This window comes from Marinobacter sp. C2H3 (genome assembly GCF_037080155.1).
GTDB lineage: Bacteria > Pseudomonadota > Gammaproteobacteria > Pseudomonadales > Oleiphilaceae > Marinobacter.
Map to the genome: position 1 here is coordinate 55781 of NZ_JBBBNZ010000002.1, position 230686 is coordinate 286466.

The window sequence follows — 230686 nt, forward strand, 5'->3', positions numbered from 1 at the left end:
TGAACGACTACCAGTTCAAGGTCGTCAAACTCCAGGGCGAGTTCGTCTGGCACGACCACAAAGACACCGATGAAACGTTCATCGTTCTGGAAGGGCAACTTCGCATCGATTTCCGGGACGGCCACGTCGACCTGTCCGAGGGGGAAATGTTCGTGGTTCCCAAAGGCGTCGAACACAAGCCCTATGCGGAGCATGAGGTGAAGGTTTTACTGATCGAACCGCGCGGCGTGGTGAATACCGGGGATGAAGTTGGTGAAAAAACCGCTGAAAACGACGTCTGGATTTGAATGGTGCCCGGAGCCGGAATCGAACCGGCACGGCCTTGCGGCCGAGAGATTTTAAGTCTCTTGTGTCTACCAATTTCACCATCCGGGCATAGGAGGGGATTTGCGGGGCGCAATTGTATAAGTCAGTTCCGGGCAACGCAATTCAGATTCCGCTCGGACGCCGCTCCGGCGGGCGCGGTGGCCATTAGCCGTCGGGGTTTGTCGCCCTGCCCTGGTATACGTAGCCGGCAATCTTCGGCGCGCCGGGCACGTAGAGGGTTTCGAGTTCCGTAACCTCAAAGCCGGCCTCGCGAATCAGCACGTCAATCGGGCGGTTGAGGTGGCAGCCGCCGGCAAACCGTTTCCAGGTGGGCGTGATGCGGTTCTGCCACGTGTGCACCCTGGCATCGGAGGACTGGCCGTGCTCAAGAAACAGCAGTTCGCCGTCGGGTTTGAGCACGCGCTTCATCTGGGCCAGCGCGGCCTTTGCATCCGGGATGGTGCAGAGGGTGAAGGTCAGCAATACGGTGTCCACGCTGTTGTCCGCCAGCGGAATGGCCTCGCCGGGCAGATCGACCCATTCCACCGGTACCGGCGCGGCGGCAACATTGTTGGCAGCTTTGCGGCGCATGCCCTCGGAGGGTTCCAGCCCGTAGACCAGGCTGACCTGGCCGGCATCGTAATATTGCAGGTTGATGCCGGAGCCCATGCCCACTTCCAGAACCACGCCTTTCGCCCGGGGCACCACCTGCTGCCGAAGCTTCAGGATTTGGCCCATTGAGCAGGCTTTGTCTATGATGAAAGGCAACACTTTTTCTTCGTAAAAGTGCATCGTGATTCCCATACTTGTCTCAAGTCAAAAGTGCGACATTATGCCCTGTTTGGGTTGATGTTTTTTCTTGTAGCATGGATGCCATCTGCCGGTTATTACAACATAACAAAACATGCTATGGCAGTGGCCGGGCTCGTCCCCGCTCCTGCGGGATGGCTCATTGGTGTGTGGTCTAACCGGAGGTTCCCATGGAACTTGATCCAGTCTTGCTTTCGCGCATGCAGTTCGCGTTCGTGGTGTCATTCCACGCCATTTTCCCGGTGTTCACCATCGGTCTCGCTTCCTACATTGCCGTCCTTGAAGGCCTGGCCTTCAAAACCCGCAGCCCGGTCTGGGAAAAGCTGTCCGCCTTCTGGACCAAGGTATTCGCCGTGGTCTTCGGCATGGGGGTGGTCTCCGGCATCGTGATGTCGTTCCAGTTTGGAACCAACTGGAGCAATTTCGCCCAGGCCTCCGCCAACTTCCTTGGGCCCATTCTCAGTTACGAGGTGGTCACCGCCTTCTTCCTGGAAGCCGGCTTCCTGGGGGTCATGCTGTTTGGTCGCCATAAAGTACCGGCGGGCGTTCACCTGTTTGCGGCGATGATGGTGGCCCTGGGCACGTTCATCTCCTCGTTCTGGATTCTCTCCGCCAACAGTTGGATGCAGACGCCGGCCGGTGTGGAGCTTCGGGACGGCATGTTTCATGTGACCTCCTGGAGCGAGGCCATTTTCAACGCCTCCTTCCCCTACCGGTTCACCCACATGGTTCTGGCCTCGTTCCTCACCGGCGGTTTCGTGGTGGCCGGCGTCAGCGCCTGGTACCTGCTGCGGGGCCGTGAGGTAGAAGCCAACCGCAAGGCGCTGTCCATGTGCCTTTGGCTGCTGCTGTTTATTGTGCCGCTGCAGATTTTTGTCGGCGACATGCACGGCCTGAACACGCTGGAGCATCAGCCGATGAAAGTGGCCGCCATGGAGGGTAACTGGGAAACCTCCAGCCACGTGCCGCTGTTGCTGTTCGCGATTCCGGACAAGGACAGCCAGAGGAACCTGGTGGAGATTGGCATTCCCAGCCTGGCCAGCATGGTACTCACCCACTCCTGGGATGGCGTGGTTCCGGGCCTGAAGGAAATTCCGGTGGATGAGCAGCCGCCCGTGGGCTTTGTGTTCTGGTCGTTCCGCACCATGGTGGCCATGGGCATGCTGATGCTGCTGTTTGCGGTGACCGGGCTGGTGCTTCGCAAGGGCGGCCGATACTGGCGCACGCCCTGGTTCCTCCAGGGGCTGCGGTTCATGAGCCTGGCGCCGTTCATTGCGGTGCTGACCGGCTGGTTTGTCACCGAGGGTGGCCGCGCGCCCTGGCTCGTGTATGGGGTGATGACCCAGGCCGAGGCGGTGACGCCGTCCCTGACCGGGGGTATGGCGCTGTTCACGCTCATTGGTTACATCGTGGTCTACGCGCTGGTGTTCACCGCCGGCGTGTACTACCTGATGCGCGTGCTCTACGTCGGCCTGGAAGACCAGCACGATGAAGACGAGCATGAGGCCGAGCGCCCGATGCGGCCGTTCTCTGCCGCCCATGTGCCCTTCGAATACGACGACGACAGCCAACACACTCCGGCCAGCCAGGGAGGTCACTGACCATGGAACAATTTGATCTGGCCCTGATCTGGGCCTTCATCATCGGCTTTGGCGTGATCATGTATGTGCTGATGGACGGGTTCGACCTGGGGGTGGGCATCCTGTTTCCCTTCGCCCCCAGCGAAACCGACCGGGACACCATGATGAATTCGGTTGCCCCCGTGTGGGATGGCAACGAGACCTGGCTGGTCCTCGGTGGGGCCGGCCTGCTGGCCGCGTTTCCGTTGGTGTATTCCATCCTCCTGCCGGCCCTGTACATTGGCGTGTTTCTGTTGCTTGCCGGGCTGATCTTCCGGGGCGTGGCCTTTGAGTTCCGGTTCAAGGCGCGGACCTCCCGCTACCTCTGGAACTGGGCGTTTGCCGGCGGCTCCACCGTGGCCGCCTTTGCCCAGGGCGCTGTTGTGGGCAGCTACATTCAGGGCTACGCCACCGCCAACGGCGTGTATGTGGGCGGCGCCTTTGACTGGCTGACCCCATTTACCGTGCTGACCGGGCTGGGCATGCTTGCCGGCTACGCGCTTCTGGGTGCCACCTGGCTGATCATGAAAACCGAGGGCGAACTGCAGGCGTGGGCCTACCGCCTTACCCTGCCCCTGCTGGCGGCGGTGCTGGCCATCTTCGGCATCATCAGCGTGTGGACGCCGTTCGTGAACGACGCCATCCGGGAGCGCTGGTTTGCTCACATCGGGGTGATCTGGGTGCTGCCGTTCCTGACCCTGCTGTGCGCGTTCCAGATCTACCGGTCCGTGCGTAACCGGTTTGAGGGCATGCCATTCGTGGCCACCATGGGGCTGTTCATCACCACGTACCTGGGGCTAATCGCCAGCCGCTGGCCGTACGTGGTGCCGCCCAACTACACGCTGTGGGATGCGGCTTCCGCTTACAACTCCCAGCTGTTCCTGCTGCTTGGGCTGCTGTTCGTGGTGCCCATCATCCTCACCTACACGGCCTGGTCCTACTGGGTGTTCCGGGGCAAGGTCCGCGCCGGCGAGGGTTACCACTAAGTGCCGGCTCCGGAACCGCGCGCCGTTCGACGCTGGCTCTCGGAGCTTGCCCAAGGTCAACGCCGATGGATTCAGGGTGCCGCGCTCGCAGGCACCCTGTCCGGGGTGGCCGCCATCGTCCAGATGGTTCTTATCGGGCTCATTGCCCACCGTGGGCTGGTGCAGGACGCACCGCCCAACGCCCTGATTCCCCTGTTTCTTGGCCTGACCGTCGCGGTCATCGCCCGTAGCGCCTGCCAGGGGCTGCAAACCCAGCTGGCCGCCCGGGCCAGCGAGCGCGTCAAGCGGAGTGTTCGACGTCGGCTGCATCAACACTGGCGCCAGGCGGGCCCGAGGGCCGTGGGGGACGAGTCCGCGGCGGTGCTCAGCCGTGAGTGGATTGACCACGTCGACGCCCTGCACGGGTACTTTGCCCGGTTCCTTCCGCAAATGATTCTGGCCACCCTGGTGCCACTGATGATTCTGGCGGTGGTGTTCTGGCTCGATTGGCTGGCCGGTATTTTCCTGGTGCTGTCAGCGCCACTCATTCCCTTGTTCATGGCCCTGGTGGGCATGGGCGCCGAGCGCCTGAATCAACAGCATTTCGAGACCATCAGCCGGCTGTCCGGGCAGTTTCTGGACAAGGTGCGGGGCCTGACGACCTTGCAGCTGTTTGGCCAGACCGAGGCGGCCGCCCGGCTCATCGAACAGCGCTCCGAACGATACCGTGCGGTCACGCTCAAGACGCTTCGGGTGGCGTTTCTGTCATCGGCGGTACTGGAGTTTTTTGCCTCCGTGGCCATTGCGGTGATTGCCATTTACATCGGCTTCGGCCTGCTGGGCTACATCGAGTTTGGCCCTGCGCCCGGGCTCACGTTATTCAGCGGCCTGACGGTGCTGCTACTGGCGCCGGAGTTTTTCCAGCCGCTGCGGGTTCTTTCCCAGCACTATCACGATCGGGCCGCCGCCCTCGGGGCCGGTGCGGAGCTGATGCTCCGGATGGACGAACTGGACCAGCGCGCCGTCACGCCGGCCCAATCGCATTCCGGGGCCCGCTCGCAAACGCCCTCTTCCGATCCGTCACCGGGCGGGTCCGCGACGGGCGAGGCCGATGATGCGCCAGGCATTGCGCTGCAGGGGGTCTGGTTCGCCCACCCAGGCGCGGAGCCGTTGTTCCGTTCCCTCACTCTGTCGTTTCGGCGTGGGGAGGCTGTCGCGCTCACCGGCCCTTCCGGTGGCGGCAAATCCACGCTGTTGCAGCTGCTGGCCGGTTTCGTTGCGCCCTCCCGGGGCCAGATCTCCGTGCTGGGCCGGGCGCCCGGCAGCTTTCGGTTTGGCTGGCTCGGGCAGCGTGGGTTCCTGGTGCACGGCACCTGGGCGGACAACCTGCGGCTGACCACGCCGGAGGCCAGTGACGTCGCCATCGAATCCGCGCTGGAGCGGGTCGGGCTGGCCGAACTGGTGCACGGACGCCCGGACGGCATCCACAGCGCGGTGACCGACGACGGTCGGGGCCTATCCGGCGGCCAGGCCCGTCGGCTGAGTCTGGCCCGGCTGTTTCTGGCAGATTACGATCTGATTCTATTGGACGAGCCCACCGCAGGGCTGGACGCGGACAGCGAGATCATCGTTATCGACGCCCTTCACAAGCTGTGCGACGCCGGTAAAACGCTGGTCTTTGCCACCCACCAACAAGCCTTGCTGACCCTGGCAGACCGTATCCTGAGCATTGACCGCGGGGAGGTTCAGGATGCGTGAGCTGTGGCCCTGGCTTCGCCTGATTTTCCGTCGTCGTGGCCGGCTGTTGGTCGGTGCCTTGCTGATTCTTGCCACGGCGCTTGCGGGCATGTCCCTGCTCGCCGTCTCCGGCTGGTTTATCACCCAGACCGCACTGGTGGGCCTGCTTCTGGCGGCCGGCCTGCCGGCCACCATAAACCTGTACGTACCCGGCGGTGCCATCCGATTTTTCGCGGTGTTCCGCACGGCAGCCCGGTACGGGGAGCGGCTGTACAACCACGACACCGTCTTGCGGCTGCTCACGGACCTTCGGATCGCGCTGTTCCGGAAACTGTCGGTCGCCCGTCGTGGCCGGCTGTCCGGCGCCCAGTGGCTGTCCCGGCTGACCAGCGATATTGATGCGCTGGATACGCTCTACCTTCGGCTTATTGCTCCGGCAGCCATGGCGCTGGTGGTGCTGTTGCTGGTCGTGGCGCTGATCGGCGCCCTGTTCAGCGCCGAAGCTGCGATGGCCGTTGGACTGCTCTGCGGCCTGGCGCTCTTGACCGCTACCGCGGCGGTGGTCTGGCGGACCCAAGCGCTGGCCTATCGCCAGAGCGACCTTCAGGAAGCCCTGCGAACGGCCGTGATTGAGCATCTCGAGGGCATTGCCGAGCTCCGGGCAGCAGGCCGGGTGGGTCGTCACGGTGCCTGGCTGCTGCGCCAGGCTCACACCCTGGACCGGAGCCGTAGCCGCGTGGAGAGCCGGGTAGGCTGGCACCAGGCGATTGCCGGTTTGCTGATCCACGTTTCAGTGATCTGGGTTCTGTGGTTGGGCTTTGCGCTGCACGACGCCGGGCAAGTGACCGGACCGGTCGTGATGCTGGTACCGATTGCCCTGATGGGGCTTCAGGAAGTGTATGCCATGCTGCCGGACGCCTTTGGACGCCTGGGTGGCACTGTCTCTGCCGCCCATCGTCTTAATCAGGATACGGCGGTTACGCCGGGCATCGACGGTGTTGTCGCGCCTACGGACGGCGCCGCCCTGGCGGTGGACTACCTGACTCTGCGCCACGGCACTTTGCCCCCGTTACTCACGCGTTTCAGCCTGAAGCTCCAACCGGGAGAGCGGCTCGGGGTGCTCGGAGCGTCAGGCAGTGGTAAATCGTCTCTCGCGGATGCCCTTGCGGGGCTCGAGACGCCGGCCCGGGGCACCGTCGCTCGCGTCCCCTGCGCCTACCTGACCCAGCAAACCCAACTGTTCGAAGATACCCTGCGCACGAACCTGCTATTGGGGGCCCCGAACGCGTCCGACGGCGATCTCTGGCAGGTGCTGGAGGTGGTGGAACTGGCGGATCGGTTTGAGGCCGAGCCGGACCGGCTCGATACCTGGCTGGGCAGCACCGGCAGTCGGCTGTCCGGGGGCGAGGCCCGTCGGGTGGCGCTCGCCCGTGTGTTGCTGAGCGCTGCGCCCCTCGTACTTCTGGACGAGCCGTTTACCGGGGTGGACGCCGACGCCCGCCAGCGCATTGCCACGCGCCTCGAGCGCTGGCTGGAAGGGCGCACGGTGATCTGCCTGGGCCATGGCACCGACGCCCTGCTCCGCTGTGACCGGGTACTCAGGTTCCCCTTGTAAACCCGATCAGCGGGTTTCAAGCACCTCGAACACCAGGCCGGCGTTGTTCTGAAGCCGCTCCAGCAGCTTACCGTCCAGCAGGGAGGCCGGCGTCCAGAAGCCGCCAGGTTGATCCTTGGGCACGTCAAACGCCAGGCACAGGCCAGCCTCACCCAGCATCTTGCCGGTGGAGCCGTAACCCGGGTCACGATCCCCAGTTACCCGGGTAATCATGGTTTTGCCATTGCCCGTGCGCCCGACAAACCGCAGATCAAAAAAGCCGGACGCCTGCTCTTCCGGGCTCGGGCCCTGCCCGGGCTTGGGCACGAGCTTTTCCACCACCCAGCGGGTCGGGCCAATGGCCGAGGCGGTAAAGAACGCGCCCAGCGCCCCGGTCATGGCGTAGGCTGCGGCCCGGCCTTTGAGCCCCCGGCCGGTCATGATCGCCTCGTCGTAGGTGAATTCCTTGCCGTAACGGTCGTCCTGCAGAGCGTTTGACCGATGCACAACGCGGGTGTTGATGGCGCCCATCACAAAGGGCGCCAGCCAGGCGTTCAGGGTGCGGTCAAACTCGGCGCCTTTGAGGCTCGGCTGGCGCACGGTGGAACGGTGGCCGTCCGGCGAGATGGAGAACGGATTCGCCAGCTCCTTGCGAAGCTGCGGGTCCGCGCCGGCTTCCTTGGCGATGTTGATCATGGACGCCACCGTGCCGCCGGACAGACCGCCTTTGGCGGCTTTCACCCGCATGCGGACGCTCTCGCAAGTTTCGCCAAACTGGATTTCCGCCTGGGTCTGCAAAAACCAGACACCGAGATCCGAAGGAATGGAATCAAACCCGCAGCAGTGCACAATGCGCGCCCCGGACGCCTTGGCATCGTCCTCGTAGCGCTCGATCATGCGCCGGATCCACTGAACCTCGCCGGTCAGGTCGCAATAGTCCACCCCTGACCGGGCGCAGGCCCGGACCAGGGGTTCGCCGTACAGCGCATAGGGCCCTACGGTCGAGATCACGACCCGGGTGCTCGCACACAGGTCAGCCAGCGCATCGTCGTCCGCCGCATCGGCCATCAGCAACGGCAGGCCCGCCGCACCATCGCCAAGGGCCGTGCGAACATCGCTGAGTTTTGCCTCCGAGCGCCCGGCGATCGCCCAGTCCAGGTCACCGCCAACGCCGTGGCGCTCAAACAGATAGCGGGTGAGAATCTGCCCGACAAAACTGGTGGCGCCAAACACCACCAGATCGTGGCGTTTACCCGAGGCCTGGGTTGTTTCGGTGGAATCGGTCATGCTGCGTCCTTGTCGTAATGAAGTTGACGTACAGTTATCCAGTCGCCGGGACGGCCCGGGCGCGCAACAGGCGCATGATCACGGCAACGCCGAGGCCCCAGAAACCGTTCAGAATAAGCCCGCCTACCCACATCTGGGCAGAAGGCTCAATGCCTTTCAGCGGAAACACCACCAGCATCGCGACCACGGTGGGCCCTACGGCGCCGGCAAGCACATGCCCCAGCCAGTAGCCGGTGCCCGCCAGTCGGCCCAGCAACAGCCACAACACCATGCCCCAAAGGCCACCGAAGAAGCTCAGCGACAGCACCTGAGGCACGCCGAACGGCGGAACCGGTGCCATGCTAAAGGGGGCGGCGGGCACAACGCCTGCCAGATAGAACACGTAAAACAAGCCCTGGTGAAACACCAGCGTGGCGAGAAAACCGGCGATAAACGCCTTGAGCCAAACCATAACCTGCTCCCTGTCGTTGTTTCTGGAATTTTGAAGGCCGTCCGGGCGCCGTGCAAGGTGCAGGCCCAGGACATTACCAGCTTTGCGGCCTGCGTCCAGTTTCCCGGGGCTCGGCTGCCGCGCGTCGGTACGGCCAATCGCTTGGTGCCGGCATTACTGCACACTGCACCCGATACCAAGAAGGAACGGAGGTGGCCTTTGCTGACATCGGTGTTGTTCGTCCTGAGCCTGGCCCTGTTGGCCGGCAACGGCTTTCTGTTCTGGCAACTGCGTGAACAGAAAGCCCTGATTCGCCACCTGATGGACCAGGACAGCCAGGATGCCGCGCTTCCACCGCCCGAACCCGTACTTACGCTGCGGATTCGGGACCCGATTGCCCTGGCGAAGCGGGAGTCCCGCAGCGCCCGGATGCTGGCCGACCATCTACCCGTGATGGTGAGCAAGATGGTGTACCAGGAGGTCCAGAAGGAACTGGAAGTGGAGCTGAGGGAACGGCAGATCGACGTCGACATCCAGATCGACTACCGCTGAAGGGAGCCAACCCATGCTCAATGCCCTGATTATCCTCTGCCTGCTGGGCGCCGGTGCCCTGGGCACGCTCACCTATCGGGATCTGCAAACCACACGCTCCCAGATCCGGCGGATCAATGCCCGGAACGCTGCCCGTCTGAGCACGGTTCAGCGCAAACGGCTGGAGCTGCTGGAGGTGCGCAACCGCGCCCGGCTGGTGGAAGGTACCGTCTCTGGCGGAACCACCGCTATCGAGCGCCTGCACCAGGCCCTTGCCGGCACCACGTTCGGGCTGATCGACCTACTGTCGTCCGATGAGCAGTTCAAAGCCAGCGCCCGCCGGGCCAAGGCCAGCCACGATAAAACCCGGCGCGACATCTACGGCGCCCTGCGCACCACCAACCGGGCCGTACATCTGATCGCCGATATGCTGTTTATCAGCAAAGCGGAAAAGCGACTTGTCGGCCGTCGCAAGGAGCGGAACGGCGACTGACAACATGGGCCATCTGCTCAGCGTGCCGGCGATTGCCAAGCCGTCACCCGGACACAAATCCGGGGCACAAAAAAAGGCACCCGAAGGTGCCTTTTTTCGTGCGTCCGGGCTCAGGCTCAGACGGCTTTTTTCAGCTCTTCCTCAAGCTGCGGAACCGCTTCGAACAGGTCCGCCACCAGGCCGTAATCGGCCACCTGGAAGATCGGTGCTTCCTCGTCCTTGTTGATCGCAACGATCACTTTGGAATCGGACATACCGGCCAGGTGCTGAATCGCGCCGGAGATACCAACGGCGATGTACAGCTGCGGGGCAACGATCTTGCCGGTCTGGCCGACCTGCATGTCGTTGGGTACGAAACCGGCGTCAACCGCCGCACGGGACGCGCCAACGGCGGCGCCCAGCAGATCAGCCACGTTCTCCAGCATTTTGAAGTTGTCGCCGTTCTGCATGCCACGGCCACCGGAGATCACGATGCCCGCAGAGGCCAGGTCCGGACGATCGGATTCAGCCTTCTGCTCGCTCACGAAGCTGGACAGGCCAGCGTCCTTGACCACGTCGAGCTGCTCAACGGAAGCGGAGCCGCCGTCGGCAGCCACCGGATCGAAGCCGGTCGGGCGTACGGTAACCACCTTGATGCTGTCGCTGGCCTTGACGGTTGCGATCGCGTTACCGGCGTAAATCGGGCGCACGAAGGTGTCATCGGACTCAACGCGGATGATGTCGGAGACCTGGGCAACGTCCAGCAGCGCAGCAACGCGCGGCATGAAGTCTTTGCCAGTGGTGCCGGCAGCGGCCAGGATGTGGCTGTAGTTCTTGCCCACTTCGGCGACCAGCTCACCCAGGTTCTCGCCCAGGAAGTGGCCGTAAGCGGCGTTGTCAGCAACCAGCACCTTGTTCACGCCTTCGGCCTTGGCCGCGGCTTCCGCAACGGCGCCACAGTTTTCACCTGCCACCAGAACGTCGATATCACCACCGATGGCCTTGGCAGCCGCAACCACGCTCAGGGTGGCCTGCTTCAGGCTGCTGTTGTCGTGTTCAGCAATAACCAGGATGCTCATCAGATCACCTTCGCTTCGTTCTTCAGTTTGTCGACCAGCTCGGCAACGTCCGCCACCTTGATGCCCGCCTGACGGGAGGCCGGGGCTTCAACCTTCAGGGTGGACAGGCGCGGCTTCATCTCAACGCCCAGGTCTGCCGGAGCCACGGTGTCCAGCGGCTTCTTCTTGGCCTTCATGATGTTCGGCAGGGACGCGTAGCGCGGCTCGTTCAGGCGCAGGTCGGTGGTCACCACCGCCGGAAGGTTCAGGGCAACGGTCATCAGGCCGCCGTCCACTTCACGGGTCACGTTGACTTTGTCGCCCTCAACAACGACCTCAGAGGCGAAGGTGCCCTGGCCCATGCCAGTCAGCGCCGCCAGCATCTGGCCGGTCTGGTTGTTGTCGGAATCGATGGACTGTTTGCCGAGGATCACCAGCTTGGGCTCTTCCTTCTCGACCACAGCCTTGAGCAGCTTGGCCGCTTCGAGGGACTGGACTTCGTCATCGGTCTCGATGTGAATGCCGCGGTCAGCACCCAGCGCCAGAGCGGTACGGATCTGCTCCTGGGCGGCCTTCGGGCCAATGGATACCACAACGATCTCGGTAGCAACGCCCTTCTCTTTAAGACGAACCGCCTCTTCAACGGCGATCTCGCAGAACGGGTTCATTGCCATCTTGACGTTGGCGAGGTCAACGCCGGTGTTGTCCGGTTTGACCCGCACCTTGACGTTGTAGTCGATAACTCGTTTTACAGCGACCAGAACCTTCATAGATTCCTCGTTCTTCTACGATGGGTTTAATGACTCGCAATCCTCTCGGAGAGCCTGCCGATACTTGAGTGGGCAATAATACTGCAGGCAAAGGCCAGAGGGGTCAATAGCCCCCGATGACGCTCCAGGACCGCTTTTGCAGCCATTGATCCGGTATTGACCCGGATCGGCGATGAGACGATACTAAAAATCGACTCAAAACACACGATATTTCGGTGTACACGTACAATGCCAAATCGTGGCGGAATTTTCAAACAAACGTTTGTTTGATTCTTCGATTCCGGTATGCTTTTGAGTTACAAAGCCGGTTTTGCCGGCTGCGAACAGTCGTCGGGCGTCCCGAATATCGGTATCATGACGCCCCTGAACAGGCCTGCGGGCGTATAAATAGTCAATATAAGCTGTTTGAGGAGACCAACGTGGAACGCGAATCGATGGAATTTGATGTTCTGATCGTCGGCGGCGGCCCTGCGGGCCTGTCGGCAGCCTGCCGCGTCATGCAACTGGCGCAGGAAGCGGGCGAGGAACTCACCGTTTGCGTCGTCGAGAAAGGGTCCGAGATTGGCGCCCACATCCTGGCGGGCACCGTGTTCGAGCCGACCGCTCTGAACGAGCTGTTTCCCGACTGGAAAGAAAAAGGCGCGCCCCTCAATACCCCGGTGACCCGGGATGACATCTTCCTGCTGAAGAACCAGGACGCCGCCACCAAGATTCCCAACGCCTTTGTGCCCCGCAACATGCACAACCACGGCAACTACATCATCAGCCTGGGTAACCTGTGTCGCTGGCTCGCCGAACAGGCGGAGCAGCTGGGCGTTGAGGTATACCCCGGTTTCGCCGCAGCGGAAGCTATCGTTGAGGATGGCCAGGTCAAGGGCATCATTACCGGTGACATGGGCGTAGCCCGCGACGGCTCCCATAAAGACGGCTACATGCCGGGCATGGAACTGCGCGCCAAGTACACCCTGTTTACCGAGGGCTGCCGCGGTCACCTGGGCAAGCGCCTGATCGCCGATTTCAAACTGGATGAAGGCAAAGACCCCCAGCATTACGGCATCGGCATCAAGGAACTGTGGGACATTGACCCGGCCAAACACGAGCCGGGCCTGGTGGTTCACACCACCGGCTGGCCGCTGAACGAATCCGGCAGCACCGGCGGCTCGTTCCTGTACCACCTGGAAAACGGCCAGGTCTATGTCGGCCTGATCACGGACCTGTCCTACAGCAACCCGCACCTGAGCCCGTTCGAAGAATTCCAGCGGCTGAAGCTGCATCCGGAAATTCGAAAGTATCTGGAAGGCGGCAAGCGCGTGTCCTACGGCGCCCGCGCCATCGCCAAGGGGGGCTACAACGCTCTGCCCAAGATGAGTTTCCCTGGCGGCCTGCTGCTGGGCTGCGATGCCGGCACACTGAACAGCTCCAAGATCAAGGGTTCCCACACCGCCATGAAGTCCGGCCTGCTGGGCGCCGAAGCGGTGTTCGAGGCGCTGAAAGAGGGCAAGACCGGCGAAGAAATTACCGGCTTCCAGAAGCGCTTCGAGGACAGCTGGCTGTATAAAGAGCTGTACGCCGAGCGCAACTTCGGCCCGGCCATGCACAAGTTTGGCAACATCGTGGGGGGCGCCATCGCCTTCTTCGAGCAGAACATCCTGCGGGGCAGCCTGCCGATCACCTTCCGGGATACCACGCCGGACTACGCCACCCTGAAGCCGGCGGCCGACGCGAAGAAGATCGACTACCCGAAGCCGGACAACACGCTGACGTTTGACCGCCTGTCTTCGGTGTTCATCTCAAACACCAACCACGAGGAAGACCAGCCGGTTCACCTGAAGCTGACCGATCCGACCATTCCCATCCAGGAGAACCTGCCCAAGTACAACGAGCCGGCACAGCGTTACTGCCCGGCGGGCGTCTACGAAGTGGTTGAATCCGACGACGGCAGCGGCAAGCGCTTCCAGATCAACGCGCAGAACTGCGTGCACTGCAAGACCTGCGACATCAAGGACCCCGCCCAGAACATTACCTGGGTAACGCCGGAAGGCGGCGGCGGTCCGAACTATCCGAACATGTGATGTTCGGGTGACGCATAAAAGGGTCAGATGAATGTTCATCTGACCCTTTTTTATGGGCTTGGCGTCAAACCAGAGGCCAACCAGGGGTCAGATGAAAGCGTTCATCTGACCCCGACCTTTTTTTTCCGGCGTGACCAGGGGTCAGATGAGCTCTTTCATCTGACCCCGTCTTCCAAACTGACCCCGTCTTCCGATTACAGAGATCGCCGGAACTCCGACGGCGACTGCTTCACGTACTTCTTAAAGTTCCGGTTAAAGTTCGAGATATTCACAAACCCGCACTCATACGCGATCGACGCGATTGGCCTGCGACTGCTTCTCAAGAGCTCACAGGTGCATTCAACACGCAGCTTGTTCACGTACTCGACAAACCCTACGCCATAGGCCTTTTTGAACGAGCGACAAAAGTGCGACGGGCTCATGACCGCGACTTCAGCCGCCTGCTCCAGCGTGAGGTTGGTCCGGAAGTTCTGGCGCGTGTAAGCCAACGCCCTCTTCAGATTCTCGGATGCCAGGAAATTTGCCGGCCCGACGCTGTTGCCGACATTCAGCAGTTTTCGGGGGCAGCTCGCCAGGCGATCCAGAACCGCCAGAAACTGGCTGAAGCGGCGACACCCCTCAAGCTGCTCGAGCTCGAGAATCCGGTCACCGATCTCGTGGATATCCGGCACCCCAGAGATCTCAACCCCATACCCGGAATCGGCCAACAACGACTCAAGGTTCCGCAGCTCCGGGAAGAGCTGGAGAATTCTGGCGGTATGGTGCTCTCTGAACAGTACGGCGCAGTCGATAACGGCATCACCACGAGGATGGCCGTTAGTCGGCTCACCGATCCAGGCGTGGGCAATGTTCGGAGCCAGCAAGAACACGCTGTGCTCCACCAGTGCCCCGCGGTGGCCACCCACAGCGGCCTGCCCGGAAAAATTCCAGAACGCGTGAAGCTCAAACTGATCGTGGTAGTGCCAATGCTGGCGTCTCTCGTTGGTCGTGCACGACTCAGCGTCGCGCCAGGTGTTTGTTGATACTTCCAGAAAATTCCGTTCAACACCCATAGTTTGCGCCTGTTTGTCGTTTGTTGTTTTACCGCCACAGGTCTTGCGCAATAGAACATCTGAACCGAGCAATCCGGCAGATACCCCCCAACGCCTGCATTTTAAGCTAAGGCGTTTTCGCAGAACGGGGAATGCAAATTCCTACGATTTTTTTGTAAAAGAGTCCGAATGTCCCCAATAATCGAGGTGGGACGCACTTTCCCTCAGAAAGCCTGAACGGTTTGGCGACACAGTCGGACGCACGGCCGATCAGGTCGATGAGCCGGCAAGTAGAATGCGAGAACGGGGAGCGCGGGATACCACGGAAGGGTAGGAAAACACCGTACAGGCCCAGTTACTGTGGCCCTGACGGAAAGGGAGATGGTCATCGTCAAGAGGGGCGGGCTTTCCCTGCCCCTCTTGACGAGAAGAGTCACAGCTTAGTGAACATGGCCGTGCTCTTGTTCTTCGTCGGTCGCTTCGCGGGCTTCGACCACTTCCACATCAAAGTGCAGGGTCTGGCCGGCCAGCGGGTGATTTGCGTCAATGGTGACGGTTTCATCATTGACTTCCACCACGCGAACGATCTGGGGGCCGCCCGGGGTCTGCGCCTGGAACTGCATACCCGGCTCAATGGTGTCGACGCCTTCGAAGGCGGACCGCGGAACCGGCTGGATCAACTCTTCGTTGACTTCGCCATAACCCTCAGCCGGTGCGACGGAAACGGTCACCTGATCGCCGGCATTCTTCTCGGTCAGCGCGCTTTCCAGTCCGCCGATGATGTTCTGGGCCCCTTCGAGGTAGGACAGCGGCTCGCGGCCTTCCACACGGGAAGAGTCCAATTGCTCGCCCTGATCGTTCGTGAGGGTGTAGTGAATGGTGACAACTCGAGGTTGGGCCATTGTTTCTCCTTGCCTGTCGCAATGACTGTATGTGAATAAAGGCAATCGAAAGTGATCGTGAACAGTCGGACTGAACAGAGGGACTAACGACCACCGGGCCTCGTTAGAGAGCCAGGCTCGATAACAAGCATAACCACAGTCTAACAACGGTGTTACTGTGGTTTCCACCGTATTAATGGGCGCGGTCATCGGCATTTCAACCGCTCTAACCGATTTTCCAGAATTTTCCCCCACTCCAAACGCCCAGGGCCGTCGAGTCACTATCGTCGGCGCTCTCTACGACACAGCCCACCAGATCGTAATAGGCACTGGTGACCATCCTGGCGTCCAGCCCATGACGAACGGCGATAACAGGCCTGGGCTCGCCCCCGGGGTAGGTACCCATGGTCAGCGGGTGGTCTTCGCCGATGGCAAGGGTCTCGCCCACGCTGGTCGTCAGCGAGAGGACCTGCGCCGCCCCGTCCCCGGTGACGCTCAGGCTGTGTGCCAGCAGCGGTGTGTCGTCTACCCTGATCCGCCACTTTTCAACTGGCGTGACGAGGTAGTAATCGCCATCACTCTCGCGGCGCAAAACAGACGCAAACAACCTGACAATCGACTCCCGAGCGATGGGTGCGCCCTGGTAAAGCCAGACCCCGTCCCTCGTGATACGAATATCGATATCGCCTGACAGCTCAGGATGCCAGTGCTCGAGAGGGGGCCGTCCGTCGCTCTCGGGCAGCGATGCCTGAATTCTGCCCTCAACACCTTCAGATCCATTCATAACCGTCCACATTCCTGAAAAAAGGGGGTAACTGGGCGACCCAGAATGAACCATTTGGGCCCCACATCGCAATCATTCTGCCTCAACCAGCAAGCATTACCCATTTTAACATTTCTCCCGATTGTGCATTATTAAATGCGATCTCTCCTGCCTCCTGCATTTAATAAACTATGCCAAAACAAAAAGGCGTATCAAATATAAGGGTTAATAATAGGCAGGTTATTTTACCGGATAGGCTGACAGCTATTTTATGTAAATACCCTAAACACATCACGCCGCGCAATATTTCATTATGACGTTGTATGGAGTTGTCCTCGCCGCATAAAAGATCATGAATTATTGCGGAATGATATTCATATTTTGCGATCGCGTTGACGGTTTTAATCATGCGTTGCTAGCTTTTGTTTGCCAACAATGGCACAACACCTGACATCTGGAGAAAGCAATGAACAATCAAGCTACGCAAATGCAAGAGTTGACGTTCGAAGAGTGCATGGAAGTCAGCGGCGGCCGCTTCCGTGACCGGTTCAAGGCCCGTCGGGCGAAGCGCCAGGCGCGTCGCCACAGCGATCGTCGTAAGTGCATTCGAATGGCGACCGGTGTCAGCGCTGCCGGCGGCGCGGCAAGTGGTCTCGAGGGTGGCCCCCTGGGCGTTGTCGTTGGTGCGATTACCGGCGCAATCGGTGGAGCGATTACGGGTGCTGGTACCTGCTAAGGGCAGGCACTGCTCGCCCTCTCTTTAGCCGTGCAGCACAACAACGGTAGAGAGTTCTCGTCGCTTGTCACTGGTGAGGGGCAAGCGGCGTTTCTATGGCCCTGGTCAAGCGTCCATCATGTTAAACATTCTTCTATTGCACGCCGGCTTTGTCGCCGCTTTGTCCGTAAACGCCGTGATCGTTTACGTGCAGTGCTTTAACGCCGAAAACGGATCCCTTCTCAAACTCTGCGACCGCAAGGGTGGCCGTTGTTCGGAAATGATGTTCAGCTCTGCATCGCACCTTTTCGGCATCCCGCTGTCCCTGTATTCATTTTCAGCGCTGGCCTCTATTTACATCGGGACCATATTCATTTTTTCAGGATTCCCGGGGTTTCTGATCACGTTTCTCGGCCTGCTTGCCCTTGTCTCAGGCCTGCTCTTCTTCGCCCAGATCATTGCACGAAAATTCTGTTATTTGTGCAATCTCTTCAATGCGTTAAATGTCATCACATTTATTATATCTGTCACGACAATAGACCACGTATCGGGTTATACGCTATCCCAGGCATTTATCTGGGCACTTATTGCAATCACCCTATTCTCAGCGCTGTGGGCTCTGTGGAAAACGTACTCCGCGTTTATTGACCTGGATAATGAGCGAATGTTGTGGGCATCCATTGTTCGCCAGGAAGACCCTCTCGATCTTCGTATACTGACTCAGGGCACAGGGCTCCGCCCCTCGTTTGGCGCTTACTTTCCGGCGGTTCAGCACCCTGACGCCCGGAAGACCATCACGCTGTGCCTGAGCCTGGACTGTGAGCACTGCATGGATGTCCTGGCCTCCCTTCTTGACAGGCGGTCGGCACTGGCGACACGCCCGGTTGATCTGAACGTCTATTTCACCTGCCGGCGAACAGAATCTCCCAGCTACTTCACGCTGTTGAATGAGTTGAAGAAGATTCCGGCTTGCGACCCAGCCACCTTTCTGGAACGCATCGGTCCCGGTGTTCTGGAGTACACCGCAACGTCCGCCGACAAACAGGGTGACGCCAATCCGGACGTCCTGTCCCTGATGCACCAGTTCGAGCGTGCCTCAGAGGATAGGAACGAGCCCGATGTCTTCCCGTTCCTGCTGGTGGACGGTATCGCGTTGCCCGAACCCTGTAACGATGTCGACTTCTGGTTATCGGTCTTTTTCCCGGTAAGGGATGCCTATACCGGCGCTTGATTACGCGACTTCCGGGCAAACCCGACGGCGGCCGCCTGCCCTGCTCTTTTGGGAACCACGACATGCGTAAAGAACTGTTCCGACGCCAGGCCATCGAATCCGCGACCGACTCGATGTTTGGCAAACCGATCAACATGACCACGCCGGGTATTCTTGCGATATCGACAACGTTGCTGGGCGTCGCCATGGTGATTGCGCTGTACCTGTATTTCGGCGAATTCCAGCGCACCGAGACGGTCGGCGGCGTATTAAAACCCAAATCGGGACAATCGGAGATCCGGGTGTCGACCGGTGGCGTCGTCACAGAAAGCCCGGTACGGCTCGGTCAGTTCGTGCCGGCCGGTACGACCCTCGTCCGCATTGAACGATCCCATTACTCACGGGACGCCGAGGCGGACATTCAACTTGAGGAGGCGAACCTGACTCAGCGCATCGAGGTACTGTCCAAACGTACCCAGTTGAAAAAGGACCAACAGTCCCTGGAGCAGCGCCATATTCAGACGAAGCTGTCACGCCTGGCCGATCAACGGACGCAGCTTCAAACCAGAATGGCACTGAACGCCAGGGCCCGCCAGCTGACAAAGCGGAGATTGGACCGTGCCCTGTCAAACCGGGCAAAGGGCTTGAACACGATCGACGAAGTGGACAACAAGAAACTGGCCTATATCGACCAGTTGAACGAACAAGCCCGGCTTCAGGAGGAACTGGCCAGCCTGTCGTCAGAGGAGACCGACCTCAACGACGAACTTGAGAGCCTGCGCTCGAAGGGATTGATCGAAATCAATGAGTTACAGGAACTCAAACTTCAACTCACCGATCAGTTGAACGCCCTCCAGGCAAAAGCCGTCACGTTGGTCAAGGCCCCGGTGGATGGCTACGTCAGCGTCGCGCCGCCGCCCCCGGGCCAGCTCGTTCACCCCAACGATCTGGTCACGATCATCAGGTCGCGGCGGAATCAGCTGGAAGCCAGGGTGTTCGTGCCCACTGACGCCATCGGCTTCATCGACGTCGGGCAACGCGTAAACCTGAGATTTGACGCTTTCCCCTATCAGCGATTTGGCAGTGGTGCCGGGCACGTGGTTGCCATTGAGCGGTCGGCACTGGACGCGAAGGATCTGGATGCGCCCATCAGCAACTCCCAGCAACGGGCCTTCTACCCAGTCACCATTGCGCTCGATGACACCCTGACAACCACCCAGGGCGTCCCAATCCGCCTGCGGCCGGACCAGACGCTGCAGGCCGATATCGTTCTGGACCGGCTCCGGATTCACGAGTGGCTGCTCGACCCTCTCTATCGACTTCGCGGGAGACTTGAAACCCCATGATCAACACCTTGCGTTTCCTGTCCACGCGCTCACTGCCCGTCATTCAGCAGTCCGAAGCCGCGGAATGCGGCCTCGCCTGCGTCGCCATGGTTGCCAGCTATCACGGCCACCGTTTGGATTTGCACACCCTGCGCCAACGGCACTCCCTCTCTCTGAAAGGGGCGGACCTTGTCCAGATCATGAATGTGGCGTCCGCTCTGGAGCTCATTCCACGGCCGCTGAAACTCGAGAGTTCAGGCATTGACCAGTTGGTTCTTCCCGCCATCCTGCACTGGGATATGAACCACTTCGTGGTCCTGAAATCGGTTTCCTCAAACGGGGTGCGCATACACTGCCCCGCGCGAGGCGCATTGACCTTGACCCGGGAAGAGGTCGATCAGCACTTTACCGGCATTGCCCTTGAACTGCGTCCCAGTGACGGGTTTGAAAAGAAGGATGAGCGCAGCCCCCTGTCCCTGTGGAGCCTGATTCCTCCGCTGACCGGGATGAAGGCGCTGATAGCCCAGATTCTGGTTGTGTCGCTGGTGCTTCAGGGCCTGGCTCTGCTCTCGCCGTACATGATCATGATCGTCACGGATACCGCCCTGGCAACCGATGACAGCAGCATGCTGACGGTGATTGGCATCGGGTTCCTGCTGCTCGCGTTACTGACCACAATCGCCGAGGTCTTTCGATCGTGGCTGCTGTTGTACTTCAGCAAAACGCTGAATTTCCAGATGGCGGCCCGGCTGTTTCGCCACATGATCTATCTGCCCCATCATTTTTTCACACAGCGGCATGTCGGTGATATCCAGTCCCGCTTCAGTTCCATGGAGTCTGTCAACGAGACCATAACCGGAAGCGTCCTCGCGGCCCTGATCGACGGCGGCATGGTGGTGATCACGCTGGGCCTGCTGTTTAGCTACAGCCAGACATTGGCGTTCATCATCGCCGGTGCAACGTTGGTCTACGCCCTTGTGCGGGTGGTGTCCTTTAACGTTCTGCGCCGGCGATCCGAGGCCGAGATCATGGAATCAGCCAAGGTTGATACCAACTTTCTTGAAACGGTCCGGGGAAATCAGAGCATCAAGATCATGCGGGGCGAGCGCGACCGGGAAGTGGGCTGGCAAAATCGGACAGCGGATGCCATCAACAGTGAAATCAACGTCAACAGGCTCGAAATCTGGCTCAATGGGGTGAACTCGTTGCTGTTTGGTGTCGTTAACGTGGTGGTCATCTGGATTGGCGCTGCGCTGATCATGCAGGGCGAGTTGACGATCGGCGTACTGATGGCGATCACCATGTGGAAGGGCAACTTTGAAGAAAAGGCCGCCAGCTTTATCGAGGCCGTTATTCAGATTGTTCTGCTGGGCCTGCATCGGGACCGGATTGCGGATATCGCCCTGACCGAAACGGAAAACATCGGCACAGATTCCGGGAAAGCCATCGACATTTCAGGGCAGATCGACGTTTCCGGCCTTTCGTACAGTTACTCCGAGATGGACGCGCCGGTGTTATCCGAGCTTTCATTCAGCATAAGGCCCGGCGAATCGGTGGCGTTGACCGGCCCGTCCGGGTGTGGGAAAAGTACCCTGATGAAAGCGCTCATTGGCCTGGTGGAGCCAACGGACGGCGAGGTGCGCATCGACGGCCATCCGATACCACAGCTGGGGCTGGGGCACTACCGGGACCGGATTGGCGTGGTTATGCAGGACGATCAGCTGTTTTCCGGGACGCTCCGGGACAACATCACGTTTTTCAGTACCGCCCCGGATGACGCGAGAATCAAACACGCGGCAGCCATCGCGGCCATCGACGACGACATTGCCGCCATGCCGATGGGCTACGATACCCTGATTGGGGATATGGGAACGGTGCTGTCTGGCGGCCAGAAGCAACGGGTCCTCATTGCTCGGGCCCTCTATCGTAACCCTCGTATCCTGTTCCTGGATGAGGCGACCAGCCACCTCGACAACGCGCTTGAGCGGCGCGTCAGCGACAATATTGCGGCGCTGGGAATTACCCGGGTCATGATTGCACACCGGAAAGAGACCATCGCATCCGCCGATCGGGTGATTGAGCTGCTTGATCTACAAGGGGAACGGCTATCCGCCTGAGGGCGTTACGGCAAAAACTGGGCTTTCAGATCCGCACAACCCGGCCCCACCACGGGCAGCTCCAGGGCCACCGCCTGGGCGGTCATGAACGGAATACCGCGGCGATGGCCATCCACCAGCAGCGTGGACAGGCTGCCCACCAGTGGCATATGGGAGACAAGCATCAGAGGCGACGGCGGCGCACCCTCAAGCAAGGCGTCGAGGCATTGCCCGGGATCGTCGTCCGGCGTCAGAAAGCCGCGCTCTTCCAAAGGGACGTTCAGCACTTCGGCCACGATGGCAGCGGTCTGACGGGCGCGGGTGTAGGGGCTCGCCCAGATCATGGCCGGGCGCCAGTCGCTCTCGGCAATCTGCCGGGCCACGGCGCCCACGGTCAACCGCCCCCGCTCGGTGAGTTCCCGCTGTTGATCGAGGCTGTGCCAACCGGCCTCGCCGTGGCGCATGATAATCAGTTTCATGGCCCTGGATGCCTCCTGTTCCACGCTTGCCGCGCCCGATTCGCTGCGGGGTTGTTCGCAAATGCTATTGGGCAATGGTACGCGGCAGTATGAATTCCACGTCCGAATTCTGGACCGCCATCATCAGACTGTTGATCACCGCGCTGATCGACGCCGACCCGTACAGGATCTCATACAGGCCACGAACCAGCGGCATGTAAATGCCGATGGCCTCGGATTTCTCTTTTACCAGCTTGAGCGTGTAGATGCCTTCGGCCACCTGCCCCAGCTCTTCGACGGCCTCTTCCAGGGCCTGGCCCTTGCCCACCGCGTAGCCAATGCGGAAGTTTCGGCTTTTTGATGACGTACAGGTGACGATGAGGTCGCCCACACCGGCCAGCCCCATGAAGGTCATCGGATTGGCTCCAAGACTCACCGCAAAGCGGCTCATTTCCGCCAGCCCCCGGGTGATCAGCATGGCCTTGGCGTTCTCGCCCATGTCCAGCGCGGAGGCCAGGCCCGCCACGATGGCATAGATATTCTTGAGGGCGCCCGCCAACTCCACGCCGTACACGTCCACGTTGGCGTATACCCGGAAATACTCACACCCGAGGAGATCCTGCACCGCGCGGCGCACGTCCGGGTCCTTGGCGGCGATCACCGTGGCCGTGAGATCCCGGTTGGCGATTTCCGATGCCAGGTTCGGGCCGCTCAGCACGCCGATGCGGCAGCGGGGAATCTCCTCCTGCAGTATCTCGCTCATCAGCTTGAAACCCTGGGCCTCGATGCCTTTGGTCAGGCTGACGACAATCTGCCCGTCCCGGAAATCGCGGCTGTGCTCGCGGATCACGGTTCGGAAGGCTTTGCTGGGGATGGCGACGAACACCAGTTCGGCGCGGCCCACCGCGTCGGCAAGGTCGGTGGTGGGAAGAATGTCGCCGGACAGTTCGACGCCGGGCATGTACCGGCTGTTGATGCGGGTGTCACGGATTTCGCTGGCCTGGTGGTCATCCCGCATCCAGAAGTGAACGCGGTGGCCATTTTCGGCCAGCACTTTGGTCATCGCCGTGCCAAAGCTGCCGCCGCCCAGGACAGCCACGTCCCTGACCTGGGTGTTGCTCCCGGATTGCCGGGGCTCGGTGTAATCAGACATAGTGCTTCCGTTGTCGTGTCGGATCAGCCGTTCTCTTCGCACTCCAGCGCGCGAACCAGATTCTTGAACTCTTCCCGGTTCTTCTGGTTCATGCCCATCAGTACCCGATGCGCGTCCAGCACCTTGTCGCGAACCTGTTGTTCGCTGGCCTTGAGCACCGGGATTTCTTCAAGTTCTTCAATGCGCGAGGCGGGCTCCCGGACAATAATGAATATCTTGTCGAACCCCATCGAGGTGATGATTCGGGTGACGTCGGGATTGGTGGAAATCAGGGTGGGCAGGAAGTGGCTCTGTTTCTGGGCGGCCATGGCGATTTTGGCCAGAAGCCCGAGGGTGGTGCTGTCGATGATCTCGGTTTCGGTCAGATCGATCACCACGGTCTTGAACTGCGGGTCCTGGGTAATGGACTCCACCAGGTTGTCCAGCGTCGAACACAGATTGAGCCGGATTTCCCCGATAAACTTCAGGACGTAGATGCCCTGTTTCTCAGCCTGCAGAATCTTGTAACCAGCCATGATTCACACTGCCACTAATGAGAGGACGCGGTGCCAGGAATTCCCACCGAGTCACTCACCGAGACGATTGCGATGTCGTCCGGGAGCTCGGTCATCGCATCCAGGCTCAGGGCCTCGTTCAGCGATGCGATAGTGTGACGACCTCCCGAGACGAGTTCAAGTAGCCGACGCTCCTTTTCTTCCAGGGATTTGGCGCGTATCACTTCCAGAATCCCGTCGGAAAACAGCAACAGGTGGAACGGTTTGTCCAGCGCCACCTCGTACACCTCCCATTCCGGGCTCTCAAACAGCCCCAGCGGCAACCCACTGCCTTCCAGGAAGGTGGTGCTGCCGCCCTCAAACGACAGGATGGGCATCGGAAAATGCGCACCCACCGCATAGCGCAAGCGCCGCTCGGATTCGCTGATGATGCCAACGAACACCGTGGCGTGCTTGCCCAGGCCGGTGTCCAGCAACTCCGAGTTGATCCGCTCCAGGAACCGCTCCGGGTAAAGGATGTCGTCGCTGGACTGCCTTCTGAGGTTACGCTGGAGGCGGTTGGTCAGATTTTTCAGCAGCACCGTCACGAAGGCGGAGCTGGCACCATGGCCGGACACATCGGCGATGTACACCAGCAGCTTGTCTTCGGACAGGCGAAAGTAATCGAGGAAATCACCACTGAGGTAGAGCGACGGCTTGATCAGATGATCCACCGACAGCCCGCCGGTGATCTGATGTCGCTCCGGCAGCATGCGAAGCTGCACCTTGCGGCCCGCGCTCTGGTCGGCCCGCAGTTCAGAGATGCCGGCCCGAAGGTCACGGTTGGCTTCCTCCAGCTCCTTCCGGTACAGCTGGTTGAGCCGGCTGACCCGGGCCCGGTCCAGCAGCCGGGCGATGACTCCGTCAATCAGGCCCCGGTCGTCCGTCCAGGGCTTCAGAATAACGTCGGCGGCGCCGGCGCGCAGGGCGCTGACCACATCCTGGCTGGACTCCGTGGTGGAGCCGGCCACAATCGGCGTGGCGGCCTCTGCCTCTTCCAGGCGCCCTGCCAGGTCGCGGATGGCGGTGGCGGGCAGATCGGCAAAAAGAACGTCGGGGATGGCATGGCCGAGCTGGCTGCTGGCAGCGGACACGTCCGCGCACCCGGTCACGTAAAAGCCCCGGCTCTCCAGATAGCGGGCAAGGTCCGTGCGCGATTTTTCGTCGGCGTCGATAATCAGAATGCGCTCGGTGCGCGATGCCATGTCGGTTGCCCTAAACTACCATCGGTAAACGAGAAAACAGGGATCTAAGGCCTATTCTGGCACGCCCCTGTGATATAACAAGGCCCGGCTGATGAATTTGGGGGATTCCTGCACATGAGACGCGCGGTAAACGATCTGCTCGGCGCTTACGACAAGCTGATCATGGATCCGGTTCACGGCGGCATTCCCCTGTACCGGCACGAGATCCAAGTGATCGACCACCCGCTGTTCCAGCGGCTTCGCAACATCTGCCAGAACGACATCCTGAGCCTGGTATTCCCGGGGGCCACCCACTCCCGGTTTTTGCACAGTATTGGCGTATTGCACGTGGGCACCCGCATGTTCCGGGGCATGATTGACGCCTATCTGCGGGAACGGCAACTGAGTGACCAGGCCGACCTGACCCTGCACCAACTGGACGCCATCGACTACCTCACCAAAGTCATCCGCCTCGGCTGCCTGCTGCACGACAGCGGCCACTCGAGCTTTTCCCACCAGTTCACCCAGGCGGCCCGCATCCGGGAGCTGATGTCCCGGTCCGACCGCTTCCAGCGGCTGTGGGAGGGCATCGACGTCTCCGAGTACCACAAGCATCCGCCCGAAGAGCTCGAACATGAGCACTACTCCGTCCGGGTCGCCCACGAGGTGCTCACTTCCGTGGACCTGGCCGCCGCCGGTATCGAGCGAAGCGACGTCATCGGCATTATGGAAACCACGGACGTAGCGCCGAGCGAGACCTTTCGCCAGCACGCCCTCACCTTCTGGGCGTTCATCGCCGGCGCCGACGCCCAGAGCGGCGCCATGGCGGAAGCGGACGTGCCAGCCATGGTAATGGGGTTGCTGTCGTCCATTGTGTCCGGGGAAATTGATGCGGACCGGGCCGATTACATGCTTCGGGACGGCTTCCACTCGTCCGTCACCATCGGCGGTCTGAACCTGGACCACCTGCTGACCAACTTTCGTTTCGGCTGGGACCTGAACGAGCCCTGGCTGGGCCTCGCCATCACCCAGAAAGGCCTGGGCGCGCTGGAAGACTTTGTGTACAGCCGCCACCAGATGTACCGCAAGGTGTACGCCCACAAGACCGCGCTGGGCTTCGATTGGGTGCTGCGGGAGGCGATCAACGAGGTGCTGGCCGATCCGGACAACTTTGCCTGGATCGATACCTGCCTGAGCGACATGCGCTATTTCGCCGAGCTGACGGACAGTTTCTTCTGGGAAGCGTTCCGGAAGGTGGCCCGCCAGAATCCGGCGAGCTTTTCCTTCTGCATCGTTCACCGGGTCAAGCTGGACCACCTGGACACCCGGGAGAACCTCTCCTCCGAAGCCATGGCCCGGCACCGGTCCTGGCTGGCAACCGAACTGTCGTTGGACCCGTCCCGGGTGGTGACCTGCTCCATGCGGGCGCGGTTTTCCAATATTCAGGACAATTTCAGCAGCATCAAGGTGCTGGTGCGCGATCCGATCACTCGCCAGCGCTCCCTGCGCCGGATCTCAGAGGTGAGCGCCTTTTTCAGCAAGTTCAGTGACGGCACGATCACCCATTTCTACACCCAGCCGGGGGGCACCAGAGCGCCGGGCGCCAGCTTGACCGAGTAGCCGTTTTCAGTCGCCGGTTTCGGGAGTGACGTTGGCCATTCTCGGGGAGCAGGCCTCATCCCATCGCCGCTACCAGCCCGGCGGCACTCAGGAACGCGCCTTCCACCCGGCCACCGCACAGCCAGTCGCCGGCAACGCCGACGCACTGCTCCGGGGACCACAGATGGCCCGGCTTGGGCTGGTTCTCTGAGCGGGCATAGAGCCATCGATGGGCCAGCCAGTTATCCATCTCGGCCTCCACGCCGGCCACGTCACGAAACGCCTCGAACAGCTGCCGGGCCACGTCCCCGGCCGGATCGTCCAGATGGGCCCGGGTCCAGTCCGCGCTGGCGTGTAGCACCCACCACTGGCCCTCACCTGCCCGTGCCGGCTTGGTGCTGTTGTTGGCGACCCAGAACAGTGCCGGATGAGCCGGCCGTAAGCCGTCAAATCCGGGGTCTACCGGCTCCGGCAGATGGACGGCGGCGGCCCAGCAAGGCAGCATGCCTTCGTCGGCGTGCGGAAGATCGCCGCTCAAGGCCTTCAGCCCGCTGTTTTCCAGAATCGCCAGGCTCTGCGCCGGCGGTGCCGTGACCAGCACCGCATCAAAGCCCCCTTCCTGTCGGCCGTCGTCCGCGACCACCTGCCAGCATCCGGCGTCCCTCGCCATGCGCTCGATTCGCACATTGGCCCGAATAGACACGCCCTCGGAAAGCGCCCGGGTAATGGCGGTCATCCGGGGCGTGCCAACGTAGCGGTGATCCTCCGGAAACGGCTCAAGAACACCGTCGGCGCGCTGAAACCGAAGCCGCCCGGGCCACTCGGCAAACGCCTCGTCGCCGACGTTCTGCGCCAGGAAATCCCGGAACTCTGGGCTACGTACCGTGAAGTACTGGGCGCCCATATCGACGCTCAGGTCCGGGTTGCCGGGGACGCGTTTGGCCGCCAGGCGACCGCCGGGGCCCCGGCTTTTCTCGAACACCACCACGTCGTGGCCACCTTGCTGGAGCAGGCGCGCTGAGGTCAGCCCGGCCACGCCTGAACCGATCACGGCGATTCGCCGTACCGAGGATGAAAATTTGCTCACGGAATTCATTGCGTTTGTGCATCCAATCGGGCTAGCTGCAACGTAAAACAGGCAAGTGATGTCGGAGAGCTAACCGGACCCGACATCGTTGCGGTTCAATAACAGTAGTAAAAGGGCAAACAGGGTATGACCCGAGTGCAACATTGGTTCGTCAACATCCTGAGGTGGTTCGACTCTGACGCGGGTTCGGATCATATCGACAGCACCTCCCGATCGTTCAATTTCATCCGCGTGATCCCCTTCGTGGCACTGCATCTGGCGTGCCTGCTGGCGTTCATAACTGGCTACAGCGCGTTTGCGCTGGCCTTCGCCGCGATCTTTTTTGTCATCCGGATGTTCGCCATCACCGGTTTCTACCACCGGTATTTCGCCCACAAGACGTTCAAGACCAGCCGCCCGGCCCAGTTCCTGTTTGGGCTGCTGGGCGCCAGCGCGGCCCAACGCGGCCCGCTCTGGTGGGCGGCCCATCACCGCCATCACCACCAGCATTCAGACCGGGAAGAGGATCTTCACTCGCCCCACCACGGCGGCTTCTGGTGGTCCCACATGGGCTGGTTCACCTGCGACGCCGGCTTCGCCATGGATGAGCGCCGTGTCCGTGATTGGTTGAAATTCCCGGAGTTGCGGTTCATTAACCGTTTCGACTCCCTGGTGCCGGCTGGCTGTGCGGTGGCCATCTACGCCCTCGGCGAGCTCCTCGACGCCTACGCGCCGTCCCTGGGCACCAACGGATTGCAATTGCTGGTCTGGGGCTTTTTCATTTCCACGGTCGTGCTGTTCCACGCCACCGTGTCCATCAACTCCCTTTCCCATGTCTGGGGCAAGCGCCGGTTTGATACCCAGGACGATAGCCGCAACAACGGCTGGCTGGCGCTGATCACCCTCGGCGAGGGCTGGCACAATAACCACCATCGGTGGCCGCAGTCCGTGCGCCAAGGGTTTCGCTGGTACGAAATCGATTTGACCTGGTACGGGCTCTGGCTGATGTCAAAGCTCGGCATCATCTGGGATCTGAACCCGATACCCCAGCATATTAAGGAGGAGACCCGTCAACTCGACGCTTTGCGGAGGAAGAAGTAATGACGACCGCATCTGTTATTGAAGTCGGAGTGAAAAATCCGGCAGTGCCGGCCACGGTCCAGCGATTCGAAGCACTGTTCAATCAGCTCGACAAGGGCAATCTGAGCCGGCTCCAGGAGGTGTACAGCGAAGACGTCCGTTTCCAGGATCCGTTCAGCCAGGTCGAAGGGCTGGATGCGCTCACCCACTATTTCGCCGGCGCGTATGGCAACGTCATCTCTTGCCGGTTCGAGTTCGCGGCGCCAGTGATCAGCCGGTCGGACGTGGCCATTCCCTGGGTGATGGTCCTGAGGCACAAGCGCATCCGCGGCGGCGAGGAAATCCGTGTTGATGGCATGAGTCAGCTCAAGATCCGGGACGACCGGGTGTGCTATCACCGGGATTACTTTGATGCCGGCCAATTACTCTACGAGCACTTGCCCGCGGTGGGCCGGGTTATACGGTGGATCAGGAAACACGCAGGATGAGTGAACGACTGCAGGGACGGAATTCGATATGGATTACCGGAGCCAGCTCTGGCATCGGCGAAGCGCTGGCACTGGCCCTTGGCCGGGGCGGTCATCGCCTGGTCATTACCGGCCGGCGACGGGACGCGCTGGACGAGGTTGCGGCCCAGTGCGCCGGTAACATCACCTGCGCCCCAGCGGATACCACGGACAGCGAGCAACTGGCGGCCCTGGCCCCGGTGCTGGAGTCTGACGGCCCGCTGAACATGGCCATCCTCAACGCCGGCACCTGCGAATATCTGGACGTCGCCGAGTACCAGAGCGCTGTGATCGAACGGAACCTGACCACCAACGTGATCGGCACCGCCCGCTGTATCGACATCGCCCTGCCCGCCTTGCGCCGGGCACGCGCCCAGGGCCAGTCGGCCACACTGGTGATCGTCGGCTCCTCTGCCTGGTGGTTTCCCTTTGGCCGAGCCGAGGGCTACGGCGCCTCCAAGGCGGCATTAGGTTACCTGGCCCACTCGCTGCGGGCGGATCTCGCCGCAGAGGGTATAGACGTCGTGCTGGTCTCACCAGGCTTTGTGAAGACGCCCCTCACCGACCGCAATGACTTCCCCATGCCGTTTCTGGTAACGGCGGAAGACGCCGCCGAGCGTATTGTCAGCGGTTTGGCCCGCGGCCGAAACGACATCGCCTTCCCACGCCGCTTTACCTGGCTGCTTAAAGCCCTGGGCGCCTTGCCACAACCGCTGATTGATCGCATGGCCGCGTCCATGGCCCGGTCAGCCGACCAGGGGCCCGGCTCTGGCCCCACACCCAATAACACCCAACCGAAGACCGCCTCACAGGAAAACCGGGAATGACTCAGGAACGTCAGCGCATTGCTGTCATTGGCGCCGGCGTTGCCGGACTGACCGCCGCATGGAAACTGGCCGAGCGCCATGATGTGCAGCTGTTTGAAGCGGGCGACTACGCCGGCGGACACACGAACACCGAACAGGTGGCCTCCGGTGGTCGCCTGTGGCCGGTAAACACCGGTTTCATCGTCTTCAATGACTGGACCTACCCGAATTTCATCCGCCTGATGGAACAGCTTCACGTCGCCTACGAAGAAAGTGACATGAGCTTCAGCGTGGACAGCTCCACGAACGGGCTGCAGTACAATGGCACCAGCCTGAACACCCTGTTCGCCCAGCGCCGGAACCTGCTGAACCCATCTTTTCTGCGGATGATCCGGGAAATCCTGCGGTTCAACCGGGAAACCCGTCAGGACCTGGCTTCTGGCGCCATTAACGATCAGGAAACCCTTGGGGATTACCTCAACCGCAACCGGTACTCCCGGTATTTCCGGCAGTACTACATCGTGCCCATGGGCGCGGCCATCTGGTCCGCGCCGGAAATCATGCTGGAACAGTTTCCGATTCGGTTTTTCCTCCAGTTCTTCAACAACCACGGCATGCTGTCGGTGGACGATCGCCCTACCTGGCGAGTGATCACGGGCGGCTCCGCCACCTACGTGACCCGCATGATGGACCGGCTCGGTGATCGCACCCACTTGAACAGCCCGGTGTCGGCGGTGCGACGTTACGAGGACCGGGTCGAGATCGACGTAAACGGCAACACCCAGAGTTTCGACCAGGTGATCCTGGCGTGCCACAGCGACCAGGCCCTGGCCATGCTGGCCGACCCGACGGAGCAGGAGCGCGACGTGCTCGGCGCCATGCTGTACCAGAAGAACGACGTGGTCCTGCACACCGATGCCACGCTTCTGCCCTCAAACCGGCGGGCCTGGGCGGCATGGAACTACTACATTCCCGAACACCGGAGTCAGCCGGTGTCCGTGACCTACAACATGAACATCCTGCAGAACTTCCACGATGCCCCGGACACCTTCTGCGTCACTCTGAACCGCAGCCACGACATCGCCCCGGACACGATCATCAAGCGCTTCGAATACGCCCACCCGGTGTTCACCCTGGAATCGGTGGCGGCGCAGCAGCGCTATGGCGACATCGGCAACCGGCATCGCACCCATTACTGCGGTGCGTACTGGTTTAACGGCTTCCATGAAGACGGTGTGCGCAGCGCGGTGCGGGTTCTGCAGGATTTCGGAATGGAGCTCTGAGATGGCCAGCGCCTGGCTTGAAGGCACCGTTCGCCACCGGCGCCTGGCGCCGGTTCACCACGGTTTTGAATACGCCACCGGCATGCTCGCCCTGGACGTGGACGACTGGTCCCGGGTGACCGGTCTCAGCCCGTTGTTTTCCAGCGAACGCTTTAACTGGCTGTCTCTTTACCGCAAGGACTACTTCGGTGAGCCAGACCAGAGCCTGTCCCACGCCGTTCGCGAGCATGTTCGCCAGGCGACCGGCTGGTGGCCGGACGGGGCCGTGGAGCTGATCACCCACCCCCGGTACTTCGGGTATGTGTTCAACCCGGTGAGTTTCTACTTCTGCTATGCCGCAGACACATCGCCGGCCAGCGGCGATGTGCCCCGGGTGATTGTCGCGCAGATCACCAACACGCCCTGGCTCGAGCGCCACGTCTATTGCCTGGAAACCACCGGCGCCCCGGTTGGCCAGGGTGGCTGGCGCACGGAGCGGTTCGGCTTCGACAAGCGCTTTCACGTGTCGCCGTTCAACGACATGGACCAGCACTACCAGTGGACCTTCAGTTTCCGGGGCCCGGAGCTGCGCATCCACATGAACGTTCGGGAGGGGGACGAGAAGCAGTTTGACGCCACCCTGGTGGTCCAGCGCACCCCCCTGACTCGTAAAACGGTTCATCGCAGCCTGATGCGTTTCCCGCTGGAGGCCCTCAAGGTCACCGCGGGTATCTACTGGCACGCGCTGCGCCTGAAACTTCGTGGAGCGCCCTTTTATACGCACCCTGACAAGCGCTCAGACACTGACCCCGGCTATCGCCAGGGGTCCGACGATGCCGGCCTGGATGTCACCAGCGGCAAGGACTCACGCACTTCTGGTGGAAAGGTAACGTCATGGAGAACCTGAATACGTCCCTACATAGCAAAGACGGCACGCTCGAGCCGACCGCACGTGGCGCCGGCTCCCCAGTGTCCCGGGTGGCCCGCCGTCTGGTCCTGCAACAGCTGAAACGGCTCAAGGGCGGCGTGCTGACCATTCACGAGCCCGGCGAGGCGCCGCTGGTGCTGGGCGATGGCGATCTCTCTTTTCCACCAGCGGAGCTGGTCATCCACAACCACAGCACCTGGCGGGATCTGCTCACCGGGGGCGGTATCGGCGCCGCAGAATCCTATGTGGCCGGGGACTGGACCACGCCGGATCTGGTCGCCCTGCTGCGTTTCTTCACCCGCAACGTCGACCGCATGAACGCGTTTGAAGACCGCTTCGCCTGGATTTCCAAGCCGGCGCTCAAAGGCCTGCACTGGCTCAACCGGAACACCCGGGAAGGCTCCCGCAAGAACATCAGTGCCCATTACGATCTGGGCAACGAGCTGTTTGAGGCCTTCCTCGACCCGACCATGATGTACTCTTCGGCGATCTACCCCCGCGAGGACGCCACCCTGGAAGAAGCCGCCGTGTACAAGCTGGACACCATCTGCCGGAAACTGGACCTCCAGCCCGGCGACCGGGTGGTGGAGATCGGCACCGGCTGGGGTGGATTTGCGGTTCATGCGGCAAAACATTACGGCTGCCACGTGACCACCACGACCATCTCGCGGGAACAACTGGCGCTGGCTCAGGCCCGCGTGGAGGCCGAGGGACTGCAGGATCACATCACCCTGCTGTTCGACGATTACCGGGATCTCACCGGCCAATTCGATAAACTGGTGTCCATCGAGATGATCGAAGCGGTGGGGCCCCAGTTCTTGAACAGCTACTTCCAGCAGATCAGCCACCTGCTCAAACCTGACGGCCTCGCGCTGGTGCAAGCCATCAACATGCCCGAGCAGCGCTACCTCCGGGCCCTGAGAAACGTGGATTTCATCCAGCGCTACATCTTCCCCGGCAGCTTCATTCCCTCGTTTGGTGCCATTCTCGACGCCGTGCGGGGCGATACGGACCTGGTGCTGACCCACGCCGAGGACATCGGCTTTCACTACGCTCGCACGCTGCGGGACTGGAACGACCGGTTCATGGCATTGGGCGAACGGCTGCACGCCATGGGCTACGACGACGCCTTCCGGCGCCTGTGGCATTTTTACTTCGCCTATTGCGAAGCCGGGTTCAGCGAGCGCGCCATCGGCGTGGCCCAGCTGGTCTTTGCCAAGCCCGGGAACAAGCGCCCCAACCTGCTGAGCCAATAACCGTGAGCCCCCGGGTTCGCAATGTCCTCAATTTTATATTGTTCCAGGCCGGTTGGCTGTTTTGCGTGCTTTACCCAGGCCGGCCGGCCGCGTTCGGCGCGATGGCGCTGGTGGCCCTGCACCTGGCGGTGATCAGCCGACACCGGTTAGCCGAGGCCCAATTTATTGGGCTGGGCGTGGTGGCCGGTGCCAGCCTGGATACGCTCTGGCTGAACACCGGCGTGCTGTCCGCGCCCACCGGGGCACTGGGGGTTGCCCCACCCTGGCTGGTGGGGCTGTGGGCGATGTTCATGACGACGGTCTGCCACTCCCTGTCCTGGATGGATGATCGGCGGTGGCTGCCGTTTCTGCTGGCGCCCATTGCGGGCCCCTTCGCCTACTGGTCTGCCGCCGAACTGGGGGCGGTCAACCTGGATCGGGGGGCCTTATCCCTCGCCGCCCTGGCCCTGGGGTGGCTGGTGCTGTTTCCTCTGCTACTCTGGGTTCGCCGAACGCTCTACACGGAGTTGTGCCATGATCCTGCGTAGTCCGGCGCCGGGCATCCGGCGCCCGCTCACCGTCCTGGGCCTGATGGTTCTGTTGCCAACCGGCCTGCAGGCCGCTGAGTTCCGGTTTACCGGTACCGCCAGCGCCAGCGCCAGCGCCAAGGACGGTCGCGTACTGTATACCGAAACGCACCAGGTGACGGGACGCTGTGAAGGTGGCGTGTTTCGCCCCTCGGAAGACCTCGCCCGCTACCGCCAGCACAGCGGCGACGGCCCGGGCGATAATGGCAACAGCGGTGAGGAAATCGCCAGCAAAACCGCCGATTACAACGGCTCGCCCCTCCGTCCCGCCGTCCATTTCCAACAGCCGGGGTTCGATGAATCGATCCGCATTGATTACCCGGAGGCTGGCCAGGTGCGCATCCGCTGGACTCGGCCGAACGGCGACACCAAACGCTGGCAGATCGACCAGCCCAAGCGCCTGGTGGTGGATGCCGGCTTTGACAATCTGGTTCGCCAGAACTGGGACACCCTGAAAGCCGGCAAGACCGTCTCGTTCCGCTTCCTGGCTCCGACACGCGGTGACTATTACGGCTTTGATCTGGTACCGGAGAACGTCGAGGGCATCAATGCGGCGCTGGAAGTGGCCATTAAGCCCACCAGCACCGTGCTGAGCTTTCTGGTTGACCCCATTCACCTCGGCTACAACGACCGGGGCGCGCTCACTGACTACCGGGGCTTGACCAACATCCGCAAGAACGCCGATGGCAATTACAACGCCCACATTCGTTACCGGATCGACGCGTATCCCGACTGTTCGCTGCTACCGGCCGGTGAATAGCCGGTTGATGTGTTACACTTCGGCCACCGGCGGGCCGGCGTCCAATGTGCCCGCTCGCACTCTCGACATCCGCCGACAACGCCTGCCAGGAGCCGACTGAGCCATGAAGTTCGTGTCCTTCAATGTGAACAGCGTCCGTACCCGCCTGCACCAGCTCCAGGCTTTGGTGGATGAGTGCCAGCCGGACGTGATCGGGCTTCAGGAAACCAAGGTCCAGGACGATGATTTCCCCGTCGATGAGATCCGCGCCCTTGGCTATCACGTGCATTTCCACGGCCAGAAAACCCACTATGGCGTGGCCCTGCTGTCCCGCGAGGCGCCGGTGTCCGTCCAGAAAGGCTACCCCTGGGACCCGGAAGACGCCCAGCGACGATTAATCACCGGCACGTTTGAGGTCAATGGGGACACCCTTACCGTGGTCAACGGCTACTTTCCCCAGGGGGAAAAGCGCAGCCATCCGGTCAAGTTCCCCGCCAAGGAGAAATTCTACGCCGACCTGATGCGTTACCTGGACGATCTGAAGCAGACCGGCGGCCACCTGGTGGTGATGGGCGACATGAATATCTCCCCCACGGACCAGGACATCGGCATCGGTGCGGACAACGCCAAGCGCTGGCTCAGGGACGGCAAATGCAGCTTCTTGCCGGAGGAACGGGAATGGCTGGCGCAGGTTCAGGGCCGAGGGCTCACGGACGTGTTCCGACACCTGCACCCGGACGAGAGCAACACCTTCAGCTGGTTTGATTACCGCAGCCGCGGCTTTGAGCGGGACCCGAAGCGGGGCCTGCGGATTGATCTCATCCTCGCCAGTGACGGCCTGCTGCCGAAAGCCAGCGCCGCCGGCGTCAGCTACGATATTCGCGCCATGGAACGGCCCTCGGACCACTGTCCGGTCTGGGCCCGTTTCGACCTGTAACCGGCGCGGGGCGCGCCATGAAAAAAATCAAGACCCGGGACCGCATCCTCGACGCCAGCCTGTCGCTGTTCAACGGGCTGGGCGAACCTAACGTCACCACCCTGCTGATTTCCGATGAACTCGATATCAGCCCGGGCAACCTCTATTACCACTTCAAAAGCAAAGGCGACATCGTCTCCGAGCTGTTCGACCACTACGAAGCAGAGATGAACGACCTGCTGGCCGTCCCGGAAGACACCGACATCAGCCTGGACCAGATGGGCTTCTTCCTGCACCTGCTGTTCGAGAGCGTGGCCCGTTACCGGTTCCTGTACCAGGATCTGGTGAACGTACTGTCCCGGTACGACGCCCTTCAGAACCGCTTTCGGCGCATTCTCAATCGCAAGCAGCAGGCGTTTGGCCGGTTGTGCGACAGCTTCCGCCGCCAGGGGATGATGGACATCGGCGAGGCGCAACTGGAATCACTACGTGAACAGTTAACGCTAACGATTTGTTATTGGAGCAGTTTTGATTCGCTATCCCATCTGGATAATCGGGACGCGGTGGGTCCCGGCCGGGGCGTATACCAAATGCTGAACCTCTTGATGCCCTACTTCACCGGACCGGACCGGGAAGAACTGGCGATGATCAGCCAGGACTACCTGTAGACGCCGGAGGCGGATCCGGCGACCCGTGACAGGTCCGGGGCTCCGACGTCTCGCCTATTCTTCTTCGTCCTTGCGTCCGCGCAGCTCGGCCATTTCCTGCTCAAGCTGAGCAATCCGCTGCTCCAGCGCGCCAATCTCTTCCCGGCGGTGAATGCCGAGCCGCCGCAGAGCGCCGGACACGCGCTGGTCAAACAGGCTTTCCAGGCGGTCCCAGGTGCCGGTGGCACGCTCCCGCACGCCTTCCACCCGGTCCTCCACCGAACGGACCTGTTTTTCCACCACGCCGCGGGTCTTGGTTTCAAGCTGCTCACCTTCCTGGACCAGACGCTCGAAAAAGCGACCCGCGTCTTCCTCGGCTTTGGTGTAGGCACCCAGGCCGGCCAGCCAGATCTGCCGGGCGGAGTCCTTGATTTTGTCCGCCAGCTGCGGGTCGGACTCGGGTTTGCGGTCTTGGTCGTCAGACATGACATCGGCCTCGGAACATAGGAATGAGCCCGGCCATTGTAGTACAGCCCTGCCCTGAATGCAGCGCCCGGCAAGGCCCCGGCATAAGCAGCCCGTCCATATGAAAAAATGTTTTCAGCAAAACACGGGCACGGCTTGAACTGTTCAAATTATGGTCAATACTTCCCGTTACCGGCACCTCCGGGCGCCGGTTTGTCTGGAAGTCTTTCATGGATACTACTCGCACGCCTCTGCCCGGCCCCCTTTGCCGGGCTTTTTTTCGCCCGGCGGCCGCCCGTCTCACCACCCGATCTTCCCGCCGGGCCAGACAGGTTATTGCATTTACTTATAAGGTTATGCCATTTTTTGTTGTACGCTACACCAACGGTTATTCCTGGCCTTTGGGGCTACAAAACCACCCGTTTTCCACAACACCCGAACCCACAGGAGGTCAATCATGGACATTGCCTGGGACGCATTCACCCCCTGGTCCGCCCTCGCCGGCGGGCTTCTGATTGGCCTGGCGGCGGCACTGTTTGTGCTGCTGAACGGCCGTATTGCCGGCATCAGCGGCATTCTCGGAGGCCTGCTGACGCCGGTACGGGGCGACCTGCTTTGGCGCATCGCTTTTCTGGCAGGCATGGTCGGCGCGCCGGCCGTATGGGTGCTGTTTTCCGGGATGCCAGAGGTGACCATTGACGCGGGCTACCCGGCCCTCATTGTGGCCGGCCTGCTCGTGGGCGTTGGCACCCGATACGGGTCCGGTTGCACCAGTGGTCACGGCGTGTGCGGCCTGTCACGACTGTCGGTCCGCTCATTGGTGGCGACCGTGAGCTTCATGGGCGCGGGTTTTGTCACCGTTTACGTTGTTCGTCACCTGTTGGGGGTCTGAATCATGGTTCGTTACACCCTTGCCTCTGCCCTGGCCGGCCTGGTGTTTGGCCTCGGCCTGATCATCTCCGGCATGGCCAACCCGGCCAAGGTGCTCGGCTTCCTGGACCTGGCCGGCCTGTGGGACCCGTCCCTGGCATTCGTGATGGGCGGCGCCATACTGGTCGGGTTGTTCGCCTTCACCGTGGCCAAACGGCGCACCCTGTCGTTCCTGGGGTTTGCCATGAAGTTGCCCACCAACACAACGGTGGATCGCCGGCTGGTGATCGGCAGCCTGATGTTCGGCGTGGGCTGGGGCATCGCCGGCTTCTGCCCGGGGCCCGCGCTGGTGGCGCTGGGCGCCGGCTACACCAAGGCCGCCGTATTTGCCATCGCCATGGTCGCCGGCATGGTGCTCTTCGAACTCATCGAGCGCCGCCGCGCAACATCCTGACGGAATTCTGATACCTTACTCCCCGGAAACTCGCGGCGGCGAGCGATCGTTCTTGCCGCCGCGCTTCACTGACTGGAGGACCCCCATGGACATCCGCAAGATTGATGACACGCTCTCTGTCTCCCCCCAATTGACCGTGGACGACGTCGCCGAAGCCGCCCGGCTCGGGTTCCGTACCCTGGTGGCCAACCGTCCGGACCACGAAGAGCCCGGCCAGCCCGCCATGGCCGACATCGCCGCCGCTGCCCGGGAACACGGCATAGCCTGGGTCTACCAACCCGTCGCCTCCGGCAACATCACCGATGACGACGTGGACGCCTTCGCCCCGATGATCCGGGATGCCGACAAACCCGTACTGGCTTTCTGTCGCTCCGGCACCCGCTGCACCGTGCTCTGGGCGCTCAGCTCGGCCCGCGAGGCCAGCCCGGAAGAAGTGGTCACACGGGCCCGTCACGCCGGATTGGACATTGGCGGCCTGATCCCGAGGCTGGCGCAGCAGTACCGTCTGAAACACTGAGCCGGCTACCCGAACCAGACAGGATTCCCGAATGAGCTTTCAAGGCGTCACCGACTACCGCCACAACCAGCCGGATCGGCTGGGCGTGCTGATCACCAATCTGGGCACCCCCGATGCACCGACACCATCCGCCCTGCGGCGGTACCTGGCGGAGTTTCTCTGGGACCCGAGGGTGGTGGAGGTGCCGCGACCGATCTGGTGGATGATCCTCCACGGGGTCATCCTGCGCATTCGTCCGAGACGCAGCGCAAAGGCCTACGCCAGCGTGTGGCAGCCGGAAGGCTCGCCCCTGCTGACCCACACCGCCCATCAGGCCGAAGCCCTTAGAGCCGCCCTGAAAGCCCGATACGGGCAGGATATTGTGGTGGCCTTCGCCATGCGCTACGGCAACCCGTCGATTCCCAAGGTGCTGGACGAGCTTCAGGCCGAGGGTGTGCGGCGCCTGCTGGTTCTGCCGCTGTATCCGCAGTATTCGGCGTCCACGTCCGCGTCGACCTTTGACGCCATCTCCCGGGACTTCCAGAGCCGTCGCTGGCTCCCGGACCTGCGGTTTGTCTCCCATTACCCGGACTTTCCGCCGTACATCGAGGCCATGGCCAAACACATCGAAGCTCACTGGGCGGAACACGGCCGGAGTGACAAGCTGGTGCTTTCCTTCCACGGTGTGCCCAAGAAGTATCTGCTGCGGGGCGACCCGTACCACTGCGAGTGCCACAAAACCTCCCGGTTGCTGGCCGAACGGTTGGGGCTGTCCCGCGAGGATTACCTCACCACCTTCCAGTCGCGCTTCGGCCGAGAGGAATGGCTGCGCCCCTACACCGACGAAACCCTCAAGGCCCTGCCGGGCAAAGGCGTGCGCTCCATCGACGTGTTCTGCCCCGGCTTCTCCTCGGATTGCCTCGAAACCATCGAGGAGATCAACGTGGAGAACCGGCATTACTTCCTGGACGCCGGCGGCGAGCGCTTCGAGTACATCCCGGCGCTGAACGCCACTCCTGGTCACATTGACGCGCTGACCCAATTGGTGGAAGAAAACCTGCAGGGCTGGGCCCGGCCGGACAACGCGCCGGAGACCCTGGCGGCCCGGCAAGCGCGCGCCGATCGCTGCCGTGAGGCGATGCCGGATTAACCGGGAGAGGGGTCGACGGAAATTACGTGGCCGCTCGGTGGCGGCTGCGTGATCTGAGCGCACATAAAACCACTGCGGCTTCAGACGGAGCAGACATTGCATTGAAACGATCGGGGAAACGAAGAAAAAATGGCGGTGGGCCAGGGATTCGAACCCCGGGACGGCTCATCACCGTCGGCGGTTTTCAAGACCGCTGCATTCAGCCACTCTGCCAGCCCACCATGCATTACCGACGCTGGACGCTCCGATAATGTGTCATTACGGGCGGGAGCCCATAACGGTTTTTCGGTGCTGCCGATGCGACAGCGGTGAGCATGATACCGGAATCCCATGCTCTGTCAACGCCTTGCGCGAACCGGTCCGCCCCCGGAAACATTAACGGTTTGTAATGGAATCCTTTTTTAAGGTTTCTGTCTCAGAGCATTGAAAGTTGCGATTCCGACATTATGATGAGACTCAGATCCTAGTCGTTACACAACGGAGAAGACCATGGAAAACAGACGATTCGGCGTGCAGAACACCCAGGAGGGGTATAACACACCCCAGACCGAGCGTGCGTCCGCCGGCATCAGCACGGATGCAATGAAGGTGCTGCGGAACACCTACATGCTGCTGGGCATGACCCTGGCGTTCTCGGCCCTGACCGCGTTCCTGAACATGAACGGCGCCCATCCGGGCTTCCTGATCACCATCGTTGGCTATCTGGGCCTGCTGTTTGCCACCTATAGCCTGAAGAACAGCCCCTGGGGCATCGTGACCACCTTTGCCCTTACCGGCTTCATGGGCTACACCCTGGGCCCGATCATCGGCGCGTTCGTGGCCGCTGGCGCCTCCCAGATTGTCGCTCAGGCCCTGACGCTGACGGCGGTGGCGTTTGTCGGTCTCTCCGCAACGGCCATCATCACCAAGAAGGACTTCAGCTTCCTGTCCAGCTTCCTGACCGCTGGCGCGTTCGTCCTGATCGGCGCCATGGTCCTGGCCTATTTCATGGAAAGCTCTGCCCTGCAACTGGCCGTGTCTGCGGGCTTCACCGTGTTCGCCTCCATCATGATCCTCTTTGAAACCAGCCAGATCATCAAGGGCGGCGAGCGGAACTACATCATCGCCACCGTGGGCCTGTACGTCTCTATCTACAACCTGTTCCTGAGCCTGCTTCAACTGCTGGCCGCGTTCAGCGGCGACGACTGATTCGCCGACACGCCCCGAACGTCAGAACCCCGGCCTTGCCGGGGTTTTTTCTTTGGGTAAACTGGTGCCGAATCCAACACAGGGCCAGGTATGACGTCCTCCATCCCCCCACAGGCCGAGACACCGGCGATTGCGCCAACCGCGTTCACACTGGTGATTACCGGCGCGCCCTACAGCAGCCAGGCACCGCAGACCGCGCTCTCGTTTGCCCGGGCTACCGTGGCTGCCGGCCACCGGATCCACCGGGTGTTCCTGTACGGGGACGGCGTTCACCTGGCCTCCGCCCTCGCCGCGCCGCCGTCCGACGAACCGGACTGGCCCGCAGAGTGGGCCGATTTCCTGAAGGCAAATGGTATTCAGGGGATCGCCTGCATTGCCTCGGCCCTGCGCCGAGGGGTCGTGGACAGTGCCGAGCAGGCCCGCTACGCGTTGCCCGGGCACAATCTTCGGGCACCATTCGAGCTGGCCGGCCTTGGGGAATGGGTGGACAGCCGTCTGGGTGACGGCAAAGTGCTTTACTTCCACGGGGGGCGATAACCGATGACCACGTTGGTAGTGATCGATCGGGCACCCTATGGCGACTGGAGCGGCCGGGAGGCACTGGACATGGCGTTCGCGCTGGCCGCTTTCGATCAGCCCGTGTCACTGCTGTTCCTGGGCGCCGGGGTGGCGTGGCTGCGCCCGTCGGAAGCGGGCAGCGACGGCCCCGCTGGGGCCCTGGGACAAAAAGCTGTACACCGGAACCTGTCGGCAGCGCCGGTGTTTGGCGTGGACGAGATCCTGGCGTGCCGGGCAAGCTGCGAGCGATTCGGTGTCGCGGGCAACCTGGTGATGCCTGCCCGCCCTGTCGACGTGACCCCGGAGCTGTACGCCGGTTACGACCACATCACCTTTGCCGGATAAGACGCACCCCATGGCGACCCTGAACACCCTGCACATCGTTAATCGCACCCCGGACCAGGCCCGATTCCAGCACTGCCTGGCCGCCCTGGCGGACGGTGATGCCCTGCTGCTGACGGAAAACGCGGTGCTGGCCCTGGCCGGGAACCACCTCGCCGGTGTGACGGTGCCCGTGTACGCGCTGGTGGCCGATGCCGCTGCCCGGAGCCTTGAGCCGGGCGCCGAACAGGGTATCGATTACGCCGGCATGGTGTCCCTCTCGGCCCGGGCCAAACGGGTGATCAGTTGGTAACCGCCCAAGATTCAGGAGCCACGCGCACCATGACCAACCCGAACTTACCGGAACGCAACAACGAGGGTTTCCTGGAGGACCCCCGCGCCTGGACACCGGCCGTTGCCGAGATCGTTGCCAGGGAGAGTGGTATCGAACTGAATGACAATCACTGGGAAATCATTCAGTTCCTGAGGAATTTTTATAAAGAGCATGAGATGTCGCCGCCCTCGAACCGGTTGTTCGTGAAGGCGGTTAAAGAGGCGCTGGGGGAAGATCGTGGCAACAGCATCTACCTGATGGGGCTGTTCCCGGGCACGCCCGCCAAGACCGCCTGCCGGATTGCCGGGCTACCCCGGCCCACCAACTGCCTGTAGAACCCGACGCAGATCGCCGTCGCGGTGCCGTGTGGCGGCCCGCCCGTGGTTATGGCCGTACGGAGAATCAGAGCGTCAGGTACGTCAGGCTCACGTATTGCAGCAGCCCGGCCAGGGCGCCGAACACGCCGCCCACCACCATCAGCTGGATTTCTTCTTCGTGAAACGCCGGGCGCAGGATGCCCTGGAACTCTCGGGGCCCGAGGGCTTTCATTTGCCCAGCCAGCACCTTGGCCACCACGGGTGCCCGATCCCGGTTAAAGCCTGGGTCGGCAAAGACGTCGCCGGTGGCGGTCACCGCCCGGGCGTACATGGCCTTTTTCAGTTCCGTGTAGCCGGTCACGCCCACGGACATCTGGGTCGCGGTGCGCAGCACCGGTGAGTTGTCCAGCAGTGGCCTCAGGTGTTTCTGAATCATGGCCCGGGTGCGGTCGCCGTGGGCACCGTGAATCATGGCGTCGGCCACCTTTTCGACGGTGATCAGTTCCTCCGCCACCAGCCGCGCCCAGATCTCGCTGATTTCCGGCTGACGGCGCAGGAACAGCCCCTGGATCCTCCAGAACAGTACTCGCCGGGGTAGCACCGGTGAGAAAATGCGGTGAATAGCCAGCCAGTTGGTGGCAAAACCAATGGCAAAGCCCGCCAGCGGCAGAACCCAGGGCTCCGGATACCGGGTCCAGAAGGGCACGACAAGCGCGCCCAACAGGCCGCCAATAATCGCGCCGTAGTTGATCACTGAACGCAGCTCGACGGCCCCTGCTTCCTTGAAGATGCGGTTCATCAGGTCCGGGTGCTGCTGCAGCTCGCGACTCAGCAGCGCCTTCAGGTCCACCAGCTCATCCAGATCGTCACCAAAGTCCTCCACCAGGCTTTCAATGCACTGGGGCAGCTCCGCCCTCGCCCACCGATAGATCCGTTCCCGAAGAAACCGGGGCAGGTTGTCCCACAGCACCGGATGGCGCTCGTACATGATGTCATCGATGTACTCGTCCACCCGGGGCAACAGCTGAGTCACCACCTGCTCCACAATGCGCTGGGGTTCCAGCTGCGCATAGACGTCGTTCAGGTTGCCGAAGGTCTGTAGCGTCTGGTCGATGCAGATGTGGGCCATCTTCTCGGCCTTCCGGGGAATCACCCCCTGCCAGCCAAGCACGCCCACGCCGATGAAGCGAACCGGATGGAACGACATCTGGATAGCCAGCCAGTTGGTGGCCCAACCGGTGACGGCGGCCATGGCAGGCACAGAGAGCAGCGCTGAATCAATCAAGAGTTACCCCGGAAAACCAAAACGGCCACGCCGCGTATCGTTCGTTCTTCAAGGCCCCGCAAGGCCCTTATGGTATGCCATACAGGATGAAGGAACGACGACAGCGCCGCATTGGCCGTGTCGCCACTGCATCCCGGGTGATGCGGCAGCATCGGGAGGCAGTGGCGCCGGGCGAGGCGAAACGCCTCGGCGAGGGAGGCTTACTGGTAGTAGGCGTTTTCGGTAACGGTGTGGTCGGTCACGTCGCGCACGGCGGTAATTTCCGGCACCCGCTCTTTCAGGGTGGTTTCGACGCCCTGCTTGAGCGTCAGACTGACCGCCGAGCAGCCCTGGCAACCGCCACCAAAGCGCAGAACCGCGACGGACTCCTCAACAATCTCCACCAGCGAGACTTCGCCGCCGTGGGCCGCCAGGTTCGGGTTGATCTCGGACGCCAGGATGTAGTTCACGCGTTCCGGCAGGGGCGCGTTTTCGTCCACCTTGGGCACTTTTGCGTTGGGTGCCTTGATGGTCAGTTGGCCACCCATCTTGTCCTTGGAGTAGTCCACGTAGGCCTCTTCCAGGAACGGAACAGAGTTGTGGTCCAGGTACAGGGTGAATTTGCCCAGGTCCAGCTGCTCGTCAGTGGGCACTACTTCGTTGGGCGGACAGTAGGCGAGGCAGGTTTCCGCGTTGCGCGTGCCCGGCTGGGTAACAAAAATGCGGACACCCATGCCGTCGACGTCCTGCTTCTCAATCAGCTGAGCGAGGTAGTCCCTCGCGGAATCGGTTACAGTCACCAAGGCCATAGTTGTTACCCGTCTGTAAATGTGGGTCTCATTTTAGGAGACTTCGCAGAAACATAAAAGACCAAGTAAAATAGTCGGGCATTATTGGGGTCATGACTTTTACGTACGCCCTCCTGCCTCCGGTGCGCTGCCTGTGGCCCGGCACATGATCATGATCAATGGTTCTGAGACGGACTGCGCCAATTTTGCTATGATCCCGCGCCTCGTACGTACGTGATCGTACGGATACGCCCGGCAACAAGACGTTGAAACCCGAACTGCGGAAGAAGACCCAATGACCGATCGCACCACCCGTCTGGAACAGCTCCACCAAGCCCTGAAAGAGCGCATCCTCATTCTTGACGGCGCCATGGGCACCATGATCCAGAACCAGAAGCTGGACGAAGCCGCGTTCCGGGGCGATCGGTTCCGCGATTTCGAGCGCGAGGTCCAGGGCAACAACGATTTACTCAACCTCACCCAGCCGGCCCTTCTGCGGAATATCCACGCGGAGTATTTGGACGCGGGCGCGGACATCATCGAAACCAACACGTTCAACTCCACCCAATTGTCCCAGGCGGACTACGGCATGGAATCCCTGGCCCGGGAATTGAACGTGGCTTCGGCGAAACTCGCCCGGGAAATTGCCGACGAGTACACCGCCCGCAACCCGGACAAGCCGCGGTTCGTGGCCGGCGCCGTCGGCCCCACCTCTCGCACGGCGTCCATTTCACCGGATGTAAACAACCCGGGCTACCGCAACGTTGACTTCCAGACATTGGTGGACAATTACTACGAGGCGGTGTCCGGCCTGGTGGAAGGTGGCTGCGACATCATCCTGATTGAAACCATCTTTGACACCCTGAACGCCAAGGCGGCGGTGTACGCCACCCAGCAGTTTTTCGAAGACAGCGGGATTGAGCTGCCGATCATGATTTCCGGCACCATCACGGACGCCTCCGGCCGTACCCTGTCCGGCCAGACCACCGAGGCCTTCTACAACTCCCTGGCCCACGCCAAGCCGTTGTCGATCGGCCTGAACTGCGCGTTGGGCGCGGACGCGCTCCGCCCTTACGTTGAAGAGCTGTCCAACAAGGCGGAAACCTACGTCTCCGCCCACCCGAACGCGGGCCTGCCCAATGAGTTTGGCGAATACGACCAGACCCCCGAGGAAATGGCCGAGATCATTGAAGGGTTCGCCCGGGACGGGTTCCTGAACATCATCGGTGGCTGTTGCGGGTCACGGCCCGAGCACATCGAGGCCATTGCCAACGCCGTCGCCAAGTACCCGCCCCGTGCCATCCCGGATCGCCCCAAGGCGTTGCGGCTGTCCGGCCTGGAGCCGTTCACCGGGGATGAGAACACCCTGTTCATCAACGTGGGTGAGCGCACCAACGTCACCGGCTCGAAACGCTTTCTGCGGTTGATCAAAGAAGAACAGTACGAAGAGGCCCTGAGCGTTGCCCGGGACCAGGTGGAAAACGGCGCCCAGATCATCGACATCAACATGGATGAGGGCATGCTGGATTCAAAGGAGGTGATGGTCACGTTCCTCAATCTGGTGGCCTCGGAGCCGGACATCTCCCGGGTGCCAATCATGATCGACTCGTCCAAGTGGGACGTGATCGAAGCCGGCCTGCGCTGTATCCAGGGCAAGGCCGTGGTCAATTCCATCAGTCTGAAGGAAGGCGAAGAAGCATTCGTCCAGCGGGCGCGGGACTGCATGCGCTACGGCGCCGCCGTGGTGGTCATGGCGTTCGACGAAGACGGCCAGGCAGACACCTACGAGCGCAAAACCGAGATCTGCAAGCGCTCCTACGACGTGCTCACCGGCATCGGCTTCAATCCCGCCGACATCATCTTCGACCCGAACATCTTTGCCATCGCCACCGGTATTGAAGAGCACAACAACTACGCGGTGGACTTCATCAACGCCAGCCGCTGGATTCGCGACAACCTGCCCCACGCGTCCATTTCCGGCGGTGTGAGCAACGTGTCGTTCTCCTTCCGGGGCAACGATTCGGTGCGCGAGGCCATCCACTCGGTGTTCCTGTACCACGCCATTAAGGCGGGCATGAACATGGGTATCGTCAACCCTGGCCAACTGGTGATTTACGACGAGATCGAGCCCGAACTAAAAGCCCTGGTGGAAGATGTCGTCCTGAACCGTCGGGACGACGCCACCGACCGGCTGCTGGAGGCCGCCGAGAAGTTCAAGGGCAAAGGCGGCAAGACCCAGGAGGAAGACCTCGCCTGGCGTGAGTGGCCGGTGGAAAAGCGCCTGGAACATGCCCTGGTCAAGGGCATCACCAACTACATCCTTGAAGACACCGAGGCCTGCCGCCTGAACGCCAGCCACCCGATCGAAGTGATCGAGGGGCCGCTGATGGACGGCATGAACGTGGTCGGCGACCTGTTCGGCGACGGCAAGATGTTCCTGCCCCAGGTGGTGAAAAGCGCCCGGGTCATGAAACAGGCGGTGGCCCACCTGATTCCGTTCATTGAGGCGGAAAAGACCGAAGACCAGCAGGCCAAGGGCAAAATCCTGATGGCCACGGTGAAGGGCGACGTCCACGACATCGGCAAGAACATCGTGGGCGTGGTGCTGCAGTGCAACAACTATGAAGTGATCGACATGGGCGTCATGGTGCCCTGCGAGAAAATCCTCGAGACCGCCAAAAAAGAGAACGTGGACATCATCGGCCTGAGCGGCCTGATCACCCCTTCCCTGGATGAAATGGTGCACGTGGCCCGGGAGATGCAGCGACTGGACTTCAACATCCCGCTGATGATTGGCGGCGCCACCACCTCCAAGGCCCACACGGCGGTGAAGATCGAGCCCCAGTACAAAAACGACCTGGCGGTGTACGTCTCAGATGCCTCCCGCTGCGTGAACGTGGCGTCCCAGTTGCTCAGCCGCACCGCCAAGCCGGCGTTCGTGGAGGCCGCCCGGGTGGAATACGACGAGATCCGCGAACGCCGCAAGAACCGGGGCGACCGCACCAAGCTGGTGTCCCTGAAAGAAGCCCGCGACCGCGCGCCGGACATCGCCTTCGACGGCTATGAGCCGCCTCGCCCGGCGTTTACCGGCGTTCGGGTGTTTGACGACTACGATCTGAAAGAGCTGGTGGAGTACATCGACTGGACACCGTTTTTCATCTCCTGGGACCTGTCCGGCAAATACCCGGCGATTTTTGACGACCCCAAGCGCGGCGACGCCGCCCGCACCCTGTTTAACGATGCCCAGGCCATCCTCAAGCGCATGGTGGACGAGAAGCGGGTGACCGCCCGCGGCGTGGTGGGCTTCTGGCCGGCCAACCGCCGGGGTGACGACATTGTGCTCTATACCGACGACAGCCGCTCCGAGGAACTGACGGTGCTGCACCACCTGCGCCAGCAGGATGAGAAAGCCCCGGGCAAACCGATGATGGCGCTGTCCGACTTTGTCGCCGACATCGGCCGGGACGACTACGTCGGCGGCTTTGCCGTCACCACGGGCATCGGCGCTGATGAATTCGCCGAGGAATTCCGGGCGAACAACGACGACTACAATGCGATCATGGTCAAAGCCCTGGCGGACCGGCTCGCGGAAGCCTTTGCCGAGCGCATGCACGAACGGGTGAGGAAGGAATTCTGGGGCTACGCCACGGACGAGCGGTTGGCCAACGAGGACCTGGTGAAAGAACGGTACCGGGGCATCCGCCCGGCGCCCGGCTACCCGGCCTGCCCGGACCACACCGAGAAAGGTACCCTGTTTGATCTGCTGCAGGCCACCGGCAACGCCGGCATCGAGCTGACCGAGCACTTTGCCATGTACCCGGCAGCCGCCGTTTCCGGCTGGTACTTTGCCCACCCGGACGCCAAGTATTTTGCGGTCGGCAAGATTGGGGTGGACCAGGTGGAGGACTACGCCGAGCGTAAGGGCGTGTCCAAGGCCGACGCCGAGCGCTGGCTCATGCCCAGCCTGGCCTACGACCCGGCGGAGTAATCCGCCGGGTTCCGGTTACTGGCCGGAGACCCACACCACGGCGAACGCCACCGCCAGGAGAATCAGCAGGACAGCGGCGATGGCATCCACCTCGCTGTCCGAACGCAGGCTCTTTTTCACAGTGCGTTACCTTTTTCGGTTCCCATCTTTCAGTTAAGCAGGAAATCCTTCCCGGTCCACCTTTTCTTTATCACCTGAATCGATAAACATATTTAGAAATAATCATTTTGGAAATAAAAACCCGGTGTTATCCTGCCGCTCTGATATATGCACCCTGCGGGAACGCCTGAATTATGTACGTTTACGACGAACACGACCGACAGCTCGCCCAGGAACGGGTTGCCCAGTTCCGGGACCAGACCGAACGCGCCCTGGCCGGCGAACTTTCCGAAGACGAGTTCCTGCCCCTGCGGCTCCAGAACGGTCTGTACATTCAGCGCTTTGCTCCCATGCTGCGCATCTGCGTGCCCTACGGCATGCTGCGTTCCGACCAGTTGCGCCGGCTGGCCCGCATTACCCGCGACTACGACAAGGGCTATGCGCACTTCACCACCCGGACCAACATCCAGCTGAACTGGCCGCGCCTGGAAGACGTGCCCGATATCCTCGCCGAGCTGGCCGAGGTGGAAATGCACGCCAACCAGACCAGCGGCAACTGCATCCGTAACACCACCACCGATCCGTTCTCCGGCGTTCAGGAGGACGAAATCGCCGATCCGCGCCCGTACTGCGAGATCATCCGGCAATGGTCCACCTTCCATCCGGAGTTCGCCTTCCTGCCCCGGAAGTTCAAGATTGCGGTAAACGCCTCCGAGCACACCGACCGCGCCGCTATCCAGGTGCACGACATCGGCCTGCAGATGCTGCGCAACGACGCCGGCGAGCTGGGCTTCCGGGTGCACGTGGGCGGTGGCCTGGGCCGTACGCCCATGGTCGGACCCGTGATCCGGGACTTCCTGCCGGAGCTGGATCTGCTGACGTACCTTGAAGCCATCGTGCGCGTGTACAACCGCTATGGCCGGCGGGACAACAAATTCAAAGCTCGAATCAAGATTCTGGTGAAGGCGCTCACGCCGGAAGGGTTTGCCGAGAAAGTGGAAGCCGAGTGGGCCCACATCAAGGACTCCCCCACCCGGCTGACGCGGGAAGCGGTCAGCTATTTTCAGGCCTACTTCACCGAGCCGGAGTACGAGGCCCTGCCCGACGCCACCGAGGCGCTGGCGCAGCACCGGTTTGAACACCGGGAATTCGACCGGTGGATGACCCACAACGTCGACCGCCACAAGAAGCCGGGCTACGCCATCGTGACCCTGTCCCTGAAGAAGACCGGTGTTCCGACCGGCGACGTCAGCGATTTCCAGCTTGAGCAAATGGCGGACCTGGCCGATGAGTACAGCGTCGGCGAAGTGCGGGTGACCCACGAGCAGAACGTGGTGCTGGGCGATGTGCGCCAGGACCGCCTGTTTGAACTGTGGCAGCGCATCCAGCCCCTGGGCTTTGCCACCGCCAACCTCAACACCCTGACCGACATTATCTGCTGCCCGGGTGGTGACTATTGCTCCCTGGCCAACGCCAAGTCGATCCCGGTGGCGGAGGCCATTCAGCGCCGGTTTGACGATCTGGACTACGTCTACGATCTGGGCAAGATCGACCTGAACATTTCCGGGTGCATGAACGCGTGCGGCCACCACCATGTGGGTAACATCGGGGTGCTGGGCGTCGACAAGAAAGGCGCCGAGTTCTATCAGGTCAGCCTCGGAGGCGAATCCCACCACAACGCCAGCATCGGCAAAATCCTGGGGCCCTCCTTTGCCCAGGAGGACATGCCTGAAGTGATCGCCAAGATCATCGACGTATACGTAGAGCGCCGGACGGAGGAAGAGACGTTCCTCGACACCTACCAGCGCATCGGAATGGATCCTTTCAAGGAGCGGGTTTATGCCTAATGTGATCGCACCGGATGGCAGCATTCGCCAGGACCAGTGGGTTGTCGTACCCCGCCCGGACGACGGCGAATCCCTCGACCTGCCGACCAATCAGCCCGCGCTGATTCCGGTGGACCTGTGGGTGGCTGGTTACGAGCATTACGCCGGCCGGAAGGACATTGGCGTCTGGTTCGACAGCGACCAGGAGCCCGAGCAGCTCGCTGCCCATGTAAACGAACTGCCGGTGATTGCGGTGAACTTCCCGAAGTTCAGCGATGGCCGGGGCTACAGCACCGCCCGGCTGCTGAGGGAGCGTTACGGGTACCGCAACGAGTTGCGGGCCGTTGGTGACGTCCTGCTGGACCAACTCCAGTTCATGAAGCGCTGTGGGTTTGACGCCTACGTGCTGCGGGCCGACAAGGACATCACCAAGGTCGGCCAGTGCCTGAACTTCTTTTCCCTGGCCTACCAGGCGGCAACGGACACTGACGTTCCGATGTTCCGCCGCCGCCTCGCGTCCTGAGGCACACCACGCCCCTCAGAGGGCGTGGTTCAGCACAATCTTTCCAGTTGACTCGCCCTTGAGGAACGCCTTGAGGGCCCTATCCAGGTCGCCCCGGGCAATTTCACGCGCGGCATTCTCGGTCTTTTCGCATCGCCACTCGCCGGCGAACTTCTCCCAGATGGCGATTTTGTCCGACAGCGGAATCTCCACAGAATCCACGCCCAGCAGGTTCACGCCCCGCAGAATAAAGGGCAACACAGTCGTGGGAAGCTGAGGGCCTGCGACCAACCCGCAGATGGCCACGGAGCCCCCCGGACGAATCTGTTTGAGCAGCTCGGCGAGCGGCGCGCCGCCGACGGTGTCGATGGCGTTGGCAAAAGCCGGCTTCAGTAACGGTCTTTTCTCTTCCGCGAGCGTCTCGCGACCCACGACATCCCGGGCTCCCAGTGCTTTCAACGCATCGGTCTGGTCCGCCTTGCCGCTGATGGCAATGACTTTGAACCCCAGGTGGGACAGGAGTTCCACCGCAACGCTGCCCACCGCGCCGGTCGCCCCTGTCACCGCCACCGGGCCCTGCTCAGGCTGAGCGCCCATTCTGAGCAGTTTGCTCACGCACAGGCCGGCGGTCAGCCCAGCGGTGCCATACACCATGGCGGTGCGGTCAGACCAGCCTTCGGGCAGAGGCACGCACCAGGCCGACGGCACCCGGATGTATTCGCCAAAACCACCGTCCGTGTTCATCCCCAGATCGTAGCCGGTGACGATGACCGGGCTGCCAACGGCCGGCGCGCCGGTGGACGATTCGACCACCTCACCGGCGGCGTCAATGCCCGGGGTGTGAGGGAACTGACGGGTTACGCCTTTGTTGCCGGAGGCGGAAAGCGCATCTTTATAGTTCAGTGACGAATAGCGAACGCGGATAAGGACCTCGCCCGGCGGTAGGGCGTCGGTGCTCAGGGTCTGCTCACGGCCCTGATACTCCCCGTCGTTCTCTTCGACGCGCCAGGCGCTGAAAGTCTGTGCTGTCATTATCGTCTCCCCTTTGAGCGGCCGACGGCAGTCTGGGTTCAGAGTGACGCCGGTGCCATTGTTGTTTTGATCAGTGCAGGTTCCGATTGCGCAGAGCACCGAGTACCCGCCAGGCGGTATGTTCGAGCGCGCTGCTGACCGCCAGCCCAAGACGCTCGGGCAAGGTCCGGCGCCGCTGGAATGACACCGACACTACGTCGGCGCGCTCGCAGGCTTCAATGAGATATTCGTCGGAGGTCTGGATCCGGTCGATCAGCTTCACATCGAGGGCCCGGCGGCCAAACCAGATGTCCCCGTTTGCGACGCTGGCGATGTCAACCTGGGGCCGGCGCTCGCTCACGTAGTCTTTGAACAGGCCATGAGTGTCCTCAAGATCCTGAAGGAATTTCTGGCGGCCCTTCTCGGTATTTTCACCAAATACCGTCAGGGTCCGCTTGTGCTCGCCCGCAGTGAGCACCTCGAAATCAACGTCGTTCTTCTTGAGCAGCCGGTGAAAATTCGGCAGCTGCGCCACCACGCCAATGGACCCCAGTACCGCGAACGGTGAGGCCACGATCTGGTCCGCCACGCAGGCCATCATATAGCCGCCACTGGCCGCAACCTTGTCCACACAGGCGGTCAGCTTGAGGCCTTTGCTGCGGATTCGGTCCAGCTGAGCGGCGGCCAGACCGTACGCGTGTACCAGTCCGCCCCCGCTCTCCAGGCGAATGACCACCTCGTCGTTGGCCGGATCGGCCACGCTCAGGACAGCGGAGACCGAACGCCGGAGCTGGTCGGTATCGCTGGCCTTGATGTCACCGTCGAAATCGATCACGTACACCCGGGACGTGGCAGCCTCTGCCGCCTCGTTGCCGCTGGCCGCCGCTTTCTTCTGCTTCTTCTCGGCTTTCTGAACTTTCTTCCGGGCTTTCTGGAACGCCTTGCGCTCGGTGTCGTCCATCAGCCGGGCCTGGATGGATTCCTTGAGCTTGCGGTAGGTGTCGTTCAGCTTCTGGACCCGAAGCTCGCCCTCACCTTCCGGGCGATCTCGTTTTGCCGCTGAGAGGATGACGGACACCACGACGATGACGGCAACCACAAACGTCACGATTTTGGCCAGGAACAGGCCGTATTCGGTCAGAAATTCCAAGGTGTGCACTCCCGGTAAACAGTTGATCAGAGTGTAACTTACCGGGTCAGGCCTGATAAGCAAGGGCAAAAATTAAAACAAGCGTTCGATCAAGCTTGACACACCTGGATGCTCACCATAAAGTCGGATGGCGAGGGCGGCTAGCCCGGGTGCCGGAGTACAGGCTCACAACGCCACGGACCGCAAGCCGTTGCCATGACAAGACAACCATTCGAAAGGGTAAACCAATGTCGGTAGCTCAGGTATTTGAAAAATTCGAACAGAACTTCAACGCAGATGCCGCCCAGGGCATGGATCTGGTGTTCCAGTTCGACATCGAAGACGACAAGACCTACCACCTGGTCATCAAGGACGGCACCTGCAAACTGCACGAAGGCGCCCATGACGATCCCTCCGTCACCCTGATCATGAATTCCGAAACGCTGCAGGGTATCGTGTCCGGCGAGACCGATGGCATGCAGGCGTTTATGGCTGGGCAACTGCGCGCCGAAGGGGACATGATGCTGGCGACCAAGCTGGGCGAACTGTTCAGCATCGGTTGATCGTGCTGGTGTTAAAAAAACCTGCCTCCGGGCAGGTTTTTTTATGGGTGGACGTTACTGCCCCCAGCGAGCCACCGCCTGCCGGGCCTGGTCGTTGGTGGGCACCGCAACCAGCCCGCTGGAGGACAGCCGAACATCAAACTGGGCGCCGTCGCCCATCGGCATGAAGGTGGCGTTGCCGTAAACACCCTCTATGAAAGGCAGATTGAACGTGCGATCCAGCGCCCAGAGGTCCGGCCAGGAGGCCTCGGACAAACCAATCACCGAGCGGGGGGCGTTTCGCTCCTGCTCCAGGGAGGTATAACGGCCGCTGAGGCGCTCCAACTGATAGCCTGGCGCCAGCCCCAGCCATCGAAGCGGCCCCGCCAGCCTCAGAATCCGCGCGTCCATCTGCCACTGATCACCCAGGATCATGGCCTGAACGGGCGCCCCGCTCTCGGTTTCCACCGTTACCCGCCAGCGCTGCGGCCCAGCCTGAACGGTACCGATTCGCGCTACGGTCTGCATACCCTCGAGGGCGTCATAGCGGGTCAGGGTGATGCCGAGGGTTAACGCATAGAGCCCGAGCAGGAGCACGGCGAATACCGCCATGCCCTTGAGCCAGCCCAACAACCAGCGTGGGCGAAGGAAGAACAGCAGGCTGGCCACCACCAGCACCACACCAACGCCGATGAGCACCACGGTGGCCATCGAGGAGGACATGGCTTAAAGGCCCACGTCCGCCAGGGAGGATTCCGCCAGCTTGAGCAAGTCGACGTTGCGCTCCTCCCGCTGACCAATACTTTCGATGTAATACTCCAGGGACGTCAAACCGTCCGCCAGCGCCTCAAGCACTTGCCCGGACGGTGCTTCCCGGGCGTCCAGCAGGCGCTCCTGAATGGAGGCAGCCACTCGCTCGAGCACGTCGGCGGCCGACGGATCGTTGATCATCTGGAGCCCGCCCCAGATGCTGTGCAGGGTGACCGGCAGGTTGGCCAGGTGGAGTTTGTCGTAATCCGATTCGACGAACGCGGTGATTGCCCGCTTGGCCAGGGTCAGCGCCGCCCTCGCCTCGTCCGCCACCACAATCAGCGCCTCGCGCAGGTACACCGACTCTTCCCGGTGGTGCTGGCTGTTAGCCAAAGCGTCGGTTTCGGAGGTAATGCCCCGGGTGACAATCTGCATTACCGCGTCTTCAACCCCGAGCACCGAATCGGCCAGCCGGTACAATTCCTCATCGTCGGGCAACCGCTTATCGCTTTCCCACGCCCGCAGCCGGCCCGCTTCTTCCCGGGCAACGGCGGACAGTTTGTTCAGGTCCAGCATCACCAGAATGCTCGCCAGACGCTCCAGTGCGGTCGCGATGGATGACAGCTCCGCCAGGTCCGGCTCGATGCCCCGTTCAATGATGTCGAGCTTGTCCTTGAGCTGATTCAACTCGTCCTGCAACGCATCGGAAAGCGGCTTGAGGACGTCCACGCCTGGGCCGTAAAGGCGCCGGGCGTGGGCCTCAAGCATGGCGTCCGGAAACTGGGCGGGCGCGACATGGAACGCGGACAGCACGCGGGTGACTTCCGGATTGGCCGAGCCGCTGCGGTACAGCAGGTAAAGAAGATCGCGAATCAGGGAATCGGGCGCGTCCTTGGCGGTCGCCACTTTGCCCACGTAGACCACTTCCCGGGCGTAGCGCTCGATCCGCATCAGCAGCCGCTTGCGGGATTTGGTAAAGATCATCGCCCGGTCGAGCATGGTGTCGGCCACCACCGCCAGCAAACACCACATCTGCGCCATGGGCGCCTCGCGGCACAGGCGGGCAAAGCCTCGGGCAGCACGTCCAAGCAGGCGTTTATTGACAGGATCATTACGCTCGCGCAGAACGCCCAGCAACGCAATCTGGAACATCAGTCGCATGCGTCGGGCGAGCACATCGTAGTCATCGGCGTCGCCGTCAAACGGCGCCAACTGGGCGCCGGCACAGAAATCCGGGCGTTCGCGAACGTCTACCTCAAAGAACCGGGATTCGGGGTACGGCTTTTCCTTACGGGCTTCCCGCAGGTCATTGATCACCGGCAACAGCAGCTCAGGATGGTCGGCGCGTTCCCGGTGGTAATACTCAACATAACGGCGGAGGATAAACAGCGCGCCGTTGAGGGTGGTCAGCAGAATATTCTTGTCGTCATTGGCCCCGACCGGCACGTCGTTGGCCATGGCCACGGCTTCCTGGCACAGCAACGTCCCGCCCCGCAGCTCCACCAGAATAAAGATACCCCTCAACTGATTGAGGTAGTCGACACAGTTCTGAAGGTCTTCACCACTCTCGCGATTCTCCTGAAAGCGCTCGAGGCTGGCTTGTGCCTGTTTGATGGTCTGTTCAATTTCACCCCTGACCAGATCAAACGACTGCGATTTCGTCGCCAATGACGATTGAACCATATACGCTTCCTGTGTGTGATTCGCAGAGAAAAATGGCGAACTTATCATTACTTATAACACAAATTTCACGCGCCTCAACAAAGCCCGTCTGTAACAAAAGGTACAACGTAAACGGGTTCTCACTCCGCGGATTGCCACTTTCTCCAAAGGCTTTTGCCAGCCTGTTTGTCCAGCAGGTCCAGGAAGGTTTCGTGGGCGTCCGCCTCGTCGTCGGACGCGCGCACAACCGCCAGTGCGGGACGGTTACCGTCCAAGCGGCGAACGCCGGTGCCACCGCCCCCGTTCGAAAATCCAGCGTCCAGGGACAGCGCGGTCTGGCCACCCGTCATCAGCAGGTAGACGTCCGCCAGGATTTCCGCGTCCAACAGCGCGCCGTGCAGCTCCCGATTGCTGTTGTCCACGCCGTAGCGTTTGCACAGCGCGTCCAGGTTGTTCTTCTGGCCCGGGTGTTTGGCCCGGGCAATGGCCAGGCTGTCGACGATGCCACAGTGGTCCGCGGTTTTGCGAACCGGCTTCAGGCGGCCGAACTCAGCGTCCATGAAACCCACGTCAAAGGCCGCGTTGTGGATGACCAGTTCGGCGCCCCTGATGAATTCAAAAAACTCGTCGGCGATGTCCGCGAACACCGGCTTGTCCGCCAGGAATTCGTTGGTGATGCCGTGAACAGAGATGGCCTCCGCCTCCACTTCCCGCTGGGGATTGATATAGACGTGGTAGTTGCGTCCGGTCAGGGACCGTTCAATCACCTCGACGCAGCCTATCTCAATAATACGGTGGCCGTCGTTCGGGTCGATGCCCGTGGTTTCGGTATCCAGTACGATCTGTCTCATCTCACGCCTCTGTCAGTTCGTCCACGCCACGGTTTGCCAGCGCATCGGCCAACTCGTTGTCCGGAATGCCGGCGTGGCCTTTTACCCAGTGCCACTTGATGGTGTGCCGGGCGGCCTCGTCATCCAGCGCCCGCCACAGGTCCTCATTCTTGACCGGCTTTTTCGCCGACGTTTTCCAGCCGTTGCGCTTCCACCCTTTCATCCATTCCGTGATGCCCTTTCGCACGTATTGCGAATCGGTGTATAGATCAACCTCGCAGGCCCGCTTGAGCGCCTTCAGCCCCTGAATGGCCGCCATCAGCTCCATCCGGTTATTGGTGGTATTGGCTTCTCCGCCGTGCAGGGTCTTGACGGCATCACCGTAGCGCAGGACAACGCCCCAGCCGCCGCGGCCAGGGTTGCCTTTGCAGGCGCCATCAGTGTACAGGGTGACGTTTCCGGGCATTCGTGCTCCCAAGGTCAGGATCGTTGGTGGTTCGATGAGTCGTTTGCAGTTGCCGTGACAGGCCGACAGAGCCCGTGCCCGGTAACGCGATGACTTTGCTGGGGCGCCACACGGGACGCCGGGGCAAGCGGCCATACACCCGCTTTTTGGCGAGGATGCCATAGTAGGCGCCCAACGGCATCAAACGGCTGTCGGACAGTCGTACGTCCAGCCGCCGGTCGGGACGGCGCCCGCTGCGCTGCAGTGGCAGGCGCAGAAAACGGGTCACTGACCCCTCTACGGCGAATCCGAGCAAACGCAGCCAGTCTTCCATCCGGCCACGGCTCAGAAAGCGGCCACCCCAGGGGCCTTCGTGGGCCCGGGAGATCAGACGGCGCGCACCCCAGAGGCTGACCGGGTTAAACCCCAGCAGTAATATCGTGCCCTCGCCCCGGAGTACCCGTGCCGCCTCCCGAAGCACCTGGTGCGGCGACACGGAAAAATCCGCGCTGTGGTGAAGGATCACCAGGTCCATGGCGTCGGACGGTAGCGGCAGTTCGTCGGAATCGCAGACCACCACGCCGTCGGGCATGTGGGAAAACCAGCGGGGCGTGGTGATGATTCTCTGGGCGAAATCGGTACCGGTTGCCAGCGGAAGACGGTGACTGACGCCCACCTGGAGCTGTCGGGCACCGGCCATTTCGCCCAGCTCCAGATCGCAGAAGCGCCGCTGATCCGCCAGCAACGCCCGGCCAAGGGGCGTCTGGAACCAGCGTTCGAAACTGTCGTGGCGTTCCCGGTAGTCGAGCGTGCCGGCGTCGTCCAACGGTGATCTGTCGTTCATGGGCTGCCTGACCGGTATCTGGGCGTTGCTGGCCGGAACCGGGTGTCCGGTTGGGGCGCTGAGTGTAATCCATTATCATAGCAGGCGACATCCGCGAACACACAGCGAGCGAGAGGAGCAGCCATGCCCAGCATTTCCGAGATTCCAGCCCTGAGCGACAACTATATCTGGTGCGTGGCCGACGCCGGCCAGGCACTGATTGTCGATCCGGGCCAGGCTGCTCCGGTGCTCGACCACCTGCACCAGCAGCGGCTTACGCTGGACACCATTCTGGTGACCCATCACCACCCGGACCATGTTGGCGGCATCAAGGAACTGATCAAGGCGTTCCCCGGTGTCCGGATCATTGGCCCGGCGGATTCGCCGTTCAGCGGCAGCACGGAGACGGTCACTGCTGGTGACACCTTCGGCTGGGGCCCCATGACCTTCCGGGTACTGGGCGTACCCGGGCATACCCTGGACCACATCGCCTATTTCTGCGAGAGCGGTGCCGGGGCCACTCCGGCACTGTTCTGTGGCGATACCCTGTTCGTGTGCGGCTGTGGCCGACTGTTCGAGGGAACGCCCGCCCAAATGCGCCAGTCCCTGCAATCCCTGCGGGCGCTGCCGGATCAGACTCAGGTCTACTGCGCCCACGAGTACACCCTGGCCAATCTCGCCTACGCCCGGCACCTGCTCCCGGATGACGACGATCTCGCCGCCTTCGAAGCCCGATGCCGGGACGCCCGGGGCCGGAATGCTCCCACAGTGCCATCGACACTGGGCGACGAAAAATCCCTCAATCCCTTCCTGCGCTGGGACGACCCGATGGTGGTCAGCGCCGCGCGCCGCTATGCGCTCAGTGAGGGATTGCCCGCGGATTCCGACGACGCCGTCTTCGCCGCCATCCGCCACGGAAAGGACCATTTCCGGGGCTGAAACCGGCGGCACCACGCCCTCGGGGTCACAATCTGTTGCGTCACCGTAACGAGCGGTTTCTTGACCCTGAAAAGCCCGCTTACATAGAATCGTTGCGGTTTTAAGTCACCTCCCGGAAATGTGTATGTCGGCGAATCGTTTAGCCTGCCTGTTGCTCGTCAGTTCCCTGTCCACAGGTTGCACCACCCTGTTTTCCCAGAACGGCGACCCCGTCGACTCCAATCGTGCCACCGTTGCCACAGGCGACGAGTCTCTGAAGGATGCGGTCCAGAACGACGAATCCGCGGAGGAAGCCAGTGACGGTCGCCTGGACGACGCCATTGCACCAGAGCTTCAGGCCGAGGCCCGTGAAGCCCGGGAACGATTGGAAGAAGGTGGCACCAAAAACGCGGAAGCGGCCACCGACGACGATCTCTGGCAGCACCTGCGCGCCGGGTTTGCGCTGGATCACTCCGTGGACAACGAAGCGGTCCGCGAACAGTTGGCCTGGTACGCCAAACACCCGAAGTACATGCGCCGGGTGGTCGACCGGGGCAGCCGCTACCTGTATTACATCCTGTCGGAAACCGACAAACGCGGCCTACCCTCAGAGTTTGCCCTGCTTCCTGTGGTGGAAAGTGCCTTTGATCCGTTCGCTTACTCCCACGGCCGCGCTGCGGGCCTGTGGCAGTTCATCCCCTCCACCGGCAAATACTACGGCCTGACCCAGAGCTGGTGGCACGACGACCGGCGCGACATCATCAACGCGACACAGGCGGCGTTGACCTACCTGGAGCGGCTGACCGAGCGCTTCGACGGCAACTACCTGCTTGCCCTGGCGGCGTACAACAGTGGCGGTGGCACCGTTTCCAGCGCCATACGCAGCAACCAGAACGCCGGTCGGCCTACGGACTTCTGGTCACTGAGCCTGCCGCCAGAAACCCGCCAGTACGTGCCCAAGCTGATCGCCCTGGCGAAGATCTTTGACGACCCGGAAGCCTTCGGCATCACGCTACCCGCCCTGAAGAACGAACCCTATTTCGAAGTGGTTAACACCGGCTCCCAGCTGGATCTGGCCCAGGCGGCAAAACTGGCCGGCGTTGATATCGAAGAGATCTACCTGCTGAACCCGTCTTACAACCGGTGGGCCACCAACCCGGACGGACCGCACCGCCTGTTGGTGCCCAAACAACGGGCAGCGGCCTTCCAGCAGGCCCTGGCGTCGTTCCCCAAGAGCCAGCGGGTATCCTGGAAAAATTACAAGGTCCGTTCCGGCGATAGCCTGAACACCATTGCCAAACGGTTCAAAACCACCCCGAACGTGATCGAGCGCGTCAACAAGCTGAACTCCGATCTGATCATCGTCGGCCAACAGCTGCTGATTCCCTCCGCCACCCGTGGCGCTGACGCCTATTCCCTGAGCGCCGCCCAACGCCTGGCTCGCACCCAGGATCGCAAACGCCAGGGCTACAAACTGGGCTACACGGTGCGTCAGGGCGACACCTTCTGGGACATTGCCCGGGATCACGGCGTGACGGTCCGTCAGCTCGCCGCCTGGAACGGCATGGCGCCCGGGGACCCCCTGTTCCCGGGCAAGAAACTGGTGATCTGGTCCGACTCTCCCAAAGGCGGGACGGTGCTGGCCGCCAACAGCCTTCGGGGCAAGGCGATGATCCGCAAGGTGGGCTATCGGGTCCGAAAGGGCGACTCGCTCGCGGCGATTGCCAGCCGGTTTTCGGTAAACGTGAGCGACATCGCAAGCTGGAACGACCTGAATACCGCCCGTTATCTGCAACCCGGGCAAAGTCTGGTACTCTACGTCGACATTCGTAACAGTCCGTAACAACACCTATGACACGTCCCCGACTTGCCCTGTGGTTCCGCGTCGGCCTGACTGCCCTGGCCGGCCTGATGACGCTGTCCGCCAGCGCCGCTGGCGCCCCCGCCTCCGAAGCAAACCTGACGCATCAACACGGCCTTTCCATGTATGGGGACCTGAAGTACCCCAGGGGGTTTGACCACTTCGACTACGTGAATCCGGAGGCTCCCAAGGGCGGCACCCTGCGGTTGTCTGTGGTGGCCAACGGCTACGATTCGTTCAACCCGTTTGACGTCAAGGGCGTATCCGCCGCCGGCGTAGGCAGCTACCTGTACGACACGCTGCTCGAAGCATCGGCCGATGAGCCGTTTTCCGAGTACGGTTTGATCGCCGAGTCTGTCGAGGTGCCCGACGATCGCAGCTACGTGGTGTTCAACCTGCGCCCGGAAGCCCGCTTCCAGGACGGCCAGCCGATCACCGCCGAGGACGTGAAGTTCACCTTCGACACGCTGGTCACCAAAGGCCATCCGTTCTACCGGAACTACTACGCGGACGTAAAAGACGTGGTGGTTGAGAACCCGCACCGGGTTCGGTTCGATTTCCGGGGCACCACCAACCGGGAGCTTCCCCTGATCGTCGGCCAGCTCCCGGTGCTGCCCAAGCATTACTGGAAAGACCGCGACTTTGGCGATAACAGCCTGACGCCCCCCGTGGGCAGTGGTCCTTACCGCATCGCCGATTTCGAAGCCGGCCGCTCCATTACCTTCGAGCGGGTCAAGGACTACTGGGCGAAAGACCTGGGCGTTCGCAAGGGTCGGTTCAACGTGGACCGGATCCGCTACGACTACTACAGCGACGACACCGTCGCCCTGGAAGCGTTCAAGGCCGGCAACTTCGATTTCCGTCTGGAGGCCTCCGCGAAGAACTGGGCCACCGCCTACACCGGTCCGATGTTCGAGAACGGCTCTGTGGTCAAGGAAGCCATTGAGCAGGAGCGCCCCGCCGGCATGCAGGGGTTCGCCTACAACACCCGTCGCGCTGTCTTCAGCGATCCGAAGGTTCGCCGCGCGCTCGCTTACGCCTTTGATTTTGAATGGGCGAACAAGAACCTGTTCTACGGCCAGTACACCCGCACGGACAGCTATTTCGAGAACAGCGACCTGGCCTCGAGCGGCACGCCCTCCGACCAGGAACTGGCGCTGTTGGCGCCCTACCGCGACCAGCTGCCACCGGCGCTGTTCTCCACGCCCTACGAGCCGCCCACTACCGACGGTAAGGACGGCCTGCGGGGCAATCTGCGCACCGCACTGGAACTGTTGAGGTCCGCCGGCTACCAGATCAAAGATGGCAAGATGGTCAACCAGGCCACCGGCCAGCCGCTGGCGTTTGAGATCCTGCTGTTCCAGCAAAGCTTCGAGCGGGTGGTGCTGCCCTTCAAGAACACCCTGGCGCGTCTGGGCATTGATGTGAACGTGCGCCTGGTGGACACCAGCCAGTACATCCGCCGGGTGCGGGATTTTGACTTCGACATGATTGTGCAGACCATTCCCCAATCGGATTCGCCGGGCAACGAGCAGCGGGAATACTGGTCGTCGGCCACCGCCAACGTCACTGGCTCCCGCAATTATATGGGCGTGAGCAGTCCGGTGGTGGACGCGCTGGTGGACAAGGTCATTCAGGCACCGGACCGGGAGGCCCTGGAGACCCGGGTGCACGCTCTTGACCGGGTGCTCCTGTACGGCTACTACGTGATTCCCCAGTGGCACCTGACCCGGGACCGGGTCGCCTACTGGCGCAAACTGCACCGGCCGGAGATCACACCCAAGAACGGCATCGACCTGAACGACTGGTGGATTGAACCCTGATGGGGGTATACATCCTCCGTCGCCTCGCCCTGATCATCCCGACCCTGGTCGGGATCATGCTGCTGAACTTCCTGATCGTGCAGGCCGCCCCCGGCGGACCGGTTGAGCAGATGATCGCGCAAATTGAGGGCCACGGCGGCAACACCCTGGCCCGCGCCGGCGGTGGCGGTGGCTCGGAAGTGGCCACCGGGTCCGGCGACACCCGGGCCTCCCGCGGCCTGCCGGAAGGGCTACTCGACGAAATCCGCACCATGTATGGCTTCGACAAGCCGGCTCCCGAACGCTTCCTGATGATGCTCAAAGACTACGCCACCTTCGATTTCGGCGACTCCTTCTTCCGGGACAAGAGCGTCACGGAGCTGATTGTCGATAAACTCCCGGTGTCCATCTCCCTCGGCCTCTGGTCCACCCTCATCATCTACCTGGTCTCCATTCCCCTGGGCGTGCGCAAGGCGGTCTATGACGGCTCCCGGTTTGATGTCTGGACCAGCTCGGTCATTGTCATCGGTTACGCCATCCCCGGTTTTCTGTTCGGCATGCTGCTGATTGTGTTGTTCGCCGGCGGCAGCTACCTGGACTGGTTCCCGCTCCGGGGCCTGACCTCGCCCAATTTCGAGCAGCTGACCTGGTACCAGAAAATCGGCGACTACTTCTGGCACCTGGCGCTGCCGGTGACCGCCAACGTCATTGGCGGCTTTGCCACACTAACCCTGCTCACCAAGAACTCGTTCCTGGATGAAATCAGCAAGCAGTATGTGGTCACGGCCCGAGCCAAGGGCCTGGACGAGCGCCGGGTGCTCTACGGTCACGTGTTCCGCAACGCCATGCTGATTGTCATTGCCAGCATGCCGGGGGTACTGGTCGCCCTGTTCTTTACCGGCTCACTGCTGATCGAAGTCATCTTCTCCCTGGACGGCCTGGGGCTGCTGGGCTTCGAATCGGTTCTGAACCGTGACTTCCCCGTGGTCTTTGGCACCCTTTACATTTTCACCCTGATGGGATTGATGCTGAAGCTTGTTAGCGACGTTACCTACGTGCTGGTGGACCCGCGCATCGACTTTGACAGCCGGGAGGGGGCCTGATGGGTTGGAAGCTGTCCCCCATCCAGCAGCGCCGTCTTAGGAATTTCCGCGCCAACCGCCGGGGGTACTGGTCGCTGTGGGTGTTCCTGGTGCTGTTTGGCCTGTCCCTGTGCGCGGAACTGATCGCCAACGACAAACCGCTGATGCTGTCCTACAAGGGTGACCTTTACTTCCCGGTCGTCCAGACCCTTCCGGAGGAGACCTTTGGCGGCTTCCTGCCCACCGAAGCGGACTACCGGGACCCGTACATCCGCGAGGAAATCGAGCGTAACGGCTGGATCCTCTGGCCGCCGATTCCGTTCAGCTATGACACCATCAATTACAACCTGGACGTGCCCTCACCGGCGCCACCGAGCGCGGTCAACTGGCTCGGCACTGACGATCAGGGCCGGGACGTGGCGGCCCGGGTGATCTACGGCTTTCGCATTTCCGTGCTGTTCGGCCTGATCCTGACCCTGATCAGCTGCGTGGTGGGCATTGCCGCCGGCGCCCTTCAGGGCTACTACGGCGGCAAAGTGGACTTGCTGGGCCAGCGGTTTATCGAAATCTGGTCCGGGCTGCCGGTGTTGTACCTGTTGATCATCCTGTCGAGCATTGTTCAGCCCAATTTCTGGTGGCTGCTGGGCATCATGGTGCTGTTCAGTTGGATGGGGCTGGTGGACGTGGTGCGGGCCGAGTTCCTGAGGGCGCGCAACTTTGAGTACGTGAAAGCGGCCCGGGCACTGGGGCTGGGCAACCGGCAGATCATGTTCCGGCACATTCTGCCCAACGCCATGGTGGCCACCCTCACCTTCCTGCCGTTCATCCTGACCGGCGCCATTACCGGCCTGACGTCACTGGATTTCCTGGGGTTTGGCCTGCCCCCGGGCTCGCCGTCCCTGGGCGAGCTGATCGCCCAGGGCAAGGCCAACCTGCAGGCGCCCTGGCTGGGGCTGTCGGCGTTTGTGTCCCTGGCCCTGCTGCTGACCCTCCTGGTGTTCGTCGGCGAAGCCGTCCGCGACGCGTTTGATCCGAGAAAGCACTGACATGACTGACCTGCTGACCGTATCCAACCTGTCCATCGCCTTTGACGACGCCGACCCGGTGGTGCGCTCCGTGTCCTTCAGCGTGGATACCGGCGAGACCGTCGCGCTGGTGGGCGAAAGCGGCTCCGGAAAATCCGTGTCAGCGCTATCCATCCTGCGGTTACTCGACGCCCGGCACGCCCGTTACCCCAGCGGGCAGATCCGGTTCCGGGGCGAAGACCTCCTGGCGGTGCCGGAGAAGCGCCTTCGCCAGGTGCGGGGCCAGGACATCAGCATGATTTTCCAGGAACCGATGACCTCCCTGAACCCGCTGCACACCATCGAGCGTCAGATCGGCGAGATCCTGGCGGTGCATCGTGGCATGCGGCCGGCCCAGGCCCGGGCGCGAACGCTGGAACTGCTGACTCTGGTGGGCATCCCGGACCCCGAGTCCCGCCTTGGCAGCTATCCCCACCAGTTATCCGGCGGCCAGAAGCAGCGGGTGATGATTGCCATGGCGCTCGCCAACGAGCCGGACCTGCTGATTGCCGATGAACCCACCACGGCCCTGGACGTCACCGTGCAAAAGCAGGTGCTGGAACTGCTGGGGGAGCTGCGCCAGCGGTTGAACATGGCGGTACTGCTGATTACCCATGACCTGAGCATCGTCCGGCGCTACGCGGACCGGGTGGTGGTCATGGAACAGGGCGAGGTGGTTGAACAGGCCCGCACCGAAACGCTATTCCAGTCGCCGGCACATCCCTACACCCGCAAGTTGCTGGATGCGGAGCCTCCCGAAAGCCCACCGCCGGCGCCACAGGCCCCCGAGCCGCTGCTGGAGGTCCGGGGCCTGGACGTCCGGTTTCCACTGAAAAAGTCCCTGTTCGGCAAGGTGTTGCGGGACGTGCACGCCGTTCAGAACGTCTCCTTTACCCTCGGGCGGGGCGAAACGCTCGGCATTGTGGGCGAGAGCGGCAGCGGTAAAACCACCATTGGACACGCCTTGCTCAAACTGATTGGCAGTACCGGAGACTTTGCCCTGGGCGGCGAGACGCTGTCCGGGCTCAATCAGGCCCGATTCCGGCCTTACCGGCGCCGACTCCAGATGGTGTTTCAGGACCCGTTCGGCAGCCTGAGCCCGCGCATGTCCGTGGGTGAGATTGTCCGGGAGGGGCTGGATGTTCACGCGCCGGGCGAGCGGGACGGCCACGAGCAGCAGGTGATTCAGGCGTTGTCGGATGTCGGCCTGGATCCGGCTATCCGCCATCGCTATCCCCACGAATTTTCCGGCGGCCAGCGCCAGCGCATCGCCATCGCCCGGGCCCTGGTGCTGCAGCCTGACGTTATCGTGTTGGACGAGCCCACCTCGGCGCTGGACCGGACCGTGCAGAAGCAGGTGATTGAGCTCCTGCGATCGCTGCAGGCCCGCTATGGTCTAAGCTATATCTTTATCAGCCACGACCTGGCCGTGGTTCGGGCACTCAGTCACCGGCTGCTGGTGCTTCAACATGGTCGGATGGTGGAATATGGGGACGCCGTCGAGGTATTCCGGGCCCCCCGACAGGCGTATACCCGGGAACTGCTGGGCGCGGCCCTGTTTTATCAGGACACGTCCGGGCCGACTACGACCAATTGACCGTTACTCCGGGCCCGGGGCTCGGGGATAATGCCGCACACATCAGGAATACAGGGAGATTGACCCATGGGCATGCTCAGTGGCAAGAAAGCACTGATCGTTGGCGTTGCCAGCAAACATTCCATCGCCTACGGCATTGCCGAGGTATTCGCGCGCGAAGGCGCCGAACTCGCGTTCACCTATCAGAACGAAAAACTTCAGTCCCGGGTGGAGACGTTTGCCGAGCAGTGGGGCAGCAAGCTCACTTTCCCCTGCGACGTGGCCAGCGATGAGCAGATCGACGCCGCGTTTGCGGAACTGAACAAGCACTGGGACCACATCGACATCATTATTCACGCGGTCGGCTTCGCGCCCGCCCACGAGCTGAACGGCAACTACGTGGACGTGACCACCCGCGACGGATTCCGCACCGCCCACGACATCAGCTCCTACAGCTTTGTTGCCCTGGCCAAGGGTGCCCGCAAGATGATGCACGAGGGCAGCTCCCTGCTGACCCTGAGCTACCTGGGCGCCGAGCGGGTGCTGCAGAACTACAACGTGATGGGCCTGGCCAAGGCTTCCCTGGAGGCCAACGTGCGCTACATGGCCGCCAGCCTGGGCAAGGAAGGCATCCGGGTTAACGGCATTTCCGCCGGTCCGATCAAGACCCTGGCGGCCTCCGGAATCGCCAGCTTCCGCAAGATGCTGGCCGAGAACGCCAAGCGAGCGCCCCTGCGCCGCAACGTGACCACTCAGGAAGTGGGCAACGCCGCCGCGTTCCTGAGCTCGGACCTGGCCAGCGGAGTCACCGGCGAAATCATGTACGTGGATGCCGGCTTCAACATCACCGGCATGGGCGAACTCGAGGACTGAGTCTCCCCGCCCCTGGACGCTGCTGGGCCAGCAGAGAGTCCGCGAAAAGCCGGCGCATTGAGCGCCGGTTTTTTTATGCCCCGGACATGGCCCGGCCGACCGCCTCCACCCAGTCCACGTAGCCGGTGTCGTCCGAGGCGAGCACATGAAGGCCTACCAGGAAGCCGTTCTCCGATGGCCGGCACCAGATCACTTCCACCGTCAGCGGGAAGCCGTTGTGAACGTCCGAGCCGAGCCAGATGGTCATGGGCAACAAGGCGCTGATGGCCACGGGTTCCGGCAGCCACAGGCAGCACCCTCCGGCGGACAGGTCCCGCACCCGGCCGGCGAGCTTGCGTGGCGAATCCTCCGGGACAGCCCCCCCTTCAGGATCTTCGGATTCCAGTTCAATTACGGCCCTGGCCTTCGCGGTCAAACGGTAGTCGGCCCGGCTGTCCCGGAGCCCGCCGGTGTCGTCTTCGCTTCCGAACCGGTAGTCGTTGTTGTTCATACAGTCATCCGTCTCTGAGATCAGTGGCGTCCCACCCGAATTCGTCCCACCACCCGGGTCAGCGTGTCGTCGAACTCAGCGCCGCTGCCCAGCAGCCGGATACGGCCTTCCAGCACGCCAGCCACCAGTTCGTCTTCTTTCCACTCCTGCCGGTTCAGGCCCAGGCGATCCACAAACACCAGTTTCCTGGACGCGTTGATGCGCACCGCCAGCTTCAACCGGCGCGGTTCCAGGGGCGGTGCCTGCTGAACCACAATCCACCCGCCCAATTTGATGTTGGCCACCTGCTCCTGCACCAGCAAGGTCTGTTCCCGAAGCAACCGCGCCTGTTCCGCCGCTTCATCGGCCAGTTGCTGCTGCCGGGCCGCTTCCCGCTCTCGGGCCAGGGCGGCTTCCCGGGCCTCCGCTTCCAGGCGGCGACGCTCAGCTTCCTCCGCCTGCTGCCTGCGCAGGGCTTCGGCCCGGGCGCTGGCCTCGGCCGCGGCCCGCTCCCGCTGGGCTTTCTGTCGGGCATACACCCGGGCCAGTTCCTGCACAGTGCGGGCGAGAACCACCCCAAACGGCGTCAGCTCCGGCAGCGGACGGGCGACGCCACTGGCCCGCTCGTCTTCAAATGAAGCCCAGGCCTGCAGCCCAAGCTTGACACCGGCGCCATTGGTCCAGAGGATTTCGGCGGTACCGGGCAGAACGGCAGACAGGCGGCGCCGTTCTTCGGACGCTCCCTCCCCCCACACAAACCACTTCCCGGTCACCGCGTCGATGATGTCCGGTGCCGGCGGCGTCGCACTCAGCCATTCCGGCTCCCAAACCAGCGGTGTCGGGGTGGCCAAAGCGTCGACGACCGGTAATGCCTCGCCCCTCAAACGCGCCACGAGCGCCCGCTCGATGTCGGCCAGGGCCCCTTCGGTCAGGGGCTGGGGCATCAGCCGCTGCCACACTTCCGATACCCGTTCACCCAACTGCTCGCCCACCTGATACAGCCGGTTCCGCTGGCCGTCCGAGAGCGCCGGATCGCAGGCCCAAACCAGCCATTCCAGCAGCTTCCGGCCGTGTTTGAGACCATCGTTGCCGTCGGATGGGCCGCCCGCCTGGACGTCGCTCCACACCGCCTGCTTGAGCAGCCGGTACCAGTCGTCACGCAGGAACCTGACCACGGTTTCCGGCAAGTGGCGGTCCTGAAGCGCCCGTCCCAGCAGCGCCCTGGCAACCTGGTCGGCCTGACGTTGCCGGGCCGCGCCCTGCTCGGTATCCAACAGGCGCTGCGAAAGCCGATCGATCTGCGCTGCGCGCTTGGCGGCATCCTGCTGCCAGTCTTCGCAGAACTGAAGCACCGGCGCCACGGTGTTGCCATCAAACGCGCCGGACACCACCGACACCAGGCCGTCGAGCTGGTCCAGCAAGGCCCGGTTGGAGCGACCCCGGGTGTTGCTCCAACCGCGCCATTCCCCGAGCCCGTCCAGCCACTGGACGATGGCCGGTGACAGCGCCTCACCGCCTGCCGCGTCCAGGCGCCAGGCCAGGAAAAACCGCAGGCGCGCAATGCGCCGGCTCAGTTCCGGATGCAGGCCACTGGTGCCCAGGAACACATCCATGATGCGGTCCGCCAGGTACGCGGCGTTCACCTGCCGGATCGACCAATCGAGGTTGACCGAGCGGATCACGTGGGTCACCCGCTCGTCGCGCTGTTCAGACCAGCAGGACAACAGCAAGGGTCGCCAATCGCTGACCGCACCGGCCGCCAAAGCCCCGGGCGGGTATGGCAGGTCAGGCACCCGGATGCCGTTTAACAGCGCCTCGATGGGTGACGCAGCAAGGCCGTCCGGCGCGTGTTTTCGGGAGTCTGACATCCGTTCCCCATAGGCTGGAAGCGTTGAAAAGACTGGGCGTTTAGCGCAGTATAACCAAGTCGATCAGAACCGGGGAAAAAGTACAACATGTCGGGAAAGAAACTAGAAGATCTGAACGTGGCCAGCGTCGAAACGCTCATCACTCCGCAAGCCCTCAAGCAGGAAATGCCACTGTCAGACAAGGCGGCAGAGACCGTCGCCAACAACCGTCAGGCCATCTATGACATCATGGACGGCAAGGACCATCGCCTGTTTGTGGTGGTGGGCCCCTGCTCCATCCACGACGTCGAGGCCGCCCACGATTACGCCCGGCGCCTGAAAGCCCTCGCGGACGAAGTGAGCGACACGCTGCTTCTGGTGATGCGCGTCTACTTCGAGAAGCCCCGCACCACCGTCGGCTGGAAAGGTCTGATCAACGATCCGCACCTGAACGACACGTTCGACATCGAGCAGGGCCTGCACATCGGCCGCCGCCTGCTCCTGGACATTAACGAGATGGGGCTGGCCGCCGCCACCGAAGCGCTGGACCCGATTTCGCCGCAGTACCTGCAGGACACCATCGCCTGGTCCGCCATCGGCGCCCGCACCACCGAATCCCAGACCCATCGGGAAATGAGCAGTGGCCTGTCCATGGCCATTGGCTTCAAGAACGGCACCGACGGCAGCCTGGACGTCGCCGTCAACGCCATGAAGTCGGTCTCACACCCCCACAGTTTCCTGGGCATTGATCAGCAGGGCCAGGTGGCCATTGTGCGCACCCGGGGCAACAACTACGGCCATGTGGTCCTGCGCGGCGGTGGCGGCAAGCCCAACTACGATTCGGTGAGTGTGGCCCTGTGCGAGCAGGCTCTGGACAAAGCCGGCCTTCGCCAGTCCATCATGGTGGACTGCAGCCACGCCAACTCCAGCAAGGATCCGGCCATACAGCCGCTGGTCATGCAGGACATCACGCACCAGATTGTTGAGGGTAATACCTCCATTCAGGGCCTGATGGTCGAGAGCCACATCAACTGGGGTAATCAGTCGATTCCGGCGAACCTGGCGGATCTGAAATACGGCGTGTCCGTCACCGACGCCTGCATCGACTGGCCGACCACCGAGCAGGCCATCCGGGATATGCGAGCCAAACTCAAGGATGTGCTTCCGAAGCGCGTTCGGTAAATCGTTGGGGCGGCGCCGTCAGACGGCGTCGCCCAGCCAGTCCAGTCGGTTCCGCAGAGCCACCACCTCGCCAATGATCACCAGCGTAGGCGGACGAACCTCTTCCTGCCCCACCCGTTCCACAATCGTCGAGAGCGTTCCCATAACCACCTGTTGCTCCGGCGTGGTGCCCCGGGATACCAACGCGACCGGCATATCCGGACTCATCCCGTACTCCACCAGTTTGGCGGCTATGATCGGCAGCCCCACCAGGCCCATGTAGAACACCAGGGTCTGATTGTTCTGAACAAAATCCGACCAGGGCAGATCGCAGGTGTCGTTCTTCAGGTGACCGGTAATAAACCGCACCGACTGGGCGTAATCCCGGTGTGTCAGGGGAATACCCGCGTAGGCGGCACAGCCGGAAGCAGCGGTGATGCCGGGCACCACCTCGAAGCGCACGCCCGCCTCCGCCAGGGTTTCGATTTCCTCGCCGCCCCGGCCGAAGATAAACGGGTCACCGCCTTTCAGGCGCACTACCCTGCGCCCCTCAAGGGCCAGTTCGACCAGGCGCTGGTTGATCTGATCCTGGGGCAAGGTGTGGTTGGAGCGCTGCTTGCCAACGTGAATTCGCTCGGCATGCGGGGGAATAAGATCGAGGATCTCTGACGAGACCAGGCGGTCGTAGAGCACCACATCGGCGCCCTGAATGGCGCGCCAGGCCCGAATGGTCAACAGCTCGGGATCGCCAGGGCCGGCGCCCACCAGGGCGACCGCCCCGGCGGACCGGTTGGGGTTGTGCGTGACCGGGTTGGTCCTGTTCCGTTCTGGTGCAGGGCGGTGCGCGATGCCCGCTCCTGGTGCGTCCGCCGGTTGCTCGGTCATTGGATCCTGTCGATGCCTCCCATGTACGGTTTCAGTGCGTCCGGAACGCGGATACTGCCGTCCGCCTGCTGGTAGTTCTCCATCACCGCGATCAGGGCGCGCCCGACCGCAAGTCCGGAACCGTTGAGCGTGTGCACAGGCTCGGGTTTACCGGTCTCCGGGTTACGCCAGCGTGCTTGCATACGCCGTGCCTGAAAATCCCGGGTGTTGGAACAGGACGAAATTTCCCGATAGGCGTTCTGGCCCGGCAGCCAGACTTCCAGATCGTAGGTGCGCGCCGCCGAGAAGCCCATATCACCGCCGCAGAGCGCCACCACGCGATACGGCAGGCCCAGGCGCTGGAGCACGGTTTCGGCGTGCCCGGTGAGCGATTCCAGGGCCGCCTCGGAGTCTTCCGGGCGCACCACGTGAATCAGTTCCACTTTGTCGAACTGGTGCTGACGGATCATGCCCCGGGTGTCCCGGCCATAGGAGCCGGCCTCGCTGCGGAAACACGGCGTATGGCAGACCAGTTTCAGCGGAAGCTCATCGGCGTTGAGGATGCTGTCCGCCACCAGGTTGGTCGCCGGCACTTCGGCGGTCGGAATCAGGTACAGGGGTTGCTCGCCGTCCATCCGGAACAGGTCGTCCTCAAACTTCGGCAACTGGCCGGTACCGTACAGCGTCCGGGCATTCACCAGATACGGCACGTAGGCTTCCTGATAGCCGTGTTCACCGGTGTGCAGGTCCAGCATGAACTGGGCGAGCGCCCGGTGCAGTCGGGCAACCGGGCCACGCATCACCGCAAACCGGGAATGGGCCAGACGGCTGGCGGTCTCAAAATCCAGCCCCCCCAGCGTCTCGCCGAGGTCCACGTGGTCCTTGGGCTCAAAGTCAAAGGGGGTGGGATCGCCCCAGCGACGGATCTCTACGTTGTCCGCCTCGCTCTCCCCTTCCGGTACACCTTCGTCCGGAAGGTTCGGAATGCCGGACAGGAACCGGTTCAGTTCGTCCTGCAGGGCCCGGAGCGCCTCTTCCGCCTCGCCGCGCTGGCGCTTGAGGCTGTCCACCTCGTCCAGCAGCGGCTGGATGTCCTCACCGGCGGCCTTGGCCTTGCCGATGGACTTGGACCGCTTGTTCTGCTCGCTCTGGAGGGTCTCGGTGCGCACCTGCAGCTCCCGGCGGCGCTGTTCGAGGGATTCGAACGCGGCAACGTCGAGGGTGAAATGCTTGACCGCCAGCCGGCGGGCCACGTCTTCCGTCTGGGTACGGACGAGTTTGGGATCGAGCATGATAGTCCTGGTTTCCGGTTTGCGAGTGGGTTGAAATGCCCGCCATTATACCCGCACAGTCGCGGCTGGCCACTGCACGGCCCGTTAGGATTGCGGGAGCAGGCCTGGCCTCAGGGGTAGCGGCGGGTATCGCTGGCGTTGTTGAGCTCATCCAACCGGGCCCGCTTTTCCGCCAGGCGGATTTCCAGGCCCCGGGAGACGGGCTGGTAATAGCGCCGATGATGGATGGCTTCGGGCAGATAGGCTTCCCCGGCGGCAAAGGCGTCCGGTTCGTCATGGGCGTAGCGGTATTCGGCGCCGTGTCCCATGGACTTCAGCAGCTTGGTGGGGGCATTGCGAAGATGTACCGGCACCTCGTAGTCCGGGTCCTGCCGGATGTCCGCCATGCACTGGTTGAACGCCTTGTAAACCGCGTTACTCTTCGGCGCGAGCGCCAGATAGGTGGCGGCCTGGGCCAGCGCCAGCTCGCCTTCCGGCGAGCCCAGTCGCTCCTGGGCGTCCCAGGCGTCCATGGCCAGGCGCAGGGCTCGGGGATCGGCGTTGCCGATGTCTTCACTGGCGATGCGCAGCAAGCGACGGGCCACGTAGAGCGGGTCACAGCCGCCGTCCAGCATGCGGCACAACCAATAGAGCGCGCCGTCCGGGTCAGACCCGCGAACGGATTTGTGCAGGGCGGATATCTGGTCGTAAAAAACATCCCCGCCCTTGTCGAACCGCCGCAGGCTGGTCTGGAGCACCTGCTCCAGCACGGCCTCGTTCACCGTCGGCTGGCCGCCCTCACCCGGCTCCGCCAGATCCGCGGCGACTTCCAGAATGTTCAAGGCGCGACGGGCGTCACCCCCTGCGGCCCGGGCCATCAGCTCGATCACCGGGCCCGGCACCACCAGCGCGCCCTTCAGCCCCCGCTCGGACGTGACCGCCCGGACCAGCAGGCGGCGCAGGTCGTCGTCCTCGATGTGCTTGAGCACGTACACCCGAGTGCGGGACAGCAGTGCGCTGTTCAGCTCAAACGAGGGATTTTCGGTGGTGGCGCCGACGAAGATGAAGGTGCCGTCTTCGATGTGCGGCAGGAACGCATCCTGCTGGCTCTTGTTAAAGCGATGGACTTCGTCCACGAACAGCAGGGTGTCGCGGCCTTCGGCCCGCTTGCGATGATGGGCCCGGTCAACCGCGCCGCGGATGTCCTTGACGCCGCTGAGCACCGCGGACACGGTCTCAAACGCCAGATCCCCCACGTTGGCCAGCAGTCGGGCAAACGTGGTCTTGCCAACCCCCGGCGGCCCCCACAGGATCATCGAGTGCAGTTGCCCCTGTTCCAGTGCCCGGCGCAGGGGCTTGCCCGGCCCCACCAGGTGGGCCTGGCCAACGTAATCGTCCAGAGTCAGCGGCCGCATCCGGGCGGCCAGGGGCTCGAACCCGGTGGCCTCATCAAACAGGCCTTCCTGCATGAGCCTACTGACCTTCCCGGATGACGTCCACGCCGTCGGGGTAGTCGAGGGTGAAGGCGCTGTCGGGCACGGGTTCGTTCAGTTTGATGTGATCGAAACTGAGGATACTGAGCTGAGACAGCGAATCCCGCATGCGCATTTCCTTGAGCCGGCCATTGTTGAAGGTCAGTCGAAGGGAAGTGAACAAAGAGTCCGGGCTACGGGGCTCGAGGGTGAACTGCCGGGTGTTGTCGCCGGCGGGGCCTTCTTTCACCCGATAGGTGGTCTCCAGATCCTCCACCTGCCCGCTCAACAACAAGGCAGGCGTACTCTGGATCCGGTTGTCCAGGGCCTGGACAGTGACCTGCTCCAGGTCCGGGTCATACACCTGGACCTGCTTGCCGTCGCTGACGATCACCTGGGCCAGCGGCGCTTTGGTTTCCCAATAAAACAGCCCAGGGCGTTTGGCTTTGAGGGTGCCCCGGGTGTCCTGGATCTGCTTGCCGGAATCGTCCACCACAATCTGGATGAACGATGCCTGATAGGTGCGGTAATCCCGCAGCAGCTCGGCCAGCGCGGCGGCCTGATCCGGACTCGACGCCTGGGCGGTCGCCGACGGGCTTTCCCCGGCTTTCTCGCTGGCCTGGGCCTTGTCGACCGCGAGCGCCGGGGTGGCTGCAAGCGCCACAGCCAGCGCCACGCCAGAGGTCATACGTGTCATCCAGTTTAACCGTGTCATGGTGTCTCCTAATCCCGGGGCGGCGGCGGTGCCAGCACTTCGCGGGTGCCGTTGTGGCCCGCAGGGCTGACCACGCCCGATGCCTCCATGGCATCCACCAGGTTTGCCGCCCGGTTGTAGCCAATTTTGAATTTCCGCTGAACGGATGAAATGGATACGCGGCGCCCCTCGGTGACAAAAGCCACAGCCTCGTCGTACAGGGAGTCGCTCTCGCTGTCCCCGCCCTCGCTCAGGGTCGGAACGCCCGGCAGGCTCTCACCTTCGGCGCCGTTGAGCACATCGTCCACATAGTCGGGCTCACCCCGCTCCTTCCAGGCGCTGACCACACGATGCACCTCATCGTCGTCCACAAAGGCACCATGAACCCGCACGGGCAAACCGGTGCCCGGCGGCAGGTAGAGCATGTCGCCGTGGCCCAGCAACTGCTCGGCACCGCCCTGGTCGAGCACCGTCCGGGAGTCGATTTTGGAGGATACCTGGAAGGACATCCGCGTCGGGATGTTGGCTTTGATCAGGCCGGTGATCACATCCACGGACGGCCGCTGGGTCGCCAGAATCAGGTGGATGCCGGCCGCCCGGGCCTTTTGGGCGATCCGGGCGATGAGCTCTTCCACCTTTTTACCGACGATCATCATCATGTCGGCGAACTCGTCGATCACCACCACGATGAAAGGCAGGGTCTCGAGCTCCGGCCGATATTCCTCGCCGTTGTCCAGGTACTCATCCGGCTTCCAGATGGGGTCCAGAAGCGGCTCTCCCGCAGCCCGGGCGTCCTTCACCTTGCGGTTGAAACCGGCAAGGTTACGCACCCCCAAGCTCGCCATCAGCCGATAGCGACGTTCCATCTCCGCGACACACCAGCGCAGGGCGTTGGCGGCCTCTTTCATATCCGTGACCACCGGCGCCAGCAGATGCGGGATGCCGTCGTAGATGCTCAGTTCCAGCATCTTTGGGTCCACCATGATGAACCGGACTTCGTCGGGCGTGGCCTTGAGCAGCATGCTCAGCAGCATGGCGTTGACCCCCACCGACTTACCGGAACCGGTGGTACCCGCCACCAGCAGATGGGGCATCTTGGCGAGGTTGGCCACCATCGGATTGCCACCAATGTCGTTGCCCAATGCCAGGGTTAGCGCGGAGTTGCTTTCGGTAAACACCCGGGCGCTCAGCACCTCTGACAGACGCACGATTTCCCGCTTCTCGTTGGGTATCTCGATGCCCACCACGGACTTGCCCGGAATGACTTCCACGACACGGACGCTGAGCACCGCCAGGGAACGAGCCAGGTCTTTGGCCAGGTTGGAAATCTTGCTGACCTTGACCCCGGGCGCCGGTTTGATTTCAAACCGGGTAATCACCGGCCCGGGATTGACCTCAACCACTTCCACGGAAACCCCGAAATCACTCAGCTTTTCCTCAAGCAAACGGGACATGTGCTCCAGGGATTCCTCGGAATACCCTTTCTCCTGGTGTTCCTCGGGGGGGTCCAGCAGGGAGATCGGCGGGATCGGGCTTTCAATGTCGGCCAACAGGGAACCCTGGGAGTCACCGCGGCGGGCCGGTTCCGGCCTGGGTTCGTCCTTCTTGAACGGCGCAATCTTCACGGACCGGCTGGGCGCAGGTTCGGCCGGCGCGCGGGGTGCGTCGCCAGATCGCCCACTCGGCGACGCGTCGGCGCGAGCCCGGTCGTCCGTGGCGCTGAAATGCTCCAGGCGTTCGGTCACCTCGCCGGGAGACGGTTCGCCCAGAGCCGGTTCCCGACGTTGGGCGATCGGCGCCGCCGGTCTGGCGGACGCCGGCGCCTTTTGGGCTGAGCGCTTGAACCAGCGGCGCCACCAGGGCGCAGGCTTTCCGGCTGTTGCAGCGCCGTCCAGACGGTCGCGAATGACGGGCGGTTGTGCGGGATCGGCTTTACGGGCCTCGACTTTCGGGGCCGGAGCGGGCACGGGCGCTGGCCGGGCTTTTCCTGTCTCAGACCGATCGGCGGCGTTTTTCGCCCTGCTCGCGTCTGTCCCGCCCTTGCCCTTGTCGTCGGACGCCATCAGTCCCTTGGCGCCCTCCGCGAACCGGAGCGCCAGCCCGCCCACCTGGTCCATCAGCCAGAACCAGGACAACCCGGTGGTCACGGTCAGGGCAAAGAGAAAAATAGCGATCAGCAGAAGTGTGGTGGCCGGCAGGTTAAAAAACCGAACCATGGCATCGGAAACCGCCCCGCCGAGCACACCGCCGGAGGACTCACCAAGCCCGAAGACCGAATACAGGGACAACAGGCTGGTGGCTGACAGGAGAATCAGCAGAAATCCGCCAAAACGGACCAGGAACAGCGGCCAGTGCAGATCCAGGGATTCCGCCCGACGGCGGATGAGCATCACCGCGTAGCCAGCCACCATCAGCGGGAACAGGTAGGACACCTCGCCGCAGAAATCCATCAGCAGGCTCGCCAGCCAGGCGCCGGTGCGCCCGGCGTAGTTCTTCACGGTTGTATCGTGGCCAATGCTGGCCCAGCCTGGATCGCCCGGGGTAAAGGTGACCAGTGCCATGGCCAGATAGATCGCGAGCGCGACCAGCGCAATCACCGCGCCTTCCCGCGCACCTTGGGCGACAAAGCGGCGGAAACGCTGCTGCTTTTCGGTGGGAGCCGCCGGGGACGCCTTTCTGGAGGGCCCGGGGGCGGCTTTTTTCGCGTTTGCGGTTTCGGCCATGAATACCTTGTAGTGTGTCCGTTGTGTCAGGCGCCGAGGGCGGCGAAGCCGCGCTCAAGATCCCGCTTGAGATCGTCAATGGCTTCGATGCCCACCGACAGGCGCACCAGGTTTTCGGTGATGCCCGCCTGCGCCTTGTCCTCGGGCGACAGCCGCCCGTGGGTGGTGGTCGCCGGATGCGTCACCGTGGTTTTGACGTCACCCAGGTTCGCCGTAATCGAAATCATCCGGGTGGCATCGATAAACCGCCAGGCCTCGTCACGGCCGCCAACCAGCTTGAAGGACAGCACACCGCCGAAGCCGGATTGCTGACGCCGGGCCAGCTCGTGCTGCGGGTGGCTGACGAGGCCGGCGTAGAACACCGACTCAACGCCCGCTCGGCCCTCAAGCCATTGCGCCAACTCTAACGCATTGTCGCAGTGGGCGCGCATACGAATCGGTAAGGTTTCCAAACCCTTATGGAACACCCATGCGTTGAACGGGCTCATGGTGGGGCCGGCGGAGCGGAGGAACCCGTACACTTCCTCCATCAGCGTATTGGGGCCGACGACGGCTCCGCCCACACAGCGGCCCTGACCATCCAGATACTTGGTGGCGGAATGAATCACCAGATCCGCGCCGTGCTCGAACGGCCGCTGTAGCACGGGCGTGCAGAAGCAGTTGTCTACCACCAGTAACGCGTCGTTCCGGTGCGCCAGCTCTGCCAGCGCCGCCAGGTCGGCCACCTCGCACAGGGGATTCGAGGGGGTTTCAAGGAACAGCATGCGGGTGTCTGGCGTGATCGCCGACTCCCAGGCCGCCAGGTCGGTCAGGCCGACAAAGCTGGTGGTTACACCAAACCGGGCCATGTACTTCTGGAACAGCACGTTGGTAGTGCCGAATACGCCCCGGGAACAGACCACATGATCACCAGCCTTCAGCAGGGACATGCAGGTGGCCAGAATGGCGGCCATGCCGGAGGCAGTTGCCACCGCCCGCTCTCCGCCTTCCATTGCGGCCAGGCGCTTTTCGAACGCCTGCACCGTCGGGTTGGTGAAGCGGGAATAGATGTTGCCCGGTTCCTCGCCCCCAAAACGGGCCGCGGCCTGGGCGGCGCTGCCGTAGACAAAGCTGGAGGTCGGGAAAATCGCGTCGCTGTGTTCCAACTGGTCGGTACGGATCTGCCCTGCCCTCACCGCCAGGGTATCCACGGACATGCCGTCGAGATCCGATTCCGGAATCTGGATGGTTTCTTCTCTGCGCAGGGTCATGCTCGTCTCCTGATGGCCGCTGATGCTCAGTCTTCGTCGTTGTGCAGGTCGATGATGCCGTTGTCGGTATCCGACATGCCCGACAGACTGCGCTGATCGTCCTTCCGGAGCGCTTCAAGGCGATCGAGGTAGGCCTCGTCCACATCGCCGGTAATGTAATCACCGTTGAACACGGAACACTCCCAGCCTTCGATGTTGTCGTTCACATCATTCACACAGGCAATCAGGTCGTCCAGGTCCTGGTAGACCAGCCAGTCGGCGCCAATCAGTTCCCGGATGTCCTCAACGGTGCGTCCGTGGGCAATCAGCTCGTGCACCGACGGCATATCAATGCCGTAGACGTTCGGGTAGCGCACAGGAGGCGCGGCCGACGCAAAGTACACCTTGCGGGCACCGGCGTCCCGAGCCATCTGGACGATTTCCTTGCAGGTGGTGCCGCGGACGATGGAGTCGTCCACCAGCATCACGTTCTTGCCGCGGAATTCCAGATCAATCGGGTTGAGCTTCTGACGCACGGACTTCTTGCGCATTTTCTGGCCGGGCATAATGAACGTACGGCCGATGTAGCGGTTCTTGATGAACCCTTCCCGGAACTTCACGCCCAGCCGGTGGGCCATCTGCATGGCCGAGGTGCGGCTGGTGTCGGGAATGGGAATCACCACGTCGATGTCGTGATCCGGAGTTTCCCTCAGGATCTTGTCCGCCAGGGTCTCGCCCATGCGAAGGCGGGCTTTGTAAACGGAGACCTTGTCGATGATGGAGTCCGGCCGGGCAAAATACACGTGTTCAAAAATGCACGGGTAAAGGTGCGGCTCGTCAGCGCATTGCTGGGTGTAGAGGGTGCCGTCGGTCTCGATGTACACCGCTTCGCCGGGAGCAATATCACGCACCAGGCGGAAGCCGGCGGCGCTCAGGGCAACGCTCTCGGAGGCAATCATATACTCCTTCGTGCCGTCCTCACATTCCCGCACGCCGTAACACGCCGGTCGGATGCCGTTCGGGTCCCGGAAGCCAACAATGCCGTATCCGGTGATCATGGCGATCACCGCGTAGGCGCCGCGGCAGCGCTTGTGCACGGCCTTCACGGCGTAAAAGATCTCATCCTTCGTGGGCACCAGCTTGCCGAGCTTCTGCAACTCGTGGGCAAACACGTTCAACAGCACCTCGGAATCTGAGTTGGTGTTGATATGGCGCAGGTCCGTGCGGAACAGGTCCCGGGCCAGCTCATCGGCGTTGGTCAGGTTGCCGTTGTGAGCGAGGGTGATGCCATACGGGCTGTTCACATAGAACGGCTGGGCCTCGGCGGAACTGGACGTGCCGGCCGTCGGGTAGCGGACGTGCCCGATACCCACGTTGCCCACCAGTCGGCGCATGTGACGAGTGTGGAACACGTCGCGCACCAGCCCGTTGTCCTTGCGCAGAAAGAACCGATCGTCCTGAAAGGTCACAATGCCCGCCGCGTCCTGGCCCCGGTGCTGAAGTACAGTCAGCGCATCATAGAGCGACTGATTGACGTTGGTTGTGCTGACGATGCCGACAATGCCACACATGGATAGGAGAATCTCCGAGTGTTGAAACTGAAAGGTTATCCGGACGTGGACTCTGGTGCCACATCCTTGGTCACCGGCGCGGATGCGCCGCCGGTGCTGGCCGGGACGGCGTTGGCGGCCGGCCCGAGGAAACGGGCGAATTCATCGCCAAAGGTACGCCGGGACCAGTCCTCAACCACGGCCAGATGGCGGATCATGACCGACTCCCGCCACCAGGTATCCTGAGCCAGCGGCGTGTACCGGGTGAACGCGATGGCCACCACCACCACGACCAGCCCCCGAAGCAGGCCAAACCCCATACCCAGAACCCGGTCCGTCGCCGACAGCCCAGTGGCACGGATCAAATGGCCGATGAGGTTATTGATGATGGCGCCGACGATCAGGGTACCAAAAAACAGAATGGCGAACGCCGCCACGAGTCGCACCAGCGGCGTTTCCACGGTGCTCTCCAGCAGCGATTGCATCTGCGGGTGAAAGGTCCGCGCCAGGATGAACGCGGCAATCCAGGTGACCAGCGACAGTGCTTCGCGGACGAAGCCACGCTTCAGGCTGATCAGCGTGGACACTGCGATAAGGGCAATGATGACCCAGTCGATCCAGATCAGCGCTTCCATGAAAAACCCGGTGGCGTGGAGAAAGCGCGAATTCTAACAGGAATCGCTCCGGCGCCAAAGCTCTGCCAGCGTTCCGATGGACGCCGCCGGTTTACGAAGCGACAAGGCGAGCCCCTAGTTCTCTCCCTGAGTGACCAGACTCTTCAGCCCGAACGCCTTGTCGATCCGTCCCTTGGCACCCTCGGCCTGTTGCCGGTCGGCATAGGGACCGCTGAACACGCGAACCAGTTTCACGTCACCCCGGGTCACTTCCTGCAGGTGCGCGCTGTAGCCTTGTTCACGGGCTTTATCCCGCAGGCGACGGGCGTTGTCCGGGTTGCCAAAGCTGCCAAGCTGAACCACCCAGGCGCCTTCAAGGGAGCCACTGAATTCTTCGTTATCACTGTCGTTTGCAGGGGCCTTGGTCGGTGCCGTTGACGCCACCGCCGGCTCTTCAGTGGCCGGGGCCGGCTCAGGAACAGCGACGTCCTGTCGGGCAGGCGGCTCGTCGGTGGCGCCGCCCGCCGGCGCCGAATCGTCGGAGCGTTCGATCAACCGATACTGAGGTGTCTGTGCTGTCCCTGCGCCGGACGATGCCGGCACCTCGGTTGCGAGGGAAGAATCGCTGGAGGGCGGCGGGACATCCGTCTGGTCGCTGCTGCCCTTGGCAGAAGACCCGTCGCCCACGTCTACCGCAGGGAATGGGGGCTCTTCAGGAATCTGTATGGACGTGGTCGTCCGTTCGGAATGTGGCTCATCAAAGATCATGGGCACGAAAATCACGGCCAGGGAGACCAGCACCAAAGCGCCAATGATCCGTTGTTTCAGTCCGTCCACACTATTACTCCCGATCTGTCTGTCCTGTCCGCAAACGCGCCAGTCCCGATGGTAAACGGGCAGCCCAGAGAACTCAAAGCGGCGGCGCCGCCATGGACAAAGTTTAAGGGGCGACGCCCCGGTCCGACGTGCCGGCAAGCACAGCGCGGGCCTCGCCCACCGTGAAGAACGAACCAAACACAACGACCAGAGCGTCCCTGGCGCCTGCTTCGGCAATGGCACAGTCGAGGGCGCCCGAAACGCTTTCGCAGGGCACTGCGCCATCAACGCCACCGGCCTGGACACGCCGGGCCAAGGACAGCGCGTCGAGCCCCCGAGGCACCGAAAGCGGCGCCAGCCACCAGCGGTCCACGACGTCAGACAGGGCCGCAACAACCCCTTCCACATCCTTGTCCGCCAAGGCACCGTAGACGGCGTAGACCGGCTGCCCTGGCCGCCGGGTGCTGGCCAGACGACCAGCCAGCCAACGCGCCGCATGAGGATTATGCCCAACGTCAGCAATAACAGCGGGTGCCCGCTTCAGCGTTTCAAACCGTCCCGGTACAGCCAGCACGGAGAGCGTACGCTCAATGTCGGCCACGGGCAGTTCCGGCGCCAATGATCGCACCGCTACGACGGCGGCGGCCACGCTGTTCACCGGCAGCGGCCCGGCTGGTAGCAGAATGCGAGCCCCCTGACTCTGTAGCACCGGCGTACCGAGCGCATCGTTCACCGTCAGCGCGTACTGCTCCCCAAGGCGCTGCAGCGGGACCTTCTGGGCCGCGGCTTGCTGCAGGACTGATCGGGGCGGGTCCACATCCGCATAGATGGCCGGCCGCCCCTGCCGGAAGATCCCGGCTTTCTCGAAGCCGATGGATTCCCGGTTGTCACCGAGAAACGCCTGGTGATCGAGATCCACGGAGGTCAGGATCGCCAGATCGGTATCCAGGACGTTAACCGCGTCCAGACGCCCACCCAGCCCCACCTCAAGGAGCCAGTCGTCCAGCCCGGCCTCATCCATGGCCACAAACGCCGCCAGGGTGCCGAACTCGAAATACGTCAGGGAAATGTTCTGGCGGGCCTGCTCGACCCGGTCGAACGCCCGCACGAGCGACGCATCGTCAATGTCCCGGCCGTTCAGGCGAACCCGCTCGTTGTACCGATGAAGATGGGGTGAGGTGTAGGCGCCGGTGCGACGCCCTGCGGCCTGCAGAAGCGCTTCCAGGGCCGCCACGCAACTGCCCTTGCCATTGGTACCGCCCACCGTGACGATGCGCACAGCGGGGCGCCGGGGGAACAACCGGCGCAGCACGACGAGAACCCGGTCGAGGCCGAGGTCAATTTCGGTGGGGTGAATGGATTCCAGGTACGCCAGCCACTGGTCCAGCGACCCGGACGGGCCAGGCGCCGGCCGGGCGCCGGCGCCGGATGAGTCAACCGGCGCCATCGGCATCCGGCTTTTCGGTGATTTCAAACTCGATCGGCGCCTCGGTGCCGGGCTTGTCCTGGCCGGTGAACTTGGCCAGCAGGTGCGCCACTCGCTCACGCATCTGATGGCGGTGCACGATCATATCGATGGCGCCATGATCCAGCAGGAATTCACTGCGCTGGAACCCTTCCGGCAGCTTTTCGCGAACGGTCTGTTCGATCACCCGGGGACCTGCGAAACCGATCAGCGCGTTGGGCTCGGCAATGTTCAGGTCGCCCAGCATGGCCAGACTCGCGGAGACGCCGCCGAATACCGGATCGGTAAGCACCGAAATGTACGGCACGCCTTCCTGCTTCATTTTTTCGAGCACGGCCGAGGTCTTGGACATCTGCATCAGCGACAGGATTGCTTCCTGCATACGCGCGCCGCCACTGGCGGAGAAGCACACCAGGGGGATACGGTCCCGGAGCGCCACGTTGGCGGCCTGGACGAACTTCTCGCCCACCACCTGGCCCATGGAACCGCCGAGGAAGTTAAATTCGAAGGCGCAGCCGACCAGCGGCACGCTCAGCACGGAACCCTTCATGGCCAGAAGTGCATCCTTCTCGCCGGTGGCCTTTTGGGCCGCGGAGAGTCGATCCTTGTAACGCTTGGTGTCCTTGAACTTCAGTCGATCCCAGGGCTCCAGATCCGCGCCAATTTCCTCCCGGCCATCCTCGTCGAGGAAGATATCGAGGCGGCGCCGGGCGTTCAGGCGCATGTGGTGTTCGCACTTGGGGCAGACGTCCAGGTTTTTCTCGAGTTCCGGCTTGTACAGAAATCCCCCGCACTTGGGGCATTTTTTCCAGAGACCCTCGGGCACGCCAGTTCTCTGTTTGGATTCCGAGCGAATTTTGCTCGGCATGATTTTGTCCAGCCAGTTGCTCATGTTTCAATCCTGTCCTTTGAGGCCTGCCGCCATGGCTTCGTTCAGGAAGCCAGGCTGTCCAGCGCTTCACGCATCGGGTGCAGAAGATCGGTCAGAGCTCGCTTGAGCGCGACCGTATCTGCCTGATTTCGCGCTATTGTATCGACCAGAACACTGCCAACAATTACACCATCGGATACCCGGCCGACCGCCGCCGCGGTTTCGGCGTCGCGGATGCCGAAACCAACACCCACCGGCAGGGCCGTCAGTTCGTGAATATGGGCCACTTTGGCCGCCACTTCATCCACGTTGATCTTGGCCGCACCCGTCACGCCCTTGAAAGAAACATAGTACACATAGCCGGAGGAGTGTTCGCTGATCGCCCGAATCCGGTCATCGGTGGTGGTGGGTGCCAGCAGGAAGATCGCGTCCAGGTTCCGGGCGGTAAACAACGGCGCAACGTCCGCAGCCTCCTCGGGGGGCAGGTCAACGGTCAGGATACCGTCAATGCCGGCGGCCACGGCCGCGTCCGCGAACGCCTCGTAGCCCATGGCTTCCATCGGATTCAGATACCCCATCAGCACCACGGGCGTCGTGCTGTTGGTTTCCCTGAAGGTCTTCACCATCGCCAGCACCTGCTTGAGAGAGGTGCCGTGGCGCAGTGCCCGCTCACAGGCGAGTTGGATCACCGGGCCATCCGCCATCGGATCGGAAAACGGCACGCCCAGTTCGATAATGTCCGCACCGGCGTCGACCAATGTGTGCATCAGGCCGACCGTTTGATCCGGATGCGGGTCACCGGCGGTGATGTAGGGAATCAGCGCCTTGCGACCCTGGCCCTTGAGGGTCTTGAGAACCCCTTCGATTCGGCTCATGCCCTGTCCTTCTCTCAGATCTCGATACCGTCGATCTTGGCGACGGTGTGGATGTCTTTGTCGCCGCGGCCGGAGACATTGATGATGATGCTCTGATCCTTGCGCATGCTCGCCGCCAGCTTGACGCCGTAGGCGACCGCGTGGGCGGTCTCCAGGGCGGGCATGATGCCCTCAACGCGGGTCAGCTTGCGGAACCCGTCCATGGCTTCGTCATCGGTCACGGACACGTAATGGGCGCGGCCGATGTCCTTCAGCCAGGCGTGCTCCGGGCCGACGCCCGGGTAGTCGAGGCCCGCGCTGACGGAATGAGTGCCGGCAATCTGGCCGTTCTCGTCTTCCATCAGGTAGGTGCGGTTGCCGTGCAGGACACCGGGGCGACCGGCGCACAGGGGAGCCGCGTGCTGGCCAGTTTCGATGCCCAGCCCGCCGGCCTCAACGCCGTACATTTCAACGGACTCGTCCGCCAGGAACGGATGGAATAAGCCAATGGCGTTGGAACCACCGCCGACGCAGGCCACCAGCGCATCCGGCAATCGGCCGGTTTTTTCCAGGCATTGCTGCCGCGCCTCACGCCCGATCACCGACTGGAAGTCCCGCACCAGCATGGGGTACGGGTGCGGGCCCGCCACGGTGCCGATGATGTAAAAGGTGTCGTCAACGTTGGTCACCCAGTCGCGCATGGCATCGTTCATGGCGTCCTTGAGGGTTCGGGTTCCGCTCTGCACCGCGTGCACCTGGGCACCCAGCAGTTTCATCCGGAAGACGTTCAGGGACTGACGCTGAACATCTTCGGCACCCATGAACACGTGGCACTCAAGGCCGAGTCGCGCACACACGGTGGCCGTGGCTACGCCGTGCTGACCGGCACCGGTTTCCGCAATAATGCGCTTCTTGCCCAGGAAACTGGCCAGCAACGCCTGCCCGATGGTGTTGTTCACCTTGTGGGCCCCGGTGTGGTTCAGATCCTCCCGCTTCAGCCAGATCTGCGCACCGCCGGCCTCACGGGTCAGGCGTTCAGCGAGATACAGCGGGCTCGGGCGACCCACGTAATCGGCGAGGTCCTGATCAAACTTGGCCTGGAACTCCGGATCCTTCTTGAGCTGGAGATACTCTTTCTCCAGGATCATCAGGGAGTCCATCAGGGTCTCGGACACAAACCGCCCGCCGAAGGCGCCAAAGTGACCTCGGGCATCCGGCAGCGCGTTGAGCATTTCTTCAGTCAGTTTTACAGACACGGTGAACCTCGTTGATGAAATCAGACATTTTCCGGGCGTCCTTGATGCCTTTGCCGCGCTCGACACCGCCGCTTACATCGACGGCCCAGGGCCTCACCAGTGTTACGGCGCTGGCTACGTTATCAGATGACAAACCACCGGCCAATATCAGTGGAAGCGGCCTGTCAGCGGGGATCAGAGACCAGTTAAACGCCTCGCCGGTGCCGCCATATCGGTCCGGATCCCAGGCATCCACGAGCAGGCCGGCGGCCTGGTGATAGTCGCGGAAAGCCTGCGCAATCTGCCCCTGCTCGCGCACCCGAACCGCCTTGATCCAGCGCCGGCCAAACTGCTGGCAGAATTCCTGGGATTCGTCCCCGTGGAACTGCAACAGGTCCAGGGGTATCGCCTCGAGGACACGGCGGACCTCGGCAGCGGACGGATTCACAAACAACCCCACCAGGGACACAAACGCTGGAACCACCTGTGCCAACGCACTCGCCCGCTCGATGGTGACGGCACGGGGACTTGGCCCGTAAAACACCAGCCCGATGGCGTCGGCACCGGCCGCAACAGCGGCCGTCACGTCCTCAGGCCGGGTCAGCCCGCAGATTTTGACTCGTGCTGTCATGGCGACGGAGGCACTCCCTTACGGTGAATGTGCGTCGGTGTGATTGGCCGGTTGGCGGCGTCGTCAAACCACGGGGCCGCGAAGCCGGGGCCGCAACGGGCCGCCGGAATGTCGAACTCACCCGGATAACCCACATCGACCAGGTACAGTCCGTGAGGCGGTGCGGTTACACCCGCCACCGTCCGGTCCCGGGCTGCCAGCACGTCGGCCATCCAGTCAACGGACTGAGCGCCCTGGCCCACCGCCATCAAGGCACCGGCAATGTTCCGAACCATGTGGTGCAGAAACGCGTTGGCCTGCACGTCAATTACCACGAATTCGCCGTGGCGGACCACCGAGATGGCTTCGAGGAACCGAACTGGCGTCCGGGACTGGCAACCGGCCGCCCGAAACGACGAAAAATCGTGCTCGCCCACTAGCGCCTGGGCCGCATCGTGCATGCGGCCGGCATCCAGCGGCCGAAACGTCCAGCTGACTTGCCCCCGAAGCACGCCCGGCCGCACAGGCTGGTTATAGATGATATACCGGTAACGCCGGTAAATCGCGGTAAATCGCGCGTGAAAGTCGCCCGTACCCTGCCCGGCCCAGTGAACCGCAATGTCGTCCGGCAAGGCGGTGTTGATGCCCATCACCCAGGATCGTAAGTTACGGACGGACGGCGTCTCGAAATGGGCAATCTGATAGCTGGCGTGTACGCCGGCGTCGGTACGGCCGGCACAGACCAGCTCTACTGGGTGATTGGCCACCCGGCCGACAGCCCGGGCCAGTTCGGCCTCAACGGAGCGGACCCCGGATTTCTGCATCTGCCAGCCGTGAAAATCCCGGCCATCGTATTCGAACGCCAGCACAACCCGGCCGTCGCCGAGGGCATTATCGGTGGTCAGTGGCGGTATCGTCTGAAACAAGAATCCTGGCTCACAGCGAGGGTATTGAAACGCAAAACGCCGGCTTTATTCCGGAAGGACCGGAGCCGGCGCCTGCTGCCTTTCACGGCATTATAACGAATCAGGAAAGATTTTTAAGAAGATCCCGGGCCTCCGCCTGTTGCTCTTCGTTACCTTCCAACGCCACCTCCTCCAGGATATCCCGGGCGCCGTCGCTGTCACCCATTTCCAGATAAGCACGGGCCAGGTCCAGCTTGGTGGCGGCTTCGTCCGTGCCGGCCAGGAAATCGAAGTCGTCGTCATCGCCCAGGTCGTTTTCGTCCAGATCAAGTACGTCCGCTGACGATGGCTTTGACGTCGGCGCCTCGTCGATGGATTCGCTCGCGAGCGGAACATCCTCTTCAGCGTCTCCCGCGTCCTCTAGGCTGGCCAGATCGTCCAGGGTGACATCATCCAGTTCGTCGAGCTCTTCAAGCGTCTCAACGCCGGCAACCTCGTCTTCAGGGGTATCCGCCCTTTCCTCGCCGACCAGATCGCCCTCACCAAGGGTGTCCTCAAGGCTCAGCTCTTCGTCGATCTCAGAGGCCGCTTCTTCGGCTTCATCACCGGTTTGCGCGGCGTGATTGGCAGAATCCGCACTGTCTGAAAACTCTTCCATCAGCGCCAGGTCCTCATCGGACACATCCAGCTCGAGGTCGTCCAGCGATGCCGCTTCAAGATCGTCGCCAGCCAGTTCGTCGTCCTCTCCGGCCACCTTGTCCAATTCGGCATCCAGCTCGTCGAGGAAGGACTCGTCCAGCCCGTCCAGCTCAACGTCGCCGGCGGCGGCCGTGGTGTCATTCTCGTCGAGGCTCGGCAGCTCGTCGTCGGCGGCTTCGGACTCACCGTCAGCGGAGGCGGTCTCGTCTTCCAGGTCGATTTCGAGTGAGGAGTAATCGGTCGCCTCGCTGTCCGATTCAAGATCGCCTTCGTCCACAGTCTCCAGATCGCCGGTGGTCCGGTCTTCCAGCCCGCTCAGATCAAACTCAATGGCATCGTCCCGGGCATCACCGGACACAGGCGCCGGCGCTTCAGACTCGTCGTTGGCCTCGGCTTCTGCGGCAGCGACCTCCCCGGCCGGGGAATTAAAGTCCAGGTCAAAGTCCCGGAACTCGTTTTCCAGGTCGTCCTGGCGGCTGGCGTCGTACTGATCCGCCAACAGCTCGTCCGAGGTTACCTCATCGTCGCGATCTTCCGGCTCGCCTGCTGGTTCAGCGGCAAAGCTGTCCGACCGAAGCTGGGACTCAAGGTCGTCGATGCTGGGCATCGCTTCGGCTTCTTCCAGACGGGTCTTGAGAGATTCTGCTTCCGCCAGGGCGTCATCGTCGCCCATCGCGCTCAGTTCACCAAACTGCTTTTCGAAGGCATCGCGGTCCTGAAGATCTGCGTAAACAGACAGCAGCTTCAGGCGCAGGTCAGACCGGCTCGGTTCGCGGGAAATGGCAGTTTCCAGAACCTGCGCGGCCTGGGCGTGACGACCATAGGCAATGTAGCTGTTGGCTTCGGCAATAACGTCGCCTTCGCCCTGCTCCGTGTCGTCTGCGTCCGGCTCGTCATCCAGGCTCAGATCGAAACCGCCGTCGCCTTCGTCACCGGTCTCGCTATTCAACTGATCGTAGAACGCTTTTTCCCGGTTGGCGTTGCGCCGCGCCACCAGAAGCAGCAGCAGGAGCAACAGGACCAGGCCGCCGCCCAGGGCAATCTGATACAGCGGGTTGTTGATGATCTGGTCGATCACGTTGCCCGCAAACCCTTTGGCGGGCTCGGGCTCGGCTTTCGGTTTCGCCGGCTCAGCCTTCGCCGCCGGCTGAGCGGCCGGGGCCGGTTCTGCGGCGGATTCAGCGGCGCTATCGCCCTGAGCGTCGGTCGCCTCGGTGCTGGATACGGCGGTCGCGTCGTCTGACGCCGGTTCGGTCATTGCCTGGTCACTGGCGGACTGGTTGGTGCCGGCCTGATCAGGGGCCGGCGTCGCGGCCTCATCGCCAGCAGGCGCCTGTTCCGGTTTCCCGGCCTCGGCCGTCATCGGCGTCGTTGTGTCTCCCGCCATCTCTGGCTGAGCGCCATCGCCGGCCGCTGCAGCCGGCTCGGCGGCGGTTCCCGGCTGAACGTCGGCGTTCGCCGTCTGGCCCGCCGACTTCTGGAGATCGGCAAGCTGGCTGTTCTTGAGTTCCAGCAGGCGCTGCAGTGTCTCAACCTGATCCTGCAGGTCATTGACGCGGCTGTTCAGGTCGGCGTTCTCACGCTTGACGCTCTCGAGCTGTTCCATCGCAACGGCCGTACCGGCATCAACACCGCCCGGCAGTTTGCCATCACCGCCCGCGGAGCCGCCTTTCTCGGCGGATTGCGCGTCTTTGTTGTCGGCCACCAGGAGCTTGAGTTCGTCGCCGCTGCGGGCCGGAGCGCCCTGGCCGCTGGCCTTGGCGGTGTTGGCCGTTGCATCCACCGTGCGCTTGCCGGCCTTGAAGGCCTGGTTCTGCTCACGCACTTGCTGGGCGGCTTCAGAGGCGGTACGGCGCTGCATCTGGTCACGGGTGGGAACCCGGAGAATTTCGCCCCGCTTCAGGCGATTGATGTTACCGCCCATGAAGGCGTCGGGGTTCTGGTCCTGCAGCGCCAGCATGGCCTGCTGGACGGTCACGCTGTCGTCCGGTCGAACCCGTGACGCCAGGCTCCAGAGGGTATCAGAGGACGTCGTGGGCCCCAGGGTGGTCGGTGCGCGATTCGCAGACGTGCCGGTGTCGCGGTAGGCGTTCACCGTTTGCGCCTGACGGCGGGCAGATTCCTGTTGGCGTGTCTGGCTGGCGGGGGCCGGACTGGCGGAAGGTGCGGAAACGGCTTCCCGCTCACCGGACTGCTCCGCATACACGGGCGGGTCCACCAGCACGGCGTATTCTCGCATCAGGCGGCCCTGAGGCCAGGACAATTCCAGCAGGAAGTTCAGGTACGGCTCGCGCAGCGGTTCGCGGGAGGTCACGTCAACCCGGAGATTGCCATCGCCGCCGGTCACCACCTTGAAGCGGAGTTTGCCGAGGAAGGCACTGCGCGCCAGCCCCACCCGCTGATAGGCCGAATCCGGCGCGAGTTCGACGATCACATCGTCGGGGCTGACCCCCTGGCTTTGCGGCAGGATAATCTCCGCGTCCAGAGGCTCGTTCAGATAGGACTGGAGCTCAATTTCCCCGAGTCCCAACGCCTGTGCGACGCCGGAGCCGAGTCCTCCCGCCAGAGCCAGTGCAACCGCAAGCTTGCGTACCTTCATGCTTTTTCCTTTCCAGTCTCCGTTATTCTTTACGGCTTGAGTTCAAACAGAATCGGATGAGGTTGGATGACCTTTCTGGATATCGTCTGGAACGTTATCGTTTTTATATCGTTATGCGCTGATTTAATGACGCAAGTATTGTTGATAACACGTCGTTTATCAATCAATCACCGACAATCCCTGTAGCATTTTTTTATCTATCGCACGGAACCCCATGCGCGGACAGGAAAAGCCGCGAATATCACCGGCCGTGTGAACGACCTCTGAAAATAACAGGGGCGGAGGCTGAAATCAGCCTCCGCCCCCAAACCGGTTCGTCGAAACCGGACACAGTTGGCATTAAGCGCCCCTGTGTAACATTTCTTAACGCTCCTGGAGAATCCGCAGCATCCGGCGAAGCGGTTCTGCGGCGCCCCACAGCAGCTGGTCGCCCACGGTGAACGCGGAGATGTACTCCGGCCCCATCGCCAGTTTGCGAATGCGGCCAATGGGCACGCTCAGGGTGCCGGTGACCTTCGCCGGGGTCAGTTCTTCCATGGAGGCGGTGCGTTCGTTCGGCACCACTTTCACCCAATCGTTGCCGCCGGCCAGGATGCGCTCGATCTCCGCCACCGGCAGATCCTTGCGCAGTTTGATGGTCAACGCCTGGCTGTGGGAGCGCATCGCGCCGATGCGCACGCAGATACCGTCGATCGGGATCGGTCGGTCGGACCGGCCGAGGATCTTGTTGGTCTCCACGCCCGCTTTCCACTCTTCCTTGCTCATGCCGTTATCGAGCTGCTTGTCGATGAACGGAATCAGACTGCCCGCCAGGGGAACGCCGAAGTGCTCGGTGGGAAAATCGCCGCCGCGCATGGTCTCGGTCACCTTACGATCGATCTCTAGGATGGCGGAAGACGGGTCGGCCAGCTCGGCCTTCACCGCACCGTGCAGCTCACCCATCTGGTTGAGCAGCTCGCGCATGTTTTGGGCGCCAGAGCCGGAAGCCGCCTGGTAAGTCATGGGGGACACCCACTCGATCAGGTCCTGCTCCAGCAGGCCGCCGAGGGCCAGCATCATCAGGCTGACGGTGCAGTTGCCGCCGATGTAGTCTTTCACGCCCTTGTCCAGCGCGGCATCGATCACCTTACGGTTGACCGGGTCCAGCACAATCACGGAGTGATCGACCATGCGCAGGGTGGAGGCGGCGTCAATCCAGTAGCCGTCCCAGCCCGCATCCCGCAGTTTCTGGTAAACCGCCGTGGTGTAGTCACCGCCCTGGCAGGTCACGATCACATCCAGGGTTTTGAGCGTGTCGATGTCGAAGGCGTCCTGGAGCGGCGGCACACCCTGCTTGCCCACGTCCGGCGCCGGTTTTCCCGTCTGGGACGTCGAGAAGAACACCGGGTCGATGTCGGCAAAATCGTTTTCGTCACGCATGCGCTGCATGAGGACAGAGCCCACCATGCCGCGCCAGCCTACAAGTCCAACTCGCTTCATGTGCGATCTTTGAACCTCTTTTATGCCCGCCCGCGTCCGTTATCGCTGGCGCGGACAGGATGGATGATCCCGCGGCAACCGCATCGTGGTGCCGTCGGGTCGTGGAAGGCCGGATCGGATGTCAGAGTGCGGCCAGCACCGCCTCGCCCATCTCCCGGGTGGTCACCTTGCGGCTGCCCTCGGAGAAGATGTCGGCGGTGCGCAGCCCCTGATCCAGCACAGTGCTGACCGCCGCCTCAATGGCATCAGCGGCGCGATCTTCGCCCAGACTGTACCGCAACATCATAGCGGCACTGAGAATGGTGGCCAGCGGATTGGCGATGCCTTTGCCGGCAATGTCCGGCGCCGAACCGTGGCAGGGTTCGTACATCCCCTGCTTCTGCGCGTTCAGCGACGCGGACGGCAGCATACCGATGGAGCCGGTGAGCATCGCCGCTTCGTCGGAAAGAATATCACCAAACATGTTGCCGGTCACAATCACGTCAAACTGCTTGGGGGCGCGGACCAGCTGCATGGCGGCGTTGTCAACGTACATGTGGGACAGCTCGACGTCCGGGTACTCGCGCTTGAGGTCTTCCATGACTTCCCGCCACAGCACGGTCACTTCGAGCACATTGGCTTTATCCACAGAGCACAGCTTCTTACCCCGCTGCTGGGCCGCTTCAAAGGCCACCCGGCCAATCCGACGAATTTCCGACTCGGTGTAGGCGTAGGTGTTGTATCCCTGGCGCTCACCGCTTTCCAACTGCCGGGTGCCCCGAGGCTGGCCGAAGTAGATCCCGCCGGTCAGTTCCCGCACAATCAGAATATCCAGGCCCGAGACAATCTCCGGCTTGAGGGACGAGGCAGACGCCAACTGCGGGTAAAGGATGGCCGGTCGCAGGTTGGCGAACAGTTGCAGGTTCGAGCGCAGGCCCAGCAAACCCTTTTCCGGGCGGTTGGCCATGGGCAGGCTGTCCCAGCGCGGGCCACCTACGGCCCCCAGGAGGATGGCATCAGCAGCCCGGGCTTTGTCGAGGGTGGACTCGGGCAGCGGCACGTCTGTCTCGTCGATGGCAGCACCGCCCACAAGGGCGCTTTCAAAGGCCAGGTTAAGGGAAAAGCGCTCGTTAACCTTGTGCAGGACCTTTTCGGCCTCGGCCACGATTTCCGGGCCAATACCGTCGCCCGGCAGCAGCAGAATGTTTCGGGACATCGTCACTAGATTCCTTTTTCGTCGTTTTCAGTGCGTCATGCAAATCGGAGGCGAGCAGAGCGGTCAGGCCCCGGCTCCAAACAGCCACGGTGCGGTCTGCCGGCGCTCATTTTCGTACTGGCGGATCGCCTCCGCGTCTTCCAGGGTCACCCCGATGTCATCCAGTCCGTTTAGCAGGCAGTGACGGCGGAAATCATCCACCTCAAACCCGAAGGCTTCGCCAGACGGCGTGGTCACGGTCTGTTCAGTGAGATCGACCGTCAGTTGGTAGCCTTCGGCGGCTGCGGCTTCCCGGAACAGCTGATCCACTACTTCTTCATCCAGAACAATGGGTAACAGACCATTCTTAAAGCAATTATTGTAGAAGATATCGGCAAAGCTGGGGGCAATGATGACCCGGAAGCCGTAATCGTCCAGGGCCCAGGGCGCGTGCTCCCGGCTGGAGCCACAGCCAAAGTTGGCGCGGGCGAGCAGGATGCTTGAGCCCTGGTAGCGAGGCTGGTTCAGCATAAAATCCGGATTCAGGGGCCGGCCCTCGCAGGACTGATCTGGCTGGCCTTCGTCCAGATACCGCAACGCGTCAAACAGGTTTTGCCCAAAGCCGGTGCGCTTGATGGACTTCAGAAACTGCTTGGGAATGATCAGGTCCGTATCCACGTTGGACCGGTCCATGGGGGCCACCAGGCCCTGATGTTGAGTAAATGCTCTCATGGCACGTCTCCTGTGGCTCAGTGGATCAGATCGCGGACGTCGACAAAACGGCCAGACACCGCAGCGGCGGCGGCCATGGCCGGGCTCACCAGATGGGTGCGGCCGCCAAAGCCTTGCCGGCCTTCAAAGTTGCGGTTGGAGGTGGACGCGCAATGCTCGCCCTGCCCCAGTTTGTCGGCGTTCATGGCCAGGCACATGGAACAACCCGGATCGCGCCACTCCAGACCCGCGTCCAGAAAGATCTTGTCGAGGCCTTCTTTCTCGGCCTGGGCCTTAACCAGACCGGAACCGGGAACCACCATCGCCTGTTTCAGGCTGGCGGCCACTTTACGGCCCTTGACCACCGCCGCCGCTTCCCGCAGGTCTTCAATGCGGCTGTTGGTGCAGGAACCAATGAACACCCGGTCCAGCTGGATGTCGGTGATCTTCTGGTTCGGCTGCAGGCCCATGTATTTCAGCGCACGGACGATACCCTCGCGTTTGATCGGATCCGCCTCGGCGGCGGGGTCCGGCACGGCGCCGTCGATATCGGTGACCATTTCCGGAGACGTGCCCCAACTGACCTGGGGCTTGATGGCGGAACCGTCCAGCTCGACCACTTTGTCGAATACCGCGTCGTCATCGCTGTGCAGCGTGCGCCAGTAGGCCACGGCTTTGTCCCAGGTCTCCCCGCTCGGCGCAAACGGCCGACCCTTCACGTAATGGATGGTGGTGTCGTCCACCGCCACCATGCCCACCCGAGCACCGGCCTCGATGGCCATGTTGCAGATGCTCATCCGACCTTCCATGCTCAGGCCACGGATGGCCTCACCGCCGAACTCGATGGCGCAGCCGGTACCGCCGGCGGTGCCAATCTTGCCGATGATCGCCAGAATCACGTCCTTGCCGGTCACGCCACGGCCCAGGGTGCCGTTGACCTTCACCAGCATGTTTTTCATTTTCTGCTGCACCAGGCACTGGGTAGCCAACACGTGCTCCACTTCCGAGGTGCCGATGCCGTGGGCCAGGCAACCGAACGCGCCATGGGTGGAGGTGTGGGAGTCGCCGCAGACAATGCTCATACCGGGCAACGTGGCGCCCTGCTCAGGCCCGATCACGTGAACGATGCCCTGGCGCAGGTCCTTGATCTTGAATTCGAGGATGCCGAATTCGTCGCAGTTGCGGTCCAGGGTCTCCACCTGGGTGCGGGACACCGGATCGACAATGCCGTCGATGCCTTTGGCACGATCCGTTGTCGGCACGTTGTGATCCGGAGTCGCCAGGTTGGCGTCCAGACGCCACGGCTTGCGGCCTGCCAGACGCAGACCTTCAAAGGCCTGCGGCGAGGTCACCTCGTGCAGCAGTTGCCGGTCGATGTAAATCAGGGCTGAGCCATCGTCCCGCTGCTTGACCAGATGGTCGTCCCACAGTTTGTCGTATAAGGTTTTGCCGGCCATGATGCTCTCTCACTCTCCGGTTATCGGTCTTTTGGTCTGACCGCCATGGTACGCTCCGGCGATGGATAACCTCAATTCATCTTTTTTATCTTTCGCATTCCTTTGAGTTATTCTTGACGGTACCCTTGCCCATCACAGGAACCCGAACACCGTGGATACCAACGCGCTGCGCGCCTTCATCACCATCGTCGACCAGGGGTCGTTTTCAGAAGCCGCAGAGACCCTGCACCTGACCCAACCGGCAATCAGCAAACGCCTAGCCGCCCTGGAATCCCAGCTGAACGCGCGCCTGATCGATCGGTCCAGCCGGGACATTCGCCTGACCGACGCGGGCAACCGACTGCTGCCCCACGCCCGCCGGATCCTGGACGAGATTCACAACGCCCGGGTGGCACTGGCTCCGGATTCGGAAGAGGTGGAGGGCGAACTGAGCCTGCTGGCCAGCCACCACATCGGACTGCATCACTTGCCCGGCTGGCTCCGGCGCTTTCGCCGGGATTACCCGCAAGTGGCGCTGAACGTGCAGTTCATGGAATCCGACGCCGCTTACGAACAACTCCCCAAACGCCACACCGAACTCACCTTTGTCACCTTGAGCGACAGCATGGACACTCACCTGAACGTGTTCGTGCAGTGGCCGGATCCCATGGTGTTCGTGGCCGGCCGGGACCATCCCCTGGCCGCGCTCCGGAGCCCCAGCCTGGCGGACCTGTCTCGCTATCCGGCCCTGCTGCCGGCCACCGGCACCTCAACGTACCGTCTGGTCAGCCGGCTGTTTCTGGAGGCCAACCTGCCCCTGGATCCCCAGATGCCGACCAACTACCTCGAAACCCTGAAGATGATGACCAACGTGGGCCTGGGCTGGAGTGTCCTGCCGCAACGGATGGTGGACGATACCCTGGCCACCCTGGACGTCGGCCACACCGTCACCCGGGTTCTGGGGGGCATTGGTCTGTCCGGCCGGGACCTGAGCGCGCCGGCCCGGGCGCTACTGGCCCTTGTCCGGGAGATTGAGGGCGCCTGAACCCGGCGGGCGCAGCCACAGGGCAGTAACAATCAGCGCCAGCACCATGGCGCCTGCCGCCCCAAGGAACGCAGCCCCGGTGCCGATGCCGTCCACCAGGAACCCGGACATCCACGCCCCGACGGCCCCGCCCGCGCCAAAGGTCAGCCCGCTGTAAAGCGCCTGCCCCTGGCCATGGTGATGCTGGCCAAAAAAGCGCTGGATGGTTTGCACGGAAACAGCGTGCAACGCCCCGTAGGACGCGGCGTGCAGCAGTTGCGCCACGACCAGGAAAACGACGTAATCGGTCAGCTCGGCAATCATCAGCCAGCGAATCAACGTCAGTGCCAGGGCGCCCAACACAATCTGCCGGATGGTGAAGCGTCGCGTCAGCCGGTGCATCACCAGGAAAACACCAATTTCCGCCAATACCCCGAGGGACCAAAGCAGGCCGGTGGCCAGCTTGCTGTAGCCGTGTTGTTCGAGGTGGATGCTGAAAAACGTGTAGTAAGGCCCGTGGGACACCTGAAGCAGGAAATTCATGGCGAAGAACGCCATCACCGCCGGGTGGGTGACAATCGCCTTCAGACTGCCCCGGGGTGCGGACCGCCGGATGGCCCCCTGCTCGGCCGGCACCAGAAACGCCGACACCGCGATCCCTGCAAACACCGGCAGCAGCAGCCACGGCAGCGTACTGACCGGTAGCCATTCCAGTAACGCGCCAACCCCGGCCACCGCTGCGATGAACCCCACGGAGCCCCACAGCCTCACCCGGCCGTACTTCTCCCGGTCCGCTGCCAGCGTCCGTAACGTGATGACCTCATACAGCGGCAGGATGGCGTTCCAGAAGAAGGTAAACGCCAGCATCACCAGCATCAGCCCGTAGAAACCAGGCTTCAGGAATACCCCGGCAAAACACAGCGAGCCCACCAAAGCGCCAAACCGGACCAGCCGGACCCGGCGCCCGCTGCGGTCACCGAGCCAACCCCAGACGCTGGGTGCGACGATCTTGGTGAGCTGGATGGTCGCCATCAGCGAGGCAATCTGCAGGTAGCTGAACCCGCGGTCATCCAGGTACAGCGACCAATAAGGCAGGAGCGCGCCCAGCAGCGCAAAGAACCAGAAGTAGAGGTTGGAGAGACGCCAGTAGATAGCCCGGCTCCTTATGCGTTTTGGCCTTTAAACGCTTCCCTCAGAGTTGCGGCAATACGGGCGTCGACACCGACACATCCGCATTCTGCCCGCGATGGCGCAGGTAGTGGTCCATCAGAACAATCGCCATCATGGCCTCGGCAATCGGTGTGGCGCGAATGCCCACGCAGGGGTCGTGCCGGCCGGTGGTGATCACCTCAACGGGCTCACCCGCCTCGTTGATGCTCTGGCCGGGCAGCCGCAGGCTGGACGTGGGCTTCAAAGCGATGCTGGCAACAATGGGCTGACCGGAGGAAATACCCCCGAGCACGCCGCCGGCGTTGTTGGAGAGAAAGCCGTCCGGCGTCATCTCGTCCCGGTGCTGGGTACCCTTCTGCTCGATGCAGTCGAAACCGGCGCCGATTTCGACGCCCTTGACCGCGTTTATGCTCATCAGGGCATGGGCCAGGTCCGCATCAAGGCGGTCAAAAATGGGCTCACCCAGGCCCGGCGGCACACCGTCGGCGACCACGTTGATGCGGGCGCCAATGGAGTCCCCCTCTTTACGCAGGGCGTCCATGTAAGCTTCCATTTCCGGCACCTTGGCCGGATCCGGGCAGAAGAACGGGTTCTGGTGAACCTGATCCCAGTCGAGGGTTTCTGCGCGAATCGGGCCCAACTGCGACAGGTAGCCCCGAATGCGAATGCCCAGGCGTTCCTGCAGGAATTTGCGGGCCACGGCGCCGGCAGCCACCCGCATGGCGGTCTCCCGGGCGGAGGAACGCCCACCGCCCCGGTAATCGCGAACGCCGTACTTGTGGTGGTAGGTGTAGTCCGCATGGGCCGGACGGAACTGGGTAGCGATCTTGGAATAGTCCTTGGAGCGCTGGTCGGTGTTCTCAATCAGCAGACCGATCGGGGTACCGGTGGTGCGGCCTTCGAACACCCCGGACAGAATGCGGACTTCGTCCGGCTCACGGCGCTGGGTGGTATGCCGGGACGTGCCCGGTTTGCGACGGTCCAGATCCCGCTGCAAGTCCGCTTCCGTGAGCTCGAGGCCCGGCGGGCAACCGTCAATGATGCACCCCAGAGCCAGCCCGTGGCTTTCTCCGAAGGTGGTTACCGTGAACAGCTTTCCAAAGGTATTTCCAGCCATGATTCAGTATCTTATCCGGTTTTTATAAGAAATGACGTTAACGGCTTTCCTGCCAGGAGCGCAGGTCCTGCGCGCGCAGCAGGAACACGCCGTCGCCGCCGTTCTCGAACTCGAGCCAGGTCAGCGGGAGGTCCGGGTACGCCTGGTCCAGGGCCACCCAGCTGTTGCCCACCTCGACGATCAGCAAGCCGTTGTCGGTCAGAAACTCCGCCGCCCGGGCGAGGATACGGTGGGCAATGTCGAGGCCATCCTCCCCGGCGGCGAGACCCAGTTCTGGCTCGTGGCGGAACTCCTCCGGCATAGACGCCATGTCGTGGGCGTCCACATACGGCGGATTGCTCAGGATAACGTCGTACTGGCCATCGAGCCGATCGAAAACGTCTGATCGAATGGCCCGGACCCGGTCTCCGACGCCGTGCAGATCAATATTGCTGCGGGCAACGGCGAGCGCGTCTTCAGAAATGTCCGCCAGATCCACCTCTGCGCCCTCAAATACCTGGGCGGCGGCAATGCCGATGCAGCCGCTGCCGGTGCAAAGATCGAGCACCCGGTGCACCTCAGTGGCCCCCAGCCAGGGCTGAAGACCTTTTTCAAGCAGTTCGCCAATCGGCGACCGGGGCACCAGCACCCGCTCGTCCACCTTGAACGGCAGGCCCATGAACCAGGCCTCCCCCAGCAGATATGCCAGGGGCACCCGGTCGCGGATGCGTCGCTCGATGCGATCCAGAATGCGGGACCGTTCCTCCGACGTCAGGCGGGCGTCCAGGAACAAGGTGTTGTTTTCCAGCGGCAGGTGCAGGCTGCGCATCACCAGTTGTACCGCTTCGTCCCACACGTTATCGGTGCCATGACCGAAGAACAGATCGGAATCGGCAAAACGGGAGCAGGCGTATCGCAGGTAATCGCGAACGGTGTACAGGTCGTCACGGGGCGTGGTCACAAAGGCTTCCTGTTACTGGGCGTGTCAGCGGCGGATTATACGCTGATTTTCCGGTCACCTGCAGCCCGGCGACCGGACCCCGGCATCAGATGGCGAGCGGCCCTGAGCTGCTGCGACTGCGCTCGAACCGGTCCAGAGCCGCCGCCATACGTTCACGGCCAAGCTGAATCATTTCCGGCGCCTTGTGATAATCGTAGGTCCGGCAGGCGTTTTTGGGGATATTCACCAGAAGATCCGGCGGATAGCCCGCCAGCTTGTACTGCACCAGGGCGCTCTGCATGGTTTCGATGCTGAGGTTCATAACATCAAACTTGCCGATACCGAGCTTGTCCCAGTCAATGGTGTCTGCGTCGTCCAGCGACCGCGGGTCGTGACCGCTGGCAGCGGTTTTCTGCGCCTGGGCGCCGGAGGTGTCAGCGTCCTGGTTTTGCTGCTTTTCCCGGTTCTGGGCTTCCTTGCGCTTTACCTCCCGGCTGATCTTTTCTTCCGGGCTTTCCGCCGATCGCTCCGGGTGGGCGGCCTTGCGCACCGCCAGGGATTTCACCGAATCCCAGTCAAACCAGCGGGAGGCTTTTTCCCGAAGGGCATCTATCCATTCCTCGGTGTCCGAAGCGTCGACTTCATCCACAAACGCCGCGTCCGGTATGCGCGGTTCCATGTCGTCTTCGCCCGCCAGATTCACCGCAATGATCAGGTCCGCGTGGGCGGAAATGGTGGGAATGATCGGCAGCGGATTCAGCAACGCCCCATCCACCAGTACCCGGCCGTTGTGGACCAGGGGCGTCACCACACCGGGGATGGCGACGGACGCCCGTACCGCCTGTTCCAGAATGCCTTCCTGAAACCAGACTTCCTTATGGGCCAGCAGGTCGGTACAGACGGCGGTAAACGGAATGGGCAAATCCTCAATACGGATCTCACCGAGGATGTCCCGAACGACAGAGAAGATTTTCTCGCCCCGGATAGCGCCCACTGAACTGAAGGTAACGTCCAGCAGTTTAAGCACATCAAACTGCCCCAGACCGGTGACCCAGTCCTTGTAATCCTTGAGCTTACCGGCCGCGTACATGCCGCCGATCAGCGCGCCCATAGAGCAGCCGGAGAGCGCAACGATGTCGTAGCCCCGCTCCTTGAGCACTTCAATCGCGCCAATGTGAGCATAGCCGCGGGCGCCACCGCTGCCGAGGGTGAGCGCCACCGTCTTCCGGGCCGGCTTGGCCGTTTCCCTGGTGGACTCGCCCACAGCGGATACCCGGGCGCCCTCGACCAGTGCCGCCGCCTTGTCGGTTGGCTCAGCCACGGGTATCACCCATCGTGCCCACAGGAGAGGCCGGCACATCGGGCGCGGCGAGGAAATCCGCCACCACCTGATCCACCACGGAGGTATCGCCTTCCAGATGGCAGTGGTGCCCACCGGGAACCGTGGCGACCGTGAGCCCTTTGAGGCAGTCCACGCGTTCATTCATGCCCTTGCGGGAAGCCAGCAGGCCGTCGGCGGCCCGCACAAACAAAGACGGCGTTTCGATAGCGGACAGCACCGCTCGGACCTGGGGCTCGGTCATCATCAGCGACGACGGATGCCGGAGGCGGGCGTCCGTGTGCCAGACGAAGCCGTCGTCCGTCTGGGTCATGTTTCGCGCCACCAGGGTCAACGACGATTCGTGGCTCAGGGGAATGAAACCGCCCTCCCGGGCCTTCGCTGCGGTGGCCAGGTCCGGATAGGTCACCGCCCGACCGGATCCGGCCAGGCGCTTACGAAGAGCCTTGCGAAGCTGCGGCACAGTCTCCTCCACGGGACGGCTGATGGCCCCCAGGCTGTCGATCATTACCAGGCGCCGGACCCGCTCGGGGAAGGCCGCGGCGTAAAGGCTGGCAACAATACCGCCGAGGGAGTGCCCGACCAGATCCACCCGGCCGTCGCCGGCATCCGGCCCCACATCGGTGACGTAACGGTCCACCAGTTCGGCCAGATCGCCCACGTAATCCATCAGCAGATACGATTGCCCCGCCGGTCGGTGCCCGGATTTGCCGTGGCCGGCCATATCCAGGGTGTGCACGTCAGAGAGCGCCGCCAGAGCCGGCGCCAGCTTGCAAAAGCTCAGGCAGTTATCGAGCCAGCCGTGGAGCATGAAGGTGGGTACGGGTTTGACCGGCTCGCCGGCGCAGGGCCAGGACAGCCCCGCCAGCCGGATCGCCTTCAGGCGCCAGAGGCGTTCCTCGCCCCCCGGCAGAGGCGACGTAACAACCGGGGTATCTAGGGGTTCGATGCCGGCGCCCAGCGTCTCAGGATCACCGCGGGTTAAATCGTTCATACCGCCCTGCTCCGCAATCACATGGTGTGGGTCGGACGGTCGGAACTCAGGGAGCCGGCCAGGTAAGACTCAATCTTGGTTCGGGCGGTTTCGTCATCGCCGTTGAACTGCACGCCGATGCCTGCGGCCCGGTTGCCCTGGGCCCCCTTGGGGGTAATCCAGATCACTTTGCCGGCCACCGGGATCTTCTCGGGCTCGTCCATCAGGTTCAGCAGCAGGAAGACTTCGTCGCCGAGCTGATATTGCTTCTGGGTGGGGATGAACAGGCCGCCCTGGCGAATGTAGGGCATGTAGGCCGCGTAAAGCACCGCCTTGTCCTTGATGGTCAGGGTGAGAATACCACTGCGTGCACCGAAGCCTGGACCCATGGCTGACACCTTTCTTCAATGAATAGAACGTTTTGCCATCATAGCAGCTTGCGCCGGAAAACGTGCAACCCGCCGCTAGCCGGCGCGCCGACCCGGCATCAGGGCCTGCCAGGCAAACAGCAGCCGGCTGGCTTCCAGCTCCGGGCTGGCGTTGTACACGCCCGCCGCCCGGGACTCACGCACCGCGTCCAGCAGGCGCTGGGCCACCCACGGTGGGTGTCGGCCGGCCAGAAAACGCAGCATATCGGCGGCGTCCGGGTCCCGCGACTCCCCGCCGGCGCTGAGCCGGGCCAGATCGGCGGCCCACTGCTCAAACAGGGTCAGTGTTGCCTCCAACCCCAGGGCCTTGAACGCCCGGGCAGCTTCCGTGACCGGCACCTGACCTTTCATGAATTGGCGAAACGCCTCAAAAGCCGTTTCCCGCAACCCGATAAAATCGCCGGTGAGGTACTCCAGCGCCAGCCGTGGCGCGCCGCCCGAGAGCAGAAGCGCGCGCCGGATGGCGTCACTGCCAGCGGAGGCTTCACCATCAGAAGAGACTTCACCATCAGAAGAGACTTCACCGCCAGAAGCGCCGTCACCGCTGTCGGCAGACCTGCCCTGCCGCTCAATCCACGCTTGCGCCTCGCTCATGGCGGGTAATGGCAGCGCCACCACCTGGCAACGGGAGCGTATGGTGGGCAGCAGCGGGCGGCCGGATTCCTGCACCAGTAGCAGCGTGGTGTCGGCCTGGGGCTCTTCCAGGGTTTTGAGCAGGGCGTTGGCAGCATTGATGTTCAACTGGTCCGCCCGGTCAATGATGGCCACCTTGTGGTGAGCCACCTGGGGCGAGGCCACGGCAAACGCGGACAGTTCCCGTACCTGGCTGACCTTGACCATGCGGGACTTTTCGGGGGCATAAACCCGCACATCCGGGTGGCTTCCGGCGGCGGTCAGCTCACACTGTTTGCACTGGCCGCAGGCCACCGGGAGGCCCAGCGAGCCGGATACCGGACGGCCACACAGCCGCAGCCTGGCCAAGGCATCGGCAAACGCCCGCTTGCCCACGCCCCGCTCGCCGGCGATGACCAAGGCGTGGGGCAGCCGGTCATCCGCCAGCCGCTGCTGGATGCGTTGCCAGGCCTGGCCCAGCCAGGGCATGTCGATAGCTAGATCGTCGGCGGTGTTGATGTTGAGCCTCCTGGCACAGGGTTCACCGGCTGTCGCAGCTGGCGCCGCATGGCACGGAGCAGCCGGCGCAACTGCCGGTATTGCAGACGGGCATCGCCCGTGGAGCGGCCATAATAATGGTTGTTCACGATACGGGCAAAACGGCGGGCATCGTCCGCGACCGCCGGGCGGGCACGACCGAGACGTTCTGCCAGGGCCAGCGGGGTTTCGCCATGCCGGACCGGCAACCCGCGTTGCTCGCAGAGCCGATGCCAGCCACCCACCAGTCTCGCCATCTCGCCCCGCCCACCGTTGCGGCGCATTCGCCAGGCCGAAACGACGCCGGCCAGCAACAGCCCCGCACCGATCACGCCGGCGCTCAGGTAACCCAGCTCCCGGAGCCCGAAGTTACCCGGCAGCCGGGACATCAGGTCCATCTGGCTCTGGCCCTGATACCCCACCACCCAGCGCTGCCATTGATAGTTGAGCCGATCCAGCTGCAGGCTGGCCCAGTTTACCAGGGGCAGATTCCGGTACTTTTCCGCCGAGAAGGTTTCGTCCTCGAGGAACGATCCCTCGTCCGCCACCGCGTCTCGCAGCCCGGACTCCACGCGGGCAGGCGCAATGGCGGCGGTGGGATCAATGCGCACCCAGCCCCGGCCGTTCAGCCAGGCTTCTACCCAGGCGTGGGCATCGTACTGGCGCACAATCAGATAGTCGCCTCCGGCACCCGGCTCCCCGCCCTGGTAGCCCACCACGATGCGGGCCGGAATACCCGCCGCCCGCAGCAAAAAAGCGGTCGCGCCCGCGTAATGGGCGCAGAAGCCCCGACGCACATCGAACAGCAGGGCGTCAACACCATCGTCCGGCATCGCCGGCGGCCTCAAGGTGTAGTAATAGGGCTCGGTCCGGAAACGGCGCATCAACGCCAGAATCAGCGCCTCGTCGCTCATGGACGACGACCACCTGGACGCCAGCGCCCGGGCCCGGGGATTGCCGCTGCCCGGTAACTGGAGGTACTGACGCCACTCTGCCCGGGACAGCGGCGGGATATCGCCCGCGTTCGTTTCCCGCCGCAAGCGATAGCGGACCTGACTGTCGGCGGGGCGCTGGAAGCGGAACAAGCCATCACCGGTGCTGCGCACGTTGTCGGAGGCCGCCACCGAGTCATCCAGGGCGAAGGCCCAGCGCTGGTCGGTGGGCTCCAGCAGTACATCGTATTCCCTGGGTTTCAGTTCGCCGGCGCCGCCGTCCATGGCCACCCGACCGGGCGCCTGCCAGGATCGTTCGCCACTCTGGCGCCAGGTGTCGCCATCCAACCGGTCCAGGATCAGGCCGCGCCAGTAGCGTTCCGGATACGGCGGCATATCAGCACCGAATGTGACCCGGAAGGCCCGCTCACTGCTCTGGGCCAGATTGGAAATATCGCCCGGCGTCATGGTGTCAGTCATGCCGGTGCGGGCCTGGCCGGATACCAGGGGCACGCTCCACAGCGGCGCCATGCGGGGGAAAAACACGAACAGCAGCACGACCACTGGCAAGGTGCGAATCATCAAGCCACCCAGACGGCGCCAGCCAGATCCGAACCCTTTGGGCAGGTCCGGCGCCTGCAGCGACTGAACGCTCACCAGCAGTAGCAACAGCCCGGCAAAATTCAATAACGCCCAGAGGATTTCCTGATGGAACAGGAAGTTCACCGCTGCCAGATAGCACAGGATAAAGAACAGCACGTAAAAATCCCTGCCTGTGCGGGTTTCCAGCCATTTCAGGGCCACCGCCAGTACAAAAAACGAGGCGGCGGTATCCACGGTAAACTGCCCCCGCACCTGGGCGATGTAGAGCCCGATCAGCACCGCCATCAGCCCCAGCCGGGGCCAGCGTCCGGGCAAGGCCAGCCGGCCAGCCTGGGCCAACCAGCGCCAGCCGGCGAGAACGCCACAGGCGGCCAAAAGCCAGACGGGCAGCCGATCCCACTGTGGCAAAAGCAGCACGCCAAAACCGAGGGTCAGCCACAGCAGCGCGCGGGAGGGCAACCCGCTCATGGCGAGACCTCCGCAGCGCCAGTGGCCGTTTCCTCGCTGCCGTTTTTTTCTCTTCGCCGGCGGCTGCCCAGGGCGCGGGGCTCCGGATCCCGGGGCGGCTGGCGGTTCCAGGTGGCCAGCGCCCGCAGGCACCGCTGCCGGTGCGCGGCGCCCTGATCCGGTTCCAGCACCTGGCCCGGCAGTCGCAGGCCCCAGGGGACGCCTCGCTGGGCCCGCTCCAGAACCAGGGCCGCCAGGTAGCTGAGCCGTCGTTCCGCGTCCACCCCTGGCCAGGCCGAGAAATCAAGCCAGTTTGGGCTACCGGACTCTCCCTGCCAGTCCGCCACCATAAGGTCGCCGGTGCGGGCGAATCGTTTCCACTGAACCCGCTGGCTCAGGTCTCCCTCCCGCCAGGGTCGCAGATCGGCATGATCCTGACCGGGGGCGGCTTCCGCCTGCTGGTCCTGCTCGCCGGGCTCCGCCTGACCCGGTCTATCGCTGGTCACCATAGGCGCCGGGAACGCCAGCGCTGACGACGCGGGACGAAGCCAGGACCAGGCTTTCAGCAGACCAAAGGGAAATCGGGTTTCGACACGAATCCGCTCAGGGCGAACGTACCCCCGCTGCCCGGCGGGGAATGCCAGAGTCACCTCCCGGGATTCGCCCGCGGGCACATGGAGGATGTGCGGCTCGCCGCTGCAGAACAAACGAATGGCCGCAGCGCTGTGCCGCCCTGCGGTTAGCCGGAAGCGCCATGGAATGTCCTCGCCGGCAAAGCCCTCGCCGGCTTGCACCAGAGCCAGCGTCAGGCCGGACAGATTGTTGTGGGTCTGGTGCATGGCCCCCACGAACAGCGCTCCCAGCAGGAACGTCATCAGGTAGATCAGGCTGTTCTGGTAGTTTATGCCGGTGACCAGCATGATCAGCAGCAAGACGCCAAACACCCAGCCCGCTCCGGTGGGCAGGATAAAAATGGTTCGCTGGGAAAAGGTGCGCTCGTCCGCCCTTGGCAGGCGTCGATGAATCCAGGTGCGCCATCGGCGCGAGAGATAGTGTTGCATCGGAGCTTCCGGAGTCCGGTTCAGGATCACCCCGCGGAGGGTGTTCTTACCATACCGTTTTTTCAAAGAGATTGATCACATTCCAGCCCGACATTGGTTGAAAATGTCACCTGTCCGCCAAATACTGAAGGATGAATACCACCATGAGGTTTCGCCATGAACGGCCCACGAAAACTGACTCTGGCCATCGCGGCCTGCTCCGTCAGCCTGCCCGCTTTTTCGGGCGTCCAGTCTATGACCCAGGACGAAATGGTTGATACCTACGTAAAGGATTCAGCCGTCATCGTGGTACCCAAGGAACGGCAGAAATCCACGGCGGATCGTAAGCGTATTCTTCGTGCCCTGACCATTTCGCCGGGCGAACCCGTCGTGAGCGAGTCTGAAGAGGAAGCCTATCGCCAGGCACTTCAGCAGACGGTGGAAGACGGCCGACAGGACGCCCTGGAGAACGCCCAGGATGAGTTCCTGCGCCGTGCCCTGCTGTTGCCCACCGAGCAAATCGCCCGGGCCCAGCCGCCGGCGAACTTCACGCCCCGGATTCCGCCGTTGATTTTTGGCCAGCAGGCACAGATCCCGGACCAGCCGTTCAGCCAGACCTTCCTGAATGACCAGCTGGGCGTGGCGTTTGACGGCCAGAACCTGAACTTTTCCATCGGCAACCCGCCGGGCATTGACCAGATTCAACTGCCCCGAGGCATTAACGAAGGGCCCATTAGCCTGACGCCGCGCCCGGGCGGTGGGTTTGATCTGTCCATCGCGGTACCCAAGCAGCAGTGATGCCCATTCGAGTTTAACCCATCACAAAAAAGCCGCCGGAGCCTGGGCTTCGGCGGCTTTTTTTGTGCCCGGTTCCCAGCATTGGTCATCGGGGAACAGAACGAAAAACGCCCCGCAGAGCGGGGCGCTAACCAGTCAGGTTATCCAGGTCAGATTAGTGACCGTAGATAGCCAGCTTGGTGTCGGTGATGGCCAGGTTGTCCATGGCGATGGAACCGATGGACGCGCCACCGATTTCGATGGAGCCGATGGACATATCCATGACCACGTTGTTTACGTCAACACGCAGTACGTCGGTCGCGGTAGACGCGCCCAGGCCGTTGCCTTTGTAGACGTCCAGGTTGACGTTGGCGAACTGGGTCAGCACGCCCAGCTGCTGCTGGCCAGCAGCAGTAGTGGTGTCGATACCGAATTCAGTGGTAGCGCCGCCAGCCAGGGTCTGGCCGTCGCCGTCGTAGTCAAAGTTTGCGCCAGCACCGGTGATTTTCATGTCACGGATGCCAACACCCAGGAACTCAACGTCGAAGTCCATGTCTTGCACGTCGAAAGCCGCCTGGATGTTCAGGTGGTCAGTCGCGGTGTCTACACGGAAGTCCAGACGCGCCAGGTTACCCCAGCCGCTCATGTTGGAGATCAGGGTAGTGCTGTCGGAACCGGTGTTGCCGGCCAGCAGCTCCATGGAACCTACGTTCATACCCCAGTCGATCGGGTTGCCGTCGAGGGTGCCAACGTGGATGGTGGCGTCGCCGTCGTCCTGAACGTCGATGTCAATTTTCAGCTGGTCCAGCAGGTCGTTGTAACCAGCGGCTGCGCCACCGGTGGTTACGCCAGCACCGCCGAGGACGATGTCGTTGACTGCGAAAGAGCCTTCATCGGTGTACTTGAACTGACCGATGCTGACTTTGGTTTCCAGCTCGATGGTGACACCGGCCTGACCGGTAACGTCGCCCATGGCGGTGTCATTCATTGCCTTCAGCTCGGCGTGAGCGGCGAAGGGAGCGGCGGCTACGGCAGTAGCCAGAGCAAGTTTCTTCAGGCCTTTCATTTTTATCTCCTTATAAACTCATCTTTTTGTTATCTGAGTTTTGATTGGTTATGGCAGTCTTCGTGACCCCACGAGCTCATTTAAGATTGTTTTACACTCGGGAACCGTGACTGCATTCACACTTCCTTACCGGCCATTAACAGACTGAAACAAATCGCGACTACTTCGCATTTTTGGCGTTCTGGGCCGCCGCGTCTTCCTTGCTGTCATAGAACAGCTGGAACGGTTTGTCCTCGGTCACCGGTTCGCCGTAAAGCACCTTGCCGCCCTTGACTTCAAACGGAATCACCTTGTTGGCGGAAATGCCCAGCCGATGCTCGTACTCCACCACCAAGGCCCGCTCGTCGGACCCTTCTTTTACTTTCCCCGTGTACAGAATGGCACCGGCGGAAATCTCACGCTGGCGGGCAATGGACTTCAACGCCGCGCGATACATCAGCAGGCGAACGGTAGCCGGGGCCTCACCGGCCTGGTCGTCAATGTTGATGCGTTTGATGGTCTTGCCGTCCTTCATCAGCATCCAGGCTGCTGGAAGGTCCGGCTGATCATCCAGCAGCTCGGGCTCGTATTGGTCTATAGCGTGCTCCGTCAGGTAGATCATCTGCTGCTGACCCACCACGGCCCATTTCGAGAGCTCCTTTTTCACCGCCTGTTCTACCACTTCCTTGGACGGTGCCTTCGCGGCCTCCTCAGCAACAACGGTTCCGGCGGTCAAGGCAAGGGCCAGGCCCAGGGCTGACATCAGGGATGAACGACAGGTACGCATGATGGGTCTTCCTTATAGGTATGATCGGACTGCACGGCCCCGGCGAGAGCTGGGGTACAATACGGTCGTTCATTAGACCAACCCGCCAGAGCGTCCGACAACGGGCGTTTTGTGCCCCAGGTATCATTCTGCCAATTTTCCCGGAGGTTCCTTGGCCAGCCCCCTGCTCCGCGAGCTGACCGCTGCTGATTACGAGACGCTGCTGGCCTGGGCCAGCGCCCAGCCGGATTTTGTGCACATCGGCGGCTTTGGCGCGGGCGCCGGTGGCGGCACGCTCACGGGTTTCTCTGCCCTGGCGGAGGCGACGGAACAGGTGGATGCCCCGGCGATCGGGAGCAATGCACGTGCCGAGCGGCCAGACATCGAGGGGCTCGCGCTGCGAATGGACGAGCGGCTTGCCCGTTATGGGCTAAACACTCGGGCGCCGGCTGACCGCGAGTACCTGATCGGTGGCTGGATTGGACTGATCAGCTACGAATTCGGCTACGCCCGCGAGCCCCGCCTCTGGCCCCTCTGCCCCGGCCTGCCCGTGCCCCTGCTCAGCGCGGGGCTGTATCTGTGGGCCGCGAGCCGGCATTCAGCGACGGGCAGGTTCTGGCTGTGGGTGCATCCGGCCTGTGGGGCACCTGTCCGGCAGCAATTGGCCGGGCTGGTGGGCGCTGGACTGAACGAGGGGTCAGATGAGTTTCATCTGACCCCGGAGGCGGCCCAAGGCTTCGGGGATGACGCAAGGCTGGGGTCAGATGAAAGCGTTCATCTGACCCCGGAGGGGGCCCGAGGCTTCAGGGATGGCGCAAAGCTGGGGTCAGATGAAAGCATTCATCTGACCCCGGAGGGAGCCCGGGGCTTTGGGGATGGCGCTGGGTTGGGGTCAGATGAACGCCTTCATCTGACCCCGGGTGTATGGCAGATGCTCCGGCCATTTCGCCCCTGCCAATCCCGGGAAGAGGTCGAAGCGGGCGTCCAGGCCATCCGCCGCTACATTGCGGCCGGCGACTGCTATCAAACGAATTTGTCCCAGGCGTTTACGGGCGTTTTCAGCGGCTCCCCCTGGTCCGCTTTCCGGGCCCTGTCGGAAAGCCACGCCACGCCTTACAGCGCGTTTCTCCGGGTCCCCGGCGGTGAGGTGTTGTCGCTGTCTCCGGAGCGATTCCTCCGGGTTCAGAACGGCGTCGCCGAGACCAGCCCGATCAAGGGCACCCGCCCCCGAGGCGGCTCGCCGGAACAGGACCGGGCGATGGCCGAAGCGCTTCAGAACTCGGAGAAAGACCGGGCCGAGAACCTGATGATCGTGGATCTGTTGCGCAACGACCTCGGCCGCCGGGCGGCGCCGGGCTCGGTATCGGTGGACCGGCTGTTCGCCCTGGAATCCTTCCCGAACGTCCACCACCTGGTCAGCCATATCCGCGCCACCCTGGCGGACGGCGTTTCGCCCCTGCAATTACTGTTCGATGCCTTCCCCGGCGGCTCCATTACTGGCGCCCCGAAAATCCGCGCCATGGAAATCATCCGCGAGCTCGAACCCCACTGGCGCGGGCCCTACTGCGGCTCGGTGTTCCATTACGGGCTGGACGGCAGCCTCGACAGCAGCATTGCTATCCGGACGCTGCTGTGTGAAACCGAAGGATCAGAAAACACCGTTCACTGCTGGGGTGGTGGCGGTATCGTCGCGGATTCCGTGCCTGGTGAGGAGTATGAGGAAATGCTGACGAAGGTGGGCGGTTTGATGCGGTTTCTTGACAGGTTTGAGGGGTAAAACGGGGCGTTAAACAGGGGTCAGATGAAACTCATCTGACCCCGGGGCTGGGCAGGGATCTAGATAATGGGGTCAGATGAAACTCATCTGACCCCGAGGGGCTGGGCGGAGTCGAAGAGAGGGGTCAGATGAGTTTCATCTGACCCCAGGTTTCCCGGTTTCAGCCCCAGGCTCAGGCGCTGTGCACCAGGCTCGCGCTGAGGAAAGCCTGTTTCAGGTCGTCAAACGTGTGCACGGCCGGAAATTGGGGGAATTCATCAATGACGTTCTTTGGCGCGTGGAACAGGATGCCCTGCTCGGCCTGGCTCAGCATGGTGGTGTCGTTGTAGGAGTCGCCGGCGGCGATCACGCGGTAGTTGAGCAGCTGGAAGGCCCTCACGGACTGGCGCTTGGGATCCCGTTGGCGCAGCAGGTAGTTGGTGATCTGGCCGTTTTCAGCCACTTCGAGCTTATGGCACAGCAGCGTCGGGTGGCCAAGCTTCTTCATCAGCGGCATGGCGAATTCGTAGAAGGTGTCGGACAGAATCACCACCTGGAATCGCTCCCGCAGCCAGTCCAGGAATTCCCGGGCGCCGGGCAGTGGGTCCAGCTCGCCGATGACCTCCTGGATCTGCGGCAACCCGTAACCGTGCTCGTCCAGCAGGCGCAGGCGCTGCTTCATCAGCACGTCGTAGTCTGGAATGTCCCGGGTGGTGGCCTTGAGGGCATCGATGCCGGTTTTCTCCGCAAAGGCGATCCAGATTTCCGGAATCAGAACTCCTTCAAGGTCAAGACATGCCAGTTCCACGTTCGTCTCCTGATGCTAGGGGTGAATGCGCCGCTGTTCGGCAAAAACAGCCCGTATGATAAGGAAAACCCCGGGGGATTGCATCGGGCTTTTCCCACCAACTCGGCGCAAGGGTAATAAATATATAGACTGTAATTCCTTCAGGGTATGAGCGCGAAGTGATAGCCTGCCCGAAAATGATGAGAGACGGAGCCGTCATGACCGATATCGATGCCCTGCGCGCCGAACTGGAAGGCCAGAGCCCAAGGGCCATCCTGAAAGCCGCCCTGCAGCACTACGACAACCTGGCCATCTCCTTCAGCGGTGCCGAAGACGTGGCGCTGATCGAAATGGCCCACAAGCTGACGAGCAACCTGCGGGTATTCACCCTGGATACGGGTCGCCTGCATCCGGAAACCTACGAGTTTATCGACAAGGTCCGCGAGCACTATCGCATCGACATCGACATCCTGTTTCCGGACGCCGCCGAGGTGCAGGCCCTGGTGAGTAAGAAGGGCCTGTTCAGCTTCTATCAGGACGGCCACTCCGAGTGCTGCGGCATCCGGAAAGTTGCTCCTCTCAAGCGCAAGCTCTCGACACTGGACGCCTGGGTGACCGGCCAGCGCAAGGACCAGAGCCCGGGCACCCGCAACGACGTGCCGGTGGTTCAGGTGGACACCACCTTCGACGGCGCCGGCGAACGGCTGATCAAGTTCAACCCGCTCGCCAACTGGACGTCCAAGGAAGTGTGGGATTACCTGAGAATGGCCGAAGCGCCCTACAACCGCCTGCACGAGCAGGGATTCGTCAGCATCGGCTGCCAGCCCTGCACCCGCCCGGTACTGCCCGGCCAGCACGAGCGCGAGGGGCGCTGGTGGTGGGAGGAAGCCACCCATAAGGAGTGTGGGCTGCACGCCGGTAATCTGATTGCCAGGGGCTGACTGTCGAGGAAACAGGGGTCAGATGGAGGAAACAGGGGTCAGATGAGTCTCATCTGACCCCGGGTATTCGGGTTCCCGCGAGCCTTCAATAGGTCGGCAGCGTCACGTCCTTGAACAGTGCTTCTATTTCCGCCCTGTTCCCCTGGTGCGCCACGGCGGCGTCCACCTTCTCCCGGGTCAGGTGCGGGGCAAATCGCTGGATAAAGTCGTACATGTATCCCCGCAGGAAGGTTCCTTTCCGGAAACCGATGCGGGTGACGCTGGGTCGGAACAGGTTGTGGGCATCCAGGGCCACCAGATCGGTGTCGGTTTTCGGATCAAACGCCATGGAGGCGATGATGCCCACGCCAAGGCCCAGGCGCACATACGTCTTGATCACATCCGCGTCCGCCGCCGTGAACACCACCTTCGGTGACAGGCCCTGGGACTGGAAGGCCTCGTCCAGGCGGGAACGGCCGGTAAAGCCGAATACGTAGGTCACCAACGGGTACTCCGCCAGCTCCGCCAGGCTCAGGTCCGGTTTGTTGGCCAGGGGATGATCCTTGGGCACGATGATGCTGCGGTTCCAACGGTAGCAGGGCATCATGATCAGGTCGTTGAACAGGTCCATGGCCTCGGTGGCGATGGCAAAATCGACGGCGCCGGTCGCGGCCATTTCAGAAATCTGCATCGGCGTGCCCTGGTGCATGTGCAGGGACACGTCCGGATAGGCCTCGATAAACCCGCGAATAATGGGCGGCAGCGCGTATCGGGCCTGGGTGTGAGTGGTGGCAATGCTCAGTTCGCCCTTGCGCTGGTTGCTGAACTCCTGGGCGATCTTCTTGATACCGTCCACGCGCCGCAGGATCTCACCGGCCTCGCGGATGATGATCTCGCCGCCCGGGGTGACCCGGGTCAGGTGTTTTCCGGAGCGGGCAAACACCTCAAGGCCGAGCTCGTCCTCCAACAACCGTATCTGTTTGGAAATACCCGGCTGGGAGGTAAACAGGCTCTGGGCGGTCGCCGAGACATTGAGGTCGTGGTGGGCCACTTCCCAGATATAGCGCAACTGTTGTAGTTTCATCGAGGGCCGGACTCCCGCATAAAAACTTTATTTTTCATTCTTTTTCACTATATACAGTATCTTCCAGAAAGTTTAGACCAAAATGGCATTTTCGCCTGCTGCGCTCATAACCCTTGCCATAACCCGTGCCGCCCGCGCGCTTGACTTGTACACTGCACCATCGACAATGCCCTGACCGTCTGACGATGCCAGACCGCGAGACGCCATGCTGCTGACCACCAAGTTCCTCCGGCCCTCTTCCGATCCCCGCGCGGTGCCCCGGGACCGGTTGCGCTCGCGGCTGGAGACCAGCGGCGCCAACCGGCTGACCCTGGTCGTGGCGCCCGCCGGTTTTGGCAAGACCACCCTCGTCAGCCAGTGGTGCGCCACTACCTCGGACACCACCGCCTGGCTCTCCCTGGACGAACACGATAACGAACCCCGCCGATTCTGGCAGTACGTGACCGGCGCCTTCGAATACGCCGGCCTGCCCGGCATGGCCGAATGCCACCGGATACTGAATCGCCAGAGCGGCGACGACATGACCGCCGTGATCACCGCCATCATCAACGAGCTGGCCCGGGACAACGCCGACTGGACGCTGGTTCTGGATGACTATCATTGCATCGACCACGACGCCATCCACCGGCAGATCGCCTGGTTTCTGGACTATCTCCCCCCCGGCAAACGCCTGACACTGGCCTCCCGTACGGAGCCCCATCTGCCCCTGAACCGCTGGCGGGTACGCCGTTGGGTGGAAGACATCCACCCCGGCCTACTGGCGTTTTCCGAAGACGAATGCCTGGCGTTCTTCCGCACCACAATGGGCGTGGATCTGTCGGACGACGAGGCCAGGGCCATCTGCCGGAAAACCGAGGGGTGGGTCGCCGCCATGCAGCTATCCGCGCTGTCTGGCGGCCGTGCGCCCATGCCCGGCGCCAGTGAGGCGGGGCGCTGGGACATCGACGAGCGCCAGATCAGTGATTATGTGCTGACGGAGGTGCTGTCACTGCAGCCGCCTGAAACCACCGATTTCCTGCTTGATACCGCCTGTTGCCCGCGGCTGACCGCTTCCCTGTGCGACATCCTTCGCGAGCGGGAGGATAGCCAGGCCATGCTCGAGGAACTGCTCCGGCAGAATCTGTTCCTGATTCCCCTGGACAACCGTAACGAATGGTTCCGCTACCACGACCTGTTCCGGGACGCCCTACGCCAGCGCCTGGCCCAGACCGATCCGGAACGCGCCGACCGCCTCTGGCGCATCACCGTCACTTGGCTACTGGGCCACGGCCACGTTCAGGAAGCCATAGCGCAGATTGTCCGGCAGCAGGATTGGCCCTGGCTCGCCCAGGTCCTGGCAGAGCATGGCAATAATCTGATCCACGGGGGCTTTCACCTGCCGGTACTGGAATGGCTCGATGCCCTGCCCGATGACTTGGTCCGCCAGAGTCCGCAGCTGCAGATGCTGCGGGTCTGGGGGCTATTTTTTGCCAACCGGGTGGATAGCCTGGAACCGCTGCTGTTGTCCCTGGAAGATCTGCTGGATCGCCGAGTCGCGGATTCACACCCTGACGCTGAAGGCGCCCTCGGGTTGAACAGCGAAATTGCCCTGGTGCGTTCCTATCTGGCCCGCACCCGCAGCGACGACAAGCGGGCCAACGACCTGACCCGGCAAGTGCTGGAAGACATCGACCACACCCGCATTCCCCTGAAATCCGTGACCTACTACGGGCTCGGCCTCGACGGCTACGGTGAGGGGGACCTGCCCGGCGCCGTCGAGGCGCTGCGGGCAGCGGTGCACTACGGACAGGTGGAACGCAAGCCCAGTACCGCGCTGTCCAGCGGCGGCCTGCTCGCCTGGATTCAGTACCACCGGGGCCAGATCGACGCAGCGCTCCAGACCTGCACGGACGTGCGTCAATGGGTTGACCAGCATTACGCCGACCCGAGCCAGCCCCGGCTGATTTCCTGCTGGCAGAACGCGGCACTGACCGAAATCTGCCGGGAGCGAAACGAACTCCCGCTGGCCCACAGCCACCTGGCACCGCTGCTGGAGCATGTGCGGCGTGGCACGGAGCCCGGCCAGCATGTGATCATCCAGCATGTAGCGGGGCACCTGGCCTTCAGCGAAGGCCTCTGGAGCGAGGCCATCGACGCCCTGGAAGACGCCCGGCAGGTGGCCCGCAAGCGGCGCGAACACATTCTGTTTGAACCGCCCCTGAGTGCGGCCTTGCTGGCCCGCTGCTATCTGGCCATCGACGACGTCGAGCGAGCCAGCACCTGCCTGGATCAAGAGTCGCTGGAGGCCATCGCCAACCCACTGCACCGGGAGCAATACCACCTGGCTCGCGCCCGGGTACTGAACGCCCAGGATCAGCCCAGAGCGGCGCTGGAAAGCCTGATGCCGCTGCGCAGCGACGCGGAGCGGGACGCCCATCATTTGCATCTGGTGGAAGTTTTGCTGATCTCAGCTGAAGCCATGGACCGGATGGACCGGCCCGGCGATGCCAACACCCTGCTGACCCTGGCGCTGGAGCGGGCGGCGGAGTCGGGGCTGAGCCGGCTGTTTGCCGAGGAAGGCCCGCGCCTGCGAGGCTGCCTGGCGAGGCTGCCGGCCTTGAAGGCGCCAGGGCGCTGGCACCAGGCACTGCGAGAGATGCTGGCGCAGGTGGCGAACGCCGACGAAGCGGGCTCGAGCCCCCATGCGTCAACCCGGGAGCAAAAAGAAGCTGGCGAAACGATCGCGGTTCCCGACGCCGCGTCCAACGACGCACTGCCGGAGCCCCTGAGCCAGCGGGAGCAGGAAGTACTGGCGCTGATTCACCAGGGCCTGGCCAACAAGGAGATTGCCCGGGCCATGGAGGTGGCGCCGGCCACGGTCAAGGCGCACATCCGCAACCTGTACGGTAAACTCGCCGTCTCGCGGCGTACCGAAGCGCTGGCCAGGGCCCGCACGCTCGGGCTCCTGGAACGCTAGCGGCCTTCCCTCTCCGCCACCGACTCATCCTAAAGTGTGACCGCTGTCACAGTTTTCCGCCAGAGCTTACGCCCACTACGCCCTTTGGACGATCCACCTACCCCCTTTTCCGACCTAAGATGGTTTCGACGGTGAGGCACAGCCTCCCCCGGAATTCTGAAACTTCAGGCCTTCAGATTCCCCTTGTTCCGCGTTGTTTCGACGCCTGGGTCCTGTGACCCGCTGATAAGAGCCAACCCCGGTTGGCTCTTTTTTTTGGTCAAGCGAACGACTGGCGGCGCGGCGGGAATCGGCGGTATCGCGGGAATCAGCGCTCGATGATGCGTCTGAACGGCGGTAGCGCGTCCAATAGAAGCTGGCCGTAGCGGCGGGACACAATGCGGCGATCCAGAATGGTCACGCGGCCGGTGTCCTGCTCGGTCCTCAGCAGCCGCCCCACCGCCTGAACCAGCTTGATGGAGGCGTCCGGCACCGTGATCTCCATAAAGGGATTACCACCCTGCTGCGTGACCCACTCGGCCAGGCTGGCTTCGATGGGATCGTCAGGCACCGAAAACGGCAGCCGGGTAATGACCACGTGGTGCAGGTACTTACCGGGAAGATCAATGCCCTCGGCAAAGCTGGCCACGCCAAACAACACGCTGGCCCGGCCCTCGTCCACCCGGGCACAGTGCTGGCGCAGCACCTCACCTTTGGCCATATCGTCCTGGGTAATGATCAGGTCCGGATGGTCTGGCGCCAGGGCATCTCTCACCTGTTGCATCTGCCGGCGGGAGGTAAACAGCACCAGGGTGGCCTTCTCCCCTGCCCAGAGCGATGGCAGGCGTTTCACCAGGGCATCTGTGAACCCGTCATCGGTGGGCATGGCCGGCATCGACGGCACTTCCACGGTGGCCATGTCGCCGTAGCGGAACGAACTGGGCACCACCAGATAACGGCTGGCCTCCGGCAGGCCGGCCCGGGAACGGAGCCGGTCAAACCGGCCAAGTGCGGTCAGCGTGGCGCTGGTGAGCACGGCGCCGTAGGTCCGGGACCAGAGCCGGGCGTACAGCAGGTTGTCCGCGAGCACCGGAGAACTGAAGAAGGTAATGTCTTCGGCGTGATCCCAGCGCTGGCGCACCGCCCAGCGGGCCGGAGGCGGCCCTTCAAAGGTCTCACACCAGGCCGCCCACAACCTCAGCTGCTCTTCGGAACGGCTGTGAAATGCCCCGACCACCGGGTACCAGGCCTCAGCCGTTTCCCGGTCTATCTCGTGTTCCTTGCGCTCGTCGAACGCGCCTTGCAGCTCGTCCGCCAGCGCTCCCATCTGGCGCACCAGGGTGGCGGTTGAGAGCCTGGCTTCGGCGGCGAGTGAGGCCAGCATCTCCGGTAGCGCGCCTTCCGGATATCGCCACTGGGCGCTGCGCCGCTCTTCGCTGAATTCCCACACGGTGTTCTGTTCCGCGTATTCGTAGACCCGGGCCAGCATCTGATCCAGCTCCCGGCCGGCGCCGGAAATCTTGTCCAGCATGCGCGCCGCCTGGGTATCCGGCGGAAGATAGGGCTGCATTTTCACCAGCGCCTGGGACACCTGTTTCAACCATTGCCGTGTGCCGTTCAGGGGCACCGAGGCGGCAAAGTGATTGAGCGCTTTATCGGGCAGGTGGTGGGCTTCGTCAAAGATAAACAGCGCGTTTTCCGGTTCCGGCAGAATCGCGCCACCGCCCAGGGCAAGGTCCGCCAAAACAAGATCGTGGTTAGCCACGACGACGTCTGCGGCATCGAGGTCCTTGCGGGCATCAAAAAAGGCGCAGCTGTCAAAGTAGGGGCAGTGCCGGTTGGTGCACTGCCGATGATCCGTGGTGACCTGGCGCCACACCGCATCCGGAATCTGCTCCGGCCAGTGATCCCGGTCGCCGTCCCAGGCGCGGGAGCCGTAGCTGGCCAGCATCTGCTCGAAAAACGCCCGGGTGCCGGGCTCATCCGCCGTGGTCTCGTCCAGCAGAAACAGCGGCATGGTGTCGCTGTCGCCGTTGCCCTCATCGTGCAGCCGGGCTTCCAGGCGGGACATGCACAGATAGCGGCCCCGGCCCTTGGCCAGAGTCCAGGAGAACGAGAGATTGGAGTGCTTTTTCAGATCCGGCAGGTCCTTGAGCACAATCTGGTCCTGAAGGGCGACGGTGGCCGTGGAAATCACCAGTGTCTTGCCCAGCGCCCGCGCCACCGGGATCGCGGCAATCAGGTAGGCCAGGGTCTTGCCGGTACCGGTACCCGCTTCCACCACGCAGGTGGCCGGCGGGGACGTGCGCTGGCCATCGTTGTCGGTGATCTCACCCATGTAGCGGGCGATCTCGGCAATCATCAAGCGCTGGCCGTATCGGGCCTTGATGCCCTTGCCGGCGAGAACGTCCCGATAGGCCTGCTGGATATCCTGCTTGACCGAGTCTGACAGCGCCATCAGCGGGGACTCATCCAGTCGCGCATGGCGCCAATGCGGAACCGCTGGCCATCGAGGCTGAGCACCACGGCATCCTCGGTGATGCCCTCTACGGTCAGCCCGTCGAACCGGTCACCGGGGCGCAGGTACTGCCCGTTGATCATGACCCGGCGGGCCTGGGGATCGGAGGAATAGATGTGGCTGTTGAAGGTCAAATCGGGCACACGCCTCTGGAAGGACAGGGGTAACTCAATGAGATGCGGCACCGTATCGGAATTGATGGCCGCTGTCATCCCGGAGGGCGCCGACGCCCGGCGGGGCGCCGGCACGATAATCGTGGGCGCCGCGACGGCGGGCGATACCTGCTCTGGCGGGGCGTCGAGGGCCGCTGGCTCCGGCGCCTGGCCCATCGGTGAAACGACCGGGGCCGCCTGCGAAGCAGCATCGTCGGCCGACGCGGCACGGGTGTTGTCATCGTTCGTGTTGGACCCGCTGGCAGCGGAAAGCGGCGCTGCGCCCTGGGACGACGCCCTCTGGGGGGCGACCACCGGGGAGGCGTCCGCCGCAGGCGTCGCAAACTGCGGGCGTGGCCAGAAAACCACCGCCAGCACCACCGCATTCACCAGCAGCGCCAGGACGATCCACACCACCGGCGACAGCCGACGGTGCTTGCGCGGACGGTGAATCATCTGCACCGACTGGCCCAGATCGGGCACCTTGCCACGGTGGCGCTCGGACTCAGACTTTCTCAGGGCATCCAGAATGTACGACATCAGTTTGTTCCCTGCCTGGCCAGATCCTCGCCGGCCGCCGCCGGTTGCGCCCGGCTCAGCCGAGGCACCGCCGCGTCCAGATCGTTGTTCATCTGGATAATCGTCATGCCCCCGGCAATGCCATCCACGGTCAGGCCCCGCAGGGACTGGTACCACTTCACCTGGTCTTCCGTCGGCAGTCGGATCAGCCGGTCACGTTCCGCTTCGGACGGTGCCAGCCGGTCCGCAAGCGTCATCATCCGGGCATCCAGCCATAAAGGCTCGCCGGAACCGTCTCCCGTCGGCAGCTCGGGGCGTTGCCACAGCACGGTGTAATCGCCGAACCAGGAGGCCTCAAGGGCGTCCACGGGGACCGTCAACCGCTGGCCGTCCGGCTGGCTCAGCGTGGCTTGGCCGCTATCCAGACCGGTGACAACCACGGCGCCCTGGCGCCCATCGTCCAGCCGCAGGCGCAGCAACGCCGGCCGGTCCAGAAACATCAGGCTGCGCAGCGTCCCCTGGCGGTCGAGGCAGGCCAGACCTTCCTGCTCCGCCTGATCACAGGGCGCGGTGCCACCCGTCTCAAGGCGTTTGCCCCAAGCCCCAAACAGCGCGGAAAACGCCTGAGTATCGTCCAGCAACAGGGTATGGAGGTCCGGCGGCTCTTCACCGTCTGCGGCCCGCTGCACCTGCCCGATCCGTACGTCGTCGGCCTCTGCCTCCGGGGACGGAGCCAATGGCGGGGATTCGTCCGACGACGCCGTGTTTGCCGAGGGCGCACTGTCGGCCGGCGCGAAGAGATCCCGTGCCAGCAAGCCGGCCACCGCCAGCACGGCAACCAGCGCCAACGCTCCCCAGGCCAGCGGATTGCTTCGGATGGGTCGGCGCAGCCGCAAGGGGCCCTTGACCTCCCGTGCGGCCTGGCGGATGTGGGCGCGCTGGATCTCATGATCGCCTTCGGCGTAAGCGCCAAGCAGCGCCCGATCGCTGATCAGGTTGATCAAACGGGGAATACCCTGGCTCTCCCGGTATAACCGCTTGATCGCTCCGGCGGTAAACAGATCCCCACGAATGCCCGCGACGCTCACCCGATAGCGCAGGTAACCGGGCAGATCGTCGGCGGCGATGGCGTCCAGGTGATAGCGTGCGGTGACGCGTTGGTTGAGCTGCCGCAGTTCCGGCAATGCCAGCACCTGCTGCAGTTCCGGCTGCCCCAGCAGCACAATCTGCAGCAGCTTTTTCTCGGCGGTTTCCAGGTTGGTGAGCAGGCGCAATTGCTCAAGCACGTCCGCGGACAGGTTCTGTGCCTCGTCGATCATCAGAACCTTGTGGCGCCCCCTTGCATGGGCATTGAGCAGGTCCCGGTTGATCAGGTCCACCATCTGCTTGATGGAAGCCTCCGCCGCATGGGCGATTTCCAGTTCGTCGCAAACCGCGGATAACAGCTCGCGGGCGGACAGGCGGGGATTGAGAATGAGCGCGATATCGACGTTTTCGGGGGCGTTTTCGATAAAACACCGGCTGACCGTGGTCTTGCCGGTGCCGACTTCTCCGGTGATGACAATGAACCCACCGCTGCCCTGCCCCTGAACCCCATACATAAGGTGCGCCAGGGCTTCCTTGTGGCGGTCGCTCAGGTACAGGTAGCGCGGGTCCGGCGCGATCGAGAACGGCGGTTCCCGAAAGCCGAAGAAGTCGTAGTACATCGCGGTTCCGTCAGAAGTCCTCAAGCATCACGTTGTCATCATCGCCGCTGGCAAAGGGATCCTCAACCACCTTGCCGTCGTTGATGAGATACTGTCGACGCTGAAGAAAGGCATTACGCACGAAGACATACTGGTCGCCTGACATAAACGCCTCCGCCGGGATCAGGTCGGCGCGTTTGTCAACAATCTGCAAGGCACGGGCGTAATAGGTTTCCGGGCTGTCAATTTCATCCCAGGGCGACGGGAACACAAAGCCATCGCTGGCCAGGCCGGTGAAATACCGCGGCGTGGCCGGGCCCAGCAGCGGCAACATCAGGTACGGCCCGGAGCCGACACCCCACACCGCCAGGGTCTGGCCGAAATCCTCCGGCTGTTCCGGAAGATCGAATTTGGTGGCAACGTCAAAAACGCCCGCCACGCCAAACACGGTGTTGAAGGTGAAGCGCCCAAACGCCACCACCGCCGACTCGCCCTTGGCCTGGAGCACGCTGTTGATAAAGTTGCGCACCTCCTGGAGGTTATTGAAAAAATTGGTCACCCCCTGGTCCACCAGGTTCGGCGTCACTTTACGGTACGCCTGGGCCACCGGCTTCAGCGCGTAACGATCGACGTACTGGTTGAACACGAAAACCCTGCGGTTCCAGTTTTCATAGGGATCATTGGCCGATACCGGGCCGGCATCCGCTGGGGCCGGCTGTTCCATGGCCTGTGCCTGCACGAGGGCAGGCAAAAGCGCACCGAACAGTATCAGTGAGGTCAGTAAGCGCCGGAGAAAAATTACGTTCATCGTGTGCTCTTGGGTTGTGATTCTGGTTTCAGTTCGTCAACAATACCGGCGCTTTTTCATTGTCTTTGTTGCCAACCGGAGGACCGCATGACAGTACCGGGCAATCATGTTAGCACCCTAACCATGACGCTGCGATGGGGTGACATGGACGCATACGGCCACGCCAATAACACGGTTTACTTCCGATTCTTCGAGGAAGCGCGGATTACCTGGCTCGCATCCCTCGGCGTCGGTGGCCCCGAAGAGCCCACCGGCCCCGTTATTATAAAGACCAGCGCGACCTTTCTGAAGGAGTTGACGCACCCGGCCACGGTGGTGGTGGAGACCTACGCCGACAAAGCCGGCACCACGAGCCTCGACACCTACCACCGACTGGTGGACGCCGATACCGGCGCCCTGTACTCAGAAGGTTACGCGAAAATCGTCTGGTTTGATCGGTCGGCAAGAACCTCCACGGCCCTGCCCGACACCCTTCGGGCGCTCGCCAGCAGTGGCTGAGCGCCAGACGGCTTAGCGGCGGCGAACCACCACGCTGCCGATGGAGTAACCGGCACCAAACGAACAGATAACGCCCAGATCCCCGGGCTTCAGATCATCCTTGTGTTTGTGGAAGGCAATGATGGAGCCCGCGGAACTGGTGTTGGCGTATTCGTCCAGGATCACCGGGGCTTCCTCTCGATCCGCGTCCCGGCCGAGCACCTTGCGGGCAATCAGCTGATTCATGTTCAGGTTGGCCTGGTGCAGCCACATCCGCCGCAGATCCGATGGCGCCAGGGACAACGCCTCCAGATGATCCTGGATGGTCTGTGCCACCATGGGCGAAACTTCCTTGAACACCTTGCGGCCTTCCTGCACGAACAGTTTGTCCGGCTTGCCCACGCCGGACTCGTCGGCCCGGTTCAGAAAGCCGAAATTGTTCCGGATGTTGTTGGAGAACCGGGTTTTCAGGCGGGTGCCGAGAATCTCGAAACCCTGGCCCGCACCGGCGCTCTCTTCCCGCTCTACGAGAATGGCGGTACACGCGTCGCCGAAAATGAAATGGCTGTCCCGGTCCCGGAAATTCAGGTGGCCGGAGCAGATTTCCGGGCTCACCACCAGCACGGCCCGGGCGGTGCCGTTCTCGACAGCGTTCACCGCCGCCTGCAGGCCGAACGTCGCGGAGCTGCAGGCCACGTTCATGTCATAGGCAAAGCCGTCAATGCCGAGAGCCTGCTGAACCTCAATGGAGACGGCGGGGTAGGCCCGCTGCAGGTTCGAGCAGGCCACGATGACCGCGTCCACGTCTGCTGCTGTGCGCCCGGCCTGGGCCAGCGCCTCGTTACAGGCGGCCACGGCCATATCGCACTGCACCGAGGGCTCGTCGTTACTGCGTTCCGGGATGGACGGGGTCATGCGCCGGGGGTCAAGGATGCCGTCCTTGTTGATCACGTGGCGGCGCTGGATGCCGGAGGCTTTCTCGATGAACGCCGAGGACGACGGCTGGAGCGCCGCCACCTCGCCCCGCTCAATGGCATCGGCGTGCTCGGCGTTGTACAGATCCACAAACTCGTTGAATGCGGCAACCAGTTCGTCGTTATCGATGGTGGCGGGCGGTGTGTACAGACCGGTACCGCTGATGACGGCTTTAATCACGCTAACCCCACGTCAGGAGAATAAACACTTGATGACAACGCATCCCTTGGCGGCAAAGTTTATCACACTGGGGACCAATGTCCCGCGCCCACCGGCTTTCGCGCACCGGATCGGAGCATTCCGGCCCAACCGGCGTCACACGCGGGTCTGCTCCCACTGTCGGTCCAGCCGCTGTACCGACACCGGCACCGCCGTGCCCAGTTGCTGGGCAAAGAACGAGACCCGGAACTCTTCCAGCATCCACCGGTAACGCACCAGCTCCGGGTCACTGATGCCCTGCCGCTGTTGTTCATCCCGCTTGCTGACGTAGCGGCGCCACAGAGGCTCGATAGTGTGCAGGAACTCCCGTTCCCGGCCCATCTCCCGGGGCATTTTCTCAAGTCGGACCAGGCAGGCCTCGAAGTACACGCCGAAGCGTGCCAGCCAGTCGGACGGCGTGGCCACCAGAAACCCGGGGTACACCAATTGGGACAGCTGGAACTTCAGGTCTGCCAGGCTGTTGGCCAGGGCCAGCGGGATTTTGCCTTTGAGCTGCCGGGCCACCTTCTGGTAACCGCCCATAGCGTCGTGCAGGCGACGGTCGGCAGCCTCCAGGGCCGGGATAAAGTCGCCCCGGTGGTGGTCAAAGCAGGCGTCAAACGCGGCCCGGGTCCGGGGCACGTCGTCGGCCAGAAAGTGCTCCATCACGGTGGCCAGCAGCAGATCGTCCAGCAACACACGGGCCTGGCCCACCGGCGCAAACATCAGCGCCGACTGTTTGAATCTGGGCAGCTTGCGCTCCAGGTCGGCCAGGGTGTTGCCGAACCGCTGGATGATCAGCCGGGCCACCCCCCGCTGGTGGGTCTGCGCAGCGGTCAGCCGGTCCAGGCACCGGGTCTCGCGGACCGCGTCCCCCAGGTCCTCCAGTGCCGGCCAAACGGTGATCTCCATACCACCGCGTTCGGTCTGGACCTGCTCGGGCAGATCACCAAACGCCCATTCCCGGTGCGACGATACCTCCGCGCCCTGGCGGGAATCGGTTTCGGCGGACGCCAGCGCCGCCTCCGCCCTGCCCTCAAGCCGGTCCTGGAGTTCCGATGCATCCCGGCTCTCTCCCAGCGTTTTACCCTGATCCCCCACCACCCGGAGGTTCATTCGCAGGTGTCGGGGCAGTTCCGCTTCCGACCAGGCGGCCGGGTCAATGCGGACACCCGTCATGCGCCGGAGTTGCTCCCCCAACTGGGCCGTCAGCGGCTCGTTGGAGGGCTGCAGGTTGGCCAGCGCCGCGTCCACAAAATCCGGCACCGGCACAAAGTTCCGCCGCAACGCCTTGGGCAAGCCTTTGACCAACGCAATGCACTTTTCCCGCAGCAGCCCGGGCACCAGCCACTCCAGCCGTCGGCTGGGAATCTGACGCAGCGCCATCAGGGGTACCTGCAGGGTCACGCCGTCGCGCTCACTGGTGGGTTCAAACTCGTAGCTCAGCGGGTAACGAACCCCCTCCCATTCCAGGTAATCGGGATACTGCTGGCCGGCCTGATCGTCCAGGGCCCGCTGCATCACATCCGCTTCGGTCAGTTCCAGGTGTTTCAGTTCGTCCTGTGACAGCCCTTTCCACCAGGTCTCAAAATGGCGACCACTGACGATATCCGCCGGCAGACGCTCATCGTAGAACGTGAACAGGGTCTCGTCGTCCACCAGCAGGTCCCGGCGCCGGGTCTTGCGCTCCAGGTCATCCACCGAGTCCAGTAGCTCACGGTTACGGGCGATAAACGGCGCGCGGGTGTGGTAGTCACCCTCCACCAGTGCGCGCCGGATAAACAGGTTGCGGCATTCCGCCGGATCAATGCTGGCGTAGCTGATCCGCCGCTTGGGCACCACGTCCAGGCCATAAAGGGTGACCTTTTCATAGCCCATCACCTGGGCGCGCTTCTGCTCCCAGTGCGGTTCAAAGTAGTGACGTTTCACCACGTGCCCAGCCAGCGGCTCCACCCATTCCGGCTCGATGGCCGCCACCATGCGGGCGAACACCCGGCTGGTCTCGACGATTTCCGCCGCCACAATCCACTTTGGCGCGCTCCGGGACACTTTGGACCCGGGAAACAGCTGCACCTTGCGGTTACGGGTGGCCAGGTACTCCCGTTTCTCCACCTTTACCGCCACCTGGCCAAGCAGGCCAGCCAGAATGGCCTTGTGGATCGGGTCGTAGCTGGCGGGCTCCCGATTGAACGACAGTTTCTGCTCCCGGCAAATCAGGGTGAGCTGCCGGTGAATGTCCCGCCATTCCCGCATCCGCATCCAGCTGAGGAAGGTTTTCTGGCACAGCTTCTTGAGCTGGTTCTGGGACAGGTCCTGGCGTTGCTCCTCGTACCAGTTCCATATGTTCAGAAGGGTCGCGAAATCCGATTCTTTGTCGTTGAACGGCGCGTGGGCCTGGTCCGCGGCCTGCTGTTTGTCCTGGGGCCGTTCCCGGGGGTCTTGCACGCTCAGTCCGGCTATGACCACCAGTACCTCTGCCAGGCTGCCAAGCTCGGCGGCAGTCACCAGCATCCGGGCCAGCCTCGGATCCAGGGGCAGGCGCGCCATGGTTCGCCCGAGTGGCGTCAGGCGGCGGCGTTCGTCCACGGCGCTGAGTTCTTCCAACAGCTTGTAGCCGTCGTTGACCTGCCGCCCGTCCGGCGCTTCCAGGAACGGGAACTGGCGGATGTCACCCAGCCCAAGGGTCGTCATTTGCAGAATGACCGACGCCAGGTTAGTGCGCAGGATTTCCGGATCGGTGTACTCCGGCCGATTCAGGAAGTCGGATTCGTCAAACAAGCGGAAGCAGAGGCCCGGCGCCACCCGGCCACAGCGACCGGCGCGCTGGTTGGCGCTGGCCTGGGACACCGGTTCAATGGGCAGCCTCTGGATCTTGGAACGGACGCTGTAGCGACTGATTCGGGCCACGCCGGTATCGATGACGTAGCGGATACCCGGCACCGTCAGCGACGTTTCCGCCACGTTGGTGGACAGCACGATGCGCCGGCCCTTGTGGGCCTGGAACACCCGGTTCTGCTCCTGGTTGCTGAGCCGGGAGTAAAGGGGAAGCACCTCGGTGTGGCGCAGGTCCGCGTGCCGCAGCACCTTGCTGAGGTTGCGGATTTCCCGCTCACCGGGCAGGAAAACCAGCACGTCGCCCGGCGGCTGCCGCTGTTCGCGCTCGTGGTCTTCAATTTCGGACAGCGCGCTCAGAATGCCGTCGTTCCAGCTCTGGTCCCGGTCATCCTCATCCCCGGCCAATGGCCGGTAGCGGATGTCCACCGGGTAGGTCCGGCCGCTGACTTCAATCACCGGTGCGTCGTTGAAAAACCGGCTGAACCGCTCCACCTCGATGGTCGCGGACGTGATGATCACCTTCAGGTCCGGCCGTTTCGGCAGCAGTTGCTGCAGGTACCCCAGCAGGAAGTCGATGTTGAGGCTGCGCTCGTGGGCCTCGTCGATGATCAGGGTGTCGTAGCGGTCCAGGAACCGGTCGTGCTGGACCTCCGCCAGCAGGATGCCGTCGGTCATCACCTTGACCCGGGAGCGCTCGGAGGTCTGGTCGGTAAAGCGCACCTGATAGCCGATCTGGCCGCCCACCGACTCACCGATTTCCTCGGCAATCCGCGCCGCGACGCTGCGGGCGGCAATCCGCCGGGGCTGGGTGTGGCCGATCAGGCCGCGGGTGCCGCGACCCAGGTTCATGCAGAGCTTCGGAATCTGAGTGGTTTTACCGGAGCCGGTTTCGCCGGCAACGATGACCACCTGGTGGCCCTCGATGGCGGCCTGGATATCCTCAACCCGGTCGGAAACCGGTAGGCCCGCCGGAAAGCTCAGGGGGCGGTGCAGCGCCTGGCGTTCGCGCACCCGCTCTAGGCCGGTGTCCAGCCACCCGCGAAGCTTCTCCAGGGTCTTGTCGTCCGGGTCGCCGCCTTTGAACCGGGACAGCGTGCGGACGATGCGTGCGGCCTCCAGCTGATTGCACTGGCCCAGCTGGTCCAACAGGGCCTTGGCGGCCGGGGTCGAGGATACAGCAGGACGGGATCTGGATTTACTCATCGGTGTAGACGGGTGCTCTGTGCCGGCATGGAACCTGGAATGACGGTGGTTATTGGGCTGCACAGTCTAGCGGGAAACCGCGAGGCTTAAAACGGCAAACCCCGCCGAAGCGGGGTTTGCGACAGGCAATGCGCCTTATTTCTTTTCTTCATCCCGGAGCTGCCGGCGCAGGATTTTGCCCACGTTCGTCTTGGGCAGCTCATCCCGGAATTCAAAGAACTTCGGCACTTTGTAGGCGGTGAGCCGTTCCCGGCAGAACTCCTTGAGTTCGGCCTCAGTCACGCCCTCGGCGGTGGGTACCAGGAACACCTTGACCGCCTCGCCGCTCTTCTCATCCGGCACACCAACGGCGGCACACTCGACCACCTTCGGATGGCTGCTTACCACGTCCTCGACCTCGTTCGGATAGACGTTGAAGCCGGACACAATGATCATGTCCTTCTTACGATCCACGATGCGCAGATAGCCGTCTTCCTGAATCACCGCCACGTCACCGGTCTTGATATAGCCGTCGTCGGTGAAGGATTTGCGAGTGTCTTCCGGCCGCTGCCAGTAACCACGCATCACCTGCGGGCCCTTGACGCACAGCTCGCCAGGCTCACCCAACGGGGTCTCATTGCCCTCTTCGTCAATGGTCTTGACCAGGGTGGACGGGATCGGCAGCCCAATGGTGCCAATCTGGATGGCGCTGTGGGGGTTAAACGTGACCACCGGGGAGGTCTCCGTCATGCCGTAGCCTTCGGAAATCTCGCAGCCGGTCACCCGCTGCCACAGTTTGGCGGTATCGCTGGTCAGCGCCATGCCGCCGGAGGACGTCAGCTTCAGGGAGCTGAAGTCCAGGGCCTTGAACTCGGCGTTGTTGCACAGCGCCACGAACAGCGTGTTCAGGCCCAGGAACGCAGTGAACTTGTGGTTTTTCAGTTCCTTGACGAAGCCGGGGATATCACGGGGTTTCGGGATCAGGATGTTATGGGCGCCGGCCTCCAGCATGATGCCGCAGTTCAGCGTGAACGAATAGATGTGGTAGAGAGGCAGCGGCGCGATGACCACCTCTTTGCCCTCGACCACCGTGTCTTCCATCATCGGGCGGACCTGCAGGAGGTTGGCCACCAGATTGCCGTGGGTGAGCATGGCGCCCTTGGCGACGCCGGTGGTGCCACCGGTATACTGCAGCACCGCGATATCGTCCTTCTTGCAGGCCACGGGCTCGAACTTACCCCGGGCACCGGCGGACAGGACGGCCGGCAGCTTGTGGGCACCGGGAATGTGGAACGGTGGCACCATCTTCTTGACGTGCTTGACCACCGCGTTCATCAGGGTGCGCTTGAGCGGCGAGTGCAGGTCGGCGATTTCAGTGACAATCACGTGCTCAATGCCGGTCTGCGGGATCACCTTTTCCGCCGTGCCGGCCATGTTGGCCAGCACCACCAGGGCACGGGCACCGGAATCGTTGAATTGGTGCTCCATTTCCCGCTGGGTATACAGCGGGTTGGTGTTCACCACGATCAGGCCGGCGCGCATGGCGCCAAACACCACCACCGGATACTGGGGCAGGTTGGGCAATTGCACGGCAATGCGATCACCAGGTTTGAGATCGGTCTTGTTCTGCAGCCAGGACGCAAAATTGCGGCTCTGGACATCCAGGTCACGGTAAGTCAGTGTGACGCCGACGGCGCTGAAGGCCGGGCGGTCGGCATACTTTCGAACCGCCTGGTCGAACACTTCCACCATGCTCTGGTACTTGTCCAGGTCCACTTCCCGGGGAATGCCGGCGGGATACTTGTCCTGATAGAACTGCTCAAAATCCATCACCATCTCCTGTTTGGCGCGTCTTATTCTCGCGGTCTACCCATGCTTTCGTGATTAAAAAATCAACTCGACAAAAGTAGCAGCCCAAAAAAGTGGTGGTGAGAATAGCAGTTTTGTCCCCCCGGAGGTAGACCCGAACGCCGCCCTCAGCCCGGCAGGAAATCCACCGGGAAACGCACGGTTCGGGTCGACACCTTGCTGGCACCAAAGTCGAACAGTCGGACCCGCAGAGCCAGACGCTTTTCGAGGTCCGGGTCATTCAGCTCCGAGCTGACCACCCGGCAATCCGAGACGGAGCCGTCCGGTTGAATCACCAGCTCCAGCAGGACTTTCCCCTGCAAGGTCGGATCCTTGCGGAGCGCCCGCTGATACAGTGCATACAGCGCGGCCTTCTGGGCGTCGAAGACCTGGCGGATGTTGCTCATGGAGCGCTCGCCTTCGGCCGGGTTTCGGCTCTTCGCGGACGACTTCGCCACTGTTTTGGCGGCGGCCTCCCGGGGGGCGTCTACGGTCTTCACCCGATGTTCCGCCACCGCCAGCTCCCGGGTAGCGGGCTGATCCATGATGGTGGCGCCGCCACTGTCCGCCAGCACCGAGCCGGTCGCCTGCGTCGAAGCTGTCGGCGCGGCCGCGTCCCGGGTGTTGGCCGTCAGCACTGGCGGCGGCGCTGGGTCCGGCGCCCGCATGGCGGCCAACCGGTCCTTCATGGCCAGCAGGCCGGACCGGGACGCGGTCCGGCGGGCCTGCTCCACGGTCTGAGTGCGCGGCGCCGGGACCTGCTCTGGTTCGGGCGGTGCCACGGCGGGCGTCGGGGCCGGCGGTTGCTCAACCGTTGGCTCAGGGCGGGGCTCCGCTTTCGGTTTCGGGGCGGGCTCGGGTTGGGCCTCCGGCGTCACGACCGGCTCCGGCACCTTCACTTCTGGCACTTCAGGTACCGGCTGGACCAGGCGGGCCAGGGCCGGCGGTACCTGCTCGACAGTCTTACGATCCGGCTCCGGCAGGCTGAGCGAGGGAATCCACAGCGCCAGCGGTAGAAAGATGATCGCCACCACCGCAAGGCTGGCGGTGAATCGCAGCTGATCCGAGGACTGCCTCGCCCAGGGCAACTGGGCCGCAGCGACCAGCGGCCTTGTCAAGGCATCACCCATGGCGAGGCCCTCCGCCAGCGCCGGTTCCGGTTCCCGCGCCCTCACCTGGCCGCGGCTCCACCGCCAGGCGGACCTGCTGGAAGCGTTCATTCACGCAGGTCTGCATGATTCGGCGAAGCAGCCGGTAATCGGTGTCCCGGCCCGCCATGATGGTGATCGGCAGCCCGTCCTCCGGCACTGACGTCCGTTTCTCCCGCTGGTAGCGAAGTTCCTCAGACAGCCCGGCGATGCTGGCGCCCTGCCCGTCCTCCGGGCTCAAAGCGTCCAGCCGGGCAACCTCCCGGCCCTGAACCAGAATGGCCCCGCCGGAGACCTGAACGGTCAGGTTTTCTACCGCAGGCTGCTCTGCCGTCGACTCCGGCAGAGGCACGTCGGCGCTGTTCTGCAGCACTTTGACGTCCGAGGAATTCACCATCAGGAAGAACACCAGAATGGTGAAAATATCCATCAGCGACACCAGATTCAGGCCGCCCGCTTTGTGCATCCGTCCGTAGTGGCGGCGCAGACGCTTTGCCCGCTGGGAGCTTTTCATATCACGCGCCTCCTCCGCTGCTCACAGACGTCGCTGGCGGGGCGTCCATCAGCGCAATGTCCGGAAAGAGTTCAGCCTGCACCACACTCGCCGCCACGACGGTCGGGTATGACCGCACGGTGTCGAGGGTGGTGACCAGGGTCTGATAGTCCACGTCGGGCCCAACCTGCAGTACAAGGTCGGTCTTCTCCGGCCACCGGGCCTTGAGGGCTTTCATCGTCTCTCGCAGGCCCTCGAAATCCTGCTGGCCGTTGGTCAGGGGCAATGCCTTGATTTCGCCGCGCTTGGAATCCGCCACGGACAGCCCCCCGGGTAACAGCGTAATCTGCAGTTGCACCTGATCCGCCGGGGGCGGCTCACCGCCCTGCCCGGGAAAGTTCAGGTCAATGGTGCGCATCTGACTGAACACCATGCCCAGCAGCAGCACGGGCACGAGCACGATCATCAGGTTCATGAACGCGGTAATGTCCAGATCAGGCGCGTGATTCAAGCGCCGATGCCGTCGTCTCATATCCGCCTCCTGGTGCCGCGGCTCACGTCAAACCAGCCCGACATCAGGCCGCCGCCCGTGCCGCCGCCTGGGGTTCTGACACCAGGTTAAGGAGCTTTACCCCGGCCATCTCAAAGCTGTCTACCAGCTCATTGGTTCGGGTCTGCAGCAGCGCATGGAACGCCAGCAGGGGGATGGCGGACATCAGGCCGAAGGCGGTGGTATTCATGGCCACCGAGATACTGCCGGAGAGCAGCGTGGCTTTCTGTGACGGATCGGCGGCCGCCACGGCGGTGAATGCAGAAATCAGACCGATGATGGTGCCCAGCAGACCAAGCAACGTGGCGATGTTCGCCAGGGTGGCCAGGTACTGGGTCCGCTTTTCCAGTCGGGGCAGCACTTCCATCAGGCCCTCTTCCATGGCGTATTCGATCTCGTCCCTTCGGGCGTTGCTGAGCAGGCGCCCCAGCCCCGCCGACATGATCGCCGCGATCGCGCTATCGGATGCGCTGGCCGCCTTCATGGCCTGCCGGTAATCCCGCTTTTGCAGTGCCGGCAGGATGCCCTTTTCGAAGACCATCCGGTTACGCCGGCGGACCGAGCCGAGATACAGAAACCGCTCCAGGGTAATGGCCAGGCCCAGGGCCAGCACCAGAGCGATGGGGTACATGAAAGCGCCGCCTTCCTGAAAGAAACGTACGAGGGTATCCATAGCGTTGTTGTCTCCGTGTTCTACTGCTCAGTTAGGGCTGTGGACCGCCGGCGGTCAGGGCATCCGGATCAAGGGACTCCCGGAAGCGGCGGTGGTGTTCAATAACCCGGGGGTCCAGAGGACGCTCCAGCATCGGAGCGTCCTCTGGCAGTTCGACCCGGGCCCGGCCCGGCAGCGTTGGCGGCTGCCAGGGCAGGATAACCAGCAGGCGGGGCTCGTCCTCGCCGGTGCTGGCGGTGATGCCATCAATGCCCAGGGCAACCGTGGATTTTCCAGCGGCTACCCGCCCGGTGTCCGGGCCCGCCTTTGAGGCGGCCAGGGCCGCGGCCGGCAACCCCAGTGCCAGGAACATCAGGAGGCCGCGTCGGGCGATAAGCGCCAAACCAGCCTTGCGGGTGCGGGCCACACGGGTAGCGCAGAACCGTGGCGTCATGGATTCACCCTCCGCTCCAGATCGGCAATCCACCCGTCGACCTCGCTGTCGCTGCCGCCGGTCAGCTGTTGATAGGCGCGGTACTGGGCCAACGCTTCGGGCAAATCAAGCAGGTAAAGCTCGGAAATCACACCCAGGTTGTAGTGCAGGTTCGGCACGTCGGGCTCACGCTGAATCGCCTGGCGCAGGGTTTCGGCCGCCTGGCGATAGTGGTGTTCGTCCTTGAGCGCGACGGCAAGGTTGTTCGCGGTGGTGGCGTCGTCCGGGTTCAGTGCCAGCGCCTGTTGCCACTGGGTGATGGCCAGGTCCGCGTTGCCCTGCGCCCAGGCGGATCGACCCGCTTCCACCAGCACCGCAGCGGCGGCTGGATCCCGGGTTTTCGCGTCGCTGTCCTGCAGGGTCGAAGGCCCTGTGGCGCAGCCGCTGACGGACAGCACCAGGACAACCAGCAGACCAAGCGTGTGGGCTGGCAGAACGTCCGGTTGGCGACGATGATGGTTGGCGTCAAGTTTACGCACCCGGCTGGCCCTCCCCGCTCCAGGTCATCCAGCGCAAACCGCGCTGATAGCGCCCGGGGTTCAGCTTTGCCAATGCCGCCAGGCTGCGTTCAATCCATGGGTCGTAGGCGTCGGCCCTCAACCCCTGATGATTCTGGGCGTGAAGATCAATGGCCTTTTCCTCAAAGGGGTAGGCCTGCTCTTCCAGCAACATCTGGTATTGAGCGGCTTCCATTTCACTCAGGGTGTCCGGCACCTCGGAGGCCATCAGGTCGGCGGCGAGCTGCCGGTATAGCTCGGCGCGGCGGAACAGCACTTCGGAATGATGGCGGTCGCCACCCAACTGGTCGGCCTGCATAAAGCGCTCTCGAGCGGCTTCAAGGGCCGCCTGCTTGCGGTCCAGGGCCTCAGCCAGGGGCGCCTTCAGGGCAATGCCTTCGAACCGCTCGGCGGCTCGCACGCCCATCACCAGGGCCGCATCGGCACTCCAGGCCAGGGTATCCTCCGAATGCCACGGGCTACCCAGTTCCGCGCTAACCAGACTCGCTTGCCACGTCCGCCGGGCGGCCTCATCGTTGCCGGCGCTGGTTGCCAACCGGTGCCGGAAGGTCTGAGTCTGAACGAATGCCTCAGCAGAATCCGGTACCGGAGCGGTATCCAGGTAAGCCCGGTAAAGCGCGTCCCGCTCCTGAACGGCCCCGGCGTTGTGATACAGCTCCGCAGCCCTTAACCGCATCGGCCAGGGCGCGCTGGCCCTGTTCGCCTGGGCAACCAACTCGTCGGCAGCCCGGACGGGCTGGCCAGATTCGGAATAAGCGTAAACCAGCTTCTCGGGGATCTGGCCGCTCAGGTCGTGTTCCGGGTAGGCCCTCCGAAACGCCTCCAGGCTGTCGATGGCCTCGGGCCAGCGGCGGGCGCGCAGCAGCGTGTTCGCCGCATCAAACTCTCCGCGGACTGCGGTCTCCGAGCCAGGCGAAGCCGCCTGAATGCGGCGAAAATGACGAACGGCTTCGTCCACATCGCCCCGGCCAGCCGCGGCCCGCCCCTGCTGGTATATCACCGTCGCCAACTGGGCCACCAACGCCGGCCTCTGGCCATGGTCCAGGCCCGCATCCTGGCCCCGGGCCCGGCGCTGTTCATCCAGCACCGCCAGCGCATTCTGCCAGGCGCGCTCCGCCATGGACCATTCGCCGTCGGCCTGCTGAACCCGGGCGGTCACCAGCCAGGCGTCGTACCGCTGTCCGGCCTTCAGCTCACGGTGATCCAGCACCCGGCCGGCCCAGGCCAGCGCCTGAGCGCGATCTCCGAGCGCCAGCCACCGATTGGCCAGGTCGGCCTGGACGGCCGGAAGCCGGCCATCCTGCGGATAAGCGCCCGAAAACCGTGTCACTTCGGACGACAGGGCCGCCAATCTGTTCTCACCCGCCGCCGGATCAGGCTGAGCTTCGGCGCTGCTCGGCCCTGGCCCATCCGGTGCGTTTCGGCGCAGCACCGCCACGGCGGCCCAGGCGGCATCCGCCGCCTCGGCGTAACCCGGCACTTCATATCCGGCGGTGCGGAACGCGCGAATGGCCGCATCATCCTCGCCCGCTTGCAGGCGGGCATCCCCGGCCAGCCGCCAGACCGGGCCCGGCTCGGTCGCCCGGTTCGCCAGCGCCTCGTAATAATCCGCCGCCCGGTCAAACGCCGTTACCCGGTTGGCGCCCTGCTCCGCCGAACCCTTCGCGTACGCGGTGTCCGCCAGCGTCCGGGCGTAGTCGCGCCAGCGGGATTGGTGTCTGGCGGGCAAACCCTGATAAGCGTCGCGGCCTCGATAGGCAGCGACGAATGACGCTTTTGCGTGCCGAACCGCGGTCGGCTGCCCGGCGTCCGTCCACACCGCCACCGTCTGGGCTCGGAAATCGGCGACAAAGGGCTGGCCCGGATAGCGGCGGACAAACGCCTCGTTCACCGCCACGCTTTTGTCCGGCTGACCTTCCGTGGCGTAGAGATCCGCGAGGCGGTCGTATACCAGCCCCGTCCAAGGCCTGGGCTCGGTCTCACCGAGCCAGGCATCCAGGCTGGCCAGCCCCTCTTTGCGTTGCGCCATCACTGCCAGAATCCGGAGTGTGTCGTCGAGGGTGTCCACCGATGAGGTCGGCACCGCGTTCAGGCTGGCCGCGTCCGGCAGCGTCTCGTCCAGCACGGAGGCAAAGGTTCGGGCGGCGTCGGCCCAGGTCGCAGGCCCCTGCTTGAACTGGCTCCAACCCAGCATGTAGCGGGCTTTGGTGGCCAGAGCCTGGCCCGATGCGTCGCCGCCTGAGGCAATCACCGCCCGATAGCCGGAGGCGGCCTGGGTGTACCGGCCTGCAGCGAAGTCCGCCTCGGCAATCCGGAATCGCGCTTCGGTGGCATACGAAGACTTGGGGTACAGTCCAACCAGCTGCTCCAGCCGTTCAGTGGCAGCGTCCGGCTCGCCCACCAGGGCGTGGGCCTTGGCCATCTGGTACAGCAGTTCATCCAGCCGGCCGGCGTATCGGCCCTGGTCGAGGATGGCCTGGTAGCTGTCCAGCGCCTCCCGGTAAAGCCCCGCTTCCTGGTCGTCCCGATACCCCACATTCCGGCCCGAGCGGGCGCGGATGTTGGCCAGCCGGTTGAACGCGTCCACGCGCACATCGGGCGCCTTGGAGGTTTCGAACAGTCGCAGATAGCGACGGCCGACTTCCTCGGGGGAAATCGCGGGCAACGGCCGGCTTTCAAACTTCAGAAATACCGGGCGCATGTCGCCGATGGTTTCGCCGTCCCGGTCCAGTTGCACCTGGAACGCTTCCTGAGCCGCGGCCTGTGACGGGGCCAAGTTGGCCAGCATCAGGACAATCAGGGAGACGGTAGCGGCAGGCAACCGGATCATGGCGCCTGCTCCGGCAGAGCCTGGAGCGCCAGGTAATCGTAAAGGTGTGCAATTTGCTGTTCGGTTTTGTCGGAGGCAACCTTCATCCGGCGATCCTGCTCACCCAGGAATGCCAGAGCCAGCCGGTCGAGCTCGGCGCCCGAGGCCTTTTGCAGCGCCCCGAGGGCGGAGGTCATGTCCTCAAGAAGCGCGCTGTGGCGTGTCAGCGCCTGGGTGACGCGATCCAGACCAGGCGCACCCGAGCGCCCGGCACGGCGAAGCTCAGCGGCCAGTACACCAAGATCCTGTCGCTCCCTGGACACCCGCGCCTCAAGACCAACCAGCGTGGCGAGGCGCGCGACCGCCGCCTGAGCGCCAGCATCCTCCAGAAACGCCATCAGATAAGCCTGCCGTGGCTGGCGCAGGGTGCCGGATCCGGACAGGAACCAGGCTCCCTCGCTGGCGCCGGCGTTCGCCACCAGCGCCTCGTAGGCGCCCTGCGCCCGAACGGTGTCGGTCAGCTTCCTGAGGGTAACCTGCTCGCTTTCAAACGCGGCGTTGGCAGCCAGGTAGGCTTCGCCCGCCTGACCGAGATATCCGGCCAGATCGTACCCCCGGCCGGTGCCCAGCCAGGCATCAGACGCCCCCGGGTACGCCAGCGGAAACTTCTTGGCCCGGTGCCAGCTCTGCAGGGCCGCGCGCTGATTGCCCTGGGCAGACAGCGCCAGGCCGTGAAAATACAGCGCCTCGGGCGTTACCGGCCCCTCCAGGGACACTTTGGACAGGAAACCGACCGCCTTGTCGAAGTCGTTACTGCGATAGGACAGGTAGCCCGCCTGCAGCAACAGCCGGTCCCGCAGGTCACGGGCCCGGGACGGATCGGTTTCCGCGCCGACCATGGCCAGGGCTACCCGCAGTGCGACCAGTGCCCTGGCGGAGCTGTGATCGTTGTTGGCGTAGTCCGTTGCCAGGTTCTGGTACCCCAACGCCGACCAGTAGCCCGGTTCCATGGCCGCCAGCGTCCGGCCCGCCGCTTCCGAATCCCCGGCCAGCCTCTGCTGGGTGGCAATGGCGTAGAGTGCTTCCTGGCGGGCGCTGCCAAAGCCCCGCGCTGCAACCTGCCGGAACCAGGGCAGTGCCGCATCGGGGTGGCCCTGTGCGACCCTGGCACGGGCCAACAGAAGCGCGGCACGGGGTTGCGCCTGAGGTCCACTGGCCAGCGACGCGAAAGACTGTATGGCCAACGCTCGCCGGCCGCTGGCATAGGCTACCCGGGCGCGAAGAAAGGCCGCGTCGTCACCCGTCAACGTGCGGGCCATCAGCACCGCCCTGGGCAGATCACCGGTATCGAGGGCATAGCGGACAATCCCGGCGTGCAGCCGGTCCAGATCGCTTTCGGCGCTGGCGAACCCGGGTAAAAGCATCACCAGCACCAGTAGCCGGCGGCCAATACCCCGGTGTCGAAAGCGCCCTGGGCGCGCGCACTGACCGTGTTGCCGAATCATGACCGGTTACTTCCACTGCACGAAATCAATGCGAGGCTCGAACGCCGGCGCCCGCGCCGACAGCTTCAGTTCGAGGCCCAGCTCACCCGCCTGCTTGGTGAAATTGAGGGACGACTCCCGCCGGACAAAATCCTTGTCCGCCGAGCGCGCGGTAATCACCGCCCGCAGGGTCTGGCCGCCGCTGGCCAGATTGCCCATGTAAAGTTGTTGGACACCGCCGGCCGCAAGGGCGTCCCGCTCACGGGGGGTGTACAGGTGGGAGGCAACCGGTCGGTCGTTCAGGAACAGTTCGATGGAGTCCAGGCTCAGGGTATCGCGGGTTTCCAGGGACAGAAACACGGTCACCCGGGTGTTGACCGGATACTGCAGGGCCTCTTGCAGGCCGAGTACGTCCGCGGAGTGCTCGTTGATGGACGCCGAGAGCTGCTGAATGCGTGCGTCCAGGGAGGTATCCGCGGCGAAACAGGCCGACGCCGGCGCCACCATCAGCCCGGCCAGCCAGATCAGGCCGACCACAAACTGCACGATCCGAGAGGTTCCTTGGGGTGATTTCACGCCAGACATACGCCTCCTGCCCTGCCCTGAGCGGACAACTTCCGTTACAAACCGGGGGGAAGCGTAACACTAGGTAACCGGCAAGAACGGTATGCAGATCACCAATTCAGCGGCCAGTGTTCAGCCCCGTGCGGTGCGTCACACGCCGGCCCGGGCGTCAGGGTTTTTGACACTCCGTCACGGGGGCAGTGACGCCCGTTTCGAACGTCTGTCGGGGCAGACGACGTAATCGGTTGATTTTCAGAGAAATGATTAGGTGACTTATCACCTGAAGCGAGAATGGCCCTGAAATTGCTGACGCTCAGGGTGCGGGCAGGCCAATCGGCCCACCCGTCAAACAATGCCGAGCTTTGCCGATGCGCCTGCGCGCATCGGCTTTTTTATTGGCCCAATGACCGCAGCTTGCCTGTTATTTGCTCAACTGGCGCATGGCGCCTTCCAATCCCTCAAGGGTCAGCGGATACATGTGGTTGTTGGCCAGTTGCCGGGTCATAGCCAGCGAACCGCCGTTGCCCCAGTACGCCTCGGGCAGCGGGTTGAGCCACACCACCTTACGAAAATGCTCGCTGATGCGTTGGAACCAGGTGGCGCCGGCCTCTTCGTTCCAGTGCTCAATGGAACCGCCAGGATGGGAGATTTCGTAGGGCGCCATGGTGGCGTCCCCGACGAAGATCACCTTATAGTCCGGCGTGTACTTGTGGAGGATGTCCCAGGTGCTGGTGGTCTCGTTCAGGCGGCGGATGTTGTTTTTCCACACACTTTCATAAATGAAGTTGTGGAAGTAAAAATACTCCATGTGCTTGAACTCCACCCGGGCCGCGGAGAACAGCTCTTCGCAGACCTTCACGTGGGGATCCATGGAACCGCCCACGTCGAAGAAGATCAGCACCTTCACCGCGTTGTGCCGCTCCGGCACCATTTTCAGATCCAGATAGCCGGCATTCCGGGCGGTCGACCGGATGGTATCGTCCATATCAAGCTGGTCAGCCGCCCCCTGGCGGGCAAACTTACGCAGGCGGCGCAGGGCCACCTTGATGTTGCGGATGCCCAGGGTGACGCTGTCGTCGAGATCGCGAAATTCCCGCTTTTCCCAGACCTTCACGGCCCGGCCGTGGCGGCCGTTTTTCTGGCCGATGCGGAAACCTTCCGGGTTATAGCCGTTGGCGCCGAACGGCGACGTCCCGCCCGTACCAATCCACTTGTTGCCGCCGGCGTGCCGTTCGTTCTGCTCTTCCATGCGCTTCTTGAAGGTTTCAATCAGTTCCTCAAGCCCACCGAGGGACTCGATTTTCGCCTTCTCCTCGTCCGTGAGAAATTTCTCGAACTCGGCCCTCAGCCAGTCTTCGGGAATCAGCGTGTCCAGCAGGTCATCCAGGTTCTGAATGCCTTCAAAATAGGCCTGGAACGCCCGGTCGAACTTGTCGAAATGCCGCTCGTCCTTCACCAGGCACAGCCGCGACAGGTGGTAGAAGTCCTCCATGTCGGCGAACGCCACCCGCTTTTCCAGCGCCTCGATCAGGTCCAGGAATTCCCGCAGGCTCGCGGGCACCCTAGCCCGCCGCACTTCGAGGAAGAAATCAATCAGCATAATGCAGACCCCTTGCCGGGAATCAGTTTCGGCGCCGCGCCATGAACGCCAGCTTCTGGAGCAGGTGCACGTCCTGCTCGTTCTTGACCAGCGCGCCGTACAGCGGTGGCAGCGCGGAGCTGGTGTCCTTTTCCTGAAGCGCCTTGGCGGTGAGCTCGTCGGCCATCAGCAGCTTCAGCCAGTCGATCAGCTCGGACGTGGACGGCTTTTTCTTCAGGCCCGGTACCTTGCGAACGTCGAAAAAGATTTCCAGGGCATCCCGCACCAGGGACTGCTGGATGGCCGGGAAGTGCACGTCCACGATGCTCTGCATGGTGTCGTGGTCCGGAAAGCTGATGTAGTGGAAAAAGCACCGGCGCAGGAAGGCATCCGGCAGTTCTTTCTCGTTGTTGCTGGTGATCACCACGATGGGGCGCTTCTTCGCCTTCACAAATTCCTGAGTCTCGTAGACGTAGAACTCCATGCGGTCGAGTTCCAGCAGCAGGTCGTTGGGGAATTCGATGTCCGCCTTGTCGATCTCGTCGATCAGCAGCACCACCTGCTCATCCGCCTCAAAGGCCTCCCAGAGCTTGCCCTTGACGATGTAGTTGCGGATGTCCTTGACCTTTTCATCACCGAGCTGGGAATCCCGCAGGCGGGAGACCGCGTCGTACTCGTACAGGCCCTGCTGCGCCTTGGTGGTGGATTTGATGTGCCAGGGAATCAGCCGCATGCCCAGGGCCGAGGCCATCTCCTCAGCCAGCAGGGTCTTGCCGGTGCCCGGCTCGCCTTTGATCAGCAGCGGGCGCTGGAGCGCGATCGCCGCGTTCACGGCCATTTGCAGGTCATCGGTGGCTACGTACTTCTCGGTACCGGTAAATTTCATGGGCAGGGTCCTGTTGTCTAGGTGTTTTTGCGCGGCGCCGGCGTCTCGCCGTCGTCGTCTTTATCGTTATCGGTGTGTTGATCCGCGTCCTCGTCATAGCCCGGCAGGTCGTCGAACTCGGAGAGATCAAAATCGTCCAGACCGAACTCGTCGTCGTCCAGCGCCGCCTGGGCCACGGGGATATCCTCATCTTCAGGGGACGGCTGGCCCTCATCGAACGGGCCGGGTTCGTCGGCATCTGCAGGCTCGGGCTCCGGCGGCAGTTCCGGAATGCGCTCATCGTCCTCGGCGACGACCGGCTCGTCCAGCGCCGGTACCGGATCCTCGTCGGTCAGCGCGGGAATGTCGTCGTCCCTCTCGGGCGCCTGCTCAGCGGCCGGTTCGGGTTCCAGCTCCGGCTCGGTCGCCGGCTCAGGCTCGGCGTCGGGCTCCGGCGTTTCGTCGATGTCCGGCGCCACGACGGGCACCTCGGTGTCTTCTTCCAGGTCCGCCGCCGTTTCCCGCTCCGAGGCCGCTTCCACCAGCGCCTGGTCACGGCCCCGCTTTCGGCGCAGAACGGCAAAAACCAGCGCAACCAGAGCCAGAAGACCCACGCCACCGCCGATAAGCCAGTTCATCCAGCGGCTGAGGAAGCCCTCTTCGGGCGCTTGGGCGGGCGCAGCATCGGCCGCCGGAGCATCCGCTGCGCTTCCCGGGGCGCTATCCGCCGGGCTTTCAGGGGCGTCTTCTACCGCATTCCCGGAATCACCCTCCGGCACCGCTTCAGAAGCCGGGGCCTCCGGGGTTTCCACCTGCGACGGATCGATGGGCTGGATCCCGGTGTCCACCGGCTCGGCACCATCGCCCCCAGGCGCGGGCCCTTCCGCAGGCTCCTGGCCACGGTCAGCGGCAGGCGTGTCGCCTGCGTCAGTCGCCGGCGGTGCGTCGAAATGGGTGGTGGCGGTAAGCTTTCGCTGAAAGGTCTTGCCATCCGCCAGCAGGGTCAGGGTGTAATCCCCTTCCGCTGGGAGCTGGCCAATGGTGTCGCCGTAGACGCCATCCTTCGGCGGCTGGTCGCCGGAGAGCACTTTAGTGCCGCTACGGCCGTCGGCGGCGGTCAGCGTCAGGCTGACAGTCACCACCTTGAGGAAATCCGGGTTGACGATTTTGTCGGATTTCTCGAAGAACGCGGCGCTCAGCTCAATGGGCTTGTCGGTGCTGAAATGCGCGGGTATGTCACTCATTTCCATGCGCAGATCGCTCACCACCGTCACCCGGCTGCCGTCGCCCAGGTCGCCGTCAATCTGCCACTGGCCGGCAGCGGGGGTATCAATGGTGATCAGGTCATAACCCGGCTCCCGGGCCCAGCGCACGCTGTCTCCGGCGCTCTTCGGCGTCAGGCGCCTGCCATCCGGCGCCACCAGCGTCAGGGTGCGTAGCGCCCCGTTGCCGTCGCCCTCACCGGGGAAGATCAGCGCGGTAAATTCTTTGACGCCAGCGTCGACCGAGAAACCGTTGCCTTCGATGGGAATCTGCTGCTGGGGCTCGGCAGCGTTCAGGGCATCGGCAAAGGCGCGGTTCAGGTCGCTGGCGTTTTGCGCCAGGTGAAAGCGGCCGTCGGAGGCGTCAGCCAGTTTTTTCAGGAACGCGGCATCGGCCTGATCGGACAGCGCCACCGGGTGGAACCGGGCGCCACGGGCCACCAGCCTGGGCACCACGTCATCCAGGATTCGGCGCTCTTCGGCGGCATTCACGGCAGGATCGTCGGATAGATCAACCTTGCCATCGGTCAGCAGGATAAAATCCACTGTGCCTTTGTGATTGGGGCCCAGATCGTCCCCCGCCACTTCGATGGCCTTGCCCAGGTTGGTGCGCAGGGCCACCGAGTTGATCTTGGTGGAACCGGCCCGCATTCGCTCGCGCCACGCGGCGCTGACGTCGTCGTGGGGCACCAACATGTTGACCCACTGGCCAAAGGTCCAGAGCCCCGCCTCAGCGTTGCCCGGCAGCAGGCCGGCCAGCAGGCGCACCGCCGGCTGGCGCAGGTTTTCCGGATCGGTCTGCTTCATGGAGCCGGAAATATCGACAATCAGGCGAACGTCAGGCCGGCCCGGCACGGTCAGCGTTGCTTTGTCCTGGGCGCCCGGATCGGCCGCCTCGTTACCGGTTGCCGCTGCCTGTGCGAGCGCGGTTTCAGACGCCCAGGGCGCGGTCAGAGATGCCGCCGCCAGCCCCAGGCACAGTGCCAACAGCCACCGCATCATTCCCGGCCCACCAGTCGATAGCGGACCAGGTCCAGCACCCAGATCAGGAGCATGGACAGCCCGGCAATGCCAAAGTTGAAGAAGGCCCGTCCGGCGGAGGCCGCGTCCCCCAGGATGGCTTCGTAACCGCCATAGACCCAGGCAGGAATCCACCAGTCGCTCACTTCCGGGGACTCCACCGGAGTAAGGAACAGCACCACCAGCGCCGCCAGCAGCAGGGTGCGAAGCCCGTACGTCGGCACGAAACGGAAAAACCGCTTCATCATGAAGAAAAACACCACAAAACCAACGGCGTACGCCGTCCAGAAAATGCCGTAAGCCAGTTGTGCGTCCGCGTCGATCATGACAAAACCCAGTGAATGATGTGTTCTTCCCAGTCGTCTTCCGGCACCTGCCGTTCGGACACCACCTTACCACGAACCGACACCCCCGCCCGGTGCACACTCTCCGGATCACCGCTGCGCAGCGGGTGCCAGTCCGCCAGGGGCCGGCCTTCGGCCAGCGTCCGGTAAGCACAGGTCACCGGCAGCCAGGCGTAATCCTGAACCGTTGCCGCCGTGAGCGTGGTACAACCCGGCACCCGCTGCTTGCGCTCCGGGTAGACCGTGCAGCGGCAAGCTTCCTGATCCAGGTATTCGCAGGCGAGATCCGTGTGGTACACCTCGCCGGTGTCTTCGTCTTCCAGTTTGTTGAGGCAGCACAGGCCGCAGCCGTCGCAGAGGGATTCCCACTCCGCCGGCGACATTTCGGCCAGGCGCTTGCGCTGCCAGAACGGTATCTGGGCAATCACCGGCTGTTATCCCCTTCCCGGCCCGGCCCGCGCCGGAAATCGACAATGTAGGTGTCCTGTTCTTCCGGCATCTGCAGATAGAACTGTTTGTCCCGGATGGCGTCGAGCACTTCCTGCCCGGTGGTCCTGGCCAGTTTCCGGTCCGGGGTCAGCAGCAGGTCCATGGCGTGAATGGGCGCGCCGAAAATCGTTCTCAGTGCGTCCGGCAGCTCATCCCATTTCTGGCCGCGGCGAACGTAGATATAGGTATCGGCTTTTTTACCGCTTCGGAATACGGAGACGAAGGTTCGTTCGCTCATGGCTGCAACACCTCGTTAATGCGGTCAACCGCCGGCGCCAGCAGCTCACCACGCCAGCCGGAAAAGAAATCGTCGCCGGCCAGGGTGCCGCGCTGCATCACCGCCTCCAGCCGCTTTCTGGGAGCCATCAATTCTACTGGAATATCATTGTCTTCCGAGATGTTCCTGAATACCCGCTTTAACTGTTTGAAGCGGGGTTGCTGCTCCCTTGGCAGCGGTGGCGCGATGGTTTCCTCCGGCCCATGGCCGGCGGCCCGGGCCGCTTCAATTCGCTCGACCAAGGCATCGCCGTAACGCCGGGCGATGCCGGGAGAAACACCTTCAATGCCGGACAGCGCCTTCACTGACCGGGGCATCCGTTCGGCAATCTGGATCAGTGCCGCGTCCGGCAGCAGCCGGTTGCGGGGCATGTCCCGGCGCTGGCATTCCCGTTCTCGCCAGGCCGTCAGCGCTTGCAGAGCCGCCTGCCCGACCGGCGGCAGGGCCCAGCCGCCACGAAGCTTCAAATAATGCCGGTCCGGGTCGTCCTGGGCGGCCAGTTCGTCGGCAAACCGGCCAGACTCCTCAACAAGGGCCACGAGCAGGCCGCGGCCGGCCAGACGGTCGCGAAGCCAGCGGTACGTCGGCTCGAGGAACCGCACGTCGTCGAGGGCGTATCGCTGCTGGGCCTCGCTCAACGGCCGGGCCAGCCAGTCGGAGCGGGTCGCCGATTTATCCAGTGTTTCGCCGAACAGGGTGTCCACCAGGCGGGCGTAGCCCATGGAGAAACCCAGGCCGGCGAGCGCGGTGCCAATCTGCAGATCCACCACGCCCTGGGGCGCCAGGCCCAGCCAGTGACGAAAGAGCTCGAGGTCCTCGCTCATGGCATACAGCAGCTTGGGTTGGGCCGGATTGGCAAGGCGTTGCCGGAACGCCTCGCAGGCTTCGGCCACCGAGGGCTCCACCAATCGGTATTCGGTGCCCAGGCCAAGCTGGACCAGCCCGGGGATCGGGTAGAAGGTGCTGGTGCGCTCGAATTCCGTGTCCAGCGCCAGGGGGGTGTCCCCGGGGGCGGACGCGAGGAAGTCCGCCAGCGCCTCGGGCGTGTCCAGCCAGACAATCTCTGAGGGCGCGGGCGGCGCCGTCACGGGCTCAATCAGGGGATGTACGGTATCGTCCATGGAACAACGGGACTCAGTCAGACAGGGGTTTGCGACCGCGAAACGCGTGGGTCAGTGTAAAGCCGTCTACATAGCCCAGCTCGCCGCCCACGGGGATGCCATGGGCCAGCCGGGTGATCAGGACGTTACTGCCATCCAGCCGGTCGGAGATGTAATGGGCCGTGGCCTCGCCTTCCACCGTGGGGTTGGTGGCCAGGATCAGCTCGCTGATGCTCTCGTCGCGCACCCGGCGGATCAGACGCTCAATGCCGATTTCCTCGGGGCCGACGCCGTCGATAGGCGAGAGGTGCCCCATCAGCACGAAATAGGCGCCCCGGTAATCGCCGGCCTGCTCAATGGCCAACAGGTCCGACGGACTTTCCACCACGCACAGGGTGCCGTTGTGGCGCTCCGGCCGCTCACAGATGCCGCAGCGTTCGGTATCGGCAAAGTTCTGGCAGGACTCACACCGACGCACCCCATCCATGGCCTTGCGCAAGGCGTCAGACAGGCGGACGCCGCCGGTGCGACCCCGCTCCAGCAGGTGAAACGCCATGCGCTGAGCGGTCTTCTGGCCCACGCCGGGAAGGCAGCGCAGGGACTCCACCAGTTCATCCACCAGGGGACTGAATGCCATTGGTTAGTCTCGACCTTACGCTTTGAAGTTCGGCGGCATGCCCATGCCCGACATCATCCCGGACATGCGGTCTTTCTGGTGCGCCTCGACCCGGCGAACCGCGTCGTTGATGGCGGCGGCCAGCAGGTCTTCGAGCACTTCCCGTTCCTCTGACATCAGCGACGGGTCGATATCGACCTTCCGCACGTCGTGACGGCCATTCATGATCACTTTCACCAGGCCAGCGCCGGATTCCCCGGTCACCTCGGCCTTGGCCATTTCTTCCTGGGCCTGCTGCATCTGCTCTTGCATCTGCTGGGCCTTTTTCATCAGGTCACCCATGTTGTTGAACATGCGTCTGCTCCTGTGTGTGGGCCGGGTCAGCCCGGAGGCCGGATGCTCTCCTCGACGACCCTGGCTTCAAAACGTTCTACGATGGATTGTACGATTGGGTCCTGGCGGATGGCCTCTTCCGCCGCCGCCTGACGAGCCTGCCGCTGGCGCTCTTCATAGGCGGCGGGCGTGTTCGCCCCCGGATTCCCCGATTCGATACGAAGTTCAATGGCGTCGCCAAAGAAGGATCTCAAGGCGGCCAGAATCTTTTCTTCGTGCCGGGCGTTCAACAGACGGGCGTGGCCCTCGTCGATGGTGAGCACCAGCGTATTGCCGTCCCGGGCCATGGCGCCCTGGCTGGCCAGATTCCCCGGCATACCCACAATGCCCAGAGACCGGAAATCCCGCTCCCAGACAAAGTCGTCAACGGTTGAAGCCGGCGCCACTTCCGCATCCGTCCCGGCGTCGGCCGGCTCCGGTGCCACGGCAGGCGCAGGTTCGGCAGCGGCTTCGGTTTCGCGCGACGTCTCAACAGCCTGCACAGCCACGCCGTCCGCATCCGGCCAGTCTTCGGCTTCCGCAGGCGGCATGCGGTCCAGCTCGTCGGAGACGGGATAGTCGTCCTCCCAGGGCGGCACATCGCGTTCGGGCGCCGGCACCGGTTCGGACGGCGACGGTGTCTGGTCTGCCCTGAGCGGCTCTGCAACGGGCGCCTGAGCCGCCTCTGGCTCGGCTGCGGCAACGGGCGCTGAGTCTGTATCAGGCGCAGCCTGCGCAACCGGCGCTGCCGGGGCGCTGGCCGCCGGTTTTGATTCCACCGCTGGCTCAATGGTCGCCGCAGGCGCGGGTTCGTCCGGCGCGTCGCCGCCACTGGCCGATGCGCCACCGGAGCCAGCGGAGGACGGGTCACGCCGCTCAGCACCGGGCCGGAACGCCAACATCCGCAGCAGGGTCATTTCAAAGCCCATCCGGGCATCGGGGGTAATGTCGAGATCCTTCCGGCCCATCAGCGCGGCCTGATAAAACAGCTGCGCGTCCTCGGCGCTCAACTTCCGGGCCAGAGCCTGAACCTGGGCGGCATCGCCCAGGGCGTTATCCGCGCTGCCCGGCACCACCTGCTCCAGGGTAACCCGATGAAACAGGGAGAGGAGGTCCGCCAGGATAACGCCGTAATCCGGGGCAAAGTCAGCGATGCGATTGACTTCGGACAGCAGCGCCGGGCCATCGTTTTCTACCAGGGCGCCCACCAGCCGCTCTATATCCCGCTGGTCGATGGTGCCCAGCATGTTGCTGACGTCTGACGCGTTCAGGGTCTGGTTACCGTAGGCGATGGCCTGGTCGGTCAGGCTCAGGGCATCCCGCATGCTGCCGTCGGCGGCCCGGGCGAGGAGCCACAGGGCGGGTTCCTCGAAGGGAATACCCTCCTCGCCGAGGACATGGCGAAGGTGCCCGGCGATGTGCTCCGGTGTCATGCGTTTGAGATTGAACTGAAGGCAGCGGGACAGCACCGTGACCGGCAGCTTCTGCGGGTCCGTGGTGGCAAGCAGGAACTTGACGTGTTCCGGCGGCTCTTCCAGGGTTTTCAGGAAGGCGTTGAACGACTGGTTGGTGAGCATGTGCACCTCGTCGATGAGGTACACCTTGTAACGACCGCGGGTGGGCGCGTACTGGACGTTATCGGTCAGCTCCCGCATGTCATCGACACCGGTGCGGGACGCCGCATCAATTTCAATCAAATCAACGAACCGGCCTTCCTGGATCTCCCGGCAACTGGTGCACTCGCCGCAGGGCCTGGGGGTAATACCGGTCTCGCAGTTCAGGCAGCGGGCCAGAAGGCGGCCGATGGTGGTCTTTCCCACGCCCCGGGTGCCGGTGAACAGATAAGCGTGGTGAAGCCGCTGGCTTTCCAACGCGTGGATCAGCGCCTGGAGCACGTGCTCCTGGCCCACCATGTCTTCAAAGGTGCGCGGACGCCATTTGCGGGCAAGTACCTGGTAGCTCATGTGCCATCAACTGCTGCGAAAAATGCGTTTAACTCTAGCACGGACGTGCGTTCAGAAGAAGAAACAAGCGCGGGTAGTACGAACAGCGGGAAGGAAAACTGGGGGTGGCCCCACCAGCGGATCTCCGGCACCCATATCCACCGCTGCGGCTGCTCCCTTCCGGGCCTGACCGGGTTCACGGTTTCATGTTGCGGAGGCACCAATGGGGCCACCATAACGCCACTCCGGGATTGCTCCGAAGCGGCGCGCATATTAGCAAAAGGCCCCAGGGACTACAACGGGGAATCGCCCTCGGGTTTTCGGCACGACACGTCTGCTACAGCGGCAGCGGCACTTCGTCCTGCCGGAACCAGCAGGCCAGGCTGTATCGGGTCCGGTGTGCCGGCAGCACTTCGTGGGGGATTTCCTCACTCATGAACAGCACCATACGCCCCGCTTCCGGCGGCACCAGGCCGCAAACCTCGTGTTCGCTGTCCCGGTTGAACACCTGCAGCTCGCCACCGTCCAGGGGCTGCCAGTCGTCGTTCAGGTACAGCACCAGGCTGACCACCCGGGACGCCCGCCCCCGGAAGCTGTCCAGGTGCCGTTTGTAGAAATCGCCGGCGTGATAGGTGGCGTAATGGGTTTCGAACCGTTTCAGGCCCAGGAACAAACGCTGGTTCAGGCCGGCCCGGAGCGCGTCGAGAACCCCGAACAAGGCTTGCTGGGGCCCGGTGTGCCCCTGCAGCCAGGCGATTTTGTCCCGGCGCACGGAGCGGTCCCGGGTCAGGTCCGCGCCGCGGCCAACGCCGGCCCGGCGAAGGGCGTCGGTGCGATCCAGAATGCGCACTTCGTCCCGGAGCTGCTGGATCAGCGGCCGACCGAGCACGGGGGTGGCGTCCAGCGTCATCCAGCCGTGTTCGGTGAGCCCGTCGGCAAGTCCGTCAAGCCAGGTTTCCGTGGTACTCGGGACCGGTTCGGCCAGCTGTATCATCCTGATTCGTTCCTTGGGGCTATCAGCGCCTCGCGCGGCGGCGCAGGCAAAAAAGAAAGCGCTATTTTAGACACGGTTCTCGCCGGGAGGTCAGTTTTAATTTACCCTGAAACCTGGCCTGCCCCTAAGGAATTGTACGGACCGGGCCAAGGCAGAACCGACACTTTGTGACAGCACGACACCCATGCCCGAAAACCGCTCAAGCTCGCCACGCACCCGCACACCTGGCCAATGGTCGTTTACCCGGTGGGTCACCCTTGGCCACCTGGAAGCCCTCGAGGTACACCACCCTCTGTTCAGTGCCACCCTCGTGCTGCAGGGGGCGCACCTGGTTCGCTTTGCGCCGGCGGACGAAACCGACTGGCTGTGGCTGAGCCCGACCGCCCGGTTTGAACCGGGGCGGGCGATCCGGGGCGGCATCCCGCTGTGCTGGCCGTGGTTTGGCGACCCGTCTCGCAATCCCCCGGCGGTGCGCCGGCACGCGCTGACCCACGACGCCCACGGTTTTGCCCGCACCGCCTTGTGGGCCCTGGCGGACGTCCGTGAAAGCGCCCACGAGGTCGAAATCAGCCTGTCCCTGAACGCCAACCAGGATTTCGCCGACCTCTGGGCCGGTCGTGCGCTGGCGCTGGCCACCTTCCGGTTCTCCGTGCGCGGCGTGGAGCTGGCACTGACCACCACCAACCTGAGCGAACACCCGCTGGCCTTCAGCCAGGCGCTGCACACGTATCTGCCCACCGCCGACATTACCCGCACGCGCATTCTCGGGCTGGGGCACAGCCAGTACATCGACACGCTGGACGACTGGTCCGAGCACACCCAGTACGGACCGGTCTATTTCACCGGCGAGACCGACCGCATCTACGAATCCGCCGAACCCCTGCAAGTTGTCACACCGGGCCGTACCCGCACCCTCACCGCCGTAGGCAGCGACTCGACGGTGGTCTGGAACCCCGGCCCGGAAAAGGCCGCCCGCCTCTCGGATTTCCCGGATTCGGCCTGGAAAACCATGCTGTGTGTCGAAACCGCCAATGCCGGCGGGGATTACCGCGTGTTGAATAAAGGACAAAGCCACACCCTCGGTGTGCTCATCGGACGAAAATAACCCTGGAGACGGCATGAGCCTCGCGACCTACCTGAAAGCCAAACTGGTGCCCGGCGATATCGAGGCGCACATCGAGCGCATCCGCAAGCCCATTGGTTCCCTCGGCTACGACCCCTGGGGCTACAACAACGAGGCCATCAAATACGGGTTCGCCCTCACCCGCCAGCTCTATGAGCACTACTTCCGGGTGCAGGCGGACGGCGTCGAGCGGGTCCCGGCCGAGGGGCCGGTGCTGATCATTGCCAATCACAGCGGCCAGTTACCGATAGACGGCCTGCTGATCGGCTACGCGCTCGCCTCCCGGGCGGAGCGGCCCCGCATTCCCCGGGCCATGATCGAGCGTTTCTTTCCCACCGTGCCCTGGCTCGGCAACCTGCTGAATGAATTTGGCGCCGTGCTGGGTGACCCGGTGAACTGCGCCAAGATGCTGGCCAACAACGAGGCGGTCATTGTGTTTCCCGAAGGCGTCCGGGGCTCCGGCAAGCTCTACCGGGATCGCTACCAACTCAAACGGTTTGGCAACGGATTCATGCACCTGGCCATGAAATACAAAGCCACCATCGTGCCGGTGGGCGTGGTGGGCTGCGAGGAAACCATCCCGGCCATTGCCAACATCAAGCCCCTGGCAAAAATGCTGGGCCTGCCCTACGTGCCGGTGGCCCTGCCCGCCGTGCTGCCGGCCCGCGTTCATCTGAACTTTGGCGAACCGATGACCTTTGACGACGCCGAAGTGCCCGAAGAAGAAGTCACCCGCCGGGTGGAAACCGTCAAGGCGGAAATCAGCCGGCTGATCGATAAAGGCCTGAGTGAACGGAAAAGGATCTTCTGATGCCCAAGCAACGCCCTCGCCTTCTGATCACCGGCGCCGCCGGCGCCCTGGCTCAGCAGGTTATCAGCCAGCTCAAAGACCGGTACGATCTGGTCGCCGTGGATTTCCGCGAGCAGGTCTACCTGGGGGACGACATCCCCAGCTACTGCATCGATTTCAACAAGCGGGTGTTTGAAGACCTGTTCCGCCGCTACCACTTCGAAGGCGTGATTCACCTGGGCCGCATCCAGTCGAGCCAGCTCACCCGGATGCGCCGCTACAACGCCAACGTGCTGGGCACCCAGAAGCTGCTGGACCTGAGCCACAAGTACGGCATTCGCCGGGTGGTGGTGCTGTCCACCTACCACGTGTACGGCGCGGTCGCCTACAACCCGGCGCTGATTGACGAGGGCGCCCCGCTCAAGGCCGCCGGCCTGAGCGCGGACCTGGTGGATTCAGTGGAGCTGGAAAACCTCGCCAACATCTACCTCTGGCGTTATCCGGATCTGAACATCACCATCCTGCGGCCCTGCAATATTGTGGGCCCCGGCGTCCGCAATACCATGAGCACGCTGCTTGCCAGCGAGCGGGCGCCGGTGCTCGCCGGCTTCTCACCGATGATGCAGTTCATCCACATTGACGACATGGCGGACGCCCTGGTGCTCGCCTACCAGAAACCGGTGCGCGGCGTGTTCAACGTGGCGCCGGAGGATTGGGTGGCGTACCAGCACGCGCTCAAGCTGTGCGGCTGCAAACGGGTGCTCTTGCCCTCAGTGCCGCCCATCGTGCCGCAGCTGATCCTGAAAACGCTGAACCTGAGAAGTTTTCCGTCTTACCTTCTGGCGTTTTTCAAGTATCCTGTCGTTATTGACGGCAGAGCGTTTGCGCGCCAGTTCGACTTTGCACCACGGCGGCCGCTGCAGGAGATCTTCCGTTACTACCGGGACAACAAGCGCCCGGTGTAATCCGCCGGCCCGGACTTCGCCAGGCTGGCATCCACGCAGGACGCGACCATGCTCAGCGATTTCAGCCTGATCAGTCACGGTGCCGCCGCCCTGGCCTATGCGCTGCTGGCCACTCTGGTCGCCACGCGCTATCTGCGCCGGGATTCGGACCGGGCACTCCTGCTTGCCACCCTGGTGTCTGCGCTTTGGGCCGCCGCCATGATGGCCCAGAGCCTCTGGGCACTGCCCGGCTTCACCATCCGATACCTGCTGGAACTGCTCAGGGACGCCACCTGGATTGTCCTGCTGCTGGCGCTGTTCCGGGATATCTCACGGCAAGCCGGCGGTTACCAGCGGCTGCGCAGCCGGCTTGGCCTGGCCACACTGGCCATCATTGGCGTCCTGGTGCTCTGTTCGCTGATTGAGTACGTGTTCAACTGGCCTATTCTCAGTGGCAAGGCCAAGGTGCTCGGCCAGATTGCCCTGTCGCTGCTGGGCCTGTCCCTGGTGGAACAAATCTGGCGGAGCTCCCCCAGTTTTGGCCGCTCCAGCATCAAATACCTGTGCATTGCCATTGCCACCATCTTCGCGTTCGATTTTTTCATGTACGCCGACGCGCTGATGTTCTCGGCGGTAGACAGCTCGTTCTGGAACGCCCGCGGGCTGGTCAACGCCCTGCTCGTGCCACTGTTTGCCATTAACGTGGTGAACACACGCAAGCAACCGGTGGATTTCCAGCTGTCCCGCTCGGCCGTGTTCCATGCTGGCACCCTGGTGTTTGCGGGCGCGTACCTGCTGTTCCTGGCGGTCGCCGGCTACTACGTGAAGATGCTCGGCGGCGACTGGGGCGACGCGCTTCAGGTGCTGTTTCTCACCATGGCCCTGGTGTTCCTGGCCACCCTGGTTCTGTCCCGGCGCCTGCGGGCCAAACTGATGGTGCTGATCAGCCAGAACTTCTTTGACTACAAATACGATTACCGGGACGAATGGCTGAAGATGACCCGGGAACTGGCGAACCTCAGTGATGCATCGACGCTGCCGGTGCGGGTGGTCCGCATTCTGTCGGGACTGGTGGAAAGCAATGCGGGCGCGGTCTGGCTCCGTAATGATGAGGGCGCCTACGCGCTGGCCGGCGCCGTAAACCTGTCCATGCCCCGGTTCACCACCATCGACGGCGACTCTGAGCTGGTGCGCCTGTTTTCCGACCGGGAATGGATCGTGGACCTGCACGAGTACCGGACCGACCCGGTGAAATACAACCTGCTGGACATCCCGGATGCCATCGGCGGCATTCCGGAAAGCTGGCTGGTCATTCCTCTGTACCTGGGCAACGAGCTGTACGGCATCGGGCTGATTGGCAACCCCTACGCCCGGGTAGAACTGAACTGGGAAAACTTTGATCTGATCAAGGTGGTGGCCCGTCATGCCTGCAATATGCTGGCCCAGGCGGACGCCCAGCACCGGCTCTCCCGCGCCATGCAGTTCGAGGCCGTCAACAAGACCTCGGCGTTTATGGTTCACGACCTTAAAACCCTCATCGCCCAACTGTCACTGCTGGTGAAGAACGCCCCCAAGCACCGGGACAACCCGGCGTTTATTGACGACATGATCCGCACCACGGAGCACGCCGTGCGCAAGATGTCCAATCTGGTGGACCACATTCGGCGGCCGGCAGACCAGGCGGAACTGGCCAGCCAGAACCTGGACCTCAGCGCCCTGGCGCGACAACTGGTCAGCCAATACAGCCACCAGTCGCCCCGGCCCCGGTTGGTGGGAGACCCACCCCCCGCGATTATCCAGGCCGACAGCGAGCAGTTGCGCAGCGTGCTTGGACACCTGATACAGAACGCCCAGGACGCCACCCCACCGACCGGCGACATCACCCTGAACCTGAAAATGGCCCCCGGCCAGGTGGTGCTGTTTATTCAGGACACCGGCAGCGGTATGACCGAGGAGTTTATTGCCAACTCCCTGTTCAAGCCGTTTGAAAGCACCAAAGGGCTGACCGGCATGGGCATCGGCGCCTACCAGGCCCGGGAGTACGTCACCCGCCTGGGCGGGCGGATTGATGTGACCAGCGAACCGGGCATCGGCTCCTGCTTTACCCTGCGTTTCCCCCTGGCCCGCCAGCAGGCGGAGGAACCGGACGACACGCCGCCGAACGCGATTGCAAAGTCGTCGTGATGCGATGAGAATCAAAAGAAAGAACAAGCGGGGCCAAACGGCCTCCAATAACAAATGACGAATGAAACTAGGGAATGGTTTGCGTTGTGACCAGACGACTGCTGATTGTTGAGGATGATCCTGGCCTACAGAGCCAGATGCGCTGGTGCTTTGCGGATGACGTCGAGGTGGCCGTGGCCTCCGACCGCGCCTCTGCGTTGGCAGCGCTGCGACGGCTGGAACCGGCCGTTGTCACCCTGGACCTGGGGCTGCCCCCCGATCCGGGTGGTGCCACGGAAGGTTTTGCGCTGCTCGAGGAGATTCTCCGGCTCGCCCCCCAAACCAAGGTGATCGTGGTGACCGGCCGGGAAGACAAGGAAAACGCCGTTCGCGCGATTGGCATGGGCGCCTCGGACTTCTATCAGAAGCCGCTGGATGCGGACATCCTCTCCTTCGTGGTGAACCGCGGCTTCCGGATTGCCGAGCTGGAGCGGGAAAACCGGGACCTCAGCCAGCACCGCAATGGCACCTCCATCAAGGGCATTGTGGCGGCCAGCCCTCAGATGCTGGCCATCTGCCGCACCCTGGAAAAAGTCGCGCCGACGGACGTGACCACCCTGATTGCCGGCGAGACCGGCACTGGTAAGGAACTGCTCGCTCGAGCCCTGCACGACCTCAGCCCCCGGGCCGACAAGCCCTTTGCCGCCATCAACTGCGCCGCCATCCCCGAGAACCTGCTGGAAAGCGAGCTGTTCGGGTTCGAGAAAGGCTCGTTCACCGGCGCCACCCAGAGTAAAAAGGGCAAGATTGAAAGTGCCAACGGCGGCACCCTGTTCCTGGACGAAATCGGCGACATGCCAATGGCGCTGCAGGCCAAGCTGCTGCGCTTCCTCCAGGAGCGGCTGGTTGACCGGGTTGGCTCGGTCAAGCCCATCCCCGTGGACGTGCGGGTGGTCTGCGCCACTCACCGGGACGTGCGGCAGCTGATCGACAGCGGTGATTTCCGGGAAGACCTCTACTACCGGATCAGCGAGATCACCCTGGACGTTCCCGCTCTGCGGGATCGAGACGGCGACGCGCAGGTGATCGCGCAGGCCCTGCTCAAATCCCTGGGCAAACAGATGGATCGCCCCAACCTGGCCTTTACCGAAGACGCCATCCAGGCCATCAACAGCTACCCCTGGCCGGGTAATGTTCGGGAAATGATCAACAAGGTCAAGCGGGCCACGATCATGGCGGACGGCAAACGGGTGACGGCGGACGACCTGGAGATTGGCCACTGCGACCGCAGCATTGGCGGCGACATCAACCTCCGGCAAGTTCGGGAGCGGGCCGAACGGCAGGCCATTCTGCAGGCGCTGCAAAGCACCGGATTCAACATGGCCCAGGCCGCCCGCCTGCTCGGCATCACTCGGCCAACGCTCTACAACCTGACCGACAAATACAACATCAGCACATCGGCCGAGCCCACCGAGCTCTGACCTCGACCACGGACACGGAAGACAGGGACATCCCGGGAGTCACACACCATGCAATCAAGGAATACTCGTAGCCGCTTCACCCGCCTCGCACTGGCCGGCGTTCTCCTGCTGCCCCTGCTGACCGGGTGCAACAACGCGCCAGAGGAGTCCGAAGGCGCCTCCCGCATAGAACGGGCAGACACCTACGCCGGCCAAGGCCAGTACCGCTCCGCCATACTGGAGGTGCGCAACGCCATCCAGGCGGATCCGGGCAATGTGGAATACGTGACCCACCTGGCCAACTTCTATCTGGAGATTGGCGGCAACCAGCAGGCCTCCGAGCTGCTGGAGCCCTGGCTGAAAGACCACCCGCAACAGGTCGCCCTGCCCTTGGCCCGGGCCTACGTTGAGCAGGGCAAGCACCTTTCCGCCACCGAAACCCTCGCCCGCTTCAAACCGGAAACGCCGGAGGACAAACTCCAGGCCGAGTTGGTCCGGGCCAAGGCATTGCGATTGGCGGGAAATCCGGGCGAGGCCCTGGCGCTCTATCAGAACCTGGTGGCGGCGAACCCGTCCAGCGTCGACGCCATCAGCGGCCTGCTGGAAACCCGTATCCGGCAGGACCAGAATGGTGCCGCCGTAGACGACGCCAATGACTGGCTGGCCAAGCAGGGCGACGCCCCGGAAGTGCTGTACTTCAAGGGTGTCGCGCAGTATCGCCAGAATGAGCTGGACAAAGCGGCGGACACCCTGACCGCTGCCGTGGGCGTGATTCCGAACGCAGACGTGTTCCTGCCGATCCGCCGCAGCGTGCTCAGCGCCCTTTCCCGGGTGCTGACCGAGCAGGGCCGGATCAGCGAGGCACAGGTCTACAACAAGGTACTCGCCGAGAATTCCAACACCGAAGCCCGGGCCCAGGCGGAGGCCGCCATCGCGGCCATCAAGGATGGCAAGGTGGACGAAGCCAAAACCATCCTCCGGGACATGCTCAAGGTGAACCCGGAAAACCAGTCGGCCGCGCTGATCCTCGGCACCCTTGAGGCGGGCTCTGGCGAGCTGGACGAGGGCACCCAACTGCTCACCGACAACCTCGACCCGGAAACGACACCCACCCAGTTCATCCGGGCTGCCACGATCGCCCAGATTGATAAAGGCGATCGGGAAGCAGCGTTGAAAACACTCACCCGAGCCGTGGAAGCCCGCCCGGACGACAACGAACTGCTGGCCATGCACGGCATCCTGGCATTGAGCCTGCCGGACCACGTCCAGGAAGGCATCGCCAGCCTGAGCAAAGTATTGGCCAAAGAGCCCGACCGGGTTCGCCTGCGCCTGGCGCTGGCCAATTACTACACCGCCAACGATCAGCCGGAGCAGGCGCTGGCGCAGCTGCGCATGGCGTTTACCAGCAACCCGGCGGAATGGGCCACCACCGGCCGCTACATCGAGCTGCTGTTGCGGCAGGGCCAAAACAAAGAAGCCGGCGAAATCCGGGATTCTCTGGTCAACGGCTATCCGGATGAACCGAAGGCCATGCTTCTGGCCAGCCTGGTGGACGCCCGCTTGGGCAACACCGACGAGGCCATCAAACGCCTCGACACCCTGCGCAAGGCCGCGCCGAAAGATCCAGCGCCCCGCATGGCCCTGGCAGGCCTGTACATCAAGACCGGCGAGGCCGACAAAGCGATTCAACAGTTGCTCGACGCCACTGAACTGCGTCCGGACGACATCCGCCCCATGCAACAGGCCGCCCGCCTCTACGGCCGCAATCACACCCTGGACGAGGTGCGGGACTGGCTGGCAAACCTGGGCGCCAAACGTTCCGCCCTCAAACCCAACGCGGATGTTCTGCAGGCGCTGATCAGCATTCGCCAGGGCCAACTCGACAAAGCCCGTGGCCTGCTCGACCCCTACGCGAATTCGGACAACTCGGCCGCACGCCGGGCCACCGGTCAACTGTTGCTGGCCGAAGCTCGCGCCGCCGCCAACGACAAACGGTGGGAGGACGCCCGGGCAAAAGCCGCCAAGGCCATCGCCCTAGAGCCCGGCAACCTGGCGTATGCGCTCATGCCCGTGGGCCTGTTGCAGATGCAGTCCAAATTCGATGAGGCCATGACCGCGCTCCAGTCGGTTGAGGACACCTTTGGGCCCGAGCCGCCGGTTATCCTTTCCCGGGCGGCGATCCTCGCCAGCCGGGACGGGCAGACCAGCGGCTACCAGTACCTTCGGGAACAATGGAACGCCCATAAGGATTCGCGCCTGATGCCCCCGCTCATCGGCCTGGCCAAAGCCAACGACAGCACTGCCCTGGACAGGCTGACCACCGAGTGGCTGGCGGCCGATCCGGATAACGCCGCCGCCCACATGGCACGCGCGGACTGGCTAATGAGTGCGGACAAGCCCGTCGAGGCCGCCAGCCAGTACCAGCAGGTGATCCAGCGCCAGCCTGCGAACGCGACGGCGCTGAATAACCTGGCCTGGCTGCTGCGGGATGCCGACCTTGCCAAGGCCCGTGACTACGCCCGCCAGGCCAGCGAGCTTGCACCGCGGAGCCCTGCGGTGCTGGATACGTACGGCTGGATCCTGCACTTGCAGGGGGAACACGCCCAAGCCAAAGACATGATCGAAAAAGCCCTCGCCCTGGCCCCGGATAATGCGGACATTCAGGGCCACCTTGAGACCGTGAAGAAAGCACTGTAAAGCAAATCGACACCGTACCTCGTAACGAGGTCCTTCGCGGGCCGGGATGATCCACTCTCCCGGCCCCTTTTTTTGAGGCTGTCGAGGTTTTTTACAGCTCGCCCCGCATAAGCCCACCCTTTCATTTCTAATTCAAAGAGTTACAAGCTTGGCACGTTTATGGCATCTCCATACGTGAGGATCGGGTGTTTACCCGGTCGGAAGCCAAACCACCCGCGAGGATGGGACGGAAAGCCAAGGATCTCTGGGACCGAATAAGAGACTGCCTGGTTGCAAAGCACTCTACAGGGACTTAGCGCTACACAACCGGAGAACACCCATGAAACTCAAACTTCTTGCAGCGGCCATTGCTCTTTCCGCCGTTACCGCACAGGCCCACGCCGTGCTGGTAATGGACGACGGCCAGGACGGCGCCGGTACTGGTCTGCAGTCGCAGATTAACAGCATCACTACCGCACCCGTTGCTGGCACTTCCAGCATCAACGTCAACACCGATCAACTCAGCGACGGTCTTGACAGCTACTGGAGCCTCACCTCCTCCGGTGGCAGCGTAAACACCTTCGTGTTCGAGATTGCAGGTAACGCCGGCTCCAACACCTTCGGTGTTTTTGACCGCAACGATCCGACCAACTACGTCGAACTGTTCAGCGGCGCCAACACCCAGAGCGACCAGGTGACCCTGACCATCATGGCCGACGGCTCGGTGAAAAAGAACGGCGTTGATACGACGATCGATTTCAGCGGCAACCAGTTCGGTTACTACCTTGGCAGCGCCAACGGACCGTTCTTCTACTCTGACAGCAGCCTGAACACCGACGGCTCAGACCAAATGGTTGCGCTTCAGGGCAACAACGTTGACAAGATTCAGATCCCGGGCTATTTCGCCGGTACCTGGACCGACAACGAGTTCATCCTCGGCTGGGAAGACATCCTGTACGCCAACTCCGATATGGACTTCAACGATCTGGTCGTGATGGTTGAATCCGTCCTGCCGGTTCCCGAGCCTGGCACCCTGGCCCTTCTGGGTCTCGGCCTGGCCGGTCTTGGCGCCGCCCGTCGTCGTCAGAAAGCCTGACGCCACCGGCAAACGCCAGCCCCGAACCACGGGCTGAGTAAACAGCAAACCCTGGCTACGGCCGGGGTTTGTTGTTTTTGGCCGCTCTCCACCCGCCTCCGCTTTCGATCCGTCCCCTGCCAGGGCATCGCAGACTGTAGCCCCAGCGCAACAGGCCGGGAGTCAGTCCGTCCATATTCTTTACACTCCCGACCGAACACCTGACGAAAATCAAATAATATCAATCAGTTAAAAGATCGGCATAAATACTGCTAATCACACCGTGACGCAGTGCAGGCAAGAAACGGACTGGGTCTCTCACTCGCATGTATGGAACACTGAGGACTGTCAGAATGACGTACCTGAAAACAGCAACACTCGCCATCATTCTTGGAGCGACGTCCGCTTCTTTCGCCCACGCTGACCTGATCATCAACGGTGGTTTTGAAGACCCGGGCGTTTCCGGCACCAAGTTCCTTGACCCTTCTCAGCTTCCCGGTTGGGATGCGCTCGGCCCCGTGGAACTCTGGAACCGCACCACCGGCTCCCAGCCGGCCGGCCCGGCGCCGTTCGAAGGTAACCAGTACCTGGAGCTGAACTCGACCTACGGCGGCCCTTACACGCTGTTCCAGGATTTCAGCACCGTCAGCGGAACCGTTTACCAGGTGACCTTCGCCCACGCGGCGCGGCGCAATCTCACACCGGCAGAATCCTTCCAGCTCTACCTGGGGGATGACCAGGGAAATGGCTACAGCTACGACATCGTCAACGGGCCGAAAGCGGTCTGGGCAACCTCGTCGTTTACCTTCATGGCCACTGGCGAAACCTCCCGGCTTGCGTTCACCGCCCTGAATCCGGCTGATGACACCTACGGCAACTTCCTGGACGCTGTCACCGTGGCGGACGTTCCGGAACCCGGCACCCTGGGCCTGCTCGCCCTGGGCATGCTCGGCATCGGCTTCGCTCGGCGTCGCCAGGCCAACGCCTGACACCTGAGGTACCCAGCGGCGTGCTTGCCCCTCGGGGCGGCACGCCTTTTTTGCACCTGCGCGTTTCAACCACTGGCCGGCGGCCACCGCTGTGCGCTGTGCGCTGAGCCATGTGCGAGCGCACATTTTATTGATCAGGGAATGCTGAACTCTTTCAGCAGGCCTGCAATAATACGGGAAACAACCTGAGCGAAGGATGCTCCAGCGGTCGTGCGGCACATGTTAAGGAAAACCCGAGACTACCTCCCTTACGCCTTTCCGTACCTCCTCGTTACGGCAATGTCGCTTCTTCTGTTTTACCCCACCTGGCTCAGGCTCATCGGCCAGTGGCTGGCCTTTGAACAGGTCCTCGCCCACGGTCTGTTTACCGCATTGATTTTTATTGGCCTGTTGCTTGTTCACCCGCCCAGGGTACCCGCGAACGCCAGCCCGACCCGGCGCCTCTGGCCAAGCGGCCTGTTATTGCTTGCCGTCGTCAGCGCATGGGGCGTGCTGGAGCTTGTCCGCATCGATACCCTGACGGCACTGCTCATGCCCATTGGCCTGGGCAGTCTGGCGTGGGTCTTCCTCGGCAACCGCGCCGCCCGCGCGTTCATTCCCTATTTACTGCTGCTGGCCCTGTCGCTGCCCGTGTGGGCGGACCTGGTGCCCTCCCTCGTCCGGCTGGCCAGCGCCGTCGTGAACAATACGGTGCACGCCTTCGGCCTGACGGTTCTTGTGGAGGGCAACAGTATTAGCCTGCCCTACGGCCGACTGGTGATCGCTGACGGTTGCTCCGGTATCCGGTACCTTGCCATCTCCATACTGCTGGGCGCCCTGGTCTCGATCCTCAACGACGCGCGCCCCAGGGACTGGGCCATCACCCTCGCGATGGCCGCCCTGCTCGGGCTGATTGCCAACTGGGTACGCATCATCATCCTGGTAGTGGTGGGCTACCAGAGCCAGATGCAAAGCGGGCTCTTGACCGATCATGAAACCATGGGCTGGCTCGTGTTTGCCGCATTTGTACTGCCGGCCCTATATTTCTCACCGGTACGTCGGCGCAGCCACGAATCCCTGCCCACCACCCCGCCGGCCGTTCGCCAGCGCGGCCTGATCCCGCTGGCACTGGCGGCACTGGCCGGCCCGGTCACCGTGGCCATGGCCAACGCCTACACGCCGGAAACCCAACCCTGGGCACTCTCCGCCCCCGGCCTGGTCATCGCCAACCCTCAACGGCTGCCCATTGCCCTGACCTATCCGGACACCTTTGACCACACCACGTGGCAGACAACCAACACCTATGTGTCGGTTGCACAGGCCGAGAAACGCAGCGCCGACGACAAGCTTGTGCCCTACTTCCACCCGCCCATTCAGAGCAATGTATGGCAACTGGAGCGGACATCCGGCGATGGCCTGCGCATCTACCGGAACGTGTATTCCCGGCAGCAGGTGCTGGTTTGGCAGTGGTATCGGGTGGGCGAATACGAAGCCGGAAGCTACCGGGCAGCAAAACTCTGGCAGATTCCGGCCATGTTCCAGGGCTATCGACGGTTTGCAGCGGTGACGATGGAGCAGGTATGCGTGCAGCAAGACTGCGCGCTGGCAGAAGCGGCCGCGAGGGCGTTGCGTCATCGGATGGCCCTGTTGCCCATGGAATTTCCGGGGCCGGAGGCAGGGAAGCCATGAGCAACGTTCCGATCACCCTGAAAGAAGAACACGGAATCGAGCATCAGGGCGCCTTGTTTACTCTGGGCGTTCCGTTCCAACGGGGCGCCCTTCAAAGCACTCGCCATTTGATTCTCAAGTCCGCCGCGAGCAATGAACAACGCCCGCACCAGGTAGCCTGCACCTCCAGGTGGCCGGATGGCAGTATTCGATGGGTACGGCTCGATTTCCTGGCAGACCTTGCGCCCCATGCAACCGATCAATACACGCTGTCTGAGGATTCGGGAGCGGACAACACGGACAGCCCCTGGCGATTGCGCCAGACAGAGCACGACCTGGTGATAGAGGGGCCACGTGGGGCGTTAAAGCTGCATCAGAGCGGGCTGGCCTGGCGCCAGACGACCGTTGAGTCAGACACCCCCACCGACTACCAGGCCTCCCTGAAAGGACCCGATGACCATCAAGCAACCGCCCATCCGCATCAGCCATGGCACGTAAAGGATAACGGCCCGGTACTGTGCCGCATTGCCAACTCGGGAACCTGGCTCGACGGTGCCGGGAACGCCCTGGTGGATTATCGCTGCGAGCTTACTCTTCTCAACGAAGGAACAACCCTTATCGTTGACGTGGTTACCCACAATCCCAGGCGCGCGCTTCACCCGGGCGGATTGTGGGACCTCGGTGACCCGGGTTCCGTGCACATTCGCTCCCTCACCGTCTCCGCCCACCGGACGCAGACCTCCGGAGGCTGGCTGAAGGAGCGCCCCCACTCGCCTGCACTACCGCTGCCAGCCAACGTCACCACGGGCATCTATCAGGACTCCAGCGGTGGCGAGCACTGGCACAGCCAGAATCACATCGACGCCAACGGCAACAGCACAACCTCATTCCGGGGCTATCGTATCAATGAGGCGGATCGCTTGGTGGCCGAGGGCCACCGCGCCTCGCCGATCATCGCGCTCTCAGACGCCCACAGCCCCTTGATGGCCAGCATGCGACGGTTCTGGCAGGAGTTTCCAAGCTCGCTGAACCATCGTGAGGGTACACTGACCCTCGGACTGTTCCCCGAAGAGTACGACGGCACCTTCGAACTTCAGGGCGGAGAGCAAAAGGCCTTCACGGTCTTTTTTGCCCAAAGCACTCGGGAAAGCGCGCTCGACTGGACCCAGGCCCCGGCCATTCCCGTGATTCCTGCCTCCTGCTACGAATCCGCTCAAGTCATTCCGTGGTTCCGTGCGCAACGAACTGACGATCGCCTTACCACCCTGATCAATGAGGGGGTGGACGGGCCGGATAACTTCTTTGCAAAGCGCGAACACATCGACGAATACGGTTGGCGCCATTTCGGTGACCTGTTTGCCGATCACGAAAGCCTGTACCAGCCGGAAGGCGCGCCGCCACTGATCTCTCACTACAACAATCAGTACGACGCCATTTATGGATTTGCCCGCCAGTTTGCGCTCACCGGAGATCGACGCTGGTTTGAGCTCATGGACGACCTTGCCCGTCACGTCCGTGACATTGACGTCTACCGAACCAACGAAGACCGGACCGAATACAACCACGGACTGTTCTGGCACACCGATCACTACCTGGATGCGAAAACCGCGACCCACCGTACCTTCAGCCGGCTGAACGACACCAGCTCAACGCCGGGACAGACCGGCGGAGGGCCCGCTGCCGAGCACTGCTACACCACCGGACTCTTACTTCATGGCTGGATGACCGGGCAATGCGAGTCGGTTGAAACCAGTGTGGCGCTGACCAAGTGGATGAAACACGCCCATGAGGGCACCGGCGGACTGCTCGAGCAGGTACTCGCCATCAAAAAGCAGGAACTGCCAAAGTTTAAACAGATGCTCCGCGGCGAGCGGCCAACCAGCCATCGTTACCCCTTCACCCGGGGCACAGGCAATTACATCAACAGCATTCTGGATGCCTGGCTTGCAACCGGCGACGACGACTGGGCGACCCTGGCCGAAAAAGTGATCGTCGCGACCATCCACCCCAACGACGATATCGAGGCCCGGGACCTTCTCAACGTGGAGACCGGTTGGCACTACCTCGTGCTTCTCACGGCCATCGCCAAGTACCTGATGCTAAGCGCAATCATGGCGCACAAAAGCGCCACCGTTCACTATGCGCAAGCCGCGCTCTGTCACTATGCCCGATGGATGCTTGAACATGAGCGCCCCTTCCTGAGTGACCCTTCGCAGTTGGAATACCCGAACGATACCTGGGTTGCCCAGGATATTCGCAAAGCCATGGTGCTTTTCCAGGCCGCGTGGCTGGACGACGAGGAACGGAAAGAACGTTATGAACGTGAGGCCCGTGGCTGGCTCGATAACGTTGCAACAACGTTAACGGCCAGCCCGGAGAGGACCTTCACAAGGATTCTGGTGATTCTTATGCAGAATGACGGAATGGATGCGGGTTACCGCGTCGCTCTGGCGGAGTCTGCCGAGCCATCCCGCGGTTATGGCACACCGGCACTCTCCTGGCCTGCGCTCGTCGCGCGCGTTGTTGCACGTCTGGCGCGGGGCGCCCGTCATTTTCATCCCGCAAAAGAAAAAGCCTGGCTGGCATTGAGGCTGGACCGATAATGCAGAGAAAGCGCCTGATCAAAAGAACGGCTAAAACCCTGTTTCTCGTCGCTCTGTTTCCCGTGGCCCTCCTGTTTTGGCTACTTGCCCGTGTCGGGAACGAGGACAGTGTCTTTCAATCGTTTTCGCAAGCCCTAAGCCTTATCCCCGGTAAGCTCGGTGTCTACGCACGAGCCGCGTTCTATCGCCTCGTCTGCCCTGGAACCTCGGATGAGATTTCCATCGGGTTTCTGACATTACTCTCCCACCGGGACACCACCATCGAAGCAGGGGTATACATTGGTCCCCAATGCAATATTGGTAAATGCACGATTCGTAAAAATGTGTTGATTGGGAGCGGCGTGCACATTTTGAGCGGGAAAAATCAGCATAATTTCAGTGACTTAAAAACACCAATAAAAGAACAAGGTGGTGCCTTTACCAAAATTATAATTGGTGAGGACTGCTGGCTCGGAAACTTGTCCGTTATTATGGAGAGTGTTGGGGAAAAAACGATTATCGCCGCAGGATCCGTCGTTACCAAAAGATTCTCTGATCAAAGCGTTTTAGCCGGAAACCCTGCGTCACCCCTAAGAAGCCGCGCAGAAAAAGAGAAGACAGATCGTGAGTAAACTACAAAACCTCTACTTCTCTCTTCCAGTTTCGCTGCAAGAAATAGCCGTCAGTCTCTATGGCCGAAGACTTTATAAACAACGATATTCTGGTATATATACTCAATTATTAGAAGAAATTTTCATTGCCAACGACTGGAGCGACTCACAGAAAGAGACCTACCAGTCCGAAAAATTACACGAAATCATTAAGCACTGCTTTAATCACGTACCGTACTATCAGCGAATCTTTGCAGAATACGGCTTTTCTGCTTCGGATTTCACTAGCCTAAACGATATATCAAAACTTCCGATTCTGGACAAAAAATCGATAATAAAAAATCCAGATGATTTTATAAACAGGAACGAAAGACCATTCATCAAACAAAATACCAGCGGTAGTACCGGCACGCCGCTATCAATATATCTTAATGAAAAAACCTACAAGCTTGCGATGGCGCTACTGGTGCATCATGAAGAATGCCATGGTGTGAAATTTGGCGAACCAAGGGCAACATTTGCTGGCCGGATGGTGCTGCCTGCCACTTCTAAAAATCCACCCTTCTCGCGATTTAACAGGGCGGAAAACCAAAGATTATTTTCCAGTTACCATTTATCTCAAGCGACGCTTAGACAATACGACAGAGAATTAGCTGATTTCAGTCCGTATGAAATCATCGGTTATCCTTCGGCAATTTCCCTTCTGGCAAACTTATATATCGAATCGAATATTTCGCCCAGCTTTAAACCAAAGCTAGTAGTAACCAACTCCGAGACACTTCACATGAATCAAAGAGCGGCAATCGAAAAGGCTTTCGATTGTCCTGTGAGAGACTATTACGGCTCAGCTGAATATGTAATGTTTGCAAGTCAAAAAGACGATATGAAGTATCACTTCAATCATCAAATCGGCATTACCGAGGCGATTCCAAACGGCGATGGTACAGCGGAGCTACTTGCAACGTCATTGACGAACACTGTCATGCCGTTGCTTCGATACCGAATCGGAGATCAGATTCATCTTGATGAGAGTGCTACTTCGGCGTCGGTAGTGAAAAGCGCAGATTCTATCGCGGGGAGAACAGACGATTACGTCATTCTTCCTGATGGTCGTAAAATTGGTCGGCTCGATCACATTTTCAAAGGTCTTACAGGGATAATAGAAGCACAACTGATCCAAGAGAATGAGCGTAAGTGCACCATTGCCCTGGTATCAGAAAAATTATCGGAGCAAAACGAACGTATTTTAAGAAAGAATTTTGAAGAACGAGTTGGCCCTGAGCTGATCCTGACTTTCCAGTATGTTGACAGAATCCCAAAAGGCAAGAACGGCAAGTTTAAATCGGTCGTTAGAAAAATATGAAACCTTATGTCTCCGTTGTTATTCCAGCTCATAACGAAGAGCAGCACATCTCTGCTTGCCTTTCGTCATTATTGAACCAAAGTTATGGCGCTGACAATTATGAGGTGCTCGTTGTCGACAACGGCTCCAATGACAACACTTATGCCATAGCAACACGATACAACGTCAAAATCTTTAGTCGCCCGGGTATAAAAGTAGGTGCTGTCAGAAATGCTGGTGCCGAAGAGGCAAAAGGAGATGTTCTTGTATTTATTGACGCCGATTGTGTTGCCAGACCAGATTTTCTTGAAACCGGCGTAAATGAATTGATGTTAGCGGAAAACTTGGTGATTGGCGGTGGTTGCAACCTACCGGCCAACGCTAACTGGATCGAAAGGCTCTGGCTTCTTGGCACTGAGGGTCAGAACAAGCCAAGACATCTTATCGGCGCGTGTATCCTCATCAGAAAAAATCATTTTCAACATGTTGGCGGTTTTGATGAGAACTTAACATCTGCTGAGGATAGCGATTTTCACAATAAGCTATCCGAAGAAGGAATTAGCATCAAGATCGACACAAAACACAATGTTGTACATTTAGGAAATGCAAAGACAGTTACGCAATTTATAGCAAGGCAACGGTGGCATGCAGAAAACTATTTACGACGGCCCAGAAAATCCTTAAAAGACCCGATCTTCTGGATAACTAACATTTACCTCATAGCACTATTAATAGCAATCATATCTATTTCAAGCGATGTAGCGCTCTCCGCAGCGTCATTTTTCGTAGTAATTCTAGCTGCCTTTACTTTAACCTTGAAACGTATTCGTAGAGCAGAAACAAGAATTAGCGTGTATAAAGATGAAATTTTCAAACTTTTTATTTTAGATCATTTATACCTTATAGGCCGATCCCTCGGCCTATTAACAGGTCTAAAATCACTATTTAATTTCAAGGTTTGAAGGAGGATTCGGGGCTAATGCTCCGGCGGAGATTGAGCGATTACTAGGGAGATCGGACCTGATTGTGATGTCGTCGATCGCGTACCACTCTTGGCGTTGCTGAGAATCCGGATAGGCGTGAAAGTGGCTATTGCCACCGAAATGCACCGTGTTCCATTTAATCCCACCCGGGCTTTCTGAACCCATCCAAGGGAATTTGGTATTTTGAAAAATAAGTTGGCCGTCCATCCATTGCATGGCAATTCCGTCCATAGCGCCCGGCTGACTGTTCATCTTGACGAAGAACTCCATATGATGCCAACTGGTTCCCCAAAGTGAATTGTGAGATACCAACCCACCATCAGAACCAATAGGTTTTCCAGATATTAAATCGAGTAAAGACGTAACTTTGTTATCTAAAACGCCGTCACCGTTCAAATCTCTTATATTATCGGTGAAATTCAATGACAACGATCCACCATCAAAACCGCGAGGAGTTTCAACGGGAGCAGGAGCAACTACTAAATAGTTTGTTTGTTGTGGATCTGCTCTAAATGACAAAAAATTTCTCGCGCCATAATCGGTGAATCCGTAATTCCACAAAAATGCGGACGAAATATGACCATCAGAGAAGGCATCATAGAAACCGCCATCTTGATCCCAACTTTCAATTCTGAATATTTTCGTGCTCCCAGTTTTACCAAGCGGAGTCCAGTTTTTGTCAAATTTTATCCAGAAACTGGCATAAACTTGTGTCAATCCTGAAGGGAAGTACTGAGAGAAAATCCCGTCAGAATTCCACATCCAATCCGGCCCCGTCGTTGAGTCTCGCCACACAACCATCGATTTTCCAGAGCCACCTCGAGCCTTGTCAGCATTTTGCCCAAGCACTTCTATATTTTCATGATTTCCCGAATAACCACGAGACGGTGCCCATGTCGGGTCTTGGCGAATCGAATACCAACCTTCCGGGATTTTATGTCCTCTCGGTTGATCCTGAACCCTGTCAGGATATCCGTCGCCATCCAAATCATTCTCCGGTAAGCCGCTGGTCCAATCAGGCAAAGCGTCAAAACTTTCCTGAAAGAGCACCTCTGCGTGCACAAGCGACGAACAGAGCAGTGTTGCAAAAAACATCGAAGAAATGGGACTCTTTATAGATGCACGCTCTTTCATAATAATAAATCCCTGCGCTATTCCAAAAATATAATTAGGGCGCTAATTTCCATTCATGTAAACATCAATATTTCAGAAACTCGCAAAAAGGATTTTAGCATTGACCGGAAAATAAGCCAGACCATCAAAATGATACGGAACCCCGAATCGTGTCATATTTCTCAGAACCACAGTCACTTATTCAACTTAAAATCCAATCACCAAAGTTTTATAATAAATTTTTCTATTCGACGCATTTTCTTTTTTAACAACGAGTGGACGGATCAAGCCTTTGAGTAAATACTCTCAGTAGCTACTTTCGGAGAGCCGTCGAAATGAAAATACTCGTTTCAAGTATCTTAGGTTCCTGCGCACTGCTCTCTGGCTGCCAAAGCCTCCTTGTTGACGACATCGGAAAGCTCCCCCCAACCGCAGCGCTCCCAGAAAGCAGTGTTCCGGGCCAGGTTGAAGCTCGCTACTATCTCAACGTTCCAGGCAAACGGGTTCAAGACCTGGAAACGTCGCCAAAATACCCCGACAACCCGGATCAAACGGTCACCTTAACGCAGCTGGCGCAATCGGTTTCCCAAGGTGACAATTATGGGACTTTGGTGCGTGGCTATATCACTCCACCAGAGACCGGTCAGTATCAATTCTTTCTGAGCAGTGATGACGAATCCGAATTCTCGCTAAGCACGTCGTCTGCCTCCAGTGATGCCAGGTTAATTGCAACCGTACCCGGCTCCGCGCCTTATGGGGACTTCTCCCGCTACTCATCGCAGAAGTCAGGACTCATCACCCTGGAGAAAGGCAAACGCTATTATTTTGAACTCAGTCATAAGGAAGCAACCGGCGGGGACAGTTTCATGGTTGCGTGGTCCGGCCCAGGGCTCACCACGCAGCCTATTGGAAGCAGCGCTCTGATTTCCTACGGCCAGCCCCTGTACCCGGAGGACGGGGCATCCCGCACCGCTTACAATCTGGGGTATCGCATTGGGTACTTTGATGCCCAGCAATCGCTGGCGTTTGAACCCGGTTACCCTCCGCTGGACAGCGACCAGGACGGTATCTACGACAACTGGGAAACGCTCAACGGCCTTGATCCCACCAACGCCAATGATGCGACGACAGATCCGGACGGCGACCTGCTCACAGCGGCCGATGAGTTTCTGCTTTTCACCCAGGAAAACAACCCCGACACGGACGGCGATGGTATTGCGGACGGAACCGAGTTCGCTTACCAGCTAGACCCTCGCAATCCTGCAGACGCCAGTCAGGACAACGACGGCGACGGATACACAAACCTGGAAGAAATCCAGGCCGGTACCAGCCCGCTAGACGCCACCTCGGTGCCGACGCCCACCAGCACCTGGGCGCCCGGTGCCTATGGCCAGTATTTTACCGGGCAAAACTTTGACAAGTTCGTATTTGGCAGAACCGATGCCAACATCAACTTCTCCTGGGGCTACGGTGCGCCGGATGCATCGATGCCTGCCGACGGATTCTCGGTTCGATGGGTGGCCCGTTTTACGCCGCCTGCTAGCTCTGGCACCCGCACTTACCGATTCGAAGGCACAAGTGACGACGGCATTCGCGCGTTCCTGAACGGCAAGGAGCTTCTCAACGGGTTTTATAGCCACGGCGTTGCAACATTTACTGGGCAGGCCTCGCTGGCTGCCGGAAGCGAAAATGAGCTTACCATCGAGTACTTCGAAGCCACCCGAGGTGCCTCCGCGAAGTTCGCGATTATCGACACCACCACTGGGCAGCCGCTGCCGCTTGGCGATGTCCTTTCGCACCCCGCGACGGATACCGTTACCAAGGCGGATGCCGATTCCGATGGCGTGCCTGACTGGTGGGAAGTGCGTTACGGACTTTCACCTTTCGTTGCCGATTCCGGGACGACGCTGGCGGCGTCTGGCGTAACACCACTCTCCGCCTATGAAACGCAGCTTAACCCCTGGACGCTGCAACCCATTACGGACATCGTCTATTCCCCACCCACCGCACCAACGACAGGCAGCGGCGGTGGCAGTACGTCGGTTTTGCCTGCCACAAATACGATTACTCTCTCATGGACGCCGCCGTTGACCCGAGCCGACGGTACCGCTCTATCTTTAAGCGAGATTGCCAAATACGAGGTGGTCTATGGCCAGGCGGCCAGCATACTCAACCAGGCGATCACGGTAAGCGCTCCTGAGACGAGTTATACGTTTGACGGGCTTCAGAGCGGGACCTGGTATTTTGCGGTTAAAGCCATCGATGTGAACGGCCTTCAAAGCGACAATTCAGAGGTTGTGAGCTTTACCGTAGGCCAGTAAATGGGGTTTGCAAGGGCCTCAGTTCAGGGGCAACTGCTTGCTGGCTGTTGCCCCTGAGCGGTTCGCGAGTCGCTTCCCCAATGCCATCGAAGGTTGCTCTATGTGGCGGTATGACCTCGTGGCCAAAACATATGTTGCCGCGACGGTCACGACGAAAACACTCCATATCCGCAACCCTCCGGAATCAAATCCTATCCGTGGAATGACGAGCACCAGACATGCAATGATCAGATTATGGTAAAGGTACGCGCTGTAAGAAATATCACCAAAATGACTAAGCACCCGGTCAACGCGTGACGGCAGTTTGACCTCACTGAACACCATCAGCCCCACCATCATTACCGCCGACAGCCCATAGAACACCCACTCGCTGGGAATATAAACGAACAGAGCGACGTTGATTCGCCCGGTGCTCAGCATGCTGTTAAGCACCAGAATGGCCAGGAACACAGCGAGTGAAAGTGCGGGATGAAGTCGCCACCCTACCCTCTGGCTCAACGCGCCCAGCACCACACCGGTGCAGAACGTGAAAAAGAAGATCAACAGCAGGTTGCTCTCGAGCACAATCCAGCCAAAACGGTGCGCCAGATAAGCGAGGGCGCCGAGCGCCAGGGGTGCCGTCCAGTGCGCACGCAGTGCCAGAATCAGTAAGGGAAAGGTCAGGTAGTACTGGAACTCGACGGGAAGGCTCCAGAAGGCGTTGTTGAACAGCCCGTTCTGTCCCACAAAGTTGAACGACAACAGCAGATACTGGGCTATGTCGAGCCATCCATACTCAGCCGAAAACTGAGAGGTCACCCAGACATTGTCCGGACCTGTGTAAAAGGCACGAAACACAAAACCGAACGCAATGTAAGCTATCAGCGCAATGGCGTAAGCTGGCCAGATCCTGAAAAACCGTTTGATGTAAAAGGCGATGGGCGACCGGATGGCAAGCGTGCGATTACTCAGGTACAGCGTGGTGCCGCTGAGGGTGAAAAACAGGGCCACACCCAGCGTGCCCAGGTCCAAAAGGGACAGGACGGCGCTGTGGGATGCCACGTCCGTGCTGCCGTAGGCTACTTCGGTCGCTCGAACCACGTGGGAACAGATAACCCAGAACGCCGCGATGCCCCTGAGCCACGTCAGTTGCGGGAGGTTGGGCTGGGTCTGCGGTGTTCTCATTGCGCCATGGCCTCCGCGCCATCCAGGGCCTGCGCCAGCTGGCGCAACCAAAGGCGATTCGCCTCACTGTTCAAATGCAGGCCGTCGCCGAGGTGGTATCTGCTTGGCAGGTAGCCCTCATCATCCGCCAATACTTCATAGCTGTTCAAATAGGTCACCCTGGCTCGCGTTGCCGCCAATGCCGACAGCGACTCATTGACGTCCCGCACGCGCTCATTAATGGCCTCGGCGCCCGGCCGGGTACGGGCTACCGGGAGCACCGAGCCAATGATCAAACGTCGGGCAAAAGGCAGGTCACTAATGAGACTTTTGATCGGGCCAACGACGTCTGCCGACGATGCGCCGTGCATGAGATCATTGATGCCAACCGCGACGACATAGGTCGAAAACCGACGCTGGCTCGCACCCTCGCGCACTCTCTCTGCAAGCGTCCCGACACGATCATGGCCGATTCCGAAATTCACCAGCCGGGAATCCGCCCGCTGGAGTGCGAGACCCTGAATATGACTGTCTCCATAGACGGGAATGGCGCTGTCTGGCAGGTCCATCAACACCCGTTGCTGAAAAACTCTCAAATTGGCCATGTAGGCCGCAGTAATGGCGTCTTCGGGCGGCTCGGTGTATCCGCGCAGGCCATAACCTGCCAGAAACCCGGCGGCCAGCAGCAACGCGACAGCCACTGCCCGCCCTGTGTTAGTCATGCTTCTGCCCCAGCCTCGCCCTGGCCCTGCGCCAACGCTGAGACGTAGCGCTTTGCCAGGTTGGTCCAGTCGAAACGCCGCCGTGCCTCCCGGCTACGCAGCGACCTATCATCGGCCGATGCGTAGTGAGACTGGTAAAACGCCAGGGCTTCCAACCAGGGTTCGGGATCCAGCGTGTCGATAAGGCGGCCCTGGTGTGGCTCCCGGATCATGTCTACCGGGCCCGCAGTGGGCGTAGACACCACCGGTAGGCCAAAGTGCAGTGCCTCGGCGACCACCATGCCGTAGATTTCATAATCACTTGCCAGCGCGAACAGATTGCTTTGTTCGTAGAGGGCCGGCAGCTGCGTTTGGGACAATCGGCCAATAAGGTGCACGTTCGTCAGCCCGCTCCGCTGACAGTGGTCGGCGAGAGCGACTTCCATTGGCCCGTGTCCGGCGATCACGAAATGACGGTCCGGAGGGCTGAGGCGGGCAAGCTCACAGAGAAAATCCGGGTGGCGGCGGGACTCAAGCGTGCCAACGTACAGCACGATCTGATCCGTCGATGGGATGCCCAGATGGGCCCGCCAGTCCCTATCGGCACGGCCCGTGAACGAGGACGAATCGAGCCCGACCGGCAGGACCTCGACACCCCGATAACCTCGCTCGGCCAGAAACCGCTGGGCCTGGGACGTCTTGCAGAGCACCATGGAATTATGTTCTCGAAGCAGTGGCCGGAACAGCGTATGGTGCAGGGCCTCGTACAGGGCCCACTTCCGGCCGGAAAGCACACGATACATGCCCTGGTAAAACCCAAAGCGGGTGCCGGTCGCCACACATGCCCGGGCCACCAGGTAGGACGCCAGGTTGCCTTCCTCGTTGATCTGGACGTAATCGTAGCGTTCCCGGCGGAGCAGCGCCCGAACGCCCCGATAGACGGGCTCATCCAGAATCGGGAACCGGGAGAATGGCAGTGCCAGCGACCGAATCTCACCGGACGGTGTGTCGATAGACCGCTGCTGAAAGTGGCCGTCAGCGGACGCACCGAGGATGTCGACCTCATGGCCCAGGGCCCGGAACCCCCTGGCCAGGCCGATCTCCTGGGAGTTGTAGGCCTGGAGATCCTGGGGGGTTGCGTCCGTTCTGAATATGGCGAACTTCATCCGGAGTGCCCCTTACCCATACCTTCGCCCTGATGTTTGTTTCGCTGAAGGCGGGAAACAACGGCGCCACCCGCCACCACCACGTAATGCCGGGCCGACTGCCAGGTCGGACTGAACCGGCACAGCCCGATACCTGCGATAGCCATTGCTAGCAGGTAAGCACCGGTATAGACAAAACCGCAGATCACGAGATTTGCAAAGCCGGTGGACGCGATGGCGGTATGAATCGCCCAGGCCAAGGCAAGCGCCAGCGAGACAGGAAAGCCAATCAGCGCCAGGTAGACCGGGTAGCCCCCGCCCACCAGGCCGGTGCACACCCGCAGGAAAACCAGCACCGTCAGTAAACCCACCAGGCTCCTGAGCCAGACAAAGGCCGCCAGGTCCATCTCATGCGCGAGGTAGAGCGACACGGCGATCACCAGCAACGACACCGTATCGAACGTGAACACGGTTCTGACCCGCCCGACCGAGAAACACACGTTATTGAGAATGCCCGTCATCGAAAACGCGAGCAGCAATGGGGTCATGGCCTGCATCAGCGGAGCCGCGCTGTCCCATTGGGAACCCAACAGATAGTGCACGACGGGTTGGTAGAAAAAGAACAGAAAGCCGACGATGGGTGCCGTAAAACCGGTAATGACCAGAACCGAAAGGCGGACCTTGCGATCCAGTTCCTTTCGATTGCTCTTATCTTGGGAAAAGGCGGAAAGCAGCGGCTCGATGGCCGGCTGAATCACTTCATTCGCGGGCATCACCGTAAACTCCCGGGCCATGTTGAAGCCACCCAACTGCGCCAGGCTGAAGTACTTGGAAACAAACAGGGTGTCCATCTGGGCACGCATATAGCCAATGCTGCCCCGTGCGAGCATCCACCGGGAAAACTGCCACTGATCGCCAACATTTGCGAAGGACAGCGCCGGGCGACGGGTGCAGTAGCGGTAAGAAAGCATCACTGCAACAACACTGGACGCGAGGTCTCCGACGACCATGGCCCAGAAAGACCGGGTATACAGGGCAACGCCAATAACCACCACAAAACTGACCGCCTTCTGGATGACGCCGATCCGGAAGATCACGCCATACTTCAGTGCCCGGCGCTGCAGGTGCAGTTCCGGATTCATCAGCGCGCGCACAACAATCACGGGGATCAGCACGGCAATGGCCTGGGTAATCCGGGGGTCGTCATAAAACAGTCCTACCAGAGGAAGGGCCGCATATAACAGCAACGCCAGCGACGATTTCAGGGCCACATCCAGTGTCCACGCGGTGTTGACGATCGCGTCGTCGGTTCTGTCGGCCTGGATCAGGTACTGTTGAATGCCGGTGTTCGAGAGCACTTCGGAAAAATGGATCAGCAACGCGGCCACGGCAATAATGCCGAAGTCATCGGGGGTCAGCAGGCGGGCCAGAACGAGCGTGCTGACCAGTCCCATCGACCGTTGGATAAACCGGATGGCCACGAGCAGCCCGGAACTCTGGATCAACCGGTTAGCGAGGCTCACCGTCCGCCCCTCCCCGCCGTCGCGGTTCGGTATACCATCGCGTAGGCGGCGGCCATTGTGTCAACGGAGAACCTTGTCTCGAACCGCTGCTTGCCCGCCGCACCAAAGCGCGCCCGCAGGTCGGGAGAGTCGGCCAGGCGGACCATGGCAGCGGCAAAGGCCAGGCCATCGTCAGGGGGGGTAACCAGGCCTGTGGCGTCGTTAACGACAATTTCAGGGTTGCCACCCACCCCTGTTACCACCGATGGCAGGCCGAGGCTCATGGCCTCCAACAACGTCATGGAGGTACCCTCGGTGTGTGACGAGAGCAGAAAGACATCCATGGCATTCAGGTGTGCGGCCGGTTGCGTGATGAAGCCGGTAAAGACCACGCGGCCGCGGATGCCCAGCTCGTCCGTTGACGATTCCAGCATGGCGCGATCCGGGCCGTCTCCCACCATCAGGAGCCAGGCCTCCGGACGCTGGTGGAACAGGTGGGCAAACGCCTCAAGCATCATTCTCTGGTTCTTGACCGGGTCCAGGCGCGACACCGTTCCAAACACCAAAGCGGCCTCCGGTATCCCGAGGGCCTGCCGCACAGCTTGTCCGGCATCCGCATCCCGGTGCAGGGGCGCAATCCCGTTGTAAATCACCTGGGTCCGCCAGCGTGGCATGAACTCGTAGGTCGCCAGGGCGTTGCGGGTCGCGGCTGAAATCGCCACCACCGCGCGGGAGGTCAAGGCCATCAGGGGATTAACCCCCATTGCTTTGTAACGGCGACGATCCGGATGAAAGCGGCCGTGCTCGGTGAACACCACCCTTGCCTGGGTGCCGATGGCGGCCAACCAGCCATAGAGATAGGGCGTGTACTGGTGGCAATGAACCAGGTCGATCTGACGCTCCCGCAATAGCGTCCGGATCGACGTCACCAACTCGCGGTCGAAACCCGGCTTCCTGGCCAGGGCGTGGATGGTTATCCCCTGCTCCATGAGTGAATGGCCGGTGTCCCCAATCACGCCATCAATGCAGACGACCTCGTTCCGGAACTGGTCTTTTGGCAACGCCTGAATCAACTGCCGGATGACCTGCTCTGTGCCACCAATGCCCAGGTTGAAGGTGACGTGCAGAACGCTGACCGGCCGATCGCTGCCCTTCATACGGCGACGCTCTGTGCCGATTGCGGTGCAGCGCCGGTCGTAATGGACTCACCAAGAAACGATTGTTGCCACCACAGCTCGAAGGCTACCAGCGCCCAGAGTTCTTGGGTGAACAGGTTGTGCCCGGCAAGGTGCTGCTCCCAGAGCGACCGGATTCCGGAAAGGTCGAAGAACTCTCCGATGCCGCTGTTCGGTCCAAACAGCAACGCTTCCACCAGCGGTCGGATTTCATGCCGGAGCCAGTCAGCGAGCGGGACCGAAAAGCCCATTTTCTTTCGATACAGGATGTCGTCGGTCAGAAAGCCACGACAGGTTTCTTTCAGGATGTGCTTTTTCTCACGCCCATGCAGCTTGAGCGCTGAAGGAATCCCCGCAGCGTACTCAACCACCCGGTAATCCAGGAGCGGCGCTCGGGTCTCCAGGGAGTTAGCCATGCTCATGCGATCGACCTTTACCAGGATATCGCCGGGCAGATAGGTTTTGATGTCGGTATACAGAATCCGTGAGAGGTGGTCAGCCGAGTCCGCCCGCTGATAGCAGCGCCGAGTCAGCTCGGCCGGATCATAGTCGCGGGTTTCCCGCGCGAGGGCGCCTCGGGCCAACCGGTTCCAGATAGCCGGCCGGAAGAAACAGTTGGTCAGGAAAAACGCGTCCTCGGGCGAGCGGGACAAGGTTCCCAGCAGCGAACTGGCCTTTTGGGCGATGGGGTTGGCTGAGCGGCCCGCCATTCCGGCGAGCGATGGAAACAGGGCGCGCCGGAGCGCGGGTGGAAACCAGCCCCTGAGCCGGTTTTCCAGCGCGTCGGTGCGGTATTTCGAATAGCCGGCAAAGTTCTCGTCGCCACCGTCACCGGCCAGGGCCACCGTGACTTGCTGCCTGGCGAGGCGTGAGACGTAATAGGTCGGTACAAACGATGAATCGGCAAACGGCTCGTCGAAGTAACGCGCGATCGGCGCCAACTGGTCAGCAACGGTTTCGCGAACGGTAAACTCGTGGTGGTCGGTGCCGAATTGACGGGCCACCTGTCGCGCGTAATCGACTTCATCGTGGGTTGCGGAATTAAAACCGATTGAGCAGGTTGTCACCGGCGTCTGGGTATGGCGGGCCATCAGGCCGACCACCAGGCTGGAATCGATGCCGCCGCTCAGGAACGCCCCAAGCGGCACATCGCTGATCATTCGAAGGCGGACGGCATCATCAATCAGTTCAAAAAGGCCAGCCTTGATGTCGTCGACTGTTCTTCCGTCCACCCGATCAAATTTCACATCCCAGTAGGGCTCACACGCGGTTTCCACGCCGTCGGTTTTGAGCCAATAGCCCGGCGGCAGTTTGTGCACGTTTTGGAAGATGGTTTTCGGGTCCGGGACGTACTGGTACGCAAAAAAGTCCTTCACCGCGTCCATCCGCAGCTCAAACTGAAGGTACGGTAGCGGCCTGAGCGCTTTGATTTCAGACGCAAAGGCAAACGCATCGTCCGCAAGGTAGTAGTAAAGCGGCTTCTTGCCCAGCCGGTCCCTGGCAAGAAACAGCTCCTGCCGCTGGGTGTCCCAGATGGCAATCGCAAACATGCCATTCAGCGACTTGAGACAGTCCAGACCGTCGCGCTCGAACAGGGCGACAAGCACTTCGGTATCCGTCTGGGTACGGAAGACCACGCCTTCGGCTGCCAATTCATCCCGCAAGGGCTGAAAGTTATAGATTTCCCCGTTGTAAGCGATGACATAGCGGCCCGAGGGCGACGCCATTGGCTGATTACCCACCGCACTGAGATCCAGAATGCTCAGTCGTCGGTGGGCCAGCGCAATGCCCTCATCCAGGAATACGCCGCCGGCATCAGGGCCCCGGTGGACAATCGTCTCGCCCATGGCCTCCAGCCAGTCACGATGGCGCTCCCGGCCCGGTCGCTGGGTTGAACGCAGAAAGCCGGCCAATCCGCACATCAGCGCCACTCCCCCGCCGCAGTTGCGGAACGGCCATCGGCTAGCAGGCCTTCGAACAGCTGCTGATATTCCACGGCCATTCGTTGGGCTGAATAATCACGTTCTACCTTGGCGCGGGCGTTTGCCGCCAGCCTGGCCGACAGTTCAGGATCATCCAGCAGCCTCTGGCACGCGGCCCGCAACGCCACCTTGTCGCCAAACGGAACCAGCAAACCGGTCTGTTCGTGGTCAATCAACTGATCTACCCCCGGGATGTCATAGGCGACACAGGGCACGCCAACCGCCATCGCCTCCATCAGGCATCGGGGAATGCCTTCGAGGGAAGAGGTCATAACAAACAGGTCGAAGGTTTTCAGCAGTAGCAGCCTGTCGGCCCGGAACCCCAGGAACGCGATACGATGTCCGTATCCCGATTCGCCGGCCCGACGCTCCAGTTCCGGGCGCTGATGGCCATCGCCCACGAGACTGAGCCTGGTGTTCGGGTGCGATTGCTGGAGTGACGCAAAGGCGTCAATCAGGTCACCGATGCCTTTCCGGGGAATCATCTGCCCAATGAACCCGATGGTCTGGCCGTTATCCGGGGCCTGGTCCAGGCGACCGCCCGCCTGGCTAAGCGTTGCGTCGATGTCCTTGAGATCGACGCCGTTTCGGATAAAGTGCGTGCGCCGCTTTGGAACACCAAATCGCTTCATATCCGCCACGAGTTCTTCAGAGAGAGGCGCGACGGCATCGAAATACCGGAGCGAAAAAATACCCAGGCGAATGAACGCTGCGAGCTTAAAACCGACGTTGCCGGAAAACCCATGGGGCGTGCTGACGCAGCGAACGCCCGCGCGTTTGGCCGCAAGGACGCCAAGAATGTCCGATTTGTAGCCGTGGGTATGAATCACATCGATCTGGCGGTTCTTCAGAATGGCGACCAATTGTGCGATGACCGCCCGATCGAACCGGTGCTTCATCGGCAGATAGTGAACACGCCCTCCCATCGCCTCAAACTCGGTTGCCACCGACAGATCCTGGTCGCCGCCCTCCTGGGTAACCGCCAGCTCGCATTCCATGGCGCCGGCCGGCTGGTTGTTGGCGAGCGCCAGTACCCAACGCTCGGCGCCATAGAAGCCGGCGGGCGTAATGAACTGAAGAACGCGAATCGGTCGGGTCATGTGGTCCTTTCCCTGGAACGGTAGCGGCGGGCGGGTGGTTTGACGGGTTCGGCGGGCAGCGGCTTCGCCTCGTTAGCCAGCACGTAGAATTTATAGGCGCCTGCGCAGTACAGGAGCAACCAATAGAGGATTTCAGCACGGAAGCGATCAATGAAACTGCCGGCAATCAGGAAACACAGCAGCGCACACTCAATGGCAAGCACGAAGAAATAATCCCTGTAGCGCCCCTGCCTGATCAGCGTTCGCGCGGCTTTTCGCGTCATTCGGAATGCGGATACCACCATGCCCACAAACAGGACAATACCGGGCCAGCCCAACTCACCCAGGGCCTGGAACCAGGATGAATGCACGGCTTTGTTGATTTCACCGCCTTCGGTCCAGCGTGAATCGATGTACTGGGGGCTGACCATCTGGTAGCCCATGATACCGACACCGAAGGGATAGTCGTGCAGCACATCAAACGTGGCCAGCCAGAAGTTGACGCGATGCGAGCCACTCTTGGACTCGTCCTGCACGTCTTCCAGGGTCGACATGCGTTGCCAAAACTGTTCATCAGCGACATACAAAAATGAGAGCAATCCAAAAACCACCACGAAAAGTGCCGTTTTCCGCTGGTTTTTCTGCTGGTAGCGCGAAAACACCATGAACATGACATACACGGCAGCAGCGGCCGCCAAACCAAGAAAGGCCCCGCGGCTGTTAACGAGCACCAAGCCGTTGGCAATAAAAGCCCCCATAACCGCACACAACGCTTTGATCTTTTTATTGCCGGTCCAGAAAAAGTACAGCAGGAAAATCATGGAAGGCGCCAGCGCCGCCGCAAAATGGTTGGCGTCGCCGGCATCGACCGGGCCAATACCCTCAATCCGGCCGAATTCGTTGCGGCCTGTAATGGTCGCCAGATAGCCAAGGTAAAAACAACCCACGCAGTAGGTGTAGATGGACGCCTTCAACAACGCCTCACTTTTGATCAGCTTGTAGGCCAGCGCCATGATCACAAACAGCTTTAGCAAAACGATCGTGAACTGCTTGTGCGCCGCAAAATTCAGCGCGTGCATGAACATGAACAGATACATCAGGAGGATCAGGATCAGCCACTTGGTCAACGGCTGTTTGCCCCAGCTGTGCTCCGGCCCAAGTTTCCGGGTTTCCAGGGCGAACATCACAATCATCAGGATGGCGGTGATGAAAGACCATGGGAGCCCCGGAATCTGAGCACTCCACCAGCGCTCATCCGGGTTCAGGAAATACACCAGTTGATACAGGAAGAACGCGCTCGCGCCGGTGTAGAAAAACGCCGCCGCGACCCCGCCCACAAACACCAGAAGAAACAACAACGCAAACTTCGACATCACCCTTTCTCCCGCCCGGAACGGGCACTGGACCAGGTGACCTGGGTTTCGCCTCGCAGCGCCTTCACAATGCCCCGCACCGCGTACCAGTTAACCGCCACAAAGTAGTAAGGCAGCGATAGCCAGATTGGCAGCTGGTTGCGCCGGGGCGCCTGGCTGGCGACCAGGGCCAGCATCAGCAAAAGCCCGCCTCCGGCGGCAATCAGCCGGAACGGAGGGACGCCCAGCAGGCCCAGCAGCACGCTACCCAGGTAGCCCATCAGCAGGAACAGTGGGATCAGCCAGCGCAGCAGCTTATGGGAGATCACTTCCAGGCTGAAGAAGCCGAAGCGGGCCGGATTCAGGACCTCGCGCACCCGCATCAGCCCGCGAATGCTGCGGTTAACGATGCGTTCCTTGCGGGCCAGTTCCCGGTCGAAATCGCCGGCGGTTTCCTCGAAGCATTGGGCCTCGGGGGCAAAGATGCCGCGATACCCCTGGGCGATGATCTGCAGCGGGTTCACAAAATCATTGATGTCCTTTTGCTGCAGCGGCTGCCACAGCGCGGCCCGAATGGCGTAGATCGCACCGTCGCCGCCCACCACGGAATGCAGGCGGGATTCGAGGGTTTTGATGGCCAGCTCGTAGCGCCAGTAGAGGTTCTCGTTGCGGGCGCTGGCGCCATCGGCGCCGTCGGTGTAAAGGGCGGCGCCGACCACGTAACCCACGTCCGGATCAGAGAAATGGTGGACCAACTGGCGGATGGCATCGGGCGCGTACATCGCGTTGGCGTCACTGAACACCACCAGCTCCGTGCCCACCTGTTCCATAGCCAGGTTCAGGCCGAGGGTTTTGCCCAGGCGGCCCTCCTGCCGGATCAGCGTGACGCCCTTGTGCTGGTATTCCCGCACCAGGTCATCGGTTCCGTCGTCCGAACCGTCGGATACCACCAGGATGCTAAGGCGGCCCCGGGGGTAATCCATGGCAAGGGCATTCGCCAGCTTGGCACGGATCACGCCAGCTTCGTTGTAGCATGAGATCACCAGCGTGACCGGCGGCAGATCGCCGTCCGGGCGCGCTGCCGGCTGATGCGGCCGCTCAAAGCCCAAGCGAACCAGCAGCCACAGCAACGCCGGGTAGCCGAAATACACGTACACCGGCAGGCACAGGCACAGCAGGGTGAACAGCGTCAGTACAGCAATCATAACGTGATGTATCGTCTCAGTTTCGGGCCCAGCCAGGTCGCCATGGACAGCGGCATACGCCGCCAGAGTTGCTCGGCCACTGCCCGCAACCGCCCCTCCGGGCCGGCGGAGGCGCGAGTGTGTGGCGGGGTTTTCTCCGCCCCCACGGTTCGGGTTCGCCAGTCCAGAGCCTGGGGCTGAGCGCCCCACTGCTTTTTGAACCGGTAGGTGCCCTCGCCCGGCGTGGAACGGCCAAAATCAAACGTTTGCACGCCACCGTTGGCCATCTGGCTCAGCAGCGTCCAGTACAGGAGCATGTTTGGTGCCAGCCGGTTGTACTCCGCCAGCGTTGAGGCCCAGGGAATGCAGGCCCGGTTCCCCTCAATCAGTACAATGCCCGCGCCCACCACGGTGTGTTCAAGCCGAACGAGACCCACCCTCAGATCCTCGCCGTAGGCATCGCCCAGCGCCAGATACCAGCGCAGGCTGTGGGCCGGAGAGCCCAGCCGATGCATGTTATCGGCGTAGACCCGGTAAAACGCGGTGATGGCATCTGCTCCTCTGACGATCTCAGCCGTCAGGCCATTCTTTTCGGCCTTACGGATCTGGCTGCGCAGCTTGGCGCTAAACCCCTGGAACAGCGTATCGGCGCTGTCCGGCAGGGGCAGCAACATGCGTACCTTGGCCGGCGCTACGGCGATGTCCCGTTCCGCCTCCGGGTCCATCATCAGCCCTTCCTGCCGAAGTTCGATACTCTGGACCTTAAGGGTCTGGGCGAGTCGCAGGGCCTGGGCTTCCAGAGCGGTGTAAGCCTCGCTGTCGTCCGCCAGCGGCCCACCCAGATCACAGAACGGCAACGCCACCAACGCGCGAGGGCCAAACGGTCGGCGAACCTCGACAATTGGCAGGATCCCGCACAGGCGCTCACCCCGGTGAGCACTGACAATCCACGCCCGGTGGCCGTAACCGGCCTGCACGGCCACCAGCCAGGCTGAGCAGTGATAAGGTGTGGCCCGGGGGTGGCTCGCCACGTAAGCGTCATAATCCGACAATGGAAACGCCGCCAGGCGGGAAGCCAAGGTGGTGATGGCGGTATCCGACGCGCCATGGCGATCAGTGGTCATAGCCGGTACTCGCCTCCCCCAGCCAACGGTTCCGCGCCCGGCGGGCCACGTCTTCCAGTTTGAGTTTGAACCGCGCCCGCTGCAGGGCGATCTGCACCAGGTGTCGGTGCAGCGTGCCCAGGTTGGCCTTGTAGCGCTCGTCGCCCCCCATGAAATCGTAGTAGCGAAAGCCTCGCGCCTCGTAATGTTCAATGCACAGGCTGTGGCCCAGCAGCCCGGGCTTGAAGCGGTTGTCCGCCTCCGGTGCCATGCCGCCCAGGTAGAAATACACCACCCGGTCGTACAGCAGGTTGTAGAACGAGGCAATTTCCTCGTCCCCGGCCATCAGGGATACCAGATCGACACCCCCTTGGGGCCACTGGGCGCGGATCATTTCACGGTGAAACCGGACAAAATCCGGGTTGGCAAAGCCACTCTGGTCAGGCCCGCGGCCCCAGCGCTCCAGATGCCGGGGACCAATCCGGTCAAACACCGCCAGCGCCTCGTCCACGGATTCCGGCCGCACCAGCCGCACCGGGCCGCGCTCCTCGTACAGGCGATGGCTGCGGTTGATCTGATAACGGGTGTTGCGAGACAGCGTCTCGAGATACCCCGAACCCCTTGACCGCAAGGCGTCCAGATCGACACCGTAACAGGGCGCTTCCCAGCGTACGTGCTTGTGAAGGCCGGTGATGTGGGCGTATTGCTCGGCTTCTTCCGCGTCAATGGCGCCGATAATGAATTCGTCCCAGCCGGCCATCTCCCGGTCCAGATACCCCAGGCACGCCCGTGCAACCGCTTCCTCCCAACCGGCTTCGGCCAGAAAGCCGTTGTACTCGATCCAGATCTGGTCGAGCAGCCGGTGGCCGGTCTGGTGCAGGCGCAGGCAGCGGGAGCGGAGCACGCCGTGACGGCGCTCTTCGGTTTCCACCACCAGCCCGAGGCCTACCAGGCGGTCGCCGTCATGAACCCGAAGCACCCAGGCCACTGGCTCATACACCCGCAGCCAGTGCCCCAGCCACTGCCAGGACAGGAACACGGTCGGGTGCGCCCGTGCCTCCAGCGCCAGCCACTGCTCCCGGAGCCCCCGCGCCTGATGGGCCGGCTCCCGGGTGACGTTCAGCGTTCCTGCTGTCATGGTCGGTTCCGTCGTCACGCGGGCCTCAGTGGGCCGGATGGGGATGGCGGACAAGGAACGGACCAATCGCCAGGTAATCCAGCGCGCCCTGCAGGAAGGCCCGCACCGCGTCCTCCGGCGAATTGACGATGGGCTCTTCGTGCATGTTGAAGCTAGTGTTGATCAGGCTCGGGATACCGCTGAGCTTCTCGTACGCCGCCAGGATATCGTAGTAGCCCGGGTTGACCTCGCGCCGGATCAGCTGGGGCCGTGCGGTACCGTCCACGTGCACGGCGGCCGGGCAGTTCTCACGCATGAACTCGGTGCAGTCAAAGGTCACGGTCATGAACTCGGCGGCGTGCTCGGCGCCCTTGATGTTGTGGTAGCACTTCTCCCGGGCTTCATAGAGCGTCACCGGAGCAAACGGCATGAACTCGGTGCGGCCCAGGCGTTTGTTCAGCCATTGGTTCACTTCGGGTTCCCGCGCGTGGTACAGGATTGATCGGTTACCCAGCGCCCGTGGACCGTACTCCATGCGGCCATCGAACCGGGCCACTACCTGTCCGGAATGGATCAGTTTTGCCACGTCCGCCGCCAGGTTGGCCGGCCGCTCAACGGTAAGCCCTTCCGCCTCCAGCGCCGCGAGAATCTGGCCCTCGGAATAGTCCGGGCCGAAATAGGCGCTGCTGATGGACGGTTTCACGCCACCCGGCCAGCTGTGATACAGCGCCGCGCCGGTGCCGCAGCCGCCGTCGCCCATGTTCGGGTAAACGAACAGGTGGTTCACGCCCTCAATCTCAAAAATCCGCTGGTTGAGTTTGACGTTTGCGGTCACCCCACCAGACAGCACCACCGTGTCGATGCCGGTCTTCTCAACCCAGTGGCGCACGTACCGGGTGGCAACTTTCTCGAGCACATACTGGTAGGCCGCCGCCACATCAATTTTCGGGAACTTGGATGCGAGGTAACGGGAGAAATAGACGTTGTTGGCCTCGTAGATGCGGAAGTCACCCGGCGTCTGCTCGATCCGCGACAGCAGGATGTCGCCAAGGATGGACGGATCGCCGTAAGACGCCAGGCCCACAATCTTGCCTTCATGACGGCTGGGTTTGAACCCCAGGCTGGAGGTGACGTGCTCGTAGAGCGTGCCCAGGGAGTTGGGGAACGGCAGGCCGTGGAGCCGATGAATCTTGCCGTCCCGGGCCTCACTCACCGACCCGGCCAGGCCCGAGCCGTAGCCGTCCAGAGTGACGCACAGGGCACGCTCGTAACCGCTGCACAGGAAACTGTTGGCGGCGTGGGACAGGTGATGGTCCATGCGTTTGACCGGGTCACGCCAGCCATAAGCCGCCAACCCCTCGTTCAGGTCCTTCTCCCAATGCTGGAAGGATTCGGTCGCGGCCTCGCCCCATTGGCGGGACGCTTTCAGCGCGGCGTTGTTGGAGGCCAGCTTCTGGGCGCCGGCCATGCTGTAGTAGGAACTGTGCAGAAAGCCCTTTTCCATGATGGCGTTCGGGTGCTCAAGCCCGTGAATGGGCTCGTTTCGATCCGGCACCCGGCCCAGCGCATCGCGGATCTGGGGGCCCAGATCGGCCGGATGGAACGCCTTGATGAACGCTTTTTCGTCCTCGAGATTCTTCGAATACAGTTTCTGCTCGTTCTGCCAGGTCAGGAACGGATAGCAGACCTGGTCAAAATCCTCCATACGCAGCCCGGTGTAAGCCAGGCCCGCCTCCAGTGCTAGCCGGGGGAACCCGGACTGCTGCTTGTTCCGGGAGAAACGCTCCTCTCCGGCGGCGAATACCACCTGGCCGTCCTCCACAATGGCGACGGTCGAATCCTTGTCCAGCGGGGAAATCCCGAGCACTCTCATGCCAATGTCTCCAGTAGGTCACGAACCCGGGTCGGCGTGGATGCCTGACCGCCCAGCTCGTTGAAAAAGAAATCGAAAAAGCGGCGGAAGCTGTCCAGAAAGCCGGTCAGCTGCTGCTGGTTGTTCACATAGGTGGTATGGCCGGGCACCACGGACGGGCTGTGAAAGCTCCAGGTAAACGTACGCAGGCCCTGGCGGTAGAGGCTGCGGGTCAGCTTGATGTGCTCCGCCGGGGTAAACCCTTCCGGTGACAGCATCAGCCGGTCCACCGCACCCAGCCGCGAGAGGATGCCCGGCGCGCGGAACCGTCGAAGGGTCTGCCCCATCTGATACATCGGGAGTCCGGCTTTTCCGGCCCAGCCGACAAACCCGCCGGTACACGGCAGTTCCAGAATCGGATGGTCCTGTCCACCAAACCAGAACGGCTCGGCGGTATAACGGCGGTAATCCGGGCCGCCGTCCGCCCGGGAATCCAGCGGCGGGCATACCGACAGATCAATGGTGAAGCCCAGGTCCCGCAACGCTGAAGCCGTATTCGGGCCAAAGCCATAGCGGCCGGCCTTGTAGGCCACCGGCGTGACCCCCAGGTTGTCGCGGATGGTATCCCGCAACGTCACCAGTTTTTCCCGCTCCAGCGTCGCCGGCAGGTTACCGGGGTAGGTGTTCGGGCGGGTCAGGGCTTCGGTCTGAGGTGGGTTCACCCAGGGGTGCAGATGGGCGCCGATCTCGCACTGGCCGCGTTCGACGTAATCTTTCAGCAAACCATAGCCGAGGGGCTGGCTGGCCACCGGATAATCAATCACGTAACACGGGCAAAGGCCGTATTCGTTGAAGATGGTTTGCACCCGGTCGATATGAGCCATGGCCGTGACCTGATTGGCCCCCGCGTCCGGCTCTGCCTGCCAGTCAAACTCTTCCTCGGTATCAATCACCACCACGAGCTGCGGCGGAAGGTCCGCCGGCAGCTGAATGTCTTTCCGTTGATCGAACATGATTCCTTTCAGATCCTCGCGCACACCGCGTCAGCGGTTCGCCATCAGAGAAAACCCGTGGGTGAGTACCAGGCGCAGCACGTACTGGCGCTCGTTGGGCACCGGCAGCGTGGTATCCAGATAGGATTGGTTGAACTCCACCGCAAACCGGGTGTATTCGGCCAGTTGACGGACCCACCGGCTGTCCAGGCGGTGAATCTGCTGCACCATGTCACCGGCGCTTTCCCCCGCGTCCGCCTGCCAGCTGTAGGCAAACTCCAGGCGCTGGAGATCGGTGATCTGCAGCCCCAGATTGGCGCTCGCGGTGTATTCATGGGTGGTGGTGTCGGTGAGCTGGGATTTGAGGATCGCGCCCTCAAGACCGAAGCCGACGTTGCAGATGTCGCACAGGTTGTCGTTGTTGTGGGTGATCAGGATGGAATCGCTGATCACCAGGTCCCGGACCCGCACCGAATCCGGAAGAAAATCAAAAATGGGCGGCAGGTTCAGCGAGATGTCCGTCACGCTGTCAGAGAGACGGCGATTGAAGCTTACCGACGTCTGGAAGCCGTCGCCCGTCCAGGAGCGCTCGGCAAAACCGGTCACCGCATCGCTGGTGGTGTCGCTGGCGTTGGGATACTGGGTGTCCGCCTGGCTGACGCCGGCGCCAATCCGGAACCGGCCAGCGTCCAGCAGGCGATCGTAAATCAATTGGGCGCTGTCGATGGTGATATCAAGCTGGTCCTCGTTGGACCAGGAGCGGCTCGCCACCAGGGAGCCGGTGCTGCGTTCGTCCAGCCGGCGGGCGAGTTCCGCCGAGGCGGTTACCGAATCACCCGCGTTCACCGCGCCACCGCCGTAGCTGTGCCCGGCCTGGGCGGACAGGCGCAGCGTGGTCAAATCGCCGGGCCGGAGCCGCAGGCCCGCGCCCCCGGTCACCGTCTGGCGGGTATCGTAGCTGGACGGGTTGATCACAAAGCCGGTGCTGTTACGCACAGATTCGATGCTGTGGCCCAGGTTGAAGTCCACCGGGTTGGCCGGGTCCAGGTAATTGAAGCGGGACAGGCCAGTCACCGAGCTGTTGTCGGTCTGGCCGCCGGTTGGCCGGTCCCGGGTGGTCTCAAGGGATCCGCCATATCGCAGGTCGAGCCGGCTGGCGCCGCGCTGCCAACTGCCGCCGATATCACCCGACACCCCAATGCTTGGCTCCGTGTTGGATTCGGTGCCCCCGGCGGCCGAGGTCCGGGTGTGGGTCACGGCGGTGAACACCGAAGCGCTACCGTTCAGGGCGGTCACCCCCTCGGCGGTGCCGTTGGTCTTCGCAGCAGTCTGAGCGGGGGGCGTCTGTGCCAGCACCCCAGGCGCGACCGTGCCCAGCAGAAGCCCGGCGGCCAGTAACCGCCCGCCACAAAATCCCTGTGCTCTCGCCATAGCGTTACTCCTGAAACACCAGACCCGCGAATTTATCGGCATCCAGCGTATCCAGCGCGTCGGTGATGTCCTCGCCGGAGACTTCGCCGAACGGCACGGACAGCACCACCTGATCGCAAAAACGCTCGAGAATCCGGGCTTCGGTGCTGCTGCGGAACGGCGGCGCGTTGACGATGATGCAGCGGTCCGGGTACCGCCCTTTGAGCTCGTTCATCAACTCGCGCATGCGCACCGATGAAAACAGCTCCACCGCCGAGGAGGCCTGTGTGCCGGCGGGAATCACGGACAACCGGTCGACCCCGCTGGGGTACAGGATGTCCCGCACGGTGCGCGCAGAATCCGCCACATAATCGGTCACCCCCGCCTCAAGGCGCACAGAAACCAGCCCCGAGAGGTCCTGATGGTAGGGGTCGCAGTCCACCAGCAGCGCCGCGGTGTGGGCGTCCATGGCAAACGAGGCGGCGAGGTTGAAGGCCGTCAGCATGGAACCGCCCTGCCCGCCCAGGCTGCTGAACATCACCGTGAAGCCCGCCTCCCCCGCCCGGTTGCGGAGCTGGATACGCAGCTCCCGGTAGGCGTCCATCACTTCCTTGTCCGCCATGCCCGGGTGGATGATCTTGCGCTCCCGCAATTGCTCCCGGGTCCAGGGGTGGGGATTGGCGATCAGGCCCAGGGACACCGAGGCGTCGTAGACGGTCGGCGGGTGCTCTTCGTGGGCGGCGCCAACGGAACCCAGCTCGGGGCGTTGCCGACCGGAGCCGGCGAACGGGCGTTCTTTGCGGAAGCCGTCTTCCGGCTTGGCCTCGCCCTGCTTCAGTGCCAGCTGTCGCTGTTCTTCCTGGCTTTTCAGGAGGGCGTTGTAGAGTTTGTTGTCGTCCATGATCACCCTCAGGCACCAAAACCGAGGCCGGAGGCCAGTTTGTGGATCAGTTGTTCCGGAGTCACACCCATCACGCTGAACAGCAGCACGCCCAGATACACCGCCATGAACAGCCCGAGGGCCCCCAACAGAACCAGGGTATCGCGCCGGGTCAGCCGATCTTTCCAGGTACTGCGGTAATGGGGCACGCTGGTCAGCACCGGAACGGACGCCGGCAGGGCCAGCTGAAGGGCACGGGGCGAGCGGATCCGCTGGTCAAACATCACCAGGGCGGTCAGCAGGCCGAGCACCATGGCACTGCCCAGGAACGGGCCGGCCAGGCCCACCTGATACAGCTGCAGGCCATCCCAGTGGGTCGGGAATGACGCCGGCTCCTGAATCTTGTAGCTGACGCCCTCCCCCTGCACGTCCAGGGTCATGGACAGGCGGGCTTTCTCCCGGCGCTGGAGCATGTCTTCATAAACGCCGCGGGTGACGTCGTAATCCCGGGTCAGTTCGGACAGCTCTGCCTGATTGGCCGCCACCCGCTCGGAGCGCTGGAATGCCTCTTCCAGCAGCTTCTCCAGGGACGCCAGCCGGTTCTTCTTCACCGCGAGCCCGGTGGTGGTGTCGGTCAGTTGCATCTTGAGGTTTTGGTACACCGGATTTTCCAGCACTTCGGTCACCGCGCCGTCCCGGTCCTGATCACCCTGGCGGGCAATCTGGGCTTCAAGATCGGCAATCTGCTCTTTGGTGCTGACGATGTCCGGGTGTTTCTCCTGATATTTCAGGCGCAGGTTGCTCAGCTCCTGGCGCAGCGACACCAACTGTCGTTCGGCGGAGGATTTGCCCGGGTCCACGGTTACCCGCCGAACCGGCTCTTCTTTGGCGAGCTGCTGCTGGGTCAGGGTAACCTCGGATTCGGCCTGCTGGATTTCCAGCTTCAGGTTTTCGATGTCTGAACGCAGGGTTTCAATCCGCTGGCGCACGTTGCTTTCGGTACCGTCCTGATTGGCCTGTTTGAATTCCTTGAGCTTTTGTTCCGCATCCTCAAGCTGACGCTGGTAGGACTTTACCTGGGAATCGATGAATTCGAAGGCGTTCTGGCTTTCGGAACGTTTCTTACGGACGGTGCGCTCCACGAAGCGATTGAGCACCGAACTCATCACCTGGAACGACTGGTTCGGATCGCCGCTGCTGTAGCCCAGCTCAATGAAGTTGCCGTTGGAGACCCGCAGGCTGACCTGCTTGCGCAGCTCGTTGATCTTCAGGTTACGGGTCTGGTCCGTATCGGCTGGCTTCACCAGGCCCGTGTCCAGGGCCACCTGTTCGAGGAACGACCGGCTCTGGATCAGTTCCCTCGCTTCGTTGATGCGATCAATTGGAGTGACTTCCGCCTGGCCCCGCAGCAGCGGCTGCAGAATGTTGGACTGGTCGGCGTAGAGCACCGCCTGGGAGGTGTAGCTCTTGGGCGTCACGTAGGCCAACGCCAGCACGCCGGCGGTGACCACCATGAACAGTACGGTTGCCGCAACGCGGCGCCGGTACAACTCCAGGCGCACGGCCCGGAGTGTATCCAGAAGAAACTGGAGGTCCATTACAGCTCACCGCGGAACAGCTGTTTGCGAGGCACGCTGATCACGTCACCTGGCTGCAGCGCGTGGTTCGTGGTCATGTCGCCGTCGGTGAGAATGGCCTCCAGGTCCAGCTCGTAGCTCTTGTACTCACCGTTCACTTCCCGGTGAAGTACGGCCCGATCGTCGGCGGCAAAATCGGTGACACCGCCGGCGATCAGCACCAGATCCAGCACCGTCATGCCCGGCTGGAAAGCCACGGACTGAGGCTCCGCCACCTGCCCGGTAATGCGCACCCGGTTGCGGAACTCCTTGCTGGCCGGGTTGGTGACCATCACGGTGACTTCCGGCGTGCGGATGAATTCGCCCAGCGCCTTGCTGATCTCACTGGCCAGGGCTTCCGGCTCCTTGCCATCGGCCTTGACGTCGCCCATGAGCGGCATGGAGATGTAGCCGTCCGGGCGCACCACGATGGACTGGGTCAGTTCCGGATTGCGCCAGACGTGCACGGAGACGGTGTCGCCGACACCGATCAGGTAGGGCTCAGGCGCAAGCTCGGACACCGTGGGCATTTCCTTCGATGACGGCAGCCCTGAACAGGCGCCCATCAGCACCGCAAGCCCCATGATGAGCATGGTGCGCAAACCCGTGACGATTTCCATAGTCGTCCTCCTGATCCCTGTCTGTTTATCGTGGTTGTTATCGAACGCCCTTACCCAGAAGAACCACCTCGACGGTCTGAATCATGATCAGAAAATCCATCAGCAGGCTGTGGTTCTTGGAGTAGTAAAGGTCGTATTCCAGTTTCCCTCTGGCATCGTCTACCGAAGCGCCATACGGATATTTAAGCTGAGCCCACCCCATCAAGCCAGGCTTGACGTAGTGACGGGTATCGTAAAACGGAATTTTTTCCCGCAGCTCTGAGACAAACTCCGGCCGCTCCGGCCTGGGCCCGACAATGCTCATTTCGCCCCGGATCACGTTGTAGATCTGTGGCAGCTCGTCAAGCCGGGTGTTGCGGATGAACGCGCCCACGCGGGTCACCCGGTTATCGTTGGCGGAGGCCCAGCGGGCCTTGCCGTCCTTTTCCGCGTCCTGGCGCATGCTGCGGAACTTGTAGATGCGAAATTCCCGGCCGAGCATGCCGACGCGGGTCTGGCTATAAAGAATCGGGCGGCCGGTTTCGAGGAACACCGCCACGGCCGTAAGCAGTATGAACGGGCTCATCACCACCAGCAGGGCCAGGCTCAGCGCCAGGTCCACCAGACGCTTGGCAAAATCCCGGCTGCGGGAGGCCTTGAAGCCCTCGGAAAACACAATCCAGGAGGGGTGCACCATGTCCAGCTTGACCTTGCGGAGCTCCCGCTCGTAAAAGTCCACGCCGTTGGTCACCGCGATGCCCCGCAGTTTGCACTCCATCAGCTCCGGCACGGGCAGCCAGCCGCCTTCGGACCGGCGGCGCTCCTGCTGAGCCACCACGATTTCGGAGACCTTGTGTTCCCGGCAGAACTGGTAGAAGTCATAGGGCGTGGGAATGCGATGCTCGTCGGGCACGACACCGCCCGGGGCCTCGGCAATGCAACCGATGATGCGGATACCCAGCGCGCGCATGTTGCGCTGGTACTCGTCGAGCAGCGAGGCCGCGAAGGGGCCGGCGCCAAACACCACCACCCGGCGGACCAGTTGCTCGGAATCCACCAGGCGAAGGAACACCAACCGAATCAGGATCACCAGCAGGCTTGCCAGCAGCACCGCCCAGAACAGGTTGGCGCTGCCCGGGTCGGCCTGGGGCATCACGCCATACAGCAGGGTCAGCCCAATACCGCCCACAAAGCAGTAGGCCACCAGGGTGCGGAAGAAGATGAGGGAAACACTCTCTTTGGCCATGGCCAGGTACCCGCCCATGGCCAGGGTACCGCCGCTCAGGATGAGAGCGAACAGAAGCGCAGCCACCAGATCGGTCTTGGCGGGCGCGGCGTGCCCTCCAAGCATGGCCAGGAACACCGTCAGGAACGAAAAAATACCAAACAGCACCGCGAACTCGAGAATCCCGAGAACCAGATACGGCAGGTGCAGGTAGTGTTTTCTGAATCGTATGTACGACACGCTGAACTTCCTTGTCGTCCTTCAGGACAATCAGCGACAGGGCCGGGAGTCGGCGTTCACGGTTGTCATTCTGCGCCTGACAAGTAGCAAACTCAACCAACGTGTAAATATTTGTAACGGTCTTTTACATTGTTTTATGTTTCAGAAACAAAGTATTTGCGTGACAGCGTTGTTTTTGCCCAAGGGCTGGGTGAAAATTGATCGCGGAAGGCCGTTTAACGCGCCTTACTCGCACACCACGGCTGCAACCGGGAAGGACTACCCATGCCAGACCACCCACCGCCAGCGGATTCGGCGAACCTCCGGAACTCCCCCAAACCCGGCCAGGTCCTGCACGCCATGAGCATCGATGTGGAGGATTACTTTCACGTCGCTGCCCTGTCCCGGGTGATTTCCCCCGATCAGTGGGACACCCTGCCCTCCCGGGTTGAACAGAATACCCGGCGGCTCAAGGCGCTGTTCGAGCGCCATGGGGTGCGAGCCACGTTTTTCGTGCTCGGTTGGGTGGCGGAACGCTACCCCGGCCTGATCCGCGAACTCTCGGACGCCGGCCATGAGATCGCCTCCCACGGTTACAGCCATCAGTTGATTTACCGGCAAACGCCCGAGGTTTTCCGGGACGAAACCGAGCGATCCAAAAAACTCCTGGAAGACATTACCGGCAAACCCGTAACCGGGTATCGGGCGGCCAGTTACTCCATTACCCGGGAATCGCTCTGGGCGCTGGATATTCTGGGCGAGTGCGGGTTCACGTGGGATTCCAGCATCTTCCCGATTCACCACGACAACTACGGCATCCCCGACTCTCCCCGGCACCCTTACACCCTGAGTACCGCTGGCGGGCACCGGCTGCGGGAGTTTCCGCTCACCACCGCGCGGCTGCCGGGGCTGTCCATTCCAGCGGCCGGCGGAGGCTATTTCCGGCAGTTTCCGTACCCGGTGTTTCGCTACCTGTTCAACCTGGCCTCCGGGTTCGGACGGCGCCCGCAGATGTTCTACCTGCATCCGTGGGAGATTGATCCGGATCAGCCGCGATACAACAACGCCAGCTGGTTCTCCCGCTTCCGCCACTACACCAACCTCGACCGTTGCGAGCAGCGCCTCGAGCGTCTGCTGGGCGACTTCCGGTTTGGCACCGTGAGCGAGAGCTTTGCGGCCTACCAGGCGGATGCGCCGGCGGCCTCGGCGGACCTGGTGACCCTGGCATGAGCGTTGCCGGCAGCGGGGTGCAACCGGTGGGGTCAGATGAGCTTCATCTGACCCCGGGCTCTGGCATGACCGTGGCCGCCAATGGACTGCAACCCCTGGGGTCAGATGAATTTCATCTGACCCCACATCCTGGCTTGGCCGGGGGCGCAGATGAGTTGCAATCCTTGGGGTCAGATGAGTTTCATCTGACCCCGAACTCGGGCATGACCCCGGACGCCCATTCAACAGCTGGGGTCAGATGAAACTCATCTGACCCCGAACACTCACGCTGGGATTTGCGTATGTACCTGGACTTTTTTGGCCTCCACCGCCACCCCTTCCGGATTACCCCGGAAGACGACTTCATCTACATGAGCCAGCAACATTCCCGGGCCTACGTGTACATGTCGTCCGCGATCTGGAGTTCCGAGGGTTTTGTGGTGATCAGCGGGGAGATTGGTTCCGGCAAGACCACTCTGCTGAAAAAGACCATCCGCAACCTTGAGGGCAACCTCAAGCTGCTCAACATTTCCTACACCAACCTGGAATCACGGGACCTGTTCGGGCTGATCCTGCGCAAGGCCGGCCTGAAGGTGGAGGACGACAGCAAGGTGGCCATGCTGTTCCAGATCACCGAATACCTGGAGCATATGGCGGAGGCCGGCACACCGGTGGTGCTGGCCATCGACGAAGCCCAGAACCTGACCCGGGAAAACCTCGAGGACATCCGCATGCTCACCGGTATGGAGAGCATGGGCGGGCCGTCCATGCGGGTGATCCTGTTGGGGCAGCCCGAACTGAAGGGGGCGGTGACCGCCATTCCCCAGCTCAGCCAGAGGGTCAAACTGTTCTTCCACCTCGAGGGCCTTACCCTCGCCGAGACGGCGGAATACATCGACTACCGGCTGTTGGTGTCCGGGCACGGCGGCAACAAGCTGTTTGATGTGGATACCGTCAAGGAGATCCACACACTGAGCAAGGGCATTCCCCGGCTGATCAACAAGCTGTGCGACGGCATGATGATGTGCGCCTACGCGGAAGACCGGCCATTCATCGACCCTCACGACCTGAAAAGCATCCGGCGGGACCTGCTGGGTGAGTCCAGCGATGAGGTGTCGGCGGACCCGCGAAGAACACCGCGTCAAACGCCGCCAATCAGCCCCCGGCCGGCCGCCGTTGAAGCGGCGGCCCAGAGCGGCCCGACCGATATCGCCTCCGCCGCCAGCGCCCTGACCCGGATTGCCGATGCGCTGGAGCGGCTGGACACCCGGTTGGCGAAAATCTTCCCGGAAGATCAGACCCAGCCCCGGGACCCCCGCCCCACCATGGACAACGTCAAACCGCTGTCGCCGAATCGCAAATAGGCCGATCGTCCACCAGCCGGCCCCGGCGGATCTGCTGGAGCCGGCGAACCGGCCCCACTTCCCCGTAACCCAATGCCCGCGCGTAGGCTTCACCGCCCGCCAGTGTGGTGGCCATGGGAATCCGCAGGCGCACCGCCAGCCGCCGGAGCTCCGCCGAGGCCGCAATGGTGGCCCGGCCGTCCGTGGTGTTCACAAGCAGATCCACCTCCCGGTTACGGATGGCGTCCACCACGTTTGGCCGGCCTTCTTCGGTTTTCAGGATGCGTTCACAAGGCAGGCCCTGCCCCGTCAGATAGACCGCCGTTCCCCCGGTTGCTACCAGCCGGAAGCCATGATCCAGGAAACGGCGAGCCACTAGCACCAGCCCGGGCTTGTCCTGGTCCCGCACCGATAGAAAAACCGTGCCACTGCGGGGCAGCCGCTCGCCGGCGCCGAGTTCCGCCTTGGCAAAGGCCTCATCAAAGCTGTCACCCAGGCCCATGACCTCGCCGGTGGATTTCATCTCCGGCCCCAGGATCGGGTCCACCGCAGGGAATTTGTTGAACGGGAACACCGATTCCTTCACCGCGTAGTAGGTCGGTACGATCTCCTGGGTGAAGTTCAGTTCCTTCAGGCTCTTGCCCGACATCACCCGGGCCGCCACCGCCGCGAGCGACACGCCAATGGCCTTGGACACGAACGGCACCGTCCGCGAGGCCCGCGGGTTCACTTCGATCACGTAGATCTCGCCGTCCTGATACGCCAGCTGCACGTTCATCAGGCCGATCACGTCCAGCTCAATGGCCATCTTGCGCACCGCCTCGCGCATGTCGTCCTGCACCTGCGGGGACAGGGTGTACGGCGGCAGTGAGCAGGCGGAGTCGCCGGAGTGCACGCCGGCCTGTTCGATGTGCTGCATGATGCCGCCGATGACCACGTCGGTGCCGTCGCAGATGGCGTCGATGTCCACCTCGATGGCGGCGTTCAGGAAGTGGTCCAGCAGCACCGGGCTGTCGTTGGACACCAGCACGGCGTTGCGCATGTAGCGCACCAGTTCGGTTTCGTCGTAGACGATTTCCATGGCGCGGCCGCCCAGCACGTAGGACGGGCGCACCACCAGCGGGTAGCCGATTTCCCGGGCCGCGAGGATGCCTTCCTCGTGGCTGCGCACGGTGGCGTTCTGGGGCTGCTTCAGGCCCAGGCGGGTGATCATCTGCTGGAACCGTTCCCGGTCCTCGGCCCGGTCGATGGCGTCCGGGCTGGTGCCGATGATGGGCACGCCCGCCGCCTCCAGGCCCCGGGCCAGTTTCAGCGGGGTCTGGCCGCCGTACTGGACGATCACGCCCTTGGGTTTTTCGACGTGGATGATTTCCAGCACGTCTTCCAGGGTGATGGGCTCGAAGTACAACCGGTCGGAGGTGTCGTAGTCGGTGGACACGGTCTCCGGGTTGCAGTTGATCATGATGGTTTCGTAGCCGTCTTCGCGCATGGCCAGGGCGGCGTGCACGCAGCAGTAGTCGAACTCGATGCCCTGGCCGATCCGGTTGGGGCCACCGCCGATGACCACGATCTTCTCGCGATCGGACGGTTCCGCCTCGCACTCTTCCTCGTAGGTGGAGTACATGTAAGCGGTGTCGGAGGCGAACTCGGCGGCGCAGGTGTCCACCCGCTTGTACACCGGGCGGATGTCCAGGTCGTGGCGCAGCTTGCGCAGGCTGACTTCGGAGATACCCAGCAGTTTGGCCAGGCGGGCGTCGGAGAAGCCCTTGCGCTTGAGGCGGTACAGGGTGGCCCGGTCGATGTCGGCCTTGCCGGCGCTCTTGAGGGCCTGTTCCTCTTTGATCAGGTCTTCGATCTGCACCAGGTACCAGGGGTCCACCTTGGTGTGGCGGAACACGTCCTCGACGGTGAGGCCGGCGCGGAAGGCGTCGCCGATGTACCAGATGCGGTCGGCGCCGGGCACGTTCAGCTCCCGGGTGAGGGTTTCCCGGCTGTTCTCGGAATCCAGGTCCTCGAGTTTCTCGTCAAAACCTTCGGAGCCCACTTCCAGGCCCCGCAGGGCTTTCTGCACGGATTCCTGGAAGGTGCGGCCGATGGCCATGACCTCACCCACGGATTTCATCTGGGTGGTCAGGCGGGCGTCGGCCTGGGGGAACTTCTCGAAGGTGAACCGGGGGATCTTGGTGACCACGTAGTCGATGGACGGTTCGAACGAGGCCGGGGTGACGCCGCCGGTGATTTCGTTGCGCAGTTCATCGAGGGTGTAGCCCACCGCCAGCTTGGCGGCGACCTTGGCGATCGGGAAGCCGGTGGCCTTGGAGGCGAGGGCCGAGGAGCGGGACACCCGGGGGTTCATCTCGATGACCACCATGCGGCCGTTGTCCGGGTTGATGCCGAACTGGACGTTGGAGCCGCCGGTTTCCACGCCGATCTCGCGCAGGACCGCCAGGGAGGCGTCCCGCATGATCTGGTATTCCTTGTCGGTGAGGGTCTGGGCCGGGGCGACGGTGATGGAGTCGCCGGTGTGCACGCCCATGGCGTCGAAGTTCTCGATGGCGCAGACGATGATGCAGTTGTCGTTTTTGTCCCGGACAACTTCCATCTCGTACTCTTTCCAGCCGATCAGGGACTCGTCGATCAGCAGTTCGTTGGTGGGCGAGAGGTCCAGGCCCCGGGTGCAGATCTCTTCGAACTCGTCCCGGTTGTAGGCGATGCCGCCGCCGGAGCCGCCCATGGTAAAGGACGGGCGGATGATGCAGGGGAAGCCGATGTCGTCGGCGACTTTCCAGGCCTCTTCTATGGAGTGGGCGATGGTGGCCCGGGGGCACTCCAGGCCGATCTTCTTCATGGCCTTGTCGAAGCGGTCCCGGTCTTCGGCCTTGTCGATGGTGTCGGCGTTGGCGCCGATCATTTCCACGCCGTGTTTCTCCAGCACCCCGTGGCGCTCCAGGTCCAGCGCGCAGTTCAGGGCGGTCTGGCCGCCCATGGTGGGCAGCAGCGCGTCCGGCTGCTCCTTCTCGATGATCTTCTCCACCGTCTTCCAGGTGATCGGCTCGATGTAGGTGGCATCGGCCATCGCCGGGTCGGTCATGATGGTGGCCGGGTTGGAGTTCACCAGGATCACCCGGTAGCCCTCTTCCCTCAGCGCCTTGCAGGCCTGGGCCCCGGAGTAGTCGAATTCGCACGCCTGCCCGATCACAATCGGGCCTGCGCCCAGGATCAGGATGCTCTTGATGTCGGTACGTTTTGGCACGATGTCCGTTTCCTCGCCCTGTCTTCCCAACTGACCCCGTTGGACGCAACACCGGGGGTCAGATGAAACTCATCTGACCCCGAGCACTGCCGCAACACCTGGGGTCAGATGAAACTCATCTGACCCCGGACACCGGCGCACAACTTGGGGTCAGATGAACGCTTTCATCTGACCCCGGACACTGCTCGCCCGGCGGTCAGATCACGAACTCCGAAACGAAGTCGTGTACGGCGATATTCTCCAGCGTTTCATGGTCCGTGCATAGCGCCATGATGCGCTCGCAGCGAGGGGCGGGGAACCGGGTGGCGAGATTATTCCGGAACTTGTCCTGAAGCAGCGGAATACCCTCCTCCCGCCGCCGACGATGGCCAATGGGGTACTCCACAGCCACCTGGTCGGTGTGGCTGCCATCGCTGAAGAACACCTGCACGGCGTTGGCGATGGAGCGCTTGTCCGGCTCCAGATACTCCCGGGTGTAGCGCGGGTCTTCCACCACCTCCATCTTCTGGCGCAGCTCGTCGATGATCGGATGTGCCTCGTGGAAGGCGTCCTCGTAGTGCTCGGCCGTGAGGTTGCCGAAGATGAGCGGCACCGCCGTCATGTATTGCAGGCAGTGGTCCCGGTCGGCGGGATTGGCCAGGGCGCCCACCTTGGAGATGATGCGAATGGCGGATTCGTGGGTGGTGATGACGATTTTGTCGATCTGGTCGAGCCGGTCGCGGACCTCGGGGTGCAGCCGCACGGCGGCCTCGGCGGCGGTCTGGGCGTGGAACTCCGCCGGGAACGACACCTTGAACAGGATGTTTTCCATCACGTAGCTGCCAAAGGCCTGTGGCAGCGAGAACCGGCGCTGGTTCTCCGGTTTGAGGGCCTGGTCCTTGTTGGTTTTGCTGAACAACACGTCGTAGAAGCCCCACTGGGGCGCCGTGAGTACGCCGGGAATGCCCATCTCTCCCCGGAGGGCAATGTCCGCCAGCCGCACCGCCCGGGAGCTGGCATCACCGGCGGCCCAGGACTTGCGGGAGCCGGCGTTCGGAGCGTGCCGATAGGTGCGCAACGCCTGCCCATCCACCCACGCATGGGACAGGGCGGACAGCAACTGGTCCCGGGTGGCCCCCATCATCCGGGCGGCCACCGCCGTGGAAGCGACTTTCACCAGAACCACGTGGTCCAGGCCTACCCGGTTGAAGGAATTCTCCAGCGCCAGAACGCCCTGGATCTCGTGGGCCATGATCATCGCTTCCAGCACCGCTTTCATCCGCAGCGGCCCCTGCCCGTTGGCCACCCGCTTCTGGGACAGGTGATCGGCCACCGCGAGGATGGCCCCGAGATTGTCCGAGGGATGGCCCCACTCGGCGGCCAGCCAGGTGTCGTTGTAATCCAGCCAGCGCACGATGCAGCCAATGTCCCAGGCGGCCTTCACCGGGTCCAGGCGGTATGGCGTGCCCGGTACCCGGGCGCCGTGGGGCACCACCGTGCCGTCCACCAGTGGGCCGAGGTGCTTGGTGCACTCAGGGAATCGCAGGGCCAGCAGGCCGCAGCCGAGGGTGTCCATCAGGCAGTGGCGGGCGGTGTGCCAGGCTTCATCACTGGTGATGCGGTAGGACAGCACGTAGTCCGCGATGCTCTGCAGGACCTCGTCGTAATCGGGGCGTTCGTTGACGTCGAAAGTCTGGGACATAGGGGGCCTCCTTGCCCCCACTATAGATTCCGCCGGCGGCTGTCGCCAGGTCGCCGGGCGCTCGCTACCGGCTGCGTCTTTGCCGCAACCCCATCCCGCGGCGGGCACCCGGCCGATGGGGCTGACCGGGTTGCGATCTCACTCCGGGACCCGCACCCAGCCTTCCATCAGGATACGCGCGCTGCGGCTCATGATGGCTTTGGTGGCGGTCCACTGGCCGTCCAGCTGGCCGGCTTCGGCGCCCACCCGCAGGGTGCCGGAGGGGTGGCCGAAGGTGACGTGGTTACGGGGCCCGCCGCCGGCGGCCAGGTTCACCAGGGTGCCCGGAACGGCGGCGGCGGTGGCAATGGCGACGGCGGCTGTGCCCATCATGGCGTGGTGCAGTTTGCCCATGGACATGGCCCGCACCAGCACGTCAATGTCGCTGGCGTGGATGGTCTTGCCGCTGGAGGCCACGTAATCCAAGGGCTCCGCTACAAACGCCACTTTGGGCGTGTGTTGCCGGCCGGCGGCCTCGCTGACGTCCTTGATCAACCCCATGCGCACGGCGCCGTGGGCGCGGATGGTTTCGAACCGTTTCAGGGCGTCGGGGTCGCTGTTGATGGCGTCCTGAAGTTCCGTGCCTTCGTAGCCGATGTCACCGGCCCGCACGAAGATGGTGGGGATGCCGGCATTGATCAGGGTGGCCTTGAGCACGCCGATGCCTGGCACGTCCAGCGCGTCCACCACGTTGCCGGTGGGGAACATGGCGCCCTCCCCGTCCGCCGGGTCCATGAATTCAATTTCGATCTCTGCCGCCGGGAAGGTGACGCCGTCCAGCTCGAAATCGCCGGTTTCCTGCACCTCGCCGTTAGTGATGGGCACGTGGGCGATGATGCTCTTCCGGATGTTGGCCTGCCAGATGCGCACGGTGCAGGTGCCGTTCTCGGGAATCCGCTCGGCGGGCACAAAGCCCCCGTGGATGGCGAAGGCGCCGACGGCTGCGGTCAGGTTGCCGCAGTTGCCGCTCCAGTCGACGAACGGAGTGTCGATGGATACCTGGCCGAACAGGTAGTCGACATCGTGATCCGGTACCGTGGGCGGCGCCAGGATCACGGTCTTGCTGGTGCTGGAGGTGGCGCCGCCCATACCGTCGGTGTGCTTCTGGTAGGGGTCAGGGCTACCGATGACCCGCAGCAGCAGGCGGTCCCGGGCCTCGCCCGGGACCTGGGCCGCCTCCGGCAGATCCTGCAGCCGGAAAAACACGCCCTTGGAGGTGCCACCACGCATGTAGGTGGCGGGAATGCGAATCTGGGGATTGTGGGGCATGGAGGTACCTTTTCCGTAAACCGGGGGTCAGATGAACACTTTCATCTGACCCCGATGTTGATCCGAGAGCCCGGTGCCGGGCCTTGGGGTCAGATGAGTTTCATCTGACCCCCTGCTTTAAGCCCGCAAGCCCGGAGCCGAACTCCGGGGTCAGATGAGTTTCATCTGACCCCCTGCTTTATGCCCGCAAGCCCAGCGCCGAACTCCGGGGTCAGATGAGTTTCATCTGACCCCTGCTTTAAGCCCGCAAGCCCGGTGCCGGACTTTGGGGTCAGATGAGTTTCATCTGACCCCCTGCTTTATGCCCGCAAGCCCGGCGCCGGACTCCGGGGTCAGATGAGTTTCATCTGACCCCCTGCTTTATGCCCGCAAGCCCGGTGCCGGACTCCGGGGTCAGATGAGTTTCATCTGACCCCAGCTTTAAGCGGCGCCTTCGGTCGCCAGGAAGTCCTGGGCAAACCGTTGCAGCACGCCGCCGGCGGAGTAGATGGAGACTTCCTCCGCGGTGTCCAGTCGGCAGATCACCGGCACGCGCTCGCTGCTTCCATCCTTTCGGTGGATCACCAGGGTCAGCCTGGCGCGGGGTGCGGCGGTGCCTTCCACGTCGTAGGTTTCGGTGCCGTCCAAGGCCAGGGTTTTACGGGTGGTGCCGTCTTCAAACTGCAGCGGCATCACGCCCATGCCCACCAGGTTGGTGCGGTGGATGCGCTCGAAGCCCTCGGCCACGATCGCCTCCACCCCGGCTAGGGCCACACCCTTGGCGGCCCAGTCACGGGAGGAACCCTGCCCGTAGTCGGCACCGGCGATAATGATCAGCGGCTGCTTGCGGGCCATGTAGGTTTCGATGGCCTCCCACATGCGGGTCACTTTGCCTTCCGGCTCCACTCGGGCCAGGGAACCCTGCTTCACCTTGCCACTGTCGTCCCGCACCATTTCGTTGAACAGCTTCGGGTTCGCGAAGGTGGCGCGCTGGGCGGTCAGGTGGTCGCCACGGTGGGTGGCGTAGGAGTTAAAGTCCTCCTCGGGCACACCCATTTTGTGCAGGTACTCACCCGCGGCACTGTCCATCAGAATGGCATTGGACGGCGACAGGTGGTCGGTGGTGATGTTGTCCGGCAGGATCGCCAGCGGCCGCATGCCTTTGAGCGACTTCTCACCGGCCAGCGCGCCTTCCCAATACGGCGGGCGGCGGATGTAGGTGCTTTGCGGCCGCCATTCGTACAACGGATTGCTGGCCGCCTGGGCTTCCCGGGTCACATCAAACATCGGGATGTAGGTTTCCCGGAACTGCTCCGGCTTGACCGACTGCTTCACGATGGCGTCGATTTCCTCATCGCTCGGCCAGATGTCCTTGAGGGTGACCGGATTGCCGTTCTGGTCGTGCCCCAGCACGTCTTTCTCGATGTCGAACCGGATGGTGCCGGCAATGGCGTAGGCCACCACCAGAGGCGGCGACGCCAGGAACGCCTGCTTGGCGTAGGGGTGAATCCGGCCGTCAAAGTTCCGGTTGCCGGAGAGTACGGCGGTGGCATACAGGTCCCGCTCGATGATTTCCTGCTGGATCTTCGGGTCCAGCGCACCGCTCATGCCGTTGCACGTGGTGCAGGCGAAGGCCACCACGCCGAAGCCGAGCTGTTCCAGCTCAGGGAGCAGTTTGGCGTCCTCCAGGTACATCTTGACGGTTTTGGAACCCGGCGCGAGCGAGGTTTTCACCCAGGGCTTACGGGTCAGCCCCAGCTTGTTGGCGTTGCGGGCGATCAGGCCCGCGGCCACCATGTTGCGGGGGTTGCTGGTGTTCGTGCAGCTGGTAATGGCCGCGATGATGCAGGCACCGTCCGGCATCTTGCCGGCTTCCTCGGTCCACGGGCCGGCAATGCCCCGCTTGGCCAGCTCGGACGTGGGCAGGTGCGCGTGCGGGTTGGACGGGCCCGCCAGGGTACGCTCCACCGAGGACAGGTCAAAGCGCAGCACCCGCTCGTACTCGGCGGTTTTCAGGCTGTCGGCCCATAGGCCCGTGTGGCGGGCGTAGTGCTCCACCAGGGCCACCTGCTCGTCATCACGGCCGGTCAGCTTCAGGTAATCAATGGTCTGGCCGTCGATGTAGAACATGGCGGCGGTAGCGCCGTATTCCGGCGTCATGTTGGAGATGGTGGCCCGGTCGCCCACGGTCAGGCTGTCGGCGCCCTCGCCGAAGAACTCCAGATAGGCGCCGACCACCCGCTCCTTGCGCAGGAACTCGGTAATCGCCAGCACCATATCGGTGCCGGTAATGCCCGGGCGCAACTTGCCGGTCAGCTCCACGCCCACAATGTCCGGCAGGCGCATCATGGAGGCGCGACCGAGCATCACGCTCTCGGCTTCCAGGCCGCCCACGCCCACGGAAATCACGCCCAGGGCGTCCACCATGGGGGTGTGGCTGTCGGTGCCCACGCAGGTGTCCGGGAAGGCTACCCGGTCGCGAACCTGAACCACCGGCGACATCTTCTCCAGGTTGATCTGGTGCATGATGCCGTTGCCCGGGGGAATCACGTCGACGTTCTCGAACGCGGTCTTGGTCCAGTTGATGAAGTGGAACCGGTCGTCGTTGCGGCGGTCCTCGATGGCGCGGTTTTTCTCGAAGGCGTCCTTCTCGAAGCCGGCGTGTTCCACCGCCAGGGAATGGTCCACGATCAGTTGGGTCGGCACCACCGGGTTGACCTTGGCGGGGTCACCACCCTTCTCGGCGATAGCGTCCCGCAGGCCGGCCAGATCCACCAGGGCGGTCTGGCCGAGGATGTCGTGGCACACCACCCGGGCCGGGTACCAGGGGAAATCCAGGTCCCGCTTGCGCTCGATCAGCTGTTTCAGGGAGTCCGTCAACGCGTCCGGATCACAGCGGCGAACCAGCTGTTCCGCCAGGATGCGGGAGGTGTACGGGAGTTTGTCGTAGGCGCCAGGCTGGATGTCGTCCACCGCCTGGCGGGTGTCGAAATAGTCCAGGTCGGTGCCTGGGAGGGGTTTGCGGTAGTTGGTGTTCATGTTGGCAACTCATCCTGGTGGAGATAGGGCTGGAGCAGGGCCTTGGGGTCTGACCCCATGGGGTCAGACCCCTTTTCACCCTGTTTTCACCTCAGCGCTGGTCGATCGGCAGCCAGGCCTGGTGTTCCGGGCCGGTGTATTCTGCGCTCGGCCGGATAATCCGGTTGTTGGCGCGCTGCTCCTTCACGTGGGCGGTCCAGCCCGAGACCCGGGACATCACGAAGATGGGGGTGAACAGTTCGGTCGGAATGCCCATGAAGTGATAGGCGGAGGCGTGGAAGAAGTCGGCGTTGCAGAAGAGTTTCTTCTCGCGCCACATGACTTCTTCGCAGCGCACGGACACCGGGTACAGCACGGTGTCGCCCACTTCCTCCGCCAGCTTTTTGGACCACTGCTTGATGAGGGCGTTGCGCGGGTCGGATTCCTTATAGATCGCGTGGCCGAAGCCCATGATCTTTTCCTTGCGCTCGAGCATGCCCAGCAGGCCTTTCTCGGCTTCATCCGGGCTGCTGAACTTCTGGATCAGGGCCATGGCCGCCTCGTTGGCGCCCCCGTGCAGCGGGCCGCGCAGGGAGCCGATGGCGCCGGTGACGCAGCTGTGGATATCGGACAGCGTGGAGGCGCACACCCGGGCGGTAAAGGTGGAGGCGTTAAACTCGTGCTCCGCGTACAGGATCAGGGAGACGTTCATCACGCGCTCATGCAGCTCGCTCGGCTTTTTGCCGTGCAGCAGCTCCAGGAAATGGCCGCCGATGGAGTCCACGTCGCTCTCGGTGCTGATGCGCACGCCTTCGTGGGCGAAGCGGTACCAGTAGGTGATGATGGACGGGAATACCGCCAGCATGCGGTCAATCTTGTCGTCCTGCTGGCTGAAATCTTCTTCCGTTTCCAGGTTGCCCAGCATGGAACAGCCGGTACGCATCACGTCCATGGGATGGGCGTTCTTGGGGATCTGCTCAAGCACGGTCTTGAGCGCGTCCGGCAGGCCGCGCAGGCTCTGCAGCTTTTTTTTGTAGGCGTCCAGTTCCTGTCGGTTGGGCAGCTTGCCCCGCAGCAACAGGTAGGCCACTTCCTCAAACTGGGCGTTGTCGGCCAGGTCGGTGATGTCGTAGCCGCGGTAGGTCAGGCCGGTGCCGGTCTTGCCCACGGTACACAGGGCCGTTTCGCCCGCCACTTGTCCGCGCAGGCCCGCGCCGCCGAGTTTTTTTGCTTCTGCCATGGGTGCTTCTCCTTGTGAACCCGGGGTCAGATGAAATTCATCTGACCCCTTTTATCAGACTTCGGTGGTTAACCTGGGGTCAGATGAAACTCATCTGACCCCTTTTTACCCGGGATCTGGGGTCAGATGAGTGTCATCTGACCCCGACTTTAGGTGACCCCGACTTTACCGTCAGGACTTGGCAAACAGCTGGTCCAGCTTCTGCTCGAAGTCGTGGTAGTTGAGGAAATCGTACAGCTCCATGCGGGTCTGCATCAGGTCGACCACGTCTTTCTGGTCGCCTTTTTCGAGAATGTTCTGGTACACCGTCAGGGCGGCCTTGTTCATGGCGCGGAAGGCGCTGAGCGGGTACAGCACCATGGCGGCGCCAACGTCAGCCAGCTCCTGCTTGTTGTACAGGGGCGTGGCGCCGAATTCGGTGATGTTGGCCAGGATCGGTGCGTCCAGGGCATCGGCAAACGCCTGGTAATCGGACAGCTCGTGGACCGCCTCGGCGAAGATGCCGTCGGCGCCGGCGTCGATGCAGGCCCGGGCTCGGTCGATGGCCGCCTCAAGGCCCTCCTTCTGGAATGCATCGGTGCGGGCCATGATGAAGAAATCGTTGTCCTGGCGGGCGTCCACGGCGGCCTTGATGCGATCCACCATTTCTTCCTTGGAGACAATTTCCTTGTTCGGACGATGGCCGCAGCGCTTCTGGGCGACCTGGTCCTCGATGTGGACAGCGGCGGCGCCGGCACGCTCCATTTCCCGGATCGTGCGGGCGATGTTGAACGCCCCGCCCCAGCCGGTATCGATGTCCACCAGCAGCGGCAGTTTGCTGGCGGCGGTGATGCGCCGGACGTCTTCCACCACGTCGTTCATGGTGGTCATGCCCAGATCGGGCAGGCCGTAGGAGGCGTTGGCCACGCCGCCGCCGGACAGGTAAATGGCCTGGTGGCCCACCCGCTCGGCCATCATGGCGGCGTAAGCGTTGATGGTACCGACAATCTGCAGCGGCTGGTTGTCGCGAAGCGCCTTGCGGAAACGGGCGCCGGGGCTGAGAGAGTTGGGCATGTGGGCCTCCTGTCGGGGTCGATTGGGTGGTGGTCAGACGGTCATGGATCAGAGTGTCAGGGAACCGGATGTGATTTTCTGTTCGATGTTCTGTCGGGCGGCGTTGATGTGCCGTTTCATCAGAAATTCGGCCAGCTCGCCGTCCCGCTGGGCAATGGCTTCAACAATGCGGCGGTGCTCGCCGAGCGCCAGGTGCGGTCGGCCGGCGGAGGTACTGAGCCGGTATCGGTACATGCGCACCATGTAATAAAGGTCGCCCAACAGCATTTGCGCCAGCTTGGCGTTGCGGCTTCCCGTGGCGATGCGGTGATGAAAATCGTAGTCGCCCTCCGCCTGATAGTACGCCTGGCCCTGGGCTTTTTCGATCATCGCTTCATGGCTGTCCAGGGTGGCCTGGAGCCCGGCGATTTCGTCGTCGGTCATACGTTCTGCGGCCTGGCGTGCGGCCAGACCTTCCATCACTTCCCGGATGCGGTACAGCTCGAGCAGCTCGGGGGCGCTGACGGACACCACCTTGACGCCCGCGTGAGGCCGGCGCACCAGCAGCCCCCGGGACTCCAGGCGGCCAAGGGCCTCCCGCAGCGGCCCGCGGGTCAGCTGGAAGCGGGTACACAGCTCCAGCTCACCAATTTTCTCCCCGGGGGCCAGCTCACCGGTTACGATGGCCGTTTGCAGACAATCGAAGGCTTCATCGGCGCGGGTTTGGGATTGCAGGGTGGTTTCGGCCATATATTGTCAACAATCTTGGCGATATTTGACCGAATTTACGCCCTGAATGACTTTTTTGTCAACAATAAAAAGCGGCAGCTCCCCGAATTGTTAACAGAGCCGGCGGGATTTAAGACGCTACAAGATCACCCGGGATTATGCAGATCCCGGTCACCGGGCGCTGGCGGCGAATACTGGTACACCCAGGTTTCCGTCAATGGCTCGCCGTCCAGGCTCAGGTAGAGGCGAAGCTCAATCGGATCGGTCGAGTCGTCTGGCACCAGATCAAACATCGCCCGGTAACCTTCGATGGCAGACAGCGGGCGGGCCGAGGTGATCTCCACCCGCCCCCGGCTGGCCGAAATCACAGGTTTAACGTCCGGGTTCTTGCCCAACAGCGCCAGCGGCCCGCCGGCGAAGTCCACCGCAAACCGCCAGGAGAAAGTCGTCCGCTTCTTGCCGATCACACCGCCCAAACCAGTTCGGGTCGCCCGCACCGTGGCGTGTTCCCGGGGCCGGTCCGGGGCGACGGCGCCCCAGTAGAGCCGATAGGCAAACAGGTACTCCTGCCCGGCGTTGAGCGGTTCAGACGGGTGCCAGAAGGCCACGATGTTGTCGAACGTTTCGTCGATCGTCGGGATTTCCACCAGGTCTATGCTGCCCTTGCCCCAGCCCGAAGATGGCGTCACCCAGACGCTGGGACGACGGTCGTAGAAGACCCCGTCGTCCTGGTAGTGATCGAAATTTCGGTCCCGCTGCAGCAGCCCGAAGCCCCGGGGGTCGGCGTCCTGAAAGCTGCTGAAGCGGAGTGTCTGCGGGTTAACCAGCGGGCGCCATAGCCACTCGCCGTTACCCGTGTGCATGGCCAGCCCGTCCGAATCGTGGATTTCCGGCCGCCAGTCGTAGTCCATGCGCCGGCTGTTTTCCCCCACCTGGTACATGCTGGTGAGCGGTGCGATGCCTACCCGATTGATCACCCGGCGGGGGTAGAGGGCGGCGTCCACGTCCATCACCATATCCCGACCGGGATCGAGCACGAAGGCATAAGCGCCAGTCACGCTGGGCGAGTCCAGCAGCGCCCAGACCCGAAGGACGGTCTGGTCCGGCGCCGGCCGCTCCAGCCAGAACGCGGTAAACCGGGGAAACTCCTCCTCGCCGCCGGTGCCGGTATCAATGGCCAGCCCCCGGGCCGACATGCCGTACTGTTTTTCCGACCCGACCGCCCGGAAATAGCTGGCCCCCAGAAAAGCCGCCAGGTCGAGCGCGAAATCCGTGTGGTAATGAACACGGAAACCGGCAAAGCCCAGATCATCCGGCAGGTCGCCCAGGGGCTCCTTTCCGGTGTAGTCAAAATAGTCCGGGTCGTAGGCCAGCGCGGTGGCTTTACCGTCCGACACCTCGAAGATGTCCACCGGCGCCTGGAAATACAGGCCCAGATGAAACAACTGCACCTGAAAGTTGGAGGAGGCCTGTCGCCACAACGCTTTTTCCGGCCGAAAGCGTATGGCCTGGTAGTCGTCCCAACTGAGACGTTTGAGTACGGCGGGGATGTCCCCCTTATGATCCTGATAGGCCTGCCCGGCCAGATGCCGCGCCTGACCTTTGAGCCAGGCATAACTGAAATCGTCAACCTCGGGTAATGGCACCCGCTCGGCCGCACCCGATCGCCCGACCGCCAGGGTAGGAAACGCCGCACCGCCGGCCATCAGCATCAGCCACTTGATCAACGCTCTCCGGTCCATTCTCCGGCCTCCTCTGATGTTCAGGGCGCAGTATCGTCCTGCAGCCTGGCTAATCGTTTTATGCAGCGGCCCCAGTGGCCGTCCGGGCGGGCACACCAGGCCCCGTGATGCAGTTGCTCCAGCGACTCGCGATCCTGCATCAGCTGGCTGAGAGCCAGGGGTGACAGGCCGTCCGGCCCCTCTGAAAGGCACTGCTGAACCCAGGCATCCAGGCGCTCCCGTCGTGCCGGAGCGGCGTGATGCCGGGCCAGGGCGCGGTGCAGGCGATTGGCAGCCGGATCAAGCACGGCCCGTTCCACAGGCCGCATGGCTCCTTCGCCCGGCAGGGCGGCGCGAAAGGCCTCGGCGTCGGTCAGCACGCCCAAGGTTTGGTGCTCCTCCGGAATCCGCAGCAAACCGCGCGCTTTCAGCCACTGCCCGACCAATACCCGGCTCAACAACACGGAGGTCGGTACCGCCAGAATCAACGGCAGCGCCACCGGCAGGGACCAGAAAAAAAAGAGCCGGTCCAGCGACCAGGCAAACGCCGACCAACCCGTGGCAATGAACATGCCCCAGACCTGCTGGCGAAACGCCTCGCGCCAGGTCGTTTCCTCGGTCCGGTTCTGCCCCGCCCATTTCAGCGATACGTTGAACAGGGCGGCGAGCACAAAGCGGCTGTGGGCCAGCATCCGCACCGGCGCAAGCAACACAGACGCCGCCACCTCCAGCAGCACACTGGCGGTCAGCCGGAGCGCACCACCGAATCCACGCATCAGCCGGTGGATCATCGCGTCCAGCAGCGCCAGCACTTTGGGCAGAAACAGCAAGGCGGCGGTACTCAACGCCAGGGCCAGGGCCCAGTCCGGCCGCCACTCCGGCCACAGTGGGAACGGCCCCTGGTGGCCTTCCGGGAAATAATCAATGGGCGCCAGGGTCATCCGTGCCGCCTCGAGCGTGGTGCAGGCCAGGAACAGCAGCCACAGGGGCGACGCCAGATACGCCATGATGCCGTTGAGAAAGGCCATGCGGTGGGCAAACCGGATACCAGGCTCCGTGAGCAGCAACCAGAGATGCTGCAGGTTGCCTTTGGCCCAGCGGTTGTCCCGCATGAGTTCGTCGGACAGCGTGGGCGGGGATTCTTCGAAACTCTCCGCCAGCGTCGGCTCCAGCCATACCTCGTAGCCGGCACGCCCCATGTACGCGGCCTCCACGAAGTCGTGGCTCATGATCGGCCCGCCAAAAATGCCGGGGCCGGTCAGCTTTCTCAGCCCGCAGAAACGCATGAACGGGTGCACCCTCAGGATGGCGTTGTGGCCCCAGAACGCCGCCTCCCCGAGCTGAATTGCCGCCAGCCCGGCCGAAAACAGCGGTGAGTAAAAGCGGTTGGCAAACTGCTGCAACCGGGCAAACATGGATTGGCCGTTGATGACGTTCGGATTGGTCTGGAGGATGCCTACGCGAGGCTCCCGCTCCATCAGTTGAACCATCGTGCGGATGGTCTGGCCACTCATCAGGCTGTCGGCATCGAGGACCACCATATACTCGTACTCGGCGCCCCAGCGCCGCAGGAAATCGGCGATGTTTCCGCTCTTGTAATTCAGGTTCACCGAACGGCGGCGGTAGAACAGCCTGCCCTCGGCCCCCAGCTCACGGACCAGGCGGTGCCAGGCAACCTGCTCTTCGAGCCAGGTGTCCGGCCGGCGGCTGTCGGAGAGAATAAAGAAATCGAATGACTCGAGCTGACCGCTGCGTTCCAGATCCCGATAGACCGCCTTGAGGCCGCTCAACGTCCAGTGCACTGGCTCATGATAAACCGGCATGACGATGGCCGTCCGGGCCAGGGGCGTTGCCGCCAGGGCCTCCGGCGCGTGCCGGCGCATCAATGAGTGGCGGTCGCCCCCGGTCAGGCGAACCAAAAATCCAAACACCGCCACCCAGAACCCGACGGCAATCCAGCTATAAAGCAGCGCAAACAGTGCCAGGATCAGCAGCTCCAGGGTGGTGCCGCCGTGATACGGCAGCACGCCGAGCAGGTAATAGCCGGCAGCGGCGGTCTGGCCCACCAACAGCAGGATCAGAAGACCACGGCGGACCCTCGCCACGGCCCGCCACCGTGGCCGTGACGCCGCGCTGGGGCTGGCCGCCGCCTCAGTCTGGCCGGACATAACCAACGCTCCGGCGGCGAATGGGTGGGAAAGCTTCGGGCGGGGCAACCACGGGCAGCTGGAAGTAATCCGGCAATCGCGCCATGGCGAGCGGCATCAGACGGTCGATGTCAGCGCTCTGCCCGCTGTCGGCGACCGCGTCATCGATCAGGCGCAGCAGCGAGCGGTAGCGCTCGGCGGTCATCTCGACGCCGGACTCGCGCAGGTACGTAAAGATCCGGTTGAACACGTCCTGGTAAACGGTATCGGCCATGGGATTGCTCCTTCCCTGGTGACGGCTTAAGGATAGGGCTACTGGCGACGTTTTCTTTCGTCGCTGTCCGGACCCAGAAGGTAGGTCCAGGTTTCGCTGACCGGTTTGTCATCCAGTTTCAGGGCCGCCCGAAGCTCGAGTGGCTTGCCCTCTTCCGGGCGCGCCAGCACCGATAGCCGCCAACCATGGTCGCCATCGATGTACTCGACAAAGTGCTCCAGAATCTCGGCGTTGCCGGTAGCGCTGACGTCACTCACAACCGCAGCGTTCGCGCCCAGCTTCCCCAACGGCCCACCCTTGAAATCCACAATGAAGCGGTAGGTGCCTCCGGCGTCGCTGCCCTCAAGCCCGCCGTCTCCGACAAACGTTCGGGTGGCACGGGCCAGCGGGCTGCCGGGCACATCGGGCCCGCCAAACAACAGCGAATAGCTGAAGTCACGGCGGTCCCCGGCCGCCACCGCCTGTTTCGGCTTCCAGAAGGCCACGATGTTGTCGTTCACCTCCGACGCCGACGGAATCTCAACCAGAACCACTTCCCCGCTTCCCCAGGACTCTCCGGGTTCAACCCAGGCGCTGGGGCGCAGATCATAGCGCGCTTCGGTGTCCTCAAATCGGTCAAACGACTGGTCCCGCTGAAGCAGCCCGAAGCCACCCAATCCCTTGACCTGATAAAACCCCATCTGCAGTTCACCCGGGTTCACCAGCGGGCGCCACAGCCATTCATCGGTGCCGGCATCGTGGATCAGCAACCCATCTGAATCATGCACCTGGGGCCGCCATTGCCCCAGCGGCCGAGGCGTATTTTCACCGTAAAAAAACATGGAGGTCAGCGGCGCGATACCCGCCTGGGCGACACTGGCGCGGAAGAACAACCGGGCCTGGACCTTCAGTTGCAACGCCTTGCCAGGCCGCACCTCAAACCGATAGGCCCCGGTCAGGCTCGGACTGTCCAGCAGACCATACACCACCATCACATCGCTGCCGCCTTTGGGACGTTCCAGCCAGAACTCCCGGAACACCGGAAACTCTTCCCCCGACGGCAGGCCCGTGTCGACGGCCAGGCCCCGGGCCGAAAGCCCGAAACGCTCACCGGCGCCAACCCCCCGGAAATAGCTGGCGCCGGCAAACGTCAGGAACTGGTTCTGCGCCTTCGGACCGTCGAGGGGATAGGTCAGCCTGAAGCCTGCGTAACCCAGGTCCGCCGGCACGCGCCGGGCCAGATCGTCGCTCGGGTAATCAAACAGGGATTTGTCGAAATTCAGCGCGTGGACGCCTTCGCTATCGACCTGGTGGAGCGTCACCGGATACTGATAGACATTGCCCGCCGGCACCATCATCACATGGAACCGGGTGCTGCCACCCCGCCAGAGGCTGTCTTCAGGGCGAAATCGAATCGCCTGATAGGTATCGTAGCTCAGTTTCCTGAGAAACTCAGGCGCGGGCTTGGGGGCGTGATACTCCGTGTTTGCAAGGGCTTCGGCTTGCTCAGTGACATCGTCAAAATCAAACGCGCCCGCAGAACCGGACAGTGTCAACAACAGAAAAAAAGACAGGCAGGAGGTCAGATTCCCCGGCGGCATACTACAAACTCCCTTTTCTCGATACCTTGACTCTATCACCCATCCCGCAGAACGCCACAAGTGACAACTTGGTAAGCGTCGGGACTGTGGTCAGATGCCCAGAACGAGAGATAGGGAAACGTCGGGGCGGGCCGGTACGGCAAGGTCCGGACGGTCAGACTCCAGCAGTCGGCCGACGGTCAGGTTGGCGGACATCTTCCGGGCCCGCAGCGTCAGGGACACCTCCCCCGCGCTGACGCTCGCGAACCGCCGGTCATGAGCGTCGCCAACCGGCGACCAGCCCTGCATAACGGCCACGGAGATCCTGGACCGGAACCGGTCCATCAGCGGAAGGCCATAGGTTGGGCTTAGGGCCTGCATTCGCACCCATCCGCCCTCGGCGCCGTATACCGTGTGGCCATCGAAGCCCGACATCAGGCCCGCACCGCCGACCTGAATCTGTTCGTCGTCGGGCAGATCACCTGGCGCCAACTGATAGCGACCGCGAACGCCCAGATGCCAGCGGTGCCAGGGGCGACCGGCCGAGGCGTCCAACGCGAGCTTCTGGTAACGGTTGCGATAGGCTTGGCTGTCGTCCGCGCTCACCACCTGCTCGTACTGGACGCCACCCACGGCCGTTACCTGCGCTGAGGCCGCCAGGCCGCCGGGTAACGACCCGTCAACGGCGCACTGGAGACCGACACTGGAGTGCTGGCGACGGGTATCCCCGACCCACTGGGACTGTTCATAATCGCTGACGTGACTGCCCGAGTACTGGGCGATCTGCCGGAAACCGATGCCGGCCAGCGATCCCAGGTTCCGGGAAGACGACACATGAACACCCCGGTATTGTCCGCTACCATCCAGCTGTCGGTCCGTTTCCCGGAGCACGTTCTGATATTGCCGGCGCTCGGCCGAAAACTGCCACTCGTTTCCGGCCAGCGGCATCGTGTAATTCACGGTAAGGGACTGCTGCTGGTCGCCGAGCTTCCGGGACGCAGAGTGGCTAAAGTGAAGATCCAGCGTGTTCTGGGACACGAGGATGTCCCGGCCAACAAGGTTCAGGTCGCCCGCCGTCTGGTCGTCGCCCTGGCGGGTGTCACCGGACACCGAGAGGCGCGGCGACAAGTAGTCGCTGACAGCGTCGAGCGCGCTTGCCGCCTCGGACACCCACTGGCCCGCCGGCGGGAGCGGCACAGCGGGCAGCCCTGCCTGGGACACCAGGGGCCACCCACCGGCCAATGCCGCCGCCAGCACGCTGAATATGCGTAAAAACACGCTCCGGCCCCCCAAAAACCATGACAGAGCCTTTATATCGGAAGGGGCAAACCCGGTACAGGTCCGGTTTCCAATGGTTACAAATTTAATACGCAATTCAATGGGATAAATATGATTCCTAAGGCGACATTTGAAGAATTTCCTGGGTCGCCCGGCCGAGTGATTACGCCTTTTTCAGGAACACCAAGCACCTTTACATATTGGGCGCGCAATTAGGGTAAACTCACAAATTCAACCGTTTGACACCGGTCAGGGTCACCTGTGAACGGATCACTCATGCTCTGCGCCAACTTCTAAGGACGACTGGAATGATCAAGAAATGCCTGTTCCCCGTTGCCGGTTACGGCACCCGTTTCCTGCCGGCCACCAAGGCCATGCCCAAGGAAATCCTGCCCATCGTGAACAAGCCGCTGGTGCAGTACGGCGTTGAGGAAGCGGCGGCCGCCGGCATCCACGAGTTCGGGTTTGTGACCGGCCGGGGCAAGCGGGCCATCGAGGACCATTTCGACATCAGCTACGAGCTGGAGCACCAGATTGCCGGCTCCGGCAAGGAAGATCTGCTCACGTCCATCCGCGACCTGATTGACCAAAACACCTTTGCCTTCACCCGCCAGAACGAGATGAAGGGCTTGGGCCACGCCATCCTCACCGGCCGCAACCTGGTGGGCGACAACCCGTTCGCCGTGGTTCTGGCAGACGATTTCTGCCTGGGGCCGGACGGCGAGGACGGTGTACTGGCGCAGATGGTGAAGCTTTATAACCAGTTCCGGTGCTCCATTGTTGCCATTGAGGAAGTGCCGGCGGACGAAACCCACAAGTATGGGGTGATTGCCGGTGAATCCATGAAGGAAGGCCTGTTCCGGATCACCGACATGGTGGAGAAGCCGGCCCCGGAGGACGCCCCCAGCAACCTGGCCATCATCGGCCGCTACATCCTGACCCCGGACATTTTTGACATCCTGGAGCGCACCCCGGCGGGCAAGAACGGCGAAGTACAGATTACCGACGCCCTGCTGGAGCAGGCCCGCAACGGCTGTGTGCTCGCTTACCAGTTCAAGGGCCGTCGGTTCGATTGCGGCAGCATTGACGGGTTTGTGGAAGCCACCAACTACGTCTACGAAAATATCTACAAGAAGGGCAAATAAGCCCTCCTCGGTCACCGGGCAGGCTCCGGCCGCCGGTGGCTGGTGATTCAAACGGGAATTGCGTCGTACAAATCACCGGGAGGGCTACGCTCCCGGACCGATTTTAACAGGACAGATGCACCGCCATGACGGACCGCCTTGCCCAGACCGATGACCGATGCCACCGCCTGTTCCAGGCCGGCAACCCCTGCAGCGAAGACCTCGAAGCCGTGTTCCGCAACCTGTGTCAGCCGCTGCCGGCCAGCGGCCGGCCCCGTGTGATTGCGCAACTCGGCCAGAGCCTCGACGGCCGGATTGCCACAGTCACTGGCTGCTCCCGATTCATCAACGGCGAGGACGGCCTCACCCACCTGCATCGCATCCGCGCCCTGTGCGACGCCGTGGTCGTCGGAGCAGGCACCGCCCTCGCGGACAATCCCCGCCTGACGGTCCGCCGGGTACACGGGCCTCAACCGGTCCGGGTGGTGATTGATCGTCACCGCCGGGTGCCGCAGACACACCATCTGTTCACCGACGGCGAGGCACCAACCCTGCGCCTGGTGGCGGGCGATTACCGGGCGCCGGAGCAACTGCCCGACCTTGAGGGCGTTCAGGAGGTCCCCTGCCTGGCAGACGACGCCCGCCTGTGCCCTCACACCGTGTTGCGGGTGATGGCGGATTACGGCCTGATGCGGGTGTTTGTGGAAGGCGGCGGTGTCACGGTATCGTCTTTCCTGCACGCAGGGCTGATCGACAGCCTGCATGTGCTGGTGGCGCCAATGATCATTGGCAGCGGCCGCCCGGCCTTTTCACTGCCGGAAATCGATCAGTTGGACGATGCTCTGCGACCAAACGCCCGATGCGTCAATCTCGGCAGCGATATGCTGTTTGCCCTGGATTTTCCAGAGTCGGGATCGGCGTCGATGCCCGAGGAGGCTGGCGCCGCCACATCAGCAGCCCCGGCAGGCTCGCCAGCAGCACCATCACCCCGTAGCTGAGGCTTACGGCAACCCCCTGCTCTGCCGGCAGGCCGGCCCAGGGCCAGAGCACCGCCGCCGCACCCTCACGAACGCCCCAGCCGGCCACGGTGACCGGGAGCACCATGCTCAGCAACAGCAGACTGCCGAGGGCCGCCCACAGAACCCCCGCGCCAAAATCAGCCACAAACCCGGCCTGCCAGGCCAGCATCACAAATACCGACAGGTAGCTGGCCACCACCGCCAACGAACTGATGCCCTGCAGCGCAATGGCGGGCCAGCGCCACAGAGCCTGCACCACATCGCCACGGAACCGACTCAACCAGCCCTGGCAGAACCCTGAGCGCCCCAGGCGCCAGAACAGCCCAAGAGCCAGCAGGAGCACCACCGACAACACACCCGGCCCAAAGCCCTGGCTGCTGGCCGTACCGCCCTCCAGCCGAGGCTCCCCGCGCCCCAGCCACAACCACACCACCGCCGGCGCCACAACGGCCGCCAGGGCCAGTTGGCCAGAGAAGCGCTCGATGACGACCGCGTGGGCCGCCGACACCCGTTGGCCGGTACTGAGCCCGCTTCGCCAGGCCCGATGGGCGTCACCCATCACCCCGCCGGGCAGCACCTGGTTCAGAAACGTGGCCAGATAATACTCGGCCATGGCGGAACGCCAGGCCATGGGCACCCCCAAGCGCCCAAGGGTATACCGCCAGCGCCAGGCGGACACCGCCACCTGGACCAATCCGGCGGCCAGAGACGCCAGAATCACCCACAGGGCGCCTGGGCTCTGTACCATTTGCGCAAGCCGTTGCGCCAGCGCCTGGATATCCAGGTGCCATGCCACCAGCCCCAACAGGGCAAGGGCAACCGGCCATTTCAGCCAGCGCCACCAGCGCGCCGCCCGATACGCCATGGCTCAGGGCTTCTCCCAGACGGCCGGGGGCAGCGCCAGCAAATCCTCGTGGCCGACCCGTACCTGAAGCTGGCCGGCGCCCAGGGCCGCCATACGGTCCTCAAACCAGCGGTCAATGACGCCGAGCTGGTCGGGGGCTTCGGCGGCGGCCGCGTCTCTCCAGCCCTGCACGAGAGGGCGGATGAGCCCGGCGTCCGACGGGTCCGATGCGGCCAGATGCCAGTCGCTGGCCGCTCGAGTGACCCGGTAATCTGACGCCGCCAGCCCCCGCGCCAGTACGTCGGTGGCCGCCGGGCCGAGCGCAGCGCCGGTGCCTTTGTCCCGGTGCTGGTGTCGGTTTATCCATTCTCGTATCCGATGGTCCTCCGGGTGTGCCGGGGCCAGCTCGATGTCACCGGCGTAACTGAGCACAATCAGAATCGCCGCCTGCCGCCGAACCACTGCGCCCACCAACGCGTCCAGCCAGTCTGGGGATACCAGGTCGATCAGTGCCGAGGCAGTCAACAGGTCCATGGGCGCGGCCAGCAGCGTTGCCATGTTGGCCGCTACCAGCGGCTGGCCCAGGGTCGAAACCGGCACGTCCATGAGGCGCAGGCGGGCAACGGCCTGGCGGCGCAGAACAGGGTCCGGCTCAATCAACGTCCACTGGTGTGGCAGGGGTAATCTGGGGGTCAGGTACACCGGGTTTGAGCCCAGCCCGGTGCCTACGTCGACGAGCATCAACGGGTCGTTCAGTGGGTCCCGTTTGCGGCTCCCATAGCGTTGGCCTAGCCAGTTCACCAGCTCGGCTGTGAGGGGTTCCGAACGTGCCCGGTGATCAGCGCTTTCCCTGGCCGTCAGCCAGTCCGCGCCGAACAGGCTGTCCTCGGAGAGCTGCACCAGGCGGCCCAGGCCCTCGAGAAAATCCCGGGCGGTATCGGACCAGTATCGGCAGCTCGCCGCGACCACATCGTCTTTGCGCAGAGCCGGAGGCGATGACAGCCATTGTTGCAATCTCTGGCTCAGTGCCTCCACATCGCCCGCCGGGTAAAGCGAGACCCTGGGGGTACGGTGCAACCGGCGAAGCGCTCCGCCGTCCGAGCTGATCACCGGCAGGCCGTCCGCCAGGGCTTCGTCGATGGCCATGCCGTACCCCTCGTACACGGACGGAAACACAAAGCCGTCCGCCCAGGCGTACCAGGCCTGAAGGTTGGGTTCGTCAACCTCACCGATCAGGCTCACCCGCGCGTCAAGCCCCGCCCGTTGAATGGCGGACCGCACCGTGTCCGCGTAGGCCTTGTCACGGTCCGTAGCGCCAACGAGGGCACAGTGCCAGGGCTGATCCGCCAACGGTGCCAGCGCCTCCACCAACTGATGCTGGGCCTTGCGGGGCGACAGCTGCGCGACGCACAGCCACAGCGGCCGCTGGCCGGTCCAGGTGGCCGCTGTGGCGCCAGCGGACGGACGCTGCCCCGGGTTATCGACACCCGGCATGGCCGTCGCCAGCCGCTCCGGCGCCACGCCATAATCCGCCAAACGCTGACGGGTTTCATGGCTGGTGGTGATCACGCCCACAACGGACGCCAGGGCCTGCCGCTCAGACTGGTAGAACCACGCACGCGCCTCTGGCGCCAACCCGGTCTCGTCCGCCAGCGGGTGATGCACCAGCGCCAGCAGGCGAAGTCGTTCGCTGTGCCGGGCTACCACGTCGGGCAGCCCGCCCATGGCCAGACCGTCAAGAACCGCCAAGGCGCCGTCCGGCAGCGCCGCCAGCGCCTGGTCCAGGGCACCCACCGCCACGTCGTCCGGCCGTGGGAATCGCCCCTCAAGACCCGAAACCGACGCCGGATGGCCTGCCTCGCAGAACGCTTCGACCAGCTTGCGCACATACCGGTAGCCGCCGGTGTTCTGGTCGGGATCACCGGGCACCAAAAAGTGGAGGGTTGCCAGTGCGTGGGCCTCGGCGTTGGCCGGGCTGGACGACGGCCCGGTGCGTTCAGGCTCAGAGCGGGCCATGGTAGCGGGCCCGGGCCACGTGGGATTCGTGCAGCTCCACGGTCAGGCCGGTCAGTTCCCTGGCGCCAGCCCCGAGCCGACCTTCGCGGATGGCATCGGCCATGCGGCCGAACACCACCCAGGCCATAAACTCCGTGGTGGTGTTTCGGCCGTGGAATTCGGGCACATCGTCCAGGTTTTTCAGGTTGAACTCCGCCAGGACCTCGTGGAGCACGGTGGCGGCAAGGCCGATGTCCACCACCAGATTGTCCTCATCTAGCCGTTCCCGTTCGAAGGTCACGTCCACGACATAGGTCGCGCCATGGACGCCCTGGGCCGGGCCGAAAATCTCACCCCGGAAGCTGTGGGCGATCATCATATGGTCTCGAACGGTGAGAGTGAACATGAACTGTCCTCAGTCGATAATGAATAGTGAGTTGAACGTCATTCGTCCGCAGCCGGATACCGAAGGCGGTGGCACAGGGTATCAGCGCCACCGGCAAGAACGTCCCGGGCCCGCGTCGGCCAGTCCGAAAAACGCGACTCGCCGGAGATCAGCGCATCAAGGGCCGGGTCGTTCAACAGGTTCAGGGCCAGGGCCAGACGCTGACGGTGTGTCCAACGGGACCGGCGCGTAGCCGGCAAAGTGCCAACCTGGCTGGAGATCAGTTGCAGACGCCGGGCGTGGAACGCCTCCCCGAGCGGCACCGACACAGGCCGATTCCCGTACCAGCTCATTTCCACCACCCGGGCTTCCACGCCCGACATGGATAACGCCGTGGCCAGCCCGGCGGGGTGCCCCGAGCAATGGAACACGACGTCGTGATCGTCGGCCAACGCGTCATCGGGCCCGCTCAACGGCTGAAAACCAACGCCCAGGGCCTCAGCGGCGATGTGTCGTTCCGATCGGACATCCAGGCCAGTTACCCGCGTGCCCGGAATTTGCCGGGCCAGCCACGCCACCAGAAGGCCGACGACGCCAAGCCCCACGACGGCAATGCGGTCGCCCAGCGACGCACCTGAATCCCACAGCCCGTTGATCGCGGTTTCCAGGTTGGCGGCCAGCACCGCCCGTTCCGGCGGGACGCCGGCGGGCAGCGGGTGTACCCAGGTTTCGGGCACCTGATAGACATCCTGATGTGGATGAAGACAGAACACCGTCTGCCCCCGGAGCCGCTCAGGCCCTTCCACCACACGGCCAACGCTGGCGTACCCGTATTTCACGGGAAACGGAAAATTCCCGGCCTGGAAGGGTGCCCGCATCCGTTGGTATTCCGTGGCCGGCACCTGCCCGTGAAACACCAGCGATTCCGTACCCCGGCTGACCCCGGAGAACAGGGTCTGGATGGTGACCTGCCCGGACAGCGGCTCCAGTTGCTCCTCGCGCAATGCCCCCTCCCCTGGGGCGAGGGTCCAGAAAGCCTTGGCTGTCTGCATGTGCACTCCTCGTTTGAATGGTCCAAGCCGCCAGTCCCTGGCTGACGCGTCAGCAATCTGCGCCGGCAAAAACCGCGTATGTCCGAACGGGCCAGTGATACACTGATAAGGCACTGGTCTGGAACGCCCGCCCGATGTCCGGCCTGGGAATCGTTCGCTGAAAGCATACGCTGAGGATAGCCGATGGACCTTCCGTCACCACAGTCCCGCTTCGTTCCAACCCTCTGGATGGACTTGGCCTGGGGCGCGCTCGTGGTGGTGGCCCTGGCCCTGGTGATGGTGGATCTGGCCAACGTCGCCCTGGTGGCCACGGCCCTTCCCCTGGGGCTTTACGCCCTGGTGGCCGCGCTGATCGGTCGCTACTGGCCGGCGCACAAGGACTTTGGCTGGCCGAACAGGGTGTCCCTGCTGCGCGCGGCTCTGGTGTGCACCTTGCTGGGCAGCACGATCCACTTGCCGTCGTCCTTCAACTGGTTGCTGGTGTACCTGCCCCTGGCGTTAACGGCCCTTGCCCTGGATGGCGTGGACGGTTACGTCGCCCGGCGCACCCGACAGCAAACCGCCTTCGGCGCCCGCTTTGACATGGAGCTGGACGCCCTGTTTATTCTCGGCCTGAGCGCCGCCGCCTGGACTCTCGACAAAGCCGGCCCCTGGGTGCTGCTGATCGGCCTGATGCGCTACGGCTTCGTTTTCGCCATGGCCCTCTGGCCGTGGCTCCGTCAGCCACTACCGGAGCGCTTCCGGCGCAAGACCGTGTGTGTCTGGCAGGTCGCCACCCTCCTGATCGTGTTACTGCCCGTTATCCCGCGAGTGGTGACAACGCCGGCGCTGGCATTGTCCCTCGCCCTACTGGCCTGGTCCTTTGCATTGGACGCGGTCTGGTTGCGCCGGCACCGCCAGTAATCGCCATTTTGTGAACCGCCCCACAGTCCTGACACATTCTGTTACAAAAGCCCCCGTTCCCCTTTGCCCGGCCAAACCGTCCGGGGGTATGGTCGTCTGATCACGCATCACCCGATAAAACAACAACAGGAACGGTGTCATGACGGGCAAAGTGCTGTTGGCACTGGCGGTGGTCGCCTCCACCGTGACGGCCACATCGGTCTACCTGATGGCGGACAACGACGGCCGGTTTGCCTGGGGCCACGCAGGCACTGCAGCCCCACCGGCAGTGGCCGCCCCGACAACGACTACCCTGCAACAAAGCACACCCGCCGCTCCTGCGCCGCTGAACCCCGAGACCGCAGCCCTGGGCGCTGCCCTCAGTGTGGTGGCCGATCAGTATGAGCAAACCGTGCGCTACCCGCCCTACTCCATTCCGCTGACACCGGCCCAGGCAGCCGCCTACGACGGCAACACCTATCACCCGGTTGGCCTGCCCCTGGAAGGTGGGGGCCACTTTACCGTCAGCCTGGACCGATACCGGTTTACCCGAGGCGATGACATTGTGGTGGTGGCCACTTTGGACGGTCCCCAGGTGGTCGGCCAGACGCTCACGGCCACACTTGAGCACCAGCCAGACCGTAAAACCGCCGGCTCGGCCCGCCTGACCGCCACCGGTGACGGGTATTTCGAGGGTGTGCTGTCCTCCGACGAAGACCCTGGCGAGTATCACCTGATCGTCGAGGCCCAGGTGGACGGGCAGCCGGTACGTCACGCCAGCACCCTCACCATCGAACCGGAGCTGGGCGACTTTGGCGGCCTGGACGACCCTTACGTCAGCAACAACAACCTGGTGATCCCGGTTGAATTTTCCCCTGACCACAGCGGCACCTATGCGCTTTCCGCCCAGCTTTACAACGGTACGACGCCGATCGCCCAGCTTCAGGAAGAGCAGGCCATGAGCTCCGGCAAGGGCACGTTCAAACTCCGCGCCCACGGCACCGTGCTGGCCAACCAGACGGTGTCCGGCCAGCTTCAGTTGCGCAACCTGATGGTGCGCGAGCTGCCGGAGCGACCAGGCGATCGCACCCATTACGGCTACGGACCGGAAGACGGTTACCGGTTCACGCCGCCGGACCTGGACGCGCTGTCCGATACCCCGGCGGCCAACCCCGAATCGGCACTGCGGGCCCAGATGCTAAGGCAACTGGCCGGCAAGTTCCGGTAACTCCGGGCACGCCCCGGACCGGCTGGCGCCGGGCTGTACCTGTTCGCGGCGGGCCTGAAGCGCCGCCAACAGGGTGAACATCTCCACACAAAAACAATGCGAGAAAAACGGAGCAACCCATGAACCTACGGAAATCTGTAAAGGCCTGTACCCCCGCCCTGGCCCTGGCGCTCACCGGCAGCCTGTTCGCCGGCGCGGCCCACGCTCAGCTTGGCGGCCACAACGTGATCCTGGTCCACGGCTTCATGATGGACGATCTCTCCAATCCGCCCCAGAGCTTCGCGGAAGTGCAGCAAGCCGGTGCGGACAACTGGCGGGATTTCTGGCTGAGCCGGGCCGAGGCCCGCATCGACTGGGCCAGCAACGGCCGAGTTGAAGGCACCATCGCCCAGCAGGCGTACCAGCAGGTGCGTCAGATCAGTCAGCAAGGCCTGTGCAATAACTACTGCATCATCGTGACCCACTCCACCGGTGATCTGGTCACTCGCTACGTGCTGGCCAACCAGGCCCGCTGGCTGCAGGCCGAGGGCCTTCAGCCCCTGAAAATCCTCACCACCATTGACCTGGCCGGCGCCGGCGGCGGCACCGAACTGGCAGACCTGGCCCTGAGCATTGCCTACAACGACAGCTGGTACAACTGGCCGGTCAAGCAGGCGGTCAAAGCCTTTACCGGGATCGATCCGCAGCCGGGCAAACTGGGCGTGGTCAATGATCTGCAGACCAACGCCGCCCGTAACCTGGCGGTCAGCCCCAACAGCATTCCCCGGCTGCGTTCGGTGGGCGGCGGTTCCTCCTACGGCGGCATCACCAAGCCGTTCATCGCCGGCACCGATGACGGCGTCGTGCCCACCCACTCCGCCTGTGGCGCCACCACCGCTGACGGCATCGACTCCTGCTCAAACAGCCTGACCCTGGGCGGCAAGTTCACCAGCACCAACGGCCCAGATGGCCTGTACTACAACCATTATCCCGTCCTGATGACCGAGGGCCTGTCCCACGGCGGCCAGTTGGGCACCGAAACCGGCAACATTGCCGTGCCGGTGGTGAACAACGTCACCCTGGGTGATGTGCGCGTGGATTTCGCCAGCCGCACCTACAACAAGCGGGCCTGGTGGCAACTGTGGGGCGCGGGCGACAAGTACATTGAAGTCCCGGGATCAGACCAGACGGACGTTTCCAGCCTGATCTACAGCACGCTCAACAACTAACCAGCAGACGCCAACGACCGGCCACAAGCCGGCGATCCGCGCTGGCCGGTTACCCACCGGCAGCAAATGGCGCCCGGGCTCAGGGAAGAGCCCACGATCCCTTCGAGTTTCCCTCACTTTCCTTTTTAGGTTGCAACCTATAGATTGGTTCGTCTCCGATTCACTCCGATGCCGCGCACCATGACCGACGCTCAAAAATCCGACTTCCTGCTGGTAGGGGTGACCCTGCTGGCTGCCGTCAGCTGGATCTTTTCCAAGGAAGCCATCCTGCTGATGCCGCCCCTGCTGTTCATGGCGCTGCGCTTTTTGATTGCCGGCCTGGTTCTGGCCCTGGTGGCCTACCCGTCCCTGCGGCGGCTGTCAGCGGACCAGATTCGCCGAAGCCTGGGCGTGGGCCTGGTGTTCGGTATTGCCATGAGCCTGTGGATCATGGGGCTGGTGAACATCGAAAGCATGGGCGAAGGCGCCTTCCTGACCAGCCTGGGCGTGGTGATTGTGCCGATTATTGCGAGGCTGGTGTTCCGGGAAGCCCAGCCCGCCAGCACCTGGCTGGCGATTCCCATCGCAGTGAGCGGCCTGGCCCTGCTGTCCCTGAAAAACGGTTTCCGGCCGGAGGCGGGACAACTGTTTTTCGTGGCGGCAGCCACCATTTTTGCCCTCTACTTCACCCTGAACACCCGCACCGCCAACCAGCGCACCGTGATTAACCGCCGTGGCGAAACGGTGGAAAAAGCGAAGGTGCCCGCCCTGCCCCTGACCGCCATGGCACTGACCACCGTCGGCCTGGTCACGCTCACCGAATCCGCCGTGCTGGAGCCCTGGCTGGCCACCTTCCAGCAGGCACCGGCCAACCTGATCGGCTGGGTGCTGGCAAGCGCCCTGATCGGCACCGCCGGCCGTTTCCTGGTGCAGACGTTTGCCCAGAGCCTGTCCGCCCACAGCCACGGCGTGGTGATTCTGGTGTTGGAACCGGTATGGGTGGCGTTGTTCGCCGCGCTCTGGTTCGGCGAGACCATGTCGCCCCTGCAACTGGCCGGCTGCGGCCTGATTCTGGCGGCGCTGATCGTCAACCGCTGGGCCGCTCTGAGCAAGGCGCTCAAGCAGGCCATGCGGCGTCGAAATTTGCCGGAAAACGGTTGACACCGATTCGGGAAAACCGTAAATTGCGTCCCCGTTGCAGGACACAGGACCATAGCTCAGTTGGTTAGAGCGCTACCTTGACATGGTAGAGGTCCCCAGTTCGAATCTGGGTGGTCCTACCACTTCTGCAAGAAAAGTCAGTGACTTACGCCCTCCGTAAGAACTGGCTTTTTTTATGCCCGGAATCTCCGTGCGTGTTTACTGATGGCTGCAAGCGTCAGCCAGAAGCCCCATCCACGACACCCTCGTCCTTCAGAGCCTGTATCTGCTCCTCGGACAACCCCAAAGCATCCAGAACCTCACGGGACTGTTCCCCGAGAAGTGGCGGCGCCGAGCGATAGGCCACCGGCGTCCGGCTGAACTTGAGGGGATTTCCGACGGTCGGAACCGGACCCATTGCCGGATGATTCAACTCGCCTTTCAGGCCACGGGCAAGCACCTGAGGATCGGAAAACACCTTGTCGATCGTGTTGACGGGACCACAGGGAACGCCCGCCTTTTCCAACAAACCGACCCATTCATCGGTGGGGCGCATGACGGTGGACTGCCGGAGCAGCGGCACCAGGACAGTCCGATGGGTCACCCGTGACCGGTTCGTTCTGAAGCGCTCGTCGCTGGCCCATTCCGGGTGCCCCAGCACCTCGCACAGGCGCGCAAACTGCTCATCGTTGCCGACCGTCAGCACCATGTCACCGTCCGCGGTGGGAAACGCCTCATAAGGCACGATACTCGGGTGCGCGTTGCCCATGCGCTGGGGAACGGCGCCGCTGGTGAGGTAGTTCATGGCCACATTGGCGAGGGAGGCGACCTGGACATCCAGCAACGATGTCTCGACGTGCTGGCCCTCGCCGGTTCGCTCCCGGTGACGGAGCGCAGCGAGAATGCCGATGGTCGCGTAGAGGCCCGTCATAATGTCCGTCATGGCCACGCCGACCTTCATGGGGCCCGCGCCAGGGGCACCGTCCGGCTGACCGGTGATGCTCATGAGCCCGCCCATGGCCTGAATCAGAAAATCGTAACCAGGGCGGCTGGCGTAGGGGCCATCCTGGCCAAAGCCGGTAATGGAGCAGTAAACCAGGCCGGGGTTAACGGCCTTGAGGCTGTCGTAATCCAGGCCGTACCGCTTCAGCCCGCCCACTTTGAAGTTTTCGAGGACGATGTCCGACTCAGCTGCCAGTTGACGTATCAACGCCTGACCTTTTTCGCTGGCAATATCCACCGCCAGCGACCGCTTGTTGCGGTTGGCCGAGAGGAAATAGGCAGACAGCTCGGAGCCATCCTGCCCTTTCAGGTAGGGAGGCCCCCAGTTCCTCGTGTCATCCCCGGAACCGGGCCGTTCAATCTTGATGACCTCGGCACCAAAGTCTCCGAGGATCTGGGCGGACCAGGGGCCCGCCAACACCCTCGACAAATCCAGCACACGAAGGCCTGACAGCGGTCCGGACATGGGGCTCTCCTGTTCCAACAATCCAGCGGTCTAACGCATCCCACCCAGACACAAGTATTTGAGTTCCATGAACTCATCCAGCCCGTAGCGGGACCCTTCTCGGCCCAGACCGCTCTCTTTCACACCGCCAAACGGCGCCGTTTCCGTGGAAATGATGCCGTCATTGATACCGACCATACCGGTTTCGAGGGACTCCGCCACATGCCAGATGCGCTGGATATTCTGACTGTAGAAATACGCCGCCAGGCCGAACTCCGAAGCGTTCGCCATGGCAATCGCCTCGTCTTCGGTATCAAACCGGAAAATCGGCGCCACGGGGCCGAAGGTTTCCTCCCGGGCCACCAGCATCTCCTGGGTAACCTCGGTCAGAATGGTGGGTTCAAAGAAGGTGCCGCCCAGGGCGTGGGCCTTGCCACCGAGAACGATCTGCGCGCCTTTTGCGGTGGCATCGGCAATATGGCGCTCGACCTTATTCACGGCCGCCGGGTTGATCAGCGGGCCCTGATGGGTCTCTCCCTCCAGGCCCGGGCCGACCACCAGGCCGCGGACCGCCGCCGTGAGCTTCTCAACAAACGCGTCGTACACGGACGACTGCACGTACACCCGGTTGGCACACACGCAGGTCTGCCCGGTATTCCGGTATTTTGAAGCCATCAGCCCGGCAACCGCCGCGTCCAGGTCCGCATCATCGAACACGATAAACGGTGCGTTGCCGCCCAGCTCCAGGCTGACCTTCTTGACGGTGCCACTAGCCTGACGCATCAGGAGCTTGCCGACCGGCGTGGACCCGGTGAAGGACACTTTGCGCACGATCGGGCTTGTGGTCAGCGCCTCACCCACCTCCGGGGCCTTGGCCTTCGCGCAGGTCACGATGTTCAGCAGGCCGACCGGCAGCCCGGCTTCTTCTGCGAGCGCCGCCAGCGCCAGGGCACACAGCGGCGTATCCTCTGCCGGCTTGACCACCACGGGGCATCCGGCCGCCAGCGCCGGCGCCACTTTCCGGGTGATCATGGCGATCGGAAAATTCCAGGGGGTAATCGCCGCGACCACGCCGATGGGCTGCTTCATCACCAGGATGCGCTTGTCCCGCCCGTGGCCAGGAATCACATCTCCGTACGCGCGCTTCGCTTCCTCGGCAAACCATTCCACGAAGCTGGCGCCGTAGGCGACCTCTCCCCGGGCTTCGGCCAGGGGTTTGCCCTGCTCTGCCGTCATCAGTCGGGCCAGGTCCTCCTGGTGAGCCATGATCAGGTCAAACCAGCGACGAAGAACCGCTGCCCGCTCCTTCACCGGCACCGCCCGCCAGGCCGGCCAGGCGGCGTCGGCGGCGGCGATCGCGGCGTGAACGTCGGCCGCGCCCATATCGGGAACTTCCGCAAGGTGTTCTCCGTTGGCCGGGTTGGTCACCGCAAAGCGCTGACCGGAGCGGGCCTGGACCCATTCACCGTTGATGTAGGCACGGTTGCGCAGAAGCGCGGAGTTACTCACAACAGTCGTCATCTCAGTCCTCGCACTATCGGATCGTCAGGCTTGCAACAGGTAGCTTTCGACCACATCCCGGACAAACATAGCGTAGTCGTCAACGGGCACGTTCTGGTCGAGGTATTTTCGGCGCTTCAGGTACCAGTCCTGCAGCAGGGCCTTGATCATCGACGACACCAGGCGGGCGTTTCTGGGCTGGTAGACACCCGCGTCAATGCCGGCTTCGATGACGCCGAGGAAGATTGCTTCAATCTCCCGTTCGATCGCCACCGCATCCCGCTTTTCCTGGGGCGGCAGGCTCTTGGCCTCCATGTAGGAGAAGTAGAACCAGGCCCGCATCAGTTCGCTCAGGTACAGGTGCGCCTTGATGGCGGCGTAGAGCCGGTCGCGCACGTCCGGCACATCCCGGGTGTAGTGCAGCAGCGTGCGCCGGGTGATGATGAAGCCGTGGTTCTGGATCAGGTGGATCAGGTCGTCCTTGTTGCGGATGTACGCATACAGGCCGCCCATGCTGAGGCCGGAATCCGCACACAGGTCCCGCAGGGTCATGGCATGAAAGCCCTTGGAGTTGGCCAGCCGGAGGGTGGAATCAATAATGCGGATCAGGTTCCTGACCGCCGTCGCCTCCTTCTTGATGCTGATCCGGTCCTGGTTCTGGCGGAACAGTTCCCGGATCACGTCTTCCTTGGACAGGCTGATTTCGCTGCGGAACGCTTCGTAGTTTTCAATCATCACGGCAGTGTCGGTCGGGTCCATCAACAGTGGCGCGCCGGTGTGGCGTGCCGCAGCAGCGCCGGGCCGGGCGAGCCGGCGCCAGCGATTATACGCAAGTCAGGCCACGGACAGAAAACGCTCCTGGGTGGCCGGGTCTGCCTTGAGGGCCTCGCTGGTGGCCTCGTGCACCACCTGCCCTTTCTCCAGAATGTA

193 protein-coding genes, 3 tRNA genes, 1 other RNA gene, 4 pseudogenes and 1 riboswitch (2 of these 202 cut by a window edge) are annotated in these 230686 nt (G+C 62.5%); of the genes and pseudogenes, 73 read left to right on the plus strand and 128 right to left on the minus strand.

The annotated features are described in order from the left end of the window. A protein-coding gene (locus tag V3388_RS05370) for a cupin domain-containing protein (RefSeq protein ID WP_336366517.1) crosses the window boundary here: on the plus strand, window positions 1-287 show its 3' portion. It extends 79 nt beyond the left edge of the window; the window shows 287 of its 366 coding nt (coding positions 80-366); its start codon lies beyond the left edge, outside the window; it ends in the stop codon at window positions 285-287. A gap of 1 nt (window position 288) precedes the next feature. Here V3388_RS05370 and V3388_RS05375 read toward each other — a convergent pair. Both V3388_RS05375 and V3388_RS05380 read right to left on the minus strand, forming a co-directional pair. Continuing rightward, window positions 289-375 (minus strand) — tRNA-Leu (locus tag V3388_RS05375). A gap of 96 nt (window positions 376-471) precedes the next feature. Next, entirely contained in the window at window positions 472-1098 is a 627-nt protein-coding gene (locus V3388_RS05380; protein WP_336367281.1) for a class I SAM-dependent methyltransferase, read from the minus strand. Window positions 1099-1286: 188 nt separating this feature from the next. Here V3388_RS05380 and V3388_RS05385 point away from each other — a divergent pair, with 188 nt between their 5' ends. Genes V3388_RS05385 through cydC form a run of 4 tightly spaced genes read left to right on the plus strand, consistent with a single transcriptional unit; the run spans window position 1287 to window position 7052 of the window. After that, window positions 1287-2717 carry a cytochrome ubiquinol oxidase subunit I gene (locus V3388_RS05385; protein ID WP_336366518.1) on the plus strand — a complete coding sequence of 477 codons (1431 nt, stop codon included), beginning with the start codon at window positions 1287-1289 and terminating at the stop codon, window positions 2715-2717. 2 nt (window positions 2718-2719) lie between these two features. Then, window positions 2720-3721: a cytochrome d ubiquinol oxidase subunit II gene (gene cydB / locus V3388_RS05390; RefSeq protein ID WP_336366519.1), complete on the plus strand. Its 1002-nt coding sequence runs from the start codon at window positions 2720-2722 to the stop codon at window positions 3719-3721. Beyond that, window positions 3722-5458, plus strand: a complete 1737-nt coding sequence (gene cydD / locus V3388_RS05395; RefSeq protein ID WP_336366520.1) for a thiol reductant ABC exporter subunit CydD — start codon at window positions 3722-3724, stop codon at window positions 5456-5458. It abuts the gene before it with no gap. After that, window positions 5451-7052 carry a thiol reductant ABC exporter subunit CydC gene (cydC, locus tag V3388_RS05400; RefSeq protein WP_336366521.1) on the plus strand — a complete coding sequence of 534 codons (1602 nt, stop codon included), beginning with the start codon at window positions 5451-5453 and terminating at the stop codon, window positions 7050-7052. Before cydD ends, cydC begins: the two co-directional genes overlap by 8 nt. A 6-nt stretch (window positions 7053-7058) precedes the next feature. On the opposite strand, the gene V3388_RS05405 is transcribed toward cydC, so the two are convergent. Next, window positions 7059-8318, minus strand: coding sequence for a saccharopine dehydrogenase family protein (locus tag V3388_RS05405; protein ID WP_336366522.1), 1260 nt, complete (start codon window positions 8316-8318; stop codon window positions 7059-7061). A gap of 34 nt (window positions 8319-8352) precedes the next feature. Beyond that, window positions 8353-8769, minus strand: a complete 417-nt coding sequence (locus V3388_RS05410) for a hypothetical protein (RefSeq protein WP_336366523.1) — start codon at window positions 8767-8769, stop codon at window positions 8353-8355. Window positions 8770-8967: 198 nt separating this feature from the next. Between V3388_RS05410 and V3388_RS05415 the strand changes: the two genes are divergently transcribed. After that, window positions 8968-9300, plus strand: a complete 333-nt coding sequence (locus V3388_RS05415) for a hypothetical protein (RefSeq protein ID WP_336366524.1) — start codon at window positions 8968-8970, stop codon at window positions 9298-9300. A gap of 13 nt (window positions 9301-9313) precedes the next feature. Then, window positions 9314-9772, plus strand: coding sequence for a hypothetical protein (locus tag V3388_RS05420; protein WP_336366525.1), 459 nt, complete (start codon window positions 9314-9316; stop codon window positions 9770-9772). A gap of 116 nt (window positions 9773-9888) precedes the next feature. On the opposite strand, the gene V3388_RS05425 is transcribed toward V3388_RS05420, so the two are convergent. Together V3388_RS05425 and V3388_RS05430 are read right to left on the minus strand one after the other, a co-directional pair. Continuing rightward, window positions 9889-10830, minus strand: a complete 942-nt coding sequence (locus V3388_RS05425) for an electron transfer flavoprotein subunit alpha/FixB family protein (protein WP_336366526.1) — start codon at window positions 10828-10830, stop codon at window positions 9889-9891. Continuing rightward, a complete protein-coding gene (locus V3388_RS05430) occupies window positions 10830-11579 on the minus strand; it encodes an electron transfer flavoprotein subunit beta/FixA family protein (protein WP_336366527.1) in 750 nt (249 codons plus the stop codon). The genes V3388_RS05425 and V3388_RS05430 overlap by 1 nt, the downstream gene beginning before the upstream one ends. Window positions 11580-11998: 419 nt before the next feature. On the opposite strand from V3388_RS05430, the gene V3388_RS05435 reads away from it, so the two are divergent. Then, window positions 11999-13651, plus strand: a complete 1653-nt coding sequence (locus V3388_RS05435) for an electron transfer flavoprotein-ubiquinone oxidoreductase (RefSeq protein WP_336366528.1) — start codon at window positions 11999-12001, stop codon at window positions 13649-13651. A 194-nt stretch (window positions 13652-13845) separates the two neighbouring features. Here the strand turns inward: V3388_RS05435 and V3388_RS05440 are convergent, their stop codons facing one another. From V3388_RS05440 to V3388_RS05450, 3 genes are all read right to left on the minus strand, one after another. Beyond that, window positions 13846-14754 (minus strand): helix-turn-helix domain-containing protein, encoded by a 909-nt coding sequence (locus V3388_RS05440; RefSeq protein ID WP_336366529.1) that lies wholly within the window; start codon window positions 14752-14754, stop codon window positions 13846-13848. Between the two features lie 368 nt (window positions 14755-15122). After that, the gene (locus V3388_RS05445) at window positions 15123-15584 is read right to left on the minus strand and encodes an FKBP-type peptidyl-prolyl cis-trans isomerase (protein WP_336366530.1); all 462 of its coding nucleotides are present in this window, start codon (window positions 15582-15584) and stop codon (window positions 15123-15125) included. A gap of 205 nt (window positions 15585-15789) precedes the next feature. Continuing rightward, on the minus strand, window positions 15790-16347 hold the full coding sequence (locus tag V3388_RS05450; RefSeq protein ID WP_336366531.1) for a DUF1285 domain-containing protein: 558 nt from the start codon (window positions 16345-16347) through the stop codon (window positions 15790-15792). Window positions 16348-16813: 466 nt separating this feature from the next. On the opposite strand from V3388_RS05450, the gene V3388_RS05455 reads away from it, so the two are divergent. From V3388_RS05455 to V3388_RS05470, 4 genes are all read left to right on the plus strand, one after another. Continuing rightward, window positions 16814-17062, plus strand: a complete 249-nt coding sequence (locus V3388_RS05455; RefSeq protein WP_336366532.1) for a Blp family class II bacteriocin — start codon at window positions 16814-16816, stop codon at window positions 17060-17062. 118 nt (window positions 17063-17180) lie between these two features. Then, complete coding sequence (locus V3388_RS05460; RefSeq protein ID WP_336366533.1) at window positions 17181-18272, plus strand: hypothetical protein; 1092 nt, start codon at window positions 17181-17183, stop codon at window positions 18270-18272. A 62-nt stretch (window positions 18273-18334) separates the two neighbouring features. Next, window positions 18335-19597, plus strand: coding sequence for an HlyD family secretion protein (locus V3388_RS05465; RefSeq protein ID WP_336366534.1), 1263 nt, complete (start codon window positions 18335-18337; stop codon window positions 19595-19597). Further along, window positions 19594-21693 carry a peptidase domain-containing ABC transporter gene (locus V3388_RS05470; RefSeq protein ID WP_336366535.1) on the plus strand — a complete coding sequence of 700 codons (2100 nt, stop codon included), beginning with the start codon at window positions 19594-19596 and terminating at the stop codon, window positions 21691-21693. Before V3388_RS05465 ends, V3388_RS05470 begins: the two co-directional genes overlap by 4 nt. Window positions 21694-21698: 5 nt before the next feature. Here V3388_RS05470 and V3388_RS05475 read toward each other — a convergent pair whose 3' ends face one another. The 4 genes from V3388_RS05475 to V3388_RS05490 all read right to left on the minus strand — a co-directional run bounded on the left by V3388_RS05475 (window position 21699) and on the right by V3388_RS05490 (window position 25021). Beyond that, window positions 21699-22151: a SixA phosphatase family protein gene (locus V3388_RS05475; RefSeq protein ID WP_336366536.1), complete on the minus strand. Its 453-nt coding sequence runs from the start codon at window positions 22149-22151 to the stop codon at window positions 21699-21701. A 64-nt stretch (window positions 22152-22215) separates the two neighbouring features. Then, complete coding sequence (locus V3388_RS05480; protein ID WP_336366537.1) at window positions 22216-23283, minus strand: NAD(P)H-dependent glycerol-3-phosphate dehydrogenase; 1068 nt, start codon at window positions 23281-23283, stop codon at window positions 22216-22218. 23 nt (window positions 23284-23306) lie between these two features. Continuing rightward, on the minus strand, window positions 23307-23798 hold the full coding sequence (locus V3388_RS05485; RefSeq protein ID WP_336366538.1) for an STAS domain-containing protein: 492 nt from the start codon (window positions 23796-23798) through the stop codon (window positions 23307-23309). Window positions 23799-23812: 14 nt separating this feature from the next. Further along, the gene (locus V3388_RS05490) at window positions 23813-25021 is read right to left on the minus strand and encodes a PP2C family protein-serine/threonine phosphatase (RefSeq protein ID WP_336366539.1); all 1209 of its coding nucleotides are present in this window, start codon (window positions 25019-25021) and stop codon (window positions 23813-23815) included. Between the two features lie 114 nt (window positions 25022-25135). Here V3388_RS05490 and V3388_RS05495 point away from each other — a divergent pair, with 114 nt between their 5' ends. Further along, window positions 25136-26620 carry a phosphohydrolase gene (locus V3388_RS05495; protein ID WP_336366540.1) on the plus strand — a complete coding sequence of 495 codons (1485 nt, stop codon included), beginning with the start codon at window positions 25136-25138 and terminating at the stop codon, window positions 26618-26620. A gap of 55 nt (window positions 26621-26675) precedes the next feature. On the opposite strand, the gene V3388_RS05500 is transcribed toward V3388_RS05495, so the two are convergent. Continuing rightward, a complete protein-coding gene (locus V3388_RS05500; protein ID WP_336366541.1) occupies window positions 26676-27650 on the minus strand; it encodes an NAD(P)/FAD-dependent oxidoreductase in 975 nt (324 codons plus the stop codon). Between the two features lie 162 nt (window positions 27651-27812). Between V3388_RS05500 and V3388_RS05505 the strand changes: the two genes are divergently transcribed. The 10 genes from V3388_RS05505 to V3388_RS05550 all read left to right on the plus strand — a co-directional run bounded on the left by V3388_RS05505 (window position 27813) and on the right by V3388_RS05550 (window position 36392). Further along, complete coding sequence (locus tag V3388_RS05505; RefSeq protein WP_336366542.1) at window positions 27813-28766, plus strand: acyl-CoA desaturase; 954 nt, start codon at window positions 27813-27815, stop codon at window positions 28764-28766. Further along, complete coding sequence (locus V3388_RS05510) at window positions 28766-29233, plus strand: nuclear transport factor 2 family protein (RefSeq protein WP_336366543.1); 468 nt, start codon at window positions 28766-28768, stop codon at window positions 29231-29233. Before V3388_RS05505 ends, V3388_RS05510 begins: the two co-directional genes overlap by 1 nt. Next, window positions 29230-30078, plus strand: coding sequence for an SDR family NAD(P)-dependent oxidoreductase (locus tag V3388_RS05515; protein WP_336366544.1), 849 nt, complete (start codon window positions 29230-29232; stop codon window positions 30076-30078). Before V3388_RS05510 ends, V3388_RS05515 begins: the two co-directional genes overlap by 4 nt. Continuing rightward, entirely contained in the window at window positions 30075-31340 is a 1266-nt protein-coding gene (locus tag V3388_RS05520; protein WP_336366545.1) for an NAD(P)/FAD-dependent oxidoreductase, read from the plus strand. Before V3388_RS05515 ends, V3388_RS05520 begins: the two co-directional genes overlap by 4 nt. A gap of 1 nt (window position 31341) precedes the next feature. After that, complete coding sequence (locus tag V3388_RS05525; RefSeq protein ID WP_336366546.1) at window positions 31342-32226, plus strand: DUF1365 domain-containing protein; 885 nt, start codon at window positions 31342-31344, stop codon at window positions 32224-32226. Continuing rightward, the gene (locus tag V3388_RS05530) at window positions 32214-33503 is read left to right on the plus strand and encodes a cyclopropane-fatty-acyl-phospholipid synthase family protein (protein ID WP_336366547.1); all 1290 of its coding nucleotides are present in this window, start codon (window positions 32214-32216) and stop codon (window positions 33501-33503) included. The genes V3388_RS05525 and V3388_RS05530 overlap by 13 nt, the downstream gene beginning before the upstream one ends. Window positions 33504-33505: 2 nt before the next feature. After that, on the plus strand, window positions 33506-34030 hold the full coding sequence (locus tag V3388_RS05535) for a DUF2878 domain-containing protein (protein ID WP_336366548.1): 525 nt from the start codon (window positions 33506-33508) through the stop codon (window positions 34028-34030). Further along, a complete protein-coding gene (locus V3388_RS05540; RefSeq protein WP_336366549.1) occupies window positions 34017-34829 on the plus strand; it encodes a hypothetical protein in 813 nt (270 codons plus the stop codon). The genes V3388_RS05535 and V3388_RS05540 overlap by 14 nt, the downstream gene beginning before the upstream one ends. Window positions 34830-34932: 103 nt before the next feature. Beyond that, window positions 34933-35745: an exodeoxyribonuclease III gene (gene xthA, locus V3388_RS05545; RefSeq protein ID WP_336366550.1), complete on the plus strand. Its 813-nt coding sequence runs from the start codon at window positions 34933-34935 to the stop codon at window positions 35743-35745. A gap of 17 nt (window positions 35746-35762) precedes the next feature. Beyond that, on the plus strand, window positions 35763-36392 hold the full coding sequence (locus V3388_RS05550; RefSeq protein WP_336366551.1) for a TetR/AcrR family transcriptional regulator: 630 nt from the start codon (window positions 35763-35765) through the stop codon (window positions 36390-36392). A 54-nt stretch (window positions 36393-36446) separates the two neighbouring features. Here the strand turns inward: V3388_RS05550 and V3388_RS05555 are convergent, their stop codons facing one another. Further along, window positions 36447-36857 (minus strand): phasin family protein, encoded by a 411-nt coding sequence (locus V3388_RS05555; RefSeq protein WP_336366552.1) that lies wholly within the window; start codon window positions 36855-36857, stop codon window positions 36447-36449. Between the two features lie 373 nt (window positions 36858-37230). Between V3388_RS05555 and V3388_RS05560 the strand changes: the two genes are divergently transcribed. The 4 genes from V3388_RS05560 to hemH all read left to right on the plus strand — a co-directional run bounded on the left by V3388_RS05560 (window position 37231) and on the right by hemH (window position 39806). Continuing rightward, window positions 37231-37728 (plus strand): YeeE/YedE family protein, encoded by a 498-nt coding sequence (locus V3388_RS05560; protein ID WP_336367282.1) that lies wholly within the window; start codon window positions 37231-37233, stop codon window positions 37726-37728. 3 nt (window positions 37729-37731) lie between these two features. Next, the gene (locus tag V3388_RS05565) at window positions 37732-38160 is read left to right on the plus strand and encodes a DUF6691 family protein (RefSeq protein ID WP_336366553.1); all 429 of its coding nucleotides are present in this window, start codon (window positions 37732-37734) and stop codon (window positions 38158-38160) included. Window positions 38161-38245: 85 nt separating this feature from the next. Next, entirely contained in the window at window positions 38246-38677 is a 432-nt protein-coding gene (locus V3388_RS05570; protein WP_336366554.1) for a TIGR01244 family sulfur transferase, read from the plus strand. 31 nt (window positions 38678-38708) lie between these two features. Next, a complete protein-coding gene (gene hemH / locus V3388_RS05575; protein WP_336366555.1) occupies window positions 38709-39806 on the plus strand; it encodes a ferrochelatase in 1098 nt (365 codons plus the stop codon). A 130-nt stretch (window positions 39807-39936) separates the two neighbouring features. Here hemH and V3388_RS05580 read toward each other — a convergent pair. Then, a tRNA-Ser gene (locus V3388_RS05580) sits at window positions 39937-40027 on the minus strand. Window positions 40028-40295: 268 nt separating this feature from the next. Here V3388_RS05580 and V3388_RS05585 point away from each other — a divergent pair. From V3388_RS05585 to V3388_RS05605, 5 genes are all read left to right on the plus strand, one after another. Beyond that, window positions 40296-40994: a Bax inhibitor-1/YccA family protein gene (locus tag V3388_RS05585; protein ID WP_336366556.1), complete on the plus strand. Its 699-nt coding sequence runs from the start codon at window positions 40296-40298 to the stop codon at window positions 40992-40994. Between the two features lie 90 nt (window positions 40995-41084). Next, window positions 41085-41531 carry a sulfurtransferase complex subunit TusD gene (tusD, locus tag V3388_RS05590; protein WP_336366557.1) on the plus strand — a complete coding sequence of 149 codons (447 nt, stop codon included), beginning with the start codon at window positions 41085-41087 and terminating at the stop codon, window positions 41529-41531. Between the two features lie 3 nt (window positions 41532-41534). Next, window positions 41535-41897, plus strand: a complete 363-nt coding sequence (locus V3388_RS05595; RefSeq protein ID WP_336366558.1) for a DsrE family protein — start codon at window positions 41535-41537, stop codon at window positions 41895-41897. Between the two features lie 10 nt (window positions 41898-41907). Next, window positions 41908-42186, plus strand: coding sequence for a sulfurtransferase complex subunit TusB (gene tusB / locus V3388_RS05600; protein WP_336366559.1), 279 nt, complete (start codon window positions 41908-41910; stop codon window positions 42184-42186). A gap of 29 nt (window positions 42187-42215) precedes the next feature. Next, window positions 42216-42542, plus strand: coding sequence for a TusE/DsrC/DsvC family sulfur relay protein (locus tag V3388_RS05605; RefSeq protein ID WP_336366560.1), 327 nt, complete (start codon window positions 42216-42218; stop codon window positions 42540-42542). A 67-nt stretch (window positions 42543-42609) separates the two neighbouring features. Here the strand turns inward: V3388_RS05605 and V3388_RS05610 are convergent, their stop codons facing one another. After that, entirely contained in the window at window positions 42610-43809 is a 1200-nt protein-coding gene (locus V3388_RS05610; RefSeq protein ID WP_336366561.1) for a DUF445 domain-containing protein, read from the minus strand. 200 nt (window positions 43810-44009) lie between these two features. Continuing rightward, window positions 44010-44597 (minus strand): Fe-S biogenesis protein NfuA, encoded by a 588-nt coding sequence (gene nfuA / locus V3388_RS05615; RefSeq protein ID WP_336366562.1) that lies wholly within the window; start codon window positions 44595-44597, stop codon window positions 44010-44012. 274 nt (window positions 44598-44871) lie between these two features. Between nfuA and metH the strand changes: the two genes are divergently transcribed. The 3 genes from metH (at window position 44872) to V3388_RS05630 (ending at window position 51012) form a co-directional block, all read left to right on the plus strand. After that, entirely contained in the window at window positions 44872-48564 is a 3693-nt protein-coding gene (gene metH / locus V3388_RS05620; RefSeq protein WP_336366563.1) for a methionine synthase, read from the plus strand. Between the two features lie 293 nt (window positions 48565-48857). After that, window positions 48858-50510: a nitrite/sulfite reductase gene (locus V3388_RS05625; protein ID WP_336366564.1), complete on the plus strand. Its 1653-nt coding sequence runs from the start codon at window positions 48858-48860 to the stop codon at window positions 50508-50510. Next, window positions 50503-51012, plus strand: coding sequence for a DUF934 domain-containing protein (locus V3388_RS05630; protein ID WP_336366565.1), 510 nt, complete (start codon window positions 50503-50505; stop codon window positions 51010-51012). Before V3388_RS05625 ends, V3388_RS05630 begins: the two co-directional genes overlap by 8 nt. A 15-nt stretch (window positions 51013-51027) precedes the next feature. Here the strand turns inward: V3388_RS05630 and V3388_RS05635 are convergent, their stop codons facing one another. Next, on the minus strand, window positions 51028-52023 hold the full coding sequence (locus V3388_RS05635) for a YhdH/YhfP family quinone oxidoreductase (protein ID WP_336366566.1): 996 nt from the start codon (window positions 52021-52023) through the stop codon (window positions 51028-51030). A 70-nt stretch (window positions 52024-52093) separates the two neighbouring features. Next, complete coding sequence (sohB, locus tag V3388_RS05640; protein ID WP_336366567.1) at window positions 52094-53152, minus strand: protease SohB; 1059 nt, start codon at window positions 53150-53152, stop codon at window positions 52094-52096. Between the two features lie 227 nt (window positions 53153-53379). Here sohB and V3388_RS05645 point away from each other — a divergent pair, with 227 nt between their 5' ends. Beyond that, window positions 53380-53694 carry an SCP2 sterol-binding domain-containing protein gene (locus V3388_RS05645; RefSeq protein ID WP_336366568.1) on the plus strand — a complete coding sequence of 105 codons (315 nt, stop codon included), beginning with the start codon at window positions 53380-53382 and terminating at the stop codon, window positions 53692-53694. Window positions 53695-53748: 54 nt separating this feature from the next. Here V3388_RS05645 and V3388_RS05650 read toward each other — a convergent pair whose 3' ends face one another. The 5 genes from V3388_RS05650 to V3388_RS05670 all read right to left on the minus strand — a co-directional run bounded on the left by V3388_RS05650 (window position 53749) and on the right by V3388_RS05670 (window position 58204). Beyond that, on the minus strand, window positions 53749-54396 hold the full coding sequence (locus V3388_RS05650) for a multidrug transporter (protein WP_336366569.1): 648 nt from the start codon (window positions 54394-54396) through the stop codon (window positions 53749-53751). A 3-nt stretch (window positions 54397-54399) separates the two neighbouring features. After that, window positions 54400-56106 (minus strand): chemotaxis protein, encoded by a 1707-nt coding sequence (locus V3388_RS05655; RefSeq protein ID WP_336366570.1) that lies wholly within the window; start codon window positions 56104-56106, stop codon window positions 54400-54402. A 119-nt stretch (window positions 56107-56225) separates the two neighbouring features. Further along, window positions 56226-56936, minus strand: coding sequence for a DNA polymerase III subunit epsilon (gene dnaQ / locus V3388_RS05660; RefSeq protein ID WP_336366571.1), 711 nt, complete (start codon window positions 56934-56936; stop codon window positions 56226-56228). A 1-nt stretch (window position 56937) separates the two neighbouring features. Further along, window positions 56938-57381 carry a ribonuclease HI gene (gene rnhA / locus V3388_RS05665; RefSeq protein ID WP_336366572.1) on the minus strand — a complete coding sequence of 148 codons (444 nt, stop codon included), beginning with the start codon at window positions 57379-57381 and terminating at the stop codon, window positions 56938-56940. Further along, entirely contained in the window at window positions 57353-58204 is an 852-nt protein-coding gene (locus tag V3388_RS05670; RefSeq protein ID WP_336366573.1) for a class I SAM-dependent methyltransferase, read from the minus strand. The genes rnhA and V3388_RS05670 overlap by 29 nt, the downstream gene beginning before the upstream one ends. A gap of 123 nt (window positions 58205-58327) precedes the next feature. Here V3388_RS05670 and gloB point away from each other — a divergent pair, with 123 nt between their 5' ends. The 7 genes from gloB to V3388_RS05705 all read left to right on the plus strand — a co-directional run bounded on the left by gloB (window position 58328) and on the right by V3388_RS05705 (window position 67359). Further along, window positions 58328-59122, plus strand: a complete 795-nt coding sequence (gene gloB / locus V3388_RS05675; RefSeq protein ID WP_336366574.1) for a hydroxyacylglutathione hydrolase — start codon at window positions 58328-58330, stop codon at window positions 59120-59122. Between the two features lie 124 nt (window positions 59123-59246). Next, window positions 59247-60944, plus strand: coding sequence for a lytic transglycosylase (locus tag V3388_RS05680; protein WP_336366575.1), 1698 nt, complete (start codon window positions 59247-59249; stop codon window positions 60942-60944). Window positions 60945-60952: 8 nt separating this feature from the next. Then, window positions 60953-62785 carry an extracellular solute-binding protein gene (locus tag V3388_RS05685; protein ID WP_336366576.1) on the plus strand — a complete coding sequence of 611 codons (1833 nt, stop codon included), beginning with the start codon at window positions 60953-60955 and terminating at the stop codon, window positions 62783-62785. Next, window positions 62785-63867, plus strand: a complete 1083-nt coding sequence (locus V3388_RS05690; protein ID WP_336366577.1) for a microcin C ABC transporter permease YejB — start codon at window positions 62785-62787, stop codon at window positions 63865-63867. Before V3388_RS05685 ends, V3388_RS05690 begins: the two co-directional genes overlap by 1 nt. Further along, on the plus strand, window positions 63867-64892 hold the full coding sequence (locus tag V3388_RS05695) for an ABC transporter permease (RefSeq protein ID WP_336366578.1): 1026 nt from the start codon (window positions 63867-63869) through the stop codon (window positions 64890-64892). The genes V3388_RS05690 and V3388_RS05695 overlap by 1 nt, the downstream gene beginning before the upstream one ends. A 1-nt stretch (window position 64893) precedes the next feature. After that, window positions 64894-66507, plus strand: a complete 1614-nt coding sequence (locus V3388_RS05700) for an ABC transporter ATP-binding protein (RefSeq protein ID WP_336366579.1) — start codon at window positions 64894-64896, stop codon at window positions 66505-66507. Window positions 66508-66573: 66 nt separating this feature from the next. Continuing rightward, window positions 66574-67359 (plus strand): enoyl-ACP reductase FabI, encoded by a 786-nt coding sequence (locus tag V3388_RS05705; protein ID WP_336366580.1) that lies wholly within the window; start codon window positions 66574-66576, stop codon window positions 67357-67359. A 73-nt stretch (window positions 67360-67432) separates the two neighbouring features. Here V3388_RS05705 and V3388_RS05710 read toward each other — a convergent pair whose 3' ends face one another. Continuing rightward, window positions 67433-67849 carry a PilZ domain-containing protein gene (locus V3388_RS05710; RefSeq protein WP_336366581.1) on the minus strand — a complete coding sequence of 139 codons (417 nt, stop codon included), beginning with the start codon at window positions 67847-67849 and terminating at the stop codon, window positions 67433-67435. Window positions 67850-67869: 20 nt separating this feature from the next. Next, the gene (locus tag V3388_RS05715) at window positions 67870-69696 is read right to left on the minus strand and encodes a DUF1631 family protein (RefSeq protein ID WP_336366582.1); all 1827 of its coding nucleotides are present in this window, start codon (window positions 69694-69696) and stop codon (window positions 67870-67872) included. A gap of 87 nt (window positions 69697-69783) precedes the next feature. Here V3388_RS05715 and V3388_RS05720 point away from each other — a divergent pair, with 87 nt between their 5' ends. Then, window positions 69784-70857 (plus strand): 3-deoxy-7-phosphoheptulonate synthase, encoded by a 1074-nt coding sequence (locus tag V3388_RS05720; RefSeq protein WP_336366583.1) that lies wholly within the window; start codon window positions 69784-69786, stop codon window positions 70855-70857. A gap of 18 nt (window positions 70858-70875) precedes the next feature. Here the strand turns inward: V3388_RS05720 and cobA are convergent. The 21 genes and pseudogenes from cobA to leuC all read right to left on the minus strand — a co-directional run. Next, window positions 70876-71664, minus strand: a pseudogene (gene cobA, locus V3388_RS05725) (uroporphyrinogen-III C-methyltransferase); the annotation flags it as partial. A gap of 53 nt (window positions 71665-71717) precedes the next feature. Beyond that, entirely contained in the window at window positions 71718-72992 is a 1275-nt protein-coding gene (serS, locus tag V3388_RS05730) for a serine--tRNA ligase (protein WP_336366584.1), read from the minus strand. 110 nt (window positions 72993-73102) lie between these two features. Beyond that, window positions 73103-74440 carry a replication-associated recombination protein A gene (locus tag V3388_RS05735; RefSeq protein WP_336366585.1) on the minus strand — a complete coding sequence of 446 codons (1338 nt, stop codon included), beginning with the start codon at window positions 74438-74440 and terminating at the stop codon, window positions 73103-73105. Window positions 74441-74444: 4 nt separating this feature from the next. After that, window positions 74445-75158: an outer membrane lipoprotein chaperone LolA gene (lolA, locus tag V3388_RS05740; RefSeq protein WP_336366586.1), complete on the minus strand. Its 714-nt coding sequence runs from the start codon at window positions 75156-75158 to the stop codon at window positions 74445-74447. 8 nt (window positions 75159-75166) lie between these two features. After that, window positions 75167-76771, minus strand: a pseudogene (locus tag V3388_RS16385) (DNA translocase FtsK); the annotation flags it as partial. Between the two features lie 528 nt (window positions 76772-77299). Beyond that, window positions 77300-77860 (minus strand): annotated as a pseudogene (locus V3388_RS16390) (DNA translocase FtsK 4TM domain-containing protein); the annotation flags it as partial. A gap of 26 nt (window positions 77861-77886) precedes the next feature. Next, window positions 77887-79110, minus strand: a complete 1224-nt coding sequence (locus V3388_RS05750) for an O-succinylhomoserine sulfhydrylase (RefSeq protein ID WP_336366588.1) — start codon at window positions 79108-79110, stop codon at window positions 77887-77889. Window positions 79111-79136: 26 nt separating this feature from the next. Continuing rightward, entirely contained in the window at window positions 79137-80660 is a 1524-nt protein-coding gene (purF, locus tag V3388_RS05755; RefSeq protein ID WP_336366589.1) for an amidophosphoribosyltransferase, read from the minus strand. Window positions 80661-80695: 35 nt separating this feature from the next. Beyond that, window positions 80696-81274 (minus strand): CvpA family protein, encoded by a 579-nt coding sequence (locus V3388_RS05760; RefSeq protein WP_336366590.1) that lies wholly within the window; start codon window positions 81272-81274, stop codon window positions 80696-80698. A 114-nt stretch (window positions 81275-81388) separates the two neighbouring features. Next, window positions 81389-82090 carry an SPOR domain-containing protein gene (locus tag V3388_RS05765; protein WP_336366591.1) on the minus strand — a complete coding sequence of 234 codons (702 nt, stop codon included), beginning with the start codon at window positions 82088-82090 and terminating at the stop codon, window positions 81389-81391. A 103-nt stretch (window positions 82091-82193) separates the two neighbouring features. Further along, window positions 82194-83522, minus strand: coding sequence for a bifunctional tetrahydrofolate synthase/dihydrofolate synthase (folC, locus tag V3388_RS05770; protein WP_442915626.1), 1329 nt, complete (start codon window positions 83520-83522; stop codon window positions 82194-82196). Continuing rightward, the gene (gene accD / locus V3388_RS05775) at window positions 83503-84426 is read right to left on the minus strand and encodes an acetyl-CoA carboxylase, carboxyltransferase subunit beta (protein ID WP_336366593.1); all 924 of its coding nucleotides are present in this window, start codon (window positions 84424-84426) and stop codon (window positions 83503-83505) included. The genes folC and accD overlap by 20 nt, the downstream gene beginning before the upstream one ends. Before the next feature lie 41 nt (window positions 84427-84467). Then, the gene (gene trpA, locus V3388_RS05780) at window positions 84468-85280 is read right to left on the minus strand and encodes a tryptophan synthase subunit alpha (RefSeq protein ID WP_336366594.1); all 813 of its coding nucleotides are present in this window, start codon (window positions 85278-85280) and stop codon (window positions 84468-84470) included. A gap of 14 nt (window positions 85281-85294) precedes the next feature. Beyond that, window positions 85295-86503 carry a tryptophan synthase subunit beta gene (gene trpB, locus V3388_RS05785; RefSeq protein WP_442915627.1) on the minus strand — a complete coding sequence of 403 codons (1209 nt, stop codon included), beginning with the start codon at window positions 86501-86503 and terminating at the stop codon, window positions 85295-85297. Next, complete coding sequence (locus V3388_RS05790) at window positions 86496-87125, minus strand: phosphoribosylanthranilate isomerase (protein WP_336366595.1); 630 nt, start codon at window positions 87123-87125, stop codon at window positions 86496-86498. The genes trpB and V3388_RS05790 overlap by 8 nt, the downstream gene beginning before the upstream one ends. Continuing rightward, window positions 87122-88030, minus strand: a complete 909-nt coding sequence (truA, locus tag V3388_RS05795; protein ID WP_336366596.1) for a tRNA pseudouridine(38-40) synthase TruA — start codon at window positions 88028-88030, stop codon at window positions 87122-87124. The genes V3388_RS05790 and truA overlap by 4 nt, the downstream gene beginning before the upstream one ends. 100 nt (window positions 88031-88130) lie before the next feature. After that, window positions 88131-91307 (minus strand): FimV/HubP family polar landmark protein, encoded by a 3177-nt coding sequence (locus V3388_RS05800; RefSeq protein WP_336366597.1) that lies wholly within the window; start codon window positions 91305-91307, stop codon window positions 88131-88133. Between the two features lie 363 nt (window positions 91308-91670). Then, window positions 91671-92786, minus strand: coding sequence for an aspartate-semialdehyde dehydrogenase (gene asd / locus V3388_RS05805; protein ID WP_336366598.1), 1116 nt, complete (start codon window positions 92784-92786; stop codon window positions 91671-91673). 121 nt (window positions 92787-92907) lie between these two features. After that, window positions 92908-93981 (minus strand): 3-isopropylmalate dehydrogenase, encoded by a 1074-nt coding sequence (leuB, locus tag V3388_RS05810; RefSeq protein ID WP_336366599.1) that lies wholly within the window; start codon window positions 93979-93981, stop codon window positions 92908-92910. Between the two features lie 63 nt (window positions 93982-94044). Continuing rightward, window positions 94045-94692, minus strand: a complete 648-nt coding sequence (gene leuD, locus V3388_RS05815) for a 3-isopropylmalate dehydratase small subunit (RefSeq protein WP_336366600.1) — start codon at window positions 94690-94692, stop codon at window positions 94045-94047. 17 nt (window positions 94693-94709) lie between these two features. Continuing rightward, window positions 94710-96128: a 3-isopropylmalate dehydratase large subunit gene (gene leuC, locus V3388_RS05820; RefSeq protein ID WP_336366601.1), complete on the minus strand. Its 1419-nt coding sequence runs from the start codon at window positions 96126-96128 to the stop codon at window positions 94710-94712. A gap of 151 nt (window positions 96129-96279) precedes the next feature. On the opposite strand from leuC, the gene V3388_RS05825 reads away from it, so the two are divergent. Then, complete coding sequence (locus tag V3388_RS05825; RefSeq protein WP_336366602.1) at window positions 96280-97152, plus strand: LysR family transcriptional regulator; 873 nt, start codon at window positions 96280-96282, stop codon at window positions 97150-97152. Here the strand turns inward: V3388_RS05825 and V3388_RS05830 are convergent. The 9 genes from V3388_RS05830 to V3388_RS05870 all read right to left on the minus strand — a co-directional run bounded on the left by V3388_RS05830 (window position 97117) and on the right by V3388_RS05870 (window position 107269). Further along, window positions 97117-98298 carry an MFS transporter gene (locus tag V3388_RS05830; protein WP_336367284.1) on the minus strand — a complete coding sequence of 394 codons (1182 nt, stop codon included), beginning with the start codon at window positions 98296-98298 and terminating at the stop codon, window positions 97117-97119. The genes V3388_RS05825 and V3388_RS05830 overlap by 36 nt on opposite strands. Window positions 98299-98323: 25 nt before the next feature. Beyond that, a complete protein-coding gene (gene aroC / locus V3388_RS05835) occupies window positions 98324-99418 on the minus strand; it encodes a chorismate synthase (RefSeq protein WP_336366603.1) in 1095 nt (364 codons plus the stop codon). A 37-nt stretch (window positions 99419-99455) separates the two neighbouring features. Further along, window positions 99456-100358 (minus strand): 50S ribosomal protein L3 N(5)-glutamine methyltransferase, encoded by a 903-nt coding sequence (gene prmB / locus V3388_RS05840; RefSeq protein ID WP_336366604.1) that lies wholly within the window; start codon window positions 100356-100358, stop codon window positions 99456-99458. Between the two features lie 85 nt (window positions 100359-100443). After that, window positions 100444-101697 carry a patatin-like phospholipase family protein gene (locus V3388_RS05845; RefSeq protein WP_442915612.1) on the minus strand — a complete coding sequence of 418 codons (1254 nt, stop codon included), beginning with the start codon at window positions 101695-101697 and terminating at the stop codon, window positions 100444-100446. Beyond that, window positions 101651-102670 carry an alpha/beta fold hydrolase gene (locus tag V3388_RS05850; RefSeq protein ID WP_336366605.1) on the minus strand — a complete coding sequence of 340 codons (1020 nt, stop codon included), beginning with the start codon at window positions 102668-102670 and terminating at the stop codon, window positions 101651-101653. The genes V3388_RS05845 and V3388_RS05850 overlap by 47 nt, the downstream gene beginning before the upstream one ends. Window positions 102671-102687: 17 nt before the next feature. Beyond that, window positions 102688-103038, minus strand: coding sequence for a PilZ domain-containing protein (locus V3388_RS05855; RefSeq protein WP_008171779.1), 351 nt, complete (start codon window positions 103036-103038; stop codon window positions 102688-102690). A gap of 75 nt (window positions 103039-103113) precedes the next feature. Then, the gene (gene holB / locus V3388_RS05860; protein ID WP_336366606.1) at window positions 103114-104178 is read right to left on the minus strand and encodes a DNA polymerase III subunit delta'; all 1065 of its coding nucleotides are present in this window, start codon (window positions 104176-104178) and stop codon (window positions 103114-103116) included. Between the two features lie 8 nt (window positions 104179-104186). Beyond that, a complete protein-coding gene (locus V3388_RS05865) occupies window positions 104187-106229 on the minus strand; it encodes a transglutaminase TgpA family protein (RefSeq protein WP_336366607.1) in 2043 nt (680 codons plus the stop codon). Further along, the gene (locus tag V3388_RS05870) at window positions 106226-107269 is read right to left on the minus strand and encodes a DUF58 domain-containing protein (protein ID WP_336366608.1); all 1044 of its coding nucleotides are present in this window, start codon (window positions 107267-107269) and stop codon (window positions 106226-106228) included. Before V3388_RS05870 ends, V3388_RS05865 begins: the two co-directional genes overlap by 4 nt. A 156-nt stretch (window positions 107270-107425) precedes the next feature. On the opposite strand from V3388_RS05870, the gene V3388_RS05875 reads away from it, so the two are divergent. After that, window positions 107426-108046, plus strand: a complete 621-nt coding sequence (locus V3388_RS05875) for a hypothetical protein (protein WP_336366609.1) — start codon at window positions 107426-107428, stop codon at window positions 108044-108046. 154 nt (window positions 108047-108200) lie between these two features. Here the strand turns inward: V3388_RS05875 and V3388_RS05880 are convergent, their stop codons facing one another. Together V3388_RS05880 and V3388_RS05885 are read right to left on the minus strand one after the other, a co-directional pair. Continuing rightward, a complete protein-coding gene (locus tag V3388_RS05880) occupies window positions 108201-109091 on the minus strand; it encodes a DUF6160 family protein (RefSeq protein ID WP_336366610.1) in 891 nt (296 codons plus the stop codon). A 160-nt stretch (window positions 109092-109251) separates the two neighbouring features. Then, window positions 109252-109857 carry a hypothetical protein gene (locus V3388_RS05885; protein WP_336366611.1) on the minus strand — a complete coding sequence of 202 codons (606 nt, stop codon included), beginning with the start codon at window positions 109855-109857 and terminating at the stop codon, window positions 109252-109254. Window positions 109858-110239: 382 nt separating this feature from the next. On the opposite strand from V3388_RS05885, the gene V3388_RS05890 reads away from it, so the two are divergent. Further along, window positions 110240-111613: an anthranilate synthase component I family protein gene (locus tag V3388_RS05890; RefSeq protein WP_442915628.1), complete on the plus strand. Its 1374-nt coding sequence runs from the start codon at window positions 110240-110242 to the stop codon at window positions 111611-111613. A gap of 172 nt (window positions 111614-111785) precedes the next feature. On the opposite strand, the gene thrH is transcribed toward V3388_RS05890, so the two are convergent. After that, window positions 111786-112400 carry a bifunctional phosphoserine phosphatase/homoserine phosphotransferase ThrH gene (gene thrH / locus V3388_RS05895; protein WP_336366613.1) on the minus strand — a complete coding sequence of 205 codons (615 nt, stop codon included), beginning with the start codon at window positions 112398-112400 and terminating at the stop codon, window positions 111786-111788. A gap of 197 nt (window positions 112401-112597) precedes the next feature. On the opposite strand from thrH, the gene V3388_RS05900 reads away from it, so the two are divergent. After that, a complete protein-coding gene (locus V3388_RS05900; RefSeq protein WP_336366614.1) occupies window positions 112598-113320 on the plus strand; it encodes a phosphoadenylyl-sulfate reductase in 723 nt (240 codons plus the stop codon). Window positions 113321-113405: 85 nt separating this feature from the next. Here V3388_RS05900 and cysB read toward each other — a convergent pair whose 3' ends face one another. Next, complete coding sequence (gene cysB / locus V3388_RS05905) at window positions 113406-114383, minus strand: HTH-type transcriptional regulator CysB (protein ID WP_336366615.1); 978 nt, start codon at window positions 114381-114383, stop codon at window positions 113406-113408. Between the two features lie 205 nt (window positions 114384-114588). Between cysB and V3388_RS05910 the strand changes: the two genes are divergently transcribed. Then, window positions 114589-117339 carry a LuxR C-terminal-related transcriptional regulator gene (locus tag V3388_RS05910; protein WP_336366616.1) on the plus strand — a complete coding sequence of 917 codons (2751 nt, stop codon included), beginning with the start codon at window positions 114589-114591 and terminating at the stop codon, window positions 117337-117339. A 307-nt stretch (window positions 117340-117646) separates the two neighbouring features. Here V3388_RS05910 and dinG read toward each other — a convergent pair whose 3' ends face one another. From dinG to V3388_RS05930, 4 genes are read right to left on the minus strand one after another with little or no spacing between them, the layout of a single operon-like run. After that, a complete protein-coding gene (gene dinG, locus V3388_RS05915; protein WP_336366617.1) occupies window positions 117647-119776 on the minus strand; it encodes an ATP-dependent DNA helicase DinG in 2130 nt (709 codons plus the stop codon). Continuing rightward, a complete protein-coding gene (locus V3388_RS05920) occupies window positions 119776-120528 on the minus strand; it encodes a general secretion pathway protein GspB (RefSeq protein WP_336366618.1) in 753 nt (250 codons plus the stop codon). Before V3388_RS05920 ends, dinG begins: the two co-directional genes overlap by 1 nt. After that, window positions 120528-122213, minus strand: a complete 1686-nt coding sequence (locus tag V3388_RS05925; RefSeq protein WP_336366619.1) for an ExeA family protein — start codon at window positions 122211-122213, stop codon at window positions 120528-120530. Before V3388_RS05925 ends, V3388_RS05920 begins: the two co-directional genes overlap by 1 nt. 10 nt (window positions 122214-122223) lie before the next feature. Further along, window positions 122224-123000, minus strand: a complete 777-nt coding sequence (locus tag V3388_RS05930) for an MlaA family lipoprotein (RefSeq protein ID WP_336366620.1) — start codon at window positions 122998-123000, stop codon at window positions 122224-122226. An 87-nt stretch (window positions 123001-123087) separates the two neighbouring features. Here V3388_RS05930 and V3388_RS05935 point away from each other — a divergent pair, with 87 nt between their 5' ends. Continuing rightward, window positions 123088-123498, plus strand: a complete 411-nt coding sequence (locus V3388_RS05935; protein ID WP_336366621.1) for an acyl-CoA thioesterase — start codon at window positions 123088-123090, stop codon at window positions 123496-123498. A 12-nt stretch (window positions 123499-123510) separates the two neighbouring features. Here the strand turns inward: V3388_RS05935 and V3388_RS05940 are convergent, their stop codons facing one another. From V3388_RS05940 to V3388_RS06055, 24 genes are all read right to left on the minus strand, one after another. Next, window positions 123511-124632: a beta-ketoacyl-ACP synthase III gene (locus tag V3388_RS05940; protein ID WP_336366622.1), complete on the minus strand. Its 1122-nt coding sequence runs from the start codon at window positions 124630-124632 to the stop codon at window positions 123511-123513. Between the two features lie 135 nt (window positions 124633-124767). Continuing rightward, entirely contained in the window at window positions 124768-128688 is a 3921-nt protein-coding gene (gene hrpA, locus V3388_RS05945; RefSeq protein ID WP_336366623.1) for an ATP-dependent RNA helicase HrpA, read from the minus strand. Window positions 128689-128823: 135 nt separating this feature from the next. Then, window positions 128824-130497, minus strand: coding sequence for an AMP-binding protein (locus V3388_RS05950; protein ID WP_336366624.1), 1674 nt, complete (start codon window positions 130495-130497; stop codon window positions 128824-128826). A 146-nt stretch (window positions 130498-130643) separates the two neighbouring features. Next, window positions 130644-131645 (minus strand): AgmX/PglI C-terminal domain-containing protein, encoded by a 1002-nt coding sequence (locus tag V3388_RS05955; protein WP_336366625.1) that lies wholly within the window; start codon window positions 131643-131645, stop codon window positions 130644-130646. Continuing rightward, on the minus strand, window positions 131638-132177 hold the full coding sequence (locus V3388_RS05960) for an ExbD/TolR family protein (RefSeq protein WP_336366626.1): 540 nt from the start codon (window positions 132175-132177) through the stop codon (window positions 131638-131640). The genes V3388_RS05955 and V3388_RS05960 overlap by 8 nt, the downstream gene beginning before the upstream one ends. 1 nt (window position 132178) lies before the next feature. Beyond that, a complete protein-coding gene (locus tag V3388_RS05965) occupies window positions 132179-132688 on the minus strand; it encodes an ExbD/TolR family protein (protein ID WP_336366627.1) in 510 nt (169 codons plus the stop codon). Window positions 132689-132731: 43 nt separating this feature from the next. Next, a complete protein-coding gene (locus tag V3388_RS05970) occupies window positions 132732-133379 on the minus strand; it encodes a MotA/TolQ/ExbB proton channel family protein (protein WP_336366628.1) in 648 nt (215 codons plus the stop codon). Window positions 133380-133410: 31 nt separating this feature from the next. After that, on the minus strand, window positions 133411-133812 hold the full coding sequence (locus tag V3388_RS05975) for a hypothetical protein (RefSeq protein ID WP_336366629.1): 402 nt from the start codon (window positions 133810-133812) through the stop codon (window positions 133411-133413). Next, a complete protein-coding gene (locus V3388_RS05980) occupies window positions 133809-134330 on the minus strand; it encodes a tetratricopeptide repeat protein (protein ID WP_336366630.1) in 522 nt (173 codons plus the stop codon). Before V3388_RS05980 ends, V3388_RS05975 begins: the two co-directional genes overlap by 4 nt. Further along, window positions 134323-137199, minus strand: coding sequence for a tetratricopeptide repeat protein (locus tag V3388_RS05985; RefSeq protein ID WP_336366631.1), 2877 nt, complete (start codon window positions 137197-137199; stop codon window positions 134323-134325). Before V3388_RS05985 ends, V3388_RS05980 begins: the two co-directional genes overlap by 8 nt. After that, the gene (locus V3388_RS05990) at window positions 137196-138683 is read right to left on the minus strand and encodes a hypothetical protein (protein WP_336366632.1); all 1488 of its coding nucleotides are present in this window, start codon (window positions 138681-138683) and stop codon (window positions 137196-137198) included. Before V3388_RS05990 ends, V3388_RS05985 begins: the two co-directional genes overlap by 4 nt. Before the next feature lie 6 nt (window positions 138684-138689). Beyond that, window positions 138690-139208: an AraC family transcriptional regulator gene (locus tag V3388_RS05995; protein WP_336366633.1), complete on the minus strand. Its 519-nt coding sequence runs from the start codon at window positions 139206-139208 to the stop codon at window positions 138690-138692. A gap of 439 nt (window positions 139209-139647) precedes the next feature. Continuing rightward, window positions 139648-140826, minus strand: a complete 1179-nt coding sequence (locus V3388_RS06000; RefSeq protein WP_336366634.1) for a vWA domain-containing protein — start codon at window positions 140824-140826, stop codon at window positions 139648-139650. Window positions 140827-140848: 22 nt separating this feature from the next. Then, window positions 140849-141691, minus strand: coding sequence for an AAA family ATPase (locus tag V3388_RS06005; RefSeq protein ID WP_336366635.1), 843 nt, complete (start codon window positions 141689-141691; stop codon window positions 140849-140851). A 17-nt stretch (window positions 141692-141708) separates the two neighbouring features. Further along, a complete protein-coding gene (locus V3388_RS06010) occupies window positions 141709-143934 on the minus strand; it encodes a vWA domain-containing protein (protein ID WP_336366636.1) in 2226 nt (741 codons plus the stop codon). After that, window positions 143931-144278, minus strand: coding sequence for a hypothetical protein (locus tag V3388_RS06015; protein ID WP_336366637.1), 348 nt, complete (start codon window positions 144276-144278; stop codon window positions 143931-143933). Before V3388_RS06015 ends, V3388_RS06010 begins: the two co-directional genes overlap by 4 nt. Further along, window positions 144275-144724: a YcgN family cysteine cluster protein gene (locus V3388_RS06020; protein ID WP_336366638.1), complete on the minus strand. Its 450-nt coding sequence runs from the start codon at window positions 144722-144724 to the stop codon at window positions 144275-144277. The genes V3388_RS06015 and V3388_RS06020 overlap by 4 nt, the downstream gene beginning before the upstream one ends. Next, window positions 144721-145023, minus strand: a complete 303-nt coding sequence (locus V3388_RS06025) for a YcgL domain-containing protein (protein ID WP_336366639.1) — start codon at window positions 145021-145023, stop codon at window positions 144721-144723. The genes V3388_RS06020 and V3388_RS06025 overlap by 4 nt, the downstream gene beginning before the upstream one ends. After that, window positions 145020-146183: a ribonuclease D gene (locus V3388_RS06030; RefSeq protein ID WP_336366640.1), complete on the minus strand. Its 1164-nt coding sequence runs from the start codon at window positions 146181-146183 to the stop codon at window positions 145020-145022. The genes V3388_RS06025 and V3388_RS06030 overlap by 4 nt, the downstream gene beginning before the upstream one ends. A gap of 13 nt (window positions 146184-146196) precedes the next feature. After that, window positions 146197-146799 (minus strand): recombination mediator RecR, encoded by a 603-nt coding sequence (recR, locus tag V3388_RS06035; protein WP_336366641.1) that lies wholly within the window; start codon window positions 146797-146799, stop codon window positions 146197-146199. A gap of 15 nt (window positions 146800-146814) precedes the next feature. Continuing rightward, window positions 146815-147132 carry a YbaB/EbfC family nucleoid-associated protein gene (locus V3388_RS06040; protein ID WP_336366642.1) on the minus strand — a complete coding sequence of 106 codons (318 nt, stop codon included), beginning with the start codon at window positions 147130-147132 and terminating at the stop codon, window positions 146815-146817. Between the two features lie 26 nt (window positions 147133-147158). Beyond that, window positions 147159-149114, minus strand: coding sequence for a DNA polymerase III subunit gamma/tau (gene dnaX / locus V3388_RS06045; protein ID WP_336366643.1), 1956 nt, complete (start codon window positions 149112-149114; stop codon window positions 147159-147161). A gap of 108 nt (window positions 149115-149222) precedes the next feature. Further along, window positions 149223-149319, minus strand: an RNA gene (gene ffs, locus V3388_RS06050) — signal recognition particle sRNA small type. Window positions 149320-149430: 111 nt separating this feature from the next. After that, complete coding sequence (locus V3388_RS06055; RefSeq protein WP_336366644.1) at window positions 149431-150087, minus strand: 2OG-Fe(II) oxygenase; 657 nt, start codon at window positions 150085-150087, stop codon at window positions 149431-149433. A gap of 184 nt (window positions 150088-150271) precedes the next feature. Between V3388_RS06055 and V3388_RS06060 the strand changes: the two genes are divergently transcribed. From V3388_RS06060 to V3388_RS06120, 13 genes are all read left to right on the plus strand, one after another. Then, on the plus strand, window positions 150272-151192 hold the full coding sequence (locus V3388_RS06060; RefSeq protein ID WP_336366645.1) for a D-hexose-6-phosphate mutarotase: 921 nt from the start codon (window positions 150272-150274) through the stop codon (window positions 151190-151192). A gap of 13 nt (window positions 151193-151205) precedes the next feature. Further along, the gene (locus tag V3388_RS06065; RefSeq protein ID WP_336366646.1) at window positions 151206-152021 is read left to right on the plus strand and encodes a lysophospholipid acyltransferase family protein; all 816 of its coding nucleotides are present in this window, start codon (window positions 151206-151208) and stop codon (window positions 152019-152021) included. Beyond that, the gene (locus V3388_RS06070) at window positions 152018-152965 is read left to right on the plus strand and encodes an SDR family oxidoreductase (RefSeq protein ID WP_336367286.1); all 948 of its coding nucleotides are present in this window, start codon (window positions 152018-152020) and stop codon (window positions 152963-152965) included. The genes V3388_RS06065 and V3388_RS06070 overlap by 4 nt, the downstream gene beginning before the upstream one ends. A gap of 48 nt (window positions 152966-153013) precedes the next feature. After that, window positions 153014-155128: an XrtA/PEP-CTERM system histidine kinase PrsK gene (gene prsK / locus V3388_RS06075; RefSeq protein WP_336366647.1), complete on the plus strand. Its 2115-nt coding sequence runs from the start codon at window positions 153014-153016 to the stop codon at window positions 155126-155128. 74 nt (window positions 155129-155202) lie between these two features. After that, window positions 155203-156588: a PEP-CTERM-box response regulator transcription factor gene (gene prsR / locus V3388_RS06080; protein WP_336366648.1), complete on the plus strand. Its 1386-nt coding sequence runs from the start codon at window positions 155203-155205 to the stop codon at window positions 156586-156588. Between the two features lie 48 nt (window positions 156589-156636). Beyond that, window positions 156637-159264 carry a tetratricopeptide repeat protein gene (locus V3388_RS06085; protein WP_336366649.1) on the plus strand — a complete coding sequence of 876 codons (2628 nt, stop codon included), beginning with the start codon at window positions 156637-156639 and terminating at the stop codon, window positions 159262-159264. Between the two features lie 193 nt (window positions 159265-159457). Continuing rightward, a riboswitch (cyclic di-GMP riboswitch) is annotated at window positions 159458-159542 on the plus strand. A 41-nt stretch (window positions 159543-159583) separates the two neighbouring features. Continuing rightward, entirely contained in the window at window positions 159584-160339 is a 756-nt protein-coding gene (locus V3388_RS06090) for a DUF4114 domain-containing protein (RefSeq protein WP_336366650.1), read from the plus strand. 332 nt (window positions 160340-160671) lie between these two features. After that, a complete protein-coding gene (locus tag V3388_RS06095) occupies window positions 160672-161307 on the plus strand; it encodes a DUF642 domain-containing protein (RefSeq protein WP_336366651.1) in 636 nt (211 codons plus the stop codon). 279 nt (window positions 161308-161586) lie between these two features. Then, the gene (locus tag V3388_RS06100; protein WP_336366652.1) at window positions 161587-162975 is read left to right on the plus strand and encodes an exosortase/archaeosortase family protein; all 1389 of its coding nucleotides are present in this window, start codon (window positions 161587-161589) and stop codon (window positions 162973-162975) included. Continuing rightward, window positions 162972-165557 carry a hypothetical protein gene (locus V3388_RS06105; protein WP_336366653.1) on the plus strand — a complete coding sequence of 862 codons (2586 nt, stop codon included), beginning with the start codon at window positions 162972-162974 and terminating at the stop codon, window positions 165555-165557. The genes V3388_RS06100 and V3388_RS06105 overlap by 4 nt, the downstream gene beginning before the upstream one ends. Then, on the plus strand, window positions 165557-166168 hold the full coding sequence (locus V3388_RS06110) for an acyltransferase (RefSeq protein WP_336366654.1): 612 nt from the start codon (window positions 165557-165559) through the stop codon (window positions 166166-166168). Before V3388_RS06105 ends, V3388_RS06110 begins: the two co-directional genes overlap by 1 nt. Beyond that, window positions 166161-167510 carry a hypothetical protein gene (locus V3388_RS06115; RefSeq protein ID WP_336366655.1) on the plus strand — a complete coding sequence of 450 codons (1350 nt, stop codon included), beginning with the start codon at window positions 166161-166163 and terminating at the stop codon, window positions 167508-167510. The genes V3388_RS06110 and V3388_RS06115 overlap by 8 nt, the downstream gene beginning before the upstream one ends. Further along, window positions 167507-168451 carry a glycosyltransferase gene (locus V3388_RS06120; protein WP_336366656.1) on the plus strand — a complete coding sequence of 315 codons (945 nt, stop codon included), beginning with the start codon at window positions 167507-167509 and terminating at the stop codon, window positions 168449-168451. The genes V3388_RS06115 and V3388_RS06120 overlap by 4 nt, the downstream gene beginning before the upstream one ends. Here the strand turns inward: V3388_RS06120 and V3388_RS06125 are convergent. After that, the gene (locus V3388_RS06125) at window positions 168431-169606 is read right to left on the minus strand and encodes a hypothetical protein (protein ID WP_336366657.1); all 1176 of its coding nucleotides are present in this window, start codon (window positions 169604-169606) and stop codon (window positions 168431-168433) included. The genes V3388_RS06120 and V3388_RS06125 overlap by 21 nt on opposite strands. Before the next feature lie 314 nt (window positions 169607-169920). Between V3388_RS06125 and V3388_RS06130 the strand changes: the two genes are divergently transcribed. Next, a complete protein-coding gene (locus V3388_RS06130; protein ID WP_336366658.1) occupies window positions 169921-171906 on the plus strand; it encodes a PA14 domain-containing protein in 1986 nt (661 codons plus the stop codon). An 18-nt stretch (window positions 171907-171924) separates the two neighbouring features. Here V3388_RS06130 and V3388_RS06135 read toward each other — a convergent pair whose 3' ends face one another. From V3388_RS06135 to V3388_RS06220, 18 genes are read right to left on the minus strand one after another with little or no spacing between them, the layout of a single operon-like run. Further along, window positions 171925-173070: an acyltransferase family protein gene (locus tag V3388_RS06135; RefSeq protein ID WP_336366659.1), complete on the minus strand. Its 1146-nt coding sequence runs from the start codon at window positions 173068-173070 to the stop codon at window positions 171925-171927. After that, window positions 173067-173771, minus strand: a complete 705-nt coding sequence (locus tag V3388_RS06140) for a GDSL-type esterase/lipase family protein (RefSeq protein WP_336366660.1) — start codon at window positions 173769-173771, stop codon at window positions 173067-173069. Before V3388_RS06140 ends, V3388_RS06135 begins: the two co-directional genes overlap by 4 nt. Further along, window positions 173768-174916: a glycosyltransferase family 4 protein gene (locus V3388_RS06145; RefSeq protein WP_336366661.1), complete on the minus strand. Its 1149-nt coding sequence runs from the start codon at window positions 174914-174916 to the stop codon at window positions 173768-173770. The genes V3388_RS06140 and V3388_RS06145 overlap by 4 nt, the downstream gene beginning before the upstream one ends. Next, entirely contained in the window at window positions 174913-176418 is a 1506-nt protein-coding gene (locus V3388_RS06150) for an oligosaccharide flippase family protein (RefSeq protein ID WP_336366662.1), read from the minus strand. Before V3388_RS06150 ends, V3388_RS06145 begins: the two co-directional genes overlap by 4 nt. Continuing rightward, complete coding sequence (locus tag V3388_RS06155; protein ID WP_336366663.1) at window positions 176415-177554, minus strand: glycosyltransferase; 1140 nt, start codon at window positions 177552-177554, stop codon at window positions 176415-176417. Before V3388_RS06155 ends, V3388_RS06150 begins: the two co-directional genes overlap by 4 nt. After that, window positions 177551-179494 (minus strand): asparagine synthase (glutamine-hydrolyzing), encoded by a 1944-nt coding sequence (asnB, locus tag V3388_RS06160; RefSeq protein WP_336366664.1) that lies wholly within the window; start codon window positions 179492-179494, stop codon window positions 177551-177553. Before asnB ends, V3388_RS06155 begins: the two co-directional genes overlap by 4 nt. Further along, entirely contained in the window at window positions 179494-180654 is a 1161-nt protein-coding gene (locus tag V3388_RS06165; protein ID WP_336366665.1) for a glycosyltransferase family 4 protein, read from the minus strand. Before V3388_RS06165 ends, asnB begins: the two co-directional genes overlap by 1 nt. Further along, window positions 180651-182006: an O-antigen ligase family protein gene (locus tag V3388_RS06170; RefSeq protein WP_336366666.1), complete on the minus strand. Its 1356-nt coding sequence runs from the start codon at window positions 182004-182006 to the stop codon at window positions 180651-180653. The genes V3388_RS06165 and V3388_RS06170 overlap by 4 nt, the downstream gene beginning before the upstream one ends. Next, on the minus strand, window positions 182006-183190 hold the full coding sequence (locus V3388_RS06175; protein ID WP_336366667.1) for a glycosyltransferase family 2 protein: 1185 nt from the start codon (window positions 183188-183190) through the stop codon (window positions 182006-182008). Before V3388_RS06175 ends, V3388_RS06170 begins: the two co-directional genes overlap by 1 nt. Continuing rightward, window positions 183187-184293, minus strand: a complete 1107-nt coding sequence (locus V3388_RS06180; protein WP_336366668.1) for a FemAB family XrtA/PEP-CTERM system-associated protein — start codon at window positions 184291-184293, stop codon at window positions 183187-183189. The genes V3388_RS06175 and V3388_RS06180 overlap by 4 nt, the downstream gene beginning before the upstream one ends. After that, window positions 184283-185410, minus strand: coding sequence for a GNAT family N-acetyltransferase (locus tag V3388_RS06185; RefSeq protein ID WP_336366669.1), 1128 nt, complete (start codon window positions 185408-185410; stop codon window positions 184283-184285). The genes V3388_RS06180 and V3388_RS06185 overlap by 11 nt, the downstream gene beginning before the upstream one ends. 25 nt (window positions 185411-185435) lie before the next feature. Continuing rightward, window positions 185436-187262 (minus strand): carbamoyltransferase family protein, encoded by a 1827-nt coding sequence (locus V3388_RS06190; RefSeq protein WP_336366670.1) that lies wholly within the window; start codon window positions 187260-187262, stop codon window positions 185436-185438. Further along, entirely contained in the window at window positions 187259-188254 is a 996-nt protein-coding gene (locus V3388_RS06195; RefSeq protein WP_336366671.1) for a polysaccharide deacetylase family protein, read from the minus strand. Before V3388_RS06195 ends, V3388_RS06190 begins: the two co-directional genes overlap by 4 nt. A gap of 30 nt (window positions 188255-188284) precedes the next feature. After that, window positions 188285-189664 carry a hypothetical protein gene (locus V3388_RS06200; protein WP_336366672.1) on the minus strand — a complete coding sequence of 460 codons (1380 nt, stop codon included), beginning with the start codon at window positions 189662-189664 and terminating at the stop codon, window positions 188285-188287. A gap of 4 nt (window positions 189665-189668) precedes the next feature. Beyond that, complete coding sequence (locus tag V3388_RS06205) at window positions 189669-190544, minus strand: polysaccharide biosynthesis protein (RefSeq protein WP_336366673.1); 876 nt, start codon at window positions 190542-190544, stop codon at window positions 189669-189671. A gap of 8 nt (window positions 190545-190552) precedes the next feature. Continuing rightward, on the minus strand, window positions 190553-192121 hold the full coding sequence (locus tag V3388_RS06210) for an XrtA system polysaccharide chain length determinant (protein ID WP_336366674.1): 1569 nt from the start codon (window positions 192119-192121) through the stop codon (window positions 190553-190555). Beyond that, window positions 192121-192759 (minus strand): XrtA/PEP-CTERM system exopolysaccharide export protein, encoded by a 639-nt coding sequence (locus V3388_RS06215; RefSeq protein ID WP_336366675.1) that lies wholly within the window; start codon window positions 192757-192759, stop codon window positions 192121-192123. Before V3388_RS06215 ends, V3388_RS06210 begins: the two co-directional genes overlap by 1 nt. Before the next feature lie 37 nt (window positions 192760-192796). Continuing rightward, entirely contained in the window at window positions 192797-194203 is a 1407-nt protein-coding gene (locus tag V3388_RS06220) for a TIGR03013 family XrtA/PEP-CTERM system glycosyltransferase (protein WP_336366676.1), read from the minus strand. A gap of 264 nt (window positions 194204-194467) precedes the next feature. Here V3388_RS06220 and V3388_RS06225 point away from each other — a divergent pair, with 264 nt between their 5' ends. Next, window positions 194468-195412 (plus strand): XrtA system polysaccharide deacetylase, encoded by a 945-nt coding sequence (locus V3388_RS06225; RefSeq protein WP_442915613.1) that lies wholly within the window; start codon window positions 194468-194470, stop codon window positions 195410-195412. 281 nt (window positions 195413-195693) lie between these two features. Then, complete coding sequence (locus V3388_RS06230; protein WP_336366677.1) at window positions 195694-196755, plus strand: ExeA family protein; 1062 nt, start codon at window positions 195694-195696, stop codon at window positions 196753-196755. On the opposite strand, the gene carB is transcribed toward V3388_RS06230, so the two are convergent. The 12 genes from carB to V3388_RS06290 form a co-directional block, all read right to left on the minus strand. Further along, complete coding sequence (gene carB, locus V3388_RS06235; protein ID WP_336366678.1) at window positions 196727-199987, minus strand: carbamoyl-phosphate synthase large subunit; 3261 nt, start codon at window positions 199985-199987, stop codon at window positions 196727-196729. The two genes, V3388_RS06230 and carB, sit on opposite strands and share 29 nt — an antisense overlap. A 196-nt stretch (window positions 199988-200183) precedes the next feature. Further along, complete coding sequence (gene prpD / locus V3388_RS06240; RefSeq protein WP_336366679.1) at window positions 200184-201668, minus strand: 2-methylcitrate dehydratase; 1485 nt, start codon at window positions 201666-201668, stop codon at window positions 200184-200186. 138 nt (window positions 201669-201806) lie between these two features. Further along, a complete protein-coding gene (gene prpF, locus V3388_RS06245) occupies window positions 201807-202976 on the minus strand; it encodes a 2-methylaconitate cis-trans isomerase PrpF (RefSeq protein WP_336366680.1) in 1170 nt (389 codons plus the stop codon). A gap of 420 nt (window positions 202977-203396) precedes the next feature. Beyond that, complete coding sequence (gene acnD / locus V3388_RS06250) at window positions 203397-205994, minus strand: Fe/S-dependent 2-methylisocitrate dehydratase AcnD (protein WP_336366681.1); 2598 nt, start codon at window positions 205992-205994, stop codon at window positions 203397-203399. Window positions 205995-206085: 91 nt separating this feature from the next. Continuing rightward, window positions 206086-207213 carry a bifunctional 2-methylcitrate synthase/citrate synthase gene (prpC, locus tag V3388_RS06255; protein ID WP_336366682.1) on the minus strand — a complete coding sequence of 376 codons (1128 nt, stop codon included), beginning with the start codon at window positions 207211-207213 and terminating at the stop codon, window positions 206086-206088. A gap of 171 nt (window positions 207214-207384) precedes the next feature. Continuing rightward, a complete protein-coding gene (gene prpB / locus V3388_RS06260) occupies window positions 207385-208266 on the minus strand; it encodes a methylisocitrate lyase (RefSeq protein WP_336366683.1) in 882 nt (293 codons plus the stop codon). Window positions 208267-208314: 48 nt separating this feature from the next. Beyond that, entirely contained in the window at window positions 208315-208995 is a 681-nt protein-coding gene (locus tag V3388_RS06265; protein WP_336366684.1) for a GntR family transcriptional regulator, read from the minus strand. Between the two features lie 125 nt (window positions 208996-209120). Next, on the minus strand, window positions 209121-210716 hold the full coding sequence (locus V3388_RS06270) for a glucan biosynthesis protein (protein WP_336366685.1): 1596 nt from the start codon (window positions 210714-210716) through the stop codon (window positions 209121-209123). 20 nt (window positions 210717-210736) lie between these two features. After that, a complete protein-coding gene (mdoH, locus tag V3388_RS06275) occupies window positions 210737-212863 on the minus strand; it encodes a glucans biosynthesis glucosyltransferase MdoH (RefSeq protein ID WP_336366686.1) in 2127 nt (708 codons plus the stop codon). After that, window positions 212847-213116 (minus strand): hypothetical protein, encoded by a 270-nt coding sequence (locus tag V3388_RS06280; protein ID WP_336366687.1) that lies wholly within the window; start codon window positions 213114-213116, stop codon window positions 212847-212849. Before V3388_RS06280 ends, mdoH begins: the two co-directional genes overlap by 17 nt. Window positions 213117-213154: 38 nt before the next feature. Beyond that, on the minus strand, window positions 213155-214696 hold the full coding sequence (locus tag V3388_RS06285; protein WP_336366688.1) for a glucan biosynthesis protein G: 1542 nt from the start codon (window positions 214694-214696) through the stop codon (window positions 213155-213157). Window positions 214697-214786: 90 nt separating this feature from the next. Beyond that, on the minus strand, window positions 214787-215953 hold the full coding sequence (locus tag V3388_RS06290) for a ShlB/FhaC/HecB family hemolysin secretion/activation protein (RefSeq protein ID WP_336366689.1): 1167 nt from the start codon (window positions 215951-215953) through the stop codon (window positions 214787-214789). Between the two features lie 308 nt (window positions 215954-216261). On the opposite strand from V3388_RS06290, the gene galU reads away from it, so the two are divergent. Further along, on the plus strand, window positions 216262-217098 hold the full coding sequence (galU, locus tag V3388_RS06295; RefSeq protein ID WP_336366690.1) for a UTP--glucose-1-phosphate uridylyltransferase GalU: 837 nt from the start codon (window positions 216262-216264) through the stop codon (window positions 217096-217098). Window positions 217099-217223: 125 nt separating this feature from the next. Further along, window positions 217224-218075, plus strand: a complete 852-nt coding sequence (locus V3388_RS06300; protein ID WP_336366691.1) for a RibD family protein — start codon at window positions 217224-217226, stop codon at window positions 218073-218075. Between the two features lie 34 nt (window positions 218076-218109). On the opposite strand, the pseudogene V3388_RS06305 reads toward V3388_RS06300, so the two are convergent. The 4 genes and pseudogenes from V3388_RS06305 to V3388_RS06320 form a co-directional block, all read right to left on the minus strand. After that, window positions 218110-218961 (minus strand): annotated as a pseudogene (locus V3388_RS06305) (lysylphosphatidylglycerol synthase transmembrane domain-containing protein); the annotation flags it as partial. A gap of 3 nt (window positions 218962-218964) precedes the next feature. Continuing rightward, the gene (locus V3388_RS06310) at window positions 218965-220956 is read right to left on the minus strand and encodes a glycosyltransferase family 4 protein (RefSeq protein WP_336366692.1); all 1992 of its coding nucleotides are present in this window, start codon (window positions 220954-220956) and stop codon (window positions 218965-218967) included. Then, window positions 220943-221341: a 6-pyruvoyl trahydropterin synthase family protein gene (locus V3388_RS06315; protein ID WP_336366693.1), complete on the minus strand. Its 399-nt coding sequence runs from the start codon at window positions 221339-221341 to the stop codon at window positions 220943-220945. The genes V3388_RS06310 and V3388_RS06315 overlap by 14 nt, the downstream gene beginning before the upstream one ends. 38 nt (window positions 221342-221379) lie before the next feature. Continuing rightward, on the minus strand, window positions 221380-222372 hold the full coding sequence (locus V3388_RS06320) for a zinc-dependent alcohol dehydrogenase (protein WP_336366694.1): 993 nt from the start codon (window positions 222370-222372) through the stop codon (window positions 221380-221382). Window positions 222373-222555: 183 nt separating this feature from the next. On the opposite strand from V3388_RS06320, the gene V3388_RS06325 reads away from it, so the two are divergent. From V3388_RS06325 to V3388_RS06345, 5 genes are all read left to right on the plus strand, one after another. Continuing rightward, window positions 222556-223275, plus strand: coding sequence for a CDP-alcohol phosphatidyltransferase family protein (locus V3388_RS06325; protein WP_336366695.1), 720 nt, complete (start codon window positions 222556-222558; stop codon window positions 223273-223275). 139 nt (window positions 223276-223414) lie between these two features. After that, complete coding sequence (locus V3388_RS06330; protein ID WP_336366696.1) at window positions 223415-224482, plus strand: hypothetical protein; 1068 nt, start codon at window positions 223415-223417, stop codon at window positions 224480-224482. 119 nt (window positions 224483-224601) lie between these two features. Beyond that, complete coding sequence (locus V3388_RS06335) at window positions 224602-225690, plus strand: hypothetical protein (RefSeq protein ID WP_336366697.1); 1089 nt, start codon at window positions 224602-224604, stop codon at window positions 225688-225690. A gap of 180 nt (window positions 225691-225870) precedes the next feature. Then, window positions 225871-226830 carry a DMT family transporter gene (locus V3388_RS06340; protein WP_336366698.1) on the plus strand — a complete coding sequence of 320 codons (960 nt, stop codon included), beginning with the start codon at window positions 225871-225873 and terminating at the stop codon, window positions 226828-226830. A 45-nt stretch (window positions 226831-226875) separates the two neighbouring features. Next, window positions 226876-226952, plus strand: a tRNA-Val gene (locus V3388_RS06345). Window positions 226953-227047: 95 nt separating this feature from the next. Here V3388_RS06345 and V3388_RS06350 read toward each other — a convergent pair. From V3388_RS06350 to V3388_RS06365, 4 genes are all read right to left on the minus strand, one after another. Next, the gene (locus tag V3388_RS06350; protein WP_336366699.1) at window positions 227048-228277 is read right to left on the minus strand and encodes a CaiB/BaiF CoA transferase family protein; all 1230 of its coding nucleotides are present in this window, start codon (window positions 228275-228277) and stop codon (window positions 227048-227050) included. A gap of 30 nt (window positions 228278-228307) precedes the next feature. Then, window positions 228308-229777 carry an NAD-dependent succinate-semialdehyde dehydrogenase gene (locus V3388_RS06355; RefSeq protein ID WP_336366700.1) on the minus strand — a complete coding sequence of 490 codons (1470 nt, stop codon included), beginning with the start codon at window positions 229775-229777 and terminating at the stop codon, window positions 228308-228310. Window positions 229778-229801: 24 nt separating this feature from the next. Next, window positions 229802-230515 (minus strand): TetR/AcrR family transcriptional regulator, encoded by a 714-nt coding sequence (locus V3388_RS06360; RefSeq protein ID WP_336366701.1) that lies wholly within the window; start codon window positions 230513-230515, stop codon window positions 229802-229804. A 75-nt stretch (window positions 230516-230590) separates the two neighbouring features. After that, window positions 230591-230686, minus strand: the end of a protein-coding gene (locus V3388_RS06365; protein ID WP_336366702.1) for an ABC transporter ATP-binding protein. Its footprint extends 609 nt past the window's final position; 96 of the gene's 705 nt are visible here — the last part of the coding sequence; its start codon lies beyond the right edge, outside the window; it ends in the stop codon at window positions 230591-230593.

Excerpts from the sequence above, each read along its gene's own strand:
- V3388_RS05380 (WP_336367281.1), bottom strand. The coding sequence starts at position 1,098 with ATGCACTTTTACGAAGAAAAAGTGTTGCCTTTCATCATAGACAAAGCC.
- V3388_RS05385 (WP_336366518.1), top strand. The coding sequence starts at position 1,287 with ATGGAACTTGATCCAGTCTTGCTTTCGCGCATGCAGTTCGCGTTCGTG.
- cydB (WP_336366519.1), top strand. The coding sequence starts at position 2,720 with ATGGAACAATTTGATCTGGCCCTGATCTGGGCCTTCATCATCGGCTTT.
- cydC (WP_336366521.1), top strand. The coding sequence starts at position 5,451 with ATGCGTGAGCTGTGGCCCTGGCTTCGCCTGATTTTCCGTCGTCGTGGC.
- V3388_RS05405 (WP_336366522.1), bottom strand. The coding sequence starts at position 8,318 with ATGACCGATTCCACCGAAACAACCCAGGCCTCGGGTAAACGCCACGAT.
- V3388_RS05410 (WP_336366523.1), bottom strand. The coding sequence starts at position 8,769 with ATGGTTTGGCTCAAGGCGTTTATCGCCGGTTTTCTCGCCACGCTGGTG.
- V3388_RS05420 (WP_336366525.1), top strand. The coding sequence starts at position 9,314 with ATGCTCAATGCCCTGATTATCCTCTGCCTGCTGGGCGCCGGTGCCCTG.
- V3388_RS05425 (WP_336366526.1), bottom strand. The coding sequence starts at position 10,830 with ATGAGCATCCTGGTTATTGCTGAACACGACAACAGCAGCCTGAAGCAG.
- V3388_RS05430 (WP_336366527.1), bottom strand. The coding sequence starts at position 11,579 with ATGAAGGTTCTGGTCGCTGTAAAACGAGTTATCGACTACAACGTCAAG.
- V3388_RS05445 (WP_336366530.1), bottom strand. The coding sequence starts at position 15,584 with ATGGCCCAACCTCGAGTTGTCACCATTCACTACACCCTCACGAACGAT.
- V3388_RS05450 (WP_336366531.1), bottom strand. The coding sequence starts at position 16,347 with ATGAATGGATCTGAAGGTGTTGAGGGCAGAATTCAGGCATCGCTGCCC.
- V3388_RS05455 (WP_336366532.1), top strand. The coding sequence starts at position 16,814 with ATGCAAGAGTTGACGTTCGAAGAGTGCATGGAAGTCAGCGGCGGCCGC.
- V3388_RS05460 (WP_336366533.1), top strand. The coding sequence starts at position 17,181 with ATGTTAAACATTCTTCTATTGCACGCCGGCTTTGTCGCCGCTTTGTCC.
- V3388_RS05465 (WP_336366534.1), top strand. The coding sequence starts at position 18,335 with ATGCGTAAAGAACTGTTCCGACGCCAGGCCATCGAATCCGCGACCGAC.
- V3388_RS05470 (WP_336366535.1), top strand. The coding sequence starts at position 19,594 with ATGATCAACACCTTGCGTTTCCTGTCCACGCGCTCACTGCCCGTCATT.
- V3388_RS05475 (WP_336366536.1), bottom strand. The coding sequence starts at position 22,151 with ATGAAACTGATTATCATGCGCCACGGCGAGGCCGGTTGGCACAGCCTC.
- V3388_RS05480 (WP_336366537.1), bottom strand. The coding sequence starts at position 23,283 with ATGTCTGATTACACCGAGCCCCGGCAATCCGGGAGCAACACCCAGGTC.
- V3388_RS05485 (WP_336366538.1), bottom strand. The coding sequence starts at position 23,798 with ATGGCTGGTTACAAGATTCTGCAGGCTGAGAAACAGGGCATCTACGTC.
- V3388_RS05490 (WP_336366539.1), bottom strand. The coding sequence starts at position 25,021 with ATGGCATCGCGCACCGAGCGCATTCTGATTATCGACGCCGACGAAAAA.
- V3388_RS05495 (WP_336366540.1), top strand. The coding sequence starts at position 25,136 with ATGAGACGCGCGGTAAACGATCTGCTCGGCGCTTACGACAAGCTGATC.
- V3388_RS05505 (WP_336366542.1), top strand. The coding sequence starts at position 27,813 with ATGACCCGAGTGCAACATTGGTTCGTCAACATCCTGAGGTGGTTCGAC.
- V3388_RS05510 (WP_336366543.1), top strand. The coding sequence starts at position 28,766 with ATGACGACCGCATCTGTTATTGAAGTCGGAGTGAAAAATCCGGCAGTG.
- V3388_RS05515 (WP_336366544.1), top strand. The coding sequence starts at position 29,230 with ATGAGTGAACGACTGCAGGGACGGAATTCGATATGGATTACCGGAGCC.
- V3388_RS05520 (WP_336366545.1), top strand. The coding sequence starts at position 30,075 with ATGACTCAGGAACGTCAGCGCATTGCTGTCATTGGCGCCGGCGTTGCC.
- V3388_RS05525 (WP_336366546.1), top strand. The coding sequence starts at position 31,342 with ATGGCCAGCGCCTGGCTTGAAGGCACCGTTCGCCACCGGCGCCTGGCG.
- V3388_RS05530 (WP_336366547.1), top strand. The coding sequence starts at position 32,214 with ATGGAGAACCTGAATACGTCCCTACATAGCAAAGACGGCACGCTCGAG.
- V3388_RS05540 (WP_336366549.1), top strand. The coding sequence starts at position 34,017 with ATGATCCTGCGTAGTCCGGCGCCGGGCATCCGGCGCCCGCTCACCGTC.
- xthA (WP_336366550.1), top strand. The coding sequence starts at position 34,933 with ATGAAGTTCGTGTCCTTCAATGTGAACAGCGTCCGTACCCGCCTGCAC.
- V3388_RS05550 (WP_336366551.1), top strand. The coding sequence starts at position 35,763 with ATGAAAAAAATCAAGACCCGGGACCGCATCCTCGACGCCAGCCTGTCG.
- V3388_RS05555 (WP_336366552.1), bottom strand. The coding sequence starts at position 36,857 with ATGTCTGACGACCAAGACCGCAAACCCGAGTCCGACCCGCAGCTGGCG.
- V3388_RS05565 (WP_336366553.1), top strand. The coding sequence starts at position 37,732 with ATGGTTCGTTACACCCTTGCCTCTGCCCTGGCCGGCCTGGTGTTTGGC.
- V3388_RS05570 (WP_336366554.1), top strand. The coding sequence starts at position 38,246 with ATGGACATCCGCAAGATTGATGACACGCTCTCTGTCTCCCCCCAATTG.
- hemH (WP_336366555.1), top strand. The coding sequence starts at position 38,709 with ATGAGCTTTCAAGGCGTCACCGACTACCGCCACAACCAGCCGGATCGG.
- V3388_RS05585 (WP_336366556.1), top strand. The coding sequence starts at position 40,296 with ATGGAAAACAGACGATTCGGCGTGCAGAACACCCAGGAGGGGTATAAC.
- tusD (WP_336366557.1), top strand. The coding sequence starts at position 41,085 with ATGACGTCCTCCATCCCCCCACAGGCCGAGACACCGGCGATTGCGCCA.
- V3388_RS05595 (WP_336366558.1), top strand. The coding sequence starts at position 41,535 with ATGACCACGTTGGTAGTGATCGATCGGGCACCCTATGGCGACTGGAGC.
- tusB (WP_336366559.1), top strand. The coding sequence starts at position 41,908 with ATGGCGACCCTGAACACCCTGCACATCGTTAATCGCACCCCGGACCAG.
- V3388_RS05605 (WP_336366560.1), top strand. The coding sequence starts at position 42,216 with ATGACCAACCCGAACTTACCGGAACGCAACAACGAGGGTTTCCTGGAG.
- nfuA (WP_336366562.1), bottom strand. The coding sequence starts at position 44,597 with ATGGCCTTGGTGACTGTAACCGATTCCGCGAGGGACTACCTCGCTCAG.
- metH (WP_336366563.1), top strand. The coding sequence starts at position 44,872 with ATGACCGATCGCACCACCCGTCTGGAACAGCTCCACCAAGCCCTGAAA.
- V3388_RS05625 (WP_336366564.1), top strand. The coding sequence starts at position 48,858 with ATGTACGTTTACGACGAACACGACCGACAGCTCGCCCAGGAACGGGTT.
- V3388_RS05630 (WP_336366565.1), top strand. The coding sequence starts at position 50,503 with ATGCCTAATGTGATCGCACCGGATGGCAGCATTCGCCAGGACCAGTGG.
- V3388_RS05635 (WP_336366566.1), bottom strand. The coding sequence starts at position 52,023 with ATGACAGCACAGACTTTCAGCGCCTGGCGCGTCGAAGAGAACGACGGG.
- V3388_RS05645 (WP_336366568.1), top strand. The coding sequence starts at position 53,380 with ATGTCGGTAGCTCAGGTATTTGAAAAATTCGAACAGAACTTCAACGCA.
- V3388_RS05650 (WP_336366569.1), bottom strand. The coding sequence starts at position 54,396 with ATGTCCTCCTCGATGGCCACCGTGGTGCTCATCGGCGTTGGTGTGGTG.
- V3388_RS05655 (WP_336366570.1), bottom strand. The coding sequence starts at position 56,106 with ATGGTTCAATCGTCATTGGCGACGAAATCGCAGTCGTTTGATCTGGTC.
- dnaQ (WP_336366571.1), bottom strand. The coding sequence starts at position 56,936 with ATGAGACAGATCGTACTGGATACCGAAACCACGGGCATCGACCCGAAC.
- rnhA (WP_336366572.1), bottom strand. The coding sequence starts at position 57,381 with ATGCCCGGAAACGTCACCCTGTACACTGATGGCGCCTGCAAAGGCAAC.
- V3388_RS05670 (WP_336366573.1), bottom strand. The coding sequence starts at position 58,204 with ATGAACGACAGATCACCGTTGGACGACGCCGGCACGCTCGACTACCGG.
- gloB (WP_336366574.1), top strand. The coding sequence starts at position 58,328 with ATGCCCAGCATTTCCGAGATTCCAGCCCTGAGCGACAACTATATCTGG.
- V3388_RS05680 (WP_336366575.1), top strand. The coding sequence starts at position 59,247 with ATGTCGGCGAATCGTTTAGCCTGCCTGTTGCTCGTCAGTTCCCTGTCC.
- V3388_RS05685 (WP_336366576.1), top strand. The coding sequence starts at position 60,953 with ATGACACGTCCCCGACTTGCCCTGTGGTTCCGCGTCGGCCTGACTGCC.
- V3388_RS05690 (WP_336366577.1), top strand. The coding sequence starts at position 62,785 with ATGGGGGTATACATCCTCCGTCGCCTCGCCCTGATCATCCCGACCCTG.
- V3388_RS05695 (WP_336366578.1), top strand. The coding sequence starts at position 63,867 with ATGGGTTGGAAGCTGTCCCCCATCCAGCAGCGCCGTCTTAGGAATTTC.
- V3388_RS05700 (WP_336366579.1), top strand. The coding sequence starts at position 64,894 with ATGACTGACCTGCTGACCGTATCCAACCTGTCCATCGCCTTTGACGAC.
- V3388_RS05705 (WP_336366580.1), top strand. The coding sequence starts at position 66,574 with ATGGGCATGCTCAGTGGCAAGAAAGCACTGATCGTTGGCGTTGCCAGC.
- V3388_RS05710 (WP_336366581.1), bottom strand. The coding sequence starts at position 67,849 with ATGAACAACAACGACTACCGGTTCGGAAGCGAAGACGACACCGGCGGG.
- V3388_RS05715 (WP_336366582.1), bottom strand. The coding sequence starts at position 69,696 with ATGTCAGACTCCCGAAAACACGCGCCGGACGGCCTTGCTGCGTCACCC.
- V3388_RS05720 (WP_336366583.1), top strand. The coding sequence starts at position 69,784 with ATGTCGGGAAAGAAACTAGAAGATCTGAACGTGGCCAGCGTCGAAACG.
- serS (WP_336366584.1), bottom strand. The coding sequence starts at position 72,992 with ATGCTCGATCCCAAACTCGTCCGTACCCAGACGGAAGACGTGGCCCGC.
- V3388_RS05735 (WP_336366585.1), bottom strand. The coding sequence starts at position 74,440 with ATGCAGGAAGGCCTGTTTGATGAGGCCACCGGGTTCGAGCCCCTGGCC.
- lolA (WP_336366586.1), bottom strand. The coding sequence starts at position 75,158 with ATGACACGGTTAAACTGGATGACACGTATGACCTCTGGCGTGGCGCTG.
- V3388_RS05750 (WP_336366588.1), bottom strand. The coding sequence starts at position 79,110 with ATGACCCTGCGCAGAGAAGAAACCATCCAGATTCCGGAATCGGATCTC.
- purF (WP_336366589.1), bottom strand. The coding sequence starts at position 80,660 with ATGTGTGGCATTGTCGGCATCGTCAGCACAACCAACGTCAATCAGTCG.
- V3388_RS05760 (WP_336366590.1), bottom strand. The coding sequence starts at position 81,274 with ATGGAAGCGCTGATCTGGATCGACTGGGTCATCATTGCCCTTATCGCA.
- folC (WP_442915626.1), bottom strand. The coding sequence starts at position 83,522 with ATGCCGATGGCGCCGGTTGACTCATCCGGCGCCGGCGCCCGGCCGGCG.
- accD (WP_336366593.1), bottom strand. The coding sequence starts at position 84,426 with ATGAGCAACTGGCTGGACAAAATCATGCCGAGCAAAATTCGCTCGGAA.
- trpA (WP_336366594.1), bottom strand. The coding sequence starts at position 85,280 with ATGAGCCGAATCGAAGGGGTTCTCAAGACCCTCAAGGGCCAGGGTCGC.
- V3388_RS05790 (WP_336366595.1), bottom strand. The coding sequence starts at position 87,125 with ATGACAGCACGAGTCAAAATCTGCGGGCTGACCCGGCCTGAGGACGTG.
- V3388_RS05800 (WP_336366597.1), bottom strand. The coding sequence starts at position 91,307 with ATGAAGGTACGCAAGCTTGCGGTTGCACTGGCTCTGGCGGGAGGACTC.
- asd (WP_336366598.1), bottom strand. The coding sequence starts at position 92,786 with ATGAAGCGAGTTGGACTTGTAGGCTGGCGCGGCATGGTGGGCTCTGTC.
- leuB (WP_336366599.1), bottom strand. The coding sequence starts at position 93,981 with ATGTCCCGAAACATTCTGCTGCTGCCGGGCGACGGTATTGGCCCGGAA.
- leuD (WP_336366600.1), bottom strand. The coding sequence starts at position 94,692 with ATGAGAGCATTTACTCAACATCAGGGCCTGGTGGCCCCCATGGACCGG.
- leuC (WP_336366601.1), bottom strand. The coding sequence starts at position 96,128 with ATGGCCGGCAAAACCTTATACGACAAACTGTGGGACGACCATCTGGTC.
- aroC (WP_336366603.1), bottom strand. The coding sequence starts at position 99,418 with ATGGCTGGAAATACCTTTGGAAAGCTGTTCACGGTAACCACCTTCGGA.
- V3388_RS05845 (WP_442915612.1), bottom strand. The coding sequence starts at position 101,697 with ATGTGCCGGCCTCTCCTGTGGGCACGATGGGTGATACCCGTGGCTGAG.
- V3388_RS05850 (WP_336366605.1), bottom strand. The coding sequence starts at position 102,670 with ATGAACGATTTAACCCGCGGTGATCCTGAGACGCTGGGCGCCGGCATC.
- V3388_RS05855 (WP_008171779.1), bottom strand. The coding sequence starts at position 103,038 with ATGGGTCCAGGCTTCGGTGCACGCAGTGGTATTCTCACCCTGACCATC.
- holB (WP_336366606.1), bottom strand. The coding sequence starts at position 104,178 with ATGCCCTGGCTGGGCCAGGCCTGGCAACGCATCCAGCAGCGGCTGGCG.
- V3388_RS05865 (WP_336366607.1), bottom strand. The coding sequence starts at position 106,229 with ATGAGCGGGTTGCCCTCCCGCGCGCTGCTGTGGCTGACCCTCGGTTTT.
- V3388_RS05870 (WP_336366608.1), bottom strand. The coding sequence starts at position 107,269 with ATGCAACACTATCTCTCGCGCCGATGGCGCACCTGGATTCATCGACGC.
- V3388_RS05875 (WP_336366609.1), top strand. The coding sequence starts at position 107,426 with ATGAACGGCCCACGAAAACTGACTCTGGCCATCGCGGCCTGCTCCGTC.
- V3388_RS05880 (WP_336366610.1), bottom strand. The coding sequence starts at position 109,091 with ATGAAAGGCCTGAAGAAACTTGCTCTGGCTACTGCCGTAGCCGCCGCT.
- V3388_RS05885 (WP_336366611.1), bottom strand. The coding sequence starts at position 109,857 with ATGCGTACCTGTCGTTCATCCCTGATGTCAGCCCTGGGCCTGGCCCTT.
- V3388_RS05890 (WP_442915628.1), top strand. The coding sequence starts at position 110,240 with ATGGACGAGCGGCTTGCCCGTTATGGGCTAAACACTCGGGCGCCGGCT.
- V3388_RS05900 (WP_336366614.1), top strand. The coding sequence starts at position 112,598 with ATGACCGATATCGATGCCCTGCGCGCCGAACTGGAAGGCCAGAGCCCA.
- cysB (WP_336366615.1), bottom strand. The coding sequence starts at position 114,383 with ATGAAACTACAACAGTTGCGCTATATCTGGGAAGTGGCCCACCACGAC.
- V3388_RS05910 (WP_336366616.1), top strand. The coding sequence starts at position 114,589 with ATGCTGCTGACCACCAAGTTCCTCCGGCCCTCTTCCGATCCCCGCGCG.
- dinG (WP_336366617.1), bottom strand. The coding sequence starts at position 119,776 with ATGGCGCTGTCAGACTCGGTCAAGCAGGATATCCAGCAGGCCTATCGG.
- V3388_RS05920 (WP_336366618.1), bottom strand. The coding sequence starts at position 120,528 with ATGTCGTACATTCTGGATGCCCTGAGAAAGTCTGAGTCCGAGCGCCAC.
- V3388_RS05925 (WP_336366619.1), bottom strand. The coding sequence starts at position 122,213 with ATGTACTACGACTTCTTCGGCTTTCGGGAACCGCCGTTCTCGATCGCG.
- V3388_RS05930 (WP_336366620.1), bottom strand. The coding sequence starts at position 123,000 with ATGAACGTAATTTTTCTCCGGCGCTTACTGACCTCACTGATACTGTTC.
- V3388_RS05935 (WP_336366621.1), top strand. The coding sequence starts at position 123,088 with ATGACAGTACCGGGCAATCATGTTAGCACCCTAACCATGACGCTGCGA.
- hrpA (WP_336366623.1), bottom strand. The coding sequence starts at position 128,688 with ATGAGTAAATCCAGATCCCGTCCTGCTGTATCCTCGACCCCGGCCGCC.
- V3388_RS05950 (WP_336366624.1), bottom strand. The coding sequence starts at position 130,497 with ATGGATTTTGAGCAGTTCTATCAGGACAAGTATCCCGCCGGCATTCCC.
- V3388_RS05955 (WP_336366625.1), bottom strand. The coding sequence starts at position 131,645 with ATGGGTGATGCCTTGACAAGGCCGCTGGTCGCTGCGGCCCAGTTGCCC.
- V3388_RS05960 (WP_336366626.1), bottom strand. The coding sequence starts at position 132,177 with ATGAAAAGCTCCCAGCGGGCAAAGCGTCTGCGCCGCCACTACGGACGG.
- V3388_RS05965 (WP_336366627.1), bottom strand. The coding sequence starts at position 132,688 with ATGAGACGACGGCATCGGCGCTTGAATCACGCGCCTGATCTGGACATT.
- V3388_RS05970 (WP_336366628.1), bottom strand. The coding sequence starts at position 133,379 with ATGGATACCCTCGTACGTTTCTTTCAGGAAGGCGGCGCTTTCATGTAC.
- V3388_RS05975 (WP_336366629.1), bottom strand. The coding sequence starts at position 133,812 with ATGACGCCACGGTTCTGCGCTACCCGTGTGGCCCGCACCCGCAAGGCT.
- V3388_RS05985 (WP_336366631.1), bottom strand. The coding sequence starts at position 137,199 with ATGATCCGGTTGCCTGCCGCTACCGTCTCCCTGATTGTCCTGATGCTG.
- V3388_RS05990 (WP_336366632.1), bottom strand. The coding sequence starts at position 138,683 with ATGATTCGGCAACACGGTCAGTGCGCGCGCCCAGGGCGCTTTCGACAC.
- V3388_RS06000 (WP_336366634.1), bottom strand. The coding sequence starts at position 140,826 with ATGCTGATTGATTTCTTCCTCGAAGTGCGGCGGGCTAGGGTGCCCGCG.
- V3388_RS06005 (WP_336366635.1), bottom strand. The coding sequence starts at position 141,691 with ATGAAATTTACCGGTACCGAGAAGTACGTAGCCACCGATGACCTGCAA.
- V3388_RS06010 (WP_336366636.1), bottom strand. The coding sequence starts at position 143,934 with ATGATGCGGTGGCTGTTGGCACTGTGCCTGGGGCTGGCGGCGGCATCT.
- V3388_RS06015 (WP_336366637.1), bottom strand. The coding sequence starts at position 144,278 with ATGATCGACGCGGACGCACAACTGGCTTACGGCATTTTCTGGACGGCG.
- V3388_RS06025 (WP_336366639.1), bottom strand. The coding sequence starts at position 145,023 with ATGAGCGAACGAACCTTCGTCTCCGTATTCCGAAGCGGTAAAAAAGCC.
- V3388_RS06030 (WP_336366640.1), bottom strand. The coding sequence starts at position 146,183 with ATGGACGATACCGTACATCCCCTGATTGAGCCCGTGACGGCGCCGCCC.
- recR (WP_336366641.1), bottom strand. The coding sequence starts at position 146,799 with ATGGCATTCAGTCCCCTGGTGGATGAACTGGTGGAGTCCCTGCGCTGC.
- V3388_RS06040 (WP_336366642.1), bottom strand. The coding sequence starts at position 147,132 with ATGTTCAACAACATGGGTGACCTGATGAAAAAGGCCCAGCAGATGCAA.
- dnaX (WP_336366643.1), bottom strand. The coding sequence starts at position 149,114 with ATGAGCTACCAGGTACTTGCCCGCAAATGGCGTCCGCGCACCTTTGAA.
- V3388_RS06055 (WP_336366644.1), bottom strand. The coding sequence starts at position 150,087 with ATGATACAGCTGGCCGAACCGGTCCCGAGTACCACGGAAACCTGGCTT.
- V3388_RS06060 (WP_336366645.1), top strand. The coding sequence starts at position 150,272 with ATGCCCGAAAACCGCTCAAGCTCGCCACGCACCCGCACACCTGGCCAA.
- V3388_RS06065 (WP_336366646.1), top strand. The coding sequence starts at position 151,206 with ATGAGCCTCGCGACCTACCTGAAAGCCAAACTGGTGCCCGGCGATATC.
- prsK (WP_336366647.1), top strand. The coding sequence starts at position 153,014 with ATGCTCAGCGATTTCAGCCTGATCAGTCACGGTGCCGCCGCCCTGGCC.
- prsR (WP_336366648.1), top strand. The coding sequence starts at position 155,203 with ATGGTTTGCGTTGTGACCAGACGACTGCTGATTGTTGAGGATGATCCT.
- V3388_RS06085 (WP_336366649.1), top strand. The coding sequence starts at position 156,637 with ATGCAATCAAGGAATACTCGTAGCCGCTTCACCCGCCTCGCACTGGCC.
- V3388_RS06090 (WP_336366650.1), top strand. The coding sequence starts at position 159,584 with ATGAAACTCAAACTTCTTGCAGCGGCCATTGCTCTTTCCGCCGTTACC.
- V3388_RS06095 (WP_336366651.1), top strand. The coding sequence starts at position 160,672 with ATGACGTACCTGAAAACAGCAACACTCGCCATCATTCTTGGAGCGACG.
- V3388_RS06100 (WP_336366652.1), top strand. The coding sequence starts at position 161,587 with ATGTCGCTTCTTCTGTTTTACCCCACCTGGCTCAGGCTCATCGGCCAG.
- V3388_RS06105 (WP_336366653.1), top strand. The coding sequence starts at position 162,972 with ATGAGCAACGTTCCGATCACCCTGAAAGAAGAACACGGAATCGAGCAT.
- V3388_RS06110 (WP_336366654.1), top strand. The coding sequence starts at position 165,557 with ATGCAGAGAAAGCGCCTGATCAAAAGAACGGCTAAAACCCTGTTTCTC.
- V3388_RS06120 (WP_336366656.1), top strand. The coding sequence starts at position 167,507 with ATGAAACCTTATGTCTCCGTTGTTATTCCAGCTCATAACGAAGAGCAG.
- V3388_RS06125 (WP_336366657.1), bottom strand. The coding sequence starts at position 169,606 with ATGAAAGAGCGTGCATCTATAAAGAGTCCCATTTCTTCGATGTTTTTT.
- V3388_RS06130 (WP_336366658.1), top strand. The coding sequence starts at position 169,921 with ATGAAAATACTCGTTTCAAGTATCTTAGGTTCCTGCGCACTGCTCTCT.
- V3388_RS06135 (WP_336366659.1), bottom strand. The coding sequence starts at position 173,070 with ATGAGAACACCGCAGACCCAGCCCAACCTCCCGCAACTGACGTGGCTC.
- V3388_RS06140 (WP_336366660.1), bottom strand. The coding sequence starts at position 173,771 with ATGACTAACACAGGGCGGGCAGTGGCTGTCGCGTTGCTGCTGGCCGCC.
- V3388_RS06145 (WP_336366661.1), bottom strand. The coding sequence starts at position 174,916 with ATGAAGTTCGCCATATTCAGAACGGACGCAACCCCCCAGGATCTCCAG.
- V3388_RS06155 (WP_336366663.1), bottom strand. The coding sequence starts at position 177,554 with ATGAAGGGCAGCGATCGGCCGGTCAGCGTTCTGCACGTCACCTTCAAC.
- asnB (WP_336366664.1), bottom strand. The coding sequence starts at position 179,494 with ATGTGCGGATTGGCCGGCTTTCTGCGTTCAACCCAGCGACCGGGCCGG.
- V3388_RS06165 (WP_336366665.1), bottom strand. The coding sequence starts at position 180,654 with ATGACCCGACCGATTCGCGTTCTTCAGTTCATTACGCCCGCCGGCTTC.
- V3388_RS06170 (WP_336366666.1), bottom strand. The coding sequence starts at position 182,006 with ATGTCGAAGTTTGCGTTGTTGTTTCTTCTGGTGTTTGTGGGCGGGGTC.
- V3388_RS06175 (WP_336366667.1), bottom strand. The coding sequence starts at position 183,190 with ATGATTGCTGTACTGACGCTGTTCACCCTGCTGTGCCTGTGCCTGCCG.
- V3388_RS06180 (WP_336366668.1), bottom strand. The coding sequence starts at position 184,293 with ATGACCACTGATCGCCATGGCGCGTCGGATACCGCCATCACCACCTTG.
- V3388_RS06185 (WP_336366669.1), bottom strand. The coding sequence starts at position 185,410 with ATGACAGCAGGAACGCTGAACGTCACCCGGGAGCCGGCCCATCAGGCG.
- V3388_RS06190 (WP_336366670.1), bottom strand. The coding sequence starts at position 187,262 with ATGAGAGTGCTCGGGATTTCCCCGCTGGACAAGGATTCGACCGTCGCC.
- V3388_RS06195 (WP_336366671.1), bottom strand. The coding sequence starts at position 188,254 with ATGTTCGATCAACGGAAAGACATTCAGCTGCCGGCGGACCTTCCGCCG.
- V3388_RS06200 (WP_336366672.1), bottom strand. The coding sequence starts at position 189,664 with ATGGCGAGAGCACAGGGATTTTGTGGCGGGCGGTTACTGGCCGCCGGG.
- V3388_RS06205 (WP_336366673.1), bottom strand. The coding sequence starts at position 190,544 with ATGGACGACAACAAACTCTACAACGCCCTCCTGAAAAGCCAGGAAGAA.
- V3388_RS06210 (WP_336366674.1), bottom strand. The coding sequence starts at position 192,121 with ATGGACCTCCAGTTTCTTCTGGATACACTCCGGGCCGTGCGCCTGGAG.
- V3388_RS06215 (WP_336366675.1), bottom strand. The coding sequence starts at position 192,759 with ATGGAAATCGTCACGGGTTTGCGCACCATGCTCATCATGGGGCTTGCG.
- V3388_RS06225 (WP_442915613.1), top strand. The coding sequence starts at position 194,468 with ATGCCAGACCACCCACCGCCAGCGGATTCGGCGAACCTCCGGAACTCC.
- V3388_RS06230 (WP_336366677.1), top strand. The coding sequence starts at position 195,694 with ATGTACCTGGACTTTTTTGGCCTCCACCGCCACCCCTTCCGGATTACC.
- prpD (WP_336366679.1), bottom strand. The coding sequence starts at position 201,668 with ATGTCCCAGACTTTCGACGTCAACGAACGCCCCGATTACGACGAGGTC.
- prpF (WP_336366680.1), bottom strand. The coding sequence starts at position 202,976 with ATGCCCCACAATCCCCAGATTCGCATTCCCGCCACCTACATGCGTGGT.
- acnD (WP_336366681.1), bottom strand. The coding sequence starts at position 205,994 with ATGAACACCAACTACCGCAAACCCCTCCCAGGCACCGACCTGGACTAT.
- prpC (WP_336366682.1), bottom strand. The coding sequence starts at position 207,213 with ATGGCAGAAGCAAAAAAACTCGGCGGCGCGGGCCTGCGCGGACAAGTG.
- prpB (WP_336366683.1), bottom strand. The coding sequence starts at position 208,266 with ATGCCCAACTCTCTCAGCCCCGGCGCCCGTTTCCGCAAGGCGCTTCGC.
- V3388_RS06265 (WP_336366684.1), bottom strand. The coding sequence starts at position 208,995 with ATGGCCGAAACCACCCTGCAATCCCAAACCCGCGCCGATGAAGCCTTC.
- V3388_RS06270 (WP_336366685.1), bottom strand. The coding sequence starts at position 210,716 with ATGGACCGGAGAGCGTTGATCAAGTGGCTGATGCTGATGGCCGGCGGT.
- mdoH (WP_336366686.1), bottom strand. The coding sequence starts at position 212,863 with ATGTCCGGCCAGACTGAGGCGGCGGCCAGCCCCAGCGCGGCGTCACGG.
- V3388_RS06280 (WP_336366687.1), bottom strand. The coding sequence starts at position 213,116 with ATGGCCGATACCGTTTACCAGGACGTGTTCAACCGGATCTTTACGTAC.
- V3388_RS06285 (WP_336366688.1), bottom strand. The coding sequence starts at position 214,696 with ATGCCGCCGGGGAATCTGACCTCCTGCCTGTCTTTTTTTCTGTTGTTG.
- galU (WP_336366690.1), top strand. The coding sequence starts at position 216,262 with ATGATCAAGAAATGCCTGTTCCCCGTTGCCGGTTACGGCACCCGTTTC.
- V3388_RS06300 (WP_336366691.1), top strand. The coding sequence starts at position 217,224 with ATGACGGACCGCCTTGCCCAGACCGATGACCGATGCCACCGCCTGTTC.
- V3388_RS06310 (WP_336366692.1), bottom strand. The coding sequence starts at position 220,956 with ATGGCCCGCTCTGAGCCTGAACGCACCGGGCCGTCGTCCAGCCCGGCC.
- V3388_RS06315 (WP_336366693.1), bottom strand. The coding sequence starts at position 221,341 with ATGTTCACTCTCACCGTTCGAGACCATATGATGATCGCCCACAGCTTC.
- V3388_RS06320 (WP_336366694.1), bottom strand. The coding sequence starts at position 222,372 with ATGCAGACAGCCAAGGCTTTCTGGACCCTCGCCCCAGGGGAGGGGGCA.
- V3388_RS06325 (WP_336366695.1), top strand. The coding sequence starts at position 222,556 with ATGGACCTTCCGTCACCACAGTCCCGCTTCGTTCCAACCCTCTGGATG.
- V3388_RS06330 (WP_336366696.1), top strand. The coding sequence starts at position 223,415 with ATGACGGGCAAAGTGCTGTTGGCACTGGCGGTGGTCGCCTCCACCGTG.
- V3388_RS06335 (WP_336366697.1), top strand. The coding sequence starts at position 224,602 with ATGAACCTACGGAAATCTGTAAAGGCCTGTACCCCCGCCCTGGCCCTG.
- V3388_RS06340 (WP_336366698.1), top strand. The coding sequence starts at position 225,871 with ATGACCGACGCTCAAAAATCCGACTTCCTGCTGGTAGGGGTGACCCTG.
- V3388_RS06350 (WP_336366699.1), bottom strand. The coding sequence starts at position 228,277 with ATGTCCGGACCGCTGTCAGGCCTTCGTGTGCTGGATTTGTCGAGGGTG.
- V3388_RS06355 (WP_336366700.1), bottom strand. The coding sequence starts at position 229,777 with ATGACGACTGTTGTGAGTAACTCCGCGCTTCTGCGCAACCGTGCCTAC.
- V3388_RS06360 (WP_336366701.1), bottom strand. The coding sequence starts at position 230,515 with ATGGACCCGACCGACACTGCCGTGATGATTGAAAACTACGAAGCGTTC.